At 63.6% G+C, this 230,686-nt stretch carries 187 protein-coding genes, 3 tRNA genes, 2 rRNA genes and 8 pseudogenes (2 of these 200 cut by a window edge); 77 read left to right on the top strand and 123 right to left on the bottom strand.

The genetic code is table 11. The annotated features are described in order from the left end of the window. The 3 genes from NMP03_RS15305 to NMP03_RS15295 all read right to left on the bottom strand — a co-directional run. Window positions 1-212, bottom strand: the beginning of a protein-coding gene (locus NMP03_RS15305; RefSeq protein ID WP_256506349.1) for an Atxe2 family lasso peptide isopeptidase. It extends 1,732 nt beyond the left edge of the window; 212 of the gene's 1,944 nt are visible here — the first part of the coding sequence; the start codon lies at window positions 210-212; its stop codon lies beyond the left edge, outside the window. A 179-nt stretch (window positions 213-391) separates the two neighbouring features. Continuing rightward, complete coding sequence (locus tag NMP03_RS15300; RefSeq protein WP_256506347.1) at window positions 392-2,989, bottom strand: TonB-dependent receptor; 2,598 nt, start codon at window positions 2,987-2,989, stop codon at window positions 392-394. A gap of 212 nt (window positions 2,990-3,201) precedes the next feature. Beyond that, window positions 3,202-3,399 carry a hypothetical protein gene (locus NMP03_RS15295; protein WP_256506346.1) on the bottom strand — a complete coding sequence of 66 codons (198 nt, stop codon included), beginning with the start codon at window positions 3,397-3,399 and terminating at the stop codon, window positions 3,202-3,204. Window positions 3,400-4,333: 934 nt separating this feature from the next. Here NMP03_RS15295 and NMP03_RS15290 point away from each other — a divergent pair. From NMP03_RS15290 to NMP03_RS15280, 3 genes and pseudogenes are all read left to right on the top strand, one after another. Then, window positions 4,334-4,972 (top strand): annotated as a pseudogene (locus NMP03_RS15290) (integrase core domain-containing protein); the annotation flags it as partial. Window positions 4,973-5,530: 558 nt separating this feature from the next. Continuing rightward, window positions 5,531-5,740 (top strand): hypothetical protein, encoded by a 210-nt coding sequence (locus NMP03_RS15285; protein WP_256506345.1) that lies wholly within the window; start codon window positions 5,531-5,533, stop codon window positions 5,738-5,740. Between the two features lie 135 nt (window positions 5,741-5,875). Further along, a complete protein-coding gene (locus tag NMP03_RS15280) occupies window positions 5,876-6,493 on the top strand; it encodes a PilZ domain-containing protein (RefSeq protein ID WP_256506344.1) in 618 nt (205 codons plus the stop codon). 256 nt (window positions 6,494-6,749) lie between these two features. On the opposite strand, the gene NMP03_RS15275 is transcribed toward NMP03_RS15280, so the two are convergent. Beyond that, the gene (locus NMP03_RS15275; protein WP_256506343.1) at window positions 6,750-7,607 is read right to left on the bottom strand and encodes an AAA family ATPase; all 858 of its coding nucleotides are present in this window, start codon (window positions 7,605-7,607) and stop codon (window positions 6,750-6,752) included. An 84-nt stretch (window positions 7,608-7,691) separates the two neighbouring features. Then, window positions 7,692-7,847 (bottom strand): RidA family protein, encoded by a 156-nt coding sequence (locus NMP03_RS15270; protein ID WP_256506342.1) that lies wholly within the window; start codon window positions 7,845-7,847, stop codon window positions 7,692-7,694. Window positions 7,848-8,233: 386 nt separating this feature from the next. On the opposite strand from NMP03_RS15270, the gene NMP03_RS16190 reads away from it, so the two are divergent. After that, on the top strand, window positions 8,234-8,602 hold the full coding sequence (locus NMP03_RS16190) for an excalibur calcium-binding domain-containing protein (RefSeq protein WP_319937606.1): 369 nt from the start codon (window positions 8,234-8,236) through the stop codon (window positions 8,600-8,602). 119 nt (window positions 8,603-8,721) lie between these two features. On the opposite strand, the gene NMP03_RS15260 is transcribed toward NMP03_RS16190, so the two are convergent. From NMP03_RS15260 to NMP03_RS15220, 9 genes are all read right to left on the bottom strand, one after another. Continuing rightward, on the bottom strand, window positions 8,722-9,618 hold the full coding sequence (locus NMP03_RS15260) for an O-methyltransferase (protein ID WP_256506341.1): 897 nt from the start codon (window positions 9,616-9,618) through the stop codon (window positions 8,722-8,724). Between the two features lies 1 nt (window position 9,619). After that, entirely contained in the window at window positions 9,620-10,063 is a 444-nt protein-coding gene (locus NMP03_RS15255) for a DUF2141 domain-containing protein (protein ID WP_256506340.1), read from the bottom strand. Further along, window positions 10,060-11,208 (bottom strand): ABC transporter permease, encoded by a 1,149-nt coding sequence (locus NMP03_RS15250; protein WP_256506339.1) that lies wholly within the window; start codon window positions 11,206-11,208, stop codon window positions 10,060-10,062. The genes NMP03_RS15255 and NMP03_RS15250 overlap by 4 nt, the downstream gene beginning before the upstream one ends. After that, entirely contained in the window at window positions 11,205-12,143 is a 939-nt protein-coding gene (locus NMP03_RS15245) for an ATP-binding cassette domain-containing protein (RefSeq protein ID WP_256506338.1), read from the bottom strand. The genes NMP03_RS15250 and NMP03_RS15245 overlap by 4 nt, the downstream gene beginning before the upstream one ends. Next, complete coding sequence (locus NMP03_RS15240; protein WP_256506337.1) at window positions 12,140-13,471, bottom strand: hypothetical protein; 1,332 nt, start codon at window positions 13,469-13,471, stop codon at window positions 12,140-12,142. Before NMP03_RS15240 ends, NMP03_RS15245 begins: the two co-directional genes overlap by 4 nt. Then, window positions 13,468-14,325 (bottom strand): SagB/ThcOx family dehydrogenase, encoded by an 858-nt coding sequence (locus NMP03_RS15235; protein ID WP_256506336.1) that lies wholly within the window; start codon window positions 14,323-14,325, stop codon window positions 13,468-13,470. Before NMP03_RS15235 ends, NMP03_RS15240 begins: the two co-directional genes overlap by 4 nt. Before the next feature lie 10 nt (window positions 14,326-14,335). Beyond that, a complete protein-coding gene (locus NMP03_RS15230) occupies window positions 14,336-15,625 on the bottom strand; it encodes a YcaO-like family protein (protein WP_256506334.1) in 1,290 nt (429 codons plus the stop codon). A 77-nt stretch (window positions 15,626-15,702) separates the two neighbouring features. Further along, window positions 15,703-16,623: a TOMM precursor leader peptide-binding protein gene (locus NMP03_RS15225; protein WP_256506333.1), complete on the bottom strand. Its 921-nt coding sequence runs from the start codon at window positions 16,621-16,623 to the stop codon at window positions 15,703-15,705. Window positions 16,624-16,984: 361 nt separating this feature from the next. Continuing rightward, window positions 16,985-17,131, bottom strand: coding sequence for a hypothetical protein (locus NMP03_RS15220; protein ID WP_256506332.1), 147 nt, complete (start codon window positions 17,129-17,131; stop codon window positions 16,985-16,987). Window positions 17,132-17,461: 330 nt separating this feature from the next. Here NMP03_RS15220 and NMP03_RS15215 point away from each other — a divergent pair, with 330 nt between their 5' ends. Next, window positions 17,462-17,800: a hypothetical protein gene (locus tag NMP03_RS15215; RefSeq protein ID WP_256506331.1), complete on the top strand. Its 339-nt coding sequence runs from the start codon at window positions 17,462-17,464 to the stop codon at window positions 17,798-17,800. 13 nt (window positions 17,801-17,813) lie between these two features. Here the strand turns inward: NMP03_RS15215 and NMP03_RS15210 are convergent, their stop codons facing one another. Then, window positions 17,814-19,916, bottom strand: coding sequence for a carboxypeptidase-like regulatory domain-containing protein (locus tag NMP03_RS15210; protein WP_256506330.1), 2,103 nt, complete (start codon window positions 19,914-19,916; stop codon window positions 17,814-17,816). A 270-nt stretch (window positions 19,917-20,186) separates the two neighbouring features. Here NMP03_RS15210 and NMP03_RS15205 point away from each other — a divergent pair, with 270 nt between their 5' ends. Beyond that, the gene (locus NMP03_RS15205; protein ID WP_256506329.1) at window positions 20,187-20,909 is read left to right on the top strand and encodes a hypothetical protein; all 723 of its coding nucleotides are present in this window, start codon (window positions 20,187-20,189) and stop codon (window positions 20,907-20,909) included. A gap of 130 nt (window positions 20,910-21,039) precedes the next feature. On the opposite strand, the gene NMP03_RS15200 is transcribed toward NMP03_RS15205, so the two are convergent. Genes NMP03_RS15200 through NMP03_RS15190 form a run of 3 tightly spaced genes read right to left on the bottom strand, consistent with a single transcriptional unit; the run spans window position 21,040 to window position 24,166 of the window. Then, on the bottom strand, window positions 21,040-21,744 hold the full coding sequence (locus tag NMP03_RS15200) for a gluconate 2-dehydrogenase subunit 3 family protein (RefSeq protein ID WP_256506328.1): 705 nt from the start codon (window positions 21,742-21,744) through the stop codon (window positions 21,040-21,042). Next, a complete protein-coding gene (locus tag NMP03_RS15195) occupies window positions 21,741-23,441 on the bottom strand; it encodes a GMC family oxidoreductase (protein WP_256506327.1) in 1,701 nt (566 codons plus the stop codon). The genes NMP03_RS15200 and NMP03_RS15195 overlap by 4 nt, the downstream gene beginning before the upstream one ends. Further along, window positions 23,438-24,166 (bottom strand): 3-keto-disaccharide hydrolase, encoded by a 729-nt coding sequence (locus NMP03_RS15190; protein ID WP_256506326.1) that lies wholly within the window; start codon window positions 24,164-24,166, stop codon window positions 23,438-23,440. The genes NMP03_RS15195 and NMP03_RS15190 overlap by 4 nt, the downstream gene beginning before the upstream one ends. Window positions 24,167-24,378: 212 nt before the next feature. On the opposite strand from NMP03_RS15190, the gene NMP03_RS15185 reads away from it, so the two are divergent. After that, on the top strand, window positions 24,379-25,197 hold the full coding sequence (locus tag NMP03_RS15185; RefSeq protein ID WP_256506325.1) for an NIPSNAP family protein: 819 nt from the start codon (window positions 24,379-24,381) through the stop codon (window positions 25,195-25,197). A 41-nt stretch (window positions 25,198-25,238) separates the two neighbouring features. Here the strand turns inward: NMP03_RS15185 and NMP03_RS15180 are convergent, their stop codons facing one another. Further along, window positions 25,239-26,723 carry an MFS transporter gene (locus tag NMP03_RS15180; protein WP_256506324.1) on the bottom strand — a complete coding sequence of 495 codons (1,485 nt, stop codon included), beginning with the start codon at window positions 26,721-26,723 and terminating at the stop codon, window positions 25,239-25,241. Window positions 26,724-26,801: 78 nt separating this feature from the next. After that, window positions 26,802-27,848, bottom strand: a complete 1,047-nt coding sequence (locus NMP03_RS15175; protein ID WP_256506323.1) for a LacI family DNA-binding transcriptional regulator — start codon at window positions 27,846-27,848, stop codon at window positions 26,802-26,804. A 343-nt stretch (window positions 27,849-28,191) separates the two neighbouring features. On the opposite strand from NMP03_RS15175, the gene NMP03_RS15170 reads away from it, so the two are divergent. The 4 genes from NMP03_RS15170 (at window position 28,192) to NMP03_RS15155 (ending at window position 35,634) form a co-directional block, all read left to right on the top strand. Then, on the top strand, window positions 28,192-30,597 hold the full coding sequence (locus tag NMP03_RS15170) for a TonB-dependent receptor (RefSeq protein ID WP_256506322.1): 2,406 nt from the start codon (window positions 28,192-28,194) through the stop codon (window positions 30,595-30,597). Between the two features lie 74 nt (window positions 30,598-30,671). Continuing rightward, window positions 30,672-32,180, top strand: a complete 1,509-nt coding sequence (locus tag NMP03_RS15165) for a tryptophan halogenase family protein (RefSeq protein ID WP_256506321.1) — start codon at window positions 30,672-30,674, stop codon at window positions 32,178-32,180. Next, window positions 32,177-34,024 (top strand): alpha-amylase family glycosyl hydrolase, encoded by a 1,848-nt coding sequence (locus tag NMP03_RS15160; RefSeq protein ID WP_256506320.1) that lies wholly within the window; start codon window positions 32,177-32,179, stop codon window positions 34,022-34,024. Before NMP03_RS15165 ends, NMP03_RS15160 begins: the two co-directional genes overlap by 4 nt. Further along, on the top strand, window positions 34,021-35,634 hold the full coding sequence (locus tag NMP03_RS15155) for an alpha-amylase family glycosyl hydrolase (RefSeq protein ID WP_256506319.1): 1,614 nt from the start codon (window positions 34,021-34,023) through the stop codon (window positions 35,632-35,634). Before NMP03_RS15160 ends, NMP03_RS15155 begins: the two co-directional genes overlap by 4 nt. 43 nt (window positions 35,635-35,677) lie before the next feature. Here the strand turns inward: NMP03_RS15155 and NMP03_RS15150 are convergent, their stop codons facing one another. Then, the gene (locus NMP03_RS15150) at window positions 35,678-36,664 is read right to left on the bottom strand and encodes a glycoside hydrolase family 5 protein (RefSeq protein ID WP_256506318.1); all 987 of its coding nucleotides are present in this window, start codon (window positions 36,662-36,664) and stop codon (window positions 35,678-35,680) included. Then, entirely contained in the window at window positions 36,661-37,374 is a 714-nt protein-coding gene (locus NMP03_RS15145) for a GDSL-type esterase/lipase family protein (protein ID WP_256506317.1), read from the bottom strand. Before NMP03_RS15145 ends, NMP03_RS15150 begins: the two co-directional genes overlap by 4 nt. Before the next feature lie 2 nt (window positions 37,375-37,376). Here NMP03_RS15145 and NMP03_RS15140 point away from each other — a divergent pair, with 2 nt between their 5' ends. Both NMP03_RS15140 and NMP03_RS15135 read left to right on the top strand, forming a co-directional pair. Beyond that, entirely contained in the window at window positions 37,377-37,520 is a 144-nt protein-coding gene (locus tag NMP03_RS15140; RefSeq protein WP_256506316.1) for a hypothetical protein, read from the top strand. A gap of 97 nt (window positions 37,521-37,617) precedes the next feature. After that, a complete protein-coding gene (locus NMP03_RS15135) occupies window positions 37,618-38,298 on the top strand; it encodes a glycoside hydrolase family 11 protein (RefSeq protein ID WP_256506315.1) in 681 nt (226 codons plus the stop codon). Window positions 38,299-38,381: 83 nt separating this feature from the next. On the opposite strand, the gene NMP03_RS15130 is transcribed toward NMP03_RS15135, so the two are convergent. The 4 genes from NMP03_RS15130 to NMP03_RS15115 all read right to left on the bottom strand — a co-directional run bounded on the left by NMP03_RS15130 (window position 38,382) and on the right by NMP03_RS15115 (window position 42,677). Beyond that, a complete protein-coding gene (locus tag NMP03_RS15130; protein ID WP_256506314.1) occupies window positions 38,382-39,419 on the bottom strand; it encodes a cupin-like domain-containing protein in 1,038 nt (345 codons plus the stop codon). An 80-nt stretch (window positions 39,420-39,499) separates the two neighbouring features. Next, on the bottom strand, window positions 39,500-41,020 hold the full coding sequence (locus NMP03_RS15125) for a tryptophan halogenase family protein (RefSeq protein WP_256506313.1): 1,521 nt from the start codon (window positions 41,018-41,020) through the stop codon (window positions 39,500-39,502). Continuing rightward, a complete protein-coding gene (locus NMP03_RS15120) occupies window positions 41,017-42,534 on the bottom strand; it encodes a tryptophan halogenase family protein (RefSeq protein ID WP_256506312.1) in 1,518 nt (505 codons plus the stop codon). The genes NMP03_RS15125 and NMP03_RS15120 overlap by 4 nt, the downstream gene beginning before the upstream one ends. Beyond that, the gene (locus NMP03_RS15115; protein ID WP_256506311.1) at window positions 42,531-42,677 is read right to left on the bottom strand and encodes a hypothetical protein; all 147 of its coding nucleotides are present in this window, start codon (window positions 42,675-42,677) and stop codon (window positions 42,531-42,533) included. Before NMP03_RS15115 ends, NMP03_RS15120 begins: the two co-directional genes overlap by 4 nt. A gap of 207 nt (window positions 42,678-42,884) precedes the next feature. On the opposite strand from NMP03_RS15115, the gene NMP03_RS15110 reads away from it, so the two are divergent. The 8 genes from NMP03_RS15110 (at window position 42,885) to NMP03_RS15075 (ending at window position 56,280) form a co-directional block, all read left to right on the top strand. Then, on the top strand, window positions 42,885-46,079 hold the full coding sequence (locus NMP03_RS15110; protein ID WP_256506310.1) for a TonB-dependent receptor: 3,195 nt from the start codon (window positions 42,885-42,887) through the stop codon (window positions 46,077-46,079). 252 nt (window positions 46,080-46,331) lie between these two features. Beyond that, on the top strand, window positions 46,332-47,042 hold the full coding sequence (locus tag NMP03_RS15105; protein ID WP_256506309.1) for a polysaccharide biosynthesis/export family protein: 711 nt from the start codon (window positions 46,332-46,334) through the stop codon (window positions 47,040-47,042). A gap of 65 nt (window positions 47,043-47,107) precedes the next feature. Next, window positions 47,108-47,533, top strand: a complete 426-nt coding sequence (locus NMP03_RS15100) for a hypothetical protein (RefSeq protein ID WP_256506308.1) — start codon at window positions 47,108-47,110, stop codon at window positions 47,531-47,533. A gap of 216 nt (window positions 47,534-47,749) precedes the next feature. Continuing rightward, window positions 47,750-48,976 carry an O-antigen ligase family protein gene (locus NMP03_RS15095; RefSeq protein ID WP_256506307.1) on the top strand — a complete coding sequence of 409 codons (1,227 nt, stop codon included), beginning with the start codon at window positions 47,750-47,752 and terminating at the stop codon, window positions 48,974-48,976. 128 nt (window positions 48,977-49,104) lie between these two features. Then, a complete protein-coding gene (locus tag NMP03_RS15090; protein WP_256506306.1) occupies window positions 49,105-51,339 on the top strand; it encodes a GumC family protein in 2,235 nt (744 codons plus the stop codon). Beyond that, window positions 51,336-52,580 carry a hypothetical protein gene (locus NMP03_RS15085; RefSeq protein WP_256506305.1) on the top strand — a complete coding sequence of 415 codons (1,245 nt, stop codon included), beginning with the start codon at window positions 51,336-51,338 and terminating at the stop codon, window positions 52,578-52,580. The genes NMP03_RS15090 and NMP03_RS15085 overlap by 4 nt, the downstream gene beginning before the upstream one ends. Then, window positions 52,577-54,367 (top strand): ABC transporter ATP-binding protein, encoded by a 1,791-nt coding sequence (locus tag NMP03_RS15080; protein WP_256506304.1) that lies wholly within the window; start codon window positions 52,577-52,579, stop codon window positions 54,365-54,367. Before NMP03_RS15085 ends, NMP03_RS15080 begins: the two co-directional genes overlap by 4 nt. Before the next feature lie 8 nt (window positions 54,368-54,375). Then, window positions 54,376-56,280, top strand: a complete 1,905-nt coding sequence (locus NMP03_RS15075) for an acyltransferase family protein (RefSeq protein WP_256506303.1) — start codon at window positions 54,376-54,378, stop codon at window positions 56,278-56,280. Here NMP03_RS15075 and NMP03_RS15070 read toward each other — a convergent pair. After that, window positions 56,277-57,236: a glycosyltransferase family 2 protein gene (locus NMP03_RS15070; protein WP_256506302.1), complete on the bottom strand. Its 960-nt coding sequence runs from the start codon at window positions 57,234-57,236 to the stop codon at window positions 56,277-56,279. The two genes, NMP03_RS15075 and NMP03_RS15070, sit on opposite strands and share 4 nt — an antisense overlap. Window positions 57,237-57,326: 90 nt before the next feature. Here NMP03_RS15070 and NMP03_RS15065 point away from each other — a divergent pair, with 90 nt between their 5' ends. Further along, on the top strand, window positions 57,327-58,394 hold the full coding sequence (locus tag NMP03_RS15065; protein ID WP_256506301.1) for a glycosyltransferase: 1,068 nt from the start codon (window positions 57,327-57,329) through the stop codon (window positions 58,392-58,394). Here NMP03_RS15065 and NMP03_RS15060 read toward each other — a convergent pair. Genes NMP03_RS15060 through NMP03_RS15050 form a run of 3 tightly spaced genes read right to left on the bottom strand, consistent with a single transcriptional unit; the run spans window position 58,331 to window position 61,369 of the window. Continuing rightward, window positions 58,331-59,476, bottom strand: coding sequence for a glycosyltransferase family 4 protein (locus NMP03_RS15060; RefSeq protein WP_256506300.1), 1,146 nt, complete (start codon window positions 59,474-59,476; stop codon window positions 58,331-58,333). The genes NMP03_RS15065 and NMP03_RS15060 overlap by 64 nt on opposite strands. Then, window positions 59,466-60,572: a glycosyltransferase gene (locus tag NMP03_RS15055; protein ID WP_256506299.1), complete on the bottom strand. Its 1,107-nt coding sequence runs from the start codon at window positions 60,570-60,572 to the stop codon at window positions 59,466-59,468. The genes NMP03_RS15060 and NMP03_RS15055 overlap by 11 nt, the downstream gene beginning before the upstream one ends. Then, window positions 60,569-61,369 (bottom strand): FkbM family methyltransferase, encoded by an 801-nt coding sequence (locus NMP03_RS15050; protein WP_256506298.1) that lies wholly within the window; start codon window positions 61,367-61,369, stop codon window positions 60,569-60,571. The genes NMP03_RS15055 and NMP03_RS15050 overlap by 4 nt, the downstream gene beginning before the upstream one ends. A gap of 134 nt (window positions 61,370-61,503) precedes the next feature. Between NMP03_RS15050 and asnB the strand changes: the two genes are divergently transcribed. From asnB to NMP03_RS15025, 5 genes are all read left to right on the top strand, one after another. Beyond that, a complete protein-coding gene (gene asnB, locus NMP03_RS15045; protein WP_256506297.1) occupies window positions 61,504-63,420 on the top strand; it encodes an asparagine synthase (glutamine-hydrolyzing) in 1,917 nt (638 codons plus the stop codon). After that, window positions 63,414-64,487 (top strand): EpsG family protein, encoded by a 1,074-nt coding sequence (locus NMP03_RS15040; protein WP_256506296.1) that lies wholly within the window; start codon window positions 63,414-63,416, stop codon window positions 64,485-64,487. Before asnB ends, NMP03_RS15040 begins: the two co-directional genes overlap by 7 nt. Window positions 64,488-64,500: 13 nt before the next feature. After that, a complete protein-coding gene (locus NMP03_RS15035; protein ID WP_256506295.1) occupies window positions 64,501-65,619 on the top strand; it encodes a glycosyltransferase family 4 protein in 1,119 nt (372 codons plus the stop codon). A 221-nt stretch (window positions 65,620-65,840) separates the two neighbouring features. Further along, window positions 65,841-67,121, top strand: coding sequence for a nucleotide sugar dehydrogenase (locus NMP03_RS15030; protein ID WP_256506294.1), 1,281 nt, complete (start codon window positions 65,841-65,843; stop codon window positions 67,119-67,121). Between the two features lie 4 nt (window positions 67,122-67,125). Then, a complete protein-coding gene (locus NMP03_RS15025) occupies window positions 67,126-68,391 on the top strand; it encodes a sugar transferase (RefSeq protein WP_256506293.1) in 1,266 nt (421 codons plus the stop codon). Here NMP03_RS15025 and NMP03_RS15020 read toward each other — a convergent pair. Next, window positions 68,357-69,601: a nucleotidyltransferase family protein gene (locus NMP03_RS15020; RefSeq protein ID WP_256506292.1), complete on the bottom strand. Its 1,245-nt coding sequence runs from the start codon at window positions 69,599-69,601 to the stop codon at window positions 68,357-68,359. The two genes, NMP03_RS15025 and NMP03_RS15020, sit on opposite strands and share 35 nt — an antisense overlap. A 47-nt stretch (window positions 69,602-69,648) precedes the next feature. Between NMP03_RS15020 and NMP03_RS15015 the strand changes: the two genes are divergently transcribed. Then, entirely contained in the window at window positions 69,649-69,942 is a 294-nt protein-coding gene (locus NMP03_RS15015; RefSeq protein ID WP_256506291.1) for a DUF6916 family protein, read from the top strand. Here NMP03_RS15015 and NMP03_RS15010 read toward each other — a convergent pair. Genes NMP03_RS15010 through NMP03_RS14995 form a run of 4 tightly spaced genes read right to left on the bottom strand, consistent with a single transcriptional unit; the run spans window position 69,935 to window position 72,148 of the window. Then, window positions 69,935-70,447, bottom strand: coding sequence for a GNAT family N-acetyltransferase (locus NMP03_RS15010; protein WP_256506290.1), 513 nt, complete (start codon window positions 70,445-70,447; stop codon window positions 69,935-69,937). The genes NMP03_RS15015 and NMP03_RS15010 overlap by 8 nt on opposite strands. A 32-nt stretch (window positions 70,448-70,479) precedes the next feature. After that, window positions 70,480-71,019: a phage tail protein gene (locus NMP03_RS15005; protein ID WP_256506289.1), complete on the bottom strand. Its 540-nt coding sequence runs from the start codon at window positions 71,017-71,019 to the stop codon at window positions 70,480-70,482. A gap of 39 nt (window positions 71,020-71,058) precedes the next feature. Beyond that, entirely contained in the window at window positions 71,059-71,604 is a 546-nt protein-coding gene (locus NMP03_RS15000; RefSeq protein WP_256506288.1) for a phage tail protein, read from the bottom strand. Between the two features lie 34 nt (window positions 71,605-71,638). Continuing rightward, window positions 71,639-72,148, bottom strand: a complete 510-nt coding sequence (locus NMP03_RS14995; RefSeq protein ID WP_256506287.1) for a phage tail protein — start codon at window positions 72,146-72,148, stop codon at window positions 71,639-71,641. A gap of 269 nt (window positions 72,149-72,417) precedes the next feature. Here NMP03_RS14995 and NMP03_RS14990 point away from each other — a divergent pair, with 269 nt between their 5' ends. After that, a complete protein-coding gene (locus NMP03_RS14990) occupies window positions 72,418-72,582 on the top strand; it encodes a hypothetical protein (protein WP_256506286.1) in 165 nt (54 codons plus the stop codon). Window positions 72,583-72,600: 18 nt separating this feature from the next. Here the strand turns inward: NMP03_RS14990 and NMP03_RS14985 are convergent, their stop codons facing one another. From NMP03_RS14985 to NMP03_RS14975, 3 genes are read right to left on the bottom strand one after another with little or no spacing between them, the layout of a single operon-like run. Beyond that, window positions 72,601-74,505: an asparagine synthase-related protein gene (locus NMP03_RS14985; RefSeq protein WP_256506285.1), complete on the bottom strand. Its 1,905-nt coding sequence runs from the start codon at window positions 74,503-74,505 to the stop codon at window positions 72,601-72,603. Window positions 74,506-74,520: 15 nt separating this feature from the next. Then, window positions 74,521-74,790 carry a PqqD family protein gene (locus NMP03_RS14980; protein WP_256506284.1) on the bottom strand — a complete coding sequence of 90 codons (270 nt, stop codon included), beginning with the start codon at window positions 74,788-74,790 and terminating at the stop codon, window positions 74,521-74,523. 37 nt (window positions 74,791-74,827) lie between these two features. Continuing rightward, window positions 74,828-76,024 carry a sulfotransferase gene (locus tag NMP03_RS14975; protein ID WP_256506283.1) on the bottom strand — a complete coding sequence of 399 codons (1,197 nt, stop codon included), beginning with the start codon at window positions 76,022-76,024 and terminating at the stop codon, window positions 74,828-74,830. 47 nt (window positions 76,025-76,071) lie between these two features. On the opposite strand from NMP03_RS14975, the gene NMP03_RS14970 reads away from it, so the two are divergent. Beyond that, on the top strand, window positions 76,072-76,638 hold the full coding sequence (locus NMP03_RS14970; protein ID WP_256506282.1) for an aspartyl/asparaginyl beta-hydroxylase domain-containing protein: 567 nt from the start codon (window positions 76,072-76,074) through the stop codon (window positions 76,636-76,638). Here NMP03_RS14970 and NMP03_RS14965 read toward each other — a convergent pair. The 3 genes and pseudogenes from NMP03_RS14965 to NMP03_RS16240 form a co-directional block, all read right to left on the bottom strand. Further along, a complete protein-coding gene (locus tag NMP03_RS14965; RefSeq protein WP_256506281.1) occupies window positions 76,617-77,099 on the bottom strand; it encodes a lasso peptide biosynthesis B2 protein in 483 nt (160 codons plus the stop codon). The two genes, NMP03_RS14970 and NMP03_RS14965, sit on opposite strands and share 22 nt — an antisense overlap. Beyond that, window positions 77,096-77,995 (bottom strand): sulfotransferase domain-containing protein, encoded by a 900-nt coding sequence (locus NMP03_RS14960; RefSeq protein WP_256506280.1) that lies wholly within the window; start codon window positions 77,993-77,995, stop codon window positions 77,096-77,098. The genes NMP03_RS14965 and NMP03_RS14960 overlap by 4 nt, the downstream gene beginning before the upstream one ends. Window positions 77,996-78,495: 500 nt before the next feature. Then, window positions 78,496-78,603: pseudogene (locus NMP03_RS16240) on the bottom strand (serine kinase); the annotation flags it as partial. 436 nt (window positions 78,604-79,039) lie between these two features. Between NMP03_RS16240 and NMP03_RS14950 the strand changes: the two are divergent. Further along, window positions 79,040-79,522 carry a hypothetical protein gene (locus NMP03_RS14950; RefSeq protein WP_256506278.1) on the top strand — a complete coding sequence of 161 codons (483 nt, stop codon included), beginning with the start codon at window positions 79,040-79,042 and terminating at the stop codon, window positions 79,520-79,522. 60 nt (window positions 79,523-79,582) lie between these two features. Beyond that, window positions 79,583-79,658, top strand: a tRNA-Val gene (locus NMP03_RS14945). A gap of 42 nt (window positions 79,659-79,700) precedes the next feature. On the opposite strand, the gene NMP03_RS14940 is transcribed toward NMP03_RS14945, so the two are convergent. From NMP03_RS14940 to NMP03_RS14910, 7 genes are all read right to left on the bottom strand, one after another. Beyond that, the gene (locus tag NMP03_RS14940) at window positions 79,701-80,654 is read right to left on the bottom strand and encodes a winged helix DNA-binding protein (RefSeq protein ID WP_256506277.1); all 954 of its coding nucleotides are present in this window, start codon (window positions 80,652-80,654) and stop codon (window positions 79,701-79,703) included. Between the two features lie 129 nt (window positions 80,655-80,783). Next, window positions 80,784-82,220: an NAD(P)(+) transhydrogenase (Re/Si-specific) subunit beta gene (locus NMP03_RS14935; protein WP_256506276.1), complete on the bottom strand. Its 1,437-nt coding sequence runs from the start codon at window positions 82,218-82,220 to the stop codon at window positions 80,784-80,786. 48 nt (window positions 82,221-82,268) lie between these two features. Then, window positions 82,269-82,562 carry an NAD(P) transhydrogenase subunit alpha gene (locus NMP03_RS14930; protein ID WP_033919730.1) on the bottom strand — a complete coding sequence of 98 codons (294 nt, stop codon included), beginning with the start codon at window positions 82,560-82,562 and terminating at the stop codon, window positions 82,269-82,271. Between the two features lie 19 nt (window positions 82,563-82,581). After that, on the bottom strand, window positions 82,582-82,800 hold the full coding sequence (locus NMP03_RS14925) for a type II toxin-antitoxin system HicB family antitoxin (RefSeq protein WP_256506275.1): 219 nt from the start codon (window positions 82,798-82,800) through the stop codon (window positions 82,582-82,584). 131 nt (window positions 82,801-82,931) lie between these two features. Continuing rightward, on the bottom strand, window positions 82,932-83,303 hold the full coding sequence (locus NMP03_RS14920) for a PH domain-containing protein (protein ID WP_256506274.1): 372 nt from the start codon (window positions 83,301-83,303) through the stop codon (window positions 82,932-82,934). Beyond that, window positions 83,303-84,442 (bottom strand): NAD(P) transhydrogenase subunit alpha, encoded by a 1,140-nt coding sequence (locus tag NMP03_RS14915; RefSeq protein WP_256506272.1) that lies wholly within the window; start codon window positions 84,440-84,442, stop codon window positions 83,303-83,305. The genes NMP03_RS14920 and NMP03_RS14915 overlap by 1 nt, the downstream gene beginning before the upstream one ends. 2 nt (window positions 84,443-84,444) lie before the next feature. Continuing rightward, complete coding sequence (locus NMP03_RS14910; RefSeq protein ID WP_256506271.1) at window positions 84,445-84,570, bottom strand: aa3-type cytochrome c oxidase subunit IV; 126 nt, start codon at window positions 84,568-84,570, stop codon at window positions 84,445-84,447. Between the two features lie 166 nt (window positions 84,571-84,736). On the opposite strand from NMP03_RS14910, the gene NMP03_RS14905 reads away from it, so the two are divergent. Then, window positions 84,737-86,164, top strand: coding sequence for a sigma-54-dependent transcriptional regulator (locus tag NMP03_RS14905; protein ID WP_256506270.1), 1,428 nt, complete (start codon window positions 84,737-84,739; stop codon window positions 86,162-86,164). Window positions 86,165-86,203: 39 nt separating this feature from the next. Here NMP03_RS14905 and folP read toward each other — a convergent pair whose 3' ends face one another. The 5 genes from folP to NMP03_RS14880 all read right to left on the bottom strand — a co-directional run bounded on the left by folP (window position 86,204) and on the right by NMP03_RS14880 (window position 90,845). Beyond that, window positions 86,204-87,319: a dihydropteroate synthase gene (gene folP / locus NMP03_RS14900; protein ID WP_256506267.1), complete on the bottom strand. Its 1,116-nt coding sequence runs from the start codon at window positions 87,317-87,319 to the stop codon at window positions 86,204-86,206. Window positions 87,320-87,485: 166 nt separating this feature from the next. After that, entirely contained in the window at window positions 87,486-88,622 is a 1,137-nt protein-coding gene (locus tag NMP03_RS14895) for a site-specific DNA-methyltransferase (RefSeq protein ID WP_319937604.1), read from the bottom strand. A gap of 228 nt (window positions 88,623-88,850) precedes the next feature. After that, complete coding sequence (locus tag NMP03_RS14890; protein WP_256506265.1) at window positions 88,851-89,462, bottom strand: ribonuclease HII; 612 nt, start codon at window positions 89,460-89,462, stop codon at window positions 88,851-88,853. Next, window positions 89,455-90,648 (bottom strand): bifunctional hydroxymethylpyrimidine kinase/phosphomethylpyrimidine kinase, encoded by a 1,194-nt coding sequence (gene thiD / locus NMP03_RS14885; RefSeq protein ID WP_256506264.1) that lies wholly within the window; start codon window positions 90,646-90,648, stop codon window positions 89,455-89,457. The genes NMP03_RS14890 and thiD overlap by 8 nt, the downstream gene beginning before the upstream one ends. Further along, complete coding sequence (locus NMP03_RS14880; protein WP_256508144.1) at window positions 90,645-90,845, bottom strand: DUF1272 domain-containing protein; 201 nt, start codon at window positions 90,843-90,845, stop codon at window positions 90,645-90,647. The genes thiD and NMP03_RS14880 overlap by 4 nt, the downstream gene beginning before the upstream one ends. A 281-nt stretch (window positions 90,846-91,126) precedes the next feature. On the opposite strand from NMP03_RS14880, the gene NMP03_RS14875 reads away from it, so the two are divergent. Further along, window positions 91,127-91,552 (top strand): fasciclin domain-containing protein, encoded by a 426-nt coding sequence (locus NMP03_RS14875; RefSeq protein WP_256506263.1) that lies wholly within the window; start codon window positions 91,127-91,129, stop codon window positions 91,550-91,552. A gap of 57 nt (window positions 91,553-91,609) precedes the next feature. Here the strand turns inward: NMP03_RS14875 and glmM are convergent, their stop codons facing one another. Then, window positions 91,610-92,947: a phosphoglucosamine mutase gene (gene glmM, locus NMP03_RS14870; RefSeq protein WP_256506261.1), complete on the bottom strand. Its 1,338-nt coding sequence runs from the start codon at window positions 92,945-92,947 to the stop codon at window positions 91,610-91,612. 71 nt (window positions 92,948-93,018) lie between these two features. Between glmM and NMP03_RS14865 the strand changes: the two genes are divergently transcribed. Then, a complete protein-coding gene (locus tag NMP03_RS14865) occupies window positions 93,019-94,281 on the top strand; it encodes a dicarboxylate/amino acid:cation symporter (RefSeq protein WP_256506260.1) in 1,263 nt (420 codons plus the stop codon). Between the two features lie 61 nt (window positions 94,282-94,342). After that, window positions 94,343-94,750 carry an endonuclease domain-containing protein gene (locus NMP03_RS14860; RefSeq protein WP_256506258.1) on the top strand — a complete coding sequence of 136 codons (408 nt, stop codon included), beginning with the start codon at window positions 94,343-94,345 and terminating at the stop codon, window positions 94,748-94,750. Between the two features lie 10 nt (window positions 94,751-94,760). Here the strand turns inward: NMP03_RS14860 and gorA are convergent, their stop codons facing one another. Continuing rightward, on the bottom strand, window positions 94,761-96,107 hold the full coding sequence (gene gorA / locus NMP03_RS14855; RefSeq protein WP_256506257.1) for a glutathione-disulfide reductase: 1,347 nt from the start codon (window positions 96,105-96,107) through the stop codon (window positions 94,761-94,763). A gap of 118 nt (window positions 96,108-96,225) precedes the next feature. Beyond that, the gene (gene pgi, locus NMP03_RS14850; protein ID WP_256506256.1) at window positions 96,226-97,719 is read right to left on the bottom strand and encodes a glucose-6-phosphate isomerase; all 1,494 of its coding nucleotides are present in this window, start codon (window positions 97,717-97,719) and stop codon (window positions 96,226-96,228) included. Window positions 97,720-97,844: 125 nt separating this feature from the next. Here pgi and lepB point away from each other — a divergent pair, with 125 nt between their 5' ends. The 4 genes from lepB (at window position 97,845) to era (ending at window position 100,756) form a co-directional block, all read left to right on the top strand. After that, window positions 97,845-98,645: a signal peptidase I gene (lepB, locus tag NMP03_RS14845; protein WP_256506254.1), complete on the top strand. Its 801-nt coding sequence runs from the start codon at window positions 97,845-97,847 to the stop codon at window positions 98,643-98,645. Next, window positions 98,642-99,313, top strand: coding sequence for a ribonuclease III (gene rnc, locus NMP03_RS14840; RefSeq protein ID WP_256506253.1), 672 nt, complete (start codon window positions 98,642-98,644; stop codon window positions 99,311-99,313). Before lepB ends, rnc begins: the two co-directional genes overlap by 4 nt. A gap of 133 nt (window positions 99,314-99,446) precedes the next feature. Further along, window positions 99,447-99,779, top strand: a complete 333-nt coding sequence (locus NMP03_RS14835) for a GIY-YIG nuclease family protein (protein WP_256506252.1) — start codon at window positions 99,447-99,449, stop codon at window positions 99,777-99,779. 71 nt (window positions 99,780-99,850) lie between these two features. Continuing rightward, window positions 99,851-100,756: a GTPase Era gene (era, locus tag NMP03_RS14830; RefSeq protein ID WP_256506251.1), complete on the top strand. Its 906-nt coding sequence runs from the start codon at window positions 99,851-99,853 to the stop codon at window positions 100,754-100,756. A gap of 105 nt (window positions 100,757-100,861) precedes the next feature. Here era and NMP03_RS14825 read toward each other — a convergent pair whose 3' ends face one another. Continuing rightward, window positions 100,862-101,584, bottom strand: a complete 723-nt coding sequence (locus NMP03_RS14825) for an NAD-dependent deacylase (protein WP_256506250.1) — start codon at window positions 101,582-101,584, stop codon at window positions 100,862-100,864. Window positions 101,585-101,713: 129 nt separating this feature from the next. On the opposite strand from NMP03_RS14825, the gene dapB reads away from it, so the two are divergent. From dapB to NMP03_RS14805, 4 genes are all read left to right on the top strand, one after another. Continuing rightward, entirely contained in the window at window positions 101,714-102,442 is a 729-nt protein-coding gene (gene dapB / locus NMP03_RS14820; RefSeq protein WP_256506249.1) for a 4-hydroxy-tetrahydrodipicolinate reductase, read from the top strand. Between the two features lie 22 nt (window positions 102,443-102,464). Next, window positions 102,465-103,133 carry an endonuclease III gene (gene nth / locus NMP03_RS14815; RefSeq protein ID WP_256506248.1) on the top strand — a complete coding sequence of 223 codons (669 nt, stop codon included), beginning with the start codon at window positions 102,465-102,467 and terminating at the stop codon, window positions 103,131-103,133. Between the two features lie 45 nt (window positions 103,134-103,178). After that, a tRNA-Arg gene (locus NMP03_RS14810) sits at window positions 103,179-103,255 on the top strand. 69 nt (window positions 103,256-103,324) lie between these two features. Further along, window positions 103,325-103,744, top strand: a complete 420-nt coding sequence (locus tag NMP03_RS14805; RefSeq protein WP_256506247.1) for an SOS response-associated peptidase family protein — start codon at window positions 103,325-103,327, stop codon at window positions 103,742-103,744. Between the two features lie 432 nt (window positions 103,745-104,176). Here the strand turns inward: NMP03_RS14805 and NMP03_RS14800 are convergent, their stop codons facing one another. The 3 genes from NMP03_RS14800 to NMP03_RS14790 all read right to left on the bottom strand — a co-directional run bounded on the left by NMP03_RS14800 (window position 104,177) and on the right by NMP03_RS14790 (window position 107,005). Further along, window positions 104,177-105,190, bottom strand: coding sequence for an AMP-binding protein (locus tag NMP03_RS14800; protein ID WP_256506246.1), 1,014 nt, complete (start codon window positions 105,188-105,190; stop codon window positions 104,177-104,179). A 149-nt stretch (window positions 105,191-105,339) separates the two neighbouring features. After that, on the bottom strand, window positions 105,340-106,629 hold the full coding sequence (locus tag NMP03_RS14795; RefSeq protein WP_256506245.1) for a sensor domain-containing diguanylate cyclase: 1,290 nt from the start codon (window positions 106,627-106,629) through the stop codon (window positions 105,340-105,342). Window positions 106,630-106,642: 13 nt separating this feature from the next. Further along, on the bottom strand, window positions 106,643-107,005 hold the full coding sequence (locus NMP03_RS14790; protein ID WP_256506244.1) for a PAS domain-containing protein: 363 nt from the start codon (window positions 107,003-107,005) through the stop codon (window positions 106,643-106,645). 853 nt (window positions 107,006-107,858) lie between these two features. On the opposite strand from NMP03_RS14790, the gene NMP03_RS14785 reads away from it, so the two are divergent. After that, window positions 107,859-108,863, top strand: a complete 1,005-nt coding sequence (locus NMP03_RS14785; protein ID WP_256506243.1) for a GNAT family N-acetyltransferase — start codon at window positions 107,859-107,861, stop codon at window positions 108,861-108,863. 251 nt (window positions 108,864-109,114) lie between these two features. Here NMP03_RS14785 and NMP03_RS14780 read toward each other — a convergent pair whose 3' ends face one another. Continuing rightward, window positions 109,115-109,507, bottom strand: coding sequence for a response regulator (locus tag NMP03_RS14780; protein WP_256508143.1), 393 nt, complete (start codon window positions 109,505-109,507; stop codon window positions 109,115-109,117). A gap of 2,362 nt (window positions 109,508-111,869) precedes the next feature. On the opposite strand from NMP03_RS14780, the gene NMP03_RS14775 reads away from it, so the two are divergent. Beyond that, window positions 111,870-112,211: an HU family DNA-binding protein gene (locus NMP03_RS14775; RefSeq protein ID WP_256506242.1), complete on the top strand. Its 342-nt coding sequence runs from the start codon at window positions 111,870-111,872 to the stop codon at window positions 112,209-112,211. Between the two features lie 324 nt (window positions 112,212-112,535). Then, the gene (locus NMP03_RS14770; RefSeq protein ID WP_256506241.1) at window positions 112,536-112,889 is read left to right on the top strand and encodes a PilZ domain-containing protein; all 354 of its coding nucleotides are present in this window, start codon (window positions 112,536-112,538) and stop codon (window positions 112,887-112,889) included. A 525-nt stretch (window positions 112,890-113,414) separates the two neighbouring features. Here the strand turns inward: NMP03_RS14770 and NMP03_RS14765 are convergent. Further along, on the bottom strand, window positions 113,415-114,689 hold the full coding sequence (locus NMP03_RS14765; RefSeq protein ID WP_256506240.1) for a Gfo/Idh/MocA family protein: 1,275 nt from the start codon (window positions 114,687-114,689) through the stop codon (window positions 113,415-113,417). 381 nt (window positions 114,690-115,070) lie between these two features. Between NMP03_RS14765 and NMP03_RS14760 the strand changes: the two genes are divergently transcribed. After that, entirely contained in the window at window positions 115,071-115,319 is a 249-nt protein-coding gene (locus tag NMP03_RS14760; RefSeq protein ID WP_256506238.1) for a hypothetical protein, read from the top strand. Window positions 115,320-115,701: 382 nt separating this feature from the next. Here the strand turns inward: NMP03_RS14760 and NMP03_RS14755 are convergent, their stop codons facing one another. From NMP03_RS14755 to NMP03_RS14745, 3 genes are read right to left on the bottom strand one after another with little or no spacing between them, the layout of a single operon-like run. Further along, window positions 115,702-116,757, bottom strand: coding sequence for a glycosyltransferase (locus NMP03_RS14755; RefSeq protein ID WP_256506237.1), 1,056 nt, complete (start codon window positions 116,755-116,757; stop codon window positions 115,702-115,704). Window positions 116,758-116,813: 56 nt separating this feature from the next. Beyond that, window positions 116,814-117,599 (bottom strand): hypothetical protein, encoded by a 786-nt coding sequence (locus NMP03_RS14750; protein ID WP_256506236.1) that lies wholly within the window; start codon window positions 117,597-117,599, stop codon window positions 116,814-116,816. 15 nt (window positions 117,600-117,614) lie between these two features. Next, the gene (locus tag NMP03_RS14745; RefSeq protein ID WP_256506235.1) at window positions 117,615-117,863 is read right to left on the bottom strand and encodes a hypothetical protein; all 249 of its coding nucleotides are present in this window, start codon (window positions 117,861-117,863) and stop codon (window positions 117,615-117,617) included. Between the two features lie 120 nt (window positions 117,864-117,983). On the opposite strand from NMP03_RS14745, the gene tnpA reads away from it, so the two are divergent. Beyond that, entirely contained in the window at window positions 117,984-118,322 is a 339-nt protein-coding gene (tnpA, locus tag NMP03_RS14740; RefSeq protein WP_256506234.1) for an IS66-like element accessory protein TnpA, read from the top strand. Continuing rightward, window positions 118,223-118,465 carry an IS66 family insertion sequence element accessory protein TnpB gene (gene tnpB, locus NMP03_RS16235; protein WP_406697880.1) on the top strand — a complete coding sequence of 81 codons (243 nt, stop codon included), beginning with the start codon at window positions 118,223-118,225 and terminating at the stop codon, window positions 118,463-118,465. The genes tnpA and tnpB overlap by 100 nt, the downstream gene beginning before the upstream one ends. A gap of 302 nt (window positions 118,466-118,767) precedes the next feature. Here tnpB and NMP03_RS14735 read toward each other — a convergent pair whose 3' ends face one another. The 14 genes and pseudogenes from NMP03_RS14735 to NMP03_RS14670 all read right to left on the bottom strand — a co-directional run. After that, window positions 118,768-120,057 carry a glycoside hydrolase family 16 protein gene (locus NMP03_RS14735; protein WP_256506233.1) on the bottom strand — a complete coding sequence of 430 codons (1,290 nt, stop codon included), beginning with the start codon at window positions 120,055-120,057 and terminating at the stop codon, window positions 118,768-118,770. Between the two features lie 1,235 nt (window positions 120,058-121,292). Further along, window positions 121,293-121,466 carry a DUF2274 domain-containing protein gene (locus tag NMP03_RS14730; RefSeq protein ID WP_256506232.1) on the bottom strand — a complete coding sequence of 58 codons (174 nt, stop codon included), beginning with the start codon at window positions 121,464-121,466 and terminating at the stop codon, window positions 121,293-121,295. A 58-nt stretch (window positions 121,467-121,524) separates the two neighbouring features. After that, window positions 121,525-122,757 carry a TrbI/VirB10 family protein gene (locus NMP03_RS14725; RefSeq protein WP_256506231.1) on the bottom strand — a complete coding sequence of 411 codons (1,233 nt, stop codon included), beginning with the start codon at window positions 122,755-122,757 and terminating at the stop codon, window positions 121,525-121,527. After that, a complete protein-coding gene (gene trbG, locus NMP03_RS14720) occupies window positions 122,754-123,689 on the bottom strand; it encodes a P-type conjugative transfer protein TrbG (protein ID WP_256506229.1) in 936 nt (311 codons plus the stop codon). The genes NMP03_RS14725 and trbG overlap by 4 nt, the downstream gene beginning before the upstream one ends. After that, complete coding sequence (gene trbF / locus NMP03_RS14715; protein ID WP_256506227.1) at window positions 123,686-124,495, bottom strand: conjugal transfer protein TrbF; 810 nt, start codon at window positions 124,493-124,495, stop codon at window positions 123,686-123,688. The genes trbG and trbF overlap by 4 nt, the downstream gene beginning before the upstream one ends. A gap of 5 nt (window positions 124,496-124,500) precedes the next feature. After that, on the bottom strand, window positions 124,501-125,802 hold the full coding sequence (gene trbL, locus NMP03_RS14710) for a P-type conjugative transfer protein TrbL (RefSeq protein WP_256506226.1): 1,302 nt from the start codon (window positions 125,800-125,802) through the stop codon (window positions 124,501-124,503). A gap of 117 nt (window positions 125,803-125,919) precedes the next feature. Further along, on the bottom strand, window positions 125,920-126,681 hold the full coding sequence (gene trbJ, locus NMP03_RS14705; RefSeq protein WP_256506225.1) for a P-type conjugative transfer protein TrbJ: 762 nt from the start codon (window positions 126,679-126,681) through the stop codon (window positions 125,920-125,922). Window positions 126,682-126,686: 5 nt separating this feature from the next. Continuing rightward, window positions 126,687-129,146, bottom strand: coding sequence for a conjugal transfer protein TrbE (trbE, locus tag NMP03_RS14700; RefSeq protein ID WP_256506224.1), 2,460 nt, complete (start codon window positions 129,144-129,146; stop codon window positions 126,687-126,689). Beyond that, entirely contained in the window at window positions 129,140-129,421 is a 282-nt protein-coding gene (locus NMP03_RS14695; protein WP_256506222.1) for a VirB3 family type IV secretion system protein, read from the bottom strand. Before NMP03_RS14695 ends, trbE begins: the two co-directional genes overlap by 7 nt. Further along, window positions 129,418-129,648, bottom strand: coding sequence for a TrbC/VirB2 family protein (locus tag NMP03_RS14690; RefSeq protein ID WP_256508142.1), 231 nt, complete (start codon window positions 129,646-129,648; stop codon window positions 129,418-129,420). The genes NMP03_RS14695 and NMP03_RS14690 overlap by 4 nt, the downstream gene beginning before the upstream one ends. 135 nt (window positions 129,649-129,783) lie before the next feature. Beyond that, a pseudogene (trbB, locus tag NMP03_RS14685) lies at window positions 129,784-130,755 on the bottom strand (P-type conjugative transfer ATPase TrbB); the annotation flags it as partial. Further along, the gene (locus tag NMP03_RS14680; protein WP_256506221.1) at window positions 130,752-131,153 is read right to left on the bottom strand and encodes a CopG family transcriptional regulator; all 402 of its coding nucleotides are present in this window, start codon (window positions 131,151-131,153) and stop codon (window positions 130,752-130,754) included. The pseudogene trbB and the gene NMP03_RS14680, both read right to left, overlap by 4 nt. Window positions 131,154-131,156: 3 nt before the next feature. Further along, window positions 131,157-133,182: pseudogene (locus NMP03_RS14675) on the bottom strand (conjugal transfer protein TraG). A 181-nt stretch (window positions 133,183-133,363) separates the two neighbouring features. Further along, window positions 133,364-133,862, bottom strand: a pseudogene (locus tag NMP03_RS14670) (transposase); the annotation flags it as partial. 244 nt (window positions 133,863-134,106) lie between these two features. On the opposite strand from NMP03_RS14670, the gene NMP03_RS14665 reads away from it, so the two are divergent. Further along, window positions 134,107-135,642: a glycoside hydrolase family 16 protein gene (locus tag NMP03_RS14665; protein ID WP_256506220.1), complete on the top strand. Its 1,536-nt coding sequence runs from the start codon at window positions 134,107-134,109 to the stop codon at window positions 135,640-135,642. An 859-nt stretch (window positions 135,643-136,501) separates the two neighbouring features. On the opposite strand, the gene NMP03_RS14660 is transcribed toward NMP03_RS14665, so the two are convergent. Next, complete coding sequence (locus tag NMP03_RS14660; RefSeq protein WP_256506219.1) at window positions 136,502-137,161, bottom strand: sugar transferase; 660 nt, start codon at window positions 137,159-137,161, stop codon at window positions 136,502-136,504. A gap of 256 nt (window positions 137,162-137,417) precedes the next feature. Here NMP03_RS14660 and NMP03_RS14655 point away from each other — a divergent pair. Continuing rightward, window positions 137,418-138,658: pseudogene (locus tag NMP03_RS14655) on the top strand (IS3 family transposase). A gap of 283 nt (window positions 138,659-138,941) precedes the next feature. On the opposite strand, the gene NMP03_RS14650 reads toward NMP03_RS14655, so the two are convergent. Together NMP03_RS14650 and NMP03_RS14645 are read right to left on the bottom strand one after the other, a co-directional pair. Beyond that, window positions 138,942-140,159 carry an outer membrane beta-barrel protein gene (locus NMP03_RS14650; protein WP_256506217.1) on the bottom strand — a complete coding sequence of 406 codons (1,218 nt, stop codon included), beginning with the start codon at window positions 140,157-140,159 and terminating at the stop codon, window positions 138,942-138,944. A 124-nt stretch (window positions 140,160-140,283) separates the two neighbouring features. Beyond that, entirely contained in the window at window positions 140,284-142,452 is a 2,169-nt protein-coding gene (locus tag NMP03_RS14645; protein WP_256506215.1) for a GumC family protein, read from the bottom strand. A 541-nt stretch (window positions 142,453-142,993) separates the two neighbouring features. On the opposite strand from NMP03_RS14645, the gene NMP03_RS14640 reads away from it, so the two are divergent. After that, window positions 142,994-144,250 (top strand): glycoside hydrolase family 16 protein, encoded by a 1,257-nt coding sequence (locus NMP03_RS14640; protein WP_256506214.1) that lies wholly within the window; start codon window positions 142,994-142,996, stop codon window positions 144,248-144,250. Between the two features lie 928 nt (window positions 144,251-145,178). Here NMP03_RS14640 and NMP03_RS14635 read toward each other — a convergent pair. Further along, window positions 145,179-146,108, bottom strand: a complete 930-nt coding sequence (locus NMP03_RS14635; protein WP_256506213.1) for a glycosyltransferase family 2 protein — start codon at window positions 146,106-146,108, stop codon at window positions 145,179-145,181. Between NMP03_RS14635 and NMP03_RS14630 the strand changes: the two genes are divergently transcribed. Continuing rightward, the gene (locus tag NMP03_RS14630; protein ID WP_256506212.1) at window positions 146,089-147,426 is read left to right on the top strand and encodes a glycosyltransferase family protein; all 1,338 of its coding nucleotides are present in this window, start codon (window positions 146,089-146,091) and stop codon (window positions 147,424-147,426) included. The two genes, NMP03_RS14635 and NMP03_RS14630, sit on opposite strands and share 20 nt — an antisense overlap. After that, the gene (locus NMP03_RS14625; RefSeq protein ID WP_256506210.1) at window positions 147,423-148,409 is read left to right on the top strand and encodes a glycosyltransferase family 2 protein; all 987 of its coding nucleotides are present in this window, start codon (window positions 147,423-147,425) and stop codon (window positions 148,407-148,409) included. The genes NMP03_RS14630 and NMP03_RS14625 overlap by 4 nt, the downstream gene beginning before the upstream one ends. 8 nt (window positions 148,410-148,417) lie before the next feature. Here the strand turns inward: NMP03_RS14625 and NMP03_RS14620 are convergent, their stop codons facing one another. Together NMP03_RS14620 and NMP03_RS14615 are read right to left on the bottom strand one after the other, a co-directional pair. Continuing rightward, a complete protein-coding gene (locus NMP03_RS14620; protein ID WP_256506208.1) occupies window positions 148,418-149,737 on the bottom strand; it encodes a glycoside hydrolase family 16 protein in 1,320 nt (439 codons plus the stop codon). Window positions 149,738-149,877: 140 nt separating this feature from the next. Next, window positions 149,878-150,997 (bottom strand): annotated as a pseudogene (locus tag NMP03_RS14615) (IS3 family transposase). 482 nt (window positions 150,998-151,479) lie between these two features. Here NMP03_RS14615 and NMP03_RS14610 point away from each other — a divergent pair. After that, window positions 151,480-152,796, top strand: coding sequence for a cell wall hydrolase (locus NMP03_RS14610; RefSeq protein WP_256506207.1), 1,317 nt, complete (start codon window positions 151,480-151,482; stop codon window positions 152,794-152,796). On the opposite strand, the gene NMP03_RS14605 is transcribed toward NMP03_RS14610, so the two are convergent. Next, a complete protein-coding gene (locus NMP03_RS14605; protein WP_256506206.1) occupies window positions 152,793-153,536 on the bottom strand; it encodes a metallophosphoesterase in 744 nt (247 codons plus the stop codon). The genes NMP03_RS14610 and NMP03_RS14605 overlap by 4 nt on opposite strands. A gap of 73 nt (window positions 153,537-153,609) precedes the next feature. Between NMP03_RS14605 and NMP03_RS14600 the strand changes: the two genes are divergently transcribed. The 4 genes from NMP03_RS14600 to NMP03_RS14585 all read left to right on the top strand — a co-directional run bounded on the left by NMP03_RS14600 (window position 153,610) and on the right by NMP03_RS14585 (window position 157,379). After that, a complete protein-coding gene (locus NMP03_RS14600) occupies window positions 153,610-154,542 on the top strand; it encodes a glycosyltransferase family 2 protein (protein WP_256506205.1) in 933 nt (310 codons plus the stop codon). A gap of 70 nt (window positions 154,543-154,612) precedes the next feature. Beyond that, window positions 154,613-155,185 (top strand): polysaccharide biosynthesis/export family protein, encoded by a 573-nt coding sequence (locus NMP03_RS14595; RefSeq protein WP_256506204.1) that lies wholly within the window; start codon window positions 154,613-154,615, stop codon window positions 155,183-155,185. 3 nt (window positions 155,186-155,188) lie between these two features. Continuing rightward, window positions 155,189-156,469, top strand: a complete 1,281-nt coding sequence (locus tag NMP03_RS14590) for an O-antigen ligase family protein (protein ID WP_256506203.1) — start codon at window positions 155,189-155,191, stop codon at window positions 156,467-156,469. After that, complete coding sequence (locus tag NMP03_RS14585) at window positions 156,462-157,379, top strand: glycosyltransferase (protein WP_256506202.1); 918 nt, start codon at window positions 156,462-156,464, stop codon at window positions 157,377-157,379. Before NMP03_RS14590 ends, NMP03_RS14585 begins: the two co-directional genes overlap by 8 nt. Window positions 157,380-157,548: 169 nt before the next feature. Here NMP03_RS14585 and NMP03_RS14580 read toward each other — a convergent pair whose 3' ends face one another. The 6 genes from NMP03_RS14580 to NMP03_RS14555 all read right to left on the bottom strand — a co-directional run bounded on the left by NMP03_RS14580 (window position 157,549) and on the right by NMP03_RS14555 (window position 162,869). Then, entirely contained in the window at window positions 157,549-159,276 is a 1,728-nt protein-coding gene (locus tag NMP03_RS14580; RefSeq protein WP_256506201.1) for an ABC transporter ATP-binding protein, read from the bottom strand. Next, window positions 159,273-160,193, bottom strand: a complete 921-nt coding sequence (locus NMP03_RS14575) for a phosphoenolpyruvate carboxykinase (ATP) (RefSeq protein ID WP_256506200.1) — start codon at window positions 160,191-160,193, stop codon at window positions 159,273-159,275. The genes NMP03_RS14580 and NMP03_RS14575 overlap by 4 nt, the downstream gene beginning before the upstream one ends. Next, complete coding sequence (locus NMP03_RS14570; RefSeq protein WP_256506199.1) at window positions 160,190-161,974, bottom strand: asparagine synthase-related protein; 1,785 nt, start codon at window positions 161,972-161,974, stop codon at window positions 160,190-160,192. The genes NMP03_RS14575 and NMP03_RS14570 overlap by 4 nt, the downstream gene beginning before the upstream one ends. Next, the gene (locus tag NMP03_RS14565) at window positions 161,971-162,315 is read right to left on the bottom strand and encodes a lasso peptide biosynthesis B2 protein (RefSeq protein ID WP_256506198.1); all 345 of its coding nucleotides are present in this window, start codon (window positions 162,313-162,315) and stop codon (window positions 161,971-161,973) included. Before NMP03_RS14565 ends, NMP03_RS14570 begins: the two co-directional genes overlap by 4 nt. A gap of 64 nt (window positions 162,316-162,379) precedes the next feature. Continuing rightward, on the bottom strand, window positions 162,380-162,655 hold the full coding sequence (locus NMP03_RS14560; protein WP_256506197.1) for a PqqD family protein: 276 nt from the start codon (window positions 162,653-162,655) through the stop codon (window positions 162,380-162,382). Window positions 162,656-162,758: 103 nt separating this feature from the next. After that, a complete protein-coding gene (locus tag NMP03_RS14555) occupies window positions 162,759-162,869 on the bottom strand; it encodes a putative RiPP precursor (RefSeq protein WP_256508141.1) in 111 nt (36 codons plus the stop codon). A 348-nt stretch (window positions 162,870-163,217) separates the two neighbouring features. Between NMP03_RS14555 and NMP03_RS14550 the strand changes: the two genes are divergently transcribed. Continuing rightward, complete coding sequence (locus NMP03_RS14550; protein ID WP_256506196.1) at window positions 163,218-164,288, top strand: nucleotidyltransferase family protein; 1,071 nt, start codon at window positions 163,218-163,220, stop codon at window positions 164,286-164,288. Between the two features lie 305 nt (window positions 164,289-164,593). On the opposite strand, the pseudogene NMP03_RS16230 reads toward NMP03_RS14550, so the two are convergent. Then, a pseudogene (locus NMP03_RS16230) lies at window positions 164,594-165,282 on the bottom strand (IS5 family transposase); the annotation flags it as partial. 638 nt (window positions 165,283-165,920) lie between these two features. Here NMP03_RS16230 and NMP03_RS14540 point away from each other — a divergent pair. Further along, on the top strand, window positions 165,921-166,604 hold the full coding sequence (locus tag NMP03_RS14540) for a glycosyltransferase (RefSeq protein ID WP_256506194.1): 684 nt from the start codon (window positions 165,921-165,923) through the stop codon (window positions 166,602-166,604). Between the two features lie 400 nt (window positions 166,605-167,004). On the opposite strand, the gene NMP03_RS14535 is transcribed toward NMP03_RS14540, so the two are convergent. Beyond that, window positions 167,005-168,489 carry a lipopolysaccharide biosynthesis protein gene (locus NMP03_RS14535; protein ID WP_256506193.1) on the bottom strand — a complete coding sequence of 495 codons (1,485 nt, stop codon included), beginning with the start codon at window positions 168,487-168,489 and terminating at the stop codon, window positions 167,005-167,007. A gap of 457 nt (window positions 168,490-168,946) precedes the next feature. Here NMP03_RS14535 and NMP03_RS14530 point away from each other — a divergent pair, with 457 nt between their 5' ends. The 3 genes from NMP03_RS14530 to NMP03_RS14520 all read left to right on the top strand — a co-directional run bounded on the left by NMP03_RS14530 (window position 168,947) and on the right by NMP03_RS14520 (window position 174,263). Next, on the top strand, window positions 168,947-170,014 hold the full coding sequence (locus NMP03_RS14530) for a polysaccharide pyruvyl transferase family protein (protein WP_256506192.1): 1,068 nt from the start codon (window positions 168,947-168,949) through the stop codon (window positions 170,012-170,014). Window positions 170,015-170,651: 637 nt separating this feature from the next. Then, window positions 170,652-172,697, top strand: a complete 2,046-nt coding sequence (locus NMP03_RS14525) for an acyltransferase family protein (RefSeq protein WP_256506191.1) — start codon at window positions 170,652-170,654, stop codon at window positions 172,695-172,697. Between the two features lie 399 nt (window positions 172,698-173,096). Next, entirely contained in the window at window positions 173,097-174,263 is a 1,167-nt protein-coding gene (locus NMP03_RS14520) for a nucleotide sugar dehydrogenase (protein WP_256506190.1), read from the top strand. Window positions 174,264-174,381: 118 nt separating this feature from the next. Here the strand turns inward: NMP03_RS14520 and NMP03_RS14515 are convergent, their stop codons facing one another. Next, entirely contained in the window at window positions 174,382-174,807 is a 426-nt protein-coding gene (locus NMP03_RS14515) for a CopG family transcriptional regulator (protein WP_256506189.1), read from the bottom strand. 259 nt (window positions 174,808-175,066) lie between these two features. Here NMP03_RS14515 and NMP03_RS14510 point away from each other — a divergent pair, with 259 nt between their 5' ends. The 4 genes from NMP03_RS14510 (at window position 175,067) to NMP03_RS14495 (ending at window position 179,949) form a co-directional block, all read left to right on the top strand. Continuing rightward, a complete protein-coding gene (locus NMP03_RS14510; RefSeq protein WP_256506188.1) occupies window positions 175,067-175,276 on the top strand; it encodes a helix-turn-helix transcriptional regulator in 210 nt (69 codons plus the stop codon). Between the two features lie 439 nt (window positions 175,277-175,715). Further along, window positions 175,716-177,344 carry an alpha-D-glucose phosphate-specific phosphoglucomutase gene (locus NMP03_RS14505; RefSeq protein ID WP_256506187.1) on the top strand — a complete coding sequence of 543 codons (1,629 nt, stop codon included), beginning with the start codon at window positions 175,716-175,718 and terminating at the stop codon, window positions 177,342-177,344. 527 nt (window positions 177,345-177,871) lie between these two features. Then, complete coding sequence (locus NMP03_RS14500) at window positions 177,872-178,924, top strand: hypothetical protein (protein ID WP_256506185.1); 1,053 nt, start codon at window positions 177,872-177,874, stop codon at window positions 178,922-178,924. 77 nt (window positions 178,925-179,001) lie between these two features. Then, complete coding sequence (locus NMP03_RS14495) at window positions 179,002-179,949, top strand: nucleotidyltransferase family protein (protein WP_256506184.1); 948 nt, start codon at window positions 179,002-179,004, stop codon at window positions 179,947-179,949. Between the two features lie 22 nt (window positions 179,950-179,971). Here NMP03_RS14495 and NMP03_RS14490 read toward each other — a convergent pair whose 3' ends face one another. The 4 genes from NMP03_RS14490 to NMP03_RS14480 form a co-directional block, all read right to left on the bottom strand. Beyond that, window positions 179,972-181,387 carry a L,D-transpeptidase family protein gene (locus tag NMP03_RS14490; protein ID WP_256506183.1) on the bottom strand — a complete coding sequence of 472 codons (1,416 nt, stop codon included), beginning with the start codon at window positions 181,385-181,387 and terminating at the stop codon, window positions 179,972-179,974. A gap of 2 nt (window positions 181,388-181,389) precedes the next feature. Next, the gene (locus NMP03_RS16225; RefSeq protein ID WP_406697864.1) at window positions 181,390-182,211 is read right to left on the bottom strand and encodes a CAP domain-containing protein; all 822 of its coding nucleotides are present in this window, start codon (window positions 182,209-182,211) and stop codon (window positions 181,390-181,392) included. 1,294 nt (window positions 182,212-183,505) lie between these two features. Then, complete coding sequence (locus tag NMP03_RS14485; protein ID WP_256506182.1) at window positions 183,506-184,666, bottom strand: tyrosine-type recombinase/integrase; 1,161 nt, start codon at window positions 184,664-184,666, stop codon at window positions 183,506-183,508. Between the two features lie 222 nt (window positions 184,667-184,888). Continuing rightward, window positions 184,889-188,290, bottom strand: coding sequence for a class I SAM-dependent DNA methyltransferase (locus NMP03_RS14480; protein ID WP_256506181.1), 3,402 nt, complete (start codon window positions 188,288-188,290; stop codon window positions 184,889-184,891). Window positions 188,291-188,454: 164 nt separating this feature from the next. Between NMP03_RS14480 and NMP03_RS14475 the strand changes: the two genes are divergently transcribed. After that, the gene (locus tag NMP03_RS14475) at window positions 188,455-190,854 is read left to right on the top strand and encodes a glycoside hydrolase family 127 protein (protein ID WP_256506180.1); all 2,400 of its coding nucleotides are present in this window, start codon (window positions 188,455-188,457) and stop codon (window positions 190,852-190,854) included. 20 nt (window positions 190,855-190,874) lie between these two features. Here the strand turns inward: NMP03_RS14475 and NMP03_RS14470 are convergent, their stop codons facing one another. Beyond that, window positions 190,875-191,972 carry an extracellular catalytic domain type 1 short-chain-length polyhydroxyalkanoate depolymerase gene (locus NMP03_RS14470; protein WP_256506179.1) on the bottom strand — a complete coding sequence of 366 codons (1,098 nt, stop codon included), beginning with the start codon at window positions 191,970-191,972 and terminating at the stop codon, window positions 190,875-190,877. Window positions 191,973-192,080: 108 nt separating this feature from the next. Continuing rightward, window positions 192,081-192,863: a sulfotransferase gene (locus NMP03_RS14465; protein ID WP_256506178.1), complete on the bottom strand. Its 783-nt coding sequence runs from the start codon at window positions 192,861-192,863 to the stop codon at window positions 192,081-192,083. Between the two features lie 134 nt (window positions 192,864-192,997). On the opposite strand from NMP03_RS14465, the gene NMP03_RS14460 reads away from it, so the two are divergent. From NMP03_RS14460 to NMP03_RS14450, 3 genes are read left to right on the top strand one after another with little or no spacing between them, the layout of a single operon-like run. After that, the gene (locus tag NMP03_RS14460; protein WP_256506177.1) at window positions 192,998-195,049 is read left to right on the top strand and encodes an HAD-IIB family hydrolase; all 2,052 of its coding nucleotides are present in this window, start codon (window positions 192,998-193,000) and stop codon (window positions 195,047-195,049) included. Then, entirely contained in the window at window positions 195,046-196,182 is a 1,137-nt protein-coding gene (locus NMP03_RS14455; protein WP_256506174.1) for a glycosyltransferase, read from the top strand. The genes NMP03_RS14460 and NMP03_RS14455 overlap by 4 nt, the downstream gene beginning before the upstream one ends. Continuing rightward, window positions 196,182-197,090 carry a galactosyltransferase-related protein gene (locus NMP03_RS14450; protein ID WP_256506173.1) on the top strand — a complete coding sequence of 303 codons (909 nt, stop codon included), beginning with the start codon at window positions 196,182-196,184 and terminating at the stop codon, window positions 197,088-197,090. The genes NMP03_RS14455 and NMP03_RS14450 overlap by 1 nt, the downstream gene beginning before the upstream one ends. Here NMP03_RS14450 and NMP03_RS14445 read toward each other — a convergent pair. Continuing rightward, window positions 197,024-198,145 (bottom strand): glycosyltransferase, encoded by a 1,122-nt coding sequence (locus NMP03_RS14445; RefSeq protein ID WP_256506172.1) that lies wholly within the window; start codon window positions 198,143-198,145, stop codon window positions 197,024-197,026. The genes NMP03_RS14450 and NMP03_RS14445 overlap by 67 nt on opposite strands. Before the next feature lie 152 nt (window positions 198,146-198,297). Here NMP03_RS14445 and NMP03_RS14440 point away from each other — a divergent pair, with 152 nt between their 5' ends. Then, window positions 198,298-200,436, top strand: a complete 2,139-nt coding sequence (locus NMP03_RS14440) for an AsmA family protein (RefSeq protein WP_256506171.1) — start codon at window positions 198,298-198,300, stop codon at window positions 200,434-200,436. A gap of 49 nt (window positions 200,437-200,485) precedes the next feature. On the opposite strand, the gene NMP03_RS14435 is transcribed toward NMP03_RS14440, so the two are convergent. Both NMP03_RS14435 and NMP03_RS14430 read right to left on the bottom strand, forming a co-directional pair. Next, window positions 200,486-200,794, bottom strand: a complete 309-nt coding sequence (locus NMP03_RS14435) for a hypothetical protein (protein WP_256506170.1) — start codon at window positions 200,792-200,794, stop codon at window positions 200,486-200,488. Window positions 200,795-201,055: 261 nt separating this feature from the next. Beyond that, complete coding sequence (locus tag NMP03_RS14430) at window positions 201,056-203,599, bottom strand: glycoside hydrolase family 9 protein (protein WP_256506169.1); 2,544 nt, start codon at window positions 203,597-203,599, stop codon at window positions 201,056-201,058. A 210-nt stretch (window positions 203,600-203,809) separates the two neighbouring features. Here NMP03_RS14430 and mgrA point away from each other — a divergent pair, with 210 nt between their 5' ends. After that, window positions 203,810-204,886, top strand: a complete 1,077-nt coding sequence (mgrA, locus tag NMP03_RS14425; RefSeq protein ID WP_256506168.1) for an L-glyceraldehyde 3-phosphate reductase — start codon at window positions 203,810-203,812, stop codon at window positions 204,884-204,886. Window positions 204,887-204,934: 48 nt separating this feature from the next. On the opposite strand, the gene NMP03_RS14420 is transcribed toward mgrA, so the two are convergent. The 5 genes from NMP03_RS14420 to NMP03_RS14400 form a co-directional block, all read right to left on the bottom strand. Beyond that, window positions 204,935-205,678 (bottom strand): glutaredoxin, encoded by a 744-nt coding sequence (locus NMP03_RS14420; RefSeq protein ID WP_256506167.1) that lies wholly within the window; start codon window positions 205,676-205,678, stop codon window positions 204,935-204,937. Then, a complete protein-coding gene (locus NMP03_RS14415; protein ID WP_256506166.1) occupies window positions 205,675-205,947 on the bottom strand; it encodes a metal-sensitive transcriptional regulator in 273 nt (90 codons plus the stop codon). Before NMP03_RS14415 ends, NMP03_RS14420 begins: the two co-directional genes overlap by 4 nt. A gap of 169 nt (window positions 205,948-206,116) precedes the next feature. Continuing rightward, window positions 206,117-207,646 (bottom strand): DHA2 family efflux MFS transporter permease subunit, encoded by a 1,530-nt coding sequence (locus NMP03_RS14410; protein WP_256506165.1) that lies wholly within the window; start codon window positions 207,644-207,646, stop codon window positions 206,117-206,119. 10 nt (window positions 207,647-207,656) lie between these two features. Continuing rightward, window positions 207,657-208,817, bottom strand: a complete 1,161-nt coding sequence (locus tag NMP03_RS14405) for an HlyD family efflux transporter periplasmic adaptor subunit (protein WP_406697858.1) — start codon at window positions 208,815-208,817, stop codon at window positions 207,657-207,659. Further along, complete coding sequence (locus NMP03_RS14400) at window positions 208,814-210,244, bottom strand: efflux transporter outer membrane subunit (RefSeq protein WP_256506163.1); 1,431 nt, start codon at window positions 210,242-210,244, stop codon at window positions 208,814-208,816. The genes NMP03_RS14405 and NMP03_RS14400 overlap by 4 nt, the downstream gene beginning before the upstream one ends. A 91-nt stretch (window positions 210,245-210,335) precedes the next feature. Here NMP03_RS14400 and NMP03_RS14395 point away from each other — a divergent pair, with 91 nt between their 5' ends. Then, window positions 210,336-210,956, top strand: coding sequence for a TetR/AcrR family transcriptional regulator (locus tag NMP03_RS14395; protein WP_256506162.1), 621 nt, complete (start codon window positions 210,336-210,338; stop codon window positions 210,954-210,956). Between the two features lie 34 nt (window positions 210,957-210,990). Here the strand turns inward: NMP03_RS14395 and NMP03_RS14390 are convergent, their stop codons facing one another. Beyond that, window positions 210,991-212,118 (bottom strand): aldose epimerase family protein, encoded by a 1,128-nt coding sequence (locus NMP03_RS14390; RefSeq protein WP_256506161.1) that lies wholly within the window; start codon window positions 212,116-212,118, stop codon window positions 210,991-210,993. After that, window positions 212,115-214,709, bottom strand: a complete 2,595-nt coding sequence (locus NMP03_RS14385) for a cellulase N-terminal Ig-like domain-containing protein (protein ID WP_256506160.1) — start codon at window positions 214,707-214,709, stop codon at window positions 212,115-212,117. The genes NMP03_RS14390 and NMP03_RS14385 overlap by 4 nt, the downstream gene beginning before the upstream one ends. 207 nt (window positions 214,710-214,916) lie before the next feature. Between NMP03_RS14385 and asd the strand changes: the two genes are divergently transcribed. Further along, window positions 214,917-215,768, top strand: a complete 852-nt coding sequence (gene asd, locus NMP03_RS14380) for an archaetidylserine decarboxylase (protein ID WP_256506159.1) — start codon at window positions 214,917-214,919, stop codon at window positions 215,766-215,768. 15 nt (window positions 215,769-215,783) lie between these two features. Here the strand turns inward: asd and NMP03_RS14375 are convergent, their stop codons facing one another. The 12 genes from NMP03_RS14375 to NMP03_RS14320 form a co-directional block, all read right to left on the bottom strand. Next, window positions 215,784-216,041, bottom strand: coding sequence for a hypothetical protein (locus NMP03_RS14375; protein WP_256506157.1), 258 nt, complete (start codon window positions 216,039-216,041; stop codon window positions 215,784-215,786). 9 nt (window positions 216,042-216,050) lie between these two features. Further along, the gene (locus tag NMP03_RS14370; RefSeq protein WP_256506156.1) at window positions 216,051-217,130 is read right to left on the bottom strand and encodes a metallophosphoesterase; all 1,080 of its coding nucleotides are present in this window, start codon (window positions 217,128-217,130) and stop codon (window positions 216,051-216,053) included. A gap of 137 nt (window positions 217,131-217,267) precedes the next feature. Continuing rightward, entirely contained in the window at window positions 217,268-218,095 is an 828-nt protein-coding gene (locus NMP03_RS14365; protein ID WP_256506155.1) for an exonuclease domain-containing protein, read from the bottom strand. Continuing rightward, window positions 218,092-218,676: an alpha-ketoglutarate-dependent dioxygenase AlkB gene (locus NMP03_RS14360; RefSeq protein WP_256506154.1), complete on the bottom strand. Its 585-nt coding sequence runs from the start codon at window positions 218,674-218,676 to the stop codon at window positions 218,092-218,094. The genes NMP03_RS14365 and NMP03_RS14360 overlap by 4 nt, the downstream gene beginning before the upstream one ends. Window positions 218,677-218,746: 70 nt before the next feature. Beyond that, entirely contained in the window at window positions 218,747-224,674 is a 5,928-nt protein-coding gene (locus NMP03_RS14355; RefSeq protein ID WP_256506153.1) for a DUF3320 domain-containing protein, read from the bottom strand. A 123-nt stretch (window positions 224,675-224,797) separates the two neighbouring features. Then, window positions 224,798-225,214, bottom strand: a complete 417-nt coding sequence (locus NMP03_RS14350; RefSeq protein ID WP_256506152.1) for a helix-turn-helix domain-containing protein — start codon at window positions 225,212-225,214, stop codon at window positions 224,798-224,800. Between the two features lie 238 nt (window positions 225,215-225,452). Continuing rightward, a complete protein-coding gene (locus NMP03_RS14345; RefSeq protein WP_256506151.1) occupies window positions 225,453-225,893 on the bottom strand; it encodes a hypothetical protein in 441 nt (146 codons plus the stop codon). A 43-nt stretch (window positions 225,894-225,936) separates the two neighbouring features. After that, window positions 225,937-226,212 carry a hypothetical protein gene (locus tag NMP03_RS14340; protein ID WP_256506150.1) on the bottom strand — a complete coding sequence of 92 codons (276 nt, stop codon included), beginning with the start codon at window positions 226,210-226,212 and terminating at the stop codon, window positions 225,937-225,939. A 136-nt stretch (window positions 226,213-226,348) separates the two neighbouring features. Further along, on the bottom strand, window positions 226,349-226,951 hold the full coding sequence (locus NMP03_RS14335) for a helix-turn-helix domain-containing protein (RefSeq protein WP_256506148.1): 603 nt from the start codon (window positions 226,949-226,951) through the stop codon (window positions 226,349-226,351). A gap of 663 nt (window positions 226,952-227,614) precedes the next feature. Then, window positions 227,615-227,691: transfer RNA gene (locus tag NMP03_RS14330), tRNA-Met, on the bottom strand. Between the two features lie 95 nt (window positions 227,692-227,786). After that, a 5S ribosomal RNA gene (gene rrf / locus NMP03_RS14325) occupies window positions 227,787-227,901 on the bottom strand. 105 nt (window positions 227,902-228,006) lie between these two features. After that, window positions 228,007-230,686 (bottom strand): 23S ribosomal RNA (locus NMP03_RS14320); it runs 113 nt beyond the window's last position.

The following is a 230,686-nucleotide window of genomic DNA, read 5'->3' as shown; positions in this document are numbered from 1 at the left end:
CCGCTCGGGAAGCTCGCCTTGCCGCGAAAATCGAAGCGAAAGCGGATGAAATCGCCACCGCGGTCCACCGCCACCACCTTCCCGTTCTGCCGAAGGTCCGCCACTACCATCGCCAGGCAATAATCATTGGCGGCCGGATCGCCGCGCCGCACTTGGAAGGCCGCGTGCGAGCCGTCGGGCGACAGTGAGAACAGCCCGGCATATTGCTGCATTGGATCGACTGGCCCGATGTCGCGTAGCCGGACCAAGTCTTCTGGGACCAGCGCCCGTTTTGGTGCAGAGGCCTCGGTAGCCGCTGGCACGACATCGGCGCAGGCGGGAGCGGCGGCCGCTGCCGCGATGCCAGGAATCGCAAACCACAGCACTGCGGCTAGCGCTGCAGGGCTGGCGCTCACCATTGCTTCGTCACGGAGAAGCTGACGAACCTGCCGATCGCCGACTGGTTGGTCGAGTCGAAGGGAACGGAGGTCGGGTCTGAGGTGCGGATCAGATCGGGCTGCTCATCGAGCAGGTTCTGCACGCTGAGGCGCAACTCGAGATCTCGAAGAAGCCCTTTCCCCTTGTCGGTTTGGAAAGAGCCGCTCAGGTCCAGCGTCGTAAACGAACCGATCCGCTCGGTCTCGGTAAAGCGGTCGTCGAGCGTGTCGTCGAGATAGTTGAGCGACGCCGAGAGCTGCACCGCCGCCGTTTCCCAGTTCACCGAGCCGCGCGCGCGGAACTTCGGCGGCGTGAAGATCAGCCCCGAGCGGCCTTCATAGGGCAGGTTGGCGGCCGATTGCCGCTCGGCATCAAGATACGTGGCCGATCCGGCGATGGTGAGCCGGCTATCCTCACCGAGTTGGGTACCATAGTCGATGGCAAAGTCGACGCCGCGGATATGCTCTAGCGCTGTGTTACGCAGGCTCGCGTCGATCACCACCGCAACCTGTGCGGGATCATAGGGTTGGCCACTTTGATTGGAGAGCCCCATCGGCGCCCCCGCGATCGTTGCCTCGAGTTGGCCAGGACTGGGTGAGAAGAGGACGAAGTCCGTCGCCGCCGGGTTGGTCAGGGCTGACAGCAGGTCGCTGACGGGCGAGGCGATGCGTCCGCGGTAGTCGATTTCGTACCAGCTCACCTCGACCCTGAGGCCTTCGAGGAAGCGAGGCTTCAACTCGACCGACAAGGTTGTGCTGGCCGCACGCTCGGCGCGAAGATCGGGATTGCCACCCCCGATCAGCATCACGGTCTCCCCGGGGGCAAGCGGCGGCGTTGGCTGCGGCGCGAAGAAATAGCCCGGGAAGAGGATGACCTCCCGCACTTGGTTGACCTGTTGAAGCGTCGGGATCTTGAACGAGCGCCCCCAGCTATACCTGAGAGTGATGTCCTGGTGCGGTGCATAGACCAGCCCGAGCTTCGGCGTCGCGACTGCGTCGATGCCCTTGTAGCTCTCATAGCGGCCAGCGGCACTCAGCCGGAGTGCCTCGACCAGCGGCAGGCGATTGTCCTCGCCCACCAGCGGCACCGACAGTTCGCCATAGCCGAACAAGCTCTGGCGGTGCTCGACGGCATCGCGCGTCACCCGCGTGACGCCGGCGCTCGTGGTGCGGACATCGAAGTCGAGTTGGAAGCGGCGATAGCCGCCACCCAGCGCGAGGCGCACGTCGCCGCCGGGCAGATGCACGAGCGGCCCCTCGGCGCTCGCTTCGAAGTTGGTGAGGTGATTGTCATAGGCCGAACGCCCGACGAGCAGGTTTCCATTGGTGTAGCGGCGCGAATTAGCGACGGTGGAACTCACGCCGTCGGTCATCTCGAGCGTCGCTTCCCAGCCGGCGCCGGGCCGGAGGTGAAGCGACGGCGTCACTGCCCAGGAGCGTACGACGGGCAGGCCGACCTGACCGTAGAAGGTCACCGGCTCGGTCAACGAGAAGGCGTTCGTCTTGCGTGAACGGCGGTCGGCGACCTGCGCGTCGAACTCGAACGAGGCCCAACTTGCCAATTCCTGGTGACCCGTCAGCACCCCGCTGACCTGACGGCTTCCTGTGGTCAGCATCTGCGCGGCATTGAGCCGGCGCGTATAGCGCCGGTCCTCGGCGTAGATCGGCGTTGCCTTGCTATAGTCGAGGGCGGCCATGAAGCCGCCGTCTGCCCAACGCGCGCCACCTACGCCGGAATATTGCTGCTGGACGTTGCCGCCTTCGGTCGAAGCGCCGACCCGGGCGCTAGCCTGCAGACCCTCATAATCGCGGCGCAGGATGATGTTGGCGACACCGCCGACCGCGTCCGAGCCATAAAGCGCCGATGCCCCGTCGGTGATCACTTCAATGCGATCGAGCGCCGCGAGCGGGATGATCGAGATGTCGACGCCCTGGTTGACTGCGTCGTATGGGAGGCGGTGACCATTGATGAGCGTCAACGTTGCGTCCGAACCCAACCCTCTCAGGTTGAGTGTAGTCGCGTTGTTGACGTTATTGTATCCGCCCTGTTCGCCGCCACCCGCGACCCCGGGGTTTTGCCCTCCCGTGTAGTTTTGCGGGAGGGTCCGGGAAATGCTGGCCAGGTCCGGTAAACCTTGCTCCTCCAAAGTACGGCGCGTCAACACGATGACTGGCGACGGCCCAGTGGCCCCACGAATGCGCGTGCCGGTCACCGTTATCGCCGTGTCCGCGGTGATGTCCTCAGCTACTTGAGGACGCCCCCGGACGACCAGCGCTCCAGCCTGTTCCTCTACGATCAAGGCGCCACCATCGATGGCGAGACGCACAGCCTGCTCGACCGTGAAGCTGCCCCGGACTGCACGAGACCGCCTGCCGCGCACGTCCTCGTCCGCGAACAGGATCTCGCGGCCGCCTTTGCGGGCGAGCGTGCGTAACGTCATGGCAAGCTCCTGTGCCGGCAGGTCGAACGCAAAAGGTGCCTGCTGAGCGCGCGCTGGCAGGATGAGCAGGCCAGCGGGGGATGCGGCAGCGGCAAGCAGTGCGGCGCATAGCGCCTTCCTCGAGATCGTCATTCTTCCCTCCCTTCGCCGGTTGCTCCGGCGTTGAAGGGTTGACGCGGCACAGCGCCAAATACGGGGCTGGCGTGAAAGATATTTTATTGGGCCAGCGGCCGCCTGAGCGTGCACCAGCCTTTGGTCAGATGGGTACGTCTCGAGCTTGACCGGTTAGCAATGCACCATCCGCTTCACTTCTCGACTGCTTCCATAGCTTAGGCATACGCCTGCTACGAAAACAGGCTCGGCTGTACACCACCTGCTGCCAGGACGACGCGGGCCTGCTGCGCCGCGCCGACGGCTTGACGGTAATGAACTGTTCGAAAGCGTTCAGCTTCCTCGAAGCCCACCGGCGGCCATTCTTCGCTTAGATAGCAGGCATCATAGATCGCGCGCGCAGCCGCACGTAGCTGGAGGTCATGCTCCATGCTCAAATCTCCATCAGTGTCGAATCGCCACGCCCGGCGGCAGCTGCTGAAATAGAACGAATAGTGAACGCCATTCAACCGGAATCTATCCCATTCATCAGCCTTCACCCCGATTACAGGCGGCGACCACGATGCAGAATGGTGGCAAAACTCTACCGTCGGGCAAAAAGTCCGTCTGCGCGCGCCCCACCTCAGGGCAGGTTGGGCCAGGCTCGTGTGGAAGCGATTCTGTGGTGCGCTTGCTTGAGCACCTCCGATGGATGGCCTCCGGCAATAAGGTAGCGACCAGCCCCCCTCCCCGGTCAAGATCGGTTACCTCAGCCATGGAACGTCTTAGGTTGACTGGGCCCCGCCTGAGAAAGGCGCAACCTGTCGACCACCGAGCACGACCGGGTTGGGCAAGGTTCTGCGATAGACTTCGTGTATGAAGGGTGACAGCCCCGTTTCGCAACGATTGCCCTCGCTTGCGCCAGACAATGACCGGCAGTCCGACAAGCATTATCTTCGGCCTCCAGACAGTATGTGCTGGCAAGTCCGTACGCATCCCTGTGGACACAACAGCCGCAATCTAGTATGATATCGCCGTTGGATAAGATTAGCTTAAAGCCAGAGGATGAGAACCCGAACCGCATTGCAGCCTGAAGCATAGGCTGTATTTGTGGTCATTAATATAGAAGCGATTTTAGTTAGAGAAATCTTCTCAAATCGATACGTGTATTTATCGGGTTCTCTTCTGGCACCATATTTTCGCTTTTCGTTCCGTTCAGGAACGTCCAGCGACGTTCAGCAAGCGGCTGGTTTCAAAGCGGAATTTCATCGACGATCGCTGGCAACCGTCCGGGTTGATCCAGTGGAATTCAGCAAAAGAGACACAGAAACAGTCTCATTTTGTGTCTGCTGTGTGGATCCGGAGTAATCCGGGATCACGACGATGGAAGATCTGGCGGTGCGTCGCCGGGAGGGAAGAAAGCGCGCCGTTGGCGCGCGGGCGCCGGCCCCGGTGCTGGCGCTACCAAACCAGCGCTGCAGCCTGGACTTCGCCCATGATCAGATGGCCACGGGGCGGCGGTTCCGTATCCTCAACATCGTCGATGATGTAACGCGAGAGTGCTTACGGGCGGCGCTCGACACGTCGATCTCGGGCAAGCGGGTGGTACGCGAGCTCGCCGACCTGATCACCGAGCGCGGTGCCCCCAGGATGATTGTCAGCGACAACGGTACCGAGCTCACGTCTAACGCGGTGCTGGCGTGGTCGGGCGATGCAGGCGTCGAGTGGCACTACATCGCGCCGGGGAAGCCAACGCAGAACGGGTTCGTCGAAAGCTTCAACGGTCGCATGGGCGACGAGCTGCTCAACGAGACGCTGTTCTTCACGGTCCGCCAGGCGCGCGCGATCCTCGCGCGCTGGGTCAGCGATTACAACACCGAGAGGCCGCATTCCTCGCCCGGCTACGCCACACCGGCGGCCTTCGCCGCCGAACTCGAGAAGCAACGGCCGGGTTTAAACCCGGCCGTTGCTTCACCCGCGCCCCTACGCGACAACAACGGTCGGTCTCTGGTTGCCGCTGGATGAAAGACGGGGGTCACGTGGGATGCCCTTGGGGCTTTCGCGCGCCTCTATTGTCCAATGAAGTTTGCCGAATCCGACAGATCGTAATGCCGAGCGCAGCGGCCACGGCTTTGTGTTGCTCTGCGCCTCGCTGCTCTCCGAGAGAGTAAAAGGAGCCCGCCAAATCCTGCCAGAGCCGCAACAACTGTGTTAATATGTCGAGCCCACTTCCTAAGGTTAATATATTGGTAGTCGTACGGAGCTGAATTAAACAAAAAGCCCCGATGCCGTCGGGGATTGGCATCGGGGCAGGATATAATAGTGTCAGAAAGGCCGAATTATCCGACATCTCCGATGTGAAGAAACGTTTTGTAATTAGATATACCGTCTTTGGTCTAACTATGACTCCCCTTCACAGTCAGACAAAGTACATACCGTCTCCCTGGACATGGGCCTTGTTATTGTGAAGAAAGACAAGAAGGACCACCGCAATACCCAGGATACAGCAACCGCGAGCCACTTATGTAGTTGGTTACGACCGGCTTAACTGGATTTCCCAAAATGGATTTTACAGGAGCAACCATGGATCCTGATGATCGTACCTATTTCCAGCATCGCGCCGAGGTTGAAACGAAAATGGCCGAGCGAGCTACCGACCCAAGTGCGGTGCAGGCTCATTACCGACTGGCCGAGGCGTATCTTGACAAACTCTTCTCATCGAGCCGCGCTAACGCTGGGTCTGAAAAGTCGCTCCTGAATTCGGACCCGCCCGGTCGCAGAACTGGCACCTAACTTCGCCCCCCTCCGGGTCGGAGCTATGCTTCGCAACATCGACCAAGACCCCTCGGGATCATGATTTCATTGACTATGTGAGAACTGGATGGCGTAGCATACAGATTCCTCGGTGACGGAAAGGTATATAGCCCAATGTCGGATATTGCCCCAATCGAGCAGCGCACAAGCAACCGGTCTCGTACGGTGTTACGGATTGTAAAGGTGCGTTCAGCCTATGATGAAGGTCTCGCTCGCCTGAAAAACATTTCGGATGGCGGCGCGATGCTCCGCTTGGGTATCGAAGTAGAACTGGGAGACGCCGTAACCGTATTCTGGACCGACGATCTTGGAATAGACGGTAGAGTGGCGTGGCTCAACGGAAACATCTGTGGAATTCAATTTTCTTCAAATATAGACAGCGCCGCCCTACTTGCCGATATGGCGGAGCATTCCCGTCTGGGTCGCGGCGTTGCGTTAAGCCTGAGCACAGATACAGCAGGCATTCTATCCACAGAAGCTGGCTTGCATCCAATACATGTAAGTAACGTTTCCCAACGGGGTATGGCGATATCGAACCAAGCGGCCCTAAAAAGTGGCCTGCCTGTTAGAATTCGGCTCGTGTCAGGCTTGCAGAGGACAGGTACTGTGCGGTGGGCAAGTGACGATATCGCCGAAGTCGAGCTCACCCCCCCGTTGACATTGGAAGATCTGCAGTCTTCCAAGCAGCTGGGGCCGCGCGTCGGGGCCGCAGCCGACACCCGTCTCGCTTGATGTCTCGCTGCAGTGCACAAGGTTCGACCAACAAGACGCTGATGGGCTGCGGCAGCACCGTGGGCACTATGGCGTGGTCAGACGCGGCGAGTGCCCCCGAGGCGCCCTCCAGCGGCGCGGCCGGTACGAACGCGTCGGCGGGCCGGAACACAGCCCGCACAGTTTGGCGGATGCTGAACTTCGCATTCACAAACAATGGCTCGATGGCACGCCGCTGCACGCGCGGCCGGCGACAGGGCCAATGACGTGGCGGCAGTCATGCAAAAGTTCCTGTGTTCAAGATGGAGCGCTCGGCGCAAGGTTGCGCGGAGCGGCGCCAGCCGCGCGGGGACCGGGCATTGTCGAGGTCAGCGATGAGGTCAGCAGGTTCGTCGATCATCAGCCAGCGCGTGAGCCGCTCATAATGCGCGATGAAGCGGGCTAGCGCGGCATCATTCATCGCCGGTCCCCCGCCTGCCCGCGCCGAAAGCCCGGCCTCCTGCTCGGCGCGCCAGGCATGGACGCAGTCGAAGCCTGGCGCCCGCAGCATTAGCCGGAGATCGAGCCGTGCGAACAGGGCAGCGTAGTCGGCCCCAAGCCGTTCATTGGCGTGGATTCGCCACCGCGCGTCGGGGTCTTCCTCCGCTTCGAGCCAATTTACTGGTCCGACGAGCGCAGGCGGGTCCTGCGGGGTGGCGCCGATACACCAACCTTCGAGCAGCACGACATCGGGTGCCCCGCGGAACGCCCGCATCTGGTCCGCAGTGCAGCGATCATCGGCAAGCTTGTCGAACACCGGCAATCGCGTGACGCTGCCCGGCCTTGCTTCCCGCAACGCGGCCAGGGTTTGCTCAAGCAGCGCGATATCGTGCGTGCCCGGCACGCCGCGCACGGCGAATAGTGGATGAACCTCCTCGGCAAGCCGTGAGCGCTCGGCGCGCGTCAGATAGAAATCGTCGAGCGCGAGCACCACTGTCCGCAGGCCGGCCCCGTCGAGCCGCTCCTCGAGCCGCCTGGCCGTCGTCGATTTGCCACTGCCTTGCGGGCCGCACAGCCCGACCAGCACCGGGCGCGCCAGGTGGCGATGGGTTTGCCCGATCGCGTCGGCGAACAGCGCATCGCCCAGCGCAAACATGTCGGGGGGTGAAGAAGGCATCTTGTGTTTCCGTCCTGGCGTCGGGCTAGAATGCATGCTCCAAAGATGAAATCGAGAGCAAAGTCAGCAAGACTGTTTTCCACCGGCCGCCGCGACGACGGCGATCTCGACCAGGTTGCCGGCCCGCGCGAGCTTCGCCTCGCCAGTCGCGTGCGCCGGCTTGGGCAGGCCATCGAGCCATCGTTCGCACGCACGGTTCATCGCGGCGAAGTCGCTCATCTGCGCCATATGCACGAACTGCCGGTTCGTAGCGCCGCACCAGCGCTTCGACCGAATGGTCTCGCTCCGATTGTCGCGGGTCGTTTCGCATCATCCCCCGGCTTGCAGCTTCACCTACTACCATAGGGGCGCGAATTCGAGCGTCCCGCATCTTACTTGCGTCGTGTGGTGACCTTCCGTCGAAACCGCGGCCTACAACTGGCTGTCGAAGGTGACGCCAAAAGCGCGGTCGCGCGCAGATTTTTCCGACCACGGTTTTTGCCGTAGAAAGCGCCCGGGCTCCCGCCATGGTCAGCGTGATGCAGATCCAGTGAGTGCTGCATTATGCCGCTCGCGGTTGAGGGCGTAGGAACCGGTCGTTTACCGTTGCCCAATAGGCTCGATCGATGAGCTTCAAAAAGCCTTTCCGAGCCGTCCCGGTGAAATTGGGGAGTCACTATCGCCGTAAGCAGCGGCATAGCGACCGGAGATCTGCGATCAGGATTTTCGGCGCTGCTATCGCCGCCGGCGTAACCCTGGGTGTTGGAAGCATCGCGATTGACGAGAATGGGTCAGCCCGGATGCTTTCGGCTGCAAAGCCGGTTGCGGTATGGGCTGGAGTGGCCCGGGCAAGAGAACCACAGGTCGGTGATTTTTGGGGCAGGTGCGATGATGCTCGTGCTGCCGGTACCGCACCAATCTATGCTAGTGAGCCCGGCTATCGCGAAGGCATGGACCGCGATGGCGATGGGGTCGCCTGCGAACCCTTCAGGTAGGTCGGTCAAATCACCGTCTGGGTGGAGGAAACCTGCCGGACGGTCGCTCCAGGGTGATTTGGCATGGCCCGACCTACCATTGGTGCGGCGGGCAGCCAATCTAATCACCCGCGCCGTACCTAATTATCAGTTCTACTCATCCTTGCGCTAATGACCAGAAAGCTATTTGTTTGCCAGTAATGGCAGTCGTCCGGCGGGTTGAGCCCGCGAATAACCGAAACAGTGATTTCTTCAAACCATTCGAACAGCGCGCGCTGGTGCGCACGTCCCATGCTGTCGACCTCGTTTGAGTAATATGTAAAGACACCACCTTTACGAAGATGCTTCGCCGCCATTTCAAAGAAATGCCTGGCATAGGTTACGTCATTTACGTAATGCTCGTTCCATTCGCGTTCGTTAAGCGGATATGCATCGAATAAGATCGCGTCGTACTGGCCGAGTTCATCCAACCGGTCCTGCCATCTTCCTTCGATAAGCTCTATATCCCGATCGTGATATTGCAGCCGCCAAGCGGCGAAACGCCGCTGTACGTCGGGGTGGCATTCGATGATGGTATGAGAACGAGCCCCAAGGTCCTGGATGGCGGACGCAGATATGCCCATTCCGAAGCCGATCTCCAGGATATCCCCGCGGCCCGCGGCCGCGATCTCGGCGAGCTTTGCCATATAGGGATGCTCCCAGGCCTGCATCACCTGCTGGCCGTCAATTACCAGTTCGGCGTCGTCGTAGTGCTCCGGTTGCTCGATCAATTCGCTCGACATTATCTTGCGCATCGACCCGGGCAGAGACGTTTGGGCGATGTCGTTGGCATGGAGCAAATCGGCATGGAATTCCCGCATCGTGCGTCTTGCGACATATTCGCCGTATCCACGGTCGGGCTTGCAGAACAGGTCGTCGCCAAGCTCTACGGTGATCTTCGCGCCGCTGCCTTCGACGATCAGCGGCTCGCGCCGGGACGGAGCGCGAAGGATCGACGAGAGGCGTCCCGGGCCCGGCTTCGTCTGGGGGTCGGACATGTCAACTCAGGTCCAGTGAGATGTGCACGATCGACGTGTCGACCTTGAAAGAGCTGCGATCAAATTCGGGCAACTGGCCGACGACAAGTCCGCTACCGCTGACGCCCGAGGGTTCGGTGGGCGCCCCATAGCCGTTGCGATCGAGCGTGCGGTTGCCGTTGACGTCGTGGATCGCGAGAACCGCATAGGTTCCAGGCTCAACGTCCTTGAAATCGACGACATACGACCCGGTCTTCGACACCTTCCGGCCCAGTGCTTTATAGCATTTTGGGGTCAGAAACTCGGGCTTTCGGCAAAGATTGACGTACAATCCGCCTTCGGCCTTTGCCACACCGCGCACCGTAACGATGACGTCGGTTCCCAAAGGGGGTACGCCAGCCTCGGCAGGGGCCGTTGTTGCAGCAAAGGCCATAGCCGCGACCATCTTCAGGATCGAATGCTTCATCTCTTGAGCCTCCAACGGAAAGTGGCGGCGACAAACGCCGCCGAGACGATGAACAAGATCGTAAGCGCGACAAACGCCGGTCCGCAGTCTGCCAGCGTCCGTGTACCGGCGGCAGCACCGCGCATCGCATCGACAAGCAAATAGACCGGGGTGAACTTGGATATGCTCTGGACGACGTCTGGCATCGCATTGAGCGGTATGAAGAGGTCGGAAAGAAAAATAATCGGTAGGTTGATGATGTTTATCAGCGCCGACCCAAGTGTATTGCTGGTGACGAAACCGGCGATAGCCAAACCGGCGGCTAGGAAGCTGACGGTGCCAAACAGGTTGAGCACAATCATCGTCACCCAGCCCTCCGTCGAGATCTCGGCGAGACCGCCGAATAAGGCCAGGCCTCCGACGATAAAGAGAGTCACGAAAACGAACAGGATGATGACACGGCAAAGTGCAAATGCCGTCAAGAACGCGGTCCGATAAACGGGCATGAACTGGAAGAGTTTGAGGCCGCCCCGTGCCCGGAGGTCGATAAGCGGGCCACTAAACCCGAATAATGCGGTCGATACTATCGTCAACACTGCCAAGCCGACCACGTAATATACGCTGGGCGACATCGACGATGACGGCGATGGGGTCAGGTCGTAATTCAGGGTTACGCGCGGTGGAATGCCGGCCAGCGCGACGTTCAGCTCGGACGCAGATTGCGCCACGAGCGACAGCATGCTGCCGCTGCTCGCGTCGGGTGTGCCGTTCAGCTGCACGACCAGCGGCACGGTCGTTCCGGAAGCCGATCGATCGGGAACCACAAGGCGTACCCTGCCCGCCGGCGTTTGCTGGTCCGGCGCAACCTTGCGAAGCTCGAAATCGATACCGTCGATCATCGAGAAGTTGCGCTGGATTTGTGCCACAACCCGATCGGCCGTAGCGCCGCGACCCTCGACATCGAGGGCCATTTTGAAGCTTTCTCTCTCGCCGCCGCCGCCGAACAGCGTCATCATCAGCATCAGCAGGACGACCGGATAGACGAACGTCCAGAATATTGCGGTCCGGTCCCGTAGATATGTGGCGGTCTCTACCGTGGTGAGGCGCACCGTCTGTCCGATCCAACCGCTCGCCGGCCGCGTCGGACTCGGGGACAAGGCGTTCATGGTCGGCCTCCATCGAACTGCTCACTATTGCGGACGAGGTCCAGCAGATCGGAGGATCGCGCGGGGCGGACGACATAACCGGCGACCGAATGCCGTTCCATCGCGGCGATGAAGGGGGTGCGAAGGTCGTTCTCGCCGATCAACACAAGCTTGCTCCCGTCGCGCGCGTGTGATCGGGCCGAGGGCGCGAGATCGTTTTCGAGGCGATCGAGCAACGTTGGCGCCGCGTCGTCGACGATGCCGACAAAATGCCCGACGCGGCGGCCGATGATATCGCCGGGCGCACTATCCTCGATGATCTCCCCCTTCTCGAACCACAGGATGCGATCCGCCATTCCAACGTCGCGCCCTTCATGCGATGCGATCAAAATGGTCGCGCCGGCAGCCCTGCGTTCCGCAAGGATTTCGTGAAACGCCGTTCTATATTGGCGGTCGAGGCCCGATGATGGTTCGTCGAGGATTATCAAATCGGGTTTGTGCGCCAGCGCCATTGCAAGGTCGACGCGTCGGCGCTGCCCTGTCGAGAGCTTGCGATACATGCCGGGAAAAAGCGATCGCACCCCCAGGCCGTCGACGATCTTGGCGTAGGTCGAGCCGTACAGCGAATTGTGGATCGCCATGATCTCGCCGACCTTGATCGACCACGACCAGGTTACCCCTTGCACCTGGGCGCCGATACGCGCCCGAACGGGATGGGTGGTCGGCAATTTGGCGAGTGTCTCGCCGAAGATCTGCACTTTGCCGCTGTTGACGTCGAGCAGGCTCAGCGCAGCATCGAGGAACGTGCTTTTGCCCGATCCATTGCGCCCGATGAGCGCGACCATGCTTCCCGGCGCGATGTCGAGCTCGCGGATGTCGAGGGTAAAGCCGTCCTGGCCCTTGACGACAAGGTCGCGGACACCGATCGCAGGGCATGGGCCGCTGTAACGGGTCATGCGTCGGATCGCTCGAGGTTGCGATCCAACGCGGCCTTGAAATGGGCCGCTAACACCGGATCTTCGCAGACAGCGACCGCTCGCTGGAGGTAGGCGCGCGCTCTTGCCGGGTTGCCGCCATATTCGAGGGGCGTATGGAACTCGAACTTGGCCGCGGTAGCCAGCACGTCGACGTCCTTGTCGAAATCGTCGAGCGCCGCCTCGATGATTGCGCGACCGCGCTCGAAGCTCTCGTTCATTGCGATAAAGTCGGAGGCGTAGCGGATGTTCAATCCCTCGCGCGACACGCATAACGCGTAAGCCATCGCGGTGTCGTCGCGCCGACCGACATAGCGTGCGAGCGCTTGATCGAACTCGACCCTCAAACGCTCCGCGTCGGGTTCGTTCGCGGCGAGCAGCAATGTTATCAGATATGCTTCTTCGATCGCCTCGTCATTGGGTTGCTCCAGATGCAATCGGCGCAAGGACGCGAGGCTGTCCGAAGCCCCCTTGGTGTCACCCGTACGGAACTGTCTGCGGATGGCGGTTGCTTGCTCATCGGGAATCACCGCCTCCACGGCCGTCCTGTGCTCGGTCGGCTCGACCGCTTCTACGTTCAGAAGCGCTCGGATATCGTCGGATCGGTCGCGCTCGACACGCTCCATGAGCCCCAGCGTTTCGGCGATACCCCGCGTCTCGATCAGATCGGCGACGCAGAGCGCCGCAACCGCGTGGGCCGAGCCGCGCGGTACCGCGAGGCCTTCGAAACAGGGTTGATCGGTCCAGCGACGTGCCGCGAGAACCTCCAGGGCGGGTCCATGCTCCGCCCGGCGGCGCAATTCCGCTTTGGCCCCACTCTCGCCGAAAGCGGCAAGAGCACCCATCCATTCGGCCAGCCCCTCATCCAGCATGCGGTGGCCCGATCGCACGCGGGCATGCACAAATTCGTGCACGACCGTTTCGCGATCCGCCGCGTCTTTCGGAGCTAGCCGAATGACGCTGATGCCATCGAGTTCTGACGTCTGGCGTGCCCCACCCGGTACCTCGCGGACGATGACGAGTGGGTCGGCACCCGCCAGAATCTTGGTCACGAACTGCCAAGCTTCGACGAGAACGGGCGAAGATGTTGACGCTCCAACGATATAAAGCCGATCAGAAAGGCAGCGCACCTCCTGGTTCGCGTTCAGAATATCTTCGAATTCCGAGTCGAGCATACGACCCGAGAGAACGGACTTTATTTGATCATACGCCCGACGCGCATCGGCCTGATTGCCCTTCGTGAGCGCAATCAGTGCCTGTTCCAGCCCGCTGCCGACCAGTTCAATGAGGTTCCCGCTGACCCGTTTCATTTGGCGGCTCCTCCCACGATGAGGCACGAGGCGATGGTTTCCGACAGCCCGTCGAGACCCAGCAAGCCATTGATCCTGTCATCCAGGAAACCGCCCCAATGGAGAGCGTCGAGGCCGATGCCCGCGGCGGCCAGATTGATGGCGAAGGGAATCATGCCCGCTTCCATCATGGCGAACCGATAGCCCCGATACGCGTATTTCACGACGGTGCGCTCGGGCAGCGTGCTGACGAGGACGATCACGCCAGCGTTGAGCGTGAGGCCGTCTTCGTCCCCTAACGCCTGACGCAATTGGGAGAACCGCGGTTTGCCGCCAATGCGAGAGAGTTCGTGACGTCGCGCGTCGTAATGGAAGAGCCCCGGTTCGACGTCCGCGACATTCTGCACGACCACATAGATTTCGCTGGGATAGAGACCTCCACCCGAGGGATATGGTCTGAACCAGAGCTCCAGGCCATCGACCGTGGTGCCCGCCTTGCGCGTGGCGCGTACCGCGGAGAGCATCTGCGAGAGCTCGAGTAAGGTGATCGCACGGCCATCGAATGCACGGCAGGAATGCCGTTGTGCGAGCACGTCCGAGAAAGAAGCCTGGATGGTCGCGGGCGGAGGCAATCGCAGTTTCTCGGCCTCGAGATAGCTTTTGAAATTACATGCCGTTTCCTGGATCGCACGGCGTTCGGTGAGATAGGTACCGATGCGACGGCCAAGCGTCTTTTCATGAAAGCTCTTGAGTTTCGTGGCCTCATGGAAGGTCTCGATCTCCTCCATCTCCGGCGCCGTATGCCCCAATGGACTGAGATATGGTTCGATGATCGAAGACGGGTCGATGATATTCAGCTGGTAAGCGAAAGACATGGCCGACCTCTCAGGGGAAAGGATGGGGGTCGAAGTTGATTTGGCCGGGGAAGGGCCAACCGACAGCGTTGGCGAACTGGCGGAGCCGACGATCATCCGCGTGTTCGATGCCGGTTCCCGATCCGAGCGGGTGCAGCCCCGGTACGAAGGAGCGGACCACGTTGAGGTCGAGCCCCTCCAGCTCGGCCGGCGTCATATCGAGGCCGTAACTTTCATATCCACGAACCTTGAGCCGCGCGACGAGCGCAGCCAGGCGGTCCGCGTCGCTTTCGCCGGCCCAGCTGGCGGCGGGCAATCGTGCCGGCCGCTCTGCGTGGAGAAGGAAGTCGAGCGACTTCAGCCGTTCGGGTACGAGGTGCCAGATAACGTGGTCGCGATATTGTCGGACGTCTGCGGCGTCTTCGATGTGGTGGCCATCGCGCTTGAGTTCGGTAACCCAATTAAGGGTGTGAAAGGCCTCTATGGCCGCTTTTTCGAGCGCAGCAGCGAAACTGGGTCTCGCGGCAGCGCCGATCGCCGCGCCACCGCCTGTCGGCAACCCGATCGCGAGGACGGTCGGAACGCCGAGGTCGGTCGTCAAATCGAAGAAGCGCAGCCGTAGCGACGCGGTGCGGAATATGTCGACAAGCCGGGGCGGGAGTTCCGGCAGATATTGGGTAACATCGAGTTCGGGGGGTGGGCGGCGAAGATACCAATGACAGGCGAAGCCATCGCGCTCGATCGTCTCGAGCAGTCCGGAGTGATAGGCTGCAGCGAGATTGGGCCCCGCAGCCGCACCAGTGGAATAGCCCGAATCGAGGCACTCGGCGCGCGAAGTCGCGCGATAGCCGAGATAGCTGAGCGCCGCCGGCAGATAGGCCGGCGAACCGGCCGCAAGGTCGATACCGCGGACCCAGCCGATCGGCGCCGACGGATCATATTGCACGAAGCGAAAGGTCGGCGCGGCATATTGGTGATCGGCGAACAGGATCATCCGGTCCGGTGCGACACAAGGCAGGTCCAACGTGTCGGGGGTTCCCATCGTGACCTCGTCACGGTCGTACACATGGAGCGCGTACCGCTCGATGGCTTCGCCCACGGTGGACCAGAGCGCGGAGAGCCGATCGAGCGCCGCCCCCGTTCCCATCATAGTCGTTTCGGGCGCCTCCCTGCCGTCGAGATCAAAGCTTCGCGGCGGGACGAGGAAGGGGTTCTGATATTCCGCGACCGCGAGGTGGAGCGCCGGCTCTTCGGGCTGCATCGGCACTTCCGCCACAAACCGGACCAGTCCTGTCTCGACGTCGTAGACGCGATCGAGCACGTGACGCAGCGATAGCGCAGCTTGCTCATGCGGGTCGGCATGCGTCTTGAACGCCTGGGCGGGAGCATGAACCGTCGTCACGCCAGCGTCCTTATCGCGCGCGTGGGTTCGGTTCGCAGCACACCGCAGACCCTGCAGCGGGGAACGCGGGGCAAGGCCTGCCGATCCAATTTGAGCATCAATGCGTCATAGCTGTATAGCGCGTTGGGCTCGATCAGGTCGTAGGCCTGCGCGGCGATCGCCAGGAGTTGCCGCGCGATGAACGAGCGCGCGGCTCCCTCTGCCAGCGCGCTGCCGATATGGTCGCGGTGGCTGACGGGCAAGGCCGCAAACGCGTCGAATTCGGCGCCGAAACGAATATTCGCGCGCACGCGCGTGCGGTAGCATTCGAAGCATGCCGATTCACCGGGCAACACCAGTGGCCCACAAACGATCCGGGAAACCTCGCGCCAGAAAAAGACGATCGGCGTTCGGCTCTCACAGGCTTGGCGGTTGATCGCGGAGAACGCGTCATGGGCGATCCTATCGGCAATCGCGATAATGCAATGACCTTCGGGGCCGGGTTGCTCGTCGACGTGAAGCCCGGCGAGCGCGCAGGCTTCGGAGACGATACCGGCGAGCCATCCCTCGCCTCGGATCGAGAAGGTGGTTTGGCGCGCTTTCTCGACAAATGCGGAGGGGCCCGCGTGTCGGTTCGACGCCGCCAATACATACTCGAGCATGTTCTCGAGCCAGTCGCTCGATTGGCCACGATTTGCTACCAAGGCCTTGCGGTCCATGAGCAATGTCGTGATTTCTGCTACCATATCGCCGCAGTCGATGGGCTCGACCCCGTTCGCTAGCGACTCGAGTATTTCGGACGCCGCCATGGCCTCATCGTCGATCGTCAGATGATCCCCATCGGGAAATCTGAGCTGGAGTGCTTGACCGCCCGATAGGAAGTTCCACCCGACCGCAGGGTTCAACCGGTACGACAATTTCTGTTCGCCGTTTCTCAAAACCCGCCCCCTCATCGCCCTCCCACTACGGGCGGGCGAACTAGCGTGCTGCAATCGAACGTCTGAAAAGAGCGGCAGAGGAGATCGGCTCCCCGGCCGCTTGAGACTAGTCGCTCGAAAGTTCGACGGCGATACATGCCGCGGTGGTGGTCGACGTGGTTGTCGAGCAGCGCCCGGCCGTAACGAGCGCGCTGGCGCGGCGCTTCGTTACCTCGCCCGACCGGTAAAAACTGAGCGTGGTCTTCCTGTACATCGCTATTCTCCCTACGTGACGTGCTGCCACCACAGCCGATCATTATGGGAAGCTGTGATGGCAACGACGCATCGACCTGGAGGATATCCGGGCCGACTGTGTTTGTTGTCAGACCAGCTCGACTACCGAGATGCTTGCTGCAGTCGTCGTCGTGGTCGTGGTCGTGCACCGCCCCGCAGTAGCGACTGCACCGGTACGCCGGCCAACGAGTTCACCCGAGCGATAGAAGCTAAGCGTCGACTTCTTGGACATCATATTTCCTTCCCTGTTTATCTGTGAAGCGGGTTTTTCGCTTCGTTGACAAGAAGAGTTCAGAGGTATTGATGCAGGTCGCAGCCGTCGTGGAGGTGGTGGTTGAGCATCGGCCAGCGATTATCGCGACCCGTTACGCATGCGTCGCCGGCGCAACTCGCCGGAATTATACATAGATCGAGTGCGAACTTCGGCAGCCAATCTGGCTGGTTCTCACTCGCATGCAAGCAGCGCCACCCGACACTTTAACCTTAGGCGCAGTTACTATGAGGCCATTGTCGTCGATATGTGTCAATAGAGGCATTATGTAATTTGCGCAGAAAATAGATCAAATTGGCGCTACTTTTTCTGTCGAGCATCTGTGCTGTTATTGTGCACCAACCAGCCGACCGCATTGCCGTGCTGCTCATCGGGCACGGGGTTCACGCGGGCGAAGTCGCCTTTAGGGCGGCGGGCGAAGGCCCAAGCCATGCCGTTGAGCTATTGGCGACCGCGGGCGGCGGGCAAGAGACCAGCCCGATCACGCGGTCGACGATTCGAGCGGGCGCAGCATCGCCGTTATCCATCGGCGACTCGATCGGCCCCGGCGGTTGGCGCTTTGCTGGTGGATCAGGCGGCGCCACGACTTGGCTGAATCTGGTGCCGTACTGGCGGCTCAACGGTCAAGTCTGAACAGTCCGTTAGGTTAGAAGGACTGAACGATTCCAAAGGACAATGCCCGTCGCTCGAAATAGGAGCGTTCCTCGTGCGAGAAGTCGGCATTATACACCGGCCGCGATTCGTTGCGCCGGTCGAGCAGGTTGGTCACGCCGACGAACACGATCGGCGCGAACTTCGGCGTTAGCTGCAGCCTTTCGAAGATATTGACATCCAGCGTCTCGAACCGCCGCAGGCGCGCTCCGTTTATAGTGTCATCAAAGACCGGAAAAAAACCGCCCGCTCCGTCCGCGCCCCCGCGCAGAACGCGGGTATAGGGTGCACCGCTCTTGGTAGTGAACGTCGCATTGAAGGCGGCGGTGGCCGAAAGACTTAGCCGCGACTGGATGCGGACGAAATGGCCGAGATCGCGATCGGCGCGGAACCCTGCCGATCGCTGTCGCGAGCGCGCGAAAGAAGCCGACAAACGCAACCACGACGTCGGCCGGACCACGATACTGCCGTCGAATCCCTCTATCCGGGTCAGGCTTTCGTTGACCCGATCGGTCTTCAGATAGCCGCCGACTTTCAGGTCGACGGGACCGCCAGCGAATTCATAGTCGATCGAGACCTGACGGCTCTGGGCGCGCATGAGCGGCGTGGTCGATATCAATTCCGGTGGTATGATCGCGCCGAACGTGCCGCCACCGACGATCAGTTTATGGCGGCGGTCTTCGCTCGATAGCGTAGCTGCCGCGGAATAAGTAGCGCCGGGCGACCGGTCGCCCGACGTGTACTGACGGCCTCCCACCGCCAGGGTGAGGAATGCCACGGGCTGCAGCGTGACGAAAGCGTGAGCGGAACCATAGGTTAGCTTCTCGAGGCGCCGTCGCGCCTGCGCGTCGTCGGCCGTGAACGCGCCGGCACCGGCTAGTCGAAAATGCTCGCCGGAGACCCCGGTCCTGTATTCGATCAATCCCCCGAGAAAATTGCCCGCCAAATCGGCGTTCGCGTAGAGATACAGATTGTTGGCCGAAACCTTCTGACCCAGATATTCCAGGTCGTTCGAGGTGCCGGTTGCGGATAGATCCAGCTTCAAACGCTCGTCGCCCACGGCGGCCTCCACACCGACGAGATTATAGGAGCGCAAGCGCCGGTTGGTGGAAACGCCCGACAGATTGAGCAAGCGCAGCGGATACGCACCCCGTTCGACGTCGATGACCGACAAGCTCGTCACTTCGGTGCCGCCCGAAGTCCTCGCCACGGCGGAAAGGCCGATAGCCGCCGACGTGAAAGAATCCGTCGTGGCCTTCAGCTTGGGGTTCAGCGCGAGCGTACCGGAAAGATCGATTGCGCTGGCATAGGCTTGCACGCTGCCGTTCGGCAGCGCGAATGCGGCACTCGCAGTCGTACCCGGCAAGCCGAGGAAGACAGACGAGGGTACCGATCCGTCAACGGCGGGAACGATCCTGACCGCTCCCGCCGCGGTATTCGGCAAATAGGCCGGCGACAGCGTGGGATAGGTCTCGATGTTGCGCAAAATGCTGGCGTTGAATATCGATGATACGCGCGTGACCTGATCGACCGATGAGCCCCGCACGACCTCGTACAGCGGGACATCGTTGTAATAGGTACGGCTGAGGCCGGCCGCGCTTCCCCGCAGCTGCACGTCGGCCGAATTGTCCAGGTTCGTGGCCGATGGCAGCCCAGCAACCGCCAGGAGGGCATCGGCATTGGCAATGGGATCGGTCAAAAGATCGATTTTCTCGATGACTTGACGCGAAAATGGCAGCGATGCTTTTCGCGCGGTCACCAGAATGTCGGCTTCGGCGAGCGCGGGCGGATCGTCGACGACGATGCGGGCGCCGGTAACGCGGAAGGCGTCGTAGGCAATGGTAACGGCGTCACGCTCGTCTGCGATCACGGTGATGCCGGTCGGATCAGCGGCATTTTCGGCGCGGAACCTGCCGGCGTTATCGGTCGCCACGACGATCGGAGCGCCGTTCCGCTCGATCGTGACCTCTGCTGCCTCGATAGGCGCGCCATTGGCGTCCACCACCGTGCCGCAGACCGTCGGGGCAGGGCACGCCTGATCGGATGCCTGAAAGGCAAAGGCCGAAACAGTGGCGATGGCGATGGCCGTTGTTCCCACATCATGTCCCCTAAGAGATCAGCGTGCCGACAAATGCGACTAATGCAAGAGTGTTTCACCGTGGCTATTCGTCTTGTCTTTGAAGTAGGCTAGCCGAAGCGGACGACAGTGAGCGGGGTTTTACGGCCCCTATCCCTACCAAGGACAGTGTTGGAGGACGAAAGGACTTTCGATGGGAACCAAAATCGAATATTGTAGCAAGATCGATTGCACCGGACCGTAGCGATCATAAGCACTCGGTTCGAAAATGTTCGAGCAGGAACGCATCAAATGCAAACGGCCCTTCGGTCCAATGGAGACGGGGCATTCCCCAAAGTCCCGCTTGGAAGAGCGATCGGGATCGCCAAGGCGATGCGCCGCGTCGCGAAGGGTGTCTCTCGCGACGGGATAGCGATCGAAATGGAGTTGCGACCGGGCACGGGAAGCATCAACAATCGAGTGATAGCGGCGCGCAAGTTCGGTCTGATCGCGCGAGGTGCTTCAGGCGGCTATGTGCTGACACCACTGGGCAAACGCTTCGCCATCGGTAATTTCAATACCAATGATATTCATAGAGCAGTATCCAACGTACCGATCTTCGCCGCTGCGCTTCACGCGCTCGGGGCACGTATCGCCAGTGCGCCCGAGAGTGACATGTATGATGCGTTGCGGAATGCCGGCGTTGAGGAGCCGCTGCTGGAAGTAGCAGCGCGCATAATGATGAAATCCCTGCGATTGCCTGAGGGTGACACCAAGCCGATGTCGCGGGATAGCATGAATTACCCCCCACCGGATGATGCCAAAGATGATCTTGAAGAAACGGTTCTTGAAAGATCAGTCCGGCCGACTGCGGCAGCCGACCCTGTGGTTCGATCGCTTCTAGCAAAGACGCCACCGCCGGGATCGGAGTGGTCATTGGACCGGGTTGATGAATGGCTGAGGCTGTTCTCGTCCGCGATACGCTATTTGTATCCGGTGCCCGGAGAACTCGAAGAGGGAAAGGTCCGGCATTGAGGGTGAGGTCGGGCTCCGATTGTGTCTGCCGAGATCCATTTTGGCGAGCAGGCGATGAAAAATGCCGCTTCCTGGTCTCGGCTGACGCACCTTTTTGCCGCGCGCCCAATGCGCGACGAGCGGCGAGCCGTCAGCTCGTGCGCTCGCCGAGCTTCAGCTCCGCCAGCAGCGCAGCGAGGTGCGTCCGCGCCTCCACCGACGGGCCGGGATACGGGCCTTCGGTGGGCTGGTCGCCGACATGGCCCATGTCCTTCTTTCCCTCGGGCAAGGTGTAGAAGCCCAGCACGAAGAGATGGCGCAGCCGATCCATGAACTTGACGGGCATCTCGAGCTTCCCGCTCGGCACGGCGACGCACAGCGCGTCGAGCAATAGGCCGCGAATCGGCGCGCCCAGCGCAGCGAAATCCTTCCCGTGCTGGGCGATGCTCTGTCGGTCGAGCCAGTCGAGGCCGCCGAGGATCGTTGCGCGATCGCCCTGCTGCGTCGGATAGGGCGCGCTGATCCATTCGTCGATGAACGCGCCGACGCCGAGCTGCCCGGCGCCGGGCGACACATCGTCTGCGGGAAGGATCATGTCGCCGAGCAGGTCGACGGTGGCGCGCTGCGCCCTGGTCAGCGTCAGCGGCCAGACGACCTTGGGCTCCATCAGCGTCGGGTCGCGGCCATAGCCCTTGGTCGCGACAAGCGGCGGCGGCGCACCCGGCCAGTCGGCGACCGTGTCGAACGGCGGCGCATTCGCCCCCTCCGCGGCGGAGGCGGGCGACGCCCAGCGCGCCAGCGGCATTGCCGCCGCGGCGATCATCCATTGCAGCGTCGTCCGGCGCGAGGGCGTCATGCGAAGGCTCCCGACTTGAAGCGCGCCGCCAGTCGCTCCGAGGCGCGCAGCGCGAGCGCCAGGATGGTGAGCGTGGGGTTCTTGTGTGCGCCCGAGGCGAAGATCGCGCCGTCCATGAGGACGAGATTGTCGACGTCCCAGGCGCGGCCATAGCTGTCGACCACCGACGTTCGCGCATCGGCGCCCATCCGCGCAGTGCCGAGCTCGTGGATGATCTCGCCGCCCGCAGCCATGATCTTCTCGGGCGGCAGGCTCGGGTCGTCGAGGATCCGGCCGTTCATCCGTTCGAACAACGCGTGCGCGATGCGGCGGCCATGCGCGACCTGGTTCACCTCTTGGCGCGAGAAGCGGAAGGCGAAGCGCAGCACCGGGATGCCGAAGCGATCCCTCACCCCCGGATCGATCTCGCAATAGGTATCCTTGTTCGGGATCATCTCGCCGCGCAACGACAGCCCGATCGTCGCCCCCGAGGCGCTGCGCACCGCCTTCTTCAGATCGGCGCCCCACGCGCGCGGCAGCACGTTGGCGGATGGCACGCCGAAGCGGCCCCACACCTCGAAATGATAGCCGCGCGCGAAGTCGAGCTCGCCGCGCTTCTGCTTCTCGTACAGCCAGAACGGGATGTAGACGTGCTGCCCGCCGATGCCGTCCTCGTTATAGCGCGGCCGGTCGGCAAGGCCTGGGATGAAGGCGCTGAACGATGCGCCGGTGGAGTCGGTCAGGTTGCGGCCGAGCTCGCCCGACGAATTTGCAAGCCCCCTGCCCGCTTCGCCCGAATTGAGGAGCAAGCGCGTCGTCTCGCCCGTGCCCCCCGCCAGCACGACCGCGCGCGCGCTGACTTGATGCCGCACGCCCGTCTTGCGATCGACATATTCGACCCCGGTCGCCCGGCCCGCCTGATTCGTCAGCACGCGCGAAACCATCGCGTCGGTGACCACCGTCAGCCGCCCCGTCGCCTTCGCCATCGGCAGGAACGAGGTCGTCGTCTGGAACATCGCGCCGATCGTACAGCCGCGCGTACACGGCGTCGCATTGAAGCAGGCGCTTCGCGGTGCGACGGCATCGGGCATGTCGCGCGTCAGCACCGCGGTATGCGCCGCCCGCACGGGAATGCCCATGCTCTCGGCCGTCGCCTTGAGCAGCAGCTCGGGCACGCGCGGCGCGGGCGGCGGCATCAGGCAGTCGGCGGGCGAATCGGGATGGTTCTCTAGGCCGATCGGACCGCCATTGACGCCGATCATCTTCTCGACCCGGTCGTAGAAGGGCGCGACATCGTCATAGCCGATCGGCCAGTCGACGCCGAGTCCGTCGCGCGAAAAGGGCTTGAAGTCATAGGCGCCCCAGCGCGGCACGTGGCGGCCCCAGTGATTGGTCCGCCCGCCCAGCATCCGCGGCCGCCACCAGCGGAAACCGCTGCCCTTAGTCGAGGTATAGGGCTCGCCATCGACCTCCCAGCCGCCGTCGACGGTGGCGTCGAAATAGCCGAACGGCTTATCGGGGGTCGCGCTGCCCCGGAGCGGCGCGTCGCTTTCGGGCGCGAGCATGTTGACCTCTTGCTGCGGGTCATAGTCGCGCCCCGCCTCGAGCATCAGGCAGCGCAGCCCGGCCTTGGTGAGGCTGTACGCCGCGATGCCGCCGGCAGCCCCCGAGCCGACGATGATGACGTCGGCGGGGGCGCTCGCTGGATCGAGGCTCATTGCGTTTCGACCACTGCGCTCGCGCCGATCGGGCGCAGCTTGATGTTCCTGAACGCGACCGGCTCGCCATGATCCTGCAGCGCGATGACGCCGCTGGGGAAGGTGCCGAAATACGGCATCTTGGCAAACTTCGATCCCGTCACGCGCTTTGCCCACGCATCATCGCCATAGGAGACGTCGGCGGTCATGACGCCGTTGAGCCATTGCCGGATGCGTCCCGGCTCGACGAGAAGCCGGGCGTGGTTCCAGCTGCCTGCCGGACGCGCGGTGCCGGGGGGCGGCACCGTCATGTCGTAGAGCGCGCCCGCGCGGTGCGACGGGATTTTGCCATCGGCATGCCCCGCATCGTCGAGCACCTGCATCTCGATCCCGGTTTCATACACCTGCCGCGTCTGGGGGATGTTGCGCGCCAGATAGAGCACGCCGCTATTACCGCCCTTCGCCACCTTCCAGTCGAGCGTGAGTTCGAACGCGCCGTAGCTCTTTGCAGTGACGAGGTCGGTCCCGCTCATCCGGCCGTCGTCCTTGACGAGCATGATCGCGCCATCGCGCACGCGCCATGTCGGCGGCGCGTCGCCGCCGGCAAAGGACCGCCAGGCCGACAGGTCGCGACCGTCGAAGAGGAGCGTCCAGCCCGCCTCGCGCTCGGCCGCGGTCAGCGTGTTGCTCGCCGGTTCCTGCGCATCCGCCGCCATGCTGCCCGCCATCAGGAGCAGGCTGGCCACAACGAATCGCTCGAGCTTGAACATCGACCTCTCCCGATCTTCCCGCGCGCGGGCGTCGTTCACTGTTGTCGGTTGATCGCAGCCAATCGATTGGTTTTCAACCGCCGAGCGCCCTGCCGCATCCCAGGCGGGCGGCGCGGTGGTCGAACCGTTGTGGATTGACGACGCCCGCGACATCGGCTTCGTACCCCGATAGACGGCTTTGCGAGGACATGATGGCGTACCCAATTGATCGACGTTCGGTGCTCGCGGGGGCTGCTGCCGCCGGTGGTGTAACCCTCACGAGCACCGGCGCCCGGGCCCAGCGCCGCGCCGCGGCGGTCACCCCCGAGGTCTACGAGCTTCGCACCTACCGCCTGGTTCACGGCGGGATGAAGGCGCGCCTCGACGCCTATCTTCGCGATGCCTTCATCCCGGCGGCGCGCCGCGCGGGTTGTGGCCCCATAGGTGCGTTCACCGTGGCCATCGGCCCGGGAAGCCCCAGCGTCCATGTCCTCGTCCCCTATCCCTCGATCGCCGACTTCGCCGCGCTGCCCGGCAAGCTGGCCGACGACCAGGGCTATGCGAAGGCCGCCGAGCCATTTTCCAGCGCCACCCCCGAAGGGCCACCGTACGCCTCGCTCGACGTGAAGCTGATGCGCGCCTTCCCGCATTTTCCGCGCGTCGAGGTTCCAGACGCCGCGGGCGCCAACAAGCCCCGCATATTCGAACTGCGGACGTATTTCAGCCATAGCGACAAGGCCGGGGCAACCAAGATCGAGATGTTCGACACCGGCGGCGAGATCGAGATATTTCGCCGCAACGGCCTGACGCCGGTCTTCTTCGCCCAGGACCTTACGGGCTCACGCCTGCCGAGCCTGACCTACCTGCTGACCTTTCCCGATTTCGCGGCGCGCGAACGAAGCTGGAGCAGCTTCGGCGCGGATCCGGCGTGGCGCCGCCTGATTACGACACCCGGACTTACCGACCCCGAAATCACCACCGGCATCGACAACCAGATCCTCAGCCCGACGCCCTATTCACAGATCTGAAGAGCCGAAGGAACACGACCGGGCGAATTCGAAGGGGAACATCAAACCTTCACCCGCAGCATCGCCAGCACCGCGACCGCCATCACCGCAGCGGCGATGAGCATGGTATATCCCGGCTCGGTCGGGAAAGCCGCGTCGATCAATGCGCCCATCAACGCGGCGACGATCAACTGCGGCAGCACCACGAAGAAATTGAAGATGCCCATGTAGACGCCCAGCTTATGCTGCGGCAGCGTATTGGCGAGGATGACATAGGGCATCGTCAGGATCGATGCCCAGGCGATACCGATGCCGATCATCGCCGCGATCAGCAGGGTTGCATCGCGGATGACGAACAGGCCGACAAACCCGGTTGCCCCGGCGGACAAGGCGATCATGTGGGTTCGCACCGGACCCAGAGCCTTTGACAGCAGCGGCAGTGCGAAGGCGCAAATCGCCGCAACCCCCGAATAGATCGCGAATAGCACCCCCACCCAATTACCCGCCTGATTATAGGCTGCAGAAGCGGGATCATCGGTGCCGAACGCATTTTGCGCGACCACCGGCACCGAATAGATCCACAGGATGAACAACGCCCCCCAGGTGAAGAACTGGACGAGCGCGAGGCGGCGCATCGTCTCGGGCATCGTCGCCAGATCGTTGACGACGTGGCTGAGCAGATTGTCGCCACGCCCGGCGGCAATCAACCGGCGCGAGACGATCTGCGCCACGCCGAATGCCACCAGGCCGATCGAAACCAGATAAGCCTCGGGCTTGAGCGACAGCGCGAAGGCCGCGAGCGCCGCGAGCAACCCGCCCACCAGCCAATAGGGTCCGGTTGCGGGGGTTGTGGTAGGAACGTGATGCGGCGGGGGCGGCAGCTCGCCATCGGCGACAGCGTAAATCGCGAGCTGTTCGGGGCTGTATTCGCGCGTGCCGAACACCGTCCACAATACCGCCAGCAGCAATGCGGCGGCACCGATATAGAAGCTGAACCGAACCGTATCGGGGATTTGCCCCTCGGGCGCCACATTGGGCACGCCGAACTCGGTCAGCACATACGGCGCCAGGCTCGCGATTACCGCGCCCACGCCGATGAACGCGGTCTGGAAGGCGTAGCCCGTGGGCCGCTGCGCGCGCCGCAGCATATCGCCGACAAAGGCGCGGAACGGCTCCATCGTGACGTTGAGCGAGGCGTCCAATATCCACAAGGTGATCGCCGCCGCCCAGATCGCGGGCGAATTGGGCATGAACAGCAACGCGACGGTGCAGAGTATGGCACCGACGAGAAAATAGGGGCGACGGCGGCCGAGGCGGGTCCAGGTTCGATCGCTGTAATGCCCGATGATCGGCTGCACGAGCAGGCCGGTCAGCGGTGCTGCCATCCACATCAACGCAAGATTTTCGATCGGCGTGCCGAGCGCCTGGAAGATCCGGCTGGCGTTGGCATTTTGCAACGCAAAGCCGATCTGAACCCCCAGAAAACCGAATGAGATCGACCACAGCCCCCAAAAGCCCTGTTGCGGCTTGCCGCCTTGCTCGGTCATTCCCGTCCCTCTTCTCTACGCGCGCCGTACTCGCCGAGTTCATCCTTCGCGACGCTGAGCGGGAGGAGATACAGACCCTTATACAGTCGTATGCGCGACACTGCTGGCCCGGACTTTGAGCGATACGGGCAACAAGCAGCTAACCGGCTCGCGCTGTTCGAGCCGTGCGAGCAGCGCATTCACCAGCGCATCGCCGGCGAGTTGCGCATCCTGCTGCACCGTCGTCAGGGGCGGGCTTGCCTGATGCGCGGCGGGAATATCGTCATAGCCTACGACCGCGATGTCGTTCGGTATCCGCTTCCCGCTTTCCTGCAGCGCGTGCATCGCGCCGATCGCGATCAGGTCGCTGGCGGCGAAGATCGCGTCAAATGCACCGCCGCGCGCGGTCAACGTGTGGACCGCGCGATGCCCCGCCGCTTCCAAGGTTATCGCATCGACCTGCAACGCCGGATCCGGTTCGATCCCGGCGGCATGATGTGCATCGCAATAGCCCAGCCAGCGTTCGCGAAATTCGGGAGAATGGTTGTCGCATGCGCCGAGAAACCCGATCCGCCGACGCCCTTGGTGCAACAGATGCTCGGTCGCCACGCGCCCGCCCGCGCGATTGTCGCACCCGATCGTCGTGCCGCGATCGCCGTGCTCGGGCGATCCCCAGCGCACGAAATGCGTCCCTTGCGCGTAAAGTTGTTCGAGCCGGGGCCGATATTGTTGGTAATCACCATAGCCCAGCAGGATGATGCCATCGGCCTTGCGACTGTCCTCATAGCTTTTCGGACAGTCGCCGGCGTGATGCTGAAATGAAATGAGGAGATCATAGCCCGCTTTCCCCGCGCCGCGGGTGATGGCGCCCAGCATCGACAGGAAGAACGGGTTGATCAGCGAACTGTCGGCGGTCACATCCTCGAAAAACAACAGCGCGATCGTGTGGGATTGCTGGCTGCGCAGGTTCGATGCGTTCTTGTCGACCGCATAATTCAGCTCCCGAGCAATTGCTTCGATCCGAGCGCGGGTAGCGGCGCTGACCGACGGGCTGCCACGCAGCGCACGCGATACCGTCGGTTGCGACACGCCTGCGCGATAGGCGATGTCGAACGACGTGGGGCGCTGTGACGCCGATCGGGCCACCAAGCTGTTCCTCTCCCGGATGTTCGGCCTGCATAGCCTTTGGCCCTGCAAGCTAAGCGATCGGCGCGCGTGCGTAAAGCGATGCTGCGCGCATTGGCCGGAGGTCGGCGCGCATCGGCCCGTTACGTCGATCGCACGATGACATACGTATGCCATCTGTTCGACATCCCGCAACTCGACCTATCCCCACCCTTACGTGCCGCGTTCGTCAAAAAGGCGGCGCAACGAACAATAGAACAACCCGCGGGAACAAGTGGGTCACAGATAGGGGAGAGACGGAATGAAATCATCGATCTACCGCGCGCCTTTGTCGGGCGTCAGCACTACCGCCATAGCGCTTTCCATGATCGCGTTTGCCACGCCGGCGATCGCGCAGGATGTGCAGGAAACGCCGCCCGCCGATGCCGAAGCCGAAGAGATCGTCGTAACGGGGTTTCGCCAGAGCCTCGAGAACGCCGTTGCCGCGAAGAAAGAACGCGATCTGGTCGTCGAATCGATTTCGGCGGAGGATATCGGTCGCCTGCCCGACGCGTCGATCGCGGAATCGATCGCGCGCCTCCCGGGCCTGACGTCGCAACGTGTGTCGGGCCGCTCGAACGCAATATCGATCCGCGGTTTCGCGCCCGATTTCTCGACGACGCTGCTCAATGGTCGCGAGCAGACGTCCACCGGCGATAATCGCGCGGTCGAATATGACCAATATCCGTCCGAGGTCGTCAACCAGGTGCTGGTCTACAAGACCGCACAATCGAACCTGATCGGCCAGGGCCTTTCGGGCACGGTCGACCTGCGCAGCGTGATCGGCGGATCGAAGAGCTATGTCACGTCGACCAACTTGAAGCGGCTGGGGTTGCAGGGGACGCTGCAGTGGCAGCCTGCGCCGAACTATACGATCACGCTCGACGGATTCTTCTCGGATTTCGACGATCCGCAAATCAAGCGGGGTATCGAGCTGCCGCTGGCGTTCGACGGCGATGGACCGCAAGCGACCCGACCGCAGTTGCTGAACCCGGTGGTCGACAACAACTTCGTGACGGGCGGCACCTTCACCAATGTCGAAGGCGTGGTCCGCAACGATTCCTTCGAGCGCAAGGCCAAGCTCTACTCCTTCGGTCTCAACCAGAAATACGAAGGCGATGACGGCTGGAACCTCTTCGTCGACATCAGCTATTCGAAGACCGATCGCAGCGAGACGATCATCGAAAGCTACGCCGGGACCGGCTATGGTCTCGATACCGGGGCGTCCGATACGATCGGTTTCCAAAGCGGTACCAGCGGCACGGTGTTCAGCCCGACGCTGAATTATTCGGACCCCAATCTGATCCTGCTGACCGATCCGCGCGGCTGGGGCGGAGCGAATGTCCAGGCTGGATATTTCAACGACCGCCAGGTTCGCGACGAAATCCAGCAATATCGCGGCGAGGTCGAGAAAGAGCTGGAGGGCTTCCTGCGGTCGATCCAGTTCGGCCTGAACTATACGCGGCGTGAAAAGGCGCTGACGCCCGATGAATCATTGCTGGTGCTGACAGGCGGCGCGTTCCAGCAGCAGATCCCGAGTGAATATCTGCTGGGATCGACCAATATCAGCTATCTGGGGCTGGGGCCGATGCTCAGCTACAACCCCGCCGAGCTACTGGAGGGCGGCGTTTACGACCTCATCCGGAATACCAGCCTCGACGTGCCTGCCAAGGCGTTCCAGATCAACGAAGACGTCATGGCAGCGTATCTGCAGGCCAATGTCGATCAGGAGATCGGCACCGCGGTGCTGACGGGCAATTTCGGCGTGCAGTTCGTCTCGACGGTGCAGAAATCGTCGGGGCTCGTCGCGGCGGGCGGCGCGCTCCAGCCGACGGTGGCGGGCGACGACTATATCGATGTGCTGCCGAGCGTGAACCTGTCGTTGCGGCTGCCCAGCGACTGGGTGTTCCGCGTTGCGGCGGCGCGCCAGATGCAGCGCGCGCGGCTCGACGACATGCGCGTTGCGATCAACTACGGGATCAACACCGGTGTCCCCGGCGGCATCTATCAGGGCAGCGGCGGCAATCCGCAGTTGCGACCGATCCGTTCGAATTCCTATGACGCCACGATCGAGAAATATTTCGGGACGCGCGGCTACATCGCGTTGCAGGGCTTTTACAAGGACCTGCAAAGCTTCGTGTACAATCTGGAACAAGAGTTCGACTTCACCTCCTATCCCAAGCCCATCGGGGTGCAGCCCGCCACCAATATCGGCCTGCTGAACCAGCCGATCAACGGCGAGGGCGGCAATATCTATGGGGTCGAGCTTGCAGGAACGCTGCCCTTTGGCGAGCTGTCCGGGGCGCTTGACGGGTTCGGCGTTACCGGCGGCCTGAGCTATACCGAAACGCAGATCCAGCCGACGCCGGGTGCGCCTTCGGAGGACATTCCGGGCTATTCGCGCTGGGTCGCGAACGGCACCGCCTTTTTCGAGAAGTGGGGCTTCAACGCGCGGGGCTCGGTGCGCTATCGCTCGACCTTTATCGGCGAATTGTCGGGCTTTGGCGCCAATCGCGTGCGCCGTCGTGCGCTTGATGAAACGATCATCGATGCGCAGATCGGCTATGACTTCCAGGCGGGATCGGCGCTCGAGGGCGTGTCGGTGTTCGTGCAGGGCCAGAACCTGACCGACGAACCCTTCGTCACGGTCGATCCGCGCGACGAGCGGGCAATTGTTGATTTTCAACAATATGGCCGTCGGTTCCTGGCGGGTGCGACGGTGCGGTTCTGAGGTAACGGGCCCCTCGCCTCGCTTCCTGGGAACGCCAGGGAGCGAGGCGCGGGCTCGCAAATGGGGACGCATATATGCGCGACGACCGGACCATCGTAATCGCGGGGGGCGGCACCGCGGGATGGATGGCAGCGGCGGCGTTCGCGCGCTTCCTGGCGCCGGGCTGGCGGATCGTGCTCGTCGAATCCGAGGCGATCGGCACGGTGGGTGTCGGGGAAGCGACGATCCCGCAAATATCGTTGTTCAACAAGCATTTGGGCATCGACGAGGACGCGTTTCTGCGCGCCACGCAGGGAACGATCAAGCTTGGGATCGAATTTCGCGACTGGGTGCGGCCCGGGCATTCCTATCTGCACGGCTTTGGCGACACGGGGCGCCCGCTGGGGCTGCTGGGTTTTCACCATTACTGGTTGCGCGCGCGATCCGAGGGGTTTGCGGCGGCTTTCGACGACTATTCGCTCAACAATGTCGCGGCGTTGCGCGGCGGGTTTGCGCGGTTCGAGGCCCGGGGACCGGTGCCGCCAATGCCCTATGCCTTCCACTTCGATGCCGGGCTGTATGCGGCGTTCCTGCGGCGTTACGCCGAGGCACGCGGGGTGATCCGGCATGAGGGGCGGATCCTGTCGGTCGAGCGCGACGATGGCGGCGACATTTCGGCGCTGTTGATCGAGGGCGAGCGGCGGGTCGCGGGGGATCTGTTCATCGACTGCACGGGCTTTGGTGCGCTGCTGATCGGCGGCGCGCTGGGCGCGGGCTATGAGGACTGGAGCGATTGGCTGCCCTGCGACCGCGCGCTGGCGGTGCCATCGGCGCGGGTTGCGGTGCCAATACCCTATACGCGCGCGACCGCGCAAAAGGCGGGATGGCAGTGGCGCATCCCGTTGCAGCATCGCACCGGCAACGGGTATGTGTACGACAGCAAGCATATTTCGGACGACGAGGCGGCGGCGACGCTGCTCGCGAATCTCGATGGCGAGGCGCTGGCGGAGCCGCGTCCGCTGCGATTCACCGCTGGCCGGCGCGAGCAAGCCTGGGTGCGCAATTGCGTGGCGGTGGGGCTGGCCAGCGGGTTTCTGGAGCCGCTCGAATCGACCAGCATCCACCTGATTCAAACCGCGATCGCGCGCATCCTGGCGTTTCTGCCGACCGGCCGGATCAGCGATGCCGACCGCGCCGAATATAACAACGAGTCGCGGCTAGAGCTTCATTTCATCCGCGACTTTCTCGTCCTCCATTACCACGCAAATGCGCGCATCGGCGAGCCGTTCTGGGACGCGGCGCGGACGCGGAAATTGCCGCCCGAGCTGGACCGCAAACTGGCGCTGTGGCGATCGTCAGCGCGGCTGTCGCGGCGCGAGGGCGAGTTGTTCGCCGAACCGGGCTGGACGCAGGTGCTGATCGGCCAGGAAGTGATGCCCGATGCCTGGCATCCGCTCGCCGATGCGGTGCCGAGCGCCGATCTCAAGGCCTTTCTCGATGGCGTGGCCGACGTCGCGGCGCGCACCGGCGCGGCGATGCCTGCCCATGCCGATCTGCTGGCGCAGCTTGCCGGCAACCCTGCGCAGCAAGGAGTGAATGCATGATCCGCACGCTAGCCACCGCGATGGCGATAGCCATCATCGCCGCCCCGCCTGCCGCCGCGCAACAAGTCGCGCGGCAACCCGAATTGCGCCGGCGGCTGCCGCAGGACGAAGTGATCTATTTCGTGCTGCCCGATCGCTTCGCCAATGGTGATCGGCGCAACGATCGCGGCGGCATCGCTGGCGACCGGCTCGCGCATGGATTCGACCCGACGCATAAGGGCTTTTTCCATGGCGGCGACATCAAGGGGCTGATCGACCGGCTCGACTATATCCAGTCGCTGGGAATGACCGCGATCTGGCTGACACCGGTGTTCAAGAACAAGCCGGTGCAGGGCGGCAAGGGCGAGGAATCGGCGGGATATCACGGCTATTGGATCACCGATTTCACGACGGTCGATCCGCATCTGGGGGCCGATACCGATTTCACCGCGCTGGTGGCGGCTGCGCATGCGCGCGGCATGAAGGTGTATATGGACATCATCGCCAACCACACCGCCGATGTGTTCTATTTCGCCGAATGCGAGGGCAAGGCGACCTGCGCCTATCGCAGCCGTGCCGATTTTCCCTATGCCACGCGCGGCGGGCCGAAGGGCGAGCCGATCAATCGGGGCTTTGCCGGCGATCGGGTGATGACGACGCAGAATTTCGCGCGGCTGACCGACCCGAATTACGCGTATACCGTGAAAATAAAGCCCCAGGAACGTACGATCAAGGTTCCGGCATGGCTGAACGAGCCGATCCATTATCATAACCGCGGCAACACAATGTTCTCCAACGAAAGCTCGACGATGGGCGATTTCGTCGGGCTGGACGATCTGATGACCGAGAGCCCTCGCGTGGTGAAGGGCATGATCGACATTTATGGCGACTGGATCGACCGGTTCGGCGTCGATGGCTTTCGCATCGATACCGCACGGCATGTGAACCCCGAATTCTGGACCAAGTTCACCCCGGCGATGCTGGATCGCGCGAAGGCGAAGGGCATTCCCAATTTCCATATCTTCGGCGAAGCGGCGTGGAGCGAGCCGGAAATCGGCTTGTTGCAGCGTCACACCGTCGTCGACAAATTGCCGAGCGTGCTGGATTTCGCGTTTGCGACGGCGGTTCAGCAGACCGTGGCGGAGGGCAAGCCGACCGCTGCGCTCGCCAAATTATTCTGGGGCGATGCGATGTATGCCGGGGGCGAGCCCGCCGCGCTGCAATTGCCGACCTTCATCGGCAACCACGATCAGGGGCGCTTCGCGATGTTCGTGACCAGGGCCAATCCGCAAGCCGACGACGCCGAACTGCTCGCGCGGACGCGGCTGGGGCACGAGATGCTGCTGACGCTGCGCGGCGTCCCCACGATCTATTATGGCGACGAACAGGGCTTTGCGGGCAAGGGCAATGATCAGGATTCGCGCCAGACGATGTTCGCATCAAGCGCCGCGACCTATCTGGAAGAGAAGCTGGTCGGCACCGCGCGGACGCATCGCCAGGATCATTTCCGCACCGATCATCCGCTGTTCCAGACCATCGCCACCTTGTCGAAGCTTCGCGTCGCGACCCCGGCGCTGAGGCGCGGGCGGCAGGTGACGCGTGCGTATCACGATGCTTCGGGCGAAGGCGTGCCGGGGTTGTTTGCCGTCAGCCGCTTCGACCCTGCAAGCGATGCCGAGGTGGTGATCGCGTTCAACACCTCCGCCGCGCCGATTGCCGCCAATATCGAGGTCGAGGCGCGCTCGACCGATTTTGGTGCGCTGTACGGCACCGGCTGTCCGACGACCGCTACGGCACCCGGATCGGTCGCGGTGACGATCGCGCCGTTCTCGACGATTGTCTGCGCGGCAACGGGGTCGCGATGAGCACTGCGGCAAGATCGCTGCTCGCCGACGCCGAGCCCTGGTGGAAGGGCGCGGTGATCTATCAGATCTATCCCCGCAGCTTTGCCGATGCCAATGGCGACGGTGTCGGCGACCTGCCCGGCATCACCCAGCGGCTCGACCATGTGGCCGGCCTGGGTGTCGATGCGATCTGGCTGTCGCCCTTCTTCACTTCGCCGATGCGCGACTCGGGCTATGACGTCGCCGATTTCTGCGGGGTAGACCCGGTATTCGGGACGATCGCCGATTTCGACACACTGATGGCCAAGGCCCATCGGCTCGGGCTGAAAGTGCTGATCGACCAGGTCTATTCGCATTCGTCGGACCGGCATCCCTGGTTCGTCGAAAGCCGCTCCAGCCGAGACAATGCAAAGGCCGACTGGTATGTCTGGGCCGATCCCAAGCCCGACGGGTCGCCGCCATCGAACTGGCAATCGGTGTTTGGTGGGCCGGCATGGCAATGGGACGCGCGGCGCACGCAATATTATCTGCACAATTTCCTGGTCGAGCAGCCCGATCTGAACCTCCATCATCCGCAGGTGCAGGAAGCGATGCTGGGCGCGGCGCGGTTCTGGCTCGAGCGCGGCGTCGATGGGTTTCGCTTCGATGCGCTCAATTTCGCGATGCACGATCCCTTGCTGAGGGATAATCCGCCGCTACCGCCGACCAACCGCGCGCGCAGGCGTTCGTTCGATTTCCAGGACAAGATCCACAACCAGTCGCACCCCGACATTCCCGTCTTCATCGAGCGGCTGGCCGCCGAGATGCGATCCTATGGCGCCACATTCTCGATGGCCGAAGTCGGCGGCGATCACTGGGCGCGGGAAATGGCGTTGTACACGCAAGGCGCGGCGCGGCTCGACAGCGCCTATGGCTTCAACTTCCTCTATGCCGAAGCGCTGACCCCCGCGCTGGTGGTGGATGCGCTCTCGGTTTGGCCCGATACGCCCGATCATGGTTGGCCGAGCTGGGCGTTCGAGAATCACGATGCGCCGCGCGCGGTTTCGCGGTGGACGGCCCCCGCGCATGCGCGAGCGTTCGCGCGGATGAAGATGCTGCTGCTGCTGAGCCTGCGCGGTAATGCGATCCTGTACCAGGGCGAAGAACTGGGGCTGGGACAGGTGGAGATACCCTTCGAACGGCTGGTCGATCCCGAAGCGATCGCCAACTGGCCGATAACGCTGTCGCGCGACGGCGTGCGTACGCCGATGCCCTGGCAAGGCGATGCCAAGGATCGCGGCTTCGGTTCGATCGATCCATGGCTGCCCCATGGTGCCGATCACGGCGCGCTGGCGGTGGACCAGCAGGAAGCCGATGGCGATTCGCTGCTGCACTGGACCAGGCGGCTGATCGCACTGCGCCGCGCGGAACCCGCGCTGCGATCGGGTTCCTCGCGCGTCGTCTCGGCGGACGAGGCGGTGCTGGTGCTGGAGCGCACGCATCCGGGCGGCGCAACCTTGCGCTGTGCGTTCAACCTGTCCGACCGCGCGGTGGCATTTACCGTGGACGGCGCGGTGCTGGTGGCAACGGGGGATTATAGCGGCGGCATATTGGGAGGGTATTCGGCCGTGGTGATGCGGGGCCGAGCGTAGCCGGTTGCGGTAACGCCCCCCGGTCCCCCATCGGCCCGCGCGTTCACGCCATCGTGCGCAGGCGCTTGCGGACCAGCTTACCCGACGATGTCAGCATCGCCTCTCCCCATTTGCCGCGGGGACCGGCACCCGGTTTCAATGCCGCCGACAGCTCGGCTTTGTCCGCCACCGACCAGTTGACGTAGCCGATATGGTGCTGCTCCAAAAAGTCCCACCAGACGCCGGTTTCGGTCGCGTCGATCACGCCATCGCCGTCGGCGCGGGTCGTGCCATATTCGGTGACGAACAGCGCCGCCCCCTTTGCCATCGCCGCGGCGGCCTTGTCCCGCAGCGCCTGCTTATGCGTGGCGGCATAGAAATGGAGCGTATAGGCAAGGTTGGGATCGGCCAGCGGATCGGCGGCCGCCTCGTCGACATCCTGCGACCAGCTGCGCGTGCCGGCGACCACCAGATTGCGCTGATCGACGCGCCGGATCGCGGTCAGCACGGCGGCGTGATAGGGTTTGAGCACGTCGGCCCAGCCATGTTCGACCAACGGCTCGTTATACGGCTCGTATATCAGGTTCGGCAGCGCGCCGTACTTGCCCGCGATCCGCGCGAAGAATGCTGCGGCCTGTTCGGGATAGGGCTGGTGCGCGTGCCAGTCGATGATGACGTAGATGTCGTTGGCGACGGCGGCGTCGATTACCGCTTCGACCTTGGCCAGCTCGGCCGCGGGATTGGCCAGATAGCCGCCCGAGTCGACCGCCATCGCCGCGCGGACAACGTCGATCTTCCAATCGCTGCACAACCAGCGAACGGCGTCGGCGTTGTAATATTGGCCCTGCCACTGGCTCCAGAACAGCGACATGCCGCGCAGCGTGACCGGGCGGCCATGTTCGCCGACGATATGGTTGCCGCGCACCTGCAGCCGGCCGTGGCGAGCAACGACGCCGCGCGATACCGGCGTGGCTTCGCCGATTCGCGGGAAAGCGAGCGATCCCGCCAGCCCCGCCATACCCGCCACCACCATGCGCCGGCCGAGGGTCACAGCTTCATCCCCAGCAGGATGGGCTCGATCACCTTCTCCATCGCGGCATACCCCGCGGCTTCGGGGTGGACGCCGTCGAGCGCCAGCCCCTTGCGTATGCCACCCCGTCCGTCGCCGAGCGCCGCGGCATAATCGACATGGGTCGCGCCGATGCGCGCGGCATAGGCGCGTATCCAGGCGTTGATCTCGGCGATCGGCTCGATCGTTGGAAGGCCCGGCCGCCAGGGGAAGCCGGCGGCGGGGGGAACCGACGCCAGCAGCACCGCGATCCCGTTCGCCTTCGCCAGCTGCGCCATCGCCATCAGATTATCGTACGTCTGGGCGCGCGTCATCGGCCCGGTATTGCCGGCGACATCGTTGGTACCCGCCATGATGTGCACCGCGCGCGGACGCAGCGCGATCACGTCGGGCATCATGCGAAGCACCATCTGCGAGGTCGTCTGGCCACTGATGCCGCGCCCCACCCGCCCCTCGCGGAAAAATTCGGGACGCTTGTCGCGCCAGCCTTCGGTGATCGAATCGCCCATGAAGACCACCCCCACGGGTTCTCCGGCGGTTCGCAGCCTTGCATTGTCGTCGGCATAGCGCGCCCACCATGCCCAATCTTCGCGCAGCCGCTTCTCGCGGGCGGCGTCCTGCCCGGTGGCGAGGCCGGGCAGCAGCGAGAATCCGGCGGTGGCTGCGAAAAAGGTCCGGCGGTCAAGGCTCATAGATGCTCCGTCAGCAAACAGGGTTGGGCGCGATCGGCACCTGGCGCCGCGTCGCGATGCTCGAAGGCCGGGCGGCGTCGCCCGACCGCATCGTAGCGCGGCCGATGCCGAAGGCCAGCCACATCGGGATTGCCGCGGCGCGCTAATCCCCGAACTTTCGCCCGAGCGAACGCTTCGACGACCCAGTCGCGCCACCTACAATTTCGGTGGAAGTTGGAATCGTCGGCCTCCATATCCTCGGCGATGAAATATTTCGAACCAATCGCGCTTGCGCTCGTCGCGATCCTTCTTCCGGCCGCGCATCAGCCCGATCCGGCGACCCGCCAGCTTTGCTCGAACCAAACCGGCATGCACGACGGCTATTTCTTCACCTTCTGGAAAAGCAGCGGTGATGCCTGCATGACGCTGGGGCGGCGCGGCCGCTACACGACCGACTATCGCCTGGGTGCCAGGGAAAATCTGGTCGCCGGCAAAGGCTGGCGGGTGGGATCGCAGACGCGGACGATCGGGTACAAGGTCAACCGGTTCGAAGCCGGCACCAACAGCTATCTGACGCTTTACGGGTGGTCGACCGATCCGCTGATCGAATATTATATCGTCGAGGATTGGGGTTCGAATTTCACCCCGCCCGGCGACGATGCGAAACCGCTGGGCACCGTGCGTAGCGATGGCGGCATCTACACCATCCACCGCACCCAGCGAGTCGAGCAGCCATCGATCCGCGGCACCCAGACCTTCTACCAATATTGGAGCGTGCGGACCCAGCGCCAGACGTTCGGCAAGGATCGAACAATCACCTTCGCCAACCATGTCGCGGCGTGGCGCAAGGCGGGGATGCAGCTCGGCACGATGCACTATCAAGTGCTGGCGACCGAAGGTTTCGGCAGCAAGGGAAATTCGGCGGTTACGCTTTGGCAGGAATGATGCGGCGGGTCGGTTAGGCCGGTTGGCGAGCCCTTCGCAATGCTGTGATCGGGTTCCTGCTTAACCTAACTGCACAACCGGGCTTATTTGGTGCCCAGCACACGCAACAGATATTGGCGCATGCGTTCGGTCCGGTCGGCCGACGCCGGTGCGAGCACCCCGCGTGCGCTTGCGGGCAGATGATCGCCCGCGGTGCCGGCCGACGGGCTGAAGACATAGTGATCGAACCAGGCGCGCCAGCCTTCCTTTTCGAACTGCGGCCGATCGCGCACCGCCATCATCGCATGGACCAACGCATGGAATGCCGAGTTGGCGGGGTCGAAATCCCACCAATAATTGCACAGGACGTTGAGCGTATCGAACGCCTGCACATGGTGCCACCAGGTCGCGGGGACGAATATCGCATCGCCTGGCCCAAGGTCAGCGACGACCGCGTGGGCGAGCGCCTGGGCGAAGCGCGGGTAGCGGTCGAGATCGGGTCGGGTGGGATCGACCATCGACGAAGGCGGGCCCGCCAGCGTTCGGTCGAGCGGGCCAAGATACAGATTGCCCACCTGCTCGGGCGGAAAGAGGATGAACCGCCGCCGCCCCGCCACGACGCACGCAAGGTTGGTCGAGCCGTCATAATGGGTCGCGGTGCGGCTGGCATTGCCGATCCACAGCCGCGGCACCGCGCCGCCAAGGTCGAGATCGATCGGATTGCCCGCCGACCATCCGGGCAGATGCTCGGGCGCGGTCGCGGCGTTGGCATAGAGCGAGTGTGCCTCGCCTGCGGGCAGCGCCGCCAGCCGCAGCAGCTCGCTGAGCAACAGCTTGAGCGGCGCGCGCTCGCGATTGAAGTTGAAGCCTTCTAGATTGTCGCCGCGATAGAAAAACCGCCCGCCAAATTCGGGCGGCGACACCAGCACCTCGAGCGGATGCGCGGCACCGGCCTCAAGCCCCCCCAGATAGTCGGCTATCGCGTTGTCGCCTGCCTTGGCCGCCGCGACGGCGGGCCATGCGGCTACTTGATCGCGCAGCACCAGCGGTTGCGCGAGCGGTGCGACGTCGGTGGCGAAGGTTGCGGCATCGACTGCGGCGCGTTCGTCGGCGGGCCGAAGCGGTGACAAGGAGGAGATCATGGCTTCCTAGGTAACAGCACGATGGGGCCGGACAACCCCGGCAAACGCACCGGATAGGCACCCGCGCATCGCTCGCGCGCTCAGCATGCCGCAAGCGCGGCGTCGGTCGGCAGCGGCTCGAGCCGCGCCAATGCCTCGGCATGCGGGGGCATATGATCGAGCGACGCGGTCACCACCGCCTCGATCCGTGCGAGTCGATCGGCGACGCGCGCCAGCGGCCAGGCATCGCATACCGGATCATGCCCAAGCGCGGGGGCGCCTTGCCCGGTCAGCAAGGCGAGCCAACTCCAGGCGTTGAAGAGCTCGTCATCCTCGCGGAACAGCCGCCCGCCGCCCGCGAACAGCGCAAGCTTTTCGGCGAGCCCGGGCGGCGGGGTTTGCGCGCGGCGATCGTGCCAGAAGCGCTCGGGCCGTTGGTTCAGGTAATAATGCGCGACCAGGAAGTCGCGGATCCGTTCGAATTCGGTGGTCATCACCCGGTTGTAGCGCGCGCGCGTCGCGGCCACCGCGTCCGGCCCCGCCGCTGCCCCAGGCAGATGTTGCAGCAGATGTTGCAGCCCCGCCTGCACCAGATGGATGCTCGTCGATTCGAGCGGCTCCATGAACCCCGACGCAAGCCCCAGGGCGACGCAATTCTGCGCCCAGAACGCCTGCCGATGCCCGGTCGAGAAGCGCAGCACCCGCGGCTCGGCGGTCGGCGGCGTCTCTAGCGACGCCAGCAATTCGGCGGTCGCCTCGTCCTCGCTGAGATAGGCCGAGCAAAACACGCGCCCGTTTCCCGTACGGTGCCGCAACGGGATCCGCCACTGCCAGCCCGCCGCATGCGCGATCGATCGAGTCAGCGGCAGCGGCGCTGTATCGGCTGCCGACGCCACCGCGACCGCGCGATCGCACGGCAACCAGTGCGACCAATCGACCCAGCCGACCCCCAGCGCCTCGCCCACCAGCAACGACGCGAAGCCCGAGCAATCGAGGAACAGATCGCCCTCGATCCGCCGGCCATCGGCCAGCACCAGCGCCGCGATCCCGGCAGCGCCGCGCTCGACGCCCTCGACGGTGCCTTCGACGCGCGCCGCGCCCATCGCTTCGGCATGCCGGCGCAGGAACGTCGTATAGTGCCCGGCGTCGAAATGATAGGCGTAGGTAATGCGCGACAGCGGCGAATCGCCATTGTCGAGCGGGTGCGCGAACCGTCCTTCCTCCGCCGCACGCGCCTCGAGCCAATAACGCTCGAGCGCTTCGGCCTGCCCCGCGGCGCGCGCGCGGAGCCATTGCGCGTGGAAGGGCAGCCCGCCGATATCGGTGCCGGGACGTCCGAAGGCGTGGAGGTACGAACTGCCCTGCCCCGACCAGCCTTCGAACCGGATACCCAGCTTCCAGCTGCCCCCCGTCGCACCCAGGAAATCGGCCTCGTCGATCCCCAGCATCGCGTGGAAGGTGCGGATCGGCGGGATCGTCGCTTCGCCGACGCCAACGGTGGGTATCGCGTCCGATTCGATCAGGGTCACCGTCCAGCCCGCGGGCCCGAGCAGCCGCGCCGCGGTGGCCGCGGCCATCCAGCCGGCGGTGCCGCCGCCCAACACCACGATGCGCTGCGTCACGCTGCGTGCTGCCGGCCGGGCGCTACCCGCGCGATATAGTCGGCATGGCGCGGCATGCGGCTTGCCGCGTCGGCGAACAGCGCGCGCAGCCGAACGAAGCGCTGCTCGACCATCGCGGGATCGGTAAGATCGGCCATCCGATCCCATCCGCCGGGCACCAGCCCCTGCCCGAGCAGCACCGCAACCCAGCTATCCTCGGCGAACAGATCGTCGTCGCGGCGAAACACGCGACCGGCGCGCTTCCACAAGGCGATCTTCTCCGCCAGCGTATCGGGGATCGCGCGCGCCGCGGCATCGCGCCAGAAGGGTGAATCGTCGCGATGGGTGAGGTGATAGTGCAGCGCCAGAAAGTCGCGGACCTGATCATATTGAACATCGGCCTGGCGATTGAAGGTCGCCGCCTCGACCCCCGAAAATTCGCGATCGGGGAACAGCGCGAGCAATCGCGAGATGCCGCTCTGGACCATGTGGATCGAGGTCGATTCGAGCGGTTCGGCAAAGCCACCCGCCAGCCCAAGCGCGACGACATTGCCGATCCACTGCCGCCGCCGCCGCCCCGCGGTGAAGCGCAGCAGCCGCGGCTCGGCCAGCGCGGGCCCGTCGAGATTGGCGAGCAAGGTTGCGGTCGCCTCGTCATCCGATAGATAGGCGCTCGAATAGACATAGCCGTTGCCGGTGCGGTGCTGAAGCGGGATCCGCCATTGCCAGCCTGCCGGTCGCGCGGTCGATCGCGTAAAGGGCGTCAGCCCATCGCCGCCGGTGGCGCAGGGGACCGCAACCGCGCGGTCGCACGCCAGCCAGGGGGTCCAGTCTTCATAGCCCGCCTGCATCGCGCCTTCGATCAGGACGCCGCGAAAGCCCGAGCAATCGACGAACAAATCGGCAGCCAAGATGCGGCTATCGGCCAGTCGCACCGCGTTGACGTTCCCGCGCTCGCCTTCCTTGATGACTTCGACCACTTCGCCTTCGACCCGAACGACCCCGGCGCGTTCGGCGCGGGTGCGCAGGAACGCGGCGTACAGCCCGGCGTCGAAGTGATAGGCGTGGTTCATCTGCGACAACACCGACGCCGGATCGGACGCGGGGGGCATGAACCGGCCTTCGCGCGCGGCGACCGCGCACAACGCATAATCGGCAATGTCTTCGCGGACTCCCGCGGCGCGGCGCCGAAGCCAGTGCTGGTGGAATCGAACCCCCTCCTGATCGAAACCGAAGACGCCGAAGGGGTGCAGGTAGCGCTCGCCCGTCGCACCCCAGCCGACGAACTCGATCCCCAGTTTGAAGCTGCCCGCCGTCGCTGCGATGAACTCGGCTTCGTCGATACCAAGCGCGGCATTGAACGCGCGGATCGGCGGGATCGTCGCCTCGCCCACGCCGATCGTTCCGATCGCGTCGGATTCGACCAGCGTCACCGAAAGCCCGGTGGGGATCATGCGCGACAACGCCGCCGCGGCCATCCAGCCGGCGGTGCCGCCGCCAACGATCAGCACCGATCGGACCGGCCCGTTGGTCATGCCGCGACCCACAGCAGCGGCCTCGTCGCCGCCTCGATCATCCCGCCGGCGGTGCCGCCGCCGTTGATCGCCATCCGGGGACCGAGCCTCCCACCAGCCCTCTGTCCGCTGTCGTACACATCGCTCTCCGCAGCCTGTTGCAAGGTTACAACACCATGACAGCCAACTGAATCTAGACTTTTTCCGCTATTGGCAAACCTTAAAATCCGTGGGTATTCGGCCGCTCGGCGCACCAATGCATCGGCATTTGATAGCGCTAACATCGGGGAGGTTTCGTGAAGGGTAAGACTTTGGCTACTGCGCGCGCGGGTGCACTGACGGGTGCTTCGGTTATGGCGATGGTGCTCACCATGCCGGCAGCCGCTGCATCGGCGACCGATGGCTTGCCCCTGGTGGCGCCGATGGTTGCAATCGAGCAAACACAGCCTGCAACCCCGCAAACCGCTGGCGATGCGGCCGTGCAGGACGAAGCCACCACCGACGAAATCGTCGTGACCGGCATCCGCCAGAGCCTGCAAAGCGCGCAGGCAATCAAGCGCAACTCCGACGTCGTCGTCGATTCGATCTCGAGCGAAGACATCGGCGCCTTGCCCGACCGTTCGGTCACCGAAGCCCTCCAGCGCGTCCCCGGCGTGTCGATCAGCCGATTCCAGGCGGGTGCCGATCCCGATCACTTTGCCGCTGAAGGTTCGGGCGTCGTCGTGCGCGGCCTCACCTACACGCGTTCGGAGTTGAACGGCCGCGACACCTTCAGCGCAGGCAACGGCCGCGGCCTGTCCTTCGCCGACGTTCCCGCCGAACTGCTGTTCGGGGTCGACGTGTTCAAAAGCCCTTCGGCCGACATGATCGAGGGCGGCATCGCCGGCACCGTCAACCTGCGCACGCGCCTGCCCTTCGATTCGAGCGGCTTCCTGCTCGGCGGCACGCTCGAGAACAACTATGGCGACTTCGTCAAGAAGTCGGCGCCGACGGTATCCGTGCTGCTCAGCAACCGCTGGAAGACGGGCATCGGCGATTTCGGCCTGCTCGGCAGCTTCGTGCGGTCGCAAATCCGCAACCGCGCCGACAGCATCCAGATTTCGAACTGGGGCACGCGCGTGCTGACCGACGACGGGCGGTTGCTCCAGCCGCTCGCCGCCGATGGCACATCCAATGTCGGTACGACGGTATATGTGCCGCGCGGTGCCGCGGTGCGCAGCCAGGAATATGATCGCGTTCGTTATGGTTATTCGGCGGCGGCGCAATGGCGCAGCCTCGACGGCCGCACTGACGCGACGCTGCAGTTCCTGCGCTCGGATTCGCGCGAGGCCTGGACCGAGAATGCGATCGAAGTCGCGACCGACAACGTGCTCGCCGCGGGCGACAGCCAGCCCTTCCCCGGGACGACCTTCGATTTCGACGACGACAATGCCTTTACCGGCGGGCTGATCACCGGCCCCAACGGCTATCGCGCCGATTCGCAGGCGGGCGCCGATGGCCGCACGCCGACCAACGGCCTGCAATCGAACAACATCGCTCGCGGCAACACCGCGCGTTTCCAGACCAACGACATCAGCTTTGCAGTGAAATCGCGGCTCACCGACCGGCTTTCGGTCAGTGTCGATTACCAGCATGTCTGGTCGAAGGTGAACGTCACCGACCTGACGGTCTGGGGTACGACGTATCAAAACGCCGACATCCGGATGAATGGCAAGGATCCGGCGCAGGTGACGCTGATCCCGGTGACCAACGGCCCGAACAATTACCAGAACGCCGCCAACCCGTCTTACCTCAATGCCTATAACAACTTCTATCGCTCGGCGATGGATCACCTCGAGGATAGCGAGGGCGATTCGGACGCGGCGCGGATCGATTTCGACTATAGCTTCCCCGAGGAAGGCTGGCTGAAGTCGGTAAAGGCGGGCTATCGCTTCGCCGATCGCCAGAACGAAGCGCGTTCGTCGGCCTATAACTGGGGCGTGTTGAGCGAGATCTGGGGCGGCGGCACGCTGGCCGACAATTCGTCGGTCGGGCCGGGCGGCCCGGTCTGGTTCGACCGTCCGATCGACGGCAATCCAGCCACGCGTACCACCGGTGCGCTCGCGCCGCAGGAAGCGTTCCTCTATTCGAACTTCTTCCGCGGGCAGGAAGCCAATCCGTCGGCGCCGGGCGGTCCGGGCCGGCTGTTCTACCCGGGCGCTGCGCTGCAGGATTACGGCACCGCGATCCAGTCGATCAGCCAGATCGCACAGGAATGGCGCAACTTCAGCAGCAACCTGTCGGGCGCCAATGGCTGGGTCCCGCTCGAGAGCCGCGCGGGCGTGATCGAGGGGACGCCGTATCTGCCGGGCGAGGTCAATCCGGTATCCGAACGCAACAACGCCGCCTATTTCGTTGCCCGCTTCGGCAATGAATTCGACAATGGCTGGAACCTCACGGGTAATGTCGGCGTGCGCTACACGCATACCAGCCGCGTTTCGTCGGGCTTCTTCGCGTTCCCGCAACAATCGTTCAACTGCGTCCCACCCGCCGACGGTCAGGTACAGTCGCGGTTCTGCGCGTTGCCGCAAGCTACCCGCGATCAAGCGGCAGCGTTCCAGAACGGCGCGCTGGTCGCGAACGACGCCAAGCTGAACTATGATTACTTCCTGCCGTCGGCCAATTTCCGGCTGGCGATGGGCGGCGGGCTGCAATTCCGCGTCGCGGTGAACAAGACGGTGGCGCCGCCCGACTTCCTGCTGACCCGGTCGTTCTACAACGTCAATCTTGGCACCGGCGATCAGACGATCCTGTTCAACGGCGGCCCGGTCGCGATCTTCCAGGTCGGCAATCCGTTCCTCGAACCGGTCCGATCGGACAATTTCGATCTGACCGCCGAATGGTATTTCTCGAATGTCGGCCAGCTCACGCTGTCGGCGTTCGCGAAGAACCTGCGCGGCGTCCAGGTGACCAGCACCGAGCGGCAAACCTTCACCAACAATGGCGCCACCTTCGACGCCATCGTCACCACGCCGCTCAATTCGGACGAAATCGGCAGGATCCGGGGGCTCGAGCTCGGCTATCAGCAGACCTATGATTTCCTGCCGGGGGTGCTCTCGGGCCTCGGCCTGTCGGGCAATTTCACCTATGTCCATTCATCGGGCGTTTCCCAGTCGAACCTCGATCGGAACGATCCAAACGTCGCTGCGGGCGTTATCACTTCGATCGACGTCGGTGGCCTGCCACTGCAGGGATTGAGCAAATATCAATTCAACCTTGCGCCCTTCTACCAGAAGGACGGGTTGGAAATCCGGGCCGCCTATAACTGGCGCTCGAAATATCTGCTCACGATCCGCGACGTGATCGTGCCCAACGCGCCGGTGATCCAGGATGCCTATGGGCAGCTCGACGCGTCGATCTTCTACGCCGTCACGCCATCGATCCGCATGGGCTTCCAGGCGGTGAACCTGACCAGTGCGATCACGCGAACCAACTACGTCATCAACAACGATCTGCTCGAACGACCCCGCAACTGGTTCGTCGGCGACAGCCGTTATACCTTCTCGATCCGGGCGAATTTCCGTTAACGCCGCTATCGCGATCGTAACTACGTACGTCGTTTTCCAATCCGACAGAAAACGAACATTCCGATAAGCTTGACGGGCTTCGCTTTTGCTTTCTCATCTGTGAGGAATCCTCGAGCGAAGCCCGCTGGCCATAGTGCGACTTACCCCGGCCCATCGGCGGGTCCGCATGACCTTCTTCGATTCAAGGCGTAAGTAAATTGTGCCAATAGGCCCGCTATTGCAGGGCCGCCGCGCGCGCGATAGCATCCGGGCATGGCAACGCGCATGGTTGTTCTTGGCCAATATTGTCGCGTCGCGGCGTGTGTCGCGGCGTTGCTGATAATGTCGGGGTGCGGCGGTCGTGGCGGGGACATCGCCTACGACCCGGCAAGCTTCGTCGCGCCCGATGCCCCGCCCCTTCCCGCGACGACCACCGACTACCGCCTCGGCGCGGGTGACGTCGTGTCGATCCAGGTCTTCAAGGTCGATAGCCTGTCGGGCGACCAGACGATCGATACGGCGGGGCGCGTCAATCTCGCGCTGCTCGGCCCGGTCGTCGCCGCCGGACGCACCACCGCCGAGTTCGAGCAGGCGCTCGAACGCCAGTTGGGGGAAAAATACCTCACCGCGCCCAGCATCGCGGTGACGCTGAAAAGCGCGGTGCAGCGAACGGTCACCGTCGACGGGTCGGTGCAGCAGCCCGGCCTCTACCCCATCTCCGCACCGACATCGCTGATCAAGACCATCGCGATGGCGCGCGGCACCGCCGAAGAGGCCAATCCCAGCCGGGTGATCGTCTTCCGCCAGATCGATGGCCAGCGCATGGCTGCCGCATTCGACCTGAAAAGCATCCGGCGCGGCGAATCGCCCGACCCGGTGATCTATGCCGACGACATCGTCGTCGTCGACGGATCGGCGACCAGCAAGGCAATGAAGACCGTCATCCAGTCGCTACCCTTCGTGACCCTGTTCAGGCCGTTCTAGATATTGGCGGACCAGGTCGCCGAAGCGCAACGCATGCTCTATCGACTTTGGCGATACATCGGGTTATGTTCTACGCCGTTGCCCGATACGAGCGGCGACAGCGGATTACTTCGGCTTGCGCTTCGGCATCAGGGGAGATCGGAATGGGCGTTCGAAGCACATCATGGATCGCGGCACTGGCGCTCGTCGCACAGGCGACCATCGCCTCCGCGCAACCGACCGTCGAACCGCGCCTTGCCAGCAACCGAACCGCGCTCGGTATCGCGACGCAGCAGCCGACCCGATCGTCGACCGCAACGGCGCAGGACTGCGTCGTTGGAGGCGCGATCGCCGACTGCGCGTCGCTCGTCGGCAGCAGCCAAGCCGTAGGCCTGACGGGTGGTAGCCTGATCGTCCTGCTGGGTGCGATTGCCGCGGTGGGCCTCGGCATCGTCGTGGCGGTCGGCGGGGACGATGACACGAATGGCGGCGTCACGCCGGTTAGCCCGTAACACACGCACCGGCGCGGATTTTTGGCGGCGTCCTTGCGACCCTTCTACGAAAGACCTCCGCCCGCATCAGCAACGACCGCACCGCGCCGTTTCTCGAGGCTTTCGGCGCATAACCATGGATATCGTCGCTATTCGGATCGGCTAGTCTCGGCCTTCCTTTGCGGCGCCATCCTTCTGGGGGGCGCGAGCGCCGCAGGTTTCGTCGCCAACGCGATCGTGCAGATTGCCGCGATCGCGCTGTTGGTCGCTGTACTATGGGCCCCCGACGCTGCGGCGCGACAGGCAGTGGCCGACCATCGCTGGCCGTTAATTCTATTCGCACTGACCGCGGCGCTGATCGCGCTGCAAATCGTTCCGCTCCCAGCCTCGCTCTGGCAGACCCTCCCGCATCGATCGGCGGTCGCGCAGGGCTTTGCCCTCGCGCGCGTCGATCCCGGCTGGCTGCCCTTGTCGCTCACCCCCGCCGCTACCGCGGCTGCGTTGATCGCGCTGATAGCGCCGCTGGCGATGTATTTCGCGGTGATCGGCGCAATCCGGGCCGAACGGATGCTGCTGCTGCGCGCCCTCGTCGCGATGGCGGTGCTCTCGGCGATCGTCGGTGCGCTGCAGCGGGTGCAGGGCCCCGATTCGCCGCTCTATTTCTATGCGATCACCAATCGCGGCAGCGCCGTCGGGCTTTTCGCCAATCGCAACCATCTCGGCACGCTGCTGCTGTGTGCGGTGCCATTCTGCGCGGTGCTGATCCGCAGCGCACGGACCGAGCGCGCTAGGGGGCGCGCGGCGACGCTGCATGTCGTAGCGCTCGCCGCCGCGATGCTCGTGCTGCTGGCGGGCGTGGCGATCACCGGCTCGATCGCGGTCGCGCTCATGGCGGGTCCGGTCGTCGTGGCGGCGATCCTGATCCTGGCCGCGGACCAAGCAAAGCACGTCAAACGCGTTGCGCTGATGGGCGCGGTTGGGGTGCTGGCGGTCACGGCGGTCAGCGCCAGCGTGATGCCCCGCCAGCTGCCGGCGAGCGACCAGCATCGCGACTCGATCATCCCCACTGCCGCGCGCGCCGCGGTTGATTATCTCCCGCTGGGGGCAGGCGGCGGCAGCTTCACCGCGGTGTATCCGGGGTATGAAGATGCAGCCACGGTGACCCCCGAATATGTGAACCACGCGCATAGCGATTATGTCGAATGGCTGCTCGAATATGGCGCCCCCGGCATGGCGCTCACCGCAGCGGCCTTGGCGCTTTGGGCGCGAGCGACCTGGGTCGCGTGGCGCAGCGGCGGTGACGTTGCACGCGCGGCCACCACCGCGCTGGGGGTCATATTGGTTCACAGCGCGGTCGATTACCCGCTTCGCACCGCCGCGATCGCGGTAGTCGCGGCGCTTGCCACCGCATTGGCGACCACCGCAACCGACGATGATACAGCCCATCGCCCCCCAAAGGCATGATCGATCGCAATATCCGCGATGCTTGGCGTCTGTTGACAACGCACAAATCCTAGTAACAGTCGCTTAGCCGATCCCCGGTCCGTCGTAGTCGGGATGAAACGGGGCAATATGGCGTCTGGGGGTAGACGATGAACGAGGCGATGGGCGAGATCGGCGGTCGCAGCCTGCGTCGTCCGCACAGGTCCGATGCCACTTCGGTATTCGCGGCCAAAGTACCGTGGAGCGGCAACGTGCATCGTCCCACGCAGATCGATGTCGGCGATCTTTTGCGTATCCTCTTCAAATGGAAATGGCTGATCCTGACCGCAGTCATTGTCGGGGTAGCGCTGGCGATCGCAGCGACGATGCTGTCCACCCGAGTCTATCGTTCGGTGGCCACGCTCGAGATCAACACCAGTCCGATCGAAGTGATGGGCAATAATCGCGGCGTCCAGCCTAAGATGCGCGGCGAGGACCAGTTTCTCCAGACCCAGTTCGGACTGCTCAAGAGCCGGTCGCTCGCCGAACGCGTCGCCACCACGCTCAACCTGGGCAACGATGCTAGCTTCGTGCAGGCCACTGGCTCGGCCGAGCAGAAGCGGCGCGCCGCCACCTACAAGCTGGTGTCCAATCTCAGGGTCGAACCGTTGCGCGGCAGCAACTTGGTGGCGCTGAGCTATACCGATGTCGATCCCGAGCGCGCGACCCGGATCGTCAACGCCTTCGCCAACGGCTTCATCGATTCGACCGCCGAACGTCGCTACGGCACTACCGCCTTCGCACGCAATTTCCTGCAAGGCCGGCTCAACGCCACGCGCGAGCGGCTCGAAGAGAGCGAGCGGCAGTTGGTCAACTACGCGCGTAGCAAGGGCATCGTCCAACTGAACAGCGGCGGCGGGCAGGCATCGGGCCGCGATGCCGACAGCCCCACCGGCGGATCGGGCGATTCGCTCACCACGCAATCGCTGCTCACCCTCAACGGCGCCTTGTCGAACGCGATCGGCGAACGGATCGCTGCCGAACAACGCTATCGCCAGGCGGTCGCAACGAGCGCCGCGGGCGATATCTTGCAGAACCCCACGATCACCGGGCTGCGTTCGGAGCGCGCCAGGCTCGAGGCCGATTATCGCGAGCGGCTGGCGACGTTCAAACCCGATTATCCCGACATGATCGCGCTGCGTACACGGATTACCGAGATCGGCGCGGCGCTCAGCCGTGAAAACGGCGACGTGTCCTCGTCGCTGCGATCGGCCTATCTCGCCGCCTCGGGTCGCGAGGCCGAATTGCGCGAACAGGTGGCGTCGCTGCGGTCGAACGTACTCGACCTGCGCAATCGCGGGATCGGCTACACCATCCTGCAGCGCGAGGTCGAAACCAACCGCGGATTGTACGACGCGCTGCTGCAACGCTACAAAGAAATCGGCGTGGTCGGTGGCCTCGGCGAAAGCCAGGCGGTCGTCGTCGATACCGCGCTGCCACCCCGGAGCCCGTTCCAGCCCAATCCGATCCGCAACCTGCTGATCGGCATCGTCGCAGGACTGGTGATCGGCATGGCGATCGCCTTCGGGATCGAATTCATCGACGACACGATCAAATCGGCCGAGGATGTCGGCAGCAAGCTGCACTTGCCGCTGCTGGGATTGGTGCCGCGGATGGAAAAGCGCGCCTCGATCGTCGACGAGCTGGCCAATCCGCGATCCGAAGTCGCCGAGGCTTATTATTCGGTGCTGACCGCCCTGACCTTCACCAGCGGCAATGTTCACCCCAAATCGCTGCTGGTGACCAGCTCGCGCGCGAGCGAGGGCAAATCGAGCACCTCGCTCGCGCTGGCGCAGAATTTCGCGCGCACCGGGCTCAGCGTGCTGCTGATCGACGCCGATCTGCGCAAGCCGTCCTTCCTTGCAAAGACCGCCGACAGTATCGGGCTTTCGCGGCTATTGTGTTCGAACGAGGCGTTGGGCGAGCATATCGTCGGCACCAACACGCCGCGGCTGTCGTTGCTGCCCAGCGGCCTGGTACCGCCAAATCCCGCCGAGTTGCTCGCCACGCGGCGGATCCACCAGATCATCGCCGAAGCGATGAGCAGCTACGACATGGTGATCATCGACGCGCCCCCCGTCCTCGGCCTTGCCGATGCCCCGGTGCTCGGCTCGATCTGCGAGGCGACTTTGCTGGTGATCGAAGCGGCATCGATCCGCCGCGCGATCGTCCTCAACGCGATCGAGCGGCTGACCACCGCCGATGCGCGGCTGATCGGCGTCGTGCTGACGAAGTACAATCCCAAGACCAGCGGCTATGGCTATGGCTATGGATATGGCGACGGCTATGGCGGCCCCTATGGCAGCAAGCCGCGGACGACGCCGATGCTCGACATCGCTTCGTGACGACCCAAATGGCTGCCCGCGGGTTTCGCCCGGTGCGGATGTTGGCGGTGGTGTGCGCGATCGGCCTTGCTTGGCTGGCGGCGCGTCAGGCCGCGCTCGGGCACTGGCAGGCGCGCGAGCCCGCGCTTGCCATGGCATTCGCGCCAGCGGGCGGCGCCGCGCTGACCAACCTCGCACAGGCGCGGATCGTCGCCGCGGCAGGGGCCGTCGATACCGAAGCGCGCGAGCTGATCGCACGATCGATGCGCAGCGCTCCGGGTAGCGCCGCGCCGGTGATGCTGGCAGGGCTCGCCGCCAGCGCCGATGGCGACGACGCCCGCGCGCGGGCGTTGATGACGATCGCGCGGAACCGCGATCCGCGCGCCGACATCGTGCGCTACTGGCTGCTCGACCATCACATCCGGCGCGGCGACTATCGCGCTGCGCTCGCCGAGGTCGGCCCCGCGATGCGGCTGCGCCCGGGCACGCGCGAGCTCATCCTCGCGCTGGTCGCAGCGCTGCTCGCCGATCCGCGCGGCGCCGATGCGGTGCACGCGGCGCTCGCCACCGATCCCGATTGGCGCGGCGACTTCTTCGCGGTGCGCGCGGGTACCGGCACCGACCCACTGGCGCTGCTGGCGTTGCTCAGCCGCTTGCCGCGCGCGCGCAATCCGATCGCCGCCGACACCGAACAACGCGCGGTGCTGCGCGCCGCGGTGGAGCAGCGCCACTATGCCGCAGCCTATCGCGCCTGGCGCAGCTTCCTTCCCGCAGTGCGCCGCCGCGCAAGCGCGATGCCATACGACCCGAATTTTGAGGGGCTCCCCGGCCCCCTTCCCTTCAACTGGACCACCGGCGACAACGCCGCCGGCGAAGCGAGCATCACGCCCGCCCCCGACCTGCCCGAAGCCGGCGCCATGACGCTCGCCTTTCATGGCGCGACCCCGGCGGTGCTAACCGAACAGCTGGTGCTCGCCGCCCCCGGCCCCGCGACGCTGTCGCTGCGCTCGCGGATGACGGGCGCCGATCCGGTCGGTCGGATCGTTGCGCGGGTGCGGTGCGCGCAGAACGATATGCTGCTCGCCGAAATGCCGCTGGCCACCGTCGGCGGGCCGATCCAGCTTTATGCCGCAAGCTTCGCCGTCCCGCCGCGTTGCGACGCCGTCCGGCTGCAGTTCGTCGGCGAACCCGGCGAACGCTTCGGCGAGGTCCGCATCCAGGTGACCGGCGTCGATCTGCGTACGGGTCGATCGCCGGCGTGACCCCCACGAACCAGAATAGCGCCCCCGGCCCCTGGCGATCGGCGCGCAAGCTCTACGTTGCCCTGCCGCAGAACCGTCGACGCCAGGCCGCGCTGACGATCGTCCTCATGATCGTCGGCGCCTTTGCCGAACTCGCGACGATCGGTGCAGTGCTGCCCTTCCTCGCGATCGTAACCGGGGGGTCGCAGGGCCGCTATGGCGGCGCGGTCGCGATCGTCGATTCGCTCGCGGCAACCACGGGCCTCGGCACACTGGGCTTTTCGGCGCTGCTGCTGGTGGCGATCGCGATCCTGTCGGGCGCGGTGCGGCTCGCGCTGGTCCGCACCAGCCAGAGTTTCGTCTTCTCGGTCGCGCATGACCTGGCGACGCAGATCTACGACCGCACGCTGCACCAGCCCTATAGCTACCATGTCATGCGCAATAGCAGCCAGACGATCTCGGGGATCGAGAAGGTGCAATATGTCCTCGGCAACGTGCTGCTCCCCGCGATGCTCGGCACCACCGCGGCGGTGGTCGGGCTGTTCATCCTCGCCGCGCTGATCGCGATCGACCCGGCGACCTCGCTGGTCGCGTGCCTTTGCTTCGTCATACTCTACGCTATCGTCAGCCTGGCCACCCGCAAGCGGCTGTACCGCAATGCCGACATCATCGGCGATGCGCTGCAGGAGCGCGTCCAGACGCTGCAGGAGGGGATGGGCGGCATCCGCGACGTCCTGCTCGATCGAACGCAGCCGATCTTCGTCGCCAAATTCGCGCGCGTCGATCATGCCTTTCGCCGCGCGCAGGCTGCCAACCAGTTCATCGCCGCCGCGCCGCGCTATGTGGTCGAGGCGGGCGGCGTCGTGCTCATCGCGGTGCTGACGCTCTATGTCAGCACCCAACCCGGCGGGATCGTCGCGGCACTGCCGATGCTCGGCGCGCTGGCGCTCGGCGCGCAGCGACTGCTGCCCCTGGTCCAGCAGGTCTATTTCAGCTGGTCGCAGATCCACGGCAACCGCCGCGCGATCGAGGATGTCGCGCGGCTGCTCGACATCCCGCCCCCCGTGCCCGAAGCCGCGATCCCCGTCCCGCCGCTCGCCATCGCGCTTGAGTTCGATCGCGTCACCTATCGCTATCCCTCGGGCGACCGCCCCGCGATCGACTCGCTGTCGCTGACGATCCCCAGAGGCGCGCGGATCGGGCTGGTCGGCAAATCGGGGGGCGGCAAGAGCACGCTCGCCGATCTTTTGATGGGGCTGCTCGATCCGACCACGGGGTGCCTGCGCGTCGATGGCCGCGTGCTCGACGCCGCCGCCAAGCCGTCGTGGCAGGCACAGATCGCGCATGTACCGCAAGCGATCTACCTCGCCGACAGCAGCATCGCCGCCAACATCGCCTTCGGGCGCGACGCCGAGGCGATCGACATGGCGCGCGTCCGCACCGCTGCCCAAGGCGCCGACCTGCATGATTTCATCGCCGGGCTCCCCGACGGCTACCAATCCCGCGTCGGCGAACGCGGCATCCGGCTGTCGGGCGGGCAGCGCCAGCGGATCGGCATCGCCCGCGCGCTGTACAAGCAGGCGACGATCCTGATCCTCGACGAAGCCACCAGCGCGCTCGACGACGAAACCGAACGCGCGGTGATGGCCGCGATCGACCGGTTGTCGCGCGACCTGACGATCGTCTCGATCGCCCACCGAGTATCGACGCTGCGCGGGTGTGACCTGGTGGTGCGGATCGAGGGCGGCCGGATCGTCGCGCAGGGGCCCTATGCGCACATCGTGACCGCCGCCGCCGCTGCCGGGTGACAGCGGCGATGCCCGACGGCAGGCGTCGCGACCTGCAGGCGCTGCGCGGATGGGCGGTGACGATCGTGATCCTGTTCCATGCCGGGCTCGGGGTGCTGCCCTCGGGCTATCTCGGCGTCGACATGTTCTTCGTGCTGTCGGGCTATCTGATCACCGGGATCATCCTGCGCGACCGAGCCGCGGGGAAGTTTCGCTTCGGCCAATTCTACCTGCGCCGCGCGCGCCGGCTGTTGCCTGCGGCCTATGCGATGCTGGCGCTGACGATCGTCGCGGCGATGCTGCTGCTGACGCGCAGCTTCTATGCGCGCTTCCTCGATCAGCTGGCGGGCGCGCTGACGATGTCGATCAACATGGTCCTGTGGCGGCAGATCAATTATTTCCACGACTCGGCGATCTTCGAGCCGCTGCTGCACATGTGGTCGCTAGCGGTCGAGGAGCAATTCTATCTGCTCATGCCCGCGCTGCTGGTGATGTTACCACCGCGGCGATGGACGGCGGTGCTCGCGGTGGCGACGGCGGTCAGCTTGATCGCCTATCTCGTCGCTTATCCGCGCGCGCCCGCTGCCGCCTTCTACCTGCTGCCGTTGCGCGCATGGGAGCTCGGCTTGGGGGCGGTCGCGGCAACCTCCTATGCCGAGCGCGCGCGCGTCCGCGACTGGGCAACCCGGCTTCGCCCGCTCGCGCTGCTGGCGCTGCTGGCGCTGCCGCTCGCTCCCACGGTCGCCGCGCTGGTTCCCTGGTTGACCCTGTTCGCATGCATCAGCGCGGTGGCGTTCATCGTCGCCGAACCCTGGGAAGTCCGCGCGCTGACCCCATGGGCAGCGATCGGCGATCGATCCTATTCGCTGTACCTCGCGCATTGGCCGCTATTCGCTTTCGCCAACATCGTGTGGCTCGGGATGCCCTTGCCGCCATTGCTGATCGGCGCCCTGCTGCTGGCGACAGCCACGCTGGGATGGGCATCCTATCGCTGGATCGAGCGGCCGGGGCAGGTGATGCCGCTTGCCCTGAGGCGGATCTCGGGGCTGGCAGCGGCAGGCGCGGGTGGCCTGGCGCTGCTGGGGGCGATCGGCGCACAGATGGTGGCGGGGCGCGGCCAGCCCTTCGACACAAGCGGCGTCACCGGGCTGCCGCTCGCCGGATGCGAGGGCACCGCCACCCGCTTCGACGGCCGCTGCAGCCAATCGCCGCAGCCCAGGATCCTGCTATGGGGAGATTCCTTCTCGCAGCACCTCGTGCCCGCGATCACCGCCTCGACCCGACACCCGATCGCGCAGGCAAGCCTTGGCGGATGCGCGCCTTTGCTCGGCATCGCGCCGGTGGACCGGCTGGCGAGCCGCCGGATCGCCGCGGCGTGCATCGGCTTCAACGACAGCGTGCTGGCGTATCTCGCGCGAACCCCCAGCATCGAATTGGTGGTGCTGTCGGGTCGGTATCTTCGCTATATCACGCCCGATACGCGCGGGCTGTTGTCCGCCGGCGACAACATCGTCGCGAGCACGCCCGGTCGGATCGTCGCGGCGCAAGCGCGAACCAGCGCAGCGATCCGCGCGATCGGCCGCCGCGTGGTCGTGGTCTCGGGACCGCCACAAGCGCGCTTCGATGTCGGCCAATGCTGGGAGCGCAAGCTGGCAGGGCTGCCGCACGCGGGTGCCCGCGCCGATTGCGCCATCACTCCTGCCAGCGCGCATGTGCTGACGCAGCCGACCGCACGGCTGCTCGACGCATTCGCGCACACCGCGGACACGCCGGTGCTGCGGATCGACCGCGCGATGTGCGCCAACCGCATCTGCCCCACCGCCTGGAACAACGTGCCGCTGTACCGCGACAACGACCATCTCGGCGAAGCCGGGTCGCGCTTGGTGGGCCGCCGGCTCGGGCTGGGCGAGCGGCTATGGGCGATGGCGCGCTAGAGCAGGCGCTTGACCGTGGAAAAGCCGCGCGAACCCGCACGAAGCGCCGGGGCGGGAAGATAGGACAACAGCTGGTACACCAACCGTTCGACCCGCGCCGGCTGGTGGACGTCGCGAAGGATCGCGCGCGCTTCGACACCGCGCCCGATATACAGCCGTCCGCGCGCATAATTGAGCCGCGTCCGATCGGCATAAGCGCGAATAGGCGCATGCAGCTCGCGATACCGCGGCGAAGCCAGTGCGCGCTCGAGCGTCGCGAAAACCGGCGATTCGGGCAGCGGCCGGTCGCGGCCTCTGGCGTCGCAGGCGACCCGCTCCATGACCCCGCCGTTGCCGCGCAGATAGATCGAGCTTTGCCGCGTGCTCACCGCCATCTTGTGATCGAGCGCGAAGCGGATCCAGAACTCGGTGTCGGCACCTACCCGGTAGCTGCCGAACCCCGATGTGGCGGCGAACGCGGTGCGTCGGATCGCGACGCTCGATGCGTTGAAGACGCTGCCATCATGGTCGCGAAAAAAGTCCAGCCGGGCGATCGATCCGGCACCGCTCGGCTGCTGCAACATCTGGTCGAGGTCGCCAAGATACGTCGCGAGCGAGGCCGCACCGATCAGGTCGACGTCTGGATAGGCCGCGATCACCTCGGCAAGCGTCGCCAGATGGTCGCGGCGCCACCCGTCGTCGGCGTCGATCAACGCGATCCAGTCGCCGCACGCGCGCGCCGCGCCCGCGTTACGCGCCGCACCCTCGCCGGCATTGGCCTGGCGGATCAGGTTTATCCGCGGATCGCCGATCGCCGCGATACGATCGGCGCCACCGTCGTCCGATCCGTCGTCGACGACGATCACCTCGGTCGGGGGAAGGGTCTGGTCGAGCACCGACGCCAAGGTCCGCACGATATGATCGCGCTTGTTGTACAGCGGAATGACCACCGAGAAGCTGGGAAGATTCGCAGCCATCGACGCTTCATGACGCAAGTATCCGGCCAACGCCAGCACCGGATCGCATGATGTTGCCGTCCGCCGGATTGTCGCCGATACATGATGGCGATGCGCATTGCCGGCCCGCTATTATATGTGACGCCGACCGATCATGCCGTCGCGCCTGGCGGTCGTGCGAAACTCTCGCGGCTGCATCAAATGCAGCTGCGCGATCTGCTGGGCGACGACTTCCATCGCTTCGTGCTACCCGCCCGGCGTTCGCGCCCAGCCAAGGCGTTGTTGCACGGCCATATCAACGGCATCGATCGCGACAGCATCGCGGCGCTGACCGATGCGATCGAGCGCGAGCGCATCAACCGGGTGTTTCTCGACGGGTCGAACCTCGGTGCCGCCGCGCAGGCGATCAAGCGGCGCCATCCCGGCGTCCGCATCATCACCTTCTGCCACAATGTCGAGGCGCGCTTCTTCCTGGGGGCGTTGCGCGCGCGCCCGACGCCGCGCGCGCTGGCGATATTGGCCGCCAATGCGCGCGCCGAACATGCCGCGATGCGATCGAGCGACACGGTCGTTTGCCTCAGCGAGCGCGACAGCAGGCTGCTGCAGCGGCTGTACCGGCGCGGCGCCGACGCGATCGTGCCGATGGTGATGGAAGACATTCCTCGCGCCGATACGCCGCCAAGGCCCGTTGCCGAACCCTATCTGCTGTTCGTCGGCGGCAGCTTCTACGCGAACCGCGACGCGGTGCGCTGGTATGCCGATACGATCTCCCCCGCGCTGCCGATCGCCACGATGGTGGTCGGCCACGGCATGGACCAGGTCGCACCCGCCCCAAATTTGACGATGGTCGGCGCAGTCGACGATATCGCCCCTTGGTACGCGCATGCGCTAGCGGTGGTCGCGCCGGTCCGCGACGGTTCAGGGATGAAGACCAAGGTCGCCGAGGCGCTGATGTTCGGCAAGCAGGTGATCGGCACGGCCGAGGCGTTTTCGGGCTATGATCGAACAGTGGTGGCGGCCAACCGGCAATGCGATGAACCGGCCAGCTTCCGCCGCGCCATCGACGCCATCTGCGCCGATCCGCCGCCGGCGTTCGATCGGGCGATCCGGCTGCTCTACGAACGGTTCCACGCCCCCGCGGTCGCGCGCCGCGGGCTCGCCGCCATCCTCTCGGCATAGAGCGCCGCAATTTGATCGGCGAGGCGATCGAACGCGAAATCGCCGATCCGCGCCGCGCCATAGGCAATCAGCCGCTCCCGCGCGATCGGATCGGACCAGACACGCTCGATCACCTCGGCGGCGGCGACCGCGTCGTCGGGTGGCATATACGCCCCCTGCCCCTCACTGACCTCGCGGAAGACCGCGGTATCGCTGGTCACCACCGGCCGTCCGGCGGCCATTGCTTCGATCACCGCGATGCCGAAGCCTTCGTAGCGCGAGGGCACGACCACCATGTGGCATGCGGCATAGAGCGCGCCGACCGTCGCGTCGTCGGCATGCTCAACGATCCACACCAGCGCCCCGAGCGCCAGCCGCGCGATCCGCGCCTGCAGCGCCGCCAGGCTGCCCGCATCGTTGCCGACGATCACCAAGGGCCTGGCGCATCCGCGGTCGCGCAGGACCGCCACCGCATCGATCGCGAGCTCGAGATTCTTGCGCGGTTCGAGGTGACCGACCGCAAGCATGAAGCGCGAAGGCATGCCCGGCGGCAGCGCACCCAAAGCGGCGGCACGCGCCGACACCCCGTTATAGACCACCGACACCCGCGTGCCCGGGCGGAACGCCAGCAACTCGGCGCGCATCGCCTGCGATACCGTAATGATCCGATCGGCGCGCGCCAGCGCATGCGACACGATCGCCGGCGCCACCGCGCGTTCGATTAGCGGCCGATCGCGCTGCAGCGGCCGTAGGTCGTGGATCGTCAGCATCGTCGGGCATGGCGCGTGCACCAGCGGCAGCGTGAAGGTCTCGAACAGGTCGAGCCGGTCGGCCGCCAGCGTGCGCCGCCAATAGCCCAGCCCAGCGCGAAAGCGCGGCCATCGCCCGCTGCTCGGCATCGGCGTTCGCCGCACGATGATGTTGGGCGCATCGGCGAACCAGTCGGCGATCCGCTGGTCGGCGGGTTCGTAGATGACGAACGATATCGCCGGATTGCGCCGGATCAGCGCGCCGTACAAATGCCGGAAGCGCTGGTTCGCCCCCGACGGGCGATCGTCGAAGCAGGTCGCGTTCAGCCCGACGCGCATCGCGTCAGCTTGCATCGAGCTTGAGCAGCGCGAAGTGGCGCGCGATCACCGCCGATTCCTCGAACGGTTCGACCGCTTGGGCCAGCATGTCGGGCGCGATCGGGCGGTCGAGCGCGGCGGCGATGCCGTCGGCCAGCGCCTGCGGATCGGCGACGGGCACCAGATAGCCATAGCGCCCGCCGCCGAGCACCTCGCGCGGCCCGGTGGGGCAGTCGGTCGCGACCGGGGTGCAACCGCACAGCATCGCCTCGACCAGCACATTGGGGAGCCCCTCGACATGCGACGACAGCGCAAAGACGTCGGCGTTGGCGAAATATTTGAGCGGATTGGATACGCGGCCCGGCAGCCGGACGCGATCCGCCAGCCCCGCCGCCGCGACCTGGGCCTCGAGCGCGGCGCGCGATGACCCCTCGCCCAGGATCACCAGCCGCACCATCCGCCCGCGATCGCGCAGGATCGCCGCCGCGGCGATCAGGTCGTCAAACCCTTTCCACGGCGCCAACGTACCCGCCGCGACGACCAGCGGCACGCTGCGATCGACGAACCACCCATCTTCGACCGGCTCGGTCGCGCGCGCGCGCGCCGCAGGCTGATCGACGATATTGTACACGCAGGCATGCCGCGTGGTGCCGAACACCTCGGCATATTGCGCAACCATGTCGCGCGACACGCAGGTGAGCGCATCGGCGCGCCACGCGACGCTGCGCGCGAGTTGCTTGAGCACCCATTTCTTGGTGAACGCCCGGTTCGAATAGGTGTCGAACGGCGTCACCCGCGACGACCCGCTGATCCGGACGCGCGACCGCGCGACGATCGCGGCGAGCAGCACGAAGGTGTTGAGATGGTCTTCGGCCGAAAACACCGCATCGGGGCGCTCGCGACGGAGATAGCGCACCAGCGGCGCGAACATGCCGCGCGTCTGCGCACGGTCGAGCACGTGGACCGCGACCCCCGGTGCGTCGGGAACGCGAAGATCGGTGTCGCAGCGGCCGATGATCAGATCGACCCGATGCCCACGCGCGGCGAGCGCGGCCGCCAGCCGCCACTGCGCCAGCGGCACCCCCGAAATCGCATAGCGCGGCGTGACCACCGCGATCCGCAGCCGCTTCATGCCAGCAGCGCCTGATACTCGCCCGCCGCCACGCGCGACCGCGCCAGAAACAGGAAATTATTGTAATAGCCGCCGCCCGCCACCCCAAGCGCGGCGAGCGACTGGTGGAGGGTAGGCCGGAACCCAGCGACCGGCACCAGCACCTCGTCCTTGAGGAAAAATCCGTGATAGCCGAGCGATTCGATCCGCTCGAACATCGCGGCGATCGGCGCGCCGCGGTGGCGCTGTTCGATCTCGATCAGGATCGCCGGGCATGATGCCGCGATCGTCGCCAGCGCGCCTTCGATCACCTCGGCTTCATGCCCTTCTACATCGATCTTGAGCAGTGCCGCATCGGTGATGCCGAACGAATCGAGCCGGCGAAGCGCGACTTTCACGACCCGCCGCGCGCCCTCGCCGAGCCGCTCGATCGACGCCGCCGCATCGTGCTCGACCCCCTCGCTATCGACCGGAATCCCAAGCGCCGCGCTGCCATCGACCGCCGACAGCGCGCAATCATGTACGCCTAGGCCCGGTCGCCCCGCGGCCCAGGCCTGCAGCGCGGCAAGACACATCGGATTGGGTTCGAACACCTCGACCCGCGCGCCCAAGCGGTGGAGCGCATAGGCATAAGCGCCATAATTGCCCCCGACATCGATAGCGCGCGCGCCGGACGGCACCAGCCACCGAAGTAGTCGCATTTCGGGCTCGAGTGTTCGGTTCAGCCGTGCATGCCAATATTTGGCGGGCACGCGCCAGCGGGCGGGCAAGCCTTCGCGGACCAACGCCTTGGTCCGGCCAAGCCTATTTACCACCATATCGCGCCCCAACGCTGGGCTTTTCTTGACCTGGGCGGCTTTCTATTGTGCATGGCACTATCGGGGGTGGCCAGATGTGCGGGATTGCGGGTATCTGGTCGCACGGGCCGGCGCGTCGTCATGACGCGACGGCGATGGCCGATGCAATTCTCCACCGCGGCCCCGACGATGGCGGGCTGTGGTACGATGACATGGCGGGTATTGCGCTGTCGCATCGTCGTTTATCCATCATCGATCTTTCCGCCGCGGGCCATCAACCGATGGCGTCACCTTGCGGACGCTATATTCTTAGCTTCAACGGTGAAATCTACAATCACCGCGACTTGCGGCAATTGCTCGAAGCCAACGGCCAGATCGAATGGGCGGGCCAGTCGGACACCGAAACGCTCGTCCACGCGATCGCGCATTGGGGGCTGGCGGCGACGCTGACCCGATCGGTCGGCATGTTCGCGCTGGCGCTGTGGGATCGGCACGAGCGGAGCCTGTCGCTCGCGCGCGACCGGATCGGCGAGAAGCCGCTTTATTATGGCTGGTCCGACCGCGCGATCCTGTTCGGGTCCGAACTAAAGGCGATCCGCGCCGCGGCGGGGTTCACCGCGCGCACCGACGCAGACGCGCTGGCGCTGTATCTGCGCCACAACAGCGTTCCCGCGCCATGGTCGATCCTGGAGCAGGTGTACAAGGTCGAACCCGGGGTGATCCTGGCGCTCGATTCGCGCGCGCTCGATTGCCCGCCAGCGACTCCCCCAAGCGCAGCAGGCGCGGCGACCCGCGGGGTGCGCTGCACCCGCTATTGGTCGCTTGGGGATAGCGTCACGGCGGGTTCCGACCCGGCGATGACCGCGTCGCAGGCGGTCGAACAGCTCGCGGCCCGGCTGCGCACCGCGATCGCGGGGCAGATGATCGCCGACGTTCCGGTCGGCGCCTTCCTGTCGGGCGGCATCGATTCTTCGACGATCGTCGCGTTGATGCGCGAGGCGACGTCGGCACGGGTGCGAACCTTCACGATCGGCTTTGCCGAAACGGGCTATGACGAAGCGCCGCATGCGCGCGCGGTGGCGCGGCATCTGGGCACAGAGCACCATGAAACGGTGGTGGGATCGGAAGATGTCCGCGCGGTCATCGCGGCGTTGCCGACGATCTACGACGAGCCCTTCGCCGATTCGTCGCAGCTGCCCACCGTGCTGCTGAGCCGAATCACCCGCGGGACGGTGACGGTCGCGCTGTCGGGCGACGGCGGCGACGAGCTGTTCTGCGGCTATAATCGCTATTTGATGTCGCGCCGCTTCTGGGACCGGATCGCGCTGATCCCGCGACCGCTTCGCGCGGCGATCGGGCGCGGGATCACGACCATCGCACCGGGCCGCTGGGACAAGCTGGCGCAGCTGCCGATGTTGCCCGCCATTCCGATGCTGGGCGACAAGCTGCACAAGGCCGCGCGGATGCTCGGCACCGGGCTCGACACCCAGGCGATCTATCGCGCGTCGAGCGAGGAATGGATGTCGGGGCTGCCATTGGCAGGCGCCAGCCGCGCGTATCCGATGCTCGCGCTGCCCGACATCGCCCACACCCCCGAAGAGCGGATGATGCACTGGGATATGCTCGGCTATCTCCCCAATGATATCCTTACCAAGGTCGATCGCGCGAGCATGGCGGCGGGGCTCGAGACGCGCGTTCCGTTTCTCGACCACCATGTCGTCGAACAGGCGTGGCGCACCCCGCTGGCGTTCAAGAAGCGCGACGGCCAGGGAAAATGGCTGCTGCGGCAGGTGCTGTATCGCCACGTTCCCCCCGCGCTGATCGATCGCCCCAAGGCAGGGTTCGCGGTGCCGATCGGCGCATGGCTTCGCGGGCCGCTGCGCGATTGGGCCGAGGAATTGCTGCGCCACGACAAGTTGCGGCTCGATCCACTGCTCGATGCCGGCCCGATCCGGCAGCGCTGGGAAGCGCATCTGCGCGGGACGCAGGACTGGACCGCGTCGTTATGGGGCGTGCTGATGTACCGGTCCTGGGCGAATTACTGGTCCGATTCCCGGGCCGATTCATGCTGATCTACTGGCTGATGTTCGGCTTCCCGGCGGTGATGACGCTGGTCGAGCAAGCCGATCACCGCAAACGGCAACGGTTCGGTTTTACCTGGGGAGCCGCGCTGCTGGGACTGGTGGTGCTGATCGGCTTTCGATGGGAGACCGGCGGCGACTGGGCGAATTATGTCCGGATGGTCGAGCACGCCTTTTGGGATCCGGCCAAGCTGCAGCCGCTCGGCGACCCCGCCTTTGCCGTGTTGACGGTGATCGCGGCGCGATCGGACCTCGGCATGTTGCTGATCACGGCGGTCAGCGGGACGGTGATGGCGCTGGCACTCACCCATTTCTGCCTCGCGCAGCCGCGGCCCTGGCTCTGCATGGCGGTGGCGATCCCCTATCTCGTCGTGGTCATGGGGATGGGATATATTCGGCAGGGGATGGCGATCTCGTTCCTGATGATGGGGCTCACATCGCTACGCGACGGCCATGTGCTGCGCTATTCAGCCTGGGTGCTGGTCGGATCGCTCTTCCATACCACCGCCTTGATCCTGCTGCCGCTGGGGGCGCTGGTCACCAATCGCAACATCGTCCTGCGCGTGGCGCTGGCGCTGACGATGCTCGCGGCGCTGAGCTATGCGATCATCGCCGCGCGCGCCGAGACGTTCCTGACCAACTATGTCGAGGCGGGGATGGAATCGTCGGGCGCCGCGATCCGGCTGTTCATGACCGCGCTGCCCGGCGTCTTGCTGCTGGCGTTCCGCGATCGCTTCGCGCTCGAGGGCGCCGAGCGCAGCGTCTGGTCGGCGCTTTCCGGCGCGGCGATCGCGTCGTTCGCGCTGTTGTTCGTTTCGCAGTCCTCGACGGTGGTCGACCGACTGGGGCTCTATTTGCTGCCGCTGCAATGCTTCGTCTATGCCCGCGCGCCCGCCGCCTTTGCGAGCGACCAGCGCGGCGAGCGGCTGATTACGGTCGCAATCGTGGCGCTGTACGCCGCTGCATTTTTCGTGTGGCTCAACTATTCGGTGAACATCGAATATTGGCTGCCCTATCGCTCCTATTTCTTCGAGGACGCGATATGCCTGCAATGCTGACCTAGTCGCGGCGATGGCAAAAATCCTGCTATCGGTGAATGCCGCGTGGAACATCGTCAATTTCCGTGCGGCCCTGGTGCGCGCGCTGATCGCCGACGGGCACGAGCTGGTCGCCGCGGTGGTCGACGATGGGCACCTCGCGCAGGTCGAATCGCTTGGGGTCCGCACGATCGCGCTGCCAATGGCGCCGCGCGGGGTGTCGCCGGTCGCCGATGCGATCCTGTTGTGGCGCTATGTCGCGCTGATGCGGCGCGAACGCCCCGGTGCGTTTCTGGGCTGGACGATCAAGCCCAACATCTATGGCGGGCTGGCAGCGGGGCTGACGGGGGTGCCGGCCATCAACAATATTTCGGGGCTAGGCACCGCGTTCATCCGCAGCAACTGGCTCACCCGGCTGGTGCGGCGGCTGTACCGCGCGGGTCTGCGTCGATCATCGACAGTCTTCTTCCAGAACCGGCACGATCGCGACCTGTTCGTCGAGTATCGGATCGTCGACCCAGGCAAAGCCGAACTCCTTCCCGGATCGGGCATCGACGTCGATCATTTCGATCCCGCGCGCTTCGACCCGCCGCCCGCGCCCCCCTTTCGCTTCCTGCTGATCGCGCGCTTGATCCGCGACAAGGGGGTGCTTGAATATGTCGAGGCCGCGCGATCGGTGCAGGCGGCCCACCCTGATGTCGCTTGCGAGATCATGGGGTTCCTCGACGTCGTGAATCCGACCGCGATTTCCCGCGCGACGGTTGAGGGCTGGGTCAGCGAGGGCGTGATCGCCTATCGCGGCGCGAGCCCCGACGTCCGCCCCGCGATCGCCGCCGCCGATTGCATCGTCCTGCCCTCGTACCGCGAGGGGATGTCGCACGTGCTGCTCGAAGCCGCGGCGATGGCCAAGCCCGCGATCACCACGCGGGTGCCCGGCTGCGCCGATATCGTGCGCGACGGGGTGACGGGGCTGCTATGCGAGCCGCGAAGCGCCGCCGATCTTGCGACCAAGATGCGCGCGATGATCGCGCTGTCGCAACCAGAGCGCGAAATGATGGGAAATGCCGCGCGGACGCTTGTGACGGCGTCGTTTTCCGAAGGCGAGGTGATACGCCTTTATCGTGATGCCATCGCGCGGTCCCTGCGTCAGTAGTGCAACCACTTTGGTTCTATCGACAGCCATCCTTCAAGCTACGGCAGATGCGACTTGATTTAACACTATATTTGCAGTTTCTTCCCGGTTGTTGTCTCCGCGATTCGCCTACGGTCCCAGTCGTGGCGCGGCAGCGTGATGCGTCGATGTAGCGTCGGGCTTACTCAACCTCAGCTGTCTTCAGCCAGTAATGAGGCGATCCAATAGCGCCAGGGGGGCCGGTGACCGATCGCAGCGACTTTCGAATCGTCGTGATCGGTCTAGGCTATGTGGGCCTGCCACTCGCCGTTCAGCTGGCGAAATACTTTTGCACCACGGGCGTTGATATCGATCCGAGCCGCATCGCCGAACTGCGCGCAGGGAGCGATCGTACCGGTGAAGTCGATGCCGAAGCGCTCGCCCGGTCCTCGATCGAGTTGACCGAGGACCCCGACCGATGCGCGCCTGCCGACATCTACATCGTCACCGTCCCCACCCCGGTCGATGCCGACAATTACCCCGACCTTGCCCCGGTGCGCGCTGCGACCACGATGGTCGCGCGGATGATCGATCCGGCGCGGCAGCCGATCATCGTTTATGAGAGCACCGTCTATCCGGGGGTCACCGAGGATATCTGCGGCCCGCTGATCGAGACGGTGTCGGGGCTGACGCGTGGGCGCGACTTTTTCCTCGGCTACTCACCCGAGCGGGTCAATCCGGGCGACCGCGAACATGGCGTCGATCGGATCATCAAGGTGGTGGCGGGCGAGAGCCCAGAGGTCACCCAGCGGCTGTGCGCGGTCTATGACCGGGTTACCAGCGCGGGCACCTTCGCCGCCGCCTCGATCCGCGCGGCCGAAGCCGCCAAGGTCATCGAAAACGCGCAGCGCGACATCAACATCGCCTTCATCAACGAAGTGTCGCAGATCGTCGCCAAGCTCGACCTGTCGATCTGGGACGTGCTTGCCGCCGCGGGGACCAAGTGGAATTTCCTGCCGTTCCAGCCGGGGCTGGTCGGCGGTCACTGCATCGGCGTCGACCCCTATTATCTCAGCCACTGCGCCGAAAGCCTGGGCCACCGCCCCGAAGTCATCCTGGCGGGCCGCCACACCAATGACGGCATGGGCCAGTGGGTCGCCGACCGGCTATCGGCCGCGATCGTCGGTCCCGGTCATGCGCTGATCCTGGGCCTGACCTTCAAGGAGAATGTCGCAGACCTTCGCAACAGCAAGGTGATCGACGTCATCACGCGGCTGCGCAGCCACGGTCACCAGGTCGACGTCCACGATCCACGCGCCGACCCCGCCGCCGCCACACACGAATATGGGCTGACGCTGATCCAGGTACTGCCCGATGCGCCGCGATACGACATCGTCCTGCTCGCCGTCGCACACGACGCCTATCGCGCGCTGCCCGCCGAACGCTTCGCCGCGATGCTGATCCCCGGCGGCATTTTCGGCGACCTCAAGAACATCGTCCCCCCCTCGCCGGCATTCGACCATGTACGACGCTGGCGCCTTTAGGCGGGTGCACCACGCGCCCATCCGGGGGCGGATCTGGCAGCGGCGCGACCTGCAGCTGGGCGGCGGCGTGCTGGTCGCGGTGCTCGTGCCCTGCGCGATCGCCGTGTTGATCGAGCCCGCGTTGTTGGCGCTGGGCCTCTTCGGTGCATCAGTTCTGGGCAGCCTTTGCGCAGTTTGCCTCGGCTTCTGGCTGTTCAGCAACATGGTTGCCTTTCCCGGCATCCGCGCGAGCTATTATGTCTTGCCGGTCTTCGCATCGACCTTCGCTGCAGTGTTCGCGATCTTTTTCCTGCTCCGGCTCGATTACAGCCGGCCGCTGCTGATCGCCGGCTTTCTGCTGTCGGTGACATGGTATTATGTCGTCTATTTCATGATCCAGCGGCAGCAGCGGCTGAACATCGCGGTGGTGCCGATGGGGGGCGTCGACAGCCTGTATCCGATCGACAGCATCTGCTGGACGCGGCTCGACCATCCGGTATTCCCGCGCCACTGCACGACGCTGACCGCCGATTTCGACCATGACCTGCCCCCCGAATGGGAACGCTTCCTCGCCGAATGTGCGCTCGCGGGGATATCGGTGGTGCATTACAAGCAGCTCCGCCAGTCGCTGACCGGCCAGGTCCAGATGGAGCGATTATCCGAAAACGCCTTCGGGTCGCTGATGCCCAACGCCACCTACCTCACGGTCAAGCAGCTCGCCGACGCCTTGATTGCGCTCATGTTGTTACCGCTGGTGCTGCCGGTCCTGCTGCTGATCGCGGGCGCGGTGAAGGCTGATACGCCCGGCCCGGTATTTTTTCGCCAGAACCGCATCGGCTATCGCGGGCGAGTGTTCAGCGTGTGGAAGTTCCGCACGATGCACGCCGCGCACCCGTCCTGTGGTCGTCCCGAACACGGCGCGATGACCGCGCCCGACGATCCGCGTATCACCCGATTGGGGCGCCATTTGCGGCGAACGCGGATCGATGAGGTCCCGCAAATCTTCAATATCCTGCGCGGCGAGATGAGCTGGATTGGTCCGCGCCCCGAGGCCGAGATATTGTCGCAATGGTATGAGCGCGAAATCCCCTTCTATCGCTATCGTCACATCGTCCGCCCCGGGGTGTCGGGATGGGCGCAAGTGAATCAGGGGCATGTCACCAGCATCGACGATGTCTTGAAGAAGCTCAGCTACGACTTCTTCTACATCAGCCGCTTCAGCTTCTGGCTCGACATGCTGATCGTGGTGCGGACGCTCAAGACGATCGTGACCGGCTTCGGTTCGCGCTGAGCTGCGCGCGGCGGACGCGGCGCACAACTAACAGCGGTACGCGAAGGAGCGGATACAGGAACACGAAGCCGCGCGGCAGTGCAAGCATGCCGACATCCTCGCCCGACACCAGCACCCGCCGCACGATCGCGAGCATGTTGCCAAAGCGCGGTGCGATCAGCAGCTTGGCGGCGAACTCGGCCCACCCGCGATAGCGCGTCGTCGACAATTCGCGCGTACCCCCGCCCGCGGTGATGACGCAGATCGCGATTCGGTTCAGCAGCGCGACCCGCCGCGATCGGTAGGCGAAGCCGGAGGGCAGCGGGGTGCCGAGCAGCTGGTGGGCGAGCAGCAGCGCCGACGCAGCCGCGCGCGCGCTGCCCGCCGCCCGCGCGTGCCGCCAGTAACGCGCCCCACCGTCGGGCGCCGCCGCCAGCATCGCGGCGATGTCGGCGAGCCATTTGAGCCGCGCCCAGGCGTGCGCCGCGCCATGCGTGCAAAGATAGACGAACAGATCGTCATCCCCGAGTGCCATCAGCGTGCGGCCCTCGATCTCGACCGGCTGCCAGCTCGGCGGGGGTGGCAGTTCGCGACGTACTAGGTCGTCCGAGAGCCGCCAGTGCAGCTCGACCACCAGCCCGCTGTCCCGATGGCGATGGATGCTGTCCTTGGCCGCCCATTGGTACAAAGGCGGGATCGCGTCATCGAGCAGGCGGCGCGGGGTCACCCGATCGAACCCCATCTTTTCGAGCATCCGCCAGCTGCGAGACACATCATCTGGCGCGACCGCCAGGTCGATATCGACCGATTCGCGGACCCCGATCGTGGCGTAAAACCTTTGCGCGAGGGTGCTGCCCTTGAGCACCAGCACCGCCACCCCGACGCGGTGCAGCGCGTCGTGCAGCGCCAACGCGGTCTGCGCCTGCCGCAGCGCTGCAAATCCGCGCTTGCGCGCGACCGCAGCGACCCTTGGCGGAACCGCCACCCCCGCTGCCGACACCGCCTGGGCGACCAGCCCGGCCACGCCATGCCGCAGGGTGATCGCCAACAGTCGATCGCAATCGGCGGCCTGCGCGAGCGACCGAATCGCGGGGTGATACGCGGCGACCGGTGGCCGGGCGATGCATATCCGCACCAGCAGGAACGCGAGCGTATCGGCGCCCGGCACCGGCGCCAAACCGGTGGCAATGGTCGCCCGCGAATCGGCGAGATCGCTTGATTCGCCGATCATGTTCGCCGACCATCGATGTTCGGACGGGAGATTGGCATGGGGGCAGCATGACCGAAGCGATGGTGGCGATCGAGCGGTTCGCACCGTGCGTCGGCCAGGCGTTCAGCATCGGCGACGCGCCCGACGGGCCGGCGCTGAAGCTGGTTGAGGCCAGCCCGCTTACCGCTCACGGCAATGCCGTCCGCGCGCCCTTCGTGCTGCTTTTCCAATCGGCGCATGTGCCGATGCTGCAGCAGGCGTCGTACCGCCTGGCAAACCCGACCGCGGGGACGCTCGACATCTTTCTGGTCCCGGTTGGCAGGGATGCCGCGGGCACGCTGTACGAGGCGGTCTTCAACTGAGCGCGCCGGCGGCCGCCCGGGCGGGTCGCACCATCCGGTACCGAATGCCGTCGGTTTGGGTCACGACGAATCCCAGCCGGCGATATAGCCGCAGCGCCGCGCTCGCCTGCTCGACGCTGAGACCAACGGGTTTGGCAGCGCCGTCGGCCGATGCCAGGAGCCCCGCCAATATCGCCGTTCCCAGACCTTTGCCGCGTTCGGCGGGGAGCAAGGCGAGATCGACGATCTGCAGCCGGTCGGGCGCATCCTGCAGATATAGCCGTCCTACCGGGCTTCGGTCGCGCTCGATGATCCAGAAACGACACCCCGCGATGCGGGTGCGGAAATGCTGCCGCTGCGCCGCGAACTGCTGCGTGACGAACGCCGCCTTTTGCACGTCGCTCCAGCCGATCACCCGCGCCAGTTCGTCGGCACGGGTCGATTCGTATAGGGTGCGCAGGAACGGCGCATCGGCGTCGCACTCCTCGCGCCACCGATAACCTTGTTGGGTCCATCGCGCCGGCAACGGCCGTGGATACGCAATCGACATCACGACCTCTAGTTGCGACTGGGAAAGATCCCTTGCACCGCGATGACGAAATTGAGCGCCAGAAAGGGCTGACGATTCTCGTGCGGCTGGTTCCCGCCCGTCGGCGCGACCGCCAGCGGCGACATGTTGCCGATCGGTGCCGTCGCATCGCTATACGCAAATCCGGGCGCCGAGGCGCCGAACATCGTGTTGTTGGCGGGTGTGCCGACGTTCTGGTCGGGGTTAGCCGGGTTCAGCGTCGCTCCCGTCAGCGTGTGGACGTGCATCGGGATTTCCGACTGGATGAGCGTCACCGCGGCCTGACCTGCCGATTCGCCGACCGAGCGCATCGTCAAGCTGGGCCCCTGCCCCGCCCCGATTGGGGTAGATGCTTGGAAGTCGGGCAAGGCGAAGGTGTTGACACCATCGCCGCCGAAATTGGTGCCGAGGATCGCGAACAACGCAGTATATTGGCGTATCGGCAACAATTGCCCTGCGCAGGTCATGAAATTGCGCGGCGCGAAGGGGAACCCTACGATCTTGATTTCGCCTACGAACGGTTCGGACATGATGGTGCCTCCGCAATCTGGTGTCGGCCTGACTTGGGCTTAGTTTCGGCTCGGGAAGATGCCCACGGTAGCCATGATGTAATTGATCGCCACGAAGGGCATCATATTGTCGTGCGGCTGGTTGCCGCCGTTGGGCGTGATCGCTGCGGTGTCCATCGGCGACGGTACCAGCGCGCTGGTGCCGTTGCGCGAAACGTAGAGCGAGGGCTTCACGACGCCACCGGTGGGCGTCGCCGCGACCGCGTCGATAGGGCCCGTCAGCGTGCTTGGACTGGTCGAGGCGAGCACCGGGTGGGCGTGCGGCGCCATCGTTTGCGGGGTGATCGTCACATCTTCGGTGCCGACCGCTTCGCCAAGGCTGTAGTTCGACAGGCCGAGCCCCTGCCCCTGGCTGATCGGCACGCGCCCGCGCAGATCGGGCACCGCGAAGGTCTGGACCCCATCCCCGCCATAGGCGGTGCCCAGCAAGGTATAGAGTACATCGTTCTGGCCGATATCGAGTAGCCGACCGTCGCACAACACCCAGCCGTTGGGCGCAAAGGTCCCGGCAAACAGGCGAACCTCGCCAATAAATGCGTCGCTCATATCCCACCCCCACCCTGATTGCGTCGATCGGCGCTCAATTGCGCGACGGATAAACCCCGTTGGTTGCGATGCAGAAATTCATCGCCAGCGAGGGTTGAAGATTGGCATGCGGCGCGCCGCCGCCGCTCGATTGCATCGACGCGGGATCCATCGGAACCAGCGCCTCGGCCGGTCCGAAGAAATCGACGACGGTCGAGGTATCGCTGCCGAAATAGTTATTTGCCACGGTCCGCCTGGTCGCGGGGCCGTTGACCGCGACCATCATGTGCGTGTGCGCCGGCAGCGTCGGGATCGTCAACGAAACCGTCTCGGCGCCGCCGGCGCTACCCTGCGGCAGCGTCGATGCAAATCCCATCGGAACGCTCGATCGCAAATCGGGTAGCTTGAACGTGATCCGGCCATCGCCGCCATACATCACGCCAAGTAACGAAAATAGCGCACTGTATTGCGCGATCGGCAAGAGCTGACCGTTGCATGCTAGATAGCCCCGCGGAACGAACCCGAATCCGAACAGCTTTATCTCGGCTAGAAACGGTTCTGACATATACGGTGCCCCCACCTAGGTAGATCGGCTTACCCGATCGAACTGTTCGTTTTCACACTGTAGAAAATACGGACGCAATTTCAATATGAAAATCGATTCGCCAAATAGTGGGGTTCATATTACTTTGGAGACCAGTGTAGCGCGCGTTGGCTTCCATACTGCGCGAGCGTTCGTTTGCATTACATTGTCGAGATGTGCCATATCGACGAAGAATTGCATGATCCCAGACGCGGGAGGGAGCTGTGGCGGTGACGCACGAGGATAGCAAAATGACCGATGACCTTATGAAGTCGGGCCCGAGCGAGGCTGCGATGGATGGTCGGCGCCCTTGGTCGACCCCGACCGTCATCGTTTCGGATATCGCTCAATCGGGCGCGGGGGTCACCTTCGCCACCGACGGCACCTCGACCGGCGGGTATCAATACGGCTCCTGATGCGCGAATTCTGACCAGTTACCGATTGGCGCGGTCGAACCACGCGATGAACCGCGCGGTGACGATCGCGTGCATCGCAATGTGCAGACGGCGGCGATTCTTGGGGCTGCGAGCATCGGCACCCGCAATCATCGAATCAAGCCGGTCGAAATCAACATAGCGCTGCGTTTCGGCATCTTGCCTTAGCTGGTCGAGCGCAGCTGGCGCGTGCGTCGCGGCCATTTCGAATAACTCGGGTTCCTGCGCGTCGTTGCCCGGGCCGCTTTGCAGCAGCCGCGCCGGCAGCCGATCGGCGAAGGCGGTGCGCGCGAGCGGGCGCTCGAGCCCGTCGCGAAACTGGAGGCGTTCGGGGATCGCCAGGCCGAACTCGACGACGCGGCGGTCGTGGAACGGGCGCGTGAGATCGAGCCCGAGCGCGGCGGCCTGAACCGCCGGTGAGGGCGGCGCTTGCGACACGCGCCGGAGCAGATGCACCGCACGCTCACGCCAGCGATGCGCAGCGGGGATCGGTTGGCGCAACCGCGAGGGGTCGATCGCGCCTGCGTCGAACAGTGGCTGTGCGAACCCAGCTACTACCGCGCGGTCGCGCAGGACAGACCGGCCACCGCGCCGCCAGGCCTGTTGCCACGCGATCAGCCGCAGCGGGATCAAGGCGGGCGCGATATCGTGGCGCAGCATCTGTCCGAGCGTTCGCCCGGTCGCACGCCGGCGCGCGCGGCATTCGCGAGCGAAGCGCCGCAGCTCGCCGCGGCGTAGGATATGACCGAGCATCCACGGCGCGCGCGAATTGACGGTATAGTCGCCGCCATGCCCGTCCATCGCCAGCCGCACGCCGCGCGCCGCGACCAAGGCGAACAGCTTGTGCCGGACATCGGCGCCCGCGGCATTGTCGGTGGCGGCGAAATTGGCCTCGAGCGCGTCGAAGATGCTGTCCTCGCCGCGGTGATAGGCCAGGATGTCGAGATCGGCACGGTCGGAGAACGCCTCCACCGCCTCACGCGCGTCGCGCACCTGGATCTCGACGCCTTCGGACGCGAGCGCGGCGGCGGCGACCAGCCTTCGCCCGCGCGCCGCGGCGATCGGCCCCGCCACCGCAGCGATCGTGCCGCTGTCGAACCCGCCGCTGAAGAGCAGCCCGGAGGGCGCAATCAGCCGGCGGACGCGGCAGGCGATCGCCTCCTCGATCACCGCGCGATACGTACGCAGATAATAGGCGTCGTCGCGATCGAGGTGCACCGGGTCGGCGTGCGGTTGCCAATAGCTGCGCACCGACCGACCGCCGTCGGCGGCAAGCGTCATCGCGGTGCCGCCGGGAAGCGCCTCGATCCCGTCGTACAGCGTCGCCCAGGGCGCAGGGTCGATCGGGAACAGCAACCGCCGGCCGATGCCGACCTCGCTCAGCCGGCGGGGGACGCCGTCGACGCACCACAATGCTTTCACTTCGCTCGCGAAGACCAGGCAGTCGGCGCTCAAGTGAAAGAACAACCCGCGCTGCCCCATCGGATCGCGCACCAGCAGCAGCGCGGCGCGGCGCCGGTCCCAGACCACGAAGGCATAGTCGCCGATCAGGTGATCCACGCAATCCTCGCCCCAATGCAAGTACGCGGCGAGCAATAGCGCGCTGTCGGGCAGCGTCGGCAGCGCGTCGGGCGCGAGCCCGACCGCGGCGGCGACTGTCTCGCGATTGTCGAGCCGGATATCGGCGACGAGCAATACGCCGGTCGATGGATCGCGCAGCGGCTGCGCTTCATAGCGGTCCTCGACATTCACCTGCATCAGGTGATGGCCAAAGCCGATCGAATCGAGCGCCAGAGTCTCGCGGCCATCGGGGCCGCGATGCGCCAGCGCCGCGCTCATCCGTTCGACCGCCACGGCATCGACCGGCGCCCCATCGAAGCGGACGATGCCATAGATCGCACTCACTGCAGCGCCAACCCGTCAGCCCGGCGGTTCGCAGCGGACGACGCCTTGCGCCGCGAGTTGGTCTAGGAAGAGCGCCACTTCGGCGGCGCAGGTTTCGCGGGTCACGACGAATTCGGATTCGAGCCGGTCGCAAATCGCGACGCTGTCCGGGCAGCCGTCGAGCAATTCCCAAATCCGCGCGCCGACTTCGCTCAGCCCCAGATACAGGCCGCGCTCGACACTCATCATCAACACCTCGGTGCCTACCCGAGCCGCCAGCCAGCCATCCTGCTTGTGCACGATCATGATCGAGTCCCCAGCCCCGCCGGCAACCCTAGGACGACTACACCCCCGCCTCAAGACGAAGTCGATCGAGATGGGCGATCTTATTATCCAGATACTTCGTCGCGGCGGAACGGATGGCAGCGCTTGCTTCGCACTGCTTGGCTGCTGCGTCGTTGGAAAAGCGCGCCGCGGGCGATTTGGCATCGCGCAGCGCCGCCGCCGCCATTGCAGCTTGCTCGTCGGGATCGAGCGTCACGCCGAAATGCGGGAGGATGCGCGTGGGTACCGCTTCGGGCAGGTCGCCATAGGCAATCAACGCGCCACCCCCCAGCGCATGATACGCGAGCACCGCGTCGCATATCCGTGCGAGCACCCGCGCGGTATAGACGGCGGCGCCGAGCAAATGGCCGTCGGGCATGCCGAACAGGTTGCCCATCATTCCCGGCACCGTCTGCGACCCCGGCATCCGCTGATGCGAAACGAGGATTTCGACCGGATCGCGGTAGAGAAAGACCCATGGCGTATCGGGAAAGGCGTGGCGCAGCAGCGGCAGCGCCAGCGGGTGCCAACTGTCGAGCTTGAGGAAATAGTGCCGTCGATTACCGAAACGGTCGCGCCCCAATGCCGCCGCCATCGCCCGCACGAGCAGCACCCGCTGCGCCAAGGAGATAGCGGGCTGGCGTTCGAGCAATTGTACCAGCGCATCGAACGGCGGCGCTTCGGACACCACGACATGCCGCGGCGAGGCGGCGAGCATCTGCGCCACCAACGTCGATCCGCAGCGCGACAGATGGAAGACCAGGCCGCTCGGCGGGGCCAACGCACCACCGGGCGCGCCATCGGCGAGCGTGACCAGTGGCGTGCGCACGCGCAGCCAGCGATTGAACGGACGCCGGCGCGCAGCACGAAGCGAGTCCTCGAAGAACGGCGCGGTCAGCGGTGAGTCGCCGAAATGCAGCCATTCGACGCCTGCCCCCTCGGGTCCGGGGACGATCGCGGTGGGCAGCCAGTCGCCCACAGGCCAAGCAATCTGGGTGAACCGCGAAGGCGCGAAGCGGGCAAGCCCGACCGGATCGGGCCGGACCGCATCGACCGCAGCGTCGTGGTCGAACGCGATCCCCAGCGATCCGGCCAGTTCGCCGAGCGCCGCGACGAAAGCATCGCGATCGTCGATCGCCACCAACCGCGCTTGCAGCGCGGCGCTGTCGAGGACTGCCTGGCGAAGGCGATCGATCGGCGGGTCGGCGTGCGACATTTCCCGTCTTCCCCCAAAGCGTTGCAACGCATAGCTTTGCACTCGCCATGCCGCCTGTCATCCGCCTTCCGCTCGCGTTCGACGTCGCCCGGCTGCGCGCCGATCTCGACCGGCTGCGCGCCAGCGACTGGGCCGCGCATATGGTGAAGCAAAATTATCGCGGCGACTGGGACGTGCTGCCGCTGCGCATCGTCAAGGGCGCGACGCATCCGGTGATGATGATCTACGCCGATCCGACCGCGGCCGCGTTCGAAGACGGCCCGCTATTGGCCACCACCCCCTATCTGCGCGAGGTGCTCGCGGCGTTCGCCTGCCCGTTGCAGACGGTGCGGCTGATGCGGCTGTCGGCGGGGTCGGCGATCAAGGAGCATCGCGACCATGATCTCGACGCGGCGCAGGGAATGGCGCGGATCCACGTGCCGATCACCACCAATGACGCGGTCGATTTCCGGCTGAACGGCACCCGCGTGGTGATGCCCGAAGGCAGCGCCTGGTATCTGCGGCTCGCCGATCCGCACAGCGTGGTAAACGCCGGCGACACCGATCGCGTCCATCTGGTGATCGATTGCGAGGTGAACGACTGGCTGCGCGATCAGCTTCGCGCCGGATCCTGATCCCCGCCGACCAGGCAGCCGATTTCGGTGAGCGCCGGGTCGACCGGAAAGCCGGTGACCCCGACCCCTCCGGCATCGAGCCAGACATGCCCCTCGCCCAGCGCCTCGCCCACGCGCATCGTCCCGAAATGGATCACGCTGCTGATCCCGCGCCGCTCGAGCATCGCCCGCGCCGCGAGCGCCTGTTGCAGGCATTTGGTGCGGAACGGCAGATGCGGCGCGATCGCGGCGATTGCCCAGCGCACTTGGCGGATGCCGATGCGCTGCGCGTCGAGCGGCGGCGGCTGCACCGCGCGCGGATCGTCGGGCGCGACCAACTGCCCCGTCGCGGCGGCGACCTCGGCAAACGAGCGACGGGCAAGTGCCAGCCGCGCCGTCGTGAGCGCGGCCACCGCTTCGAGCGCGAGCAGCTGGTTGCGCGGCCCCATCCGCAGCGCGGTCCACAGCCGAGCGCTGGTCATGCGGGGGGCGGGTCGGCGTGATAGCCCAGCCGCTGCATCATCGCGTGATGGTCGCGCTCGATCGCCCGCCGCTGGCCCGTGCTGAGCTCGTCGCGCCAGCCGTCGGCGCGCCCGCGCCGGAAGAAGGCGCGATCCACCCGCGACGGCGGCGCCTCGCGAAACCCCTTTTCGCGTTCCTGCGCCGTCAGCGCGTCGAACCGCGCGAATTCGACCGCGCGCGCGATGGTGTCGCGATCGGCGGCGACCCCGGCAAAGTCGAGCGCGGCGGCAAGCCGTGCGGCGGGATCGGCGTGCATGTCCTCATAGCGGACGCAGTGGACGGGCAATTCGGCCTGATCGAGCCAGCTGGCGTGAAAGGCGCTCCACCCGAGCAAGCGCTGGCGCAATTGGCGGTGGAGCCGGTCGTCGCGCCCGCAAAATGCCGAGGTGCGGCTGCCCATGAAGCCGATCGTATCGTCGATCGATCGCGCCTCGTGATGCGCCAGCGACGCCGCGACCGCGCGCGGATCGCGCACGATCAGGATCGCGCCTGCCGCGGCAGCGGCGCCCCCCAGCAACGGCACGCCGTCGTCGCCGATGGTCCAGCCATCATGCGTCTTGATGAAATGCACCCCGCCGATGCCCTCGCCCGCGTCTTCCTCGTCGGGGTCACGCCAAGCGTGCATCGCCCCCGATCGATAGACCATCGGTCGCATTCGGTCGCATTCGTCGTGCGTCAGCAACGCGGAGGGAAACAGCATCGCCGAATCGAACATCGCGCGCCCGCTCGCGATTCCGCCGCGCGACGGCAGCGCGTTGATGTCGGCGGGTTCGGATCGCCCCAGATTAGCGATGAGCATCCGAAACCAGGTGTTGCCCGATTTTGGATAGGACGCGAGCCAGATCGTCCGTTTCACCAGACCGACTCGGCCAGGCCGATCGTCCGCCAATGCGCCTTCAGGCTATCGAGGACGTCGGTGAAATCGGCGAAATCCAGCCGCCGCGTCAGCGTGAAGACGCCGCCCGGCCGCGCGCCCGCCAGCAGCGCGGCGGCGCGGAAATACAGGTCCTGCTGGCGCATCCGCTCGACCAGGCTGGGTCGATAGGCGTTGCGGCCCACCAGCATCGCGCCATCGACGATGTTGGGCTGGACGATGCCGGGAAGCTGCGGCGGCCGCGCCTCGCGCAGCACATACACCGCGCGCACCGGCAGCGGCGCGGTGACCGCGGCTTGCGGCTCGACATGGAATTTACGCAATTTGGCACGCACCGGGTCGGCGCGTTGCGCCTCGAGCGACAGGCTGGCGATCGCATTATCCCACAGTTTCAACTGGCGCCCGTCGGGATGGACCATCGCGCCGCGATCGGGATCGATCGTGATCGCGCAGAAATCGTCGGCGAGCAGCGCATGGCCCGCCCCCACCAGCCCCGCCGCCAGCGTCGACTTGCCCGCCCCCGACGGGCCGCAGAACAACGCCGCACCATCGCCAACGCGGACCGCGCTGGCGTGCAGCACGATCCGCCCGCGCTGGTGCAGCAGAATGCCGAAACCGGTACCGCCGACGAAGGGCGCGGCATCGCGCGCATCGCCGCCGTCGAGCGCGTAGCGTATCTCGCGCCGCGCGCTGATCGCCATGCGGACGATCCCGGGCACCGCGAGCAGGAACCGCTCGTCGGCCATCTGCCAATTGGGCCCCGCAGCAATGCTGCCCTCGGGCAGCGTCGTCGGCACGTCGCCTTCGCGAATCACGATGTCGGCGGGCTCGCAGGGGTCGCCGGCGATCAGCCCCGGCAGCGCCAGGTCGCTCGATACGCTCAATCCCGAAACGCGATAAGCGAACATCCCAGCCCCCCGGCGCGTCATCCACGCGCCTAGGGATGCCGGGTCGCGGCTCGCACCGCAAGGCTCGTACCCGGCGCGGCGCGGTGATAGCCTGTGTTCGCGGCAAGGATGGGGTGCGATGACGGAAGCCGATGAGCATCTCGTGGCGCGGATCGCCGCGTTTCTCGATACGATCGGCATCGCGCTTGTGGCAGGCGAGATCGAGCGCGACACCTTCCTGCCGGCGATGACGATCCGGAGCGGCGCGGTGGTGTACGATCCGCAGCGGCTGACGAACCCCGGCGACCTGCTCCACGAAGCGGGGCATGTTGCGCTGACCGAACCCCATCTGCGCGCGACGCTGTGCGAGGTATCGACCAGTCCCGCCGAGGAAATGGGGGCGATCGCCTGGTCCTATGCGGCCGCGGTGCGGATCGGGATCGATCCCGCGCTGGTGTTCCACGCCGACGGCTATCGCGGTGGCGGCAACTGGATCGCCGACGCGTTCGCGGCGGGCACGCCGATCGGGCTGCCGATGCTGCAATGGCTGGGCATGGCGGCGGGCGCCGATGCCGCCGAAGCGCAAGCACGCTATCCGCAGATGCTGCGCTGGCTTCGCTGACGCACCGCCCTCCCCCGCTTGCTCTGCGCGCAAATAGCGGTATGACGCGGGTTCGCGAAAGGGCGCTTAGCTCAGTTGGTAGAGCATCTCGTTTACACCGAGAGGGTCGGCGGTTCGAGCCCGTCAGCGCCCACCATCGATCGGTCGATGGCCCTTCGCGGCTTCATGTGCCGCTACTTCAGGTAATCGTTAGGCCCGCGCGGCGGACCGCCGCGACGTAGCCCTGCATCCCCGCCATCGCCTTTGCGGTCAGCCCGATAAAGGCACGGCGACGGTCGAACGGATCGTCCTGCCGCTCGAACAATCCCGCCTCGCGCATCGTGCCGATCCAGCGCAGCGCGGTCGTCGGCGGCACCGCGGCGGCGATGCACAGGCTCGAGACCGACACCCGGCTGCGATCGAGCCGCGCGGCGAACAGGTCGAGCAGCATGTCCCAGGCGGGATCGGCGAAGAGTTCGCGCTCGAAGAACTGCTCGCGCATCCGCCGCGCGCGGATCGCGGCGCGGATCTCGCTCGAATCGATCTCGGCATCGCCGTTGGCGGCGTGCGGCTGCGCTGCGAACCCGTTGACGCGGTCGCGCACCGTTGCCGCCTGGCCCGTGCCGTCTCCGCGCGCGAGCTTCGCCAGCGTTTCGGCGATCCGCGCAACCTCTTCGTTGAGCTGGTGCAGTCGGCGCTGTTCGGCCTCGCGTGGCGCCTCGCGCAGCACCGCCCCCGCCACCGGCCCGGCGAGCGCGATCGCGCCATAGCGATCGGCTTCCCCGGGCTCGCACAGAAATTGCGTCGCGGTCCAGGTGAGCTGCGATGCGACCAGGTCGATCTGCTGTTCGGAAAAGCTCGCGATCACCGGCACCACGCGCTCGCGCGCCACCGCATCGATGCGCGCTAGCGTCTCGAAGGCGACGTCGTCGGCAACCCCGGTGGTGTCGACCAGGATCGCGCCAAAGCGCGATCGGCGCGACAGCGATTCGGCGGCGTCGCGAAACGCGATCCCCACCAGGTCGCGCGCACTCGACGCTGCCGCCGCGCGCTCGATCGCGGCGATCGCGGCGGCGTCGTCGGCAACCAGCAACATCAGCCGATCGCGACCACCGGGCGACTCGGCATAGGATTGGTGGTCGGCTTGCGGCATCAGAGGCTCCATCAGCTTCGAATTGGAGCAATCATGCATCAAACCCCTTGATATCGCGCGATACGACAACCGTCGAAATGGTGCGATCTTGCCGGCAGGGTATTTAGTTCGGTCCGAAACCGATGAAATCTAGTCCAATGCCTTGACGATATCCTCGACCATCTTCTTGGCATCGGCGAGCAGCATCATCGTGTTGTCGCGATAGAAGACGTCGTTGTCGACCCCGGCATAGCCGACGCCCCCCATCGACCGCTTGATGAACAACACCGTCTTGGCCTTTTCGACGTCGAGGATCGGCATGCCGTAGATTGGCGAGGTCTTGTCGGTCTTGGCCGCCGGGTTGGTCACGTCGTTGGCGCCGATGACGAAGGCGATGTCGGTCTGCGCGAATTCGCCGTTGATGTCCTCGAGCTCGAAGACGTCGTCATACGGCACGTTCGCTTCGGCGAGCAGCACGTTCATATGGCCGGGCATCCGCCCCGCGACCGGGTGGATCGCGTATTTCACGCGCACGCCTTCGTGCTTGAGCTTGTCGCCCATCTCGCGCAGCGCGTGCTGCGCCTGTGCCACCGCCATGCCATAGCCCGGCACGATGATGACCTGCTCGGCCTGCTTCATCAGGAAGGCGGCGTCCTCGGCGCTGCCGCGCTTCCAGGGGCGATCGGTCGCGCCGCCGCCGCCCGCGCTGCTCTCGGTCGCGCCGAAGCCGCCCGCGATCACGCTGATGAAGCTGCGGTTCATCGCCTTGCACATGATGTAGCTCAGGATCGCGCCCGACGACCCCACCAGCGCGCCGGTGATGATCATCGCGGTGTTGCCGAGCGTGAAGCCCATCGCCGCGGCGGCCCAGCCCGAATAGCTGTTGAGCATCGACACCACGACGGGCATGTCGGCGCCGCCGATCGGGATGATCAGCAGGAAGCCGATCGCAAACGCCAGGATCGTGATCGTCCAGAAAATCCACGGGCTCTGATCGACGGTGAACAAAGCGATCAGCCCGACGATGCCCGCCAGCACCGCAAGGTTGAGCACATGGCGCCCGGGCAGCAGGATCGGCTTGCCCCCCATATTGCCGTTCAATTTGAGGAAGGCGATGATCGATCCCGAAAAGGTGATCGCGCCGATCGCGACGCCAAGCCCCATTTCGACCCGGCTGACCGGGCTGATCGCGGCGAAGGGCTCGCCGATCATCGGGATCACCATATCGGCGATGCCGAACGCGACCGGGTTGAGGAACGCGGCGCACGCGACCAGCACCGCGGCGAGCCCGACCAGCGAATGGAACCCCGCCACCAGCTGCGGCATGTCGGTCATCGCGATGCGGCGCGCGGTGAACAGCCCGATCGCGGCACCCACCGCGATCGCGCCGAGGATCTCGGGCAGGCTGGCGACCGAATGGGTGACCAAGGTGGTGACCACCGCGATCGCCATGCCGATCATGCCGAAGCGATTGCCCTGCCGGCTGGTCTCGGGGCTCGAAAGCCCGCGCAGCGCCAGGATGAACAGGACGCCTGCGACCAGATAGGCGAACGCTATCGTGGGATCGACCGGTGCGGCTTCATGCATGTTCGAAATACCCCTGAAAACCCGTCACGTTCGTGCGCTGGTGGGCGCTCACTTGGCCGCCGGCCGTTCCTTCTTCTTGTACATCGCCAGCATCCGTTCGGTGACCGCGAAGCCGCCAAAGATGTTGACGCTCGCGAGCACCACCGCGAGCAGCCCCAGCCATTTGGCGACCGGCGACCCCGCCGCCGCCCCCGCGACCAGCGCGCCGACGATGATGACGCTCGAAATCGCGTTGGTCACCGCCATCAACGGCGTGTGCAGCGCCGGCGTAACCGACCAGACGACATAATAGCCAACGAAACAGGCCATCACGAAGACCGATAGGATGCTGATGAAGTCCATGCGTTATGCTCCCGGGGGTTCAGGCTGCGGCGCGGCGCTGTGGCACCGGCACGTCGCGGCCCATTTCATGGGCCGCCTCGATCCAGCAGGCGATCGCGTCATAGGCGTTGTCGAGCGCTTCCTGCGGGGTGTCGCCGTCCGAGCGGCAGCCTGGCAATTCAGGCGCAATCGCAACGAAGCCGCCGCCATCTTCGGGAGCCAGCGGCCGGATATCGACTTCATACGCATGCGGGTTCACGATCATTCTCCGTTCACCTGATCGACGAAGCGCACCAACGCCCGAATATATACCGCCTTGATCGGCCGACGCGCCTAAATCGTGATGGGCCACTCAATCCTCCCCGGCACGTGGAGAATTTGAGAGCGGCGTCACCGCGTGCTGCCTAGGATATGCCGCGCCAGCACCTGCTGGACCGCGACGATGTTGGCGCCCGCCGCCACCTTGACCTCGAGCGGCGAATCGCTGCCCGATATCCACACCAGCAGATCGGCGTCCATGTCGAACGTCCCCGCGCGCTCGATCGACCAGCGGACGATCGAACGATAGGGAATGCTCTCAATCTCGACCTTGCGCCCGGTCAGCCCCTGCACATTGACGGTGCACAGCCGCAAATTGGTGAGAAACACCAGGTCGCGCACCGCCTTGAACGCGATCAGCACGCGCTCGCCGTCGATCAATACCGGCGCATAGTCGCGCTCGACGGTTTCGATTTTGGTCTCGGTCGCGGAGAAGAGGCCCATCAGGCGCCCAGCAACCGCGCGTGGACCACCTGCCCGCCTTTGGTCAGCCGGATCGCGTCGCCGATCTCTTCGTCCAGCACCGGGCGGCCGCTGTCCTTGTCCCAGAAGGCCGACAGGAAGTTGAACAGGTTGCGCGAGAACAATGCCGACGCGTCCGCCGCCAGCCGGCTGGGGACGTTGCGATGGCCGACGATCTTGACGCCGCCCACCTCGACGACTTCGCCCGCGACCGCGCCCTCGACATTGCCGCCGGCCTCGACCGCCAGGTCGACAATGACGCTGCCGGGCTTCATGCTGGCGACCTGCGCCGCCGAGATCAGCCGCGGCGCGGGGCGGCCGGGGATCAGCGCGGTCGTGATGACGATGTCCTGCTTGGCGATGTGCGCCGAGACCAGTTCGGCCTGCGCCGCCTTGTATTCGTCGGACATTTCGGTGGCATAGCCGCCGGTGCCTTCGCCCTCGATCCCCGCGACATTCTCGACGAAGATCGGCTTGGCGCCGAGCGACTGGATCTGCTCCTTGGTCGCGGCGCGCACATCGGTCGCCGATACCTGCGCGCCCAGCCGCCGCGCGGTGGCGATCGCCTGCAGCCCCGCGACGCCGACGCCCATCACGAACAATCGCGCCGCGCTGACGGTGCCCGCCGCGGTCATCATCATCGGAAAGGCGCGGCCATATTCGGCGGCGGCGTCGAGCACCGCCTTGTAGCCCGACAGGTTCGACTGCGACGACAAGATATCCATCGATTGCGCGCGGGTGATCCGCGGCATCAACTCCATCGCCAGCGCCTCGACCCCCAGCGCGGCATAACGATCGACGCGCGCGCGCCCGCCCTGCTCGCCGGTGCCGAAGGGATTAAGCGCCGCGACGATCCACGCGCCGGGGGCGATGCCCGCCAGCGCATCGGGATCGGGCCCCTGCACGCCGAGCACGATATCGGCGCCCGCCCGCACGCTGCCGGCATCGCCGACGCTGGCACCGGCGGCGCGATACGCGTCATCGGCGATCGAGCAGGTCGCACCCGCCCCCGTCTCGACTGCCATCTCGGCGCCGAGCGTGATAAATTTCTTCACCGTCTCGGGCGTGGCGGCGACCCGCCTTTCGCCGGCGGCGCGCTCCCGAAGGACGGCGATCTTCACCGTCAGGTGGCGATCAGGGCGACGACTGCGATCGTCACTACTACGGTGATCGCCGTGCCGATCTTCACCATGCGGATGAAGCCGTCGAAGGTGTCGGTACGTACCGGGGTTTCGCCGTTTTCGGCCACGCGCGCTATCTCCTGCCGCTTATATGAGCGCCACCTCTAACCGGCAGTGGGCATGCTCTCAAGCCCCTTGCGGTACCCCTTGCAGTACAGGCCTGCTTAAGTGCATTTTCATGCTTGGCACGTACCGCTTGTGTTCGAAACAGGGACAGTAGGGACAGTCAGGGCGATGACGCGCAGCGAACAACAGTTGCTTATGCTGATCGACGACGAGCCAGCGCAGCGCCGGCTGGTCGCCGCGATCGCAGCGCGCCGCGGCTGGCGGACGGTTTTCGCCAATGATTACGAGATGGCGCTGGCGATGCTGGGGACGCAGGACGGCATGCGACTCGACGCGATCGTACTCGACGCCTGGGCCCCCGATTGCGACGCCGGGGGGCTGATCGCCGAGCTCAAACGCAATCGCCCCGCGCTGCCCATCCTGATGCTCACCGCCAACGGATCGGTCGCCAACGCGGTCGATGCTATGCGCGCGGGGGCGACCGATTTCCTCGTCAAGCCGCTTGCGCCCGAACGGCTGCTGGCCGCGCTCGACATCGCGGTGGGTGCCAAGAGCGCGGGCGAGTTGCGCCCGCTGACCGAGAAATTGTCGATGCCGCTGGCGTTCGACGAGATCGTCGGATCGGCGCCGCAGTTCCGCGCCGCGCTGGCGATCGCCGCCAAGGCCGCGCGCGCGCGCGTCCCAGTGTTGATCGAGGGAGAAAGCGGGGTCGGCAAGGAGGTGGTGGCCGAGGCGATCCACAACGCTTCGCCGCGCGGTCGCAAGCCGATCGTCCGTGTCAATTGCGGCGCGATCCCCGCCAATCTGGTCGAAAGCGAGCTGTTCGGCCACGAACGCGGCGCGTTCACCGGCGCGTTCGAACGCAAGATCGGGCGCTTTCAGGAGGCCGATGGCGGCACCATCTTCCTCGACGAAATCGGCGAGATGCCGCTCGAGGCGCAGGTGAAACTGCTGCGCGTGCTGCAATCGGGCGAGGTCCAGTCGCTCGGCGCGCGCCATGCCAGCGAAGTCGATGTCCGGATCATCGCCGCGACCAACAAGACGCTGGCCGACGAGGTCGAGGCGGGGCGGTTCCGCGAAGACCTCTATTACCGGCTGAACGTCGTGCAGGTGACGATCCCGCCGCTTCGCGACCGGCCGGGCGACGTGCCGCCGCTCGCGCGCCACATGCTCGCGCGGATCGGCGAACAGCCGGGGTTGCGGCCGCTGGGCATCACCGACGATGCCATAGCGCTGCTCGGCACCTATGAATGGCCGGGCAATGTCCGCCAGCTGCAGAACGCGTTGTTCCGCGCGGCGGTGCTGTGCGACGGCGACGCGCTGACCCGCGGCGACTTCCCGCAGATCGCGCAGATGAGCGCGCTGCGCTCCGAACCTTCGAAGGCGAGCAACGGCTTCGAGCAATCGGGCGGCGTGACGCTGTTCCGCCCCGACGGCAATCTGCGCGCGCTCGAGGATATCGAAGCCGATGTGATCCGCCTGGCAATCGGCCATTATCGCGGCCGCATGACCGAGGTCGCGCGGCGGCTGGGGATCGGCCGGTCGACGCTGTACCGGAAACTGGGCGAGCTGGGGATCGATCAAAGCGCGGCGTAGCACCGGCTCCTCCCCGGCACGGGGAGGATTTGGAAAGACCTACCGCCCCACCAGCGCGGCATCGCGCATCCCACGCCACACCCGCACCGCCTGCACCGTTTCGAACACGTCGTGCACGCGCAGGATCTGCGCACCCTGCTCCACTCCTTTCAGCGCCAGCGCCAGCGATCCGCCCAGCCGCTGGTCGACCGGCGCCTCGTTCGCCAGCGCGCCGACGATCCGCTTGCGGCTGGCACCCAGCAAAACCGGACAGCCGAGCCCGTGCAGCAGCGACAGCCCGTTGAGCAGCGCGAGGTTGTGCGACAGCGCCTTGCCGAAGCCGATCCCCGGATCGACGATGATCTTGGCCCGATCGACGCCGCCCGCGACCACCGCGGCGATCCGCGCCTCGAGCCAGTCATAGACCTCGATCAGCGGGTCGCCATATCCCTCACCACCATGCGGCCCCTTGGCAGGATCGGGCGAGTGCATCAGCACCACCGGGCAGCCCGCGCGCGCGACCACCTCAACCGCACGGTCGTCCCAAGCAAGCGCCGCGACGTCGTTGACGATATGCGCGCCCGCCGCCAGCGCGGCCTCCATCACGCCTGCCTTGCGCGTGTCGATCGACACCGGGGTGCCGCTGGCGGCCAGCCGCTCGATCGCGGGGACGACGCGCTTGATCTCGTCGCCTTCCCACACCGCCGCCGCGCCCGGCCGCGTCGATTCGCCGCCGACATCGACGATCGCCGCGCCGATCGCCGCCATATCGACCCCCACCCCAGCCGCGGCCGCCGGATCATCGACATGCGCGCCGCCGTCGGAGAAGCTGTCGGGGGTAACGTTGAGGATGCCCATCACCATCGGCTGATCGAACCGGATCACGCGATCGCCGGCATGGATCGCCGGGCGCGGGGACGAGATGCGCCCAGCGAGCGCCTGAAGGTGTACGGCCTGGGGTTCGGGTAGCGTTGCCAGCAACGCGGGGAGGTCGGCGACCGTGATCGTCGCCTGCACGGTGCGCTTCCCCGCCTCGACCCCGACCAGCCCATACGCGGCGAACCATTGCAGCCCGCCCGCCAGCCGCGCGACTTCGCCGTCGCGGCCGATGGGCGTGTCGGCGAACTGGGTGGGGCGGAGATAGAGGCGCGCGGCGGGGGGGATTTGGAAAGCCATGAATGGTCCTTACCGCACGATGTGATCGAGCATAACCGTTCGTCCTGAGTAGCCGCTGAGCTTGTCGAAGCGGCGTATCGAAGGACAGGACCACTCGGGGCACTGTCCTTCGATACCGGCCTTCGCCTTCGCTCAGTCCCTACTCAGGACGAACGGTGATCGGGATTCAGGGCTGCGTCGCCAGCAGATATTTCTGCCGAATCGTGTCGATCGGCTGGAGCTTGCCCTCCGCCTCATGGTGCCAGAAGGTCCAGCCATTGCACGACGGCGCCCCCTGCAACGTCGCACCCAGCTTGTGGATCGACCCTTCGCCCTCGGCACCATGCAGCGAGCCATCGGCGCGCACCGTCACCGACCAGCGGCGCTTGGCGTCGGTGAGCGTCGCACCGGCGGGCATATAGCCGGTTTCGACCAGCGTCCCGAACGACACCTTGGGTGCGCTCTTGCCCGCCTGCATCGTCACCAGCAGCGATTCATCGAGCGGCAGCGCGGCGGCGATCCGCGCCTCGGCGGCGGCGATGTAATTGGGCTCGCGCTCGATGCCGATCCAGCGGCGGCCCAGGCGCTTGGCAACCGCGCCGGTGGTGCCGGTGCCGAAGAACGGGTCGAGCACCACGTCGCCGGGCTTGGTCGTCGCCAGCAGCACGCGGTACAGCAACGCCTCAGGCTTTTGCGTCGGGTGGACCTTCACGCCGTCCTGCTTCAGCCGCTCGGGGCCGCCGCAGATCGGAAATTCCCAGTCCGATCGCATCTGCAGCTCGTCGTTGAGCGTCTTCATGCTGCGATAGTTGAAGGTGTAGCGCGCCTTTTCGCCCATCGACGCCCAGATCAGCGTCTCGTGCGCGTTGGTGAAGCGCGTACCCTTGAAATTGGGCATCGGATTGGCCTTGCGCCAGACGATGTCGTTGAGGATCCAGAAGCCCAGATCCTGCACCGCGGTACCGACGCGGAAGATGTTGTGATAGCTGCCGATCACCCACAATGTGCCGGTCGGCTTGAGGATGCGGCGCGCCTCCTTCAGCCAGGCGCGGGTGAACCGGTCATACACCGCGAAGCTGTCGAACTTGTCCCAATCGTCGGTGACCGCATCGACATGGCTGCCATCGGGGCGCGCGAGATCGCCGCCCAATTGCAGGTTATAGGGCGGATCGGCGAAGATGCAGTCGATGCTCGCGGCGGGCAGCGCCTTCATCGCCGCGACGCAATCGCGCATGATGATGCTGTCGAGCGGCAAGGGCACGGGCACGGCGAGCGCGCGCTTCGTCGGCGCGGGTCCGCGCTTGATCTTTTCCAGCACCTGCATCGACAACCCCCGGCTTCCTTGAGGCCGCATTCCTGCGGATAAGCGCGACTCCGTCAAGCACGCAGTGGTTAACGCCCAGGTTGAAGAAATCGTTAAAACGGCATGATATTTCGCTTGCGCAACCACATGTTGAGTCCGGGGGGCGGCGCTACCCGCAAGCGGTTGCGGTGTGGCGCGCAGGACTCAACGGGGCGGAAAGTTTGTTACCCGGCGGCGCCCCCCTCCGCGTCACCCCTGCGCCACGCCCAACGCGAGTTCGGCCTGCCGCACCGGCGCGAAGCTGCGGCGGTGCAACGGCGTCGGCCCTAGCCGCGCCAGCGCCTCCTGATGCGTCTTGGCGCCATAGCCCTTGTTCGATGCCCAGCCATAGCCGGGATAGACCGCGTCATAGTCGCGCATCATGCAGTCGCGGCGATGCTTGGCGACGATCGAGGCGGCGGAGATCGACAGGCACAAGGCATCGCCGCCGATGATCGCACGGCTCGAAAACTGCCATTTCGGGCAGCGATTGCCATCAACCAGCACCATGCCGGGCACGAGGTCGAGCGCCTCGACCGCGCGGGTCATCGCCAGCATCGTCGCCCACAGGATGTTGAGACTGTCGATCTCCTCGACGCTGGCAATGCCGACGCCTACGCGCGCGCAATCTAGGAGCCGCGCGCACAGCTCGGCGCGGCGCGCGGCGGTAAGCACCTTCGAATCGTTCAGACCCTCGGGGATGCAATCTGCGTCGAGCACGACGGCGGCAGCCACCACCGGCCCTGCAAGCGGCCCGCGCCCCGCCTCGTCGACCCCCACCACCGGGCCGACATGCTGTGCTTCGTTTGAATAATCAGGCATCGGCGATCCGCCAGGGGGGAAAGCGCCGCATTTCGCCCGCCTGGTACAGGCACACGGTGTTGCCCGCCGGATCGACCAGCCGCGCCTCGCGCCAGCCCCATTTCTCGTCGGTCGGCTCCTGCGTAAAGCTAAGCCCCTGCGCTTTCAGATAGGGCACCGTCACGTCGAGGTCGCCGCATTCGAGATAGATGACCGGCGCGGCGAGCCGCTGCTCGACCTCGATGCTCAACGTCGCGCCGCCTTCGGTTTCGAACCGGGCATAGCGATCCTCCGAACGGACGATCTGGCGAAGCCCTAGCAGCCGATAGAAATGCTCGCTCTCGCCAAGGCCGTTGGCGGGCACCGTGACGTGGTTGAGCATCGGCGACCAACGCGACTGGTTGAGGTCGAGCCGCACTGCCTGTTGCGCCATCGGTCCATGCCCCTGCCCCAGATCGGCGGCGTCCTGCATCGCGATCCGCACGAAACGCCGCGCGCGGCCGATCGCCTCGGGCAAGGTCCAGTCCTTGGCGAGCTCGCACGCGATCGCGGTCGACAGCGTGCAGCCGGTGCCGTGTGTCGCCTCGCCGTCGAGCCTTGAACCGGTCCATTCGATTTCGGGCGCAGTGCCTTCGGATTGCTGGAACAGCCGGTCGGTGACTTGCCGCCCCTTGGCATGGCCGCCCTTGACCAGCAGCGCGCTGCCGCGGCGTTGCACCAGTGAGCGTGCGGCGCTGCGCTGCGCCGCCTTGTCGAGGATCGACATGCCCGACAGCGCCTTGAGCTCTGGCAAATTGGGAGTGGTGACGGTGGCGACGCGCATCAGCCGCGCAAAGGCGGCGATGGTGGCGTCGTCGGCCAGCGTCGCACCCGACGTGGCGATCATCACCGGATCGAACACGATCGGCAGCCCGGGCATTTCGGCCAGCCGCTCGGCCAGCGCCGCGGCGGTACGCGCCGATCCGATCATGCCGATCTTGACCGCATCGACGCCGATGTCGCGGATCACGCAATCGACCTGCGCCATCACCATGTCGGTAGGGATCGGATGGACCGCATCGACACCCAGCGTGTTCTGCGCGGTAATCGCGGTGATCGCGGTCATCGCATGGCAGCCGAGCATCGTCGCGGTCTTGATGTCGGCCTGAATACCGGCACCACCCCCCGAATCCGAGCCTGCCACGATGAGGATGCGCGGCGGGTTCATGCTGGCTTGCCCGCCGATCGCTTGCCGGTGCGCGTGGGGCGATCGAGCAGTTCGCCACCGCAATTGGGACAGCGTTCATCGAGCGCATCGGCACAGGCGGCGCAAAAAGTGCACTCGAACGAACAGATGAACGCGCCTGGATCGGCGGGCGGCAAATCGGTGCCGCAACGTTCGCAATCGGGGCGCATTTCGAGCATCGCTACGCCATATCGCTTGACTGCGACGGACACCAGCAACGCTTTTGCAGAGCTATGATCGCGGCTCGGTAACGCTATCGCCAAATATAGTACCTACTTTGGTCACACATTCCCAAATAGAGCAGTCGATCCGAGGACCGCCCCCCGCTGGCGTTTCAAACATTACAGTTCGTTGACTGATGCTTTATCCGGTATGCCGCTTCATGGCGTCTTGGGGATAGGGGTGCTCGGGCGGCGACCGATCAGGTTGTCGCGCCATCCTCCAAGGAAAGTTTTCTCCCATGAGCGATCAAACGCATGACATCGTCGATACGGCGGTAGCTGCCGGGTCCTTCACCACGCTGGTTGCAGCCGTGCAGGCCGCTGGCTTGGTCGAAACGCTGAAGAGCGACGGCCCCTTCACCGTGTTCGCCCCCACCGATGCCGCGTTCGCAGCATTGCCCGAGGGTACGGTCGAAGAACTGCTAAAGCCCGAGAATAAGGACAAGCTGGCCGGAATCCTCACCTACCACGTCGTCAGCGGCAAGGTGATGTCGGGCGATCTCGCCGGCGCGACCGCAACCCCCGCCAGCGTGCAGGGCGAAACGCTGAACGTCGACGGCACCAACGGCGTGAAGGTAAATGATGCGACGGTCGCGACCGCAGACATCGATTGCACGAATGGCGTGATCCACGTCATCGATTCGGTGTTGCTGCCAAAGGGCTGACACCATCGGGCGCTGCCGGGTCCAGGGCGACCCGGCAGCGCCGCTTTCACTTTTCCCTTACGCCGCTGCGCGCACCGCGTCGCAGATGCGATTCACCACCGCCTCGACCTGCGCAGCGTCGTCGCCCTCGGCCATCACCCGGATCACAGGTTCGGTGCCCGAGGGGCGGATCACCAGCCGGCCGTTCGCCGCGAGTTCGGCCTCGGCACCCGCGATGCAATCGATCACGCTCGCGGCCTCGAGTGGCTTGCCGCCGGCGAAACGGACATTCTTCAATATCTGCGGCACCGGCTCGAAGCGGTGGAGCACCTCGCTCGCCGGCGCGCCCGCGCGCACCAGTTCGGCGAGCACCTGGAGCGAGGCGACCAGCCCGTCGCCGGTGGTGGCGTAGTCGGTGAGGATGATGTGCCCCGATTGCTCGCCGCCGACATTGTAGCCGCGCGCGCGCATCGCCTCGAGCACGTGCCGGTCGCCCACCTTGGTGCGGATCAGACCAAGCCCCTGCTCGCCCAGATGGCGTTCGAGCCCGAGATTCGACATCACCGTTGCGACCAGCCCGCCGCCATTGAGCCGCCCGCGCCGCGCCCAACCCGTGGCGATCGTCGCCATCAATTGGTCGCCATCGACGATCCGGCCATGTTCGTCGACGACGATCAGCCGGTCGGCATCGCCATCGAGCGCGATACCGATATGCGCGCCCGATGCCACGACGGTCTCGCGCAAGGTATCGGGCGCGGTCGAGCCGACGCCATCGTTGATGTTCTTGCCATTGGGATCCACCCCGATCGCGACGACCTCGGCTCCCAACTCCCACAAGGCCGAGGGCGCGACCTGGTAGGCCGCACCATTTGCGCAATCGACCACCACCTTGAGCCCGTCGAGCCGAAGATCATCGGGGAAGGTCGCCTTGGCGAAGTGGATGTAGCGCCCGCGTGCGTCGTCGTAGCGCCGCGCGCGCCCGATATCGCTCGACGCCGCCAGCGGCACCTCGCGGTCGATCAGCGCCTCGATCGCTTCCTCGTCGGCGTCGGACAATTTGAAGCCGTCGGGGCCGAACAATTTGATGCCGTTGTCGGCATAGGGATTGTGGCTCGCCGAGATCATCACCCCCATGTCGGCGCGCATCGACTGGGTGAGCATCGCCACCGCGGGCGTCGGCATCGGGCCGACCAGCACCACGTCCATCCCGACCGAGGTGAACCCCGCAACCATCGCGTTTTCGAGCATATAGCCCGACAGCCGCGTATCCTTGCCGATCACCACGCGGTGGCGATGGTCGCCCCGCTGGAAGTGCGCGCCTGCCGCCATGCCGACCTTCATCGCCATCTGCGCCGTCATCGGTGCCAGGTTGGTTGCGCCGCGGATCCCGTCGGTGCCGAAATATTTTCTTGCCATCGCCGTGCCCTGCTCCACCTTGCCCGATCGGGCAGCCCGCCTGATAGCGTGCCAAACAACGAAGGGCGAGCATGTCGCAAGCAATGCGAATTCTGATGGCGCTGGCGGCGGGCCTGGCGATGGGCGTCGCGCTGTCGCAATGGCAGCCGGGCTGGGCCGAAACCGGCAGCGCGGTGGCGCAGCCGATCGGCACGATCTGGCTCAATGCGCTCAGGATGACGATCGTCCCGCTGGTGGTGGCGCTGCTGGTGACCGGCGTCGCGGCGACCGCGAAGGCGGCAAAGGCGTCGCGGCTGGCGGCGCGCGCGATCGTGATCTTCATGTCGTGGCTGTGGATTTCGGCGACGCTCGGCGCATTGTTCGCGCTCGGGCTGCTCGACCTGTTCCCGCTGCCCGCCGACGCAGGCGCGGCGCTCCGCGCGAGTTTCTCGGGCGCGGCGCCGGTCGGCGACGTGCCGCCGTTCAGCGACTTTCTGGTCGCGATGGTACCGACCAACCCGATCTCGGCGGCGGCAGAGGACCAGTTCCTGCCGCTGATCATCTTCACGCTCACCTTCGCCTTCGCGCTGACCACCTTGCCCGCCGAACCGCGCGAGACTCTGACGCGCTTCTTCCAGGCGGTGGCCGACACGATGCTGGTGATGATCGGCTGGGTGTTGCTGCTCGCGCCGATCGGCGTGTTCGCACTCGCCTTCGTCGTCGGCGCGACCGCCGGGACCGCCGCGTTCGGCGCGCTGGTGCATTATGTCGCGATCGTCGCGGGCACCGGGGTGCTGATCTGGATGCTCGCCTATCCCACCGCGATGCTGCTCGGGCGCGTGCCGCTCAAGCGCTTCGTGCGCGCGGTCGCGCCCGCGCAGGCGGTGGCGATCTCGACCCAGTCTTCGCTCGCCTCGCTGCCCGCGATGCTGCGCGGGACCGAGGCGTTGGGGCTGCCCGTTGCGACCGCCGGCGTCGTACTGCCGCTGGCCGTGGCGATCTTCCGCTTCACCGGCCCGGCGATGAACATCGCGGTCGCGGTCTATGTCGCGCATGTGTTCGGGATCGAGCTCGCGCCGCAGCAGGTGGCGATCGGCGTCGCGGCGGCGGCTATCACCGCGCTGGGATCGGTCAGCCTGCCGGGCACGATCAGCTTCGTCTCCTCGATAGCACCGATCGCGCTGGCGATGGGGGTGCCGATCGAGCCGCTGGCGCTGCTGGTCGCGGTCGAGACGATGCCCGACATCGTGCGCACGCTCGGCAACGTCACGATGGACGTCGCGGTGACCAGCGTCGTCGCGCGCGGCCAGGACGGGGTGGAACGCAGCGAGGCGGACGTGTTGCTGGAGGGATAGAATATTCCTCCCCCAGCGGGGGAGGGGGACCATCGCGAGGCGATGGTGGAGGGGGTAAGCGATGGATCTGAGTGGCCCGCCGCACACCAAGACGCTGGCGAAGCGGCTCCGGCGAACAATGTCGCTGCCCGAAGTGCTGCTGTGGCAGCAGTTGCGCAGGCGGCCCGGGGGGCAGCGCTTCCGTCGGCAGCATCCTGCCGGGCCTTATGTCCTCGATTTTTACTGCGATGCCGTGAAGCTGTGCATCGAGGTGGATGGTGAGGCGCATAGCCGAGGCAACCGCCCCGAGAATGACGCCGCGCGTGATGCTTGGCTGCATGCGCGGGGGGTAAGGACGCTTCGAATATCGGCGAGCGATGTGCTGAGCAATTTGGATGCGGTGATGCGTCACATCGAAGCCGCCGCTCGTGGCAGTCCCCCTCCACCATCGCTTCGCGACGGTCCCCCTCCCCCTGCGGGGGAGGAATAACGCCCACCCCCTATTTCATCAGCACCAATTCCTCGGCCATCGTCGGGTGCAGCGCCACCGTCGCGTCGAAATCGTCCTTCGTCAGCCCCGCCTTCACCGCGATCGCGGCTGCCTGCAGGATCTCGGGCGAATCGGGGCCGATCATGTGCAGCCCGACGATCCGTCCGGTGTCGCCGTCGCAGATCATCTTGTAGAGCGCGCGCTCGTTGCGGCCCGCCAGCACGTTCTTCATCGCGCGGAAGTCCGACAGATATACCTTCACCGAGCCGAGCTTGGTCTTGGCCTCGCTCTCGGTCATGCCGACCGCAGCCATCGGCGGGTGGCTGAACACCGCGCTCGGGATGCAGCCATAATCGACCTTGCTCGGCTTGTTGCCATAGAAGGTGTCGGCGAACGCCTGCCCCTCGCGGATCGCGACCGGGGTGAGCTGGACGCGGTTCGTCACGTCGCCGACCGCGAAGATGCTGTCGCAGGTCGAGCGGTTCTCGTCGTCGACCACCACCGCGCCGTTATGCAGCTCGACCCCGGCTTCCTCGAGCCCCAATTCCTCGGTGTTCGGCACGCGGCCGGTGGCGAACATCACGCAATCGACCTCGATCGGCTCGTGATTGGTCATCGATACCAGCAGCGATCCGTCGGCCTGCTTCTCGATCCCGCGGAACTCGGCGTTGAAGCGGAACTCAAGGCCCTTCATCAGCGAAATCTGGAGCAAGCGGTCGCGGATCGATTCGTCATAGCCGCGCAGGATCACCTCGCTGCGGTTGATCAGCGTCACCTTGGCACCCAGCTCGTTGAAGATGCCCGCGAACTCGTTGGCGATATAGCCTGCGCCGGCGATCAGGACGCGCTTGGGCACTGCGTCGAGGTGGAAGGCCTCGTTCGAGGTGATGCCATGTTCATGCCCGGGGCAACTTGGCACATGCGGGCGCGCGCCGACCGCCAGCAGGATGCGCTCTGCAGTCACGATCCGGCCGTTCGCCAGCTTCACCTCATGCGGGCCGGCGATCGTCGCGCGTTCGTGGATGATCTCGACGCCGTGATTTTCGAGCGTCGCGGTGTAGGCACCGTTGATCCGATCGACCTCGGCGAAGACATTGTCGCGCAGCCGCGACCAGTCGAACGCGCAATTGTCGGGCACGTCCCAGCCGAACTGCCGCGCATCCTTCAGGTCCTCGGCGAAGTGCGCGCCGTAGACGAGCAATTTCTTGGGAACGCAGCCGCGGATGACGCAGGTGCCACCGACCCGATATTCCTCTGCAACCGCCACGCGCGCGCCATAGGCAGCAGCGACGCGCGACGCGCGGGTGCCGCCGGAGCCAGCGCCGATGACGAAGAGGTCGTAGTCGTAATCGGGCAAAATGCGTCTCCGGGTAATGTGATCGCGAGATAGGGGGCGGCGGTGGCGGGTACAAATGCGCCCACCACTGCCGAGCCGTCACCCCGGCCTTGTGCCGGGGTGACCGAGCAAAAAGGGCTTAGCCCAGCGCGCGCTCGATCAGCGCGGCGGTCGAAGCGTCGAACACCATGTCGCCGGCATCGGCGGCCTTGGCCATTTCCTTGCCGAGCTCGACCCCGAACTGGTCGAACGGATTGATGTCGAGCAGCGCTGCGTTCACGAACGTGCGGTGCTCGTAGAAGGCGATCAGCGCGCCCAGCGTGCGCGGGTCGAGCGTTTCCAGCAGCAAGGTCGCCGAGGGGCGATCGCCCGGATAGGCGCGCGCTGCATCCTCATTGGCGCGTCCCTGCATCAGCGCCGCGCCTTGCGCGAAGGCATTGAGCAGCAACTGGCGGTGATGCGCCTCGGCCAGCCCGTCGCCGGGCTCGGTCACCGCGACGAACTCGACCGGCACCAGATGCGTGCCCTGGTGCAGCAGCTGGAACACCGCGTGCTGCGCGTCGGTGCCCACCCCGCCCCAGGTGATCGGCGCGCTCGGGCGATCGAGCGGCACGCCTTGCGCGGTCACCGCCTTGCCGTTCGATTCCATTTCGAGCTGCTGGAGGTAATCGGGCAGCAGCCGCAGCCGCTCGTCATAGGCGAACACCGCGCGCGTCGCGCAGCCGCGCACCTGGGTGTAATAGAGGTCGGCAAAGGCAGCGAGCACCGGCGCGTTCTTGGCCGGATCGGTAAAGCGGAAATGGCGGTCCATTTCGGCGGCACCCTCGAGCAGCTCCTCGAACGCTTCATAGCCGAGCGCCATCGCGGCGGGGAAACCGATCGACGACCACAGCGAATAGCGCCCGCCGACGCTGTCGGAGAAGGGCAGGATCCGCGTTTCGTCGACGCCCCATTCCATCGCCTTTTCGGGCGCGGCGGTGAGCGCGATCACGCGGCCATAGGGATCGTCGACCCCCGCCTCGGCCATCCACGCCAGCGCGCTTTCGGCGTTGAGCAAGGTTTCGGTGGTGGTGAAGGTCTTCGACGCCACCGCGATGATCGTCGCGTGCGGATCGAACTGGTCGAGCGCGGTTTCGAGCGCGACGCCATCGACGTTCGAAACGATCGCGACGTCGTAGCGCACCCCGTCATTGCCGAGCGCATCGACCAGCAGGTCGGGACCGAGCGCCGATCCGCCGATGCCGATATGCAGGACGTGCTGGACCGGGCCGAACGCCTCGCCCTCGATCGCGTCGATCAGCGCGCGCATCCGCGCATGCTGCTGGCGCGCGCGATCGACGCTCGCCGCCGATCCCTCGCCGCGCTCGGCAGTATGCTCGACCGCGCGGCCCTCGGTGACGTTGACGATCTCGCCGCCGAACAGCGCATCACGCTTGGCGGCGAGCCCTGCCTGGTCGGCGAGCGTGGCGAAGGCGGCAACCAGCTCGGGGGTGAGGTGGGTCTTGGCGAAATCGAAATGGATGCCGGCAAGGTCGACGGTGAGCGCCTCGAGCCGGTTGGTGTCGGCGGCGAACAGCTCGGTCAGCGTCGCACGCGGGGCGGATTCGATCGGGGTCCAGTCGGTGGCTGCCATCTTCGGTCTCCTCGGGGGATTCGGTTGGCGGCGTCGTAGAGCATCGCGCCGTGGGGCGGAACACCTTGCAGGCAGCCCCCCCTTACCGCTTGACCTGCCTCACACACCAAAGCACATCGCCAGGCATGGCCAAGTCCCCCCGCCCCGCTGCGAAACCCACCCGCCCCGAATGGCAGGAAACGCTGATCTTCCTCGTGAAGCTCGCGCTGTTCGTGTTCGTCATCCGCAGCTTCCTGTTCGCGCCCTTCGTCATCCCCTCGGGGTCGATGCTGCCGCGCACGCTGATCGGCGACTATCTGTTCGTGACCAAGTGGAACTACGGTTATTCGCGCCATTCGCTGCCGTGGAGCGTGCCACTGATCCCGGGGCGCATCCTCGCCTCGACCCCGGCGCGCGGTGACGTCGCGGTGTTCAAGGCACCGCCGCAGAACCAGGAGGACTGGATCAAGCGCGTGATCGGCCTGCCCGGCGACAGGGTGCAGATGCGCGACGGGCAGTTGTTCCTCAACGGCACCGCGATCCCCAAGGCGCGGGTCGCCGATTTCGTGCTGCCGGTGACGCCGAATTCGACCTGCGAGGATTATTTCCGTGACGCGCTCGCTGATGGCACCCCGGTGTGCCGCTATCCGCAATATCGCGAAACCTTGCCCAACGGCGTCGGCTATAACGTCCTCGACCTCGGCTTCAGCCCCGCCGACGACACCGAAGTCTATACCGTGCCCGCCGGCCATGTCTTCATGATGGGCGATAATCGCGACGATTCGCGCGACAGCCGCTTCGCCGATTCGATCAGCTTCGTGCCGATGGAGAATCTGGTCGGCAAGGCCGTCGTCACCTTCTGGTCGACCGACGGCAATGCCGGCTGGCTGATGCCCTGGACCTGGCCCGGCGCGACGCGGTGGGAGCGGATCGGGGAAGCTTTTTGAGCGGCGACACGCTGGCCGACTGGGTAGCGCGGACGCTGGGCCACGCCCCCGCCGACATCGCGCCCTATGCTCGCGCGCTGACGCACGGCAGCCAGGCGGCGCAGAATTACGAGCGGCTCGAATTCCTGGGCGACCGCGTGCTCGGGCTGTGCATGGCCGAATGGCTGTTCGAGCGCTTTCCCGACGAGCCCGAGGGCAAATTGTCGCGCCGGCTCAACGCGCTGGTGACCGGCCCGATCTGCGCCGAAGTCGCGCGTGAGGCGGGCGTCGTGCCGCATCTCAAGCTCGGCAAGCAGGCGCGCGACGACGGCGCGGCCAACAGCGACAATGTCCTGGGCGACGTGATGGAGGCGCTGATCGGCGCGCTGTATCTCGACACCGGGATCGAGGGCGCGCGGGCCTTCGTCCGCCGTGCCTGGGCCGGCCGCATCGACGCGCAGGCCAAGGCCCCGCGCCACCCCAAATCGGCGCTGCAGGAATGGGCCGCCGCCAACAACCGCCGCCCGCCCGAATATGCGATCGTCGAACGCTCGGGCCCCCACCACGCGCCGAAGTTCCGCGTGCGGGTAACGGTGGGGAAACTGGCCGAGGCCGAGGCCGAGGGGAGCTCGAAGCAGGAGGCCGAGACGGCAGCGGCGGAGGGGTTGCTGGCGAAGCTTGGGGGGTAACCGAGAACGCCGCGTTGGAGGAAGGTTCGGGCCGCCCTTCGACAAGCTCAGGGCGAACGGTTCGTGGAGGGGCTTTACCCTATCCCCGTTCGCCCTGAGCCTGTCGAAGGGCGACCCACAGCGGGAGCGAGGCATGACGTTCTGGACGTACATTCTCCGCTGCAACGACGGCAGCTTCTACACCGGCCACACCGACCACCTTGAGCGCCGTATTGGGCAGCATCATACGGGCCAGATCGCAGGGCACACTAAACATCGCCGACCGGTGACATTGGTTTGGAGCGAGGGGTTTCCCAGCCGGCTCGAAGCGCTCGAGGCAGAACGCCGGATCAAGGGCTGGGGCAAACCAAAGAAACTAGCGCTGATTTCGGGTGACTGGACCTTGCTCCAATTATTGTCGCGCAACTGGCAGGATCCGGGCCGCCCTTCGACAAGCTCAGCACGAACGGATATGGGGGACCCGTAACCCCTCGCTAATTTGCCGTTTGTCCTGAGCTCGTCGAAGGACCGTACTTCTCCTTATCGAAACGAAACCCGATGACCCAATCCCCCACCCCCCATTGCGGCCTGGTCGCCGTCGTCGGCGCGCCCAATGCCGGCAAGTCCACCCTAGTCAACGCGCTGGTCGGCCAGAAGGTCGCGATCGTCAGTCCCAAGGCGCAGACCACGCGCGTCCGGCTGATGGGAATCGCGATCGAGGGCGAGACGCAGTTGCTGCTGGTCGACACGCCGGGCATCTTTGATCCCAAGCGTCGCTTCGATCGCGCGATGGTGACTGCCGCCTGGGAAGGCGCCGAGGGGGCCGACGCGATTGCGTTCGTCGTCGATGCCAAATCGGGACTGCCTGAAAAGGTGACAGTGATCGCCGAGCGGCTGGCGTCGCGCAAGGAGCCCAAGCTGCTGATCCTCAACAAGGTCGACCTCGCCGACAAGCCGCGGCTGCTGACGCATGCCGAGCGGCTCAACGCGCTGCTGCCCTTCGACGAGACCTTCTTCGTGTCGGCGACCACCGGTGATGGGATCGCCGAACTCAAGACCGCGCTGACCAAGCGGATGCCGGAGGGACCGTGGCACTTCCCCGCCGACCAGGTAAGCGACGCGAGCGAGCGGATGCTCGCCGCCGAGGTCACGCGCGAGCAGATCTTCCTCCAGCTCCACGCCGAGCTCCCCTACGCCAGCGCGGTCGAGACCGAGCAATATATCGAGCGGCCCGACGGATCGGTCGAATTGCACCAGCAAATCCTGGTCGAGCGCGACACCCAGCGCGCGATCGTGCTGGGCAAGGGCGGATCGCGGATCAAGGAAATCGGCGCCCGCGCGCGCGCCGAGCTATCACGGGTGATGGGGGTGCCGGTGCATCTGTACCTGCACGTGAAGGTCAAGCCCGGCTGGGACGACGACCGGACGCTCAACAACGACATGGGGCTCGACTGGGTGGATTGAACCAGGGCCGCCCCCCTCTTCCGTTCGCCCTGAGCTTGTCGAAGGGTCGTCCCGAACTCGCCTCCCGCGCGCCCGCTGAGAGCGCAGGCCGACCCTTCGACAAGCTCAGGGCGAACGGGTGTCAGAGGTAGTGGCCAACACCGCCTCCACCCACTCGGGCACCAGCACCCCCGCCGCCCCCATCCGGCTCTCGGCGAAGAACACGCTCCCCATCGAGGGATCGAGGTTCATCTCGAGCGTATCGGCGCCATGATAGCGCGCGGTCTGGACGAAGCCCGCCGCCGGATACACCGCGCCCGACGTACCCACCGACACGAACAGGTCGCAATCGGCCAGCGCCGCCTCGATCCGCTCCATCTGGTACGGCATCTCGCCAAAGAACACGATGTCGGGCCGCAGCGCCGCCTGCCCGCACGCGGCGCAGACGCTGCCCGGCGGCAACGGCGCGGCCCATTCGCGCCGCGCGCCACACGCGGCGCACAAAGCCGATCGCAGCTCGCCATGAATGTGCAGCAGCCGCGTCGCCCCCGCGCGCTCGTGCAAATCGTCGACATTCTGCGTCACGATCAGCAACTCGCCGGGCCATTGCGCATCGAGCCGCGCCAGCGCGTGGTGCGCGGGGTTGGGCGCGACGCCCGCCAGCGCGGCGCGGCGCAGATCATAGAATCGATGCACCAGCGCCGGATCGCGCGCCAGCGCTTCGGGGGTGCAGACATCTTCGACCCGGTGGCCTTCCCACAGCCCGCCGGGACCGCGAAAGGTGGCGATGCCGCTCTCGGCGGAGACGCCCGCGCCGGTCAGCACGACGATCGAATGCAGTTCGCGCATCGCGCTTCCCTAGCGGCTCGCGGCACATTTGTAAGACCTGTTGCGCGCGAACCGATTCTGGCATGACACCGCAGGACGCTACGGCGCCGGCCCCCCAGGGGCGGACCGGCAAGAACAACGAGGATGCGCGTGACGGCAATCGGAATCTATGGAAGCCTGGGCCGGATGGGCCAGTCGATCGTCGCGGCGATGCCGGCGTATAATGCCGAGCATGCCGGCGGGGTCGATGTCGGCGAAGACCCCGCGCCGCTCGCACGGGCCAGCGACGTGCTGGTCGACTTCTCCTCGCCTGCCGCGCTCGAGGCGCATCTGGCGGCGGCACGCGCGGCGGGGACGCCGATCGTCGTCGGCACCACCGGGCTCAACCAGCGCCACCACGACCTGATCGACGCCGCCGCCGCCGACATCGCGGTGCTCCAGACGGGCAACACCTCGCTCGGCGTCGCGTTGCTTTCGGCGCTGGTGCGCGATGCCGCCGCGCGGCTCGGGCTCGACTGGGATATCGAGGTCGCCGAGATGCACCACCGCGACAAGGTCGATGCGCCGTCTGGCACCGCACTGATGCTGGGCGAAGCCGCGGCCGAAGGGCGGCAGATGCTGCTGTCCGAGACGAGCGTCGTCGGCCGCGCGGGCCTGGTCGGCGCGCGCGCGCGCGGGACGATCGGCTTTTCGAGCCTGCGCGGCGGCACCGTCGTCGGCGATCACATGGTCGTCTTCGCGGGCGAAGGCGAGCGGATCGAGCTGTCGCATCGCGCCGAGGACCGCGCGATCTTCGCGCGCGGCGCGGTGCAGGCGGCATTGTGGCTCGCCGCGCAGCCGCCGGGGCGCTATGCGATGGACCAGGTGCTCGGGCTGTGAAGCCCAGCCCGCGAGGTCGCCGTTGAAGAAAGCCGATATCGTCGAATTCTATGCGCGATTGGCCGAGGCCAATCCGCATCCCGAGACCGAACTCGCCTTCACCAACGCCTATACGCTGCTGGTCGCGGTCGCGCTGTCGGCGCAGGCGACCGATGTGGGCGTGAACAAGGCGACGCGCGCGCTGTTCGCCGAGGTCGACACCCCGCAACAGATGGTCGCGCTGGGGATCGACGGGCTCAAGCAGCACATCCGCACGATCGGGCTGTTCAACACCAAGGCCAAGCACGTGATCGCGCTGAGCGAGGCGCTGATCGCCGAGCATGGCGGCGAGGTGCCGCAGGATCGCGCCGCGCTCGAACGCCTGCCGGGCGTCGGACGCAAGACCGCCAATGTCGTGCTCAACACCGCGTTCGGGCACGAGACCTTCGCGGTCGACACGCATATCTTCCGCGTCGGCAACCGCACCGGGCTGGCGCCGGGCAAGACCGTGCTCGCGGTCGAACTTCGGCTCGACAAGGCGACGCCGCAGCCCTTCCGGCTGCACGCGCATCACTGGCTGATCCTGCACGGCCGCTATGTCTGCAAGGCGCGCACCCCCGAATGCTGGCGCTGCCCCGTCGCCGACCTGTGCCGCTACCGCCCCAAGACCCCCGCCCCCAAAGCAAAGCGCGTGGACGCGGCGCCGGCGTGAAACCCACTGGCGCATCCCGCGCGGCTTTGCTAACCGGGCGGTCTGGCACCCGTAGCTCAGCTGGATAGAGCGCTGCCCTCCGAAGGCAGAGGCCACTGGTTCGAATCCAGTCGGGTGCACCATCTTTTCAATGACTTAGCTGAGCCCTACGGGGAGCGTACGGAAAACATTTGCGGACGACATGAGTTTATATGAACTCGTGTCAGGACGATTCGTCGGACGCAGCCGGGTGGCCAGATTGTCGGCGCGGCGGCCAAGGGCGAAAAGGTGGCGAACCCGGTTTCGGCAAGTTCGCGATCGAGTATCGGCCCGAGCGTGATGGTCGCAATCCGGGAGCCGGTGGCGACGGAGACGGCAAGAAGCCCCTGCACTGGTTCGATGTACCGAGCCGACCGATCTTTGCCTTTGCGGGTATTCGGCGACCGACGGACCGCGGTAACGCTTACGGCTTCCTTACCACAGAGCCCAACACGGTCGTTGCCCCGATCCATCCCAAAGCCATGCCGGTCATCCTGCATGACGACGTCTACGAGCGTTGGCTTACCGCGCCTTGGGAGGACATACAGAAATCGGTCGCCCCCTACCCGTCCCAGCTGATGCGCGTCGACTAAAGCCTGCGCTTGGTGCGCCAGAGGCGCGTCTAATTGACGTCCTCGCGGTGGCCAGCACCATCGCCTCAGCGGCGTCGATCGACCAACGACGTTGGCTGTGCTGCACAGATATAACCACAGGGACACGACCGGATCGCCCAAAGGGAGAGCGGATGGACGCGCATGATCCCGCCGCGATTGTTGGGCGCGGTTAGGCTGGTCAGCTCCGTGCCTTTGTCGCTCACAATCTAGCTCAGACTGGCAAAGTGTCACGGGAGCACGTCCCCCGTTGCCCCCCCACGAGTGCTTCATAGCCAAATATGGGGCCAGCCTCGAGATCGATGATTGGCTGAAACGCCATCATGATCGGCAGATGATGCGGCATGCTTGTTCTGCATCCGTGGCACGCTTGGAAATTAGCGGCACTTTGATTTTCGGCTGCAGGGATATCCGTCATGCCCAATCGCGCAACTTACCCATTTCGTTTCGCGGCAATGCCGGGCCGAAGCGAAAGCTCTTAGGGCGTTCGGGCTCGGACAATCGTTCGTCGGCAAATCGCTGGAGGGCGGGCTCTAATTCGATCGGATCAGAACCGGGCGCTGGCACCACGAACGCCTTTAATCTGCCATTGGCATGGAGGCGTACAGCAACGTCGGCGACACCGTCGGCCCCGCGCAGCGCCTGGACGACGCGCTCTGGCCAGACATTATGCCCGGCTACCTGCAATGCACCGTCGCGGCGACCGCCAAGCCGAAATAGACGCTCATCGATACGGTCGATATGGTCTGGCAAACGTTCCACACGACCCATTCCGTCATCCAGGGCCCAATCGTCGCCCGATGGGATCAGCTGCCATCGCGGTAAAAGGCTGTAGGTTTCCGCCGGCATATCGCGAACCGCGATGGCGCTGGTTTCCGATGAACCGTACACGTCGATCATTCGTGTCAGACCCAGTGCCAGCAAATCCGTTGCCAAATGGCTATCGAGCGGTCCTGCGGAACTGACGCCGACGACGTCATCAGGAAATTGGCGGGTCAGTCGTGACATGGCTTGCCACTGCTCGGGGACCGCTACCACCAAGTCGCCTGACAACAGCCCGATCGGCGCGCCGATCTTTCGGACGACGACGCTTGTTTTGAGCGCTGCCGGCAGCAACGCCGTCCACACGATACCGTACAGATGGTTGGCCGGAACCAGCGCGACGACCCGGCGGCGATCGGTAAGCTGCTCCGCAAAAAAGGCGGCCTCTTTCAGAAGGTCGCCGACGTTATGCGGAAATGGTTGTGGGTGGCCAGTTGACCCAGATGTCCGCACCGTCACGCGTCCATCGCTAGTGGCATGCGCCTGCATGATCCAGTCGATCCAGTCGGCTACCGTGAACGGCGGCGTGTCGTCGAGCTGGCTATCGTCGAGGTCGAAAGTCTCTGCCAATGCTCCCAACGCGCCGAGCTGTTCGAGCGAATCCAAGCCCAGCCCATCATCGCCAATCGGCGTCGCCTCTGGCCAATCTGTAGAACCGGCGACCGCCAAGTCGGTTTCACGGATGCGTCTGACCTCGGCAACTACGACCGCGCAGGCTATCCGGTGGGCGGCGGGGCGCTCCAACCTTAGGCTCGTCATACCGCCAGGCCCTGGGAGCGATATACCCGGTTACGCCCGCCATCCTTGGCAGCATAGAGGCGCTCGTCAGCTAATGCGATCAGCCCGTCGATCGATCCGTCGGCTTCGTCCAGCGTCGCTAGCCCAAAGCTTGCGGTAAGCCGCAGCATGCCAAGCGGCGTCTCCATTTCGATCGCAGCTATCGCCACACGAAGAGCCTCGGCGAGCTTCGTGGCCTGCCCCTGGTCGTATCGCGGGAGCAGGACCCCAAACTCTTCTCCACCTAAACGCGCAAAAACCCCGCGCGGCGGTAGCAGCTGAGTGCAGACTTCGGTCACCCGGCGCAGGACTGCATCACCAATAGGGTGACCGTGCCGGTCGTTGATGCGCTTGAAGTGATCGAGATCCAGCACGATCAGCGCCAGCGACTGGCATATATTGCGCCAATGGGTGTGTTCGCGTTCCATCGCCTGGCTGAAATATCGCCTGTTCGACGCGCCGGTGAGGTGGTCCTTGGTCAGCACGCGCCGGATATCCTCGACTGCCTCGGCTCGCCGAGGCACCTCGCGCAGTACCACCGAAAATCTCGACAAATTTGTGTCGAGGCCGTCGGTGCGAACAACGACTAGGCGCTGGCACCAGTAGCGCTCGCCGTTTGACCGTTGTTGCCATCCCTCTTGCAGATGCCATCCCTCGCGGGCCGCTATGGTCAGCTGCTCTTCGAGCCGGAGGTCGCCGCCGGGCATTTCTGCGTCAAGAATGTCGGCGAGCTTGCGACCGATCACCGCAGCGGCATAATAACCGGTTTGGCGGGTAAAGGACGCATTTGCATCTTCGATTTCGCCATTCGCGGTGACGGTAAGTTCGGCGAAATCGATTACGCCGTCGAGCAGGGTTGCAAACCAAGTATCTGCCTGACGCAGGCGCTGCTCCTGTGCGACCTGGTCGGTGATGTCAGTCAATGTTGCCATCAACCTGTCGGGGCCCAGTTTGACCATGGTACAGGCCAAGACTTTTCGCGCCCCGCTCGATCTGCCGGTTCCCAGATCGACGAAAATGCGATGACCATCGCACATGCGTCCAGTGGCCGGCGCAAACGACGCGGCGATGCTTCGCAGCTCGGGTGCATGCTGTTCGAACGTCGCGAACAGGTTTCCTACATCTCTAGTGCCGGCAAGAGGCAACAGATGCTGCATGGCAAATGGGTTCATCAAGGCGATATCGCCGGCAAGATCGCATTCGATCAGACCGACGGGACAGGCATATAGAAACTCGAGAAGCTGCTCCTCGCTCGATTCGGCGCTCATGATCGATCGCGGTTCAGCGTTCGATCAAGATATAGCGGCGGGGGGCCGCCGCGGCTGCCAACAATCGCAGGCGGACCTTAGTTGGCCGCATACGGAAGGTCAGGACATAGGGGATGATATCATCGATATCGGGCTCGTCCCCGAAACGCTGCGCGACCAGAAAATTGTTCATGCACTGGGCAACGACTTCGAAAAACGGCGCGCCCATGACCGTCGCCGGATCGAGCCCCGACATTCGAGCTTCAGTTGCGTTATAAACCTGGACCACCGTGTCGGCGCTAAAACCCACGACGCCAAAAGGCAGTGCGTCGAGCGCTGCTTCCCCCATCGCTTCGAGGTCGTTTAACAAGATCGCTTCAAAGGATGTGTTCGTCATAGACTCGACCGGGGCTCCATAGTCGAAGTGCCCATACGGAATGAGGAATTAACTATCGGCTAAAGGAAGACGTTCGACCGCATATATCCTGCATCGCCTGCGAAAGGCGCCCCCAGCCAATCGCCGGGCGGCAGCCCGCCAAATTTTGCGCCGAAAGAACCCGTTTTGGCCACGCAGTGGTTCCGCCGCTCTCGAGAAATGGACGCCCGTACATCTCGATTCCTTGGCAGATCCGGGATGGTAGCCGGGCTTTGGAACGGCATGGCGTGGTAGTTGGTTTGCGATCCGCGCAAGGCAGCCAGACAACGAAGGCGGTCAGAATGACAACTTCGGCGGCTGGAAGCCCATCGCGGCCCATGCGCTGATGAGCGCGACAAAGAATCTGGCCGCGTAGGTCCGCACCGTCGGCCTGGGAGCCTGCTCTCCAAAGCCGAAGCGGTAGATCGAGAGCCAATAGCCAGGGTGAATATCCCCCGCGTAGAAGGGTGACGCGATCCTTTCGGAACAGACCGTAATCACCCCCCGTTGACCCCTATGACCGGACCGTTACCGTTCGCCTGAAACTGGAGCGCGGCCGCCTTGCAGTTCTCGCAATAAAAGGTCGCTACAATAATCGCCAAACCGACCGTCGAAAGCGCGGTTTCACCCCGCCGGCAGGACGAGGCTAGGTCTCGAGCTGCCACGGTCCCTATCTCTCTCCTGACTGCCGCCATCGAGCCTAGAGTTAGGCTACTTGCTAGCATGCTTGGACAACTTATCATTCCGTTGTTGGTCGCCAATCCGTTGATATCGTTCGCTCGCCATTGACTGATTTTCCAGCCTAGGCTCTCGTACAGTGTGGGCAGGAGGCGGCATGAGCGAGCAGTGGCAGACCGAAGAATTGAGGATGGTCCGTCTGTCGCAGGTCGAGCCCGGCGAGCGGGCGCTGATGCTCGAAGCCTATCGACGTGGGGTGTACGAAGTCGCCTTTCCAATCGCCGATCTTCGCGAGAACGTGGCATATTGGGCTGCCCGGCTTGCGCATGACGCGCCGCCGCCACAACCCCACCTCGATGTCATTCTGGCGATTACACCGTTTCGTCTCATCGTCGGCGGTGTGACGATCGAGCATTACCGAACCGCGGACTGCGGCCTGCTGACATATATCGCGGTCATGCCGGATGCACGCGGGCGCGGCGTCGGCACACGCCTGGTTGCCGAAGCCCGCCGCGTGCTGACGGAGATTGCGGGCAACGTGCTGATGTTCGCTGAAACCGAGCGCTATTGTGATGCCGTAGACGACCACGAGCGCACGGCGACGATTGCGCGGCAGCGGCAGTTGGCGAAGCTTGGCGCCGATATGTTGGTCTTCGATTATGTCATGCCGCCGCTGCGTGCCGACAGTCAGCCGCACCCGCTGCATCTGCTGGTCTTCATCGCTGGCCCGGGAACCCGTCCGTCGATACCAGCACGGCAAGTTGCGTTGCTGCTGCGCGAGCTCGCGGCAGCGCTCGAAACTGATATCGAGGCGCATCCAGACACGCGCGCGATGATCGATCACCTTGAAGCCACAGACCTGATCGACGTCGAACCGCTACCGGGCACTCGTTTTGATCGGCAGTTCACGGAATCGCCAGTGCTCCGGAATCTGGACACCGGTACCTTCTCTTTCGCTTTCGAGCTTTGTGTCGCGACCGATGGGTCCGTCGAACGCGCGGCGGTCCGGCTGGAGCAGGTACAAGCCGCCCTCGAGCGCGAAGGGTCAAGCCATGTGGCGGCGCATGCGGCACTGGTTGAGCCCGTGCGGTCGTTTCTCGATGACGTCACCACCTGGGAGCGTCGTAAACCCTCGGATCAGGCACAGACGTTACCTTTGTGAAGCAGCAAGGGGAATACGCTAATATATATTGATATCAATTGTTAAGGACAATGAGGTGCGACCAAAAGCGGTTAGTCCAGCTGACGCGTTTGTCGTACGTACGTCGCTTGGCCTTCGATAGCTCTCGCTCACGGGCGCGATCGCGATACAAAGTGGGGCCGGGTCGCCGCGGGCCTCGCCTCATCTAACCGAACAACCAATGTAACCTAGCGCGACACCGCTGTTACAGCAGATTCTGACCGACTGCCGCGCTAGGGGATTACACCTCCGTGAGCTGCCTTGCGCACCAGCACGCTGCCGATCGCGTCGAATAGCGCTTCCATCGCCACCGGCTTGAAGATCACCGCATCGGCACCGATTGTCATACAACGCTCGGCGAGGTCGACCGCAGTGTCTCCGGTCACTACGATCAGGGGCAAAGTGGCTTTCGCGTCAGGGCGCGAGCGGATCCTGCGGATTGCCTCGAACCCGTCCATCCCGGGCATGCGCAGATCGCAGAGCACGATGTCGAAATCCTCGAAGTCGATTTGGCGAAGCCCTTCTTCGGCGCGATCGGCCTCAGCCATCGTCGCCCCCGCGACCTCGAGCATGTCGCGCACGACCCGGCGGTTCATCGGGTCATCCTCGATAAATAATATCTTCATCGCATGGCCCTCGCGCGAGATGATGACCGGCATACAAAGCCGATCACAATATGGCCGCTATCTGTTCCCGTCGGGCACAAAACAACCCTCCCTGAGCGGTGCCGCGATGCGAACGCGATGAACGGTGGCCCTACCCGCTACCCGAACAGCGACGCACAGGAGGCTGCGGTAGCAAGCAGGGGCACCACAGCGTTATAATCACGCTCGCAGGCTATCTGCAGCTGCGGGGCACCAAGGGCTACCGCTACGCGAAAGTTCGGGTCTGGATCATACCCCCAACGCAGCAATATGCCGATTCATACCGAGGTCGCGTGACGAATTTACATTAAGGTGCCGGGTTGGCCCAAGAGGTTGATGATGCCGTTTGGGGAGCGGAGACTTAAGCTGACGCTCTCCGGTCATTTCCATTCAATCTGATGCTCGATTTTGGTCCGGCGCCGATACAGGTATAGGTTCTGGCGCCCGCTTCAGTTGGCGCACGCGCGTTTGCAGGCACTTTTTGCAGCGCATTACCAATCTGTCCGGCCGATGCGTTGCCGGTCGCTTAGTCCAACTGCACAAGCCCAACGAACAAAGAATCCGCAACGTGTTTCTCCCGTCGCGAACCTGTGGCTCGCACTTAAATAATGAGCTGGCCAAGCTCGATTATTATGACCCAGAGCGCGCCACTGACAGCCAGGCCGATTGCCAAGCCGTTGAAGTTCATTCGCTCTGCTGCTCGCTCTCGCATTGCTCATCCTCTCTAACGGCGGTGCTGTGACCGCTTCATTAACAACAGTCCTTCGACACGCCGGGTCCGCAATTTACCTCGAATCCTGTTCCGCTAGCCGAATCACTGTTGGTGCGTTCAGGTATTTAGCTGACGTACAAGTAAGTTGGGGGCGACCGAGGCCGTTGGGCTATTTGAATCGACGATGTACCGCGGGTCAACGCCTGATTGGCTGCGCGGATGCCAACGCAGTGCGGTACAAGCCGTGCCCTACCTATGAGAACCAAATGATCCCCTCCTTGTGGTTGCTGGCCGCTCTTCAGCAGCAGCTATCCGGCACAACCTTCCCCTCCACGCCCGCCCGCTATGGAACGGCAACGGCCCTCCATGGTGCCGAGGGTCCGCGCATTCTCCTGGCGGCAGTCGCCGCGCGAGTAATGAACGGCAGCTGCAGGCCTGATCGCCCGTGCCCGCGGGCGTCGGCGGACGCGCCGCCCGATGCCTTGGGACGACTGATCGGTCGTTAGGTAAGGGACGATCCCCGCATGGCCATGTTCTTGTCGGCGGGCAGTGCTGAGGTGTCAGCCGCTCGGAAACGGTAAGGGCGCCGCACGGCAGATTGGTGTCGCGGGCGGCTGGTCAGCGATCTGTCCTGCGGCATGGTGGCGAGCAGAACAGCAGTGCGATGGGATCGCTACTGGCGTCGCGCCTGGCTGATTCCGGCAAACTGGATAAATGAGACCTATACGAGCGCGGGACGGTAAGGGACGTCGGCCTGCTATTATCTGTTGCCAGACGCATGGGTTACCAGCAGATTAACGCCGCACCCACCGCATGGGATGTTCTTTCGACGCTCGGTCCCTTGCCCACGGGATCGGGCGTTTCTGACATTCGACGCGACCTGCCACGCGTCAGTTCGACCGCCCGAGGATTTGGATGTTCGTCGCCCCGACGGGTTGCTGTCCGCTGCCGGGGCGACGCCGCGCAGTAGGCGCGTAAGTGTGAAGGAAGTGCTGCGGTTTGACGCTAACAGAAGCGCCAGCGAGATTCGTCGCAGTCCTGATGCTTAGGAACTGGTCGTCGACGAACTCGAAAAAGAGACGTTTATCACTCAGGAGGGGCCGAATCGCAGTCATTAGAACGTGGCCCCGATCAGGAGAAGCCCGCCGATCCGCCGAAGAAAGGTGACCAGTAGCCGCCCGCAACTTCACGCTGGATCGTGAAAGCCGGCGTCCGCTGATCGAGCCGCAGCTTCGGCGATACAAACCTTTGCCTAAGCGGCGATGGGCTCCTGGCGATCCGCCAACACATCATTCGCATCGGCAGATCGTAGCTCGCGATCGCGTACGTTCGTCATTCGGATGAAGCCGCGGTGGGGCGAGCGCCGTTCGCGCTGTCACGGTGGGATTTGGTGGCGATTGCAGTTGCTCGCCCAATTTGGCTGCGATCCCGGCATGTTCGGAGCTGTTAGCGCTGCACGAATGACACTGCGTCGAATAAGTCCCGACCTGGGGCGGGGACAGCGCGACCGCTATGCGATCGCCGGTCACAGATGTCGGAAACGCATTGCGTTTGGGCAGAGGCATTTTGTAGCATCCCGCGACAGCCCGCGGGCGGGTGACTTGGCGATGGCAGCCATGACAGGAGGCAGAGATGGTCCGGTCAGATTTAGTTCTGGCAATCGCGCGCGACAATCCAGACTTAACTATTCGGGATGCGCAAAAGGTCGTGGACGTCTTTTTCGACCAGATCGTGCTGGCCCTAGCTGGCGACGGGCGAGTTGAAGTGCGCGGCTTCGGTACGTTTGTCACCCGTTCCCGTGCTGCTCGTGCAGGCCGAGATCCTCGAACGGGCAAGACGGTATCGGTCTGCGCGAAACGCGTCCCAGTTTATAAGCCGAGCAAGGAATGGAAGGCACGCCTATCTGGATTGATTGGTCAATTTGCGCCAACAGAAACCCGCAGATGGCGAAAGCCTCGTGCAACGTCAGGTTGATCGTGATTGGCCAGCGTGATGCTTGTTAGCCAGACAGACTAACATGGCCCAATTGAGGCCAGCGGAAAGCCAGCGAAGTTCGCGATTTTCCTACAGTCTGGGGTGCCCGTCGTGGGTCAGCCCGGCAGAAGCCGCTCAGCATTCGAGCGGGACCGAACTATAGTCGCGATCAGCCTAGCCCCGATAGGTGGAAGCCCGCCGATCCGCCGAAGAGAGCCGACAATTAAACGCCGCAGCGATTGAGGCGGCCTGCGGTGAGTACAAATTTGTACGCGCAGCGACAAGCTTGCGTCTATTTTGGGTGCGGCGCGTTCTGATCCCGTTATGGCTTATGGACTGGCAAAAGCACGCCCTGATGCGTTCTATGACAAGCGCCAATGTGCGCGACGGCAGGTTCGCCGTACCGTGGAGATCGCCACCCTTACGCGGCACCAGATAGCCGCAACCGTGTGCGACTTGTCACGGGTCGGGTGCGGGCTCGTAACAAATGACCACGTCGCGGTGGGATCGTTTGTGGAAATCGTGTTCGATGAACGTATCCGCCCTGCCGGCTGGGTGACGTGGAGCCGTAACGGCGCTTTCGGCGTCGATTTTGATTATCCGCTGGTACCCGCGGCGTTCGAGGAGATTTTAATCGAAAGCTCGCTTGCGCAAATGGCGCCGCCTTTCGAGCCCTGAAACGACCCATTGCTGTCCGCCTAGAACGATTATAGCGGCTTTCGGGCAAGAATGGGCCGCGCAGACAATCGACACCGGGACGCTTACACAGCAACCGGGGTGAACTTCGTGAAAGGCACGCCCAAAATCGACTTGGCGCTTGCACGGAAGCTCGTCCGCGACGAAATATGGTACCATGAGCTCGTGGCTTACGGGCTTTCACTCAACGGTGCGGGTGACATCGCGCGCGCCTTTCCTAGACTGATGGCCACACTGTTCTTCGACCATCTTCACGGCGTGGTCGATTGCTGGGCCGTTGGGGTCACTGGTGCGCTGCCGGAACCAATCAGATGTGACCCTAACAGGGTTCAAATTGCTTTCGCTAGACCGTTCGAGCAACGGCACATGTTCATTCATGCGCTGCCGGAGCAGCAGGCCATCGAGGCTGAGAGACCTGACGCGTATACTTCAACGCGCCGCGCGTTAGATCCGTCAGATCGAGGTAGTTGCGAACCGTCACGTCTTGACGCGCCGGCTTATGAATCGTCAGCATGTCAAAGCGCCATTTTTCGATCCGACACTCACGCATAGCGATGTCGGTAAAGTTACAGCGCCCATTGAGCAGCTTGCGACCGGTGAGTTCTCTTGATCCAAAACTACGCGACGATTTCCGAAGCGCTCTGGATGCTGCATAACCTCCGAAAGTTCTGCGATATGCTGCCCGAGTTCTGGGCCGAGAATGCTGCGTCTCGTTTCCGATATCGCTTTAATCAATTCTACTGGCCCCAATAGATAGTCGACTTTCTGCCGATATTTTCTCAGCCCGAATCTTTTTGACTTTATTCTTTTATAAACAACGAAACGACCAAAATTACCCAAGTCGATATCAAGTCGACTCGCGACCCGACGGATTAATCCCCTCAGACCGCCGTTGACAGTGATGTCAACGTTCTGAGTGTCATTTCTAATATTTGTGATTCTTAGAGATCCCGTTGTCCCAACTATGACGATTGATCTATCCCCAGGCGCTACCAGTCCGATAGTTACGGTAGCTACCAGCCCATTAGGATACTCAATGGAGCTAACGGAGAAGTCGGGAGCCATCGAACCTACGGATACCCCCTTGTCTGGAACTAACGTCGTAGAGAATGCGGTAATTGCCGTAGCACGGCCGAATAACCGATGTAGTATTGTCAAGCAGTACCCAGCGTGCTGATATGTGCATCCGGTCTCAAACTCGTTCTTAGCTGGCCATGGTGCTCCTGACTCTGATCGCCACTCCCAAGGTCGTTTATTCGGAGCAATGATATCGTCTTCGTATGCAACATAAGCAAGGACCGGCTTACCAATAACGCCCGCATCGACAGCTCCGACTAGCACATCTATGCTCTCACTTATCACATGGCATGGGGCCGAGCTAAAGAGTACGCTGTTTTGTTCGGCTATAACAGAGAGTTGTGCCACATCCTCTTTGCATAGCGCGATCGGCTTTTCGGAATATACATGTTTACCGGCCCCCATGGCCGCGGCATTAATCCCAAAGTGACTTTCGGGATTAGTAAGGTTTATTACCATCTCGATACTGTGGTCACTCAATATGTCATCTAAGTGCAGAAAATGCTGTATATGGTGATATGCACAAAAGGTCCGCGCACGATCTGCATTTCGGTCTGTGGCGCCAATGATCTCTAATTCGGAGTGCTCTCGTAGCGATCTCATATACGCATCAGCAACATAACCGCACCCTATCAGCGCAACCCTCATTAAGCCGTTCCCTTTTTGCATTTGCAACAGGCTGACGTTTTCGAAGGCTGCCTGCAAGCCAAATCAGGCTAATTCGATTCCAGACTGCGTTTCAGCACCACGTTGGATCAATAATGGAGAAACTGCTGCGTTTAAAACCCGGCCGCGACTTCAGCCCGCCACTCGATAATGGGCAGTGCATGCGAGCCATTCTTATGCCGGCGATAATCGCGTAGAGTAGCGGCGTTCGCCATTCGAGATTCAGCCTCGGCTACCCAAAGTAAAGATCAAAGCAGATTGCAGTTGATAGCGCATCAATCTCCTTTCTATCGATAAGAGAAGATGCGGGTGGAACGCGCCCACCGGAATGCTTCCGACAATACACCGATGCGGCAGCATCCAAAAACTTTCAAGGCTTATCTTCGAAGTCGCAATATACTATAAGCTATAGATAATAGGATGCTTATTATGATTCGTGATAGGAATTACCATGCAGGTGGCATGACGAATCCGTTCACTTCAAAGTTCGGGTGCGTGGTTGAGCTGACCGGCGACGGCATCACGGCACTTGGAGATTCCATTTCGCGGCACCGGCAATTTATTGCTCGACAGGGACAGATTGGCGAAGGCGCGGAGCTTGGCCCAATGTTGGTTATTCTTGAAGGCTGTGCGTTTCGCTATAATAAAATCCCGGGCGGGACGCGGTAATTCTAGGCCGCCCTGACGCCGGACCATGCTTGCAACTTCCACATCAGGCTATTTGCCGAGATGAACCATAGCATCCAGGTGATCACGCCCGGAAAGGTTGCTACCGTACCCAGAAAGAAGATGCGGGCGATAATGACGGAGCATCCGGACATCGACCGGGCGGGGTCCGGGCCTTGCTCCGTTCAGCCAGCATACGGTCGATGAAACCTCGGACGAAACCACAAACCGAACATGCAATGTCGGAGCATCCATACGACGCAAAGTCGGAGTTCTCGCACTTCGCCTAAACCCCATCATCGCCAATCGCGGCTGGTTGGATGATCTATTCGAACGCCCTTCCCCAAAATGCCGATTTTGAAGGCGACGCAGGCCAGACAGCCGACTACTTGGCGCCTTCGAGAACGCCAATAAACGTCTCGAACTGGGCAGCAGAGTCCAACTGAGCTCTCCCCGCATATTCCACCGCAGCTCGCGAGAAAGAAGCGTAGACCGTCGAATCGGTCCACAGCGATCGAATGGCAGCTGCCCACTCTTCGGGCGGCGCGTCATGCGGAAGAATGATGCCGCCGGGCCCGATGGCCTCTGGTAAGCCGCCGCGGTTTGAACCGACGACCGGGATGCCACTGCAATGGGCTTCCGAGGCGACACGGCCCCATGCCTCCTCCCACTGACTGGGAGCAAAAAGAATTTTCGTCCGGCCAAAGACCTCCCGCATGTTGTTGGTTCGCCGCATGAACGTGACGTTGGGTAGCGCGGCGAGCGAATTTTCAATTTGATTTAGCAGGTCCCCATCGAGCTTCCAGCTTTCCACAAAAAGAAACGAAATCTTAGGGCATATTCGCGCAACAGCCAATGCTGTTTCAAATCCCTTTTCAGGATACAGATTAATGAAACTGACGAATTCGTCGGTCTTCGTGTACGTGTACTTCGCCTTGTCTATGGTCGGCGGGATAACGACACTATCGATCCCGAAGGCCTTCTTGTAGGCTTCCGCCGTGAACTCGGAATTGGCGATAAACTTTGCTGTTGTGAGATCTCTTGGGTCTCCTGCCAGCTCTTCAAATTCAACATTTCTGAGATAGACGACAAGGGGAACGCCGGCTGCATCTAACGCAGCCCCGACCTTCACGGCCTTGTGGCACTGAACCAAGGCCACGTCCGGGTGAAAGGTCTTCGCCACATAGCCGGCCACCTCCCAGGGAAACCAAGCCCGCATCACCGGGTAGCCGAGATCTCGGTCGATAGCGACAGGCGCCCGGCCAAGCTTCAGCTTTAAGCGCGCTTTGAATCCCCGCAACCCGTCGCCGAAAAGTGCGGCCAAAACCGCCGTCTCATGACCGCGGGCAATGCATTGCCGAACCAGATGGTCAGTGCTCGACTGCACGCCCCCGTTGAATTCAGGGAGATAGCCATTACCGCCTGCAAACAGAATTTTCATGCAACAAACTTTCTACGACGTTATTCAGGGCGATGTTTCGGAAGGAGCCGACCCTATTACACTGCCGAAGCTTGGAGCGGACTTTCGGCGTTCGCGGCCCTCTTGGTGAAGTTGCCAGCTACGGGTCGACCGATCGAGTGATACCGGATCGCGTAACAGGCGACGATGGCTGGATGATAGACATTGCGGCCGCCAAAGATTAGCGGCGTGGACAGCGTGTCGCGGATCAGATCGGCGCCTGGAAGTTTTTCCGCTCGGTCGCAATCAGTAGCGCGTCGGCACTGCGAAGGACCGCTTCCTTGGTACCACAAAAGACGAGATCGCTTCGGTAACCGTGAATATCCTGACACTGCTTCATCGCCTCGGAATCGAAAGCCTGAATGATGGCCCCCGCCTCCCACAAGAGCGCCATGATGACAAGGGAGGATGCCTAGCGCATGCCGTCGGTATTGGCTTTTACGGCGAGCCCCCACAGAGAGAACCGCACGTCGGCCAGATCGCTGCCGGATGGGCTCCGCACCTGGTTGGCCAGCACGGACTTCGGGGCGGTTGCGCGGTTCGACAGCATGCAGCATCAGCGGATCGTAGCCGATCTTCATCGCCGCGTGAATCATTGCGGAGACGTCCTTCGGAAAACACGAGCCGCCGTAGCCGATGCCCGAATCAATGAAATGGTGGCCGTTGCGCGGATCGCTGTCGACGCCACGGCGAACCTGCTCGATATCGGCATCCAGCAGTTCGGCCAGATTTGCCATCTCGTTCATGAAGCTGATGCGCGAGCCCAGCATGCATTTAGCGACATACTTGGTGAACTCGGCGCTGCAAACATACATCGCGATCATCTTTTGTGGTTGCAATTAACCGGGGGCATAGAGTTTTCGCATCTGAATGATCACCTGCGCGGCGCGGGAACTGACGATGATGCGATCGGCGTCGGATAATCTGAAACCACCGAACTCTCTTTTAGGCATTCGGGATTGGAGAGGATGCTGGAATCGAAGTCGTCGCTGACGCTCGGCGAGCACCCGCGCGAGGGCCGCCACAATCCTTTCACCCGTTCCTACCGTGACGGAAGTCTTGGTGACAACGATTTCTGACTCTTCCATCAGGCGAGCGATCGTTTCATCGTAAGCCTGCGGTGGAGACCGCCTTGCTGTGGGCGGGTGATCGGCTGACGTAGCACTGGTGCAAGCGACGGTGTTTGCACTGGTGTTAGCGGTGGTGCGATGAGTCAGGTGACGGTGATCTCGGGTTTGGACCGACGCCGGGTTTGGACGGACGAGCAGAAGCGCGCGCTTGTGGCGGCGGCTTGCGAGCCGGGGGCGAGCGTGGCGGAGGTCGCTCGACGTGCGGACTTGCGACCGAGCCAGCTATACCGGTGGCGGCGCGATCTTTCCGAGCCAGTGTCACAAGCCTTCTCGGCGGTGACTGTCAGTTGCGAGCCTGAACCGGCGGCGGCGGCGGGATGCGCTGTGGTGTTGGAGGTCGGCGGGGCGGTCCTACGGATAGCGGCCGACGCTCCGCCCGGGCTGGTGACGGCGGTGATCCGGTCGTTGCGGCGATGATCCCGGTCCGCAGCGACGTCAGGATCTGGCTTGCTACCGGCTGCACCGATATGCGCCGCGGGATGTTCGGTCTGGCGCTCCAGGTACAGCAAGGGCTGAAGCGCGACCCACCTGCCGGCGATCCGATCGGGAAGGAAGCGTAGGCCGCGCTAAAAAGATCGCCGACGGCTCTGGCAAGCGGGTAAAGGTCTCCTGTGATCGATGCCATGCCCAGCGCGAACTGAATGCCAGCGACATCGATGCGCTGATCGCGAAGAAGGGACGAGGCTATTCCCTGATCGGCCGGCGATCGGGCTGCAAGCTTACGGCCGGGCGCAGTGGTTGCAACCGATGGCATTATTGGAATGCCTGCTGGTGGCCGCTATGAAACGAGGAAGATGCCGCACGATGGTTGCTGCGCGGACGCCCGGCAAGCCGCCGTCGTAGTGGATCCTGGATGCCCGCATTACTGCGCCTTCCAGATACGCACCGACCGCACCAGCATTTCGCCGCTGCCGTCAGCATAGGGCGAGGTGGGGCTCGCCTTCACCGCGACGTTCATCAGTGGGTACCAGAGCACGCCGGCGAACGGATTGGCGTACCGGATCGTCTCGACGCCATCTACGTACATTGTGATCCAATTGGGCTCGACGACGGTGGCGAACTTATGGAACTCGGTTGTCAGCGTCGGCTTGAGCCCGTGCGTCGCCATGGTCTGCCGATCGGCCGGGCGGGTAAACGTCCGCTGATTGTTCTTCCCGCCGTGCAGGTTGCTCGACAGGCTCGAAGGGAACCGCCAGCTGCCGTTATAACCGAACCCTTCGTACACATCGATCTCGGGGGGCCAGCCAGTCGTCGGCAGAAGCCACAGCGCAGGCCACGAGTCCTTGCGGTCGGGCATGATCGCTTCCCACTCGATTGTGCCGTAGCGGAACTGCATTTCAGGTGCGCGCTGGCCGGTCAGAACCTGACCGCGGTGCGCATATTGCACTAAGCCGTCGCGCACCGGCGCGGTCAGCTTGCCACTCTTGATCGCGAGCACATCACCGCGGCGCTCAAGCCCGCCCATCGCAACCGTACCATAATAGCCGCTTTCGCCATTGCCGACTTGCGTGCGACCGTGCGCCAGCGCTGTCGTCCAGGTGCCAAGCCCGCCCTTGTCGTCGAACTTGATTGTCGCGCCGGTGGCTTCGTAGGCCAGATTGCCGATCGGCGCGAACTGCATCGGTGCGCGACCAGTCGGCAGCGCCACGTTGATCGCCCCGGCGCGAGCGGTCGCAAGCTGATCGCCATTGATGCGGGTGCCGCCATCCGGCACGCTGGTCTGGCTGATCTTGACGTTCGCGCCCTCAACCATGCCGGATACCTCGAAGCTCACCGTCTGCCGCAGCGGATCGCCGGGCCGGAAGAACACCGACTTAGTCGTATCGGGTGATGCTCGGCCCTTATCGCCGTTGAAGACCCGTACAGAGGCGATCACGGTGTTCGCCGTTTCGCCGTCGAGGTTAACCGTTACATAGATCGTATTCGCACCGACCGGCACTTCGAACGATTCCAGCGACACCTTGGCCGCGGCGGGGTATGTGGTGCCGCCCTTGTATGTGTCGGCGACCGGCTCGAATGCGGGTGGGGCAGCGTCTTCCACGTAGGCCGATAGCGTGAGCAGCGCCGCCTTAGCCTTCTCGCCGGGCACGGTCTGCGCGCTGGCGATCGCTGCCGCAAGGAGGGCGGCGCTAGTCATAAAAAGTCGGATCATGCCGTTATCTCCGTGATACGAACGCCGCTGATACGGGTGATCTCGGCGGAACCCTTAGCCGAAAAACGAAGGCAGTTACCCCCGACAAGCTTAATAGGTGTCAGTACCGAACCTAGACCTGCCCGGCAAATCCCTACGGATTAAATATTGGCATCGCGATGCGGCCTGCGCCGGTTAGCCGAGCTCCATTCAATATTTAGCTATCTATGTCGCTTTCTGCGCTGCCCGTTGCATCGATACTGTATGTTTTGGCCGGGCCTAAAATCTCGGGATCGAACTCAATCGGGTTCGCATGTATGTGGTTGACTGCACCGCAAACAATTATATCTCTCGCTAACGCCTTCAGAATTATTTCCCGTATGAGCACCACTGATGGTGGCACTCAAACCAAAATGTCCGGCAAGGAAATAGACCAGCCCATGTCTGCGCCCGTTGCATCCTCAATATTAGCTATGGTTCTTCATGATGTAGAGCCGCTTGTCGAATATGCATCATCTGCGTGCGCCGCGGCCACGTTAGTGCCGCAGCTTATTATTGAAATTTTATAACCTGTGGCCATCACGACGTTGACCCGATACATAAGCGCCTGCATTTGTCTAGCATAAGCGGAATCTGGCACCAGCGTAACCTTGGCGTGCGCAGTTGCTTTTAGCAATCGCGTCCTGCTGGCCTCGAAAGCTGCCGCAGCGTTGGTTGCATCCATCAACCTTGCGGCAGGGACTCCTCAGCGGTCCAGGCTTTTCATCGGAATGAATGTGACGCTAGCAGGTCGCGCACCGCCTATTCGCAGTCTTTTAGATTTACCAAGCCGAAGTCATCACACACTTGGTTCATCTAGGTGCGCCGCTCGATACCATGGGCGCTATGAAAGTTGCTCTGCCTTATAACGCATCCCAACGTCGACCCTTGCAAACCCAAGGCCAGCAAATCGAAAGCGGGACCTCCAAGCACGCACCCGAGACAATGAACAACGATAAGGTGCAGGGCGTAGGTTTACCCATACCTGCAGGGTATATGTGTCCGCGCTTGGTATCAGGCGTGCGCCGTCCTGGCTGGCGAAGTGAATGCCCTCAGGTGCCAAATTGATTGAGCGTAGCGCGTCCGGCCTTAAGAATGTTCAGATCGCCGGACTCTATCATCTCCCAAATACGCGATTGGCTAAGCTCGTTCATCCGCACAGCGGTCGAAGTGTGCAACCATCAGCGGCTTGATGTTTTGCTCCCATGCCCGCTCGATCATTTCTGCTTCCCCTTCCGCGCGAGGCGGTCCCGCGCTAAACGTCGGTCGCTTTCTAAAAATGACGTCAGCATCGCGGGGACGAGTTCGGCGATCGACTCCTGAACGCCGTAGGCCTCGGCATAGATTGCCGCATAGGCTTGCAGGTCAGTGTGTAAGTCGGGTGTTATCATGACCGAAAGCTTGACCGGTGTCCTATCCGGTAGCCTTGCGAGCTTCAGATCTGCCCTGTCACTCTCCGACGCCGCGCCACGGCGCGAGGATAAGATCCTTGTGGACCACCAAGCGAACACTCGCCCCTGGCCTTACCGTGATCGTCGGCTGGACGTTGAGGTTACGCGACGTAAGCTGGTCGCCCGCGCGCGAGGCGTTTTGCTGCGCCGATTGTCGAATCGCTTGGACCAGATCACTTTCATTGCCGAAGGTCAGGTTCGATCCGACGCCGAGCATGGTCGACACGGCGACCCCCTTTAGCAGCGTCCAGCTATGGAAATCGACTTTGTCGGCCAGGCCAGCATAGCCCGACGGATCGGTGGCCGTCACGTTATCGAGCGCAAGCGAGCTTCCATCGGGAAGTACAATGCGCTGCCACACGACCAAGGCACGGCGCTGACCAAACGCGACTACGCTATCGTAGCGCCCTATGAGGCGAGCGCCCTGGGGGATGAGCAATATCCGTCCGGTTACGCTGTCGTAGACATGCTCAGTGACCTGCGCTGTCACCAGGCCCGGCAATTCCGAACGTAAGCCGGTGATCAGACTTGCGGCAATCACGCTTCCTGCCGACAAGGTGAACGGTGAGATCGGCGCGACAAGTGCATGGGGGTTAGCAGTGTCGCCGCTATCGTGTGCATTTGCAAAGTCCATCTTGCGCCCCTGCGCATTGGGATCGCGGTCGGGGTCGAGCAAAGGTCGGCCGGCATCCGCCGAGAATTGCGGCATGACGGGGGGTAGATCCTCGAGGCCGCCGGCGTCGCTCGACGATGTCGTAGACTTGACGAGCAAAGGCGACTCGCGTGCCGCCTTCAGTTCGGAGATTTGGGCTTCGCGCGCCGCGGCCGCCGCCTGATCGGCGGCAGATTCGACAACGGGTAGCTCGCCCCCAATCGCCAGCTGCTTGCGGTGATATTCGAGGATTGGCCCACCAAGATCACCTGGAAGTGGCGGCCCGAGCTTGGGGGCGTCGTCATAGCTCGTCGGCAGTCCATTCAGCGCATCGGTCGCCACTTTGCCGGGCGCACCGCGCTCTTGCGACAGATCGACAGTCGGCCCGGGCGCTGGCTTCAGCGCGCGCCAGGCAGTTGTAGCGATGCTTACCGACATCAGCGCGGCCAGCGAAATGACAGCGCCGCGCTTGAACCGGACCACCCGTGTTGGCCTGCCACGCAAGACAAGTGTTTCAGGGTCAACCTTCGGCACTGGCCCATCGCCCGTCTCGGGTACAGGCTGAGCTTGATCGGTCATGCCCCCCTCCGATTGGCGTTGGTTTGTATCCGGCTGATCCGGACAACATCCTGATGCTGGGTACCGAGACGCAGCTCAGCCGCATCGAACAGGCGATCGACGATATAAAACCGCCCCTTGAGCCGGTAGTTGACTAACTGCGCTTCGCCCTTGCGATCGACAAGGAACAACGGTGGTGCCTCGCCGCCCGCCAGCGACGCTGGAAATTCGATGAAGGTCTGACGCCCGTCGTCGAACACCCTCAACGGCCGCCAGGCCGGCTTGTCCCCGGCGATCGCATAACCGAAATGCAGCTGCTCGAGTTCGACCCCGGTCGTGGTTGGCGCTCGCACAGCGGCTTCTGTATGCACGCGCTTGAGCGCGATAAGCGCATCGTCCGGATAGGACCAGGATAACGCCGCCATTGCAGTTTTGGCGGTACTTGCCAGCGCCAGATGGTAGCTGCGGCGGTCGGTGGTGATGACCAGGTTGGTTGCCAAGCCCGCGGCAAAGGGTTTGACCAGAATATGGGTGCGCCTGTCGGCACCTGCGCCGCTGGTGGTGTCGCCGATCACCCATCGCACGGTGTCACCGCTTGCTACCGACACCAGCGCTTCTCCTGGTTGCAAGGCAATGTCGGTGACGTGACCGGGCGCGGTATAAACCTGGAACACGAGACCCGCGGCATAGGGAAAGACCTGGACCGCATTGACGAAGCCTTGCGCAGCCGGCTCGATCGTTGCGGTCCGATTAGCAGACGCGACGGCAGTCACCGGACGCGCGTTAGCGGCGCGTGTTGCGGCTGGGTCCCGGCGTGACGAAACCCTTTTGAGTGGCTCCGATACGGCTGCGCGCGGCGCTGTAGCGTTGGTGACCACACGCTGCGGCGGCGCGGCGGCGACGGTCAAAACGGCCGCGACCGACCATGCCGGCATGACAAACAGACAGTTCATGGCTGGGTCTCCGTTCGAAGGGCGCGGGATGCAACAGGGGGCGGATCAAGGGGTGATCCAAGCGGCACGTCGGGCGGCGGCGCAGGTGACGTCGTTTGCTTAGCCGGCGGGGGCGGATCGAGTTCGCGGCTCCAATCGATCGCATCGACGTAGATGCCGAGCGGGTTCCGGCGAAGGGTGTCAGCCGAGGTCGGCGGACGGGTCACGATGGTCAGGATACCGGTCCAATTCGATGTGCCGGTCAGGCTGCCACGCGCATAGGCTGTCTCGGTCCACTTGACCTGGAACGAGGTATCCGATGCTCGCACGACGCTGGTGACCTGGACCGATACCGCGCGTTCGCCGATACCGGCAAACGGCTTCGCGCTACGGGCATAGTCGCCGAGCATCTGCGCGCCGCGAGGGGTCGCAAAGTCATATGCGGCAAGCCACCCCCGGCGCATCAGCACCGGATCGAGCGACACCGAGCGGATATTATCGACGAACTTGGCCAGATGCCAGGCGATCTGCGGATCGGTAGCGTGATAGCCCGCCTCGGCCTTCGTCACCGCGCGCGCTTCGCCAAGCCGGTCGACCTCGACGACATAGGGCGTGACCCGGCTCTGCAGCGACTGCCAGATCAGCGCGCTGGCCATGCCGCTTGAGAGAGCCAAACCGCCGAACGCCATCAGTCGCCAGTTGCGAGCTTGAACGCGGGCAGCGCCCATCCGCTCGTCCCAAAGCTGGCCGGCGCGCTGGTACGGCGTCGAAGGTTCGGGGGTGCGCCCATAACGCTGGACGCTTCGCTTGAAGATTCGGGTGCGCATGGCGATCAATCATCCTCTTGCTTGATGTCAGGGGTGGCGGACGCGCCACCGCGGTCGCCTTCTTTCAGCGTCTGCAAGGCGACCTGGCGGTGGTGGCGAGCATCCTGCTGGCGGCGCAAAGACTGCGCCCATAGCGGCGGCGAGCTATCGGTACTTCCAGTTGCCTGCTGCGATATTTGGCCGCCATCGAACGCACGCGATGCCGCGTCGCGACCAGACTGCGCGGCTTGCGACAGGTTCAGCGCACTTGTCGCTTTCTGGCGAACGGCGTTACCCGCTGCGCGGGCGACACCGCCCAGACCGGCGCCGATGGTCGATGAGCCGGCGGCTGACTGGCCAAGCTGATAAGATGCCGACGCTGCTGAACCCATCGCCGTACCGGCGCGGACCGCGCCCAGGGCGGTACCGCCGACCGCGGTGGCTGCGCCAACGGTCGCCCCGCCTGCCAGCGCGGTAACGCCGGCGGCGCCGACTGCGGTGCCGAGCGCAGCGCCTGCTCCAAGCTGGGGGGCGCCAGCCACCAGCCCCGAAGCGACGCCGGGGCCGAAAATACCCAGGCCAAAAAGGGTAAGCGAAGCCAAGACCAAGCTCAATGCTTGGGCGATATCGGGCTCGCGCCCCTGCAACGCACTGCTAAATTCGGCGAAGAAGTTTGAGCCGATGCCAACGATGACGGCGAGCACCATTACCTTGATGCCCGAAGTGACGACGTTGCCCAGCACCCGTTCGGCAAGGAAACTGGTCCTGTTCCAAAGCGCGAACGGCACGAGGACGAAGCCTGCGAGCGTCGTCAGCTTGAACTCGATGATCGTGACGAACATCTGCACCGCGAGAATGAAGAAGGCGAGGATCACCAGGCTCCAGGCAAACAGCAGCACCGCGATCGTCAGAAAATTGTCGAAGAAGGTCGTAAAGCCGGTCAGTTTCGACACCTGATCGAGCAGCGGCCAGGCCGCCGAGAAGCCGGTAGCGGCGAGCCGCCCAGGCTTGAGCAGATCGTCCGCTGACATGGTATCTCCGCCCGCGGTGAGACCCGCCGCGGCGAATGACCGAAAGATGAGGTCGGCAAGCACCGAGAAGCGATTGAGAATGAAGGCGAACGCGCCGACATAAAGGACCTTCTTGATGAAGCGGCCGATCACGTCCTGTTCGCCGCCCATCGCCCAGAACAGCCCGGCGAGCGTGATATCGATGCCGATCAACGTCGCGGTCAGAAAGCCGACGTCGGGCCCAAGCAGCCCGAACCCGCTGTCGATGTAGCGGATAAAGGCCTGCAGGAAGCGGTCGATGACGTTGAGATCGTTCATGGCATCGGGTGATCCAAGACAAGGGGCCGCGGGGCACCTCGAAGGGGAGCGGCAAGGCACCCCGCGGCGGCGATGGCGGGGCCGAGCTGTCCCCGCACCGCCAGTTTCCGACCCGACCTACCGGGGGGTGTAGGCCGAGCCGGAACCGAGAAACCTGGTGGTGGCGGCGTGGGCATCGGCTTGCGCCTGCGCCCGCCGCGCCTGCTCAATGGCCTCGGCGCGGTATTGCGCTGCCATCAGCTGCTGGATCTGAAACTGCTGCTTGGCGGTCAGCGCGAGCAACTGATTGGTCGCCTGTCCAACCTGGAGCGCTCCCTCGGCACCCTGGCTGCGCGCGACGATGCCCGACAGCGTCTCGGCATCGACCTGGACGGTTTGGGCAATCTGCGACTGGACCGTCATCGTCTGGCGGAATGCCGCGACCGAGGCATCCATGCGCGCCTGTGCCGCCGCCATCTGCGCACGACCGGTCAGTAGCGGTCCGGCGCCGTTTGGAAACAGGCTGCGAAATTGCCGTTCGGTCGAGGCAACCTGGAACTCGATGGCTTGTGCCTGCCCCATCAGCTGATCGATCTCGCGCAAAGTGCGGGTTATCGCCTGAAGTTCGGGGAAACTGATCTTGCTCAGGTTCCTGGCCTGATTGATCAGCGACGTCGCTTCGTTCTGCAGCGAGCGGATCTGATTGTTGACCTGCTGCAGCGTCCGGGCGGCTGTCAGTACATTTTGCGAGAAGTTGGATGGATCATAGACCGCGATTTGCGCCGATGCAGGCGAGCTATGCAGCGCCATACCAAGCGAGGCGACACAGGCGACGCCGAGCGAAGCGATGATCGCGCTGCGGGCAAGCGATCGGTGATGGGCATAAGGACGCGACGGCATGGCACTTACTCCTGTTCGAGCGGGCGGGGTTCGGTGGGAAAGTCGGCGAGCAGCGCAGCGGCCCAATCAAGGCCGGCGTCGATCAGGAACCGGGCTGCGAACTGGCATCCGCCATGCTCGGCAAGCAGGGTATCGATCCGGGCCTGCAAGGCGGGATGCGACGCGCCGCACAAGGCGAGCGTGATCGGTCCCAGGCCAAGCTCGAACAGCCTATTGCCGCGTGCCGATTGCAGATAATAATGCCGCTTGGGGGTGGCGTGGGCGACAAGTTCGATTTGCCGGTCGTTGAGCCCGAACCGCACATAGGCGCTGCGCGACTGCGGTTCGATCGCCCGATCATTGGGCAGCAGGATCCGCTGCGGGCAGCTTTCGATGATCGCGGGGGCAATGCTGCTGTCAGCAATGTCGGCTAGGCTTTGTGTCGCGAACAGCACTGCAACGTTTTTCTTGCGGAGGGTTTTCAGCCATTCGCGGATGCGTGCCGCGAACAGCGGGTGGTCGAGAAAAATCCAGGCCTCGTCGAGGATCAGCAGCGTCGGACGCCCGCCGAACCGCGCTTCGAGGCGGTGAAACAGATACCTCAGGACCGGCGCGACGATACTCGCCTGGCCCATCAGCGCCTCGGTTTCGAAGCATTGCACATCGGCGAATGACAGCCCCGGTTCTGCGGCGTCGAGCAGACGGCCATAAGGGCCCTCGAGCGTGTATGCAGTCAGCGCGGTTCGCAGCGCGTTCGACTGGAGCAGCAAGGCGAGACCGGTGATTGTCCGTTCTTCGAGCGGTGCCGAAGCCAGCGATCCAAGCGCGGACCAGATCGCATCCTTGACCTCGGGAGTGACGATCACCTTCTCCTGTGCGAGCAGAGCGGCAATCCAATCGGCGGCCCAGCTGCGTTCTTCGGCGCGGTCGATATTGCGCAGCGGCTGGAAGGCGAGCCCTGCTCCTTCAGACCCAGCATCGTCGCCAGAGCCGATCGCGTGGTGCGCGCCGCCCATTGCAAGCACCGCCGCGCGCGCGGAGAATCCCTTGTCGAAGATATAGACCTGCGAGCCCGCATAGCGGCGAAATTGCAGGGCGATCAGCGCCAGCAACACCGACTTGCCCGCCCCCGTCGGACCGACGACGAGCATATGACCGACATCGCCGACATGCGTGGAAAGCCTGAACGGAGTGGTGCCGCCGGTCTGCGCGTAGAGCAACGGCGGGCCGCCGAGATGCTGGTTTTCAGCCGGCCCTGCCCAAACCGACGACAGCGGCATCAAATGCGCGAGGTTGAGCGTATGGACGAGCGGCGTGCGAACATTGGCATAGGCATGTCCTGGCAGTGAGGACAGCCACGCTTCAACCGCGTTGATGCCTTCGCGCTTCGCGGTGAAGCCTAATCCGTTGATGATCCGCTCGATTGCGCGAACCTTTTCTTCGACCCGGACGCGATCGGTGTCGGTGACGGTGATCGTGGCGGTCAGATACCCGAACGCAACGTAATCCCCGCCCAGCGCCTGCAACGCTGCGTCGGCATCGACGACCTTGTTGTCGGCGTCGCTGTCCAGCAGCTGCGTCGGCTGGTTGTACATCACCTCGCGCAGCAGCGCGGTGATCGACTTGCGCTTGTTGAACCATTGCCGCCGGACACGGGTCAATTCGCGGGTCGCATCGGACTTGTCGAGCGCGATAAAGCGGGTAACCCAGCGATACCCGAAGTCGCTGGTGTTGAGCGCATCGAGGATGCCGGGCCGGCTCAGCACCGGAAAGCCAAGAATCGTCAGCGTGCGCAAATGCTTGTCGCCAAGCATCGGCTCGAGCCCGCCGGTCAGCGGTGTGTCGGCGAGCAGGCCGTCGAGATAGATCGGCGTTTCGGGCACGGCTACAGCATGGCAACGGGTTGAGACCGCCGCGTGCAGGAACGTCAGCAGCTCGGCCGAACCAAGCAGGCGCATTTCGGACATGAAGCCAGCGAACAGATCGAGCACGCGCGCTGTCTCGGCAATGAAAGATCCGAGCGCACCGCGCCAATCGCGACCGTTGGTGCTGTCAGGGGACCGCTCGATCAGCGACCGTCCGGCCGCTTCGCTGCTGTCGGCGGGCGGCAACCAGGTCAGCGTTAGATGGTAGCGGCTCTCGAAGTGTTGGCCGGCATCCTCGAACCCGGCTCGGCGTTCCTGCTCGACCAGCCAGGATGCCGCATCTGGGAAGCTGCTCGCTGGATAGCCGATAGCCTCGCGCCGTTCGGCTTCGAAAAAGAGCGCCCAGCCGCTGCCGAACCGCTTGAGCACGTTATTGGTGCGCGCGCAGGCCGATAGCAATTCGGCCTCGGTGGCACTTTCTAGATCGGGCCCACGAAACGCCAGGACTGACAAGAAGCTGCCGTCCTTATTCAGCACGACGCCGGGTGCGACCAAAGCTGCCCAAGGCAGATGATCTGCGATGCGATCGGCACGGTCGCGATATTCGGCAAGGTTCAGCATCCCCAATAGCCTTTTTGGCGCAGATGGCGCAGCAGGACGGGGGCGAAGTCGGGGTCGTGCCGCGCCGCGAAAACCGCAACGCTGTGCCCTGCTGCCCACAGGACCAGGCCGATCAGCCATTGCTGAAGCCCCAACCCCACCGCGGCGGCGATCGTCCCGTTTATGATCGCGATACCGCGCGGCGCGCCGCCCAGCAGGATCGGCGACCCAAGGCTGGCGTAGATCGGTGCCTCGAACCCCGGCTGCGGGGTCGAGCCGGCATAAGGGCTGGTCATGCGATCAGCGCCCCGCTGCCGAAGCTGAAGAAGCTGAGAAAGAAGGACGAGGCGGCGAACGCGATCGACAGGCCGAATACGATCTGGATGAGCTTGCGAAAACCGCCCGCTGTCTCGCCGAAGGCGAGCGTCAGCCCGGTAGTGATAATGATCATCACCGCGACGATTTTTGCGACCGGTCCCTGGACCGATTCGAGCACCTGCTGGAGCGGTTCCTCCCATCGCATGCCCGAGCCGGCCGCCAGCGCCTGCGCTGACAATGTGAGCGAGAGGCCGAAGTCCGCAGCGATGAGCTCCGACGAGCCGCGCGATGGGCGATGAACGACATGCATGGTCAGTCTCCTTCTGGGGTGAGAACGGGGGGGGGGGATGAGGTCGATGACGGCATAATTGCCGTCGGGGTCGAGCCCGGCGACGCGAGCGACGGTCTCGATCCGGCGCGCGGTGCCGCGGCCGGCGATGAAGACGATCATGTCGATCGCCTCGGCGATCAGCCGGCGGGGTACGGTGACCACCGCTTCCTGGACCAGCTGTTCGATTCGATAGAGTGCCGAGGCTGCGCTATTGGCATGAACCGTGGCGATGCCGCCGGGATGGCCGGTGTTCCACGCCTTGAGCATGTCGAGCGCTTCGGGCCCGCGGACTTCGCCAACGATGATCCGGTCGGGACGAAGGCGGAGCGTCGAGCGCACGAGATCGGCCATCGTCACGGCCCCAGCGCGGGTACGCAGCGCAACGGTATCGGGCGCAGGCGATTGAAGCTCGCGGGTATCCTCGATGAGGATGACGCGCTCATCGAGCTGCGCCATTTCGGCCAAAAGAGCGTTGGCGAGCGTGGTCTTGCCCGAGCTGGTACCGCCGGCGATCAGGATGTTGCGGCGATCGACGACGGCGCGCGACAGCAGCTGCGCGCTGTCGGCCGACATGAGTCCGTCGCCGACGTAATCAGTCAATGTGTAGCGCCGCGTCGCGGGTTTTCGGATCGAGAAGCACGGCGTGAGGCTGACGGGTGGCAGGACGCCTTCGAATCGTTCGCCCGCCCCCTCCCCGTGCGGCGGTAGTTCAGCCGAGACGATCGGCGCCGCGGCATGGACTTCGGTGCGGCTGTGGCTGGCGACCAGACGAATGATACGCTCGACCTGCGCAGCATCGTAGCGGACCTGGGTATCGATGCGCCCCGCGCCCAACCGGTCAAGCCGAAGCACCCCGTCGGGATTGATCATCACCTCGGTGACGAGTGGATCGGCAAGCGCGGCAGCGATGGTTGGGCCCATCGCGGTGCGTAGCATCGCGCGGCGGCGCTCGTCGGAGACCCTGGCAATTGCGTAGGTCATGACCGCGCGTCCATGTCAGTCGCCTCGCCAGGCGTTGATTTGCCGCTGGCGAGCTTGCGAGGACCTTGGCCGACAGACGCCGCGAATCGATCAAGTTCGATCGCCAGCGCTGCCTTGTTCCCCTCGGGCAGCGGGGTGACGGTAAGCTGGAAGAGGACGAACTGCGACAAGCCGTCGCGCAGGAGCTCGCCGTCCCGGCGGATCGTCGCCACCGCGCGCGATATGCAGTCCAGCCACCCTTCACAAAGGTAGCCGATTTCATTTGTCGCACGCCGGGCGAGCCCGGGGGCGAGCGCGTAGTTGCCCGGGCGCCTCTTGCTGGCGCCGGGATCCGATCCGATCGCCTCAAGCGCGTCAGCGATTGCGCGGTTGACGTCGAGGTTTTGGTGAGCCTTCATCGCTCAACCGCCCGGCAGCAGGTCGCGCCCGCTGCTTTCGTTGAGGGCATAGCCACGCGCGACCGCGGTCAGCCCGCGTGATTGATCCATTGCACGCTTTTCCGCAGCGCCGTCGCCATCATCATCGACCGGTTGCAACTGGGCGTCGGCCTGCTCGAGACGCTTGGTCCCGGCCTCCTCGGCGATGCCGGGATGCCGTTGCTGCTGCATGCCGCCATCGTTTTGCACGGGGTCGGTGTCTGGCGCGCTGGCAAGACGTGTGTCGATGCAGCGTGGCTCCTTGTCCCAGTTGTTCGGCCGCAGCCCGGGGCAGTCGGCATAGTCGCCGTCGGCAAGGGTCGGCGCGGGCGAGACACGGGCGGTGAAGTTCGCGTCGACAAAATAGCGCAGCTTTCGCGCGCGGATCGGCGCGACCCCGGAGATGAGGACAAGCTCGTCAGTCGCGGGCAATTGCATCACTTCGCCAGGGGTCAGCAGCGCGCGCGCGGTCTCCTGCCGACTGACCATAACATGCGCGAGCCAGGGTGCGAGACGGTGCCCGGCGTAGTTGCGCATCGAGCGCTGCTGGGTCGCGGTGCCGAGTGCGTCGGAGATGCGCTTGGCGGTGCGTTCATCGTTGGTCGCGAACGCAACGCGGACGTGGCAATTGTCGAGGATCGAATTATGTTCGCCATAGGCCTTTTCGATCTGGTTGGAGGCTCTGTGCGATCAGGAAAGCGCGGATGCCGTAGCCGGCCATGAAGGCGAGGCTGGTCTCGAAGAAGTCGAGACGGCCAAGGGCCGGGAATTCATCGAGCATCATCAGCAGTGGATGCCGGCGCGGGCCGCCGGTAGGCTGGTCGAGCCGCTCAGTTAGCCGGCGCCCAATCTGGTTCAGCACGAGCCGCACGAGCGGTTTGGTGCGGCTGATGTCCGACGGCGGGATGACGAGGTACAGCGAGCTGGGACGCTCGCCCTCAATAAGGTCGGCGATCCGCCAGTCACAGCGCGAAGTCACCAGCGCGACGGTCGGGTCACGGTAGAGGCCAAGGAACGACATTGCTGTCGACAGCACGCCCGAACGCTCGTTCTCGCTTTTGTTGAACAGTTCGCGAGCGGCAGAGGCTACGACGGGGTGAACGCGCGGATGGTCGTCGTCGCCAAGATGGTTGGTCGACATCATCTGCGTGAGCGTTGCAAGAAAGCTGCGCTGGGGATCGGACAGGAAGGTGGCAACGCGCGCAAGCGTCTTGTCTTCCTCGGCGTAAAGAACATGCAAGATCGCGCCCACCAGCAATGAATGGCTGGTCTTCTCCCAGTGGTTGCGCCGCTCGAGCGCGCCCTCTGGATCGACCAGAATGTCGGCGATGTTCTGGACATCGCGCACTTCATTGGCGCCGCGGCGCACCTCGAGCAGCGGATTGTAGCGCGCCGATCGCGGGTCAGTCGGATTGAATAACAGGCAATGCGAGAAGCGAGATCGCCATCCGGCGGTCAGGTTCCAGTTCTCCCCCTTGATGTCGTGAACGATGGTCGACCCGGTCCACGACAGCAGCGTTGGGACGACCAAGCCAACGCCTTTGCCCGAGCGGGTCGGCGCGAATGCCATGACATGCTCAGCGCCGTCGTGCCGCAGATAGCGCCCACCAAGACTGCCAAGCAGCACCCCGGCGTCGCGGAAGAGGCCGGCAGCCTTGATCTCGCGCGCGTTCGCCCAGCGCGCCGACCCATAGGTCGTGACATCGCTAGACTGGCGCGCGCGCCACAGCGACCCAGCGACTGCCGCGGCGCAGCCAAGAAAGCCGCTGGCGCTGGCCAAGCTGCCTGCCTTGTCGAATACTGGTTCGGCATAGGCGCCGAAATGATACCACCATCCAAACAGCGACCATGGGCGATAGACAGGCAAGCCACCAATAATCGCCAAAGGCGTGCCAAGTTCGGGCTGGTAGGCAAGCATGGCTGCTGCCCATTGGGTCGCCGCCCATACCCCGCCGATCATGATGGCGAAGACAATCAGAATCTGCCCGATGAGCAACTTGGTGGGCGTCATGGTGGCTGCTTTCCATGCCCAATCGGCGATTGATCGGGCTGGAACAGGATCCCCGCTGCGCGCAGAAAATAAAATTAGGCTGTTACGCGAAAATACGCCGAATTGCGCCAGTTTCGATATCTTGGTCTAGCAAGTGACGGCATGGCCATTGCCCCTGCCCCTTGCCGCAATTGACCACCCGCCAGCGCGCCTTTGGCCTGTCGCGCCGTAGCGCTGCCGTGCCGATATATTTGCTGAGCTGCCTGGCGGTGACGAAGAAGCTCAAGGGGCGGCCGTCCGCATCGGCAACAACAACGGCATTAAACTTGGTATTCATGGCGCCCCCTAAGTAGGGCCAATCAGCCTAACAACGTTCCTTTTAGGGCGCAGCTCGAGGGCGTGCGATGTGCCGCCGGGTAGGTCGCACCGATTATGGTCTGAAGTTCGACATTTGCCGCAGCCACCCCCTCCAGCATGCGCGCAAATACGCCCTTTTCGCCCCAGCGCTCCCACCGGTTATACAGCGTTTCGTACAGCCCGTATTTTTGTGGCGCATCACGCCAACGCCCGCCGTTACGATGAAATTAGACGATCTTGCTCAACACAAATCGGTCGTTGACCCGACGCCCTCCGTGGCTCTGGGGAAAGTATGGCTGCGGACGCGCCATTTCGCCGTCTGTCAGGCAATACAAATCGCTTATCCCAAAGTTCGTCGCGGAGCCTGAATCTGATCTCGCCCCTAGCAACGATGGGCTGACCCAAAGCGGAACTCATAGATATCAGTCACAAGGGGCGGTGCCATATTTGTTACCAAATTGTAAATCGGGCGTGCTCCCCTTCGGCCGGAGTTAAAAGTAAAAGTACATTAACTCTGCACCTTTCCTGTAGCGCAAGACTCCATGGTTAGAAGCGGTTTAGGCAAACAACGCTTGGAGACTGACCGTCATGAAATTGCGCTCGATTGCCGTATCGACGACCTCATTGCTCGTGCTCGTGCTGGTATCAGGTTGCGAAGGAGGGGACAGCAACGCGGCCGCGATGAGTGGCTCTGTTATAGTTCCGGCGGCAGCGTTGGGAAGCGACAGTATTAGTGCAATCGAGGCCGATCCCGGCCCCGACAGCACGCCAATCGTCGACGAACCTTCGACGGCGATCAACGACGATACGCCAACGCTCGTGGAGACGGTGCGCCCAATGCTAGCGGCATCCAACGCCGGCGGGCCGGATGTCCCGACGTCCGACCCGACGACGGTTGCCCCGGGAAGCCCGACCGCCTCGCTTTCAACCGCCTCGCTTTCAGCGGCCCCCCAAGATTACACGTACGCGGCAGCACCAACTATGAAGATGGATGCAGCAACGTTCGACCCGGCGGCAAAGCAGGTACATGTCCGGGTCTATTTGACTTCGCCACCGCCAACGACCGTCATTGCACGGATCAAAACCAAGAACGGAAGTGGACCAAACTACATGTACTCCGGCGGCAATTACGTCGCCACAACAAAGACATTAATCTTCCGGCCCGGCGATCCGCTCGAACAGACCGTCACCATTCCAATTACGAAGGCGAAGGAAGGCGGACATTTTGTCGCATACGTCCCATCGGTGCCGTCGGGTGCGAGTCGCGGTACTAGTAGCGTAAATATCACTGCTGCAAAGGGGGCGAAGAATACCGCCATCACGTGGAGCGGTCGTGCGCCGCGTACATTTAAGACGGGACGCGCGCCTAGCTATAATCTGGATATGTCGCAGATGCGTTGGTCGAATGCAGGCGGGGCAGGCGTCTGGGAAACCAAGCTTCCCCACGGGCGGGCGCAGCCGGCCAATGCCGAGACGGGCCTGTATCTCGATCCCCAGCTGCACCCGACGGCCGACGCACCGTTCCGGATAGAAAACGGTCAGCTCGTCATCCGCAGTCAGCGGCTGTCCAGCCCGATCTACTATGCCGGTCTGGGCAACGGCACCGGCAAGGGTACCTACATGTACGGCTCTGCCATACTGACCGGCGCCAAGAACCCCGAAACGCATATTCGCCACGGCCAGATTGAATGGCAGGCAAAGATGCCGGATCGGCGTGGATCGTGGCCTGCCTTGTGGCTGGTCAGTACCAAGGGTTGGCCACCGGAAATCGACGTTTATGAAGGGTTCAATTACAACAATTCGTTCGACCCCGTGCAAATGGCAAGCGGAACGATCCATGGCGGTCCCAGTGGCAAGCGCAACTATGCCCGTGGGTATAGCGAGAATGTCGTTAGTACTTATGGTATCGCACCGACCCTCACCACTGATTTTCATAGCTTCGCCGTAGACATCCAGCCAGATTACATTACTTGGTTCATCGACGGCGTCGAGGTCTTTCAAGCAACAAACAAGTTTAATGCTGAGTTCTATCCCTTGATGAATGTCGCAGTGAAGACCAACACTGCCTATCAGGCCGGATCGGGAGACATGGTCGTCCGAAGCTTCAAAGTCTGGCGTCAATAGCGGATGGACTAGACGGATCGGATACGGCTACGCATCCTATCATCAGGGGCGTAGCCGATTTCCGACCGAGTCGACGACCACGAGCAAAATAATCGCGACGCACTCGGCTTCTAAGTTTTCCAAACTGCCCGCGTATCGAGGCAGCAGCCGACCTCTGCCTGCCTGGTCAGCTGCGGTGAGGTTAGGTGACTTTGCTAGGGTGAGGGCAACGGCTGAAAGGATTATTGTCCGATACCGGCCATAGCGGGTGGCAAGGCTACCCAGCCCTTCAAGCGCCTGAACATGATATCGATACGCTGCAGCGCCACTAGTGGCGCTGGTCGTACCTGACGGGCTCGAAGCGGTATTTAGGCTAGAATGCGGGCTGGATGCCCTTACTGCAGAGCCTCCCTGCGCAGTCAGCGTCCTCATCGCGGTTGCCAAGCAGCCATTAAGCATTTCATAGATCTTCCAGCAGGGAAGCCATACCAGCGTAATCGCTTTGCCGGCCTACGGTCATGGAGACTGTCAAGTGTGCCGGCTTGCATCGGTCAGAGCGTACGCTTGCGTGTCTTTGCGCGCCTTGTAAGATCATCTGTGGGGGCGAAAAGTTGTTCAGTAGCATTCGCCAACCCCCGCCTGTCAGGACAAGGTATCGCGATGCGTCGAAAACCGCGCAAGGATAGGTCATCGGCTTGCGACCCCGACTTAACGCCGGCGGTAGGAAAGCCTCCGTAAGCCGCACTTCTCGACGGTCAGGTAGCGATTCACTCGCTGTTCAAATCTAGCCTTCGGCCATAGCTAGCTCAGGTCGACATCCTGAGGTGGAATCGCGCCCGCAGCGCCGCTTCGGGCCATTCTCAAACGGTGGCTTTGTATGTCAGTAGGATCCGCGCCGAGCAAGCACACACGGGATAGTCAGCACCAAGATGCGCACGTTATCCCCGATCCGGCCCTTACGCGCATATAGAACGTCATACGCCACCCTGCGGCGGTACGACACGTCGTTACGACCGCTAATTTGCCACAACCCGGTCAGACCCGGCCGAACCGAATAATAGTGCCTGGCATATCGCCCGTAGCGCGACAGTTCACCAGCGACGATCGGTCGCGGCCCTACGAGGCTCATATCGCCGACCAAAACATTCCACAATTGTGGCAGCTCATCGAGGCTGCTCTTTCGCAGAAAGCGTCCGATGCCGACGATTCGCGGATCATGCCGCAACTTGTAGTCCCGATCCCACTCCGCCCGTGCCGCTGCGCTAGTGCTAAGCAGATTTGCAAGACGCGCCTCGGCATCGGTCGCCATGGTGCGAAACTTGTGACACTTGAAAGGCTTACCATCGCGACCGAGCCGCAACTGACTGAAAAAGATCGGACCGGGATTCGAAACGAAAACTGCCAGCCCAATCAAAATCATAAGCGGCAGGAAGGACAACAACAGAAAAACGGCGCCCAAAATATCCAGCGCGCGGATTTCAACTGGATCGAAGGCAACAAAGCGGCCCTGCGCCTTGATCTTGGGCGAATGGTACTCCAAGCCCCGATGGGACTTACCCGCAATCTTTAGGGACCGGTCGACCATAGCGCATCACCCATTACTGCCTGTGCCGCTAGGTCAAATTTAATGATTCGTAAACCCTGCGATATCAGCGGGTTCGAGATGTGCCAGAAAGCGACAGTTTTCTACTGGGTAAGATATTGATGCTTGATGCCCCGGCTGACCCCGTTCTCAGCCTCTGAGGTGGCCCCTAAATGACCTGACAGGATCTCGCTTTTGGATAAGAGTGAGGCATATGACTGACTGTACGACCAGGCGTTACAATGATGGCGAGGTCTTTTCCGGTGTGCAGCGTCGGAGGCGGTGGACACCGGAGGAGAAAATCCGGATCGTCGAGGAGACGTATCTGCCGGGGATGAACGTGTCGCTCGTCGCCTGCCAGCACGGGATCAGCGGCAGCCAGGTCTTCACCTAGCGCCGGCTGATGAACCAGGGCGCGCTGACCGCCGCGGCAGCCGGCGAGGAGGTGGTGCCAGCATCCGAGTACCGGGCGCTGGAAGCGCAGGTTGACGAAATGCACCGACTGCTCGGCAAGAAGGCCATGGAGAATGAGCTGCTCCGCGAGGCCGTGTCCCAGGCCGCAGGCCCAAAAAAACTGCTGTTGCGCTCGACCTCATTGCCCGGGGATGGTCTGTGAGCGCGGTTGCCGACGTGCTCGGCGTAACCCGCCAGCATCTGTCCGCGATGCGCAACAGGCCGCCTCAGCGACCGCGCGGACGACCGCCGATGCCGGATGCCGAGCTGGTCGCCGACATCCGCGCGCTAGTCGCCGAGTTGCCCACGTACGGGTACCGCCGCGTGAATGCCTTGCTTCGGCGGCAAGCCCAGCAGACCGGGCGCGCAGCGCCCATCCCAAAGCGCGTCTACCGCGTCATGAAGGTGCATGGGCGGCTTCTCCAGCGCGGCGGTGAACAGAGGGAGGCGCGCCGTCACGATGGCCGGGTCGCAGTCGACCGGCGCAACACCCGCTGGTGCTCCGACGGGCTGGAGATCGCGTGCGACAATGGCAAGAAGGTGCGCGTGGCGTTCGCGCTCGACTGCTGCGACCGCGAGGCGATGGGGCATTTCGCTACCACCGGCGGCATCACTGCCGAGGACGTCCAGGACCCCATGGTCGCCACCGTCGAGCACCGCTTCGGACCCGTGAACCGCCTACCAGAGCAGATCGAGTTGCTGAGCGATAACGGTAGCTGCTACACCGCCCACAATACCCGCGGCTTCGCGCGCGATATCGGCCTGGGGCCGCGCACGACGCCGGTCAGCAGCCCTCAGTCCAACGGCATGGCCGAGGCGTTCGTCCGAACGCTCAAGCGCGACTACGTCCGGGTGAGCCCCAGACCCGGCGCCAGAACCGTCATCGAGCAGCTTCCAGTCTGGCTGGCGCACTACAATGAGGTGCATCCGCATCGCGCGCTGGGCTATCGTTTGCCCCGCGAGTATATCGCACAAACCCGCGAGGCCCCGTCAGGCGTTTAGGGGGCAACAACAGCGTCGGCTAAAAATGGCGTCCATGTTAACTGCCAGATATCCGAATAAGCTCCTAAGCATAGCACACTTCATGCCTCGCCCTTGGCAACTTTTTAGCTCGGCAATCGCTGACCCAGTCGCCAACGGGGGGAAGTTACGTAGCGCCCCATGCTACCGCTGCCCGCCCCCCCGTTTTGGATTAGACTTTCGCCACGCAGTTATTTGAATTTGGCGGAAAGTCTGCTCGAAGCACTAATTGCCAGAAACGATTAATAGACCCTATTGAGACGGCTTAGAAGTTATACGCAGCGGCAAGCAGCAGCCGGTTCTGTGACCCCTCGAACACCCCACTGCGCGAAAAACGCTCTGCACGCGTCCTAAGCGACCAGCGCGGCGATACAAAATACCGCGCCTGGCCTGACAGGACATATTCGTTGCTTTCGCCAGACTCGCCGGCGCCGAAGACCGTATACCGCGCCTCGGTCGACAGGACGAGATTGCGGCGAAGCTCGTGCTCGACGGCAACAGCAAATTCGGTCCGAAGCAGACCATTGAAGAACGGGTTGAACGTTTCGTCGATCGAGCGGCTTGCCCGCAGTTGCAGCCGAGTGAGCTGGGTCGGACTATAAAACAGGCTAGCTTCGAATGAAGCGGTTGAGATTGCCGAAATCGTCGGATCGTCAAAATTCTGTTGTAGATATCCGGCGCTGACATCGAGCAGCAACAGCTCAGTTATCTGCCGAGCATAGCCTACACGGGCGGTGAAGCCGTCCGACGATCGGTTACCCAAAAAGGCACCGGGCACAACCGGCAACCCAGTCGTCTCGTCAAAATCGCGCCTGTTTAATTCAACCTGGGCGTAGAGGCGTTGGGCCGGGTTCACTGAATAAGCCAAACGAAACCTTCCCGTGCCCACGGAATAGTCCCGGAACCCGCTATCAATGCGAACCCCCGAGACGACATCATCGCTGTCATATTGAGTACGTTCGTACCGCCCTTCTACGGTCGCGATCAGCGGTCCGAAATCCTGCTCGACGCCAGCATTCCCTCCAAGCGACCTTAACCGCAGGGGCTGCGCCGTATCACGAAATTCGCTGAAGGACCGGTTGGTACTGTCGTTCTGCTGGGCATACGCGCCGAAAAACGGACGCGTCCGCGTCCCTAGTCCGAACCGGGCGTCACCGCGCGCGCGCAACTGGAGCTGATCGTCAACTTGGTTGTTAAGATACATGGCGTAGCCCCCCGACAGATCAAGCCGCAGCTCGCGATCAGGTCGGCGATCACGGATCGCCACTTGGGGTGTTATCGACAAAATAACATCGTCCACGTCAACAACATCGGAAGCGAACAGATTGTCGACATATTCGGTCTGGGCCTCGATACGCGGCACTATCTCGAACCCGCCAACATTGATCGGTGGCGTTGCGTAGTCAGGCCTGAACCGGTTCTGTATCGACCCAAATGGGTCGATTGCCTGCGCGCTGGCGGCGCTTACCCACATCGCAGTCATGCCGACACAGATTGCCAAGCTTATCCGGAGCGACGTTGCCGACCCTTTGCAGTTCGCGTGCATCTTATATCCCCAATAAGCAGAAAAGAAATCATCCTCCCGCCAGGTCGTGCAGAGCTGTTACCTAGTTTTGGTAATAACCACGGAACTTCTGCGTATATGCGTAAACGTCGCCGTCGCCCGTACTTGCATATTTCTTGATATTTACTTGAGCCAACGCCAGACCGGTCACCTTTGCATTAGCATCGATCAACATTGCCGATGCAGCTTCGACCGCTCGCTTCGACGTTTTCTTCCACTTGCTAATCAGCAGAACGCGGTCGGCAGCGGTCGCAAGGATACGCCCATCGGCAACCGCCAGAATCGGTGCGGTATCGACAATGATGATATCGTAATTGCTTCGCAATTCGTCGTACATCGCTTCGACCCGCGCTTCGTTGACCGACGATTTCGGGCTATCTTGCACGGCATTGCTGCCCAATACATGTAGTCCGGAAATTGGATCGACATAGATGCACTGAGCCAATGGCGCGCTGTTGTCGAGATAGTCATGTATATCGTGCGGCGATACATACTCAAGCAGGCTGCTCGCACCGCGCCGACGAAAATCCGCGTCGACCAGCAGAACCTTGCCGCCCTCGGCCGCCGTCGTGCGCGCGAGGCATACAGACGTCGTCGTCTTTCCTTCGCCCGGCAGCGCCGATGTAATCGCGATTGCCCGCGGTCGCGTGCCAGGCGACAACGTAAGGAAGGCTCTGATCGACCGGAACGCTTCTGCAAACATCGAATGCGGATGCGATATGATATACTCGTGCGGCGGCAAAATCGCCTTGCGGCCTTCTATCGTTGAATTCAACGACGGGATCGCGCCCGCATAGCGAAGACGCAAACTACGCTCTACATCGCGCTTAGTCTGCACGCCGCGACGCAGATATTCGGCAAGTAACACCGCAAATACGCCGCTCCCCGTCGCCATTATCAAGCCAAAAATAAGTATCAGCGGATAATTCGGACTCGCTGGAAGTTTGGGCGTCGCCGCACGTGTCGAGATGACTGCGTCAGGCATTGCGCTGTCACGCAGCGCACCCGCTTCCTGCGAACGCGCGAGAAACGCTTGATACACCTGCCCCGCAGCTTCAGCCTTTTGCTGCAACTCGCCCAAGCCGGTTTGCGCACGACTATTTTGCCGCACGGTACCCAGCGCTGATCCACGGCTTCCTTCAATTGAGGCAACGCGTGATTGTGCGGTCTGCACGTCAGCCTGAAGATTCGACAGGACGCGATTAATCTCTTCCTGGATGCGTGACTGAATATCCCGCAGTTCCTCTTCGGTCTGGCGTCGCTGCGGATGCGCTTCGCCATAGCGCTCGCGAAGTACCGCCAACTCGGCGCTCGTCGCCCCCTCCTGCGCGCGAAGGCTAGCGATGGTGCCAGAGCCCAGCGCGGCACCAACATCTGCACCGCCGCCGCCGCGCGATAATTGTGCCCGTGCCGCGCTGTACCGGCCTCGCTTTTCAGCAAGATCAGCCCGTGCCGAAGCAAGCTGCTGGTTCAGCGTCGAGACTTCCTGCTCGGCATTCGTCGACCCGTTCTCACCGGCCAGCCCGCGATCGGCCCGATAATTGTCCAATGCTGCCTGAGTCGTGAGCGCGTTACGCTCAAGCTCAGAAAGCCTGGCGTTGATAAACGCAGTCGACGAAGCGCTACGGGCAGTCTTCGCTTCCACCTGGCTAGCCAGATAGGCCTCGGCAACAAGGTTGGCGTTCATCGCCGCCATCTGCGGATCGCTGTCGCGAACCGAAATATCGACGACACGTGTCTGGCCCGAACGCGTCACCATCGTGCTTCTTAAAATACGCTGTGCCTGCGCAGCCACCTCAGTTGCAGTCGCGCGCGTAGCCAAGCCGGGTGCATAGCGCTCGAGATAGAGCATAGCCGCTCGTTCTGCCACCAACGGGGACGCGATCAGCCGGATCTCGGTGTCCACCTCGTCAGCCTGCATGGCTTCGAGCCGGTTGCCCGGCGCCGTGGTGCGAACCGGATCACTAGTTGGCTCAATCAACACGCTGGCTCGCGCCACATATTGCGGCACCTGCAACGAAGCATACGCAACCGCGAGACCCAAAATCGCTAAAAACACAAGCGAAAACAATAGCAGGTTGCGGCGGAAAACCTGCCAGATCAGCCCCGGGTCGGGAAGGAGTGGAACCGATGCCGCTTGCATGCCGACCGGCTCTTCACCGGTATCGTTGAGTTGGCCGCCATTGTCGCTTGATCGCACATTATTCATCATGGGCCGCTATAGTTGCATATAGCAGGTGCAGCAATGACAATTAGCGAACACAGAAAGGCTCGCTTTGGAGCAACACAGCCACGCAACGTGGCACACGAATGTGGCTCCGCAATCGCTCGCTGTAAAAATGCAACTGCCGCAATCCTCAAAATGCGCCGGCCGCAGCCAACCAGAAACGACGCCAGTTGGGAGGAACGCATTGCGCGGTCCGGCGTGATAGCCGCAAGATACTGATTCCACCGCTGCAACGGTTTGCGTGCGCGGCTGCGACAACACTTTGATGACCGCGGCGAACCTCCGCCGTGCGTAGCCGGCCTGCATTTGCCGAATACCTTATTTTGGCGTTCGAAGAACCGGCAGCATCACGGCCCGGGCATAGCGGCTTGCAGAGCTGGAAATTACGAAAGACTGACGCCTTTAGGCTCCAGTAATCTTTTGCCGCCAACATCGGCTAATGGTTTTGACATCGTCACTTGGCCCGCTTGGCAGATCTCGCTCACAAAACCGGGGGCGTCGGAAGTCGTCCTGCGCGCTTTTGCTGATGGCAGCGCTAGCCGCCTGCCGCACCGACGGTAGCGGAGCTGAAACGACGGGTGAAGTGATTGCTCCGGTCGCTAGCCCATCACCCGTTAAAGAGCCGACAGCAATCGCGACGCCGCCACCATTGAGCCCACCGGTGGCAGAAGCTATGTCGGTCCAATCAGACCCCCTTGCGGGAAATGCAGGTTTGATGGTGAATGAAACATACGTAGCCGCGGGAATGCGATCTGTAGACGTGCCTGTTTGCCTAAAAGAGGTATTGCCTCGGCAGTTAACATTCGATGCCCTGACTAAGAATGATACCGCGAAAGAGGGGCAAGACTTCGTACGAACGCAAGTTCGTGGCCTGAATATACCTGCTGGGCGCACATGCACCTCAGTCTCCATTCCGATCAAGGCCGATCTTGCTAATAAAAAGTTCGATCTGACTGTTTCATGGAGCTACAATCATCCCGCTGTTGGAGGAGCTGACTATCCAATAAGGGGAGGAAGCGCCGATGCTGTCAAGTCAATGCCGGCGCAACCGTTGCTACCATCGGCTGGCGCGCGAAACGGTAGAACCCTCGCCTGGTCTAGCAACTTTCTGGAGCCTGTTCGTCCTACGTCTGCACCTGGCTCATGGCGGTCTCGGTTTCCTCAACATCGCCTACAAGTAGCTAACCGCGAAATTGCGCCAAATGCGGATCCGATAACTGACCCCGGTGTAGATACCCATCCAATCCGTGAAGGTAAGCGCGTGATCCGTGCTCACCATGCGCCTGTTCGAGAAGGAGGCGCAACCTACGATTATGCTGCATCTATGATGCAATCACTTGACTTGCATACTGGCCAATATGGCTACATTGAAATACGCGCAAATATTTCGCGAGCGCAGGGAACTATTCCCGCATTTTGGCTTTTACCAAAATCCCTAGCCTGGCCACCTGAGATTGATATATTTGAGTTTGGCTTGAACGATGACTCCAGAATGAAGTCTACAGTACATTATATAGACTCTACAAAGGCAAAACGTATGGAGGGGGCATTCATTCCATTCGTGCCGGATGAAGAGTTTCACACATACGGCCTTGATTGGACACCTCAATGGCTAATAACGCTAGTCGACGGGAAAGAAGTTCACCGGAGACACAACCCCTTTCATGAGCCCATGTACATAGTTGTTAATGTGGCGGTGGGCGGCTTAGCGCCCGCACCGAAAACCGTTACGCCGGATTGGGAAAGTACAATTACCTTAGATCGCATCGAGTGGTGGAAGTGATAAATTGCATTATCGTGTCTATCAATTCTAGCCAGATTGGTTTTGTAGTCGGCTGATTTAATGTAGATTGACCGCCGATCCGCCATCCGCGCGCCCAAAGCGAGCATGGCCGGCGTTGGGTCCACCTGTCGACCGGTCGGAAACACCAATCCGCCGACAATTGACTAATTGTGCGAGCCGTGCACGGGCCGGTTGCGATCGATCACGCCTGCTGCTTCAACGCGACTCATCCGCGTCCCGCCATATGGTGCAGGCTGTCGCGCATCGGCAGCGCCCGCGCGTCATCCATGCTGTGGATCGCCGTACAGCGACCGAGCCCGCGCGTCGATCCACCGGGCGAATATCCGGCTGAAAGCTGAAAGTCGTTACGCTTGCCAATAACTAATCCGCGACCGTCCAGTTCACGGCCACGCGCCGGCAACCCATGCATCTTGTTAGGCGGATAGCGTGATCGCGTTGCTCCAGCAGGGTACGCGGTACAGCTAACGATTCAAACGCGATTCTTGAGCAGACGAATACCTGCTCGCGCCCCTGCAGCCGCCGCGCGACAGATCTAGCAACTTTGCGGGGACCGGAACCGACGGGCGGCGTCGCGAAAAGGCGCGAAGATATGGATCGCCGGTTTTCGGCAGAGCAAGGGGCAGGAAGAAGGTGAAGTGGTCTCGCAAGCATAGGCGCGGCGGTTTCGAACGGGGTCGAACGCCAGCTGCAACGCTTACGCCTGTGGCATATATGTCTCGATCCGCCCGCCGTTGATCAGATGCTGCACACTATTCGGTTGCGTGCATGGTCCGGACTCAGCCTCAGACCTTTGACGACCAGCACATCCCTGCGCAGGCGCGATGCCATCGCCAACCTCGTCGTACCCTGCCGATGACGGCGACGTCAGTGGACAGCATATCGCTCGCAACGTCGTGCGCCGCGACACTCACCGGGTGTAACGGTCGAAATCGACGGGCGTGAGTAGCTTGCGGGGCGTAAGGCCGCCTTCATCCATGGGCCGAATTCGGTCGGCCAGGATATCGGCAAATACCGACGGGTGCCGCGCAGCGTTCAAAAAGCCCTGCCAAAGCCCCCGTTCGCGGCGAGCACGCAGGGCCTGCCGATGAACCAGGCGGCGACGCGTTGACCGAATGTGCTGTTTGACAGCGCTTCGCTGTCCGTCCGTCAGCGCTAGTCCGCGCAGCAGCAGCCTTTCTTGCGCCAGCAATGCTTCTAAATCTTCGATCCCATGCCGACCGCTAAGCGAGTCATTCCGTACCAGACCGGCATAGCCGCAGGATGAAACAATCCGGAATCGAGCGCCGTGTGCAAGTGCTGCTAGGTAAAGGAGATAATCTTCCCCCAACCGGCATGTTGGCGCATAGCGGAGATCAAATTGCTTGAGCATTGCTCGCCGGATCACCGGCTTCAAAAATCCTAACTCACCGCGCTGCTTGTGTCGCGCTGGCAGGTTGCCGGCTACGAACGTCTCCAGATTCAGCATTCCGGACGCCAACGGTTTGGCATCCAATTCCGAATAATCCTTCAATTCGCTTTCGTTGCGAACGAACACGATATTGTCTGAGCACAGATCCCAGTTTTCGGTCTCTAAAATGGCAGCGAACCGTCCGGGCAAAAACTGATCGTCCGCGTCCAACACCGCCAGCAGCGGCGCATCGCTTTCGGCAATTGCCCGGTTGCGCGCCGCTGCCGGCCCCTGATTGGCATTCTGCACAAGAACCCGCACGCGATGATCATCCCGTCCCGCAGTCCGCGCAACACTTACGGTTGCATCGGTTGACGCGTCATCCACCACGATGACTTCGGCCACCTCGGGCTGCGCTAACGCACTTGCGATGGCCTTCGCGATCGTCACTTGCGAATTAAATGCGGCAATAACAACCGCGATCGACGGACTACGTGTCACTGGCCAGGCCTCTCAGTACATCATGCGTGGACCGGACGTGCCCGGCGTTCGACGCTTCGAAATCAAAGACCTTAACCCCTTGGGATGCCGCGGCGCCCCCCCCCCTTTCGTCTTGTCGCGCTGCACAAAAGCTGTCAATCGGCAGATTAGGTGGCCAGAAATGAAAATCGGTTATATTTCCCATAATCTCAATGATCCTGCGGTGGAGCGCCGTTGCCGTATGCTTAATCGCGGCGGCGCGAAGGTCGCGCTCGCAGGATTTTGCCGGGATCCAGCCGTCGCTGCCGCGCCCGCTGCACGTGATCCAATGCTACTTGGCCAGTCGCAAGATGCAAACTTGCTTCGGCGCGCGCTGGAGACAGTTCGTAGCGCGGTATTCACCAAAGCGCTTGTCCGCCGCTTTGCCGACTGCGACGTTATTATGGCGCGCAATCTGGAACAACTCGCTATCGCGTACGCCATCGCCGGAGACCGGCCAATCGTATACGAATGCCTGGATGTTCACCGTCTGCTGACGGGATCGGGCAAGGCTGCGTCGCTGATCCGTGCCATCGAAGGCCGGCTGTTGGCAAAGGTCGATCTGCTGCTGACCTCCTCGCCAGGCTTTGTGCGCAATCATTTCACCCAGCGCCCGGTCCGCGCTCCGATTGCGATCATCGAAAACAAGTTGCTGATCGATGACGACGTACAGGTCGATGCGCGGCCTGCCGCCCCCGAATTGCCCGTCCGCATCGGATGGTTTGGAATGCTGCGCTGCAAACGGACGCTGGCATTCCTGACTGAATTGGTCGAACGCGCCGACGGTCGTGTTGAAGTACTGATCGCCGGCAAGCCGTCACCCGCAGAGCTTCCGGATATCACCGAAAAGATCGGGGCGGTTCGCGGCATGACGTTCCACGGGTCGTATCATTATGACGATTTGCCTGAACTTTATGGTCGCTGCCATTTTGCCTGGACAATCGACTGGTTCGAGGAAGGTCTAAATAGCAGCTGGCTGCTTCCTAATCGGCTCTACGAGGCGCTGGCGCACGGCGCCATTCCGATTGCGTTGACCGATGTCGAAACCGGCCGCTGGTTAGCCGCGCATGACTGCGGGCTGCTGGTTGATCGCGCGCCGGACGCAGCGAAACGCCTCGCGACGATGGCCCCAAGCGAAATCACTGGGATGCAGCAACGGGTGTCGGCGCTGGATCGCCGTGAACTGATGGCTGACAGTCGCGATTGTCAGGATCTGGTGAACACCATCGGCGCCACGCTTCGCGCATGAACCTGCTCGTCGTTATCCCATGCCTGAACGAAGCCGCGCATCTAGGCGGCCTGATCGCACAGCTGCTGTGCGACCCTAGCATCGACTTGCTGGTGGTTGCTGATGGCGGCAGCATCGATGGCAGTCAGCGCATCGTACAGGACCTTGCCGCCCACGACCCGCGCGTGCGCCTGATTAACAATAGCGCGCGCATCCAAAGCGCCGGAATAAATCGCGCGGTTGCACAATATGGCGATGGCTATCGTTGGCTACTGCGGGTCGACGCGCATTGTCATTACCCCGATGGCTATGCCTCAACGTTGCTGCGTGCCGCCGACGCGCAATCGGCAAGCGCGGTCGTGGTGCCGATGCTGACCCAGGGAAAGTGTGGCTTTCAGCTCGCTGTCGCGACCGCGCAAAACAGCGTGCTGGGCACCGGCGGATCGGCACATCGGCATCTGGGCGAAGGGCGACTCGTCGATCACGGCCACCACGCACTGCTACGGCTCGATCTTTTTCGCAAGATTGGCGGATATTGCGAAGCGATGCCATGCAATGAGGATGCCGAACTCGACCACCGCCAGACCTTGGCCGGCGGGCGCATATGGTTGGAGCCTACGGCTGCCATTGTCTACTTTCCGCGCAGCCGTCCGGGCGCCTTGTGGCGACAATATTACCGCTACGGGGTGGGGCGCGCGCGCAACCTGCGTCGCCATCGGATGCGCCCACATCTGCGGCAATTGGCGCCCCTGGCGGTGCCCGCAGCGCTGACGCTCCTCCCGCTTGCTGCGTGGCATCCGATCTTTGCGCTTCCCGTGATCGCCTGGCTGCTGTTGTGCCTGTTGCTGGGCGCGGCCATCGGCACACGCAAAGGCGGCGGATGGCGCATGGCAGCCGGGATCGCCGCTGCGATCATGCATGCGGCATGGGCCTTTGGCTTCATCGCCGAGATGATTGGCAATCCTCGAAGCATAGCGCCGAGATACGGGCTATTATCTCGCTGAAACGCGGTTTACTGGCTGCGCCAAATCCGCACCGATCGCAACACCATATCGCCTGATCCCTCATTATATAGGGCACCGCGCTCGGTCTTCACCGCGACCGTCATCAGCGGATACCAGCGTGTTCCTGGGAACGGATTGGCATAACGGCTAACTTCAACGCCATCGACGAAGGTCGTGATCCATTGCGGCTCTACCGTCACTTGAAACCTGTGAAAGGCCGTAGTTAGCGTGGATGGCAGTCCGAAATCTCCCATTTGCATGCGATAGCCGGATCGTACGAAGCTGCGCTTGCCATCGCGTCCGCCGTGCAGCGCGCTCGAGAGGCCCGATTCGGTCCGCCACTCGGAATTGTAGCTGTGGCCCTCATACACGTCGATTTCAGGGGGCCAAGTATCGACTGCGCCCAACCATAAGGCAGGCCAACTGCCCTTGCGATCGGGCATTCGCGCAACCCATTCGATCGATCCATAGGTGAACTGCAGCGCCGAGGAATCATGTCCCGACAGCACCGATGCCATGAAAGGATAGGGAGGCCGCCCGTCCCCCGCATCGAACGCCTGTGCCAGCCGTCGAGTGCGCATCACGATACCGTCGGCCATCGCTTCCACCGCCTGCATGGCCGTCGTGCCATAATATCCGACCTCATTATTCGCCGGCTGCGTTCGCCCGTGCCGCAGGCTGGTCGCCCAGATGTCGCCGATCCCGCGATCAGCAAAACCAAATGAGGTCGCATCTGCCGCATAAGCTACTTCGCCTAACGGCGCGAAGGCATAGGGAAGGCGAAAACCGCTGGTCTCAAGTGGCGTCGCCTGGGCCGACGCAGTGATCCGCGACACCGCGCGCACGACGCCCCGCTTCGCGCCATCGGGGACGTTCGCCTGGATAAACTCGACGGTGTCGCCTTCACCTGCCGACACGACCGGACACGAAATCGTCGCAAACAATGGGTCACCCGGTCGAAAGATGACCGATTGCGTGCGGTCGGCTTTGGGACGAGCGCCTGCGCCCGCCCGACACCGGACGTAGGCAAATACCGTGTTCGCGCTTCGCCCCGACAGACGGACGCCGACGGCCGCTGACTCAGCATCGGGGGCCGCGGTCCCGTCCTCTAGATCGACTGTCACTTCTGCGGGATAGGCGGTGTTTTGCTTGAACGTAGCAGCCGAGTATGGCGCAGCCCCCCCCGGCGATGGGCTGGGCATCGTCTGCGGCGGTCGCTGCGCAGGACGAAGCGGCGCCTGGCCCGGGCCGAGCAGATCCGACGCGCTCAGCACGACACCGCCAACCCCCAACCCGACGAAGCATAAAAGCATAATGGCACGCAACATATTTGGTCCCTAGACGCTGTCGTGCAGTCGCAGACGCCTAGCGAGGACACTGCAACATCACCAACAGTAAATCAAAATGCTACATTCGTAGTAGCGATTAGGGGACCGGGTTGGCAAAATACCTGACGTGCTCCCCGTTTTCAGGCCGCTGATAACTTAGCTTCGGTTTCCATATGCCCTTGGCGGGGGCGGTTCCTAAACTCGACGGGTACCAACCTGCCGAGGCTGCTGTGCAGACGCACGGCGTGGTAGTCCGTCCACCATGCCTCGATAATCCGTCTCGCCGCAGCCAGCGATGGGAACAGGTGCTCGTTCAGGCACTCGTCGCGCAGGCGACCATTAAAGCTTTCGACGAAGCCGTTCTGCGGCGGCTTGCCCGGCGCGATGTAGTGCCACTCGACCCAGGTGTCCTGGCACGAAGCGACGACGGCGTGACTGGTCAGCTCGGTCCCATCATCGCTGACTACCATGCACGGCAGCCCGCGACGTTCGGCGATGGCACTCAGATCGCGGATGACTCGCCCACCTGACAGCGAGGTATCGACGATGCACGCCAGGCGCTCCTGGCTGTAATCGTCGATGACGTTCAGCATACGGAACCGCCGGCCGCAGGCCAGTGCATCCGATACGAAGTCGAGCGATCGGCTCTGGTTGGGTTCCTGCGGGATCGCCATCGGCGCCCGCGTCCCCAGCGCGCGCTTGCGACGACAACGCTTGCGCACCGTCAGCCGCTCCTCGCGGTACAGCCAATACACCTTCTTCAGGTTCATGCCCTTGCCCTCACGCTTGAGCAGGATCGCCAGCCGCCGATAGCCGAACCGGCGTCGCTCGTTGGCGATCGCGCGCATCCGCTCGCGGACAGCATCGTCCTTCCCGCGTAGCGGCTCATATTGCCACGCCGACCGATTGACCCTGATCAGTCTGCAGGCGCGACGCTCGGAGCAGCCGTGATCGGCCATCAGCGTCTCCACCACCGCATAGCGCTCCCCAGACAAGACCAGTTACCCCAGCAGATCCTTCAGCGCCGACACGTCAGCCATCGACTCCGCCAGCAGCTTCTTAAGCCGTCGTTTCTCCTTTTCCAATGTGTGAAACCGTGCCGCCCTCCGACACCGTCATCCTGCCGTACTTCGACTTCCAGTTATAGAATGTCGCATCGCTAAGCTCGTGCTTGCGGCATAGCTCAGGCGTCTTCACGCCCGCCTCATGCTCCCGCAGCACCCCAACGATCTGCTCTTTGGTAAGCCGGCTTCGCCGCACCACTCGTCTCCATCTGACGAGCTAACTTACCAATGCCATGAATTCTGGGGGGCACGTCACCACACGCATGGCTTTGGCGTGTTTTGCTCAGGACTTTTGCTTGGGCAGGCGTCGGCGAAATAGGCTGGTCGTTGTTGGAGCTGTCTAGATAGATCTTCACGAAAGATACGTAGACTCGGCGTGGCCATCGGGATCGAGCGATTGAGGATCCATGGCACTGCCGTCATGATCCGACCCTGCGCCCAGGCACCCCCGTCGATTGCTTAATTATACGCTGCCAGCCCATCAGCGCCGGATCCCTACGTCTGGGCGTTCGGAGGCGGTCCGAAACTCGTGATATCCCCGCTCGAGGCTTTTCGCGCAGCTGCACTGCCAGTAGCCATATCGCAGCAAAAACCCATGGGCATCGCATCATTGGCGGCAACGGATGTTGGATGGAACGATCCCAACGCTGGAACGGTTAAGCAAATCGCATATGTGATATGTCGGCCCTCGCCTATAATGTCGCCGTTTTCGCCAAGATAGCGCGGCGAAAAACCAATCGACGCGGTTCGACAAAAGAAAAGGCCAATATGGACCGTTCCGTCCAACTTCTCGGCGCACTTATTGGCTTGGCTGCAATGCTAATCATCGGTGGGATGCTGGCCGTCTCGTTCGCCCTGAAGAACGGTGAGGAAGTAACTGCTCAGGCTTGGAAAGGGCGAAGCGATGCGCAGCGCGCCTTGCCGCCCCTGCCTAAAGCAGGGATGCCCGGCGTCGTTACGCCTGAAAATGAATTGCTGCCGGTCTTGCCTGAAACCGCGCGCAGAACGAACGCTATGCGTCCCTTCTCGGACAAGCTTAATGCCTCCGCCCGCCCCTTTTCCTCCGTGCTATCAGCAGACGATCGCGAACGCGCGATTGCGTGTCTTGCAATCGCCGCGCTGTATGAAGCGGGCGGCATCGGCGACGATCAATATCCCGTCATGCAGGTCATCCTCAACCGGGTGCGTCACCCCGCCTTTCCCGGCAGCATCTGCGGCGTTGTATTTCAGGGGGCGGAACGCAGCACCGGTTGCCAGTTCAGCTTCGCCTGCGACGAATCGATGGCGCGCTGGCGACCGTCCGATAGAGCGATCACAGAGGCGCGTGCCCGTGCCGCAGCGATGCTCGACAGCCATGTCGATCGCCGAGTGGGTTTGGCCACGCATTACCATACCGACTGGGTGCTACCCTATTGGAGCAACAGCCTCGACAAGATCACTGCGATCAAGACCCACCTGTTCTTTCGTTGGCGGGGTTATTGGGGAACTCTTGCCTCGTTCCGCCAGCAAAGCAATAATGTAGAGCCTCGTATCGCCGCGCTGGCCGCCCTCTCGTCCGTGCACCTCGCGCAGGTCGGCCAACCTGGCGATCCATCCGCCCTCGCCGACATCCCTGTACTTTCAGCCGACGCTGTTGCCGGTGGGGATGACGCAGTGACGGTCACGTCGAACGCTCGTGCAGGCGAAGCAAGGATAGCGGTGCTCAACCTGCCTCTCGACCCCGATTCAAAACCGGGCGGTTGGTCACTGAACGCGCTGGCGCTTTGCGGAAAACGTCCGGAGTGCCGCGCGGTGGGCTGGATCGACCCCACCCGGCGTCCCGCCACATTCGACGCGGCAAGTCTCGCCGCATCGCCCCCTGATTTCGTGTTCGTGCAGGAGTTACGCAACCGTACCCAGCAACCCTATTGGGATTGCACAAAACACGCCAAGGCATCGATGAGCCGCTGCCTGGAATCTAGTGACCATCCTGCTCGACTAGTCTACGGCGGCTAGGTTGTGATAATGTTCTGTGTAGTGCCGTCGAGCACGACGCAAGATAGCCGGTTGCTCTGCCATGCGCCGGTATCGACAGCAATGCGATTGGGGCGCACATCGACATCGTCAACGATGCTATGACCGTGCACCACTACCGCTCCGTGCCAAGCGTCCGCAGTCAAGAACTCGTTGCGAATGGAGATCAGATCCTGGTCGTCCTGCTTATAAAGCGAGACGCCGGGACGAACCCCAGCATGCGCAAAGAAATAGGTGCCGCTGGCCCAGAACAACGGCGTGCTACGTAAAAACGCGATGTGCTCGGGCGGGATCGCCGCCAAAAGCCGCTCGGCAAAGTCAAAACTATCCTCGGCCCTTAGCGGTGCGGCGACACCATAATTGTTTAAGGTGGTAAGCCCACCCTGCTCCATCCAAATATCCTGTGCCCATTGTTCACCATCTAGGGATCGCAGCATCAAATCTTCATGATTTCCGCGGAGAAGGCCTATTCTTGGTTGCGAGGTCAGGCGTTGCAGCAACATGATGCAGGATCGACTATCGGGTCCGCGATCGATGATATCGCCGAGGAACAGGATACGGATTGTGGTGTCAGCCCGCGCTGTAGCTTCCCAATCTCGCATGATCAGCGAAAGTAGATTGCGCATCAAATCGTATCTGCCATGAACGTCGCCCACGGCATAGATTCGCTCGCCTGGCTCGGTCTGCCCAATTTTCATGCGTGGCTTGAACGGGTTGCGCATCTCAGCATTATGGAGGCTGATGCCGTCAATGTCAGTGACTGTTTCGCACACCGGCCATTGCCGGCCCCCAGACGTGAGTTTCGCAATCGCTTGCTATAATGCCGGCGAATATCTTGCCCCGGCGGTAGCCTCAGCGCTTGCTCAGACCGGCGTCAGCGTAGAAGTTCTCATCGTCGACGACGGCAGCACTGATGGCAGCGTTGCGGTTGCCGAAGGATTGGCTCGCGCGGACGCCCGAGTCAGGTTGTTCCGGACCAAGACCAACTCGGGACCGGCAGGCGCGCGAAACATCGCGCTGGCGGAAATGCGCGGATCTTGGTTTGCCGTGCTCGATGCCGATGACTTGATACTACCCAACCGTAGTCGCACGCTGATCGACCTTGCCGAACGCGAGAGCGCCGATTTCGTCGCTGACAACCTCACGGTCTTTGGTAAAGACGTTGTCGAAAAGCCCTTCCTTTCGCACCCGATCAGTAAGGGTTGGCGCAGGCTCACCCTTGATACCTATTTTGCCCAGTCGCGCCTACTTTCAGACACACCCAACCCCGGATTTCTCAAACCGATGGTCCGTCGGCGCGTGATCGAAGCGGCAGCGCTTCGCTACAACGAACGACTCATGATTGGCGAGGATGATGAACTGGTCGTCCGCCTGCTTGCATCCGGATACACCTATTTCGTCCTCAACATGCCCCTGTACCGCTATCGGAAGCACGGCGCTTCGATCTCGCACCGGCTCTCGCTCGACCACGCTGAACGGATGATGGCGGCCGAACACAGGATTCGCGACCTCATCGGTCCTGAGCTGGCTGCACGACCATCCTATTACGGTCGCTGGCTAGCTATGGTGCGCGGCCTTGCCTTCACCCGGTCCATAGACTTGTTGAAGCGCCGCCGTCCTCTGGCAGCGGCGTTGGCGCTGCTGCGCGAACCCGCGGCGATCCCGCTTTACCGCGAGCCGCTGATGAGCGCGTTGCGACAGCTGATAAGACGTGCCAAACTGAGATGACGGCGCATTAGAAATTGATTTTTGATGCGAATCATGGTCAGTCCCGCGACCTCCGAAGGGATTCCATCGAATGCACCTGATTTACCACGTCCGCCGCATCTTGATGGCAACGCTTATCCTCGGTCTCTCGGCATGTTCTGGCAGTTTGCCTCCCCCTGGAAGCGCCGCCTATACGGCAACCGAATACCGGTTGGCTGCTGGCGACCGTCTCCGGATTACCGTGTTTGGCGAAGAAAATTTGTCGCGCGAATATGTCGTCTCGTCAGCAGGCGATTTGTCGTTCCCGCTACTCGGCGATATCCGCGCATCGGGAACGACCGTAACGGAATTGCAGGCACAGCTCGTCACTGCTCTCGCCAAAGGCTATATCAACGATCCGCGCGTTAATGCCGAGGTATTAACCTACCGCCCCTTCTACATCTTGGGCGAGGTTAAAAACCCGGGGGAGTATAAATTCAGCGATCGCCTTACGTTCACACAGGCAGTAGCGCTGGCGGGCGGCTTCACCTATCGCGCTGATCAGCGCCGCGTATTTATCCGACGTGCCGCCGGCGGCCAGGAGGAGACCTACGTCCTTTCCTCCGATCGCCCTGTCTATATTGCGCCTGGTGACACAATCCGGGTGGGCGAGCGGTATTTCTAAATCATGGTGACCCGCATCCAAGCGGGATCATTGGCCCGCGTTCGAACGGAGCCCGAGTCCTGGCTTCGATTTAACCGCGCTTCGCCAGTGATTGACAGCTTGTTTGCGGCCTATGTCGCTGGCAGCGTGATTTTCGCCACGATATTGCAATCGCTGACGCCTATCTTAATCGCGCTTGCGACCCCGCTTTATTGCTTGCTGCGCTGGGAGCGGGTGGCGACCGTGCTGCTGCGGTGCTGGCCGATCCTGTTGCTGCCAGCGTTCGCCCTGACGTCGGCCCTGTGGTCCGAGGCACCTGCAGCGACGCTGCGCTACGGCATATTCTACCTGCTCACGATTATGCCAGCGCTCTTCATCGGGGCGGGCAGCGACCGGTTGGCCTCTCTGAAGGGTATGTTCGCTATTTTCGCGATCTACACCTTTGCCAGCCTGGTGTTTGGCAGATACGTCAGCTGGGGTGTCAGCGGCATAGCCTTTGCCGGTTTGGCCGGTTCGAAAAACATGTCGGGCGATCTGGCGGCTTTGACGATGCTGTTGGCGACCACCTTCGGCATCTGGGCAATGGGCCAACGACGGTTGGTTTTGGCTGGTTTTGCCGTGCTTACTCTGCTTGCAGCGCTCTACGCGCTATTTGCTAGCAAAGCGACCGGCGCGCTTCTTGCTGCCGGAATGGCGATACCGTGCATCTTGCTATGGACTGCGTCGCGTCGGCTGCCGGTCGGGCTGAGGACCGCGATATTTGCGCTAACCGTGCTAATTGCAATCGGCGTTGCTGCGAGTGCCAGCTACTGGATGGCGCCGTTATTCGACATGGTACTAGAAAACAGTGGCAAGGATCAGGGTCTTACGGGCCGCGACTTCCTGTGGAGCATGGCCGACAGGCTAATCGTCGAAAGGCCGCTGCTCGGCGGCGGCTATCGCCACTTTTGGCTAGAGAGCAATCTAGACGCGCAATATGTCTGGCGTGAGATGATGGTCCCCGCCGGGGGAGGGGGGTTTAATTTTCATAATACTCCGCGCGACATTCTGGTCGATCTGGGTATCGTCGGCTTAATACTTTTCACGATGGTGATGATTGGTGGCACATTCCTGACGATGTTTAGGACGATGCTTGAACCCTATTATATGGGGATTTTCCTTTGTGCACTCATAGTGTTTCAGGCACCAAGGTTGTTTTTTGAACTCGTTGCGTTTCAAAATATGCATTATTCAACGCTGCTGGTCTTCATGATCTTGGCCTATGGCGTTCGCCCCGCCAAAGTGTCGCAGGCCGAGCATGCCTGATCACGCAATGGTGGTAACCGATCGTTTGATTGCGAGTGCAGTCACCATCTGCATGTGTACCTTTAGGCGCCCCGCTGCCTTTGACGCACTTAGGTCCTTCGAAAAGCTTGCCGGCATTCCGCCCAATGCGGTCGAGCTGGTTGTGGTCGATAATGACGAAACTGACGTTCTGCGGGCCAAGTTCGAAGCGGTTGCGCAATGCTACCCCTACCCTTTGCGCTACATCCATGCACCCGCGCAAAACATCTCGATCGCACGCAACGCGGCGCTGAATGCCACAACAACGCGTTGGCTGGCCTTTATCGATGACGATGAGACTGCCGACCCGAACTGGCTTTCGGCACTGCTGGAGTACCGCGACCAAGCGGAAACCGTGATCGGTCAGTGCATCGCCGTTTATGGGCTTGACCTTCCTGTCTGGACCGCACGGTGCGATTTCCATTCCAACCGTATCCAGGGCGATGCCACCAACGCCTATACCAGCAACGCCCTGCTCGACATGGATTTCGTACGCCGTCACGGGCTGCGGTTCCGCGTCGAACTTGGGCGGACCGGGGGTGAAGACAGCATCTTCTTTCGTCAAATGAAGGAAGCGGGTGGGCGTATCATCTATTGCCCGCAAGCGGTGGTTTATGAGCCCGTGCCGCAAACGCGCGCAACGATGACTTGGGTGCGCAGGCGGATGTACCGGGCGGGTCAGACCCACGGCCTGCTGTGCCGGGAGTTTGATCCGAAGGCATATCGCAACCTGTGGCTGACTGCCGGGGCAAAAATGGTAGTCAGTGCGGCTATGGTGCTCATCACGGTTCCCGGCAGCACGCCATCACGTCGCTGGTTTGCTCGTACCATGTTGCACGCCGGGGCTGCACGATACCGGCTGAAGCCGGCAATGCTCGAAGAATATGCCTGATCCACGAATGTTCCGGGAGCGTATCCGTCCAAAAACGGTCGACAATTTTGCGCGCGGTTTCGGCCTTGACCTGTCCGCTTTTCAAACGACCTAGCGCCCGCGGGATCAACGCGCAGGGGCGACGCATTGCTGACCGCGCCGGGGACCAGAAACAGGGGGCGCGTCTGCCTCACCCATCGGGCAACAGCGAGTCTGTCCCTGTAACCACCATGCCGTGTTCCAACATGATGCGCACGTCGGCAATATTTGTGATCATCGGTTGATGCGCAATCAATAGGATCGTGAGACGCCCATCCCTAAGCCCGGCAATCGCCGCCGCGACACGCTGCTGGTTGTCAATATCAAGCGCGCTGGTTGCTTCATCGAGGATCAGTATCTCGGGCCGGCTCAACAATGCGCGGGCTAGGGCCACGCGTTGACGCTCGCCGCCCGAAAACCGGGTCCCGCGGTCGCCCACCTGCGTATCTAAAGCATCGGGCAGCGCCCGAATAAAGTCGGCGATCTGCGCGCGTTCCAGGGCTTGCCAAAGATCCGCCTCGCTCGCGCCGGGCCTGCCCAGCGCCAGGTTTTCGCGTAGGGTCGCATTGAACAACAAGGCATCTTGAGGCACCGTCGCCACCCGACTGCGCCATGCCCGCCGGTTGCTTTGATCGATCGCGACGTCGTCGATCAGCAACTGACCCGACGTCGGGGTTATCAGCCCAGTCACAATGTCCGCCAGCGTGCTCTTCCCGCTGCCCGATGCGCCGACCAGCGCGGTAACGCGACCTGCTTCGATCTGCACATTGATCCGATTCAGCGAGGGCGGTGCATCGGCATCGAACTGCATCGTTAGATCGCGCAGCTCGATCATGCGCGTCAGGCGCGGCGGCTCGCTGGCGCCGACGTCGGCTTCGCGCCCGGACGCAAAATAGCGCAGCATATCAGTATAATGGCCGTATGCGGGAGCGTTCGATAGGAACGACTGGCTCTGTTCCTGAAGCGCGTTAAATCGCGGGGTCAGGCGCGCGAAGATCAGCAAGAGTACCGCTACCTCGCCCAATCCAAGGGCAAAATGCACCATCGCTAGATAAACGAACAATGCCGCGATCACGGCTACGCCCAGTTGAAATATCAACGTCCCAACCGCATTCGTCGTAAAAAATCGAAGCGTATTGGTGCGGATTTCAACCAAATGCCGATCGAACGACCGAACGAACCGCCCCTCAGCCAAAAATGTCTTCGCCAGGCGGATGCCGTTCAGAAACTCCAGCGTGGTATGCGATTGCTGTTCGAACAATCCGGTCAAATCCTGGCCGAAACGGCTCGCCCGACGGCGGATCGGGTACATTACCGCGAGCAGCCCGCCGCCCACCATCGCCGCGAACAACGCCATCTGCCAAGACAGCAGCGCAGCCACAACGATGTAAATGCCGATCAGCAACATTCCTTGCATCAGCATCAGCGCGGCGTTGGCCGCGGTCATGCAGCGCGGGATGCCACTGATTAGCGCTTGGTTGATGTCCGACAGTCGACGCTTGGCAATCACATCCCAGCGAGCCGCGGATACCGCCTTGAACAGGTCATGCTTGAGCCGGTCGGATGCGATCTGCATAAGCGTCAAAGCAAATACGTTTTTCGCATAATTCAGCAGCGACTGGAACGCTACTAATAGAACGAAGATTGCCAGCAGAATTGGCAAGCTCGTGGACAGCCGAACTAGCAAATCGCCGATCAGCGGGATGTCGCCCGCACGCGCTGAGCTATCAGGGCTGGCAATAGCCACGATCGGGATTAGCATCATGATCGACACCCCCTCCGTCGCGGCGGTGATGAGCGACAACAAGATGACCCATGCGATCTGGCCATGGGTCGTTCGCCACAAGAAGCGAGAAACGACCAGAAAGTCCCGGATCATGCCGTCGTCGGCTTCGCAAGCGATTCCGCGACTGCTTCCAGCACCTCGTCGAGACGAGTCAGGTCTGCGGGCACACGCAAGACGCCGAAGCGAAGCGACCGGGCAAGCGCCACGCACTGCTCGAAGTTGCGCTGGCGATTTTGCATCGCGATCGGGGCGTTAGCAAAGCGCACATTATAGCCGAACCGCATCAATCCTAGAAACGCATCCTTTTGGTCCAGCCATTCGATGACCGCAGGGCCATCACCGCGTTCGAGTATGAACAAAGCGTCGCAAGCCGCAGGTGCAGCCGCCAGCCGATGCAGCCGATGCTGGCGCTTGGCGAAGCCGTCCATTACCAACGGCAATGCTTTTGCACCGGCGATCGTGACGGCTGCAGCACTATCATCGCCAAGCTTCAACTGGGCAAAGGCCGGCTGAACCAACGGTACGGCAGGATCGTCCATGGCAAATACCAGCAGGTCGTCGGTCAGCAGTTGCGCCCCATCGCGCAGAAACGCCGCCGCTGTGGTTGACTTCCCCGCCAGCTTATCGCCCAAAAAGCCAAATGCGAGCCCGCGCCAGACGACTGCGCTGGCGTGGAGCACCATCCGACCACGCAGATGCAGAAACCAACCCATCACCGGGCCAAGCAGCGGAAATGCCAACAGTTCGGACTTGGCATTCGGCGCGGGCTCGACCTCGATAAGATCAGGCGCGCGAAAGCGAAATCCAGCAACCTGCGGCCAGATCATCACGGTGCCCGAAGGGTCTTCATAGTCGAACACAGGCTGAGCATTTGGTTCGGGGATTTCACGACCAATGTCGGCGCGGACGATCCGCAGATCGCAAGGCCCGTCACGCGAATCGGCAATGCTGAGCTCCGGTAACAGGAAATCGCTTTCGATCAGCAGTCCGAACGCCCGATATCGGTTCAAGATATTAATCCTTGTGTCAGTGGTACCATCATAGGCGGCGGGGGACTGGTTTCATATCGCTTGAGCCACATCGCTAGTACCGCGCACCGCCAGATAAAACGCGCATCCGCCTTCGTGATGGCCCGCTCAGATCGTGACAATTGCGCGCGCGCGGCTGCTAGCCGCGGCAGGTTCACATAGCTATCCAAGGAGCCGTCGACATTGTCAGTCAACGCTAACGCTCGGTGGCGGTGCGCGATCAGCCCCGCTACGAAGGCGTCGGTAAAATCGAACTTGTCCTGCCGTAGCAGCACGTCCCGCGGCAGGCGGCCCTCCATCGCACGCCGCATCACATAGCGGGTGAAACCGTCGCGTAATTTCCACTCAGAAGGCAAAGACAAGGTCAGCTCGACCAAATCGCGATCGTAGAATGGCATCTCGGTATTTACCCCGGCCGCGCGGCTGCATTGTCCGATGGTCTCGAGCGCAAGCGGCTGCACCACGTCATTCAGCGCTTCGGCATGAACGGTAGGTTCGTCGTGATCCCCGCGATTGACGGCGGGCTGCGACGCGTATCGGTTCTCACCCATCGCGGCGAGCAAATTGGCCGAGAGCGATGCTTCCTCATCTGACGGCGTATCCGGAAACTGCTTCTGTAAAAGTCGTTCAAACGGACGATATCGTGGATAATGCGTGAGATATTTCCGCATTACCCGCAGCCGTGACGAGCCCGATAGCGCAGTCAGACCAGGGGCCTCACGCCACAACCGCAGCCACTGCCGTTGTTGTGCAAGTTCGTTGAGCCGCCCGATACCATAGCCAACCACTTCGTCGCCGCCATGCCCCGACAACAAAGTGAGGCGCCCCATCCCCCTCGCTATATCCAGTAGGTGAGCTGTTACCGAATGGCCGTAGGAAAAATATGGCCCGTCAAGCACATCCAGCCAGCGATCAAGATCAGCGAGGGGATCATGTTCATCGCAGGCGATCTCGCGCGGGCACACCCCATATTGCGCCCCGAGTGATCGCAGATAGGGCTCGTCGACCCAGTCTTTGGTGCGGCGATAGGTTTTGGTCAGGCAATCGGGGGCCAGCCCGCCATCGTTTGCCGCCATGACCGACCCCAGAATGGCCGAGGAATCCAGTCCGCCGCTAAGGAGCACCAGCGCGTCGCCACCGCCCATCGCACGCGCCACCGAGTGGTCGAACAATGCCTGAAACCGCTCGGCAGCGTCGGGCATCGTTGTGTGCTGGCGGACGCTTTGGGGCGACCAGTACCGATAGAGCTCCCTGCCCCCCCGATCGATCTTCATCCAATGCGCAGGTGCGAGGCGTTCTAATCCTTCGAAAAACGTCGCGCTTTGCTCGACGAACTGTCCCTGGACAAAATCGGCATAGAAAGCCTCGTTCCGCGCGAGCGAACGCCCAAGGATTGCCCGGACGAGCCGCGACGTTCCGGCGACGACGAGCCCATCCCCATCAAGATGATAATATAGTGGCGCACGTCCGAAAATATCGCGGCCCAGGAACACTACGCCTTGGGCGGGATCGTAAATGCCGAAGGCGAAATCCCCGCGCAGGCGATCGACCATCGCGACGTCCCATTTCGCCCAAGCGGCCAGCAATATTGCTTCGGTTCCCGAAGCTACCGAAAGGCCAAGCTCAGCGGACATCTGCGCGGAGAAGTCAATCGCGGTGCCGGGCGAGATGAACACGAGACTGGGGCCCAATCCGTTCGGTTCCGTACCCAAATCGTGCCAGGTTACTCGAACCCCCGATTTGTCCGGCATCAGATGGATCACAAATCCACCAGTGGCTTAAAGGCTGCCAAATCCTGTTCGTTGCCGCCGATCAGCACGCGCCCTTGATACATAACCCAGGCATGGGCATCGAATGGACGATTCGCGGTCTCGCGAACGCCGATCCGGATCGTGCAGCCCTCGCCCGCGCGCAGCATCAGGTATCGCATCGCGAGCGCCTGAGTGAGGCAGCTTGCGCCCGGGACGAGCTTGGCGGAATGCCTCACCGACCAAACGAGCACCAAAACCGCCGTCGGACGGCGGCTAGGACGTGCATAGCGCTCGATCCACCGCAGTACCAAGCGATAGGAGCCTAGCGTCAGCCCGATGCGAACGATAAGCAACGTGACGAACGCCGCGATCAGTGACCGATGGTGCCGCCTGACAAGCCGCAGATAACGCGGAAGCCTATTCAGCCTCAAGCTCGACAAGGCCCGCCTCTTTCAACTGCCCCAGCAACAGCGCGATATCGGCACTGCACTGATTACGCTCAGCATCAAACATGGTGCACATCTGGTCAGCCATCTGATCGACGGTCAAACCATCCTGCACCCATTGCCAGACAAGTCCGGCCGTCTCGTTGAATTTCACATATTGGCTTGTACGAAGGTTCAACAGCGCCTGGCCACTATCGAGCTCGCAGGTAACGACATCCTTGTTCGCGACGTACCGCGCGCGAGCCATTGGGTCAGATGTAGACACGCATACTTCTCCGCAAAGCCGCTAATAAGCAAAAAGAGCGGCCACCTTGCGGCAACCGCTCTTCTTTTTCAACCTTCACCCGTAATTAGGAAAAGGTCAGCTCGCTGAAAGGCGTGCCCGTAGGAAACGCTGCATCGAGAGCGTTACCAGTCGCGCCGCCCTTCGTAAGGGTCTCAAACGACCCAAGGAGTTCCATTGCAGGACGCTGATAGGTGCGCTTAACCATAAAATATCTCCTAGTTCATTGAGGTTAGGTGCGTTCGACCGAAACATTACCAATCGCAACCTCGACAACGATCAGCAGCCGACTCACAGTAGATCGGGTAACAATTCGCTAACGCTTCTTTAACACTTCGTCAATCAATCCGATCCGACGGTACGGTAACCGCGCAATCTGTGTCCCAACCCGGGATTTCACGGATCGCTTGCGTAACAATCGCGAGATCGTGTCGGTTTTAACGCTGTGTGGGCACCAGAATGAAGCGGCGTCCCGACTTGCTCGGACCTGCAAAACCGATTAGCGGCCATCACGATGGCTCAAGCAATGAACAACGCTCTCTGTGCCGACAAGGTGCCCCTGCAAAGTTCTTTGGATCTGCTGCGGTGGCTGGGAAACGGCCTAACGCCGGCTGGCGAAATACCAGCTGTCGCAGATTGGGGTTCGGTGCTTGCGGCCGCGACCGCAACCAAGACAATAGGATTGCTGGGCCGAGTGGCCGGCGATCCAGCAGCAGGGGTACCTGCCATCGTTGCGGAACAGATTGTAAGCGCCCGGCGCGATATCCTGCTGACCAATCTGCGGAATTTCGATTGGACGATAAAGACTGTAAACGCGCTTCAAGCGGGCGGAATCGACCCGATCGTGTTCAAAGGTGCACTTCGGTCCCACCATGTCTATGCAACATGGGACGCGCGGCGGTCGTCGGATATCGATTTGTTGGTGCGCCCCGAAGAGTATTGCCACGCACAGCAGATTCTAGCTGCCGACGGAATGATCGCGCTTGTTTCCGATACTTCGATCTGGTGGCATCGATGCCTGGGCGAATCGCCCTATGCACGCCCCGACAGCACCAGCCCCATTGTTGATCTGCATCACCGCGTGCAACAGCCCGGCGGCCCTTACCCCCGCCAGATGGAGGAGTTCTTCGCAGCCAGCATGGTCCAGAACATCGGTTCGAATGCGATCCGAACGCTCTCCCCGCATCACGCTTTGCTAGTCTGCGCGATCAATTACGGCAAGGCGGTACGCGCTCGAAAGCCGTGGCTGGCGGAAATGCATGAATTTGCGTGGATGACGCGATCTATGACGAGGGATGAGTTAACCGCAGTGAGGAACCTTGCTGGCCGGAATAATCTCCAGGGATTAGTGGATGAATGCCTAGCAGTGAGCAAACTGCTTTTCGCGAGTTCGGGCGAGGCATCGGCTGATTTCGAGCGGGCGGCGCTAAGTTCGATTGGACATCCTGCATCTGTGCGCTTCGAACGCACCAGTAAATTGTGGCATTGGATGGATGGCAACCTACTACGCCGCGGCGGCCTTTTCACGATCGCGCTCTCACGCATCGCAAGGGCAGAACTCGCTTTGCGCCGCGAAGGTCTGTCTCTACCGAAATAAGCGAAGGATCTACGAAGTTCTCGGTTTGAACGATAATACCATCCGATCTATCGCGATCCCATCAAAATAAATTTTGGCGGCTAACGGTAGCGTCGCCGATCGGGCGTCATCTGGGCACCCCCAACAACGGCAATTTGATTTCTACGGTGGGCGCCTTAAACGTTTGGTGCGGCATTGCCTTCTCGAAGGATGGATCGCCTGGGTGAAGGCCTCGTTTTCCGACCGTTATGACCGGCAAGTGTGTTCGAGAGGCGCGGCCATCTCGTGGCCGCCCTGTGTTCACGTTGGATAAGGGTCGGGACCCATAATCCCCAGATGATGGCTGCCACGAGGTAGTTTGCGCCGAGAACGTTGGTGGCAAGTTTATCATAGCGGTGGAGATGCGCCGATAATCCTCGAGGCGGAACATGCGCTCGACAGCGTCGCTGCTTTTGTAGAGCGGGCGGTAGAAGCAGCGTTTCCAAAGCCGGTTCGCCTTGGAGGGAATGTTGGGCACGGCACCCTGGCGCTCGATCAGGTCACGGATCGCATTGCTATCATACGCCTTGTCGGCCAGCACGATAGTGCGGCGCGCGATCGTCGAGCGGGACATCAGCAGCACGGCAGTCGGCGACGTTACCACCGTCTGCAGGAAGCTGAGCGGGCGGCCTTCAGCGTCGGTAAGCGCGTGGGGTTTGCTGCTGCGACCGCCTCGGCTGGTCCCGATCGCCTGGATCAGCGCCCCCTTTTCGGCGCCCCGCCGAGCGGTGGGCCTTCATATGTGTGCTGTCGATCAAGACCTCGGCGCGCAGTCCACCCGCTGCTGTCAACGTGACGAACATCTCGTGCCGGATGCCTTCCGCGGCCCGCCGCACTAACGTGTTGTAGAGCGTCCTTCTCGGACCGTAGTAGGCGGGTTCATCAACCCAGCGCCCGCACGATCGGCCACATGGATGATGCGGCTGATCACCCGTCGGTCATCGCCCCGCGCAACGGCGCGCACCTTGTCCAGCATCTATAGTCGAAACCGCTCGAACTGCTCCCCGCTCAACCAGAACGCACTCAATTCACGGTTCTGCTGTTGCCGAGCCTGAATCACATTCCATCCGCCCAGGGAATCAAGTTTATGGGTCCCGACCTTTGTGACGCTTTCGATGACCGACGGCTCCCACGACACCGCACGGCCGCGGAGCGTTGTCAAATATCAAGGCGTTGCCTAGTCAGCGTATTGAGGGACTGGGTTTAGCGACTCGCCTCGAAAGCTAGGCCTAGTTCCGAGCGCCAATGCGATCATACCGGAGACCGCCGCTGCCTCTTCTGACTAAGAACGACCGCACGTCCCGTCCGGCAGTCCGCGTCGCGCTGGACCGTGTGCGGATGGCTTCAAATGCGTATCCCCAGCTGTTCTCAACAAGCTTAAGGGACGCCGGATTGCAAATTGTTGACCGCAATTACAACCCGGCTAAGGACAGTCGTCCTGATATTATAATATATCACTGGCCAAATCATTTCTTTATACAGGAAAGCCGAAGAAATACACTCGTCTTGTTATTTCGACTTATAGCTCTTAGGGCCAGAGGCACTCGCGTGTATTGGGTTGTCCACAACATGTCGCCCCACGAAGGTGAAATCCAGGCGCCGATGGCGACTCATATGTTTCTGCGTCTTGTCAGTGGTTTCATTTTCTTATCGAACAGCTCTAGACGCGACTTTATCGCCGCCTACCCCAACTTCGAATCCGCGCCGCACCTCATTACGCGTCATGGCCGGTACCCAGACGGCACAGACGCGCCCTCGCCCCGTCGACTGGTTTCGCGCGACATAAGGCTGCTGATGTTTGGGCTCATAAGGGAATACAAGAATGTCATCGGCCTGATCCAGGCGTTCCACGCGGCAAACGATCCGGACATCACACTTACGATTGTCGGAACCTGCTTTGACCCCGGTCTCAGAGATCGGATCGAGTTAGCCTCAAATGGATCGAATAGGATCAATCTGGATCTTCGATCGGATCTACTTACGGACTCGGAACTCAATGCCATCATCGACGCGCACGACGGCGTGGTGCTGCCCTACACAAAGATTCTCAACAGTGGCGTCGCGCTCCACGCGATCGGTCGAAACAAGCCCATCCTTGCTCCGGCGATCGGAAGCCTTCCGGAACTGGAACAGTCTCTGGGACAGGACTGGGTTTCGCTCTTCAAGCCTCCGTTCGACCAAAACGCCGTGCGTCTGTTCGCAAACCACCTGCGTGCAGGCGGTCCCGAACGCGCCGATCTGTCCGCCTACGACTGGAACACCATCGGTGCCGAGATTGCGCACTTCATTATGTCCTGATTTGCTTTGATGGAAGTTTGTCTCATACGCATGTGGCCGCGATCCGAGGAAATCGACGTCACTTCATGGATTCTGAAGCGACGCTGCGACCCCATTTGAACGGTCAACCTGCGAAGGAATTCGACCGACAAGCATCCTGTCAACGACCCCGGACTCTAATCCGCCCGTCAGGCCTGACCATCGGACGGAATTGTACGGGGTCGCGCTCGAGCGCAACGGCTAGGCGTGGCTGAGCCGATCGACGCGCGGCGCGAGGCAGCGGCGGGGCGTCCGCCGCGCGTCGCACGGCACCAAAGTGTACGCCTGCGGTTCAGTCGCATCACGGTCCCTCTGACGCCTTGAGCATCGCATCCAAAATCCGGCCGGACTCGGGTGATGACATAATAGCCCCGATCAGATGTCAGACGACCTGCCGACGCCTCAAGTTGGCCAATCTCCCCACCACCTCGACCATGGCAGAGCGGGCCGGCGGAAAGATCGCGACCGACAACGTCGCAAGGCAGTAGTTGAGCACCACGCAGATGCCTATGCTAACCACATCGGACAGTTCCCAGGCTTCGAGATTCGCTGCCCAGATGATGGCTGCGCTTAATGCTGCCGGAAGCAGATGGACCAATAGGAGACCTGACATGTCGCTTGCCGTCACAGGGCCGATTCTGTGAAGTACGGCGATGAGGGCCGGTATGCGGAAGAGATATGCGCTTATCGTATAGGCGGCCGCAAGACCCACGACGCCCCACTGGATACCCACAAGGAACGCGATGACCGTGACGCCCGAGGTCCATAAGCCAAGGCGGAACATCGCCCGCGTCTTGCCCTGACAAATGAAAATCCACCCATTGGTGACCAGTACGACCTGGGCCAGGCTCGCGATCCCAAGCCAGGCGAAGATCGGTGCCGCAGCGCTCCACTCCGGCCCGAACAACAGATTGATGAGCTGATCGGACGCCAGCGTAGCCGCCGCGATCCCCGGAATGAGACAAAACCCGAGAACCATATTGGTCTGCAGGTAGATTTTTCTGAACCGGGCCTTGTCGTTCTGTACGCGGCTCAGGATGGGAATCATCACTCTGGAGAGCGGCTGAGAGATGTTTTGCAGGGGAAACAGCAGGAGTTTGTAGGATCGATCATAGAGACCCAGTTGGGTCATGCCTGAAACTCGACCAATGAGAACATTGTCGAAGTTTCGCGCAAGGAAATTGACGATATTGAATCCTGTGAGATTGGCGCCAAACGACCAAAGGTCTCCATCCAACTTCAGGGTGGGCCGTCCCGGACGCCAAGGCGATGCGATCCAAGCGGCGATGACCGCTGTGAGGGCAGCCGCGATTGGCCCGATGACAAGAGACCAGTAACCGGAACCGAGCAGGGCCGCACCCACTGTGGCGCCGAATCCTGTCGCAGCAACCAGTACGTCGTTCAGCGCCAGATTGCCGAAGCGCATATTGCGGTTCAGCAGACTAAGAGGCAGAGTTGCGAGGCTGCCGATGAAGATCGGCACGGCAGCGACCACCATGATGGCGGTTACGCGCTGGTCATTGTAGAATAGCGCAGCCAGCGGCGCAGCCGCTATGATCAATAGCGCGGCGACCGATGCAATGGCAGGCGAGATCCAGAATGTCTGGTTCAGGTGTTCACGGGTGATCGTCTCCCGCTGAATGATGGCCGCCTGCAGTCCCAAGTCCTGGAACAATGCGATGAAGGCAACGATGGGCGCGATCGAGGCAACCAAGCCGAAGTCCTGTGGCGCGAGCAGCCGCGCCAGGACGACGACCGACACAAGACTGAGTGCCATCTTCAACGCCTGGGCCAGCCCCGTCACGAGCCCCCCTTGCAGGGCGAGCCGACCGAGTTGCAGCGGCTTCGGCGAGGGCGGATCAGTCATCGGTCTTTCCTTGGCCGTAACGGGGGCAGCAGGGGGCGGTACGTCGAAACCATGTGTCCGACAAGCTCCGCTGCGCCTGAATCGGCGCGCGGCCATCCGGTGCTCAAGCTCGTCCAGCACAGGCTTGAAACCAGCTGCTGCCCTGTCTGCAGGAAGGACTGCAGATTACAGAACCCTGTCTGCCGCTTGCGACACCACAGTGCATAATGTGAGTGACTTTTCGACCCCGACAATGGCAGGGACTGGTAAAAGTACATAAAGGCGTTGCGGTCAGATTGGCCATGCGTGGCGACAAGGACGATGGGGAATGATCAGTATGCTCAGAAGTTTTGGTGTAAGTGTGTTGCTTACTCGAGCGCGACGAGAAGGTGCTCGGCGACTAGCTTACCGAAGCAATGATAAACGAGCTGTTTTAATTATTCCGCCGACGCAAGCTGGCAGCGTGGGGGACGCGGCTATGCTGACGGTGGCCTATAATGAGCTGAAAACTGCTGGCTTCAGTCGCGTTTCTGTAGCTCTCCCAGCTGGATGGGACGCCCTTCCGCCATTTGACTCCTATCACGATCTGAACAAATGGTTTTTTGACGGACGACGGAGCGTGCTGGCGCACGGGATTCTGGAAGCGTCGGCTTTCTCCCACACAATGTTAGTCGGCGCGGATTGCATAGACGGTACTTATAACCCTGGCTCCATAACCCGCCGAATGGTGTTGCTCGACGAGCACGCCCGCATCGGCGGTGACGCCCGAATTTTGGGAAGCAGCTTCTCGACGAAGCCGCATGCCGAGGCAATTAGGACCCTTCGTCACCTAGCATCCAATGTATGCATCAATGCGCGCGACCCGGTTTCAAGAGAAAGACTTCAGGCCGCTGCCGGCCGTGTAGTCAGACAAACGGCGGACCTTGCTTTCCTTACCATGCCTGCGGGTGACGACGCCATTCCTGACGATACGCGTAATTTCCTCGAGGCCCAAGCGGCCGCGAAACGTCCCATGATCGGACTCAACATCAACGCTAACATCGATCGGACTGTTGTCGGTTACACGAGCGCCCATGACAACTTCCTGAGACGCCTTCTTGGTGAAGGCTACAGCGTTCTTCTGGTGCCACATGATAACCGCGGGCAGCGGAGCGACGAAACACTGCTGTCCGAGCTGCAACTACGCTTGGATCCCGACAGCGCAAAACATGTCCATCTCCTGAACGCACATGAACCTTCCTTTGTCAGGCAGGTTCTCTCCAAATTGGAAGCCATTGTGACTGGACGTATGCACGCCGCGATTCTCGCTATGAGCGCAGGAACACCGGCGATCAGTTTCGTCTATCAAGGCAAGTTCGAAGGTCTCTATCAACTGATAGGGTTGACTGAAGAAAGTGTTTTGTACGACCCTAAGAACTTCGCGGAGCGACCAGACGAGATCCAAGACCAGATACTCGAGGCGCTCGGGCGGCGAGAGGAACTCAGAGTCATCATCCACCGTGAGCTGCCGCGCGTCATGGGACTTGCTCGCTCTAACTTTGACTGACCCAGTCGACCAAGTGGATCGGGAAGAAGGCGGTTGAAGATCCCGCTCCCACGGCGATAAATCATCCCTTCATAAAGGCTCCTATCATTTCCCTTTTGGCATCGCCACATGTTGACCGTCGGCGTCTTCCCGCCATTTTATTTCCGCGGGCCTCATTGATCATGATCCAGGCGCGCTCACGTGAACCCTATGAGGCCGTGCCAGAACGGCGGCGTAACGGTGAACGGTCGAGCTTGGATGTGATTCCGAGCGGATGCGGGACCAGATGACCAGACCTGGAAGGCATCATTTGGAACCGACCGCCCGCGCGCTAAATAGCCGCACAGCCCTGCGCTACGGCAGCGATCTGACCGTTGCGGAGTGGGCGAACCGCGCCTGATCTGCCGGAGGCATCGGATTGTGAGGCACACTGCCATATACATGTTGTCCGCGGCTGCATAATATTGACCGACAGCTCCGAAAGCCGAAATAGCACTGGTGCGAAGGGCTCTAGCGAGTGGGCCAAGGCTGCATTCGGGTCCAAGCCGTGTGGTTTGGCAACGCGGCAGGCATGATGTTGCCGCCCAACCATAGCTATGGTGCTTGGGGTCGAGGGTGGTGTATCGTGGACGTTAAAGGGCGGCACATCGGGGGTAGCATGCTGGCACAAACAACGGGTGCCGACACGCGCCCGGAATATCTCGGCGAGATCCAAGGACTTAGGACTGTGGCGGCGCTGTTGGTCGCGTTCTACCATGTATGGCTTGGCCGGGTGTCCGGCGGCGTCGACGTGTTTTTTGTAGTCGCCGCTTTCTTCATGACCCGCTCGTTCGTCAAATGGTCCGCGCTGCGTGTCACGGCCGTTCGTGACTATTGGCTGTTGACAGCGCGACGGGTCCTGCCGGGGACTGCGCTGGTTGTCTTGACGACGGTTCTGGCCGTGCTGGCGATTGCGCCCGAATCGAGCTGGCGATCAGAATTCGGTCATGCGCTGGCATCCATTCTATTTCTGGAGAACTGGAACCTTGCGAACGAAGGAACCGACTATCTGTCGCGCGACTTGAGCTCGTCTGCGTTCCAGCAGATGTGGGCGCTATCGTTGCAAGTGCAATTTTACTTCATCTTTCCGCTACTTATTTGGGCGGTGATGCACCTAGCCCGCCGAACGGGCGTTCAGCCGCGAACGGCGCTGCTGTTCGCCTTTGCTGTGCTGTTAGTAGCGTCGCTACTGTGGAGCATTTTCGAAACCGCTCGGTTTCAACCGCGCGCCTATTTCGACACGTTCGCTCGCGCATGGGAGTTCGCGGCAGGCGCGCTGCTTGCGCTCACGATCCACCGCATCCGACTCTCTCCGGGTGCGGCCCGTGTGCTAGGCCTAGCAGCACTCGTCGTGCTGCTCGGGTTCGCGGCGGTGATCGACGTGTCATCGCAATTTCCGGGCGTACTTGCCGCCGTGCCTGTCCTCGCCGCCGTTTCCGTGATCGTGGCGGCTCAGAACGGGGGCCGAGTGCCGGTGCTGACCTGGACGCCGCTGGTCCGGGCAGGGGATTACTCCTTCAGCTTCTACCTGTGGCACTGGCCGCTGCTCGTCTGCGCGCGTTTGTTGCTCGACCGGCAGGATGTCGGTCTGGCGGCTGGCGTTGCGATCCTGCTGTTTGCCGCCTTGCTAGCTTATGCCTCGACCCGCTTCGCCGAAACGCCGTTCCGGCGCCATGCGCACCTGACCGGCCGACCGGCGCTGACGCTGGTCGCGTGCGGGTTGGTGATGCTGCCCGCAGCCGGGGCGATCGCAGGTGCAAAACTGCTGAACCGGACCAAGGAGCGTCAGGCCTGGGCGAGGGTGCTTGCCCATCGTGAAGGCAAACTCTTTCCGGCCTCGGACCAGATGTTCCCGGACGCCATCGTCGCACGACGTGACATCTCGCCCGTCTACGCCGATGGTTGCCACCAAGATGAACGATCCGCGGTGCTGATCGAATGCATGTACGGCGTGAAGCACGGCCGGGCCACGGTGGTGGTGCTGGTAGGCGGATCGCACTCCGCGCAATGGCTGCCGGTGCTGCAGGCGCTAGCGCCGTCGCGGGCCCTTAAGGTTGTCAACTTGACGAAAAGCGCCTGTTATTTCGGTTTGGGACGGCCGATCGGCGCGAATCGTGATGCCAGCTGTGAAAAATGGAACGAGGCGGCGGTCCGGCGGATCACTGAATTGAAGCCACATCTTGTGTTCACCATCGCGACCAGGCCAGTTGATGGTCGCGAAACCGTGCCGTCGAGCTATCGTGCCGCATGGCGTGCGCTGGACCAGCATAACATCCCTGTGCTCGCGCTGCGCGACAATCCGTGGATGCAACGCGATGCCGTCCAATGCGCTGAACTGCACCCCAATGATGCGGGCGAATGCGGCCTGCCTCGTCGTTTCGTCTACGCCGACGATCGACTGGAGCTTGGGCCGGACGCAGACAATGTGACGCTGCTAGACTTTTCCGAGGCATATTGCCCGGGCGAGATGTGCCCCGTCGTGCACGACGGCATCCTCCGCTACCGAGACCGCCACCACCTAACGACCACTTACACCCTCACCTTTCACAAAGCACTGGGTAAGGCGCTCGATCGGCTGCTGCCTGCGTCCCGTAGCGTCCAGGTACTACCTTACAGCAAGCCTCTTACGCAGGTTTCGAACGCACAACAGTCATCTGGAACTTAAGACGGCTTCGGCTGATGCCGCCTTCAACGAAAGGAGCGCAGCAGGGCAAATTGAGTTGGTCGACTGCTCATGTCCCTAAGGAGCTGACAGGGCCACTCTGTGCGATGAAATCTCGTGGGGATAAATAGCGTAATGCCCGACGCGGGTGCACCTTGTTATAACCGGCGAACCATTCAGCAGTTGGTCGATGACGCTTTGCGCATCTGGCCTAGGGCGCACGGCAACATGATTGCGCTCGAGGGGGCGAACGAACGCAAGGCTGCGGTGGGCACCGCCGTGCTGGAGGCGAGTGCGCCGGATCGAGATATGTCCTGTCCATAAAGGCCTTGTGGTTCGTTACCCCGTACCGGTAGTTGCGAGAACGCGAAGACGTTACCGGGGCAGCAGGGGTACTACGCAATGAAAATCACAGTTTTTGGCCTTGGCTATGTCGGCATGTCGAATGCTGTGCTGTTAGCGCAGCACAATGATGTCGTCGCGGTAGACATCTCGAGCGAACGGGTGGCGATGGTCGCTGCGCGCACGTCGCCCATCGTCGATGTCGAGCTGGAGACGTTCTTGGCCGAACGCGAACTACGGCTGACCGCAACGACCGATGCCGCCGCGGCGCTCGAAGGAGCCGAATATGTCATTGTTGCGACGCCAACCAACTATGACGTAGAAACCAACAAGTTTAATACCGACTCGGTCGAAACGGTGATCAAGCAGGTGGCCGCGCTCGCGCCACAGGCAATCATCGTTGTGAAATCGACGATCCCAGTTGGCTTCATCGACGATGTACGCGTGCGTCTAAATGCGCCTCAGGTGATCTTCAGCCCTGAATTTCTGCGCGAAGGCCGAGCCCTCTTCGACAATCTCCACCCCACGCGGATTATCGTGGGCGAACGTTCGGCTAGGGCGCGCGTCTTCGCCGACTTACTGGTACAGGGTGCGGAGAAGGCTGATATTCCAGTGCTCTTCACCGATGCTCGCGAAGCGGAGGCTATTAAGCTGTTTGCCAACACCTATCTCGCGATGCGCGTGGCGTTCTTCAATGAACTCGACAGCTATGCAATGGGCGGCGGCATGGATACGCGTCTGATCATAGAGGGCGTCAGTCTAGATCCGCGCGTCGGATCCCATTACAACAACCCAAGCTTCGGCTATGGTGGTTATTGCTTACCCAAAGATACCAAACAGCTCCTCGCTAATTACTCGGATGTTCCGCAAAACCTCATCCGCGCGATCGTGGACGCTAACCGCACACGCAAGGATTTTCTCGCGGACCGCATAATCGCCCGAAGTCCCGAGCGCGTTGGCGTGTACCGCCTGACCATGAAGGCTGGATCGGACAATTTCCGCCAATCCTCGATTCAAGGCATCATGAAGCGGCTCAAGGCCAAGGGGATCGAAGTGCTGGTGTACGAACCCGCCCTTCCAGACGACAGCTTCTTTGGTTCGCGGGTGGTGAACGATCTGGAGGCGTTCAAAGCGGAATGTGACATCATTATCGCCAACCGCGCCGCTCCCGAACTGGCCGATATCGGCAACAAGCTGTTTACCCGTGACATTTTCGGGTCGGACTAAGCAAGAGGGGCTAGCAGAGAGGACGAAGGTGCAGTTCTTCGAGAGGCTACCCTTCTCATCCGCGGAAGAAGTTACCGGGCACTGTCGATCAACGCGCGTGGTTTCGTCCCTAGGGCGCTCACGATGCTCTCTTCCCTTCATTCGTCGCAATGGTCAGTCGCGCCTTGCCCTGGTTCGCCGCAAGGCGACGAGCCACCTGGTCCATGAAAGCCTGGTAGCGCTGGCGGCCGAGCTGCGCAGTTTCGGTATCGAATGCGGGCTGATGCGCCATGATTGTCATTTGATGCTGGATGAACAAGTCGAGCGCTTCCGATGTGATGTTGAGCGTGTTCTCGACCCGCTGGAGAATGCGCTGCTGGCGATCCATTCGCGGCGCGAACCGCTCGTCGAGTTCGTTGATCGCCTTGCGGTCAAACCAGGCCCTAAGCGCTTCTGTGAGGATGGCAGTCTTGGAATTGCCGGGCTTGTTCGCGAGGTCATCAAGCTTCGCCGACAGGTCGTCGGCGGTAGCGCCACGCCGACCGTGCGGAGCGCGGCCGTTCATATGTCGGGCACCGCCCGACCAAATGTCAGCGATCGCCACGGCATCAGCCGACGTGACACAGACAACGCGACCCGGCGGAATGTAAGCCGAATAGAGCACATCTCCGCGCGCGCGGAGACGCCCGATGTGCAGGCTTATGCGATCTGTTTGGCTTTCTAGCGCTGGATAGCGCTTGCTTTGCGTTTCGCCCTATTGCCCGTCGGACGTTGGGACGCCTTGCTCAAACCTCCCGAAACCAAAGGCAACGGAGTGAGGCATCATGACCAACGAACCGGATCGAATTCTCAGGATCAAGACCGTGCTCGACCGCACGGGTCTCAGCCGATCCACACTGTACCGACGGCTCCAGGCCCGCACATTTCCCGAACAGGTGTCTATCAGCGAACGATGTGTTGGCTGGCGCGAGTCCGCGATCACGGCCTGGCTAACCAATCCGAAAATCTATCGTCAGGACGATCCTGCGGCCTGATCCCCGCGAACCGCCAAATGATATTCGGCGGTTCGGCCCCCAATGCGACAACCGCCATGCCAAACCGCGAAAGACACTTGAAGACTGCCCACGATGACCGCTGGCCGCAGCGTCTGCAAAACGCAGCCGACTTCTGCGCGGTCGACACCACCGCCGCCCACCGAGAGTGTTGATCCGTTCGCCGGCGAACACCATCCGCGCCACGCGCTCGCGGGCTTTACACGCAAACTTGTTCGCCACCTTTGGTCATACAGGCCACCTTCTGAGGATTGTGAGCCTCCGGCAAACCCGGCGCGGCCCGGGCCTCGCCGGCTTCCTTGCTTCTGCCGTTCATTTATCTCTCTGCTGAGCCGGATCAGCGTAAGTTCGAGGTGGTCGAACTGTTCGCTGCACTTTCGTCAACACTTTACCTAGCATCTCAGTCTGGCAAGGTAGCCTGATGACCCTGACGATCCCCACCGCCCCGTTTCTCGACCAGAAACCCGGCACCTCGGGCCTGCGCAAGAAGGTACGGGTGTTCCAACAGCCGCATTATGCGGAGAATTTCGTGCAGTCGGTGTTCGACGTGCTCGATAATTTTGACGGGCAGACCCTGGTGCTGGGTGGAGACGGCCGGTTCCTCAACCGGGAGGTAATCCAGACGGCGATCCGGATGGCGGCCGCGAATGGCTTCGGCCGAGTGCTTGTGGGCCTTGGCGGCATCCTCTCGACGCCCGCGGCAAGCAACGTCATCAGGAAATACGGCGCGTTTGGCGGGCTTATCCTCTCGGCCAGCCACAATCCCGGCGGCCCGGACGAAGACTTCGGCATCAAGTACAATATCGGGAACGGGGGCCCGGCGCCGGAAAAAATCACCGATGCCATCTACGCCCGATCGACGGTGATTGACCGTTACATGACCGTAGACGCGCCCGACATCAATCTCGACCGGCTCGGCGAAACACAGGTATCGGGAATGACCGTCGCGGTGATCGATCCGGTGACCGATTATGCCGAGCTGATGGAACAGCTATTTGATTTCGGCGCGATCCGCGAGCTGATTGCCGGCGGCTTCCGCCTCAGTTTCGATGCGATGCACGCCGTCACCGGCCCCTATGCGCACGAAATCCTGGAACGTCGGCTCGGCGCGCCGGCCGGCACGGTCGTGAACGGCACGCCGCTGCCCGACTTCGGCGGCCATCATCCCGATCCTAACATGGTGCATGCACACGAGCTGTTCGATCAGATGTTCGGCCCCAATGCGCCCGATTTCGGCGCCGCTTCCGATGGAGATGGCGACCGCAATCTAATCCTTGGCCGGAATATCTTTGTGACCCCGTCGGACTCACTGGCGGCACTCGCCGCCAACGCTCATCTCGCCCCAGGCTATGCGAGTGGTATAACGGGCATCGCTCGCTCCATGCCAACCAGCGGCGCCGCCGATCGGGTGGCGCATGCACTCGGCCTGCCGCTGCATGAGACGCCGACCGGCTGGAAGTTCTTCGGCAACCTGCTGGATGCCGGCATGGCGACGATTTGTGGCGAGGAAAGCGCTGGCACCGGATCGGACCATGTCCGCGAGAAGGACGGGCTTTGGGCAGTGCTGCTTTGGCTCAACATTTTAGCGGTGCGACGCGAGAGCGTGGCCGCCATCATGGCTGGTCACTGGAAGCGGTTCGGCCGCAATTATTATGCGCGACATGATTACGAGGGGCTCGAAAGCATCGCCGCAGAGCGACTGATGAACGAGCTGCGTGTTGCCCTACCCGCTCTTCCCGGCCGCACGACCGCCAGCCTCACCGTCGCCCCGGCGGACGAGTTCGAATATCTAGACCCGGTTGACGGCTCGCTGAGCCGCGCCCAGGGGCTCAGACTGCTATTTGAAGGCGGTGCACGGATCGTATTTCGTCTGTCAGGCACCGGCACTAGCGGCGCGACCTTACGGGTCTATCTCGAACGCTATGAGGGTACGGACGGCATTCTGGATGCAGAAACTGCCGCGGCGCTGGCCGACCTCGTTGCCGCTGCAGATGCGCTCGCCGGCATTACCCGCCATACCGGCCGCACTGCCCCTACGGTCATCACCTGAACGGGTTGACGCCCTTCAAGGATCGCTAAGCAAGTCGATGTTTGAAGTTCGACAATATGCTTAGCTCGACCCAATCTGGGCCGTTCCTAATGACCGCAGCGCTTCCCAAGGCCGGACAGTGCGGCATGTTATGGCTGTAGGTAAGAAATGGGCCGGTCGCGGGATGGCAGATTTTGGCAGCCCGTCGGCCAAAAGCCACCGTTTTTTCGGCCAGCTTTCGGCGTAGCAAAGGACCACGTCCGGGCGTGCAGCGAGCCTCTCAGGCGAGATCGGGACAGCGAATTAGGCTGTCGACCGGAATGACCCGGCGGCGCCGTTTTTAAGCCTTTGAGCAGCAGTTTCGATCATCTCTGAAGCACAGGGTGGGATAACCTGAACGACCTGGCGCGGCGTGGGGTGTGCTGGGGTGGAACGAGGGTGCCTATCGGTGTAGACCCGCTCGTGGTGTTTTTTTGATGACAGAGTTTGGAAGTCCCTTCTGGGATCACGCGTTTCTTCGGCCAGCACCGTCGGCGATCCGATTGTCAGTGGACGGCGAAATCCTGCTGTTCGACGAAATGTCGCAGCAGCTTCATGCGCTGAACGAGTCTGCCTCAGCCATCTGGGATTCGATTTCCTGCGAAGGAACGCTCGTCCGTGCAGCCAGCCTGTTGGCCAAGGATCCAGCCGATTACACGACAATCCTGACATATGTGAGGTCAGCGGCGCTCGGATGGCTAAGATGTGGCCTGTTAATGCCTGCCTTAACGCCCATCCAGTTTCCGTGCGATCAGGCGTTTAAGCTCGAATGGGCGGAGTTCAGTGTCGAAGTCCGACTTCTCGGTACTTTGGATTTGCCGATGTTTGCTAGGGTTTTTGAGTCATTTTTTTCTCAAAGTCCCCCCAAGCATTATATTCAAGTTGAAGAGATCAAAGGCTTAGTTTTTGTCTCTGATGATCGGGGGAGGTGTCTCGCGCGCTGGCCCCATGAATGGATTCCCGAGGTAAAGGCTCTGCTTACCGAGAGCATCCTCGCCACCCCAAGGTCGGGCTTTTTGGTTCATGCAGCGCTCCTATCCCGTCAAGGGGAAGGTTTGCTTGTTTGTGGAGAGCCAGGCTCCGGAAAAACGACGCTTAGTGTATCGCTCATGTTAGCTGGTTTCGACTATCACTCGGACGACATCGTTTGGATCGGCGATGCGGGGGAGGTAGCTGGTGCGCCGTTCGCACCAGCATTAAAGGAGGGTTCCTGGGACCTTGCCGAGCAAATGGACCACAAACTGGCAACCTCATCGGCATACCTCAGAAATGACGGTCAGCAGGTTCGCTATGTCCTGGGGCGGCAGACGAAACCCAACTTCAGAAGCCTGGGATCCGTCCTGTTGCTTACGCCGAGCGACGATACGGAGCCGCGGATTGAGGCAGTTGCGCGTGTGGAGGTGCTGACGGCGATTCTCAGTTCTGCATATTCCCCCGCCGGCGCGATCACGGCGCCCACCCTGAAAGCGCTTGTCGGATGTATCGGGTCGGCGCGGGTTGGACGATTGTTCTCCGGCCCTTGGCGCGACAACCGCCGTTTGGTCGAAGAGTTCGTCGCCTGAACCGAGCCGGGGCCTTATCTGCTTTATCCTCTGCACTTCGGGGCACTTTTTTAGGTGACCCCGATTGGCCGCAATTGTTGGAAGCAGCGAACATCGCGCTCGTCACGCCACGTCTGTTAGGGGCGCTGGCAGACACCACGATCACCATACCTGACGACGCCGCCGCGTTCATCGCTTTCATTAATGACCGGAACAACGATCGGAACGAGAATCTTCGTGCCATGGCGCTCGACGCCGTCACCGCGCTGCAGACCGCGGGTATGGAGCCAGTGCTCCTGAAAGGGATGGCAGTATGGGCAACCTGCAATCCAGCGTCAAAAGGCTTCCCTCGAATGATGAGTGACGTCGATCTTATGATCGATCCCTCGGAAGCCGAAGCGGCGCTGGAGGTTCTGCACACGAATGGGTTCCACATCTACCGCAGCCATCCCCCGGGCGCGCCGCACATTGTCGCTGAGCTTTGGCGGGAAGGAGGCGTAGGGCTTCTGGATCTGCATCGCTACCCGCCCGGAGGCTTGGCTACGGCCGGATTGCTAGCAAACTCCGCCAACACGCTGCAGGCTCCTTGGGCGGGCTCGACCCGCGTTCCTACAGCTGCCCTACAGATCTACTTAACATGTTTGCATGACATGGTTCATGATGACGGTTTTTGGTCCGGGGGCTTCGATGTGCGCCACCTATGTGATATAGCTGACTTGACTAGAGCACCGGAGGGTGTCGACTGGGCTGTCGTCGACGGGCTTTTGGATAATCGTTTGCTACGAAATAAGGTGTACAGCCAACTTATCGCTGCAAATAGAATCGCTGGTGCTCATATACCCGACGCGATCTGTCGTAGAGCCTTACCCCGACTGCATTTCTGGCGGCACTATGCGCAATATATTTACCCTCGGTTTTACTTCCCTCTGCTCGTTGTCGGGGTGGCACTTGAAGCGTCGAACATTAATTTGGTAAAAGCAGGACATGCCAGTGTGATGAGAATTAAGCGCCTCTCGAAAATCCGCTCTCACCCTAACAAGATCTGAGCCGCTTTTCGCTTTGCGCTGGCTAAGCGGCGATCGGCGCTCGGTCTCTCCCGTATATGTCGCGGCTTAGCCTAATCCGCCCTTTATCCGGTGTAGCTGTGAGATAGACGAGGTAGACCGGTACCGGGGAAGGAAGGTCTATACGTTGCTCAGGCAAGTCGCGTTGCAGCCCATGTTGCCTGCCGCGGTAAAGCCATTGAGTGAGACGCTGGGCATCCTCAACGCGCACGCAACCAGCACTGAAAAATCGCTCATCGCTATCAAAATACGCTCGCTCAGGTGTGTCGTGCAGATAGATGCCCAACCGATTTGGAAACATGAATTTGACCGCGCCCATCGCATTGTTGCCGCCTGGCCGCTGCCTTAGCCATCCTATCATCTGACCAGCCGCAATCGCCTGCCAATCCATCTCCTGCGGATCTAGCTTGATTGCCCCCGGAGTGAAATCGGACCATGGGTCCATACGCAAGTCGGAGAGGACTGCCGGATTGGCGGCCAAACGGGGCGCGAAGGTGTCGCGTGTAATATCCGGTGGCACGTTCCAGAACGGATTAAATATCGCGTGGCGAATTAAGGCAGCCATCTGAGGTGTTTGTTCGTCAGCCGTCCCCACAACGACCTTCATCGTATCGACGACATTCCGGTCCTCGTAGAGCCAGAGTCTATTGGCAGCGACGTTAACGAGCACAAATCTTTCCCCAAGATTGCTCGGCAGCGCCCTCAATCGATCAAGGTTCTGAAGCAGGACATTCTCTGTAGCTTGATCAGGCGCGATTGCTCGGCGATGCCGCGACAAAGCATCACGCATCTGCAAATAGAAGCCATTCATGCGGCCAGATAGCGCGAGCGCAGCGGTTGGCGAATTGGTCGAAGCAAGATGGGCGAGGATCGCCGTCTGCTCTCGGAAGGGAGGCTGAAATGCAGGGTCGGTGTATAACACGTCAGCGGCCTCGGCAGGCGTGTGGAGATCGCTTATGAAAACGGCGTAAGTCATGGAAAGAAGCAGTTCGGTCTTGATCCGCTCCGCGCGAGACGCCTTGGGTAAATTGGCCACACGATAACGCAAAATCGGAGCAGCATATTTAGCTGGCGATAATCCGTCGGTTCCACTGGCTTCCAAACGGTCGATAAAGTCAATTGCCGTCGGGGCCGCTGCCCCTTTTAGCCAGATCGGTTTAAAATGACGGGACGCGTAAGCGGGCCGCATGTATGAGACGTTTCGATCCGCCAAGGCGGAACGAAGGGCAATCCTGTCGGGCCAAAGCCGACTCTTCGCCATATCCGAGGAAAAAAGTAAGGCGACGCTCAATGCCAGGAGCACACCTGCGGCGCAAAGGGCAGCCAGCATGATACGTGTGGTCTGTCGGCGCGACCGGCGCGAACTAAGCATCAATTTATCCACTCGTTTCCCGGCAACAAGCGGGATCGCTTCAGGCACGTTCAGCCAAACTGAAATAGCGGACCTGGGATAATATGATACCTGTTATCGCCCGACATACGCAGCGGACGAAATTGCCAGACGCCGGGGCTAAGGGTGGGCAACGCTTGCCCCGGCCGTGTCATTGAGGTGGTCCGGACCCTCGGAGTCGAAAGCGAAAGGCTATCGATATACGGCGTAGACGTGGCAATCGCCCCTTCGATATCTGCCATCAGGCGCAATCTGAAAGGAAGCGCCTGGCCTAGGCGCACGGCAACATTGCCGTACACGCCAGCTACATATATTTTCCCCGCTATTCGCACGACCCCAAAGCCGACGCTCCGGAAGCTGGAGTTAAGCAGATTTTCCCGGTGGGCAGGACTTGCTTCCCACATAGCCTGGATTTTGCTCGGCTTTGTAGACTGCGTCTGATGAAACCTCCAAGCAAGGTTCTCGGCTGTTTGTCCGCAAAAGTCTCGAGCCAGCAAGGATACTCGGTCACCATGAGAGAAACCCTCGGGACTTATATGCTGAAAATAACCGCGCGCGCACATGTCGGCAGCATGCGCCTCCGCCGTAACCGCGAGCCCTCCGTCCCACACGAGTATGGGGAGCCCCTGCACACTGCGGAACCGGTTCGCTTCGTCGAGCAACGCCTGAGCGAAGTCACAATCGAAATCGCCTCCACCAGCGTCCGCGAGCCGCGACAAGAGACGGTCTCCATATGCTAGCCAGGGGGGTGTACTGATCGGGACAGCCCCCGCCAGGGGGGCGCTCGCTAATGCTAACGAGCCAGCCAGAAACCCCCGGCGCGATATCTTTTGACAGGAGCTACCGGGGAGCATCCTGACAAGTTACATGGGGCAGGTTGCTCCGCCTTTAAGGCCCATAGTTTCCGAGATCTAAAGCATAAACTGCCGGATCAACCGCGCTCGCCCGCCCTCAAAATCTGATCGCTGAGTTTCCCTGGCAAAGATTGGCCACCAACCGCCGAGCCACCGCCGGCGCTAGGTTGTAAGGTTTCGAAAGGACTAGCAGGCGCTCCTAAAACCCCTTCCGTCCCGGATGTTGGCCCTGCACCGCTGGCCACAACCGGCGTGCCGCCGTTGACCGCCGAACCAGAATTGCCCGGTCCTGTGAACCCGTTACCGCCGCCGCCACCGCCGCCTACGAAGCCTCCGCCACCGCCAGATCCACCGTTACCGCCAGAGCCTCCGCCTCCACCAGGCCCCCCGTTGCCGCCAGGGCCCCCGTTGCCACCAGGGCCCCCGTTGCCAGGTTCTGCAGGCGGGTTATTCGGGTTCACCAAGCCGCCAGACTGCGCCAGCGCGGGCGTGCTCATCGTTGTCGACAATAGCAGCGTCATCGTTGGCGGAACGATGGCAGCAAACTTCCCAGCAGAAACTAGGAACCGCCGCCGGTCCTCCTCAGCCCCTCCATGGGTCGGTTCATTCATGCTCATTGGGTTACGTCCTAGAAAGCAATCTTGGAATCGTGATCGAGTCGTTCGTATGGTCGATCGTGTTACATAGGAGGAAAGCGCTGAGTAGGCCAGAATGTTCCGAATTCAACACGCTTGGACAAAGGCCGCAATTTTCGGCGATATCAGGGTAGGACCTTTTGACCGCTATGCGCCGGACGCGCGATGTGGTCGTATGGATGGGCGGATAGAGGTCGTCGGGCACGGTCGTAACCGCTACGTTGATCCGCGCGCTCCCTAATGCGTCCAGGCATTTTCTGAGCCGCTACATTTTTGTCAAACACGCTTTCCACGAGCTCCACGTCCCTTCGCCGACGTTCCAAGGTCCGATCAGCAGTCGGTAGTGATTGTATCGGTCCCCACTCCAGCGTGGCGCATTTGCCATACCGTATCTGGCGGAACAGCTGTTGCTGATGTTCTCGGTCGGCGGCAGCCTCGCGATGGCGAAGTTGCGCCAGCACAGCCTGATTGCAGCCGCTATTTTCGAGCAATCCACCAGCACTTGGTGCACGTTCTATCTGCCGTAGCGGAAATCGAATTCCGCGACGATAGCATAATCGTACCTGGCATTCTGCTCACGGGCGCCGCCCAGATAAAGCCGGGCGATCGCGGGCAGTCTTACGCGCCGAGATCAAGACGGATGGCGCTCACGCCGGCCGTTACAATGCCAGCCCGGCTAGAGCCTCGGCTGCAGCATGTCGACTAAGATGGCTGTAATGCCTCTCAATCATCTCGGCGCTCGTATCGCTGATCTGGGCCACTGAAAGCAACGGCAGGCCCCCGTTCACGAGGTCAGTGATCGTGCTGTGGCGCAGTGTGTATGCGGTCGTCCCTATCGGCAACTTCGCAATGACGACCGCCTTCGCGAACGGCCTCTTCCATGTCTCCTTATCCCATAGCTTCCCGTTGCCGCGAGCGAGTAAAGGTTTATCGAAAGGCCGCCCGTGCGTTTGCGCAGCAAGAAGTTCCGCGGCAGCTGGGGGGACGAGAATGCGGCGGGGCTTGCCACTCTTGTCCTTGCCGATACTCAATTCCGATGTCCGCTTATCGAAGTCACCGACAGTTAGCGCTGCCACTGCGCCTGGTCGCAAAGGGAGCAGGCAGAGCGTTCGTACGAACGGTTCAATTTCAGCGTCGACGTTCTCCAAAAGCAAGCGCCGCTGATCGCGGTCCAAATAGAGGGTTCGCTGCCGATCCGCATTCCGGATCGACTTCAATGCCTCTTGCCACGCCGCTTCTGTATCGGGGGCGCCCGGTGCAAGCACCGTGTTTAGCGCCGCGCGAAGGATCGCCATGTCGCGATTGATCGACGAAGGCGCTCGATCGCGGGTCACCTGCGGACCTTTCTTGCGCCGTGTGACCAATGCAGGCTTATTCTCCAGACGTCGACGCCATGCCTTTAAATGGTGGCGGCGAAGCTTCGCCAGTTTCACCTTGGCAATCGGATCTGAGTAGATATGGCGCGTGAACCGGCCCTGCGAGTCAGGATGCGACTCTACATATTGCCGGCAGGCTTCCTCAACGGTTTCAATTTTTTCCTCGGCATACCCGCCCGCTTCCACAAGCGCGGCGAAAGCTTCCGCTTCCCTTTTCGCATCGCAAAAGCGATCCCGTCCGGGGAGGGTGCCAAAGTCGCCGATGGCCTTCAAAAGATAACCGCGCTGTTCTTCGTCGTAGGCCCGCGCAATCCACGTCCCAACACCCTCTCGGGCGGATGGTCGATAACCGAGGAAGCAGCCTGGCCGGATCCGCTGCCAATGCGGTTCCCGCTGGCTTGGAAGAGCTTCCCGTACCTTCACTTTACTGAGATCCAAAGCCACTGCCGGTCTCCCACACTCATTCCGTACGGAAAAAGTACGGAAAACATTGGACCGCCCAAGACGAAAAGTCAAGGATTTCCGCCGTTTTCTCAGTTTCGCCGCGCCTCAAAAGTGCCCTTTCCCCTGCCCTCCGAAGGCAGAGGCCACTGGTTCGAATCCAGTCGGGTGCACCACTAACCGAAATCGTCGGACCTGGCTCTGCGACAACCAAGCGTCGGCGGGTCAGGCGACCTTGCGCAGGTGGTAGCCGGCGTCGTCCTGCGCGACATGGCCCAGCCGGACGAGCGCATCGAGCGTCGCGGCGATCCGCTTTTCCACCTTGCGGCCCTGGCTGTAGCGGATCGCGATGTCCTGCGCCGTCAGCAGCGCGCCGCCGCGCAGATCGGCGAGCACCGTCGCGGTCTGGCCGATCGCGTCGCGCGGGAACAGCGGCTTGCGGTCCTTCGCCGCGGGCAGCAACGCTTCGATCTGCTCGGGCGCGCCCTTGCGCGCGGCAAGCTGGGGGATGCCCGCCTTGGCGATCTGATAGTCGGGGCGCAGCCAGCGGACGATGCCCTGTTTCTCCTCGGCATGGCGCAGCGCATTCAGCGCCACCAGCCGCTCGACGATCGCTTCGTCGGAGAGGTCGCCCAATCGCCACTCCTGCCCCCAGCCATAGGCATCGGCCACCGCATCGTCGATCCGGGCATGGAGTTCGTGCAGGATATCCACCCGGCCGCGGCGGCGCTGGTCCTGCTCGGCGCTGTCGAACGCCTCGCCCTTCACCAGCTTTTCGCGCAGATTGTACAGGCCGGTCAGCGTCAGGTCGCCATGCTCGGCGAGCACCTCCTTGCGCATCGCGTCGAGTTCCTCGGCGAGATCGCCGATGATCGTGCGCTGTTCGGGGGTGGCGTCGGGGAATGGGTAGGGATCGAAGACACGGGATTTTGAATAGCGCGAGTCGTTGCCCATCCCGAGCCAGCCGCCCGCCTGGATAGACCAAGCGACACTCAGTTTAGACGCCAGCACACCAAGGTGGAAGGCGCTCTCGCTTGCCAAGCATACGAGCATGTTATCAGGAAGGACTGCCGTATCCAAGAATTGGAAAACGCGGTGCTTTGCAGTTTCCACGGTGGCGATAAAAGAATGCAGCCCATCCAGCGCCGGCCTTAACTCCCGGCGTGGCTCCCCGAAAATCCACCAATTGTCGCGGTAAGCAGCCCTGTTGTTGGCGTCGCGCTCCGGCTTCACCGCGGTCAGCAGATGTTGATACACCTCCGGGAAGCGTGACCTTACCTCCCGTTCTTCAAGCCCGAACAAGTCGATCACCATGACCCCTCGCGAGCGGGCCATTAGATCGCGCCCATTGCGATAGGGGCGTATGTGCCGCTCCAGTCCCTCGCGTATTCCGAGGCCCAACAGTTCAGCCTCTTGCGGCGTGACGATGAAGCCCGCGCCGTGGAGCGACATCCCTCGAGAGCATAGCCACTCATTCGCCAGCAGCGGTCTTGCGGAAGTTAAATTGGCACCGACCGTCAAATCGGCGTGAATTTCTCCGCCGTGCTGTTCAAGCACGATTTCAGGCGCGTCACTATCCAGCCCCCGCTCGGACACAACCTCCAGCAGCACCCCATCATGCGTCCCCGCCTGCGCAACCGTCATCGCTATCCGCACCGCCGCCGCATCCTTCGTCGCCTTGGTCCAAGGATGATCGGGGATCGCCAGCACCAGGCTGACCGGGGGCCGCCCCTCCATCCGCTTGGCGATCACCCGGCGGCTGAACTCCTGGGTGATCGAATTGGTGGTGACGAAGCCGAAGCGCTTGAGCCGCGTGCCCTTGCGCACCAGCATCTCGGCGGCGCGGTCCCACCAATACATCACGAAATCGGCCGATTTGTTGATCTTGGGATTCGCCGCCCACAAGGCGGTGGCATAGGCCTCGCCCAGCCGCGAACGCACATCCTTGCCGCCGATAAACGGCGGATTGCCGACGATATAATCGACCTCGGGCCAGTCGGGTCGGCGCGCATTGGGCAATTCGGTGCCGCTGCCGTCGGCGCGCGGGCGTTCGAGGTCGTGCTTGAGCACCGCGTCGATCGCGCTGATGTTCGACAGCTTTTCGAGCACCGGATCGCTGATCGCCGCCTTGTTGCGCAGCTGCCACTGCAGATAGCCCAGCCACAGCACCAGCTCGGCGATCGCCGCGGCGCGCGGGTTCAGCTCGAGCCCCAGGAAGTTGCGCGGATGCACCGTCTGGGTTTCCATCGCCAGCGCTTCCTGCCCGCCCAGATCGGCCAGCACTTCGAGCACATCGCCTTTGAGCCGCTTCATCAGCTCGAGCGCGACGTAGAGGAAATTGCCGGTGCCGCACGCCGGATCGAGCACGCGGGTATTGGCCAGCTTGACGTGGAAATCATGCACTGCCTGGATCGCCAGCGCCGGATTGGCCTCGCGCTCCAGCTCGACGGCGCCGAGCACCGTGCCTTCCCATTCGGCCTTGAGCGGCTGGATGATCGTCGCCTCGACCAGCCGCTCGACATAGGCGCGCGGGGTGTAGTGCGCGCCCAGCCGCTTGCGCTCGTCCTTGTCGAGCGCCTGTTCGAGCAAGGTGCCGAAGATCGCGGGCTCGACATCGGTCCAGACATGCTTGGCGGCTTCGTACAGCTCGCCGATTTCCTCCTTGCTCAGCGGGATCGCGCTGACATCGGCGAACAGCCCGCCGTTGAACTTGCGCACCGCCTTGCGCAGCGTGGTGGAGAACCCGCCCTTGTCCATCGTGCGCCACAGCTCCTCGAGCATCGGCGCGAAGCTGTCGGGCGCCTGGCGCGCATCGGACAGCACGTCGAGGAAGCTGCCCTCTGCCAGCAGCCCGCTATCCTCGGCGAACATCGTGAACAGCACGCGCATCAGGAAATGCGCGACGGGCTCGGGCTGGTAGCCGCGATCCTCGAGCAGCTTGCTGACGCTGGCGAGCCGCTTGGCGATGTCGCGGGTGACTTCGGCGGCGTGGCGGGCGGGGTCCAGGCTGTGCGGATCGGTCCAGATCTTGCGCAACCGCGCCTGGATCGCGGGGTCGGCCAAGTCGTCGAGATAGATGCGGAAGCCCGCCCGGTCGGGGAACTGGCGGTAATTGCGCCCCTGCCCCGAGAAATCGGCGAACACCTCGATCGCATGGCCGACGTCGCACACCAGGATGAAGGGCGGCCAGACATGGTCGGCGGGCAGCGCGCGGGCATATTGTTCGGCCTGTTCGCGCGCGTTGCGCATCAGCACGTCCCAGCCGCGATGCGCGCTGCGCCGGCCGCGCGCGCCGGTGGCTTCGATGCCGGGCAGCGCCTGCTGGCTGGCGGGCAGCGCCACTTCCTTGTCGCCGCCGCGCTCGCGGCTCTGCTTGGCCTCGAGCACGAAGCAGCCGCGCTTGTACAGGTCGATCCGGCCATGGCCGCGCTTGCCCGCCTCGTCCTTGAAGGTCACCGCGCGCTCGAAGACATAGTCGTTGGCGGCGTGGGTGGCGTTGGCGGGCTGCGGGCGCGGCAGATCGAGCAGGTCGGTGAGTTCGGTCAGGAACAACGGGAAATTGGCGCGCTCGGCGCCGCCCTCATTCTCGCGCCAGCGCGCGATAAACGCTTCGATCTGTTGCCCCATGTCCACCGCGGGACACTAAGCGCATGGCGCGCGCTTGCGCAATGGATCGGGGCGCGTGCCCGCGTACAGTGGCGGCGCGAAACGCTATAGGCCATCGCTCATGTCTGAGTATAAGATGCCATCGAGACGGTCAGAACCCCGCAAGAGGGTGCAAACCGCCCCAAATGCTGGAGCAAAAACGTGGAGAGAGCGATGCAGTCCTGGAATCCGATGCCGGTGCCGGCACGATGATCACCCGGCGTACCCTGCTCGGCTCGGCGAGCGCGCTGGTATTCGTGCGGCCGCTGGCTGCGCTCGGCGCCGATCGCGCCGCCAGCGCGCGGCGGTCGGTACCGCTGTCGGCGGTGCGGCTGCTGCCCTCGGCCTTCGCCACCGCGCAGGAGACCAACCGCAAGACGCTGCTCGCGCTTTCGCCCGAACGGCTGCTGCACAATTTCCACCTGAGCGCGGGCCTGCCGCCACAGGGCGAGCTCTACGGCGGCTGGGAAGCGCGCGGGATCGCGGGACATACGCTCGGCCATTGGCTGAGCGCCGCGAGCCTGATGGTGGCGAGCACCGGCGATGCCGAGCTGCGCCGCCGGCTGGCCAAGACCGTGGGCGAACTCGCGACGATCCAGGCGGCGCATGGCGACGGCTATATCGGCGGCACCACCGTCGAGCGCGACGGCAAGGAGGTCGACGGCAAGATCGTCTTCGAAGAGATCCGCCGCGGCGAGGTGCGCACCAGCGGGTTCGACGTCAATGGCGGCTGGGTGCCGCTCTACACCTGGCACAAGGTGCATGCCGGGCTGATCGATGCCGAGCGCCACGCCGGCATCGCCGCCGCGCGCCCGGTGATGCTGGCAATGGCGGGCTATCTCGCCGACATCCTCGACACGCTCGACGATGCGACGCTGCAGCGGCTGCTCGCCGCCGAATATGGCGGGCTGAACGACAGCTATGCCGAAACCCATGCGCTGACCCGGAACCCGCGCTGGCTGGCGCTGGCGATCCGCATCCGCGATGCCAAGGTGCTCGATCCGCTGGCGGCGGGGCGCAACAACCTGCCTGGGCTGCACGCCAACACCCAGATCCCCAAGGTCATCGGGCTGGCGCGGATCCACGAACTCAACGGCGACCCCAAAGCGGCGGCGACCGCGCGCTTCTTCCATCGGACGGTCACGCGCGATCACAGCTATGTCATCGGCGGCAATTCGGATCGCGAGCATTTCGGGCCGCCGCGCCAGCTTTCGTCGGCGATCACCGAACGCACCTGCGAGGCGTGCAACAGCTACAACATGCTCAAGCTGACGCGGCATCTATATAGCTGGTCGGGCGATCCCGCGCTGTTCGACTATTATGAGCGCACCCACCTCAACCACATCCTGGCGCACCAGCATCCCGATCATGGGCGCTTCGTCTATTTCATGCCACTCAGCAGCGGCGCGCGGCGGACCTATTCGACGCTCGAGGACAGCTTCTGGTGCTGCGTCGGCTCGGGGCTCGAAAGTCATGCCAAGCATGGCGATTCGATCTGGTGGGACGATGGCAAGGCGCTGGTGGCGAACCTGTTCATCCCCAGCAAGGTCGATTGGCGCGGGTGGCGGGTGACGATGGACACCGCCTTCCCCTTTTCGCAGCGCGTGACGTGCACGATCGAAGCCGCGCCGCGCGGGGCCGCGACGCTGGCGCTGCGGCTCCCCGGCTGGTGCGACGCGCCCGCGCTGGCGGTGAACGGCAAGGCCGAGCCCATAAGCGGCGGCGAGGCGCGGATCGCGCGGCGTTGGCGCGCGGGCGACGTGGTGACGCTCGACCTGCCGATGCGGCTCGCCGCCGAACCGATGCCCGACGATGCCGACATGGTCGCCTTCACCCATGGCCCGCTGGTGCTCGCCGCCGATCTGGGCCCCGCCGACGCGCCGTTCGACGGCCTGCCCCCCGCGATCGTCGGTGCCGGCGCGATCGAGGGTGTCGTGCCCGCCGATCCTGCGCAGCACCGCTTCACGCTGGCGAGCGCGCAGCCGTCCAAGCTCGCGCTCGTCCCCTTCTTCGCGCAATATGACCGGCGCACCGCGGTGTATTTCCCGCGCTTCACGCCTGAGCGCTGGGCGACCGAGGAAGCCGCGTGGCGCAAGGCACGCGCGGCCGAAGCGGCGCTCGCCGCGCGCACGATCGACCATATGTTCTTCGGCGAAATGCAGCCCGAGCGCGACCACGCCTTCACCGCCAACCATTCCGACCTGTTCTCGTTCGCGGGCAAGAGCGCGCGACAGCTTCCCTGGGGCGCGGGCAATTGGATGGAATTCACGATGGCGGTGCGGCCGGGGCCGGTGACGCTGCAGCTGCTCTATTGGGGCGAAGAGGTCGACAAGCATTTCGCGGTGTCGGTGAACGGCCGGCAAATCGCGGTCGAGCGCCGTCCCGGGCCGGCGCAGAAGCGCTTCGTCACCGCCGATTACGCGCTGCCCGCCGAGCTGGTCGGCGACGCCGGACAGATCCGCGTGCGCGTCGAAACCATCGGCACCGACGCGATGGTCTATGAAGCGCGCACGCTCGGCTCGGGCGGCGCTGCGGCCACTATCTGAAGCTCAGCGGGGCGCCTGCTTCAGCGCATCAACCCCGCCGAGCGCAGCGCCTTTTCAATGACGTCGTTGACCGAATTGGCGACCGAAGCCGCGGCAGGCTGTGCGGCTGCGTGGACGTGGGCGGTGGCGCGCGGGGTCGCCGCAGCGCGCGGGGCGGTGCTGTCGATCCCCGCGCGGAGCAATCCCCAATGCCGCGCGATATGCACGCTCGACGAAATACCCGCTTCGAGCATGTGCGGCCCCACCGCGCCGCAGGCGTCGGCGCCCGTCGTCGCCAGCGGGGTACCGTGGCCGAAGCCCTTGATGTGATATTCCTCGATCACCGCGCGCCCGCTCCGGTCGGTCCACACGCGATGGCGGTGGCCGTCGACCACGCCGCTGCGCGCGGGCGCTGCGCCCAGTTGGTGGACGTCGCGCCATTGGTCGAGAATCGCGGCGGCATTGGCGGGGACCACGGTGTGGTCGCTCGCGCCATGCCACACCGATATCGTCGGCCAGGGTCCGCGATGCGGCGATGCCGCGCGCACCAGCGCACCCAGCTCGGCGCCGCTTGCGCCACCCTGCCCGCGCATCCGCTCGAGCGCTTGCGGCACCCCGGTCGCGGTGCCGAACGGCAGCCCAGCGACGATAGCGCCGCCGGCGAAGACGTCGGGATAGGTAGCGAGCATCACATTGGCCATCGCGCCGCCCGCCGACAGCCCGGTCACATAAACGCGGCGCGGATCGATCGCGTGGGCGTCGCACATCGCCGACACCATCTGGCGGATCGACAGCGCTTCGCCCGCGTCGCGGCGGATGTCCTGCGGTTCGAACCAGTTGAAGCAGGTGTTGGCGTTGTTCGAACGCTGCTGTTCGGGGAACAGCAGCGCAAAGCCGTGGCGATCGGCGAGATCGGACCAGCCCGATCCATGGTCATAGGCCGCGGCATTCTGCGTGCAGCCATGCAGCACCACCACCAAAGGCGCCGAGGGCGCGAGCTGTTGTGGCACATGACAATAGCCGAGCAACGCGCCGGGGTTCGATCCGAAGCCGGTGAGCGGGGTCAAGCGGCTCGGCGCGGCGTTGCTCGCAGGCAAACCGCTGCGCAACCGTTCAATCGTTTCCGCCATACTCGGCATGTATTGCTCCCGCATTCCCGGCCGACGGCGGCACGCCGACGCACCATGGTGCAGTGCAACATATAGGGGTTCGAAACGCCAAATGAAGGTCGCAAAGCGCGAACGCGGTCAATCGAGCCGGTCGATCCTCGAGCGGATTTCGCTCAAGCAATGGCGATGCATGGCAATTTCGGGCGCTTCGAGCGTGGCGATATCGTTGCGATAGCCCAACCGCCGCGCGACATCGGGCACCGCGATGCGATCGCCCCCAGCATAGCCCGAATTGCGATCCTCGATCCCGCTCGCGTCGCCGATCGGACGGTCGATGAAGCCGCCGATCCGCGCCAGCGCGCGCGCCGGATCGGCCACCAGATCCTCGTAGCGGACGATCAGGTAATTATGGAGATAGGGCAGGTCATCGAGCAGCAATCGGTGCGCCGCATCCCAATGCTCGACCAACCGCGCCACCGGCGCCTCGCTCCATTTGCTCGTCGCGCGCGCCACCACCACCGGGTGGCGCACGACGAAGACGAACGACGCGGTCGGGAACAATTGCTGGTACAGCCGCGAGCGCAGCAGGTTCACCGGCGATTTTTCGACCCGAAGCGTCGCCTCGGCGGGATACCATCGATCCCAGCTCGCGCTCAGCCGCCCTTCGACCTCTGCGCTGTTATACGCGCTCGCCTCGGTCAGATGCTGGTCGGGATCGAAGGCGAATGCACCGGGGATGCCGTGGCGCGCAGTGTGCGGGATCCCGCCCTGTAGATACACGCCCTCCTGCTCGGGCACCGGGGCGCCGCCGATCGCGCCGACCCCCGGCGCCTTGGCGACCAGCGCGGCCACCATGCTGGTCCCGCTGCGGTGCAGACCGCCGACGAAAACATAGCGCGGCGACTGGAAAACCGTCGGCATCAGCGCGCACAACCGCAAAAAAACACGCGAAAAACCTTCTGGCTGATGTCGATCAAGCAACCGGAAGCAGAGCAATGTGTTTGCTATTTGCCACCGACGCGCCGTGGCAGTCTCTATGCCAAAGGAAACCGAAAGTGCGAATAGTTTCGCTGGCGCTGGGCGGGTGCCTGAAAGCGCTGCCGGTCGAATTCGGCATCACCGAAGATACCGGCGGCCATATCACCTATGCGCTCGGCGCGGCGATGGCGCTGGCGGCGCGCGCCGACGTGACCCGCGTCGAGCTGGTGACGCGGATGATCGACGATACGGTGCTCGGTGCCGCCTATGCACGCCAGATCGAGCCGGTCGGCGACAAGCTGTCGATCCGCCGGATCGACAGCGGCAACCGCGCCTATCTGAGCAAGGAGGCGAGCACCGCCGACCGCCCCGCCTTCACCCGCGCGCTGCTCGCCTGGCTCGAAACGCTCGATCACCGCCCCGACCTGCTCCACGCGCATTTCGCCGACGCCGCCGAGGTCGCGATGGCGGTGCGCGAACGCTTCGGCATCCCCTTCATTTATACCGCGCATTCGCTCGGCATCGACAAGGCGCGCTGCGCCGCGCTGCCCTGCGGCGACATGGACCGGCGGATCGCGATGGAAACCCGCGCGGTCACCGGCGCCGACGCGATCATCGCTTCCTCGCGCGACGAGGCCGAGCGGCAATTGATGCTGTATGACGGCGCCGATGCCGCGCGTATTCACTGCGTACCGCCCGGCGCCAGCATCGACGGCGGCACCGTCGCCGATCCCGATCGCGCGCGCGCGCTGCTGGCGCCGTTCCTGCGCGATCCGTCGCTGCCGATGCTGCTCGCGATCGCGCGCCCGGTAGCCAAGAAGAATCTCGAAGGGCTGGTCGACCTCTACGCCGCCGACCCCGGTCTTCGCGCGCGCGCCAACCTCGTGATCGTCGCCGGCTTGCGCGACGCCCCCGACAGCGGCGAGGCCGAACAGCGCGAGGTGATCGCCGGGCTGCTCGACCGGATGGACCGCCACGACCTGTACGGGCGGCTGGCGCTGCCCAAGCGCCACGATCGCGCCGACGTCGCCGCGCTCTATGCGCGGGCGCGCGACACCGGCGGGGTGTTCGTCAACCCGGCCTGGACCGAACCCTATGGCCTGACGCTCACCGAAGCCGCGAGCCACGGTCTGCCCGTAGTCGCGACCTCGCATGGTGGTCCGTCGGACATCATCGCCACGCTGGGGCACGGCATCGTCGCCGATCCGCACGATCCGCCGGCCTTTGCTGACGCGATCGCGTCGCTGCTGGGTGACCGCGCGCGCTGGCAGGCGGCCTCGGCGGCGGGGCGGCGCAATGCGCAGGCGCTGAACTGGGACGCCTATGCCGCGCGCTTCGTCGATATCGCGCGGACGCTCCATGCGCCCGCGATCATCTCGGCGAGCCCCGAGCATCTGCTGCTGTCGGACATCGACAACACGCTGACGGGTTGCCGCGCCGGCGCCGCCGAATTGTGCGCGGTGCTCGCCGATCGCGGCGATATCGGCTTCGGCGTCGCCACCGGGCGCTCGCTGCAGGAGGCGCGGCGGCTGTTGCACGACTGGGGCTATCCCGATCCGATGCTGCTGATCACCTCGGTGGGCTGCGAAATCTACTGGCGCCGGGGGCCACGCTTGTTCGCCGATGCCGATTTCGCGCGCTGGATCGATCATGGCTGGGACCGCGACGCGATCGCCGCGCTGGCGGCGACGCTACCCGGGATGCGCCCGCAACCCGCCGTCGAACAACGGCGGCACAAATTGAGCTGGTTCGCCGAGGATCCCGCGACCCCGGTGCTGCTGGCTGATCGGCTGGCGGCGGCGGGAATCGCCGCGCGCGTCGTCTGGAGCCATGGCGACCTGCTCGACGTGCTGCCGGTGCGCGCGGGCAAGGGTGCGGCGATGCTGTGGGCCGCCAAGCGCATGGGGCTGCCAATCGACTGCGTCCATGCCGCGGGCGATAGCGGCAACGACATCGACATGCTCGAACGCTGCCCCAATGCGATCATCGTGGCGAACCATGACGACCAGCTTGCGGTGCTGGCCGCCCGGCCCGGCATGTTCGTATCGCAGCGTTCGAATGCCGGCGGCATCGTCGAGGCGCTCGAGCAACGCGGCCTGACCGGCCAGCGCGGGCGCGAGGCGGCATGAGCGGCGCGATCGGCTATTTCGTCCATCACCAGGGGCGCGGCCATGCCGAACGCGCCGCGGCGATCGTCAACGCGCTGCCCGCCGACCGCCCGGTGATGCTGTTTTCGGCCCGCGACGACATCTTTCCGTCGCTGGCATCGCAGATTTCGGTGACCAAGATCCCATCGCTGTTCGAGGCTCCCGACGATGCACCCGCCGCCTTGGCCAAAGCTACCACGCCTTCGACGCTGCACTGCGCGCCGCTCGGCTGGGCCAGCATCACCCGGGCGGTGGCGACGATCGCCACCTGGTTCGCCGACGCGCGACCCGCCTTGTTCGTCACCGACGTGTCGGCCGAACTCGCGCAGCTCGCGCGGATCGCGTCGGTGCCGTGCGTCACCGTCCTCCAGCATGGCGACCGCAGCGATCCCGGCCACATGGCGGCATATGAGGGTGCGCTCGGCATCCTTGCGCCCTATCACCCGCTGCTCGAACAGCCCGGCCGCCCCGACTGGATGCGCGCCAAGATGCACCACGCCCCCGGCGTCGGCGTCCACCCCGCCGCGACCGACCGCGACGCCGCGCGCGCCGCGCTGAACCTGCCGCTCGATCGCGAGATCGTGCTCGTGGTCGCGGGCGGCGGCGGCGACGGCACCCCCACCACCCCGCTGACGCTGGGCGCGCGCGCGCAGCCCGACACGCTCTGGCTGACGATCGGCGCGGTCGCGCACGAATGGCACGCAACGGTGCCGGGCAACCTTCGCCATCTCGGCTGGGTCGACGATCCGGCAAGCTATATCGCCGCCGCCGACCGGGTGGTCTCGTCGGCGGGCAACACGACGGTCCACATGATCGCCGCAGCGGGCCGACCGTGGATCGTCGTTCCCGAATGGCGCTATTTCGACGAGCAGCGCTGGAAGGCGCGGATGCTGGCGCAGGCGGGGGCGGCGGTGACGCTCGACCATTGGCCCTCGCACGTCGATGCCTGGCGCGATGCCTGGACGCGCGCCGCCGCGATCGACACCGCCAAGCAGCGCCTGCTCGTCGATCCCCACGCCGCGCAGGGGGTCGCCGACTGGTTCGAGCGCCTCGCTGCGTGGCAGCACCCCGCCCCCCGAGCGACCCCTAATCTTCTAGCGGAGACCATCGGTTGATGTTGTCGGTATGCACGCTGGGTCGGGGACGCGCCGACCATCTCGTCAATCTGGTCCACGGCCTGAACTGCCAGGCGACGCCCCCCGCCGAACTGGTGATCGGGGTGATGCAGGACACGCCCTATACGCTTCCCGCCACCGCCTTCCCGGTGCGGCAGATCGTGATGGCGAGCGAGTCGCTCCCCCTTGCCGCCGCGCGCAACGCCGCCGCGCGCGCCGCGACCAGCGACCGGATCGCCTTCCTTGATATTGATTGCATCCCCGACCCCGATTTCGTCGGCGACCATGCCGCGCGGCTCGGCGACCAGGACGCGCTGGTGATGGGCGAGATGCTCTACCTCCCCGCCGGCGCGACCCAAGACGGCATCGACTATGCCCGCTTCGACCGGATCGCCGAATTGCACAGCGAACGCGCCGGCCCGCCCGAGGGATTGCTGGGGCCGTGCGGCGACTATCGCTGCTTCTGGTCGCTCAACTTCTCGATGCGGCGCGACCGGTTTCTGGCGCTCGGCGGGTTCGACGAGAGCTTCGTCGGCTATGGCGGCGAGGATACCGATTTCGGGCGATCGGTCGCCACCGCGGGAGTGCCGATCTTCTGGGCGCGCGGCGCGCGCGCCTATCACCAATATCACCCGCACCACATGCCGCCGGTGCATCATGTCGAAAGCGTCGTCGCCAATGCGCGGCGCTTCCGCGACAAATGGGGCGAATGGACGATGCAGCATTGGCTGCGCGCCTTCGTCCTGATGGGACTGATCGCGCGCCGCGGCGACGACTATGTCATGCTACGCGAACCCGACGAACGCGATTTCGCGCTCACCCGCCAGCAGGCCGACCGGCCCTATGCCAGCAGCGCGCGCGTCCTCTCGATGCTCGAAGCCGGCACCCCCGCCACTGCATCGGCATAGGCCGCGACATAGCGCCTCGCCATCGCATCGGCGGCAAACCGCGCCTCGATGCGCGCGCGGCAGGCTTCGCGCGAGATAGCTAGCGCCCTGGCGATCGCGGCCGGCAGCCCCGCTTCATCGGCGGCGAGCACCCCGCAATCGCCGATCACCTCGCCCAGCGCCCCGCGATCGAGCGCCGCGACCGGCACCCCGCATGCCATCGCCTCCGCCGCGACCAGCCCGAAGGGCTCGTCCCACATCGGCGTGCACAGCATCACCGACGCCGCGCGCACCCGCTCGACCAGGTCGCCGCCCGACAGATGCCCCAGATAGCGGTGCGTCTCGCCTAACAACGGCGACACCTCGGCGAAATAATCGCTGCATTCGATCGGCCCCACCAGGTCGAGCGCGATCCCTGCGGCACTCGCGGCGCGCAACGCCACGACCGTCCCCTTGTTCGGCGTGATCCGCCCGAACCAGATCGCCCGGCCGTTGCCCGCTGCGCCGAACCGCCATTTGCCAAGGTCGACGCCGTTATGCGCAACGCGGATGCCCTCGTCATGCACTCCGGCCCATGCCGGCAGCTGCCCCGCCGACGGCACCGTCAGCTGCAACCACGGCACCCGATTGCGCGCGATCGCCTGGCGCAGCATCGCGAACGGCGGCACATGCAGCGAGGTCAGCATCGCCACCCCGTCGCGCCGCGCCCAATCGTGCAGCGGCGCGAACAGGCTGTTGTTGTGGACGATGTCGAACCCGCCACCGCGCACCGCCGCCCAGGCACGCGCATAGGCCTCGCTCAGCCAGCGATCGAGCCGATCGGTGCCGCGCCAATGCGCCCAGGGAAGCTCGGCCTCATAGGCGGTAGGCGAGATGGCGTGGACCGGCAGGTCGCCGGCGCTGTCGCCGCTCGCGAACAAGGTAACGGCATGCCCCTGCGCCACGAGTGTCCGCACCAGCAGGTCGCAATGCGCCTCCATCCCGCCCATGAACGGTTCGGCGACGGCATGGCGCAGATGCGCGATCACCGCGATCTTGCGCGGACGATCGGTCGATAATGGCTGCAGGACGGACAAATCGGCTATTTCCTCAAAAACCTGCAACGTCGTTACGCTTGCGGCGTTCCACCCTTCACGAAAGATCGCGCGCGACAAAGGCAGCCGAACGCGGCCATGCTATGGCAAGGTTTGGCAGGGTAAGCCTTGGGTTTGATTGTAGGGCTGGTGACATGGTGCAGGGCGTAAGCAGTGAAGACACGCAGGCCCCGGTCCTGCTCGATCCCGTTACGGACACTGCCGAACCGGTCGAAGCCCGCGCCAAGCGCCGCCGCCTGCTCCGCATCCTGCGCAACGTCGTCATCGGCATCCTCGTCACGATCGCTGCGATCTGGCTGGTGCTGTTCATCACCAAGGGCCGCTTCCTCAAAGGGCCGTTCGAGCGCACCGTCGGCGGCATGATCGAACGCCAGGTCAAGGTGGGCGGCGACTTCCAGCTCTATTTCGCCCCCTTCGACATCAAGTTCCTCGCCGAAGGGCTGACGGTGTCGAACCCCGAATGGACGACGCAGCGCCATTTGTTCGCCGCCAAGCGGATCGACACGCGGATCGCGCCGCTGTCGCTGTTGTTCGGCAAGCGGCGGATGCGCTGGCTCGACCTGACCGACGCCTCGCTCGATCTCGAATGGAACGCCGCGCGTACCGCCAACAGCTGGACCTTCGACAGCGACGGCGGCGGCGAGCCCTTCGAGATGCCGGTGATCGACCGCGCCAAGCTGGTATCGACCGCGCTGCGCTATCGCGACCCGCAGCTCGACCTCCTCGCCGATCTCGATTTCTCGTCGATCGTCTCGCAGGACGCCCGGATCGGTGACGCGGTGCGCTTCACCGGCGACGGCCGTATCCGCAAGACCCCCTTCACGCTCATCGGCGCGCTGCTCACCCCCAACGCCACCGTCGCGCGCGGCCGCAACAAGCTGGTGATGCGCGCGCGCGCCGCGAACAACCGGATCGACATCGGCGGCACGCTGCCCAGCCTCGCCGATATCGAAGGCGTGCCGCTGGCGGTCGCCGCGCGCGGGCGCAACGCCGCCGAACTGCTCGGCATCCTCGGGATCATCGTCCCGCAAAGCCGCGCCTACCAGATGAAGGCGCAGCTGGTGAAGCGCGACAACCGCTATCGCTTCGACAAGATGACCGGGCGCTTCGGCGACAGCGACATCGCCGGCGCCTTCACCGTCCGCAACGGCGGCCCGCGCGTGCATATCGATGCCGATCTGTCGACGCGCACGCTCGACATCATCGATGTCGCGCCCTTCATAGGTTACAATCCCGATCTGGTCGCCAAGAGCGGCTACGAAACCGCCGCGCGCGCCTCGGGTGCTGCGCCTGCGCGCCTGCTCCCCGACGCGACGCTGCGTGCCGAGGGGCTGCGCGCGTTCGATGCCGATGTCCGCTACAAGGTCGCGCGGCTGCGGTCGGACAGCGTTCCCGTCAGCGACGTCGCGGTCACCGTGGCGCTCGACGACGGACTGCTGTCGCTTTCGCCCTTCAACTTCACGATGGCGCGCGGCTCGGTCAATTCGGACGTACGGATCGATTGGCGCCGCCGCCCCGCGCGCACGACCTACGACTTCCGCCTCGGCGCGACGCCGATGGCGCAGTTGCTAGGCGGCTTTGGTGTCGGCGAGGCGGGCACCAACGGCACCGTGAAGGGCCGGCTCGAATTGGTCGGCGACGGCGATACGCTCCACGATTCGCTCGCGACCTCGCGCGGGCGGATCGCCTTCATCATTCCGCAGGGGACCTTCTCGACGCGCAACGTCCAGCTCGCCGAGCTCGATTTCGGGGTGTTCGTCCAGAAGATGTTCGAGGATCGGCTGAAGGAGCCGGTGCAGATCAATTGCGGGCTGGTTGCCTTCACCGTGCGCCGCGGCGTTGCCGCCGCCGATCCGATCCTCATCGACACGCGCAAGAACGTGATCGTCGGCCGCGGCGGCTTCAGCTTCGCGACCGAACAGATGGACCTCGCCTTCCGCGCCGACGGCAAGAAGTTCAGCCTGTTTTCGGCGCAATCGCCCGTCGGCATCGGCGGCTATTTCTCCGAACCCTCGCTCGATGTGGTCAGCCTCGAACTGCTCAGCCGCGCAGGGATCGGGCTCGGCCTTGCGGTACTGGCGGCGCCCCCCGCCGCGCTGCTCGCGTTCGTCGATGTCGGTGATGCGAGCTCGGCGGCGTGCGGCCCGGTCCTGTCAGGCGCCACCGCGACGAAGCAGCGCACCCGCGACGGCAAGCCGCGCGACGATGTCGGGAAAGGCACCTCGGGCAAGGCGAAGGAAGAGGGCCGCAAGAAGTTCCTGGGGATCTTCTAGCGTTCAAGGACTGTCGCTTGATCGGACGCCGGCCCCCGGCAAACGTATCTCAGCCTTCGGATACCGCTTCGGCATCGAACTCGGCAAAGGCGGCGCGCACGATGTCGGCCTTGTCGCTGTCCTCGATATCGACCGAAACCTGGATGCGGCCATGCAACGCCGCATCGTCGCGGTGTTCGGGGGTCGGATCGGCAGCCTCGGTGTCCGATCCCGCGGCCTCCTCGCCCGCGCTGTTTTCATCGCCCTCGGCGGCGACGAAGATATCGGTGCGATCGAGCCCGTGTTCCTGCACGAGGCGCTCGATCGTCATTTCGGCTTCGCGGCGGGTGTCGAAGCTTGCGGTCAGGGTGATGGCCATAGCGGTTCCTTGGGTCATGCGATTGCAGAGGGACGTATCTGCAGAGAGGAACGGGGCATAGGCGAGGAAGTTGCGCAGTTCGGTGCGGCGGCCATGCTCGTGGGCAAATTCTTCGCCCACCCCCCGCGCCTCGCAATCGTCGCGCGCGTTGCTTTCGGCAATGATATGACGGGGCAAAACGGCTTCCGGCCAAGCAAACGCTGAGCGCGCGCAGCCGGGCCATTTTGCCCCGTCGGTACCGCATTTATTCGGTAGCAGCGCTCAACCCGCCGGCTTCGTTCCCTGCTGCGTCAGCGCATGCGCCGCATGCACCAGCTGCAGATACGCAGCGCCGGTGTTTACGACATATTCGTTCTGCCCCCAGAAATAGGGCCAGTCTTCCTTGTTCTCGGGCAGGTCGGGCTTCACGATCAGCACGCCCGGCACCACGCCGCCGGCGATGAAGCTCATATCGGCGCGGTTGTTGCCGTAGGCGACTTCCTTCGATCGCGTGCCCACCCCCGACACGAACGAGATGTCCGATCCGGGATGGTTGCCGTGCAGATAGGCGAGCGCGCGGAACACCGCATCGGGCTTCACGATCTCGGGGAAGGCGCGGTGGAGCAGATAGGTGGTGTTCCCGTAATCGAGCACCGCGCCATTGCCCGCCCAGCCGCCGGTGGTGATCGGCACGCCATAGGGATTGGCCGCCGCGATCACCTCGCTTTGTTTCGCCCAGCCGCGCACCGCCTGCTCGACGCCCGCGCGATAGCTTGCCGGCATGAACGGCAGCGCACGTACCGCGACATCGGCGTCGCGCGCGAAATTGGGCGCGATCGCGGGCCATTCGCGCGCCACCGCCTCGGCATAGACGGGCTTGCGCGTCGCCTGCAGCAGCTCGACCGCGGCGGCAAAACGCTCGGATTCGAGCGGCCCGCCGGTGGTGTTGCCGTGGCTGAAGGTATCGGGCGCCTGCGCCTGTTCCTTGGCGAAGATCCGCTCGGCGGTTTCGAGGCTGCGCGCCGCCAGATCGTCGTCGAAGCCCTTGAGCGCGCGCGCCGTCGCCGCGAGCGCCGCGATCGACCCATAGTTCAGCGCCGATGCCTTGCTGGTGAATGCCCAGCGATCGTCGGGGGTCCCGCTGCGGCCGTTCTTCACCTCGCCGGGCTTCAGCCGCCAGTCATGGACCAGCCCGTCGGTCTTGGTCACCGCATCGCCCAGATGGGTATATTGCGCGACATCGGGTTCGACGATGCCGTGGATCGCATGCCCCACCGCGTCGAACTGCGCGATCAACTGGAGCGAGCCGTGGCGGATCTGCTGGAGCAGGTCGGGCTTGCCGTCGGGCACATGGATTTCGACGTGGCGGCGTTCCTGGTCGATCGAGGTCGTGTCGCGCGTCGGGCGGAAATCCTCCCAGCTCTGCACCATCTGCCGGATGACGGCATATTGCGTCTGGGTGCGGATGTCGAAATCGCCGGCGTCGAGCCAGCCGCCGACGTTCAGCCCGGGGATATGCTCGCCGGGCTGGAACTTGGTGTCGGTGGTCGGCCCCTGGCGATACAGGTCGATATGCTCGTGATTGACCGGCGCCTGCAGCGCATCGTCGCGATGCGGGTCGCCGTGCCAGACGCGATAGGCTTCGTTGACGAACATATGGTCCATCGCGACGGGGAAATAGATGTCGAGCGTCGGATGCCAGGCGCTGGCATACAGGTCGTCGGCGATGCGGAACGGCGCGGTCCGCGTCTTGCCGGTTTCGAGGACATAGACGCCCGGCGTGCGGACGCTGCTGAAATCGAACTTGGCGTAACGATAGCGCAGATAATCGCCCCAGGGCTTGCCCGCGCCCTGCAACGCGACGGTCTCGCGACCGTCCTCGCCGACGCGCAGCAGCCGGACCGCGCCCGCGCTGCGGTCGTTCGCGTCGCGCTCGACCGTCGCGATCTTGGTTTCGCCGGGCGCATAGCCGAGCTGCGAATGCCCGATCACCGGCGCGCGCAGCCAGCCGGGCACGCTGTTGGCGTCGAGCGTCCAGGTCATCACCGTGCCCGTCTTGCCCGCGGGCAAGAGCGAGCGGAGCACGAACCAGCCATTCTGCGCCTGGTTGCGCCCGTCATACAGCGAAACCGGCACGTCCGACGTCACGCTGACGCGCCGCCCAGGGTTCGAAGGCGCGAGCACGAAGCGCTTGCCCATCGCCATCGCCACCGGCTCGGCGCCGGGGCCGTCGGCACGACCGCTCGCGGCGTTGCGCTCGGGGGTCAGCGTCATTTCGCTTGCGGGATAGAGCGGAAATCCGCCGGGCTTGCCGTCGACGAGGAACGCCTCGTGATAATAGGCCGAAGGCTGGAATTCGAGGTTGAACCCCGCACGGCCCGCCAGCGCCGCGGGCAGTGCCTGCGGCAGGCTGACCGTCACCTGCAGTCCGCGGTCGGTGGGGACCGAGCGGATCAGGTAGCGGAACTTATGGTCGGGATATTCGAGCTCGGCCTCGATCACCCCGGTCTTGGTATCGACGCGGCGCTCGACCAGCCGTCCGATCGCGTCCCATTGGCCGGGGGTCGAGGACAGCCGGACATCACCGTTGGTGGCGATCCGCTCGCCCTGCTGGATCAGCTCGACGCCGCTGATCTTGGCGTCGGCGAACAGCCCGTCATACCAGTTGCTGAATACCAGCCAGTCGACCCCGGGCGCGCGATAGATTTCGCCCTCGCCCAATTGCAGCGGCGCGGGGCGGTCCTGCGCTGCCAGCGGCTGCGCGATCGCAGCGGTTGCGCAGGCGGCGAGCGCGAGCGCCCGTACGGTCCAGCGTGCCTTCATCATCCACTCCCTGATAATTGTTTGCGCTAACATTCACCGGCGAAGCCGCGAACGCAACCCCTGATCGGCATCGCGACACGATCTGGCGTGCCCTTGGAGGGCCGCGACCAGCCGGTTGCGCCGACCGACGGCGAAACTACCCGCTGCGGGTAGCGTTCACCGGACAACCGGCGCTAGGACACGCCAACCACTGCCCCGAAAAGGATGCCGCCTATGCCATTCCCCGCCCCCTATGCCGCTGACCCTGCTCGCTATGATGCCGGCATGCCCTATCGCCGCACCGGTCGCAGCGGGCTGAAGCTGCCAGCGATCAGCCTGGGGCTGTGGCAGAATTTCGGCGGCACCGACGTCTTCGAAACCGGGCGCTCGATCCTGCGCCGCGCCTTCGATCGCGGCGTCACCCATTTCGATCTAGCGAACAATTACGGCCCGCCTTACGGATCGGCCGAGGAGAATTTCGGTCGCGTCCTCGCGACCGACTTCGCCGCGCACCGCGACGAGCTGATCATCTCGACCAAGGCGGGCTGGGACATGTGGCCCGGCCCCTATGGCGATATCGGGTCGTCGAAGAAGTACCTGATCGCCAGCTGCGACCAGAGCCTGAGGCGGATGGGGCTCGACTATGTCGACATCTTCTATTCGCACCGCGTCGATCCGACGACCCCGCTTGAAGAGACGATGGGCGCGCTGGTCCAGCTCCACCGCCAGGGCAAGGCGCTGTATGTCGGCATTTCGTCGTACGAACCCGGCCTCGCGCGCCAGGCCGCGGCGATCCTCGCCGAGGAGCGCGTGCCGTTGTTCATCCACCAGCCGAGCTATTCGATCCTCAACCGCTGGATCGAACGCGAACTGCTCGACACGCTCGAGGCGCTGGGCACCGGCTGCATCGCCTTCTCGCCGCTCGCGCAGGGGATGCTGACCGACAAATATCTGCAGGGCGTGCCCGAGGGCGCGCGCGCCAGCCGCGGCGGATCGCTGTCGCAGGGGATGCTGACCGAGCAGAACCTCGCGGCGATCCGCAGCCTCGACGCGATCGCCAAGGCACGCGGCCAGACGCTCGCGCAGATGGCGATCGCCTGGGTGCTGCGCGATCCGCGCGTCACCTCGGCGCTGATCGGCGCGCGCACGGTCGAACAGCTCGACGACGCGCTCGACGCGGTCAAGCGGCTCGACTTCGCGGGCGAAGAGCTGAGCGCGATCGATGCCGCGGCCAAGGATGGCGGGATCAACATCTGGTCCGGTTCGTCGGACATCACCGCGATGCCCGCCGCACAGGGCGTGCCCGCCTGATCCGGGGGGCGGCGAGCGGGCCCCCCCGCTCGCCTTGCCCCGCAGCGATCACATGGGGTGGAGCAGCATCCAGATCGCCATCGCCACCATCATCACATTTTCGGTCAGCGACACGAAGCCCAGCGGCACCTTCGAACTGCCGCCGACGCACGCGCATTTGATGTCGCGCTTCTGGACATAGACCGCGTAGAACACCGACACCGCACCGACGCTGCCGATGAACAACGCCACCGGGATCGACACCCAGTCGAGCGCGCGGCCCAACATCAGCACGCCCGCCAATCCCTCGGCAAAGGGATAGAGATAAGCATAGGGCAACCATCGCTTGGCCAGCAAGTCATAGCCCAGGAACATCGTCGCGAAGCGATCGACATCCTGCAGCTTCTGGATCGCCAGGATGCACATCGCCAGCGCGATGAACCATTCGCCGGTGCGAACCGTCAGCAGCATGCCGGTCGACGCCCAGCTTCCCGCGATCGCCATCAGCGCCGCCATCGCGAAAATCGCGATCACCGGCGTGTAGCTGGTGGCGTCGGGATCGGGCACCGATTTACCCAGGAACCGGCGCAGATCGTCATGGCCGCCGATCCGCCTGCCCGCGACAAACGTCTGCGGCGTGGTCTTCACGCCATGTTCCTGCTTGAACGCATCGGTCTGCTCGCGCGTCGTGAGCCATTGGTCGTCGACCGCGTACCCGGCGCGCTCGAGCAGATATTTGCTCTTGATGCCATAGGGACAGACATGGTGGTCGGTCACCATGCGATACAGCGTGGCGGTCTTGGCGGCGGTCATCGCTTCACCCTCTCGAACAGGTCGATCAATTCGTTGAACTTCGCGTGCTGGTCGTCGACGTCGCCCGACGCGATCGCCGCGGTGACGCAGCTCGCAGCGTGATCCTTCAGGATTTGGCTCTCGACCTTAGCGAGCGCCGATTTCACCGCCTGGAGCTGGTGAAGGATCTCGATGCAATAGCGTTCGTCGGCGACCATTTGCGCGATCCCGCGCACCTGCCCTTCGACCCGTCGCAGCCGGTTGATCGTCCCGATGTTGGCGTTCGTCAAAGCTCCACTCCCTAATACCCCATGGGGGTATATATGGGGACGATTCGAAGCGCTTCAATTGCCTGACGTTCGGCGGCCGTGATCGAGCGTTTCAGCGCCATGCGGAGACCTGCTCGCCGCCTGCGCGCTGCCGGCGGCACCCGATCCGAGCCCGCCCGGTGTCAGCCGATCAATGCGCTGCCGAGGGATCCACCGGTCTTGCCGGGCGCGGGGCGAGCCAGATGATCGCTGCCGAGACGAAGAAGATCAGCGCCGCCAGCGCGAACAGATGGTTGGTCGCCAGCGCATAGCTCTCCTGGTCGACCAGCCGCTCGATCAACCCGCGCCCCTGCTCGGCGGTCATCCCCCGCTGCACCGCGCCGGCGATCACCTGATCGCCATTGTTGAGGATGTTGGTCAGCTCGGCGCGGTTCTGCTGCGCGCCGTTGAGCCACAAGGTGCTGCCGATCGAGGTACCGATCGCCGCCGCCAGCGTGCGCAGGAAGCTCATCACACCCGCCGCCGACGCGGTCTCGTCGGGGTTCACCGCGCCCAGCGCGATGATCGTCAGCGGGATGAAGAAGAACGGCATCCCGATCCCCTGCACCAGCTGCGGCAACGCCAGGATCCAGAAATCGGCGCTGCTGAACCAGAAGGTCCGCAGGATCGAGGTCAGCCCCAGCCAGAAGATGCCGAAACATACCAAGGCGCGCGGATCGACCTTGTTGCTCAGCTTGGCGACGATCGGCGAGAAGACGATCGCCAGCACCCCGTTGAACGCGGTGATGTGCCCCGCATCGGTGGCGGTGTAACCCATCGTCGATTGCAGCCATTGCGGGATGATCACGACCGAGGCGAAGAAGGTGCCGAAGCTGAAGGCGAGCGCGGTGACCGCGACGCTGAACCCGCGGTGGCGGAACACCCGCAGGTCGACGATCGGATTCCCCGCCGTCAGCTCCCAGATCAGGAAGGTGACGAAGCCGATCGCGGCGATGACCGCGCAGCCGACGATGAAGCTCGACCCCAGCCAGTCATGCTCGCGCCCCAGATCGAGCATCAGCTGGAGCGCCGCAATCCACACGATCATCAGCACCAGCCCGGTCTTGTCGATCGGCACGATCTCGGTCTTGGTCTCCGATTGCCGCAGCAGCACGAACACCCCGACGATGCAGAAGACCGCAATCGGCAGGTTGATGTAGAAGATCCACGGCCACGACCAGCTGTCGCTGATCGTCCCGCCCAGGATCGGCCCCAGGATCGGCGCGGTCACCGTCGTCATTGCCCACGCGCCCATCGCCGCGGCGCGCTGCTTGGGGGGAAAGATCATGATCAGCAGCGTCTGCGTCAGCGGCATCAGCGGCCCGCCGCAGAACCCCTGGCCGATGCGGAACGCGACCATGCCCGTCAGCGACGATGCGAGGCCGCACAGCGCCGAGAACACGGCAAAGCCGATCATCGCCGCCATGAACAATTTGATCGTGCCGAAACGCCGCACCAGCCAGCCGGTCAAGGGCACGCAGATCGCCTCGGCCACCGAATAGGAGGTGACGACCCACGTCCCCTGCGTCGGCGACACACCCAGCCCGCCCGAGATATGCGGCACCGACACGTTGGCGATCGTCGTGTCGAGCACGACCATGAAGTTGGTCAGCGCCAGCACGAAGCCCGCGAGCAACAGGCGCGTGCCGGTGAGCGGCGGCGCGGACTGATCTTCGGCCATCTATCGGCTCCTAGCGATCGCCGCCGATGTCGATCTCGGCCTCCATCGAAAGCCCGACGCGCAAGGGGTGCGCGCGCAGCTCCCTGGGATCGAGCGCGATCCGCACGGGGAGCCGCTGGACCACCTTGATCCAATTGCCCGTCGCGTTCTGCGCCGGGATCAGCGCCGACGACGATCCGGTGCCGCCCGCCAGCCCGACGACGCGGCCGTGGTACACGACGTCGTCGCCATGCAGGTCCGACGTCAGCGTCGCGCGCTGGCCGACGCGGACATTCTGGAGCTGGCCCTCCTTGTAGTTGGCATCGACATACAGCTTGTCGACCGGGACGATCGCCATCGCAGCGGTCCCCGGCGCGAGCCGCTGGCCGATCTGGACGTTGCGCTGCGCGACCACGCCGTCGATCGGCGCGCGCACGACGGCGCGCGACAGGTCGAGCTTGGCCTGGCGCAGCTTGGCACGCGCCGCGAGCACTTCGGGCGCGGTTGCCTGCGTCGTGCCGCGCGTCAGCGCGATATTGGCGGCGCGATCCTCGAGCGCCGAGGCGCGCGTCGCGGTCGCCTGCGCGATGCCGGCGCGCGCGATCGCGACGTTGGCCTGCGCGGTTCGCAGCGCATTGGCCGCCGCGGTCACTTCGTCGCCCGACACCGCACCCGCCGAGATCAGCTGCTCGCGCCGCCGGTAATCGATCTGCGCGCGTTCGAGATTTCCCTGCGCCAGCGCAAGCTGCGCCCGCGCGCTGCCGATATCGGCGCCGCGCGCATTGGCCTGCGCCGCCAGCGCATCGCCCGTCGCCGCGGTCTGGGCATAGCGCCGCTCGGCGCCGGCGAGCTCGGCCTCGGCCTGCGCTACCGCGATCTGCAGGTCGGCATCGTCGAGCCGCATCAGCACCTGCCCGCGCCTGACGGTCTGGGTATCGCTCACCGCGACGTCGATCACCTGGCCCGCGACCAGCGGCATGACCTGCGCGGTCTCGGCGGCGACATAGGCATTGTCGGTCGACACCCGCTTCGACAGCACCAGCATGTCGTAGAGGAAATAGGCAGCGGCGATCACGACCAGCACCGCGGCGAAGATCAGCAACAGCCGCTTGCGCTTGCCCGGGTTCGAACGGTCGACCGGCATTTCAACCGTCTGTGCCTGGCTGTTCTCGGTGGATGGCATGTCCATCATCGTGTCTCGCTGGTCTGGATAGAAGGTTGAAAGCCGCCGCCGAGCGCGCGCACCAACTGCACGTCGAGCGCGAACCGGCGGGCATCGATGTCGGCCAAGGTACGCCGTGCGGTCAGCACCGCCTGCTCGGCGCTCAGCACGTTGAGGAAGCTCGATAGCCCGCCGCGAAAGCGCAGCTGCGCGACGGTGTAGGCGCCCTCGGCATCGGCGAGCGACGCCTGCGCATCGCGTAATTGCTCGGCCACCTGACGCCGGCTGGTGACCGCATCGGCGACCTCGCGCAGCGCGCCGATCACCGCGCGGTCATAGGTCGCGACGGCTTCGTCATATTGGCCGCGCGCCTGGCGATATTGACCCGCAAGCCCACCACCACGAAAGATCGGCAGGCTGATCGCCGGGCCGACATTGCCGATGCTCGACCCGCCCTTGAACAGGCTGTCGAGCCCGAGCGACTGCAAACCGATCAGCCCCGACAGGCTGATATTGGGATAGAAATCGGCGCGCGCGACATCGATCCGGCTTGCCGCAGCTTCGGCGCGGGCGCGCGCGGCGGCGATGTCGGGGCGGCGGCCGATCAGCGCGATCGCGGCGTCGGCGGGCAGTTCGGCCGCGAGCACCGGGGTTTCGGGGCGGGTGATCGCCAGCGCGCGATCGGGTCCAGCGCCGACCAGCGCGGCGATCATGTTCTTGGCGAGCGCGATCTGTTCGGCATTGGCGGCGAGATCGACGCGCGAGGCGGGCACTGCCGATCGCGCCTGCTTCAGTTCGGCCTGGGTATCGAGCCCGATCGCGACCCGGTCGCCGATCAGCCGCTCGGTCGAACTGCGGACCGCAAGCGCGCGTTCGAGCACGTCCCGCTCGGCATATAGCCGCGCGAGATCGGCATAGCGCGCGGCGATGTCGGTCGCGAGCGACAGCGCCGCCTGCTCGCCCTCGAGCCGCGTGGCTTCGGCATCCGACGTCGCCGCCACCAGCGCCGCGCGGTTGCGCCCGAACAGGTCGAGATCGAGCCCGAAGTTGAGCGCCAGCCGGCCAGTGTCGTTCCACCCCTTGGGCACGAATTCAGCCGGGATGCCGTTATTGTAGCTTTGCTTGTTGAGCCCCGCCGCGCCTTCGGCGTCGAGCCTCGGCAGCCCCGCGGCGCCCGCCTGCTGCAGCACGCCTTGCGCGCTGCGCACCCGCGCGGCGGCGATCGCGATGTCGGGCGATCCCGCCAGCGCCTCGTCGATCAGCGCGTTCAGCTGCGCATCGCCATAGCCGCGCCACCACCCCGCCGCCGGCCAGGCCGCGGCGCTGCCCGTCGCCGCCAGGCTGGTACGCGCGGCATAGGTGTCGGGGGTGGCGAGCTCTGGACGCGGCCCCAGATCGGGCGCGGCGCAGCCTGCCATTGCCACTGCGATCGCCCCGCAGCCGATAAGCCGAATCATCTGCATGAAATACCGTACTCCTGGGTACGGCGCGCAGATGGTCCCGCCATCGCTCCTTGTCAATCGATTACCGTACTTTATAGTACGATGAATGGCTAAGCCCCAAACCCGCCGCGATCAGAACCGCGAAGCGCGGCGCGCCGCGATCGTTTCGGCGGCGCGTGAGGCGTTTCTCGAACACGGCTATGCCGCAACATCGATGTCGACGATCGCGACCCAGCTCGGCGGGTCGAAAGGCACGCTCTGGGCCTATTTCCCCTCGAAGGAAGACCTGTTCGCTGCGGTCCTCGACGAGGTGACGTCGAACTTCCGCCAGAATCTCGACGACACGCTGCGGCCCGAACGCGAATATCACGCGACGTTGCTCGACTTCGCCGAACGTTTCCTGCGCAAGATGCTCGATCCCGACAGCATCCGCTTGCACCGGCTGATCATCGGCGAAAGCGGCCGCTTCCCCGAAATCGGCCGCCTCTTCTACGCACGCGGCCCGCAAATCGTGATGGAGCGCCTGTCGCGCTATATCGCCGGGCGGATGGAGGCCGGCGATTTGCGCAGCGAGGATCCGCTGCAGGCGGCGATGCACCTGATCCAGCTGATCCAGACGCAGCAAAACCTTCGCCTATGGGGGATCATCGGCATCCCCGAGCCGGATGAAATCCGCGTCCATGCCGAAAAGGCACTCGACCTGTTCGACCGCGCCTACGCGACCTGACCGTCGCACCGGCCGGTCGCGGCGCGGTGCCTGGCTATTTGGCCACCACCCCGAAGCGCCACACCGTCACGCTCTCGAAGCTTTGACCCGGACGCAGTTCGGTGGAGGGGAAACTCGGTTGGTTCGGGCTGTCGGGAAAATGCTGCGTTTCGAGCGCAGCACCCGCACGCTTGGTTAGCGGTCCAGCGCTCCCCGCCTCGCTTCCGTCCATATGCTCGGCGGTATAGAATTGCACGCTCGGCTCGGTCGTTTCGATCGTCAGCGTCCTGCCGCTCGCGGGATCGGTCAGCACCGCGACGCTGCGGGGTTCGTCGGTCACCCCGCCGCGCAGCACGAACCCATGGTCATAGCCCGGACGCGGCTTGATCGCCCGGTCGGTGGCGTCGATCCGCGCGCCGATCGCGTGCGGATCGCGAAAATCGAGCGGGGTTCCCGCCACCCGGGCGAGCGCGCCGGTAGGGATCCCGCCTTCGCGCGTCACCACCATTTCATCGGCAGCGATGCTGAGCAGATGGTCTTCGACCGTCCCCGATCCCGCTCCGCGCAGGTTGAAATAGGCATGGTTCGTCAGGTTGACGACCGTCGGTGCGTCGGTGGTCGCGCTGATTTCGGTGGTGAGCGCATCGTCGTCGGACAAGCGATAGACGACGGTGATCGTCATCGTGCCCGGATAGCCCTGCGTCCCCGCCGGCGAAACGTGGCGCAGCACCGCGCCCACACCCTGCCGGTCAGAGAATTCGCGCACGCGCCATATCGCGCGATCGGGTCCCTGCCCGCCGCCGCCATGCAGCGCGTTGGGGCCGCTGTTGGGCTTGAGCTGGACCACCCGCCCATCGAGCGGAAAGCGGGCGTCGGCGATCCGCCCGGCATAGCGTCCGATCATCGAGCCGAACCAATTGCCCTCGCTGCCCCGGCGATAGTCGCTCTCGCGCGGATAGCTCAGCACCACGTTCGTACGCCTGCCCGCGCGGTCGGCGACTTCGACGCCGGTCACCGTCGCGCCATAGTTCAGGAAACGCACCCGCGTGCCGTTCGCGTTCTGCAACACATATTCGCGGATCGCGGGATCGTCGTCGACGATGCCGCCCGCGACCTGCGCCTGCGCGCCGGGCGCTACCATCAGCGCGACCGCGACCAGCGGCATCGCTCGAAGCGCGCTCATCGTTTCGCCCCCGCATATTTGCGGTCGGCCGCGAGCGCCAGGAACATGAAGTTCGTCGCACCACCGCCCATGACATATTCCCCTTGTTGCCAGAAATACGGCCAGGTCTTTAGCTCGGGCAGATCAGGCCGCACCAGGTTCGTCCCCGAAATCACCCCGCCGGGAATATACGACCAGTCGGCGCGATTCACCCCATAGGCCACCAGCGCCGATTCGGCCCCCACCCCGCTGACGAAGCTCGCGCGATTCTCGCCCGGATGCGCGCCGAGCACGAAGTTCAGCGCATTCAGCCAGCTGGCCTCGTCGGTCGCGTCGGGCCAGCCCTTTTCGAAGAACCACTGCTGCACCCCGCGCTCCTGGATATCCCACCCCGCGCCCCAGATCTTGGGGACATAGGGGATGCCGTAAGGGCTGTCGGTCTTGGCGCTTGCCTGCACCGTTCGCTGATAGCCGACCACCGCGGCATCGACGCGGCTGCGCATCGCCGCGGGCAGGTCACCGCGGATCGACGCCAGCATCCACGCGGTTTCGCCAGGCTTGGCGACGATCGCGTCGGTCATGTCGCCCAGCGCGGTGAAATAGGCGCGGTCGCCCGTCGCCTGCGCCAGTTCGGCGAGCGCGAACACCTTGTTCGGCACGCTCTTGGCGCGCGCCAAGGCGTTGGCAGCGATCGCCCGCGCCGCTGCGAGCGCTTCGGCCGACAATGCGGGATTGTCGCGCTTGAGCACCCGGCCGGCGGCGGCGAGCCCGGCGGCGGTATAGAGTTCGCGATCGGGGTTATCCTCGGTGAATACCCAGCGATCGTCGAAGTCGACCGGCTTGCCATTGGCATCGACGCCTAGCCCCGCGACCGGCTTGCGGAAGACGTTGTCGCTATGGTTCGCGGCGTCGCCGAGCATCGCGTAGGACCGAAGATCGGGGGTGATGACCCCGCGGTACAGCCGCCCCAGCGCGCGATAGCCGCCGAGCACGCTGGCGAGCCCGTGCTCGATCTGCTGGATCGCGTCGTTCTTGCCGTCGGGATCGCGGATCTCGACCGATTTCGCTGCAGCATCGACCCGCGTCGCGTCGTAATCGAGGCCGAGCTCCTCGACCATCTTGGCAAGCACCCATACCGTGCCGATCTGCGATTCGACGCGCAGGTCGTAATCGCCGGCGTCGTGCCAACCGCCGGCGTTGAGCCCCGGCACGATCTCCCCCGGCGCGAACCGGGTCATCGTCTGCGGCCCCTGCACATAGCCGTCGAAATGGTTGAGGTCGGTGCGCGCCATCAGCGCATCGTCCTGATGGTCGAGCCCATGCCAGACGCGATATTTCTCGCGTACCAGCATATGGCACATCTGCACCGGCAGGAAGGTCTCGAGCGTCGGCTGCCACACCCCGCGCGAATAGACATCGTCGCCGATCCGGAACGCGTTGGTCTCGGTCCCGCCATAGGCCAGGACATACATGCCGGGGGTGGTGACATCGGAAAAGTCGAAGGTGCGGTAGCGATAGCGCAGGAAATTGCCCCAGTTCGCCGCCGGCCCGGTCTTGACCGCTTCGCGCCCCGCGGCGGTCAGCCGATAGAGCGTCGCTTGCGCTTCGGTCGCGCCGCCACGGGCATCGAGCTCGATCACCGCGCGCTTGGGCTGGGCGGCAGCGTAGCCGACCTGGCTCACCTGGACGACGGGGGCATAGCTCCAGCCGGCGATGGTGTTGGGCCGCACCACCCACGACACCGCATTGGTGGTGGCCCCCGCCTTCACCGTCTCGCGCGCGATGTACCAGCCATTGTTATGCGCCGATCGCCCGTCGAGCAGCGCGATCGTTCCCGTTTCGCTGGTGATGATCATGCGCTGGCGATCACTCTCGGGAGCCACCACCAGGCTGCGCCCAATGCCCAGCGGCACGCCCAGGATCTGGCCATTGGGGTTCTGCACCGGCCCGTTGGGCTGGGCGTTGCGCGGTACCGGCACCTGCGGTCCGGTCGATGCCGCGACCGGGCCGTTGGGCTGGCGCGGGAAGGTGCCTCCCTGATCGCCCATCACCCAGGAGCGGCCGAACAGATGTTCGGGGAACAGTTCGAAATTGAACCCCACGCGGCCGACCCATTCGGCGGGCACCGGCTGATCCATGTCGACGCTCACGCGGAACCCGCCGCCCGGCTCGGGCGCGACGCGGACTTTGTACGACAGCTTCAGATCGGGGTAGAAGATCGGGTTGAAGCCTTTGCCGTCCTTGTCGGGGTCGGGGAAGGAAAGCGTCTGCGTTATCGTGCCGGTCGCCGGATCGATCTTGCGCTCGCCGCCTTTGGACATCGGCGACCATTGGCCGGGCTCGGCCTCCAGGCGGATGTCGCCATTGGCGGCGACGCGCAGCCCGTGCTGGATCACCGTCACCCCGGTCTGGTGGCCATCGGGATAGATATCGTCGAACACGATCACGTCGAGGCCGGGCCGGGTCAGATAGCCGCGCTCGGACAGCAAAAGCTGCCCGTCCTTGGCGGCGGTTCGGGTCGGCGTCGCCGCGTCGCGTTCGGCCTGCTGCGCGCCGACGGGTACCGCCAGCGCAACCGCCGCCGCCATCGTCACGAACCCGTATCCCCGCATCCCGTCCTCCCGCAGTGCCGGGCATCGATCGCGCGCCCGGTCATCGCCGCCACGATTCGCAGCCGATCGGGTCGGTTGTCAACGCACTCGGCAGGACAACCCCTTCAAATCAGCGACAATCGCACGATCTGGCGCTAAGGCCGGGACACCGGCGGCGCCGGGCACGCTGGTGCCCGTTGCCCAGTTCCTCTCGCTTCGAGCTTCCCGATGTCCGACCGCCTGAAGATCCTGCTGCAACATCTGCTCCCCAAGCAGCAGCTGACCGTGTTCGCGGGCCGCGTCGCGGGTGCCCGCGGCAGCGCGCTGACGCCGCGGCTGATCCGCTGGTTCGTGCGGCGCTACCGCGTCGACATGGCCGAAGCCGCGAACCCCGACATCGCGAGCTATGCGAGCTTCAACGACTTTTTCACCCGGCCGCTCAAGCCCGGTGCCCGCCCGATCGCGCGCGCTGATTTCGTCTCGCCCGTCGATGGCGCGATCAGCCAGTTGGGCGCGATCGACGACCACCATATCGTCCAGGCCAAGGGGCATCGCTTCACCACCACCGAACTGGTCGGCGGCGACGCGGCGCTGGCGGCGGGGTTCGCGCATGGCAGCTTCGCCAACCTGTATCTGTCGCCGCGCGACTATCACCGGCTGCACATGCCCTGCGACGGCAGGCTGCGGCGGATGATCTACGTGCCCGGCGCGCTCTTTTCGGTGAACCCCGTCACCGCGCGCGGCGTCGCCAATCTGTTTGCGCGCAACGAGCGCGTGGTGTGCGTGTTCGATTCGCCCGAACATGGGGCGTTCGTCATGGTGCTGGTCGGCGCCACGATCGTCGGCAGCATGGCGACGGTATGGCACGGCGTCGTCAACCCCAAGCGCACCGGCGCGCCTGCCGAATGGGATTATGCCGATCAGGACATCGTGCTGAAACAGGGCGAGGAAATGGGCCGCTTCCTGCTCGGATCGACGATCGTGATGTTGTTCAAGCCGGGCACGATCGCCTTCAACCCCGAATGGGCGCCCGAACGCCCGGTGCGGCTGGGCGAGATGATGGGCAACCGTCCAGGCTGAGCCCGCCCCGCGTCGTCAAAGCCCGAGCTTGTCGAGCGCCGACGCCATTTCGGCATCGAGCGCACCGTCGTCCTTGGGCGACAGCCGGTTGAGCACGGTCTGCACCCGCCGCTGCGCCACCTGCAGCGTCTTGTGGCGAACCTGCCGCACCGCGTTGGTCCGCCCCGATCGGCTCTCACCCAGCGTTGCGGCCCATTTGGCTTCCTCGGCGGCGAGTACCGCCAGCGCTAGTCGCAACCCGTCGCGTCGCCCTCGGTCGTAATCGTCTGTCATCCGCCCTTCCTATGCCGCCGGCCGCAGCGTGATCCGCGTCAGCTCGGACGGACGCCCCAGCCGCAACGCGAAACCGGGCCACAGCGCGGTGCCGTTGTTCACATACAGCTGCATGTCGCCCACCTGATACCGCCCCGAGACGAAGCCGCCATTGGCGCGCGCGACGATCCGGTCGAGGCCGCGGATCATCCCGCCATGCGTATGACCCGATAGCTGCAATGCAACGCCGAGCGGCGCTGCCGCGCGCGCATTCTTGGGCTGGTGATCGAGCAGGATGATCGGCGCGCCGGCGGGTGCCCCGGCGATCGACGCGGCAACATCGGGCCCCGAATGGCCGGTGCCCGGCGCGGTGAGATCGGTGACGCCGGCGATCACCAGCCGCCCCTGCCCGCGCCCGATCACCGCATGCTCGTTTTCGAGCGCGCGCATCCCCATCGCCGACAAATGGCGCATCCATTCGCGATAGCCGAAGAAATATTCGTGGTTGCCCGGGATGAACATCACGCCGTCGCGCGCGCGCAGATCGCGCAGCGGCTCGACATCGGCGCGGCGCCGTTCGACGGTGCCGTCGATGAAATCACCGGTGACGACGATCAGGTCGGGCGCGAGCGCATTCGATTTGTCGACCACCGCGCGCGTCCAGCGCTCGGGGAACAGCCGGCTGATGTGCAGGTCGGTCAACTGGAGCATCGTGTAGCCGTCGAACTGTGCGGGCAATCCGGCGATCCTGACCTCGATCTCCTTCACCGGCGGCACGCGGACCGCCTGCGACACCGCGACCGCCGCCAGCACCGCCGCGCCCGCCGGGATCGCGTAGCGAACGCCATCGGGGGGCGAAGCGCCGCGGCGGACGAGCCACGCCACCAGCGTGCCGAGGTCGAGCGCCAGCAACAACACCGCGAGCAGCGCGATCGTCCCGAACGCCCAGTTGAACAGCACGACGATCGCAAAGGGAAATTCGGGCGAGAATACCGACCCCGACGATAACCGGCTCCACAGGTGATATTGCGACGCCACCAGCACCGCGATCGCCAGCACGATCTTCATCGGCGTCGGGATGCTGAGCGGCCAGATAAAGCGCGCGATCACCAGCAGACCTGGCAGGCTGAAAAACAGGTGGAAAATCGTCGGTCTCCGGTGCGCGGGGATAGGCTGGGTCGTTCGCTACGACGCCAGCGGCCAAAGCACCAAATCCCCGCTGGCCACAAAGCTCCGTCGCACGGCGATCAGGCGGCGAGCATTTCGGCGAGCCGGTGCGCGGTGACGATCCGGATCGGCTGGCCGCCGAGCCGCGCCGCCTGCGCCTTGCGCAACTGCGGATCGCTGCGCACCAGCGGCCCCACGTCGGCAAGCACCAGCATCGTCGTCGTGCTGCCCACCGCGGTGCGGACCACCCCGCCCCGCGCGGCGATGCCATGCGCCAGCGGCCCGTCGCGCGGTTCACCGATGATCACCACGCGCTCGCCCTTGAGCGGGCCGTCCGCCGCCGCGCGCGGTGCCGCCCCCGGCTTGCGCGGCGGCGCCATCCAGTCGGCGAGCGACAGCCCGGTATGGTCGATCGCCTTGACGATCACCCAGCCCGCTGCCCTCGCGTCGCTCAGCGCATCGTGATGGCGATGCGGAATCCCCAGATAGCGCGCGAGCCCACCCAATTTATGATTCGCCAAGTCGGGCCAGGCGCGCTTGGCGACGCGGACGCTGTCGAGCCAGGTCGTCTCGATCATCGTCCGGGCGTGGACGCGGCAGGCAGCGGCGAGCGCGCCCTTGTCGAAATGCGAATGCGCGACGGTGACGCGCCCCGCCAGATGCCGGTCGATCTCGGCATGGACATGCGCGAAGGTCGGCTGGCCGGCGACGTGATGCGCGGCAATGCCGTGAATGTGGGTGTTCATCGCGTGGAACTCGTCGCACGGGTCGAGCAATGTCTCCCAGGCGAACAGCTCGCGCCCGTCGCGGAAGCCGACGATCCCGACCTGGCAGATGCTGCTGACCCGCGCGCACGCGGTCTCGACATCGATGACGACGAAATCGGGGAGGTCGGTGTGCGTCGTCAAAGCGCTGCGCCGATCAGCATGCGCCCGCGCTCGGACAGGCTGCGAAACGTCACCGACCAACGCGTCTGCGTCATCGCCGCGATGCTATGCTCCCAATCATACCGTGCCTCGCCCTGAAGCTGGTAGATGCCACGCGGCGGCAGCGGCACGCTCCGACGCTCGAAGCGCTCGTTCGATCGGCGGCGAAAGCGCAGCGTCGCGGGGGCACCCAGCGAGATGCCGACGACATGCTCGAAATGCGGCCGGTCGCGATGCCAGCCAATCCCTGCGCTGGGATCGTAGCGGATCAGCAGCGCCTGTTCGAGCGTGCCGGGCGCGAGGCTCGCGAACGCCTCGGCCCGGTCGCGCAGCGGCTGCAGCCAGGCGGGCATCGGATCGGTCGCCGCCAGTGCGCCGCGATCGAAATCATAGTGCAGCCCGAAGCTGTGCGTCAGCCGCTTGCCGAGCCATCCCTGGAAGCGGAACGGCGCCAGATCGAGCGCATCGATCTGCGCGATCAACGCCCGCTCCTCATCCGCCGTCACGAACGCATCGGCGCTGTGCAGGCCGGGCAGCAGCGGTTCGTCGAACAGGTCATGCATCGGGGGGGCTCATCGAGACGGAATGCGTCCTTCCCCCAGCGGTCGTCCGACTGTCAACTGCGCCGATCGGTCAAGCTTCGCCGCGACCCGCTCGACCCGCCTGCCGCGCCAGGTTGATCCGCGCGCGCGCCGCCGCGCTGAGCCGCCGCACCCCGAAGAACCGCGCGACGTCGGATGGGTCGAGCGCGGTCCCTGCGAACCCCAGTTCCTCGATCGCAATGTCCTCGATCTGCCGGATGTCGTTCGCCCCCGCCGGCGCGCGCGCGCTGCGCCACCCGCGCCGCTGCTCGGCCGAGCGCCAGACGAACACCGATCCGCCGGCCTCGCGCGCGACATCGAAATCGCGCTGGGCGGCGGCCATCACCCGATCGCGGATCACCCGCCCCGAACGCTGAAAGCCGTGCGCGCGGGCGATCCGCTGGACGAGCAAAGATTCGGCGATCGGTGCTTCGCGTTCGACGATGGTGCGGATCAACGACTTGAGGGTTGAGTCATAGGCGGGTTCGTAAAAGGCGATGGGGTCGGTCGCGTCACACACCCGCGCGAGGTCGACCATGGCGTACGCCGCGGGGGCTTGCGGTGCCGCACGGGCGAACAGCGGCTCGTCGATCGGCAGCGGCTGGTTCACCGGTCGGATCAGGTGCGCGAGCGTTCCAGCTGATCGCTGGTCGCCCACGATCGGCCTGTCGAGCAGCATCAACTCGTCGTCGACGTCCTGCCACGCGGCGCCATGGTCATTCTCGACGGGCTCGTCGTTCTCGACATAGGAGACCGGCGGATCGAGCGGACGCGCCTGCGGCTCGGCCTCGGCGCGCGCGATCGCCGCCGCGCGATCGGCCTCGAGCTGCTGCTCGATCTGCCGATGCAGCTTCTCGGTCGCGCGCTCCTTGTCGATCCACCAGTCGGTCGACCACACGCGCGCCAGCTTCCACCCCAGGCTCTCCAGGATCGACGCGCGCACCTTGTCGCGATCGCGCGCGGTCGCAGCGCTGTGATAGGTGGCGCCGTCGCATTCGACTCCGAGCAGGAAATCACCCGGCCGATCGGGATGGACGATGCCCAGATCGATGCGGAACTTCGACACCCCGACTTGCGGCACCACGCGCCACCCGCGCCGCTGCAGCGCGCACGCCACCGCCTCCTCGAACGGCGAATCGGCGCCGCCCATCGAACCCTTCACCGCTTCGGCCAGGGCGCGCGGGCCGCGCTCGGCGAATTCCAGGAAATGCTTGAGGTCAGCGATCGCGCGCTGGCTGGTCCGGGTGAGATCGATCATCCCCGGATCGAACGACGTGAATATCTGCATCTCGACCCGCGCGCGGGTGACCGCAACGTTCAGCCGCCGCCAGCCGCCATCACGATTGAGCTTTCCGAAATCCATCGACATCGTCTTGCCCGCGGGCTCGGTCGGGCCGAAGCCGATGCCGAGCAGGATCAGGTCGCGCTCGTCGCCCTGCGCGGTTTCTAGATTGCGCACCACCACCGGCTCGAGCAGCTCGTCGCTGAAATAGGGCTCGATCTCTGGATGCACGCGCCGCGCCTGGTCGAGCAAATCCTCGACGAGCTTCATCTGCTCGGCGTTCATCGTGATGATGCCGATCGTCAGGCGTTGGCCTTGCGGATCGACGAACCGCGGGTCGCGCAGACGGGCGACCGCGGCGTCGACGATCGCCTGCGCCTCGATCGGGTTCGTCCGCCCCGCCCCGCGCGCATACACCCCCTCGACGCGTCGCCACGACACCGCGCTCGATCGGGTGACCGGCGCCGGAAACGTCACCAGCTTGCCGTCGTAATAGCGATGGTTCGAGAAGGTGATCAGGCTCTCGTGCTGGCTGCGATAATGCCAGTCGAGGCTGTGCTGTGGCACGCCAGCGCCCAGACATTCGTCGAGAATGCTGTCCATATCGGCTTCGGTATCGTCGTCCTGCGATATCGACGACGCGCCGCGCGCGAAATCGTTCGACGGCGGCATCTGCCGCGGATCGCCGGCGATGATGACCTGTCGCCCGCGCGCCATCGCACCGATCGCGTCCCATGGCGTGATCTGCGACGCCTCGTCGAAGATCACCAGATCGAACAGCGCCTGATCGGCGGGAAGATATTGCGCGATCGACAGCGGGCTCATGAGCATGCACGGTGCCAGCCGGGTGAACGCCTCGCCCATGTCGGCGGCAAGCCGCCGGATCGGCTTGTGTGCGCGCTGCAGCTGCAGCTGGTGCTTGAGCACACCATACCCGTCCTTCTTGCCGACCTCGGCGCGATCGGGGATCAGCCCGCACAGCTTGGCGCGGATGTAGCGGACCGACAGCGCGCCCATCCGCTCGTCGACCGCCCTGAACCTCGCGATCCGATCCTCCTGCTCGCCCCCCATGAAGTGGGTGAGCAGCGGCTCCTCGTCGATCCGGGTGGCGGCGAACCAGCGCGCATACCCCACCTCGAACGCCGTCGCGGCATCGGCGGGTTCGACCGCGCCGCGCTCGAGCGCCTCGACCAGCGGCAGGAGGCCGGCGCCGACCGCGGCTTCGCGGACGCGGCGCCAGCTCGTCCAGGCATGCAGCCGCCGCGCATGCTCGTCGACCGCGACCGCGCGTCGCTGTAGCGTTTCGAAATTGGCAGCGGCGTCGGCACCCGAAAGCGCATCGAAGCTGGCGACCGCCTCGTCATAGCTCGCAATGGCGTGATCGAGCCGCGCGACCGCGCCTGCCACCACGCCATCGGGCGCGAGCAGCGCGTTCGCATCGAGCGCCAGCCCCGATACCGTGTGCCGCAGTTCGACCAGCGTTTCGGGGCATCGTGCTTCGGCGGCGATCGCGGCCAGCAGCGCCTCACCAAGCGTAATTGCACGGTCGACTTGGGCGGCATCGCTTTGCAGCCCCGCCCATCCCGGTATGCCGCCGACCTTCGCCTCTAGGCCGTCGATCCGTGCGAGCAGGTCGCGCATCGCGGCCAGCGTCGCAAGATCGGCCGCAACGTCGAGCGGCTGGCTCGCCCCGCCCGCCTGCGCCAGATCGCGCGCGACGCGCCGCTTCGCCAAAGTCGCGAAGATCCAGAACCGGCGCTCGGCATCGCTCCACGCCGCGCGCATCGCCGCGAGATCGATCCGCCGCGCCGCCTCGGGGGCGTAGGTGGTCGTCAGCTCGGCTTCGCGCTGCCGATATTCGTCGAGCAGCCGCAAGCCCTGTCGCGCCGCGGCGACCCGCTCGGCGACATCGGGCGCGAAGGCGAAGCCGAAGTCGCGGCCGTGCATCGCCAGCAGCGATCGCGCGAAGACCGCGCACCGGCCGATCGCCGCGCGGTCGCTCGCCTCGATCGGCAGCCCGGTCGCCTTCTGAACCGCCGCATGCGCCGCGAGCAGCGCCTCGATCGCCGGCGGGACAGCCCCCGCGGCGGCGACGATCGCCTCCTGCCAACCGTTCGACCATTGGGTGCGCGCGACCCCGTCTAGGTCCAAGGTCACCCCAGCCACTTCGCTGCGCGCGATGCCCAGCCTGCGCGCGACATCGCGCAATTGCACCATGTCGGCGGCATCGTGGCGTTGCTGCCCATCGAAGCTGAATTTGGGCGTGGCGGGGCCCGCATCGCGAACGGTCCGGCCGATCGCCGCATGGATCGTCCAGCCGTTGGGCTCGATCCGGTGCAGCAGGCGGACGACGTCGTTCAGCCCGTCGCACAGCCGCCGTGCCTCAGCAGCCTCGGTGGCCCACTCGTCCTGCGTCAGCGCATCGCGGATCGACCATGCGCGATCGAGCTGCTGCAACACCGCGGTCTTGGTGGCCTTGGCCGAATGGAGTTCGAGGCAGAACGGCGCCAGCCCCTTGTCGCTCAGTCGCCGATGGACAACGTCGAGCGCGGCCTTCTTCTCGGCGACGAACAGCACCCGCCGCCCCAGCGCAAGGTTATGGGCGATGATGTTGGCGATCGTCTGCGACTTGCCGGTGCCGGGCGGACCATCAAGTACGAAATCGTGCCCCTTGGCCGAGGCGACCACCGCGGCGAGCTGCGAACTGTCGGCGGGCAGCGGGGTGAAGAGCGTCGAGGGGTCGATCTGCGCGTCGAGCGCGTCGGCGCGCGGAAACGGCCCCTTCGCGCCGACGACATCGCCGTCGCGCTCGATCAGATGGCGGACGAGCGGACTTTCCTTCAGCCGGTCGGCGCGGTCGACCAGATCCTTCCACATCAGATATTTGGCGAAGGAAAAGGTGCCGAGCACCACCTCGGGCACCACCTCGAACCCCGCCATGTCACGCACCGCCGACCGCACCATCCGCCACACCCCGGCAACATCGACCCCGCTCGCATCGGCGGGCAGCTCGCCGTCGAGCCCGGGGATCGCCAGTTCGAAATCCTGGCGGAGCAGTTCGAGCAAGGTCAGGTTGAAGCGGGGCTCGTCCTCGTGCCGGGTCATCACGACCCCCGACAGCGCGCTTTTGCGCTCGAGCCGTACCGGCAGCAGGATCAGCGGCGCGCGATAGACCTTTTCCTCCGACGCGCTCTTCTTCCATTTCAGGAAGCCGAGCGCGAGATAGAGCGTGTTGGCGCCGCCTTCGTCGAGGTCGGACTTCGCCTTGCGGAAAAGCTCGATCAGCAGCGCGTCGAGCTTGTCCTTGCCCAGCAGCGACAACGCCTCACCCCGCGCCAGCGCGGCCTTTGCGACTTCCTCGCGCAGGTTGGACTGCGTCTGCTGCTCGTACAGCTTCTCGTCGCGCCCGCCGGCATCGAGTTCGGGCATCGGCACGACGCGAACCTTCTTGCCCGACGACAGAATATCCTCGAGCGCGCCGGGGTCGGGACATGCCAGCTTCAGCACCTTAGCGCCCTCGGGAACGTGCAGCAGCCGGTTGCCCGTGGTGAGGTTGAGGAGCTTGCGCTGCCATTGGCGGATCCGGTCCCCGGGCGTGTCCGGCGCCTCGCCAACCTCGACATCGAATGCGGGCAGCGCGGGGGCGGCTTCGAGCCCCTCCGACGCCGAAGAAGGGCGCTCGTCGAGCCGCGCTCTTGCCGTTACCGCAACCCCGAGCGGTCTCACCCGCTGCATGCGGGCGCGGCGGATGTCGATCGCCATCTTGAAACCGGCTTCGGCGTCTTCGGCGATCTGACGCCGGGCCGCTGCCATCGCATGGCTGAAGCTTGCCGGTGGTGTGTGCGTCGCCAGCGTGGTTTCGAACAACAGCAAATCGTCTAGGTCGAAACGGCGCCGCAACGCGGCGGCCTCGTCGGTCAGCAGGTTCGCGAACTCGACCGGCTGCAACCAGACGCCGGCAAAGGCGTGCCCCTGGGTCATCACTACCAGCGGGTTGAGCCCCGCCTGTTCGAGCGCCGCCGCGAACAGCAGCGCGGTATCGAGGCAGGTTGCGACGCCACCGTGGAGAATCGCGCCCGGCGTGCGCACTTTCTGCCCGGCGCGTTCGAAGCTGGCGGGGGGTAGCGCATAGGCGATACGCAACCCCGCCACCGCCGACCAGATCGCCGATGCCAGTTCCCAAACCCGCTCGCGCTTGCCGCTGGCATAGCCGTCGAGCGCGTCGGGCTTGCCCGCGCGGCGAAGAACGTCGGACGCGGACTTGAGGACGCGATCGACCGCGGGATCGTTGGGCATGACGAACGCGGGGAGCAGCTCGGCCATCGTGCCGAGCCCGCCCCATTCATTGTGCGCGAGCAGCTCGACGCGGTGGCGTGCCTCTACCAGCGCCTCGCCCTCAGCAGATTCGAGCGTGAGGGTCAGGGTACCGGCGATCGACTCGCTCAGGTCACCTAGCAGCGCGGCGTTCAGATCGACATCGCGATCGGCGATCCGCAGCGCATCGCCGGGCGCCATCCGATCGATCCGCCAGGTCTTTTGGCTTAAAAACGGAGGATCGGACGAAAGGGTAAGGCGAAGATCTTCGACGATCCTTTCGTCGCTATGGCGCAGCTCCAGCTCGCGCAGCAGCGGCACCGCATTCTGGTGCGAGGCAAACCCGATCTTGGCTGAAACCGTCGCGTCGATCGTCCAAGTCATAGGTCATCCCTTTGCTTATCCGCAACAGACCGCGACCATCACCACCGAACAATGACGCACCCAGACACACAGTGCCCGGCATCCACAGTCGGTTCGAGCAGGATGTCTAATCTGGGGCTATCGTCATGAATGCGCGGAATGCAGCACATGGCCCAGCATCGGGCGAAGTTCGCGCAGCGACTGTTCCACGGCGTTGCGGCCCGCCGGCGTAAGCCGCACATCGCTACGTCGCCGATCGGTGTGTACCTGGCCCCGACACACCAACCCCTTATCTTCGAGCATCCGAACCATCCGCAGGCCGGTCGTTGTCGGTGCTCCCGATGCTACCGAAGCGCTCGTAACCGAGATCGCGCGCCCCTCACCGGCCGAGGCATATAGATCGAGCAAGATATACCAAGCCGGTTCGCCCAGCAGTTCGGCCGGGAAGAACTTCGACCGCCGCTGACCAAAGTCGTACAGCTTGCGGGCAAGGAGGGTGAGGTCGGTCGATGCGGGGGTTGTGCCGCAGGTGGCGACTTCGCGTGCCGTCTCCTTGGGCACCGAACGCGGTGCCCTTGCGCCATCACGGCGTTCGGCAGGGTCCCGATAGGGCAAGAGCAGGCTGGGCACGTGTTGCATCATCGAACCTTGTGCTGCGCCATCGGGTGCATGAAACCACCCGATGATCGTGAAATTTGACGCCTATTCGGCAGGGCATCGATCGGGTGCAGATGGCCGAAACCGAGTTGGTTCGGGTTGTCCGATGCGATGGAGGACGATCGTTCTCGAGCGGGTAGCGCTATGCGTAGGACCAGGCGCGATCGATCCCGTTGCGGAGCAGCCTTCGCCGATGGCGGTACGTGCCGGCGGCTAGGATCAGTAACGCCGGGTAGCCAGAAAAGGCGTGAAACACCGCGTAAACCTGCGGCACGATCGACGGCGCAGCCCAGACCGCGGTATGGCCCAATAATCCGACACCGACACACGCGGTCATCGCCATCGGCCAATATCGGTTCGCGCGCAGTGCCAACGCCATCAGGGCTACCGCCATCGCCGCGTCGATCGCGATGATCCCCATTTCGGCTGACCGGAAGGTCACGAAGCCGACCGATCCCACCACCATCGTCGCAGCCACCGCCGCCGCGATAATCGCGGCGGCAATGCGCTCGGGTGCTCCCCCATACGCAGCCGAATAACTGCAGCATATGAGAAGCAGAACGAGGAACAGCACGACGTTCATCAACCGTGGCCCCAAACATGGCACAGTCACCCGGTCAAGTACGTCAGGCTACCAACCGTAGGGGCCCCTCGACGCCGGGGTCCGCCGCAGCGCTCGGGGGGCAAGGGAAGACGTCGCCGAACGCGGTTACATCGAGGCCGATCTCCTCGCCGGCTTCGCGCAGCCGGTCATGCGCGCGTGCCATATGATGGCGAGCGCGCACCATCAGCGCGAGCGCTTCGGCGGCGTCGCTGAGCGCGCCCTGCCCCGTGCCGAACGGCAGTTGTGCGGCGATACGGGCGGCGGCAATCGATCCGGGCAACCGCGAAAGGTCGGCCAAGGCAACGTCTATGGCGCGTTCGCCGGCAAATAGGGCGGCGGCAACCGAGAGCGCTGATTTGTCATGTTGAGCAAGCATGTCTATCCCCTTCCCGCCGGCGCAGCCGGCGGACCCATCATCCAAAAGTCGACAAAGCCTAGAGTTGGGCCGCTTCTAGGATGCGAGCCAAGCCTTCGGCGGCGGTAACCAACAAGCTGAGCGCCAGGACAACGCCGATCATCAAACCGACCGTCCAGGCCAGGCGAACAATAGGTGCTAGGTCATTTTGCCTTCCCCCTGCCTGCGACGACCGCGACCAAAAAGCCGTTCCGAACGCAGCGGACAGCGGATCGAAACGCGACCGTTTCTCCTCGGCAACCCCCGCGATGTTCAGGCTTTCCGACCCGTGCATGTCGTCGAACAACCCATCGGGTAAGGCATGTCGGTCAGCTAGGGCAACGTCCGGCGTTTGATATGCGGCACGCTGCAGAGGAGCATGTATCAGGCTTTGATATGCGTCCTGCTCGACCTGCCGGACGAGCCGGGCGGCCTCGAAGCGGTTATCGACGCCCAGTGTCTGGATTGCGATTCGCAACCGCTGATCGACGGTATGCGGCGATATGCCCGTCGTCTTGGCAATCTCCTTCGACGTGCGACCTTCCATGACCAGGCGCAGACAAGCCAGCTGCCCCTTGTTCAGACGGCTAACCGAGTCGAGGCGATCCTGTTCGCTGGAGGCAGACATGGGGATTTCAACCATGCCCGGCCTATGCCACCAGGAGGGCGCATGCGAAGCGCGCCATCCCTCGGCGTTTTGCTCCTCTGCTTCGCTGCCCTGGTGCCATAGGCACTGCGCTTCGCGCACCTTCCGACCGAACGACCCAGCCAAGTTCGGCGCAAGGCAACGCATCTTGCGCGGACGCCAAGCGCGCCCAAAAAAGGTCAGAAATATCGGCTGGTTGATGCATCCGCTCTACTCAAGGTCCCGGCGTTCGATTGTCCCGCCAAGCCCCGTACGCGGCGGGTGCACAATACTCAGAATAGGCCTTTTTCGAGTGCCACTCCTGGCCGATTTTATAGTGGATTGGCGTAGATCGGGCAACTGCCGAAGGCCGGCCTGCTTGATCACCAGCGCCGGAGCGAGCGATCGACGGCCAGCCCGGCAGGTGGGGGGGCCGTTACGCTCATTGGGCAAGGCAAAATGCGTCCAGGTCGCCTGCGCCGCCGCGAACCTTGAGATCCTTCGGGCCGAGCGGGGTATCCTCTGCAGGATCCAGGCGACTCGGCGCCGACACAGAGCGACAAGTGACGTGCGCGCCCACCGGCGCGAAGCGGGTCGATCGTGCGTCTCGCCAGGCGCTGATCTAAAAAATCAGCAAAAAAAGTCCGCCGCAGGATGTCCTGGGCGGATGGGGGGGGTGTTTGGTTGCGGGGACAGGATTTGAACCTGTGACCTTCAGGTTATGAGCCTGACGAGCTACCGGGCTGCTCCACCCCGCGCCAAAGACGTTTAGCCGCCCGGCGGTCCTTTTTGGGGACCGGCGGGCGGCATGACATATGAATGGGTTTTTCTCAAAGACAACACCGGCTGCAATGCCTGGCGACGACCTACTCTTCCATCGCTTAGACGATAGTACCATCGGCGCAGTCTGGTTTCACGTTCGAGTTCGAGATGGGATCGAGTGGGTCACAGACGCTATAGCCACCAAGCAATGAAGCCGGTGTAGTCCTTGGGTTTTCAAATCGATGCCCGTGCAAGGCTTGTTGCTTATCATCCACACCTAGACAGCAGCGCTGTCATTGATGGTGGGACTCTTCAAGCGCGAATAGGACAATTAGGACTGGTTAGCTCCATGGATTACTCCACTTCCACATCCAGCCTATCAAGGTCGTGGTCTTCGACCGTCCTGTGAAATCTTATCTCGAGGGAGGCTTCCCGCTTAGATGCTTTCAGCGGTTATCCCGTCCATACATAGCTACCCTGCTGCGCTCCTGGCGGAACGACAGGTACACCAGAGGTATGTTCAACCCGGTCCTCTCGTACTAGGGTCAACTCCTCTCAAATTTCGACGCCCACGGCAGATAGGGACCAAACTGTCTCGCGACGTTCTGAACCCAGCTCACGTACCACTTTAATTGGCGAACAGCCAAACCCTTGGGACCTGCTCCAGCCCCAGGATGTGATGAGCCGACATCGAGGTGCCAAACGATTCCGTCGATATGAGCTCTTGGGAATCATCAGCCTGTTATCCCCGGCGTACCTTTTATCCGTTGAGCGATGGCCCTTCCACGAGGGACCACCGGATCACTATGACCGACTTTCGTCTCTGCTCGACTTGTCAGTCTCGCAGTCAGGCTGGCTTATGCCATTGCACTCTAACAGACGGTTTCCAACCGTCTTGAGCCAACCTTCGCACGCCTCCGTTACTCTTTAGGAGGCGACCGCCCCAGTCAAACTACCCACCACAGAGGGTCCCTGAACCGGATAACGGTTCTAGGTTAGACATCAGAAAACAACAGGGTGGTATTTCACCTATGGCTCCACGTCAGCTGGCGCCGACGCTTCAAAGCCTCCCACCTATGCTACACAGTTCTTTCCTAATGCCACTCTGAAGTTGCAGTAAAGGTGCACGGGGTCTTTCCGTCTAACCGCGGGTACTCCGCATCTTCACGGAGAATTCAATTTCGCTGAGCATGTCCTGGAGACAGTGGGGAAGTCGTTACGCCATTCGTGCAGGTCGGAACTTACCCGACAAGGAATTTCGCTACCTTAGGACCGTTATAGTTACGGCCGCCGTTTACCTGGGCTTCATTTCAGAGCTTGCACTCCTCCACTTAACCTTCAGGCACCGGGCAGGCGTCAGGCCCTATACGTCGTCTTGAAGCCGACTTAGCAGAGCCCTGTGTTTTTGCTAAACAGTCGCTACCCCCTGGCCTGTGCCCCCCATAAGAGCTTGCGCTTATATGGGGCCTCCTTCTTCCGAAGGTACGGAGGCAATTTGCCGAGTTCCTTCAGGACACTTCTCTCAAGCGCCTTGGTATACTCTACCTGACCACCTGTGTCGGTTTCGGGTACGGTCTATACGGTGGGGCTATTTCCTGGGACCTCTTCGAAGCACGTCCAATCCAATAAGGACGTACAACACACGAGATCCGTCACACACCACCAGGTCACGGAATATTAACCGTGTTCCCATCGACTACCCCCTTCGGGCTCGTCTTAGGGGCCGACTCACCCTGCGCGGATTAGCCTTGCGCAGGAACCCTTGGTCTTTCGGCGAAAGGGCATCTCACCCTTTTTATCGCTACTCATGTCTGCATTCGCACTTCCGATACCTCCATGGTCGGTTACCCTTCCACTTCGCAGGCGTACGGAACGCTCCGCTACCGCGTGATCCAAAGGATCACACCCTAAGCTTCGGTGCACGTCTTGAGCCCCGTTACATTTTCGCCGCAGGATCTCTTGTTTAGACCAGTGAGCTGTTACGCTTTCTTTAAAGGATGGCTGCTTCTAAGCCAACCTCCTGGTTGTTTTGGAAATCCCACATGCTTTCCCACTTAGACGTGACTTGGGGACCTTAGCTGTAGGTCAGGGCTGTTTCCCTTTTGACGACGGACCTTAGCACCCGCCGTCTGTCTCCCGAATAGTACTCCTGGGTATTCGGAGTTTGGTTAGGTTTGGTACAACTCGCGTCGCCCTAGCCCATCCAGTGCTCTACCCCCCAGGGTATTCATTCGAGGCTCTACCTCAATAGATTTCGCGGAGAACCAGCTATTTCCCGGCTTGATTGGCCTTTCACCCCTAAGCACAACTCATCCGACAATTTTTCAACATTGATCGGTTCGGCCCTCCAGTGCGTGTTACCGCACCTTCAGCCTGGTCATGCATAGATCGCCGGGTTTCGGGTCTAATGCATCGAACTCAGTCGCCCTATTCAGACTCGCTTTCGCTTCGCCTACACCTAACGGCTTAAGCTTGCTCGATACACTAAGTCACAGACCCATTATGCAAGAGGTACGCTGTCACCCCATAAAGAGGCTCCAACTGCTTGTAGGCAACCGGTTTCAGGTACTGTTTCACTCCCCTCATCGGGGTGCTTTTCACCTTTCCCTCACGGTACTAGTTCGCTATCGGTCATGTACGAGTATTTAGGCTTGGAGGGTGGTCCCCCCATATTCAGACAGGGTTTCACGTGCCCCGCCCTACTCAAGTCCTTATCTATCACTTTCGCATACGGGACTGTCACCCGCTATGGTCCAACTTTCCAGATGGTTCTGCTAGTTGAAGATAAGGCACTGGCCTGGTCCGCGTTCGCTCGCCACTACTAACGGAATCTCGGTTGATGTCTTTTCCTCCGGGTACTGAGATGTTTCAGTTCTCCGGGTTCGCTTCACCAAAGCTATGTATTCACTTCGGTGATACCATCCCCAATTAACGCGGCCGCTGATCGCTCAACGGCTGAATTAATTGGTGAAGGTGGGTTCCCCCATTCGG

This window comes from Sphingomonas qomolangmaensis, from assembly GCF_024496245.1.
Lineage (GTDB): Bacteria > Pseudomonadota > Alphaproteobacteria > Sphingomonadales > Sphingomonadaceae > Sphingomonas > Sphingomonas qomolangmaensis.
The sequence above is the reverse complement of the archived record's forward strand: the minus strand, read 5'-3'. Positions and strand labels throughout refer to the sequence as shown.

Excerpts from the sequence above, each read along its gene's own strand:
- NMP03_RS15300 (WP_256506347.1), bottom strand. The coding sequence starts at position 2,989 with ATGACGATCTCGAGGAAGGCGCTATGCGCCGCACTGCTTGCCGCTGCC.
- NMP03_RS15295 (WP_256506346.1), bottom strand. The coding sequence starts at position 3,399 with ATGGAGCATGACCTCCAGCTACGTGCGGCTGCGCGCGCGATCTATGAT.
- NMP03_RS15285 (WP_256506345.1), top strand. The coding sequence starts at position 5,531 with ATGGATCCTGATGATCGTACCTATTTCCAGCATCGCGCCGAGGTTGAA.
- NMP03_RS15280 (WP_256506344.1), top strand. The coding sequence starts at position 5,876 with ATGTCGGATATTGCCCCAATCGAGCAGCGCACAAGCAACCGGTCTCGT.
- NMP03_RS15275 (WP_256506343.1), bottom strand. The coding sequence starts at position 7,607 with ATGTTTGCGCTGGGCGATGCGCTGTTCGCCGACGCGATCGGGCAAACC.
- NMP03_RS15270 (WP_256506342.1), bottom strand. The coding sequence starts at position 7,847 with ATGAGCGACTTCGCCGCGATGAACCGTGCGTGCGAACGATGGCTCGAT.
- NMP03_RS16190 (WP_319937606.1), top strand. The coding sequence starts at position 8,234 with ATGAGCTTCAAAAAGCCTTTCCGAGCCGTCCCGGTGAAATTGGGGAGT.
- NMP03_RS15260 (WP_256506341.1), bottom strand. The coding sequence starts at position 9,618 with ATGTCCGACCCCCAGACGAAGCCGGGCCCGGGACGCCTCTCGTCGATC.
- NMP03_RS15255 (WP_256506340.1), bottom strand. The coding sequence starts at position 10,063 with ATGAAGCATTCGATCCTGAAGATGGTCGCGGCTATGGCCTTTGCTGCA.
- NMP03_RS15250 (WP_256506339.1), bottom strand. The coding sequence starts at position 11,208 with ATGAACGCCTTGTCCCCGAGTCCGACGCGGCCGGCGAGCGGTTGGATC.
- NMP03_RS15245 (WP_256506338.1), bottom strand. The coding sequence starts at position 12,143 with ATGACCCGTTACAGCGGCCCATGCCCTGCGATCGGTGTCCGCGACCTT.
- NMP03_RS15240 (WP_256506337.1), bottom strand. The coding sequence starts at position 13,471 with ATGAAACGGGTCAGCGGGAACCTCATTGAACTGGTCGGCAGCGGGCTG.
- NMP03_RS15235 (WP_256506336.1), bottom strand. The coding sequence starts at position 14,325 with ATGTCTTTCGCTTACCAGCTGAATATCATCGACCCGTCTTCGATCATC.
- NMP03_RS15220 (WP_256506332.1), bottom strand. The coding sequence starts at position 17,131 with ATGATGTCCAAGAAGTCGACGCTTAGCTTCTATCGCTCGGGTGAACTC.
- NMP03_RS15205 (WP_256506329.1), top strand. The coding sequence starts at position 20,187 with ATGCAAACGGCCCTTCGGTCCAATGGAGACGGGGCATTCCCCAAAGTC.
- NMP03_RS15200 (WP_256506328.1), bottom strand. The coding sequence starts at position 21,744 with ATGACGCCCTCGCGCCGGACGACGCTGCAATGGATGATCGCCGCGGCG.
- NMP03_RS15195 (WP_256506327.1), bottom strand. The coding sequence starts at position 23,441 with ATGAGCCTCGATCCAGCGAGCGCCCCCGCCGACGTCATCATCGTCGGC.
- NMP03_RS15185 (WP_256506325.1), top strand. The coding sequence starts at position 24,379 with ATGATGGCGTACCCAATTGATCGACGTTCGGTGCTCGCGGGGGCTGCT.
- NMP03_RS15180 (WP_256506324.1), bottom strand. The coding sequence starts at position 26,723 with ATGACCGAGCAAGGCGGCAAGCCGCAACAGGGCTTTTGGGGGCTGTGG.
- NMP03_RS15170 (WP_256506322.1), top strand. The coding sequence starts at position 28,192 with ATGATCGCGTTTGCCACGCCGGCGATCGCGCAGGATGTGCAGGAAACG.
- NMP03_RS15165 (WP_256506321.1), top strand. The coding sequence starts at position 30,672 with ATGCGCGACGACCGGACCATCGTAATCGCGGGGGGCGGCACCGCGGGA.
- NMP03_RS15160 (WP_256506320.1), top strand. The coding sequence starts at position 32,177 with ATGATCCGCACGCTAGCCACCGCGATGGCGATAGCCATCATCGCCGCC.
- NMP03_RS15155 (WP_256506319.1), top strand. The coding sequence starts at position 34,021 with ATGAGCACTGCGGCAAGATCGCTGCTCGCCGACGCCGAGCCCTGGTGG.
- NMP03_RS15145 (WP_256506317.1), bottom strand. The coding sequence starts at position 37,374 with ATGAGCCTTGACCGCCGGACCTTTTTCGCAGCCACCGCCGGATTCTCG.
- NMP03_RS15140 (WP_256506316.1), top strand. The coding sequence starts at position 37,377 with ATGCTCCGTCAGCAAACAGGGTTGGGCGCGATCGGCACCTGGCGCCGC.
- NMP03_RS15135 (WP_256506315.1), top strand. The coding sequence starts at position 37,618 with ATGAAATATTTCGAACCAATCGCGCTTGCGCTCGTCGCGATCCTTCTT.
- NMP03_RS15130 (WP_256506314.1), bottom strand. The coding sequence starts at position 39,419 with ATGATCTCCTCCTTGTCACCGCTTCGGCCCGCCGACGAACGCGCCGCA.
- NMP03_RS15120 (WP_256506312.1), bottom strand. The coding sequence starts at position 42,534 with ATGACCAACGGGCCGGTCCGATCGGTGCTGATCGTTGGCGGCGGCACC.
- NMP03_RS15110 (WP_256506310.1), top strand. The coding sequence starts at position 42,885 with ATGCCGGCAGCCGCTGCATCGGCGACCGATGGCTTGCCCCTGGTGGCG.
- NMP03_RS15105 (WP_256506309.1), top strand. The coding sequence starts at position 46,332 with ATGGCAACGCGCATGGTTGTTCTTGGCCAATATTGTCGCGTCGCGGCG.
- NMP03_RS15100 (WP_256506308.1), top strand. The coding sequence starts at position 47,108 with ATGTTCTACGCCGTTGCCCGATACGAGCGGCGACAGCGGATTACTTCG.
- NMP03_RS15090 (WP_256506306.1), top strand. The coding sequence starts at position 49,105 with ATGAACGAGGCGATGGGCGAGATCGGCGGTCGCAGCCTGCGTCGTCCG.
- NMP03_RS15075 (WP_256506303.1), top strand. The coding sequence starts at position 54,376 with ATGCCCGACGGCAGGCGTCGCGACCTGCAGGCGCTGCGCGGATGGGCG.
- NMP03_RS15070 (WP_256506302.1), bottom strand. The coding sequence starts at position 57,236 with ATGGCTGCGAATCTTCCCAGCTTCTCGGTGGTCATTCCGCTGTACAAC.
- NMP03_RS15065 (WP_256506301.1), top strand. The coding sequence starts at position 57,327 with ATGCGCATTGCCGGCCCGCTATTATATGTGACGCCGACCGATCATGCC.
- NMP03_RS15060 (WP_256506300.1), bottom strand. The coding sequence starts at position 59,476 with ATGCAAGCTGACGCGATGCGCGTCGGGCTGAACGCGACCTGCTTCGAC.
- NMP03_RS15055 (WP_256506299.1), bottom strand. The coding sequence starts at position 60,572 with ATGAAGCGGCTGCGGATCGCGGTGGTCACGCCGCGCTATGCGATTTCG.
- NMP03_RS15050 (WP_256506298.1), bottom strand. The coding sequence starts at position 61,369 with ATGGTGGTAAATAGGCTTGGCCGGACCAAGGCGTTGGTCCGCGAAGGC.
- asnB (WP_256506297.1), top strand. The coding sequence starts at position 61,504 with ATGGCCGATGCAATTCTCCACCGCGGCCCCGACGATGGCGGGCTGTGG.
- NMP03_RS15040 (WP_256506296.1), top strand. The coding sequence starts at position 63,414 with ATGCTGATCTACTGGCTGATGTTCGGCTTCCCGGCGGTGATGACGCTG.
- NMP03_RS15035 (WP_256506295.1), top strand. The coding sequence starts at position 64,501 with ATGGCAAAAATCCTGCTATCGGTGAATGCCGCGTGGAACATCGTCAAT.
- NMP03_RS15020 (WP_256506292.1), bottom strand. The coding sequence starts at position 69,601 with ATGATCGGCGAATCAAGCGATCTCGCCGATTCGCGGGCGACCATTGCC.
- NMP03_RS15015 (WP_256506291.1), top strand. The coding sequence starts at position 69,649 with ATGACCGAAGCGATGGTGGCGATCGAGCGGTTCGCACCGTGCGTCGGC.
- NMP03_RS15005 (WP_256506289.1), bottom strand. The coding sequence starts at position 71,019 with ATGTCCGAACCGTTCGTAGGCGAAATCAAGATCGTAGGGTTCCCCTTC.
- NMP03_RS15000 (WP_256506288.1), bottom strand. The coding sequence starts at position 71,604 with ATGAGCGACGCATTTATTGGCGAGGTTCGCCTGTTTGCCGGGACCTTT.
- NMP03_RS14995 (WP_256506287.1), bottom strand. The coding sequence starts at position 72,148 with ATGTCAGAACCGTTTCTAGCCGAGATAAAGCTGTTCGGATTCGGGTTC.
- NMP03_RS14990 (WP_256506286.1), top strand. The coding sequence starts at position 72,418 with ATGACCGATGACCTTATGAAGTCGGGCCCGAGCGAGGCTGCGATGGAT.
- NMP03_RS14980 (WP_256506284.1), bottom strand. The coding sequence starts at position 74,790 with ATGATCGTGCACAAGCAGGATGGCTGGCTGGCGGCTCGGGTAGGCACC.
- NMP03_RS14975 (WP_256506283.1), bottom strand. The coding sequence starts at position 76,024 with ATGTCGCACGCCGACCCGCCGATCGATCGCCTTCGCCAGGCAGTCCTC.
- NMP03_RS14970 (WP_256506282.1), top strand. The coding sequence starts at position 76,072 with ATGCCGCCTGTCATCCGCCTTCCGCTCGCGTTCGACGTCGCCCGGCTG.
- NMP03_RS14965 (WP_256506281.1), bottom strand. The coding sequence starts at position 77,099 with ATGACCAGCGCTCGGCTGTGGACCGCGCTGCGGATGGGGCCGCGCAAC.
- NMP03_RS14950 (WP_256506278.1), top strand. The coding sequence starts at position 79,040 with ATGACGGAAGCCGATGAGCATCTCGTGGCGCGGATCGCCGCGTTTCTC.
- NMP03_RS14940 (WP_256506277.1), bottom strand. The coding sequence starts at position 80,654 with ATGCCGCAAGCCGACCACCAATCCTATGCCGAGTCGCCCGGTGGTCGC.
- NMP03_RS14935 (WP_256506276.1), bottom strand. The coding sequence starts at position 82,220 with ATGCATGAAGCCGCACCGGTCGATCCCACGATAGCGTTCGCCTATCTG.
- NMP03_RS14930 (WP_033919730.1), bottom strand. The coding sequence starts at position 82,562 with ATGGACTTCATCAGCATCCTATCGGTCTTCGTGATGGCCTGTTTCGTT.
- NMP03_RS14920 (WP_256506274.1), bottom strand. The coding sequence starts at position 83,303 with ATGGGCCTCTTCTCCGCGACCGAGACCAAAATCGAAACCGTCGAGCGC.
- NMP03_RS14905 (WP_256506270.1), top strand. The coding sequence starts at position 84,737 with ATGACGCGCAGCGAACAACAGTTGCTTATGCTGATCGACGACGAGCCA.
- folP (WP_256506267.1), bottom strand. The coding sequence starts at position 87,319 with ATGGCTTTCCAAATCCCCCCCGCCGCGCGCCTCTATCTCCGCCCCACC.
- NMP03_RS14895 (WP_319937604.1), bottom strand. The coding sequence starts at position 88,622 with ATGCAGGTGCTGGAAAAGATCAAGCGCGGACCCGCGCCGACGAAGCGC.
- NMP03_RS14890 (WP_256506265.1), bottom strand. The coding sequence starts at position 89,462 with ATGCCTGATTATTCAAACGAAGCACAGCATGTCGGCCCGGTGGTGGGG.
- thiD (WP_256506264.1), bottom strand. The coding sequence starts at position 90,648 with ATGAACCCGCCGCGCATCCTCATCGTGGCAGGCTCGGATTCGGGGGGT.
- NMP03_RS14880 (WP_256508144.1), bottom strand. The coding sequence starts at position 90,845 with ATGCTCGAAATGCGCCCCGATTGCGAACGTTGCGGCACCGATTTGCCG.
- NMP03_RS14875 (WP_256506263.1), top strand. The coding sequence starts at position 91,127 with ATGAGCGATCAAACGCATGACATCGTCGATACGGCGGTAGCTGCCGGG.
- glmM (WP_256506261.1), bottom strand. The coding sequence starts at position 92,947 with ATGGCAAGAAAATATTTCGGCACCGACGGGATCCGCGGCGCAACCAAC.
- NMP03_RS14865 (WP_256506260.1), top strand. The coding sequence starts at position 93,019 with ATGTCGCAAGCAATGCGAATTCTGATGGCGCTGGCGGCGGGCCTGGCG.
- NMP03_RS14860 (WP_256506258.1), top strand. The coding sequence starts at position 94,343 with ATGGATCTGAGTGGCCCGCCGCACACCAAGACGCTGGCGAAGCGGCTC.
- pgi (WP_256506256.1), bottom strand. The coding sequence starts at position 97,719 with ATGGCAGCCACCGACTGGACCCCGATCGAATCCGCCCCGCGTGCGACG.
- lepB (WP_256506254.1), top strand. The coding sequence starts at position 97,845 with ATGGCCAAGTCCCCCCGCCCCGCTGCGAAACCCACCCGCCCCGAATGG.
- NMP03_RS14835 (WP_256506252.1), top strand. The coding sequence starts at position 99,447 with ATGACGTTCTGGACGTACATTCTCCGCTGCAACGACGGCAGCTTCTAC.
- era (WP_256506251.1), top strand. The coding sequence starts at position 99,851 with ATGACCCAATCCCCCACCCCCCATTGCGGCCTGGTCGCCGTCGTCGGC.
- NMP03_RS14825 (WP_256506250.1), bottom strand. The coding sequence starts at position 101,584 with ATGCGCGAACTGCATTCGATCGTCGTGCTGACCGGCGCGGGCGTCTCC.
- NMP03_RS14805 (WP_256506247.1), top strand. The coding sequence starts at position 103,325 with ATGAACTCGTGTCAGGACGATTCGTCGGACGCAGCCGGGTGGCCAGAT.
- NMP03_RS14795 (WP_256506245.1), bottom strand. The coding sequence starts at position 106,629 with ATGAGCGCCGAATCGAGCGAGGAGCAGCTTCTCGAGTTTCTATATGCC.
- NMP03_RS14790 (WP_256506244.1), bottom strand. The coding sequence starts at position 107,005 with ATGACGAACACATCCTTTGAAGCGATCTTGTTAAACGACCTCGAAGCG.
- NMP03_RS14785 (WP_256506243.1), top strand. The coding sequence starts at position 107,859 with ATGAGCGAGCAGTGGCAGACCGAAGAATTGAGGATGGTCCGTCTGTCG.
- NMP03_RS14780 (WP_256508143.1), bottom strand. The coding sequence starts at position 109,507 with ATGAAGATATTATTTATCGAGGATGACCCGATGAACCGCCGGGTCGTG.
- NMP03_RS14775 (WP_256506242.1), top strand. The coding sequence starts at position 111,870 with ATGGTCCGGTCAGATTTAGTTCTGGCAATCGCGCGCGACAATCCAGAC.
- NMP03_RS14770 (WP_256506241.1), top strand. The coding sequence starts at position 112,536 with ATGGCTTATGGACTGGCAAAAGCACGCCCTGATGCGTTCTATGACAAG.
- NMP03_RS14760 (WP_256506238.1), top strand. The coding sequence starts at position 115,071 with ATGCTTATTATGATTCGTGATAGGAATTACCATGCAGGTGGCATGACG.
- NMP03_RS14755 (WP_256506237.1), bottom strand. The coding sequence starts at position 116,757 with ATGAAAATTCTGTTTGCAGGCGGTAATGGCTATCTCCCTGAATTCAAC.
- NMP03_RS14750 (WP_256506236.1), bottom strand. The coding sequence starts at position 117,599 with ATGATCGCGATGTATGTTTGCAGCGCCGAGTTCACCAAGTATGTCGCT.
- NMP03_RS14745 (WP_256506235.1), bottom strand. The coding sequence starts at position 117,863 with ATGGAAGAGTCAGAAATCGTTGTCACCAAGACTTCCGTCACGGTAGGA.
- tnpA (WP_256506234.1), top strand. The coding sequence starts at position 117,984 with ATGAGTCAGGTGACGGTGATCTCGGGTTTGGACCGACGCCGGGTTTGG.
- tnpB (WP_406697880.1), top strand. The coding sequence starts at position 118,223 with ATGCGCTGTGGTGTTGGAGGTCGGCGGGGCGGTCCTACGGATAGCGGC.
- NMP03_RS14735 (WP_256506233.1), bottom strand. The coding sequence starts at position 120,057 with ATGATCCGACTTTTTATGACTAGCGCCGCCCTCCTTGCGGCAGCGATC.
- NMP03_RS14730 (WP_256506232.1), bottom strand. The coding sequence starts at position 121,466 with ATGATAACACCCGACTTACACACTGACCTGCAAGCCTATGCGGCAATC.
- NMP03_RS14725 (WP_256506231.1), bottom strand. The coding sequence starts at position 122,757 with ATGACCGATCAAGCTCAGCCTGTACCCGAGACGGGCGATGGGCCAGTG.
- trbG (WP_256506229.1), bottom strand. The coding sequence starts at position 123,689 with ATGAACTGTCTGTTTGTCATGCCGGCATGGTCGGTCGCGGCCGTTTTG.
- trbF (WP_256506227.1), bottom strand. The coding sequence starts at position 124,495 with ATGCGCACCCGAATCTTCAAGCGAAGCGTCCAGCGTTATGGGCGCACC.
- trbL (WP_256506226.1), bottom strand. The coding sequence starts at position 125,802 with ATGAACGATCTCAACGTCATCGACCGCTTCCTGCAGGCCTTTATCCGC.
- trbJ (WP_256506225.1), bottom strand. The coding sequence starts at position 126,681 with ATGCCGTCGCGTCCTTATGCCCATCACCGATCGCTTGCCCGCAGCGCG.
- trbE (WP_256506224.1), bottom strand. The coding sequence starts at position 129,146 with ATGCTGAACCTTGCCGAATATCGCGACCGTGCCGATCGCATCGCAGAT.
- NMP03_RS14695 (WP_256506222.1), bottom strand. The coding sequence starts at position 129,421 with ATGACCAGCCCTTATGCCGGCTCGACCCCGCAGCCGGGGTTCGAGGCA.
- NMP03_RS14690 (WP_256508142.1), bottom strand. The coding sequence starts at position 129,648 with ATGCGATGGGAGGAACCGCTCCAGCAGGTGCTCGAATCGGTCCAGGGA.
- NMP03_RS14680 (WP_256506221.1), bottom strand. The coding sequence starts at position 131,153 with ATGAAGGCTCACCAAAACCTCGACGTCAACCGCGCAATCGCTGACGCG.
- NMP03_RS14665 (WP_256506220.1), top strand. The coding sequence starts at position 134,107 with ATGAAATTGCGCTCGATTGCCGTATCGACGACCTCATTGCTCGTGCTC.
- NMP03_RS14650 (WP_256506217.1), bottom strand. The coding sequence starts at position 140,159 with ATGACTGCGATGTGGGTAAGCGCCGCCAGCGCGCAGGCAATCGACCCA.
- NMP03_RS14645 (WP_256506215.1), bottom strand. The coding sequence starts at position 142,452 with ATGATGAATAATGTGCGATCAAGCGACAATGGCGGCCAACTCAACGAT.
- NMP03_RS14640 (WP_256506214.1), top strand. The coding sequence starts at position 142,994 with ATGGCAGCGCTAGCCGCCTGCCGCACCGACGGTAGCGGAGCTGAAACG.
- NMP03_RS14630 (WP_256506212.1), top strand. The coding sequence starts at position 146,089 with ATGGCCTTCGCGATCGTCACTTGCGAATTAAATGCGGCAATAACAACC.
- NMP03_RS14625 (WP_256506210.1), top strand. The coding sequence starts at position 147,423 with ATGAACCTGCTCGTCGTTATCCCATGCCTGAACGAAGCCGCGCATCTA.
- NMP03_RS14620 (WP_256506208.1), bottom strand. The coding sequence starts at position 149,737 with ATGTTGCGTGCCATTATGCTTTTATGCTTCGTCGGGTTGGGGGTTGGC.
- NMP03_RS14610 (WP_256506207.1), top strand. The coding sequence starts at position 151,480 with ATGTCGGCCCTCGCCTATAATGTCGCCGTTTTCGCCAAGATAGCGCGG.
- NMP03_RS14605 (WP_256506206.1), bottom strand. The coding sequence starts at position 153,536 with ATGCGCAACCCGTTCAAGCCACGCATGAAAATTGGGCAGACCGAGCCA.
- NMP03_RS14595 (WP_256506204.1), top strand. The coding sequence starts at position 154,613 with ATGCACCTGATTTACCACGTCCGCCGCATCTTGATGGCAACGCTTATC.
- NMP03_RS14590 (WP_256506203.1), top strand. The coding sequence starts at position 155,189 with ATGGTGACCCGCATCCAAGCGGGATCATTGGCCCGCGTTCGAACGGAG.
- NMP03_RS14585 (WP_256506202.1), top strand. The coding sequence starts at position 156,462 with ATGCCTGATCACGCAATGGTGGTAACCGATCGTTTGATTGCGAGTGCA.
- NMP03_RS14580 (WP_256506201.1), bottom strand. The coding sequence starts at position 159,276 with ATGATCCGGGACTTTCTGGTCGTTTCTCGCTTCTTGTGGCGAACGACC.
- NMP03_RS14560 (WP_256506197.1), bottom strand. The coding sequence starts at position 162,655 with ATGGCTCGCGCGCGGTACGTCGCGAACAAGGATGTCGTTACCTGCGAG.
- NMP03_RS14555 (WP_256508141.1), bottom strand. The coding sequence starts at position 162,869 with ATGGAACTCCTTGGGTCGTTTGAGACCCTTACGAAGGGCGGCGCGACT.
- NMP03_RS14550 (WP_256506196.1), top strand. The coding sequence starts at position 163,218 with ATGAACAACGCTCTCTGTGCCGACAAGGTGCCCCTGCAAAGTTCTTTG.
- NMP03_RS14540 (WP_256506194.1), top strand. The coding sequence starts at position 165,921 with ATGTTTCTGCGTCTTGTCAGTGGTTTCATTTTCTTATCGAACAGCTCT.
- NMP03_RS14535 (WP_256506193.1), bottom strand. The coding sequence starts at position 168,489 with ATGACTGATCCGCCCTCGCCGAAGCCGCTGCAACTCGGTCGGCTCGCC.
- NMP03_RS14530 (WP_256506192.1), top strand. The coding sequence starts at position 168,947 with ATGCTGACGGTGGCCTATAATGAGCTGAAAACTGCTGGCTTCAGTCGC.
- NMP03_RS14525 (WP_256506191.1), top strand. The coding sequence starts at position 170,652 with ATGCTGGCACAAACAACGGGTGCCGACACGCGCCCGGAATATCTCGGC.
- NMP03_RS14520 (WP_256506190.1), top strand. The coding sequence starts at position 173,097 with ATGAAAATCACAGTTTTTGGCCTTGGCTATGTCGGCATGTCGAATGCT.
- NMP03_RS14515 (WP_256506189.1), bottom strand. The coding sequence starts at position 174,807 with ATGAACGGCCGCGCTCCGCACGGTCGGCGTGGCGCTACCGCCGACGAC.
- NMP03_RS14510 (WP_256506188.1), top strand. The coding sequence starts at position 175,067 with ATGACCAACGAACCGGATCGAATTCTCAGGATCAAGACCGTGCTCGAC.
- NMP03_RS14505 (WP_256506187.1), top strand. The coding sequence starts at position 175,716 with ATGACCCTGACGATCCCCACCGCCCCGTTTCTCGACCAGAAACCCGGC.
- NMP03_RS16225 (WP_406697864.1), bottom strand. The coding sequence starts at position 182,211 with ATGCTCCCCGGTAGCTCCTGTCAAAAGATATCGCGCCGGGGGTTTCTG.
- NMP03_RS14480 (WP_256506181.1), bottom strand. The coding sequence starts at position 188,290 with ATGGGGCAACAGATCGAAGCGTTTATCGCGCGCTGGCGCGAGAATGAG.
- NMP03_RS14475 (WP_256506180.1), top strand. The coding sequence starts at position 188,455 with ATGCTGGAGCAAAAACGTGGAGAGAGCGATGCAGTCCTGGAATCCGAT.
- NMP03_RS14470 (WP_256506179.1), bottom strand. The coding sequence starts at position 191,972 with ATGCCGAGTATGGCGGAAACGATTGAACGGTTGCGCAGCGGTTTGCCT.
- NMP03_RS14465 (WP_256506178.1), bottom strand. The coding sequence starts at position 192,863 with ATGCCGACGGTTTTCCAGTCGCCGCGCTATGTTTTCGTCGGCGGTCTG.
- NMP03_RS14455 (WP_256506174.1), top strand. The coding sequence starts at position 195,046 with ATGAGCGGCGCGATCGGCTATTTCGTCCATCACCAGGGGCGCGGCCAT.
- NMP03_RS14450 (WP_256506173.1), top strand. The coding sequence starts at position 196,182 with ATGTTGTCGGTATGCACGCTGGGTCGGGGACGCGCCGACCATCTCGTC.
- NMP03_RS14440 (WP_256506171.1), top strand. The coding sequence starts at position 198,298 with ATGGTGCAGGGCGTAAGCAGTGAAGACACGCAGGCCCCGGTCCTGCTC.
- NMP03_RS14435 (WP_256506170.1), bottom strand. The coding sequence starts at position 200,794 with ATGGCCATCACCCTGACCGCAAGCTTCGACACCCGCCGCGAAGCCGAA.
- NMP03_RS14430 (WP_256506169.1), bottom strand. The coding sequence starts at position 203,599 with ATGATGAAGGCACGCTGGACCGTACGGGCGCTCGCGCTCGCCGCCTGC.
- mgrA (WP_256506168.1), top strand. The coding sequence starts at position 203,810 with ATGCCATTCCCCGCCCCCTATGCCGCTGACCCTGCTCGCTATGATGCC.
- NMP03_RS14420 (WP_256506167.1), bottom strand. The coding sequence starts at position 205,678 with ATGACCGCCGCCAAGACCGCCACGCTGTATCGCATGGTGACCGACCAC.
- NMP03_RS14410 (WP_256506165.1), bottom strand. The coding sequence starts at position 207,646 with ATGGCCGAAGATCAGTCCGCGCCGCCGCTCACCGGCACGCGCCTGTTG.
- NMP03_RS14405 (WP_406697858.1), bottom strand. The coding sequence starts at position 208,817 with ATGATGGACATGCCATCCACCGAGAACAGCCAGGCACAGACGGTTGAA.
- NMP03_RS14400 (WP_256506163.1), bottom strand. The coding sequence starts at position 210,244 with ATGATTCGGCTTATCGGCTGCGGGGCGATCGCAGTGGCAATGGCAGGC.
- NMP03_RS14395 (WP_256506162.1), top strand. The coding sequence starts at position 210,336 with ATGGCTAAGCCCCAAACCCGCCGCGATCAGAACCGCGAAGCGCGGCGC.
- NMP03_RS14390 (WP_256506161.1), bottom strand. The coding sequence starts at position 212,118 with ATGAGCGCGCTTCGAGCGATGCCGCTGGTCGCGGTCGCGCTGATGGTA.
- NMP03_RS14385 (WP_256506160.1), bottom strand. The coding sequence starts at position 214,709 with ATGCGGGGATACGGGTTCGTGACGATGGCGGCGGCGGTTGCGCTGGCG.
- asd (WP_256506159.1), top strand. The coding sequence starts at position 214,917 with ATGTCCGACCGCCTGAAGATCCTGCTGCAACATCTGCTCCCCAAGCAG.
- NMP03_RS14375 (WP_256506157.1), bottom strand. The coding sequence starts at position 216,041 with ATGACAGACGATTACGACCGAGGGCGACGCGACGGGTTGCGACTAGCG.
- NMP03_RS14360 (WP_256506154.1), bottom strand. The coding sequence starts at position 218,676 with ATGCATGACCTGTTCGACGAACCGCTGCTGCCCGGCCTGCACAGCGCC.
- NMP03_RS14355 (WP_256506153.1), bottom strand. The coding sequence starts at position 224,674 with ATGACTTGGACGATCGACGCGACGGTTTCAGCCAAGATCGGGTTTGCC.
- NMP03_RS14345 (WP_256506151.1), bottom strand. The coding sequence starts at position 225,893 with ATGAACGTCGTGCTGTTCCTCGTTCTGCTTCTCATATGCTGCAGTTAT.
- NMP03_RS14335 (WP_256506148.1), bottom strand. The coding sequence starts at position 226,951 with ATGGTTGAAATCCCCATGTCTGCCTCCAGCGAACAGGATCGCCTCGAC.